The sequence below is a fragment of the Roseomonas gilardii subsp. gilardii genome (assembly GCF_023078375.1).
GTDB classification, from domain to species: domain Bacteria; phylum Pseudomonadota; class Alphaproteobacteria; order Acetobacterales; family Acetobacteraceae; genus Roseomonas; species Roseomonas gilardii.
In genome coordinates, this window is the sequence record NZ_CP095554.1 from 3879072 (window position 1) to 4100957 (window position 221886).

Below are 221886 nucleotides of genomic sequence, written 5' to 3' on the forward strand. Positions count from 1 at the left end.
CACCGTCCAGAAGTCGATGTCGTCCTCCATCTCCTCCCGCGTGCGTTCCGGGCTTCGCACCCCGTGCAGCATGATGCCGAAGACCCGTTCATCCGCCTTCAGGGCGGTCAGTTCGGGCAGGTTCTCCCAGCCGACAGGCAGCAGCAGGAGGCGCGGCGTCCGGACCAGCCGGGACAGCCGCAGGGAATCGGAGGAATGGAACATCGTCGTCGTGACACCAGGGCACCGGCCCCGCCGCCCTGCCCGCGGATCGGGCGAGGCGGCGGGTTCACCGGAAGGAGGACGGGAGGCCGTCCCTCACGCGCTCAGCGCGTGAGGGGCCGGTACTTGATCCGGTGCGGCTCGTCGGCCGCGGCGCCCATACGTCGCTTCTTGTCGGCCTCATAGGCCTGGTAGTTGCCCTCGAACCACTCCACGTGGCTGTCGCCCTCGAAGGCCAGGATATGGGTGGCCAGCCGGTCCAGGAACCAGCGGTCATGCGAGATGATGACCGCGCAGCCCGCGAAGTCCTGCAGCGCCTCCTCCAACGCGCGGAGCGTGTCCACGTCCAGGTCGTTGGTCGGCTCGTCCAGCAGCAGGACATTGTGCGGGTTCTTCAGCATCTTCGCCAGATGCACCCGGTTCCGCTCGCCGCCCGAGAGCACGCCCACCGGCTTCTGCTGGTCGCCGCCCTTGAAGTTGAAGGCGGCGCAATAGGCGCGCGAGGGCACGGACCGCTTGCCCATGGTGATCATGTCCTGCCCGTCGGAGATCTCCTGCCAGACGGTGCGCTTGTCATCCAGGCTGTCGCGGCTCTGGTCCACATAGCCGAGCTGCACGGACTCGCCGACGATCATCCGGCCGGAATCCGGCTGGTCCGCGCCGGTGATCATCTTGAACAGCGTGGTCTTGCCGGCGCCGTTCGGGCCGATCACGCCGACGATGCCGCCGGGCGGCAGCTTGAAGGACAGGTCGTCGATCAGCAGCCGGTTGCCGAAGCCCTTGCGGATGTTCTCCGCCACGATGACCGTGTTGCCCAGGCGCGGCGCGGGCGGGATCTGGATCTCGGTCGGGTCGGGGGCCTTCTCCAGGCTCTTGGCCAGCAGCTCCTCATAGGCCTGGATGCGCGCCTTGCTCTTGGCCTGGCGGGCGGAAGGGCTGCGCCCGATCCATTCCTGCTCCTCGGCCAGTTGCCGCTGGCGGGAGCTCTCCTCCTTCTCCTCCTGCTTCAGCCGCTTGCGCTTGGCTTCCAGATAGGCGGAGTAGTTGCCCTGATAGGGGATGCCGCGGCCGCGATCGACCTCCAGGATCCAGTTGGTCACGTTGTCCAGGAAGTAGCGGTCGTGGGTCACCACCAGCACCGCGCCCGGATACTCGCGCAGCGTCTTCTCCAGCCAGCTCACGCTCTCCGCGTCGAGGTGGTTGGTCGGCTCGTCGAGCAGCAGCAGCTCCGGCTTCTCCAGCAGCAGCTTGCACAGCGCCACGCGCCGGCGCTCGCCGCCCGAGAGGTTGGTCACCGGGCTGTCGAAGGGCGGGCAGCGCAGCGCGTCGAGCGCGATCTCGACGGTGCGGTCGATCTCCCAGCCATTGGCGGCGTCGATGCGCTCCTGCAGCTCGGCCTGTTCGGCCAGCAGGGCGTTCATCTCGTCGTCCGTCATCTCCTCGGCGAACTTCATCGAGATCTCGTTGAAGCGCGCGAGGTCGGCCTGCACCACGGCGAAGGCGCCCATCACGTTCTCGCCCACCGTCTTGTCGGGGTCGAGATGCGGCTCCTGGCTCAGATAGCCGACGCGGACGCCCTCGGCCGCCCAGGCCTCGCCACCATATTCCTTATCCTGCCCCGCCATGATGCGCATCAGCGTCGACTTGCCGGCGCCGTTCGGGCCCAGCACGCCGATCTTGGCATCGGGCAGGAAGCTCAGGGTGATGCCCTTGAAGACCTCGCGCCCGCCCGGATAGGACTTGGTGAGATCCTTCATCACATAGACATACTGGTAGGCGGCCATGGCGCGGTCTTTCAGGCAGAACGTGGAAGGATTTGCGGCCGGTTCTACCGGCTCGGCTCCGTAGCGTCGAGCATCGGCATCGAGATCGGCGGCCGCCGGGGTTCAGCGTCGCCGCCCGCCCCGGCCGGGAGTGCCACCCTGGGCTCCCCCTCGCGGGATGCGGGTGGGGGCGTGGAAATCCGGTGGCTTCCCTGCGATCCAGCGCAGGAAATCCGCCAGCCTCGGTTCGCCCCGCAAGGCTTCCGGGGAGGCGAAGTGCCGCGCCAGCTCCGCCTCGCCGAAACGGGCATGGATGGCACTGTGGCAGATCTGGTGCAGCCGCACCGTCCCCTTATGCGTGCCGCCCTTGAGGCGCGGGATCAGGTGATGCCGGCTGGAGCGCGCATGGGCCGGGATCGGCCGCAGGCACAGGGCACAGACAGGCCCCTCCCCTCTTCCGCCCAGGCCGGGGCGGGTGGCGGCAACCTGTCTTCCGGTGGGGCATGGCGTCGCGGGCGTCGTGACACCGGTGTCATATGGGGCCGCTTCCACGCGCCGGAAGATGGCGTGCCATGCCCAGGCCGCGTGGCACGGTCGCGGCGCCGGGCCGCTGCCATGACCCCTGCTTCACCGCCTCAGGCCCCGGGGCCGCCCTGGCCCCGGAGCCCGTCGGCCGTTCAGTCGTTGCTGGTGGCGGGCTTGGTCGTGTGATGCCGCGTGGAGTGGCTGCGCTGTGTGCGGTGGGTGGTGGACTTGTGCTTCGCCCCCGTCGTCGCCGGGCTGGCGGCGGGCGCCGCCGTCGTGGCGGGCGCGCTGCTGTCGGTGGACTGCGCGAAGGCCGGCACGGAGACCGTGACCAGGCCCGCGGCCGCGAGGGCCAGGAACATGTGACGCAGAGACATTGGGTGTCTTCCCTGAGATTCTCCGGCTCCCCCGGCCGGATGCCAGGACGAAACCACGGAAACCCCATGCCGTGCGTGAAGCCTTGGAAAGCCCGCCTCCATGCCGCAGATGCGAGGAAAGGGGGAGGGTTGACATCCTCCCCCCGGCCCTCTTCCAGCCGGCTCAGCCCAGCCCGGCCAGCACCTTCGCCGTGGCGCCGCTGATCTCGCCGAGCTTCTCGCCCGCCGCGACCCGGGCCTGGGTCTTCATCCCGCGCTCCTGCCGGGTGATCGCCTCGCGGGCCTCGGCCTCCGCCTCGGCGGGTGGCAGCACCAGCACGCCGGATTCGTCGCAGAGCACCGCATCGCCCGGCGACACCACCACGCCGCCAATGGAGACCGGCACGTTCAGCCGCCCGCCCAGGTCATAGATCCGCGTGGTGATCGGCGCCTGCCCCCGGCACCACAGGGGGAAGTCGCTGGCCTCCACCTCCTCCAGATCGGTGCAGGGCCCATCCACCACGCCGGCCCTGGCGCCCGCCGCCTTGGCCGCCACGGTCACGCCGCCGCCCCAGCAGGCGTGGCGCACATCGCCCAGCCGGTCCACCACCAGGATGTCGCCGGGGCGCAGCAGGCCCAGCGCATGGTGCAGCAGGGTGGAATCCGGCCCCGGGATCTGCAGCGTCACCGCCGTACCCGCCACCCGCTTGTGGCGCAGCAGCGGCTGCACGCCCCGGTCCACGAAGCCCCAGTGGCGCCAGTGGCCGACCGTGGCGGTCTCCGTCTGCTCCAGCAGCGCGATCACCTCGGCGCTGATCTGCGGCGCGCTCTTCTCCACGACGTATTTCGGCATCCTCACCTCACTCCTTCGCAAGCGCGCGCTGGAAACCCACCAGCCGCTCCACCAACAGAACCACCGCGAGCGCCACGACGATCAGCGCCATGGCCAGGGCCGCCACCAGCGGATCGGACCGGCTCTCGGTGTACTGGAACATCGCCACCGGCAGGGTCGTCAGGCGCGGCCCCACCAGGAACAGGCTGATCACCGTCTCGTCGAAGGAGACCAGGAAGGCCAGCGCCCCCGCCGCCACCGCCCCGGGCGCCGCGATCGGCAGCGTCACCCGCAGCGCCGCGCGCAGCGGCGTGGCGCCCAGCGTCCAGGCCGCCTCCTCCACCTCGCGCGGTACGGCGGCGAAGGCCTGCGCCATGATCCGCACGGCGAAGGGGATGGCCACGAGGCTGTGCCCCAGCGCCAGCCCCGGCCAGGTCGCGATCAGCCGCATCGGCTGAAGCGCCAGCATCAGCCCCAGCCCCAGCACCAGCGTCGGCAGCAGCAGCGGCGCCGCCAGCAGGCCGGCCACCACCCCCTTGCCGGGGAAATCCAGCCGCGTCAGCGCATAGGCCGCCGGCCCGCCGACCAGCAGCGCCAGCGCCGCGACGATCAGCCCCAGGATCAGGCTGGTGCCGAGCGCGCCCATCAGCGGCCCATTGGCCAGCAGGGCCTCGTACCAGCGCAGGGAGAAGCCCGGCGGCGGAAAGGTCAGGTAGTTGCCGGCGCTGAAGGACACCACCAGCACCACCACGGCCGGCCCCAGCAGCAGCAGATAGCCGCAGACCGCGAAGAGCCGCAGCAGCGGCCCCGCTTCCGTCACCGCCCTCATGCCACCCGGCCCTCCCCCGCCTGGGTCCGCTTCGCCATGCCGGCCAGCACCCCGCGCAGCAGCATCACGGCCAGCAGGGCCAGAAGCAGCAGCATCGCCAGCACCGCCGCCACCGGCCAGTCCACCGTGGTCAGTGCCTGGTCATAGATCTCGGTCGCCACGGTGAAGACCCGCCCGCCGCCCATCAGCCGCGGCGTGATGAAGGCGGAGATGCCCAGCACCAGCCCGAGCAGGAAGGCCCCGCCCAGCGCCGGCGCCGCCAGCGGCAGCGTCACCCGCAGGAAGGTGCGGCTCCGCCCCGCCCCCAGCGTCGCCGCGGCTTCCTCCAGCCGGGGATCGAGCCGCCCCAGCCCGGCGATCAGCACCAGCACCGCATAGGGCATCAGGCTTTCCACCAGCCCGATCCAGACGCCGGTCCAGTTGTTGATCAGCGGCACCGGGGCGCTGGTCAGGCCGAACCAGCCCAGGGCCACGTTGATCAGCCCGAGATCGCCCAGGATCGCCCGCCAGCCCACCACCCGCGCGGTGCCGGAAATCAGCAGCGGCGAGACCGCCATCAGCGCCAGCGGCGCCCGCCAGCGGGGCGAGGCCCGGCGGATCAGCAGCACCACCGGCAGCGCCAGCGCGGCGGCGATGGCCGAGGCCCCGGCGGAGAGCACCAGCGTGTCCCAGGCGAGCCCCCAGTAATACGGGTCCCCCGTCACCTTGGCATAGGTCTCGGCGGTCAGCGCCGCCTCCATCGCCCCGGTCTCGGCGGTGCGGTTCAGGCTGATGCGGAAGAGGCCCAGCATCGGCCAGAGGAAGGCCAGCGCCAGCACCAGCAGTGCGGGGGCGCTCAGCAGCCATCCGGTCACGCGGGGAACACCCGCAGGTCCTCCGGCCGCAGGGCGAGGCGCACCGCATCCCCCACCCGCAGCGCGGCGCCGGGATCGTAGGCGGGCAGTTCCGCCTGCACCGGCCCGGCCGGGGTCTCGGCCTCCAGCCAGACGATCTCGCCGCTATAGGTCCGCCGCAGCACCCGCCCGTCGAGCAGCACCGTGCCCTCCGGCGCCTGGCCCTCCGGCACCACCCGCACCCGGTGCGGCCGCAGGAAAGCCTCCGCCGCCCCGGCCGGATGCCCCGCCGCCACCGGCAGGGCGGCGCCCCCGGCGCGGAACACCCCGCCCGGCTCCACCGCGCCCGAAAGCCGCGAGGCCCGCCCGACGAAGCCCGCCACGAAGCGCGTCGCCGGCTTCTCGAAGACCTCCTCCGGCGGCGCCATCTGCTCGATCCGCCCATCCTTCATCACCGCGACGAGGTCGGCCATGGCCAGCGCCTCGCTCTGGTCATGGGTGACGAAGACCGCCGTGGTGCCGAGCCGCTGCTGCAGGGCGCGGATCTCGTCGCGCACCTCCTCCCGCCGCTTGGCGTCCAGCGCCGAGAGCGGCTCGTCCAGCAGCAGCAGGTCGGGGCGGATCGCCAGGGCCCGGGCCAGGGCCACGCGCTGCTGCTGCCCGCCCGACATGGCGCGGGGCTTGCGGTCGGCCAGGGCGCCCAGCCCCACCATCTCCAGCGCCTCGCGCGCCCGGGCCAGCCGCTCCGCGCGCCCGACGCCGCGCATCTCCAGCCCGAAGCCCGCATTGGCCAGCGCGCTCATATGCGGGAAGAGCGCATAGGACTGGAACACCACCCCCATGTTCCGCCGGTGCGGCGGCAGGGCGGTGACATCCTGTCCCGCCACCACGACACGGCCGGAATCCGGCTGCTCCAGCCCCGCGATCATGCGCAGCGTCGTGGTCTTGCCGCAGCCGGAGGGGCCAAGCAGGGCCAGCAGCGCCCCCTTCGGCAGTTCCAGCGACACATGGTCCACCGCCAGCGGGCCGCCCGCGCCGAAGCGGCGGGTCAACCGCTCCAGGACCAGATGAGCGGGCGCCGGATGAGCCCCCATCAGCGCGTGGCCGCCGTCATCACCTCGCGCCTCCAGCGCTGGTTCCAGTTGTCACGCAGCTTCACCGCCTCCAGCCAGTCGATCGGCACGATGCGGCTGCGGTATTCCGGGGCCAGGGCGGTGCGGCCGATCGCCCTGGCCTCCCTCTGCGCCTGCAGATTGGTCGGGCCGTAGAACATGCGGTCGGTGAAGGCCGCCTGCGGCCCGGCGGAGAGCGCGTGGTTCAGGAAGGCGATGGCCTGCTCCCGGTGCTTCGCCCCCTTCACGATGTTGATCGTGTTGATCTGGAAGGCCGTGCCCTCCGCGGGGATCACCACGCCCAGCTTGCCCTTGCTCTGGTCGTGATAGAGCTGCGAGCGCGCGTTCCAGCCGGTGCCGAAGGCGATCTGCCCGCTCAGCACCATGGAATAGGCATCCGGGCTCGGCTGGAAGGTCTGCACGTTCGGCACGATCTGCTTCAGCAGCGGGATCGCGGCGCCGATGTTCTTCCAGTCGCCCGAGGCGCTGTGCGCCAGGATCGCCGTCAGCGCCATGCCCTGGATGTCGGGCGGCGCGCTCAGCGAGGACTTGCCCTTGTATTCCGGCCTGGCGAGATCCATCCAGCGCGCCGGCGCCGCCTTGATCGCCTCGGCATCGTAGATCAGCGTCAGGTGGTCATAGGTCACCGCCGGGCCGCAGCCATTGCCCACCTTGTTGGCCTGTTCGTCGAGTTCCTTCAGCACCGGAAGGATCTCGGGCGTCAGCGGCTCCACCAGCCCTTCCGCGCAGGCGGCGGCAGCGGTGCTGGCGTCCATGATCACCACATCCACCTGCGGGTCTGCCTTCTGCGCCCGCAACGTGCCCAGCATCTGGGCGGACCCGCCGAGGCCGGGATCGGTATACTGAACCGTCACCCCACTGGCCTGGGAAAAGGGCTGCACCACCACCTGGGAATAATTGTCCTTGAACACCCCGACATAGGCGAGGAGCACCATCTCGCCACCCGGCCTCGCATTGCCCTGCGCCCGGGCAACGGGCATGGCCGCCAGGGCCGACAGGCAGAGCGCGAGGGTCAGGCGGCAGGTCGAACCAGGCAGGCGCATGGGCTTCTCCAGGGAATCCGCGTCGTGGTCTGCGGGGGTGCCTGCAAGCATCGGACCAATGACGGGATGCGCAACCCTATCATCTCGCAACTGCGTCGCGCCGGTATACACGCCCCCCATTCTGGGCGCCCTTGCCCCGGCCCTTCACCCCCAGAGTGGCAGGCCGATCACCGCCGCCAGGGCGATCAGCCCGAAGCAGGTCCGCCGGAACAGGACCTCGCTCGCCCGGCCGAACATGCCGCTGCCGCACCACAGGCCCAGCGCGTAGCCCGGCGCCATCAGCGCCGCCAGCACCAGCGCCTCCCCGGTCAGCAGTCCGGCGAACAGATAGACGATCATGCTGATCACCCCGCTGGTGGCGAAGAAGAGCACGATGTTCGCCCGCACCTTCGCGGCCGGGATCGCGCCACCCAGCCAATAGGCCACCGCGGGCGGTCCGCCCATCTGCGCCAGGCCCGCGAAGACCCCCGACCCGGCACCGACCGCGAGCGAGAGCGGCCAGGCCGGGCGCCCGTGATAGCGCCAGCCGGAGGCCAGCAGCACCAGCATCCCCACGGCCAGGGCGCACATGCCCCAGCGCAGCGCCACCGGGTCCAGCCGCAGCAGCAGCCAGGCCCCCAGGGGCGCCCCCACCAGCGCCCCGGCGGTCAGCCAGGCGACCTCCCGCCGCGCCGCACCGCGCCATGCGGCGGGGACCAGGGGAAAGGCCGTGGCATTGTCCACCAGCACCAGCAGCGGCGCGGCCAGCTTCGGCTCCAGCACCGCGCTCGCCAGCGGAACGAAGATCAGCGCCGAGCCGAAGCCGGAGAAGCCGCGCGCCAGCCCGGCCAGCGCGGCGGCGAGAAGCGTGGCCAGCAGGGGCATCGCAGGGGGCAAGTGAGGGGTGATCACAGAGGCCATTCCATTCCGGCCGGCGGCGTCGCGGCGCATCGGCGGCGTGGGCGGAAGCGGATGGGCCGGGCAGGAATCGAACCCGCAACCAAGCCGTTATGAGCGGCCAGCTCTAACCGTTGAGCTACCGGCCCTCCGCGGAGCGGGTTTAAGGGCCCCGCGGCGGCTCGGCAAGGAAGGCGCGGATCGCCTCCCCCGCCCCGGCAATGCCGGCCAGCCACTCGCCATGCCCCTGCGGACCATCGAGCGATGTCAGCTTCACCGGCCGGCCCAGCCCCTTCAGCACCCCTTCCAGCTCCCGCGCGTATTCGATCGGGAAGAGCCGGTCCCGCTCCGCCGGCACCAGCAGCCAGGACGCCTTCCCCTGCGACAGCGCGGCGCGCGTGTCCGGGTATTCGTTCAGGAAGAGCTGCATCGCCCGGGTCAGATAAAGGAAGGAATTCGCATCCGCGAGCTTCGCCCGGCCCGCGGCGATCTCGGTCAGATAGGGATCGACCGCCACGGTGTCGGTCATCCGGCGCGCCGGGTCCTGCCCCTCCGCCGCCCGTCCGTCGAAGCGCGACAGCGCCGCCCGGTCCTGGGTCTGCAGGGTGATGATCCGCAGCGCATCGGTCAGCCCGCGCAGCGGCGGCTCCCGCCCCTGGGCATAGTAGTCGCCGTTGCGCCAGTTGGGGTCGGCGCGGATCGGCGCCTCCCAGACCTCCATCCAGGCCTGTAGCCAGGCATCCATCCGGCCGACCGGCATCACCGGCATCACCCGGTCCACCAGGGCGGGATAGGCCGCCGCCCATTCGATGGCCTGCATCGCCCCCATCGAGGGCCCGGCCACCAGCGCCAGCCGCTTCACCCCCAGGCTGTCCAGCAGCCCCTTCTGCACCTCCACGAAATCGCGGATCGACAGCACCGGGAAGCTCATCCCATAGGGCCGCCCGGTGGAGGGATCGACGCTGGCCGGACCGGTGCTGGTGGTGCGGCTTTCCCGCACATAGAGATTGGCGGGCGTGTCGCTCGCCACCACGAAGAAGCGGCTGGTGTCGATCGGCTTTCCCGGCCCGATGATCGCGTCCCACCAGCCCAGCGGCCCGTTCGCATCGTTGCGGCCGAAGGCCTGGCCATTGGCGACGAAGGGATGGGTGATCAGCACGGCATTGCCACCCGCCGCGTCCAGCGTGCCCGCGGTCTGGTAGCCGATGCGCATCCGCGCCACCGTGGCACCGCCGCGCGTGACGAAGCCCGGGATCTCGAAGGTCTTCTTCTCCACCAGCATGGCCTCCCCCGCCGGGTCGGAGGAAGGCTGGGCCGGGTTCTGGGCCGGGTTCTGGGCCGGGGCTTGCGCCTGGGCCGGCAGGACGCCGCGCAGCGCGGCGGCGAGGCCGAGGAGGAGAGGGGGCAACATGCGGCGCGGCGTCATGACGATTCCTGGATCGCGCGTTCTGGACGGCGATGCTGCCGCCGCCCCCTCCCCCGCGCAAGCCGCCGCCCGGCGGCAATGGGGGCACCTCGCCAGCCTGTGCGGTGGCGAAGACGGCCCTTTGCTGCTACGGGGGCGGTGACGGCGGGCCGGGATCACCCCCGGCCGCCTCTTGGCTCCATTCCTCGGCAGGACCCGCATGAACGCCAGCAAGATCCCCCCCGGCAAGGCGCCGCCGCACGACATCAACGTGGTGGTGGAGATCCCGCCGGGCTCGCAGGTGAAGTACGAGCTGGACAAGGACAGCGGCGCCATCGTGGTGGACCGCTTCCTGTTCACCCCCATGGCCTATCCGGCCGCCTATGGCTTCATCCCCGGCACCGTGGCCGATGACGGCGACCCGACCGACGTGCTGGTGCTGACCCCCGCCCCGGTGGTGCCCGGCGCCATGATCCGCGTGCGCCCGATCGGCGTGCTGCTGATGGAGGACGAGGCCGGCCAGGACGAGAAGCTGGTGGCCGTGCCGCACGACAAGATCACCACCCTCTTCACCAATGTGCAGACGGTGGACGACCTGCCGGCCTTGCTGCGCCAGCAGATCGAGCACTTCTTCACCCGCTACAAGGACCTGGAGCCCGGCAAGTGGGTGAAGGTCACCGGCTGGGGCACCAAGGAACAGGCCCTGGCGCTGGTCGAGCGCGGCGTCGCCGCCGCCGGCGAGAGCAAGTAACGGCATCCCGGCCGGGAGTCCCTTGCTCCCCGGCCGGATCGCCACCCCCGCTACACCTCGCCCCGGGACATCCGCCCCGTGAGGTGCTCCGCCTGCCGGATCGCCAGTGCCACGATGGTGAGCGACGGATTGCAGGCCGCGCCGCTGGTGAACTGGCTGCCGTCCGAGACATAGAGATTCGGCAGGTCGTGCGCCTTGCCGTTGCGGTCCACCACGCCATCGCGCGGCTTCTCGCTCATCCGGTTGGTGCCCATGTTGTGGGTGGAGGGATAGGCGGTGGTGTGGAAGACCCGCGTCGCCCCCACCGCGTCATAGATCGCACTGCCCTGGCGGTAGCCGTGCTCGCGCATCGCGATGTCGTTGGCGTGGTCGTCGAAATTCACCCGCGCCACCGGCAGCCCGTGCTTGTCCCGCGCCTTGGGGTCGAGCGTGATGCGGTTGGTCTCCTGCGGCATGTCCTCCCCCACGATCCACATCCCCGCCAGCCGGTCATAGCCGTCCAGCGCCGAGGTGAAGCCGCGCCCCCAGCCGCCGGGGTCCAGGAAGGCCGCCATGAAGGGCACGCCGAGCGAGAGCGTCTCCATCTCGTAGCCGCCGACGAAGCCGCGCTCCGGCCTGTGGTGCGCCTCGTCGCGCACGATGCCGGCCATGGTGGTGCCGCGATACATGTGCACCGGCTTCTCGAACATGCCGTACACGCTGGCGGTCAGGTGCCACATGTAGTTGCGCCCGACCTGGCCGGAGGAGGAATTCGCCATCCCGTCCGGGAACAGGGAGGAGGCGCTGTTCAGCAGCAGCCGCGGGCTCTCGATGGAATTCCCCGCGACGCAAACCACGCGCGCCTTCTGCCGCTGGTGGTTGCCCTGGGCATCGGCATAGACCACGCCCGTCGCCTTGCCCTTCGCGTCGTGCTCGATCTTCAGCACCATGCAGTCCGGCCGCACCTCCAGATTGCCCGTGGCCTCGCCCGCCGGAATCTCGGTGTAGAGGGTGGACCACTTGGCGCCCGACTTGCAGCCCTGGAAGCAGAAGCCGATCTGCTGGCAGCTCCCCCGTCCGGCGCGCGGCTGGCTGTTGATCGCCATGTTGCCCGTATGCACTTCCTGATAGCCGAGCTTCTTCGCCCCGGCCGCCAGAACCTTGAAGTTGTTGTTGCCCGGCAGGCGCGGGATGCCGTTGGTGCCGGTGACGCCCATCTTGTCCTCGGCCCGGGCATAGTAGGGCGCCATCTCCTCCAGCGTGATCGGCCAGTCGAGCAGGTTGGCCCCATCGACCTTGCCATAGGTCGTGCGAGCCTTGAACTCGTAGTCCTGGAAGCGCAGCGAGGCACCGGCCCAGTGCGTGGTGGTGCCGCCCACCGCCTTCACGATCCAGGCCGGCAGGTTCGGGAAGTCCCGCGCCACCCGCCAGGAGCCGGTGGTGGTGCGCATGTCCGTCCAGGCGAGCTGGGCGAAGCTCTCCCACTCGTCGTTGACGAAGTCCTGGATCTCGTAGCGGCTGCCCGCCTCCAGGATCACCACCTTCACGCCCTTCTGCGCCAGCTCGTTGCCGAGCGTGCCGCCACCGGCGCCGGAGCCCACGATCACGACGAGGCTGTCGTCGTTCAGGTCGAAATTCGCCATCTCAAACCCTCCCCGCCGCTCAGGCCGACGGCAGCCAGTCGATGTCGTTGAAGCCCCGGTTGATGTAGCCGCCGTATTCCGCGCTGGACCCCTCGTAGCCGAGCTTGGTCCAGACCTCCTGCTGGTTGTAGAAGGCGACCACGAGATCGGAGCGGACCTTCCGGAAGAAGGGCGTCCGCTCGATTCCATAGAGCAGCGGCAGCCGGTCGCGCTCCCAGTTCAGGCTGAGATAGTCGTTGCCGCCGTAGCGGACGCCGGAATCCGCGTCGAGCCGGTCCACGCCCTCTTCCAGAAGGTTCCGCAGCGCCGTGTCCTTGCCCGCCTTGTCGTCGTAGGGAAGCACGGCGCTGGCATAGAGCCGGTCGGGGATGCGGTCGTGCGGGTAGATGTCCCGCGCCAGCTTCGCCAGCACCACCAGCGTCCGCGGCCGCAGGTTCCGCGCTTCCGCCGCCCAGCTCGCCCCGGCGGTGAAAAACGTGGCCGCCACGGCGGCCGCGGGAACCGCCGTGGCGGCGCCCCGCAGGAAGACCCTGCGCGTGGAGCGCAGCCGCTTGTCCACTTCCCTCATTCTCGTCTCCTCCCTGTGCCGGGGCTGTTTCCGCTGCCTTCGGCCCGTCAGACACTCACATCAGCGGAAGCGGCCCCCCCGCTGCAACACCTCGATCCGGTAGCCATCCGGGTCCTGGACGAAGAAGAACCGCGCCAGCGGCCTGCCCTCGTGCTTCAGCTCCTTCAGCGGCAGCGGCGAGAGGCCCTCGCGCTCGAAGCGCGCATGCTCGGCCTCCAGGTCCTCCACCGAGACGGCGAGATGGCCGTAGCCGTCGCCGAGCTGGTAGGGCTCCGTCCGGCCGTCGTTGACCGTCAGCTCCAGCTCGAACTCGCTGTCCGGGTTGCTCAGATAGATCAGCGTGAAGCCGTCGAAGGCCAGCCGCTCCGCCACCTCCAGCCCGAAGGCACGGCGATAGAAGTCGAGCGAGCGCGCCTCGTCGCGCACCCGGATCATGCTGTGGATGGGCTTGGCCATCAGTTCCCCTCTTTCAGCCAGTCGATGATCGCCCCGCGGATGGCGGGGTTGGCTTGCCGATACGGCATCACCGAGCCGGGCACGAGCTTGGCGCTGTCCGCCAGCCAGGCATCCAGGGTCGCGGCATCCCAGCGGATCTCCGAACCCGCCAGGGCGGGCGAGTAGCGGAAGCCCTCCTGCTTGCCGGCCACGCGGCCGACCACGCCGTGCAGGTTCGGCCCCTGCCGGTTCGGCTCGCCAGCCCCGGCGGTGTGGCAGACGCCGCATTGCCGCTTGAACAGCGTCGCCCCGTCAGGGGCCGCCGGCGCCTGCGCCCGCCCTGCCCCCGGGGCCATGAGCACGGCCAGGAGGGCCGCGAGGCAGGCCGCCACCGAAAGGGCGCCCGGCGCCCGGATTTCCATGCGTCTCATTCCGCCGGGAAGACTAGGGCCCGGCGGCGGGGCGCGGGTGGTATCAGGCTATAGCGTAGTCGCGCAGCCCGTTTTGCCGCAGCCGGGGCTTTGCCGTCCCATCCGCCACCCCATCGGCCAAGCTGGGATCATGCCCCTGCCGCCGCATCAGCCACAGGGTGCAGGTCACCCGCAGCAGCGAGGCGAAGTTCCCGACCTCCCCGCGGCGCTCCAGCACCTCGTCATGCAGGCTGGAGACGAAGCGCCCCACCGTGCTGCCTTCCGCGGCCGCGATCTGTCCGAGGATGTCCCAGAAGGCGGATTCCAGGCGGATGCTGGTACAGTGCCCGTTCAGACGCACGGCCCGCGTTTCGCAGGCATAGGTCTCGGGCTCCTGGGATGCGTAGAGATTGCACATGGACGCGGCGCTCCTGCTGGCCCGGGCCCGTTTCCGGCCCTTGGCCCGTCATCCTGACGTGAGGCGCGGCGGATGCAACGCAAGACCTGTCATGGGCGGAAGCACGGCGGATGAGAAATCCGTCATCCGGGTCTGGCGCGGGGTGGTGGTCCTGTCCTCGCATCCGCCGTCCGGAGAAAATATCCTCCCCCGATCCCCGATCCCCGATCCCCGATCCCCAGGCCAGCCGTGCCATCGTCGAGGAGCGCCGCCACCGTCGTCCGCTCCCAGGTCCGGGGCACGCAGCCTCCTCGCGGGCAAAGGGAGGGCCAGGGCGTGGCCCGCCGGGGGGGGAACAGGGAAGAGGAGGCCCCGCCCGCCCGTGGCGGCAACAGGATCTCGCGCCGGACAGCACCGCCGGAACGGGCTTGGCCGCTGGCGCCCTCAGCCCCGCCCGCGCAGCCAGGACGGCACGGAAAGCCCGGCGGAATCCGGCACGGGCCATTCCTCCCGCACCCGGCGCAGCGGCACGAAGCCCGCCGCGACATAGTTCGGCAGCGCGCGCGGATGGTCGGCGGTGCAGGTGTTCACCGTCAGCACGTCGCAGCCCTCGCCCCAGGCCGTGTCCACCGCATGGCGGAGGAAGGCCTTGCCCAGCCCCTGCCCCACCGCATGCGGCATCAGCCCGAAATAGGACAGGTTGATGCCACGGTTCGCCCGCCGCTCCAGCTCGTAGAAGCCCGCCGGCTCCCCGTCGCGATAGAGCACGTGGATGGAGATGGCGGGGCTGGCCAGGACCTCCCGCAGATGGCTGTCCGGCACGGTGCGCCGGAACCACCAGAGATATTCCCCACCCACCGTGTCGTAGAGATAGCGGTAGAAGGGCACCGTGCAGCGCGCCGCCCGCTCCACCCGCACCTCCCCGGGAAGGGGCCGCGCGGGGGTGGCGGGCGGGCGGTCCATGCGCAGGAAGGTGACTTCCACCGTCACCGGCGTGATGCCATGCGGCCCCAGCGCGCGGACCGACATCCTCAGCTGTCCAGGAAGGAGCGCAGCTTCCGGCTCCGGCTCGGGTGCTTGAGCTTGCGCAGCGCCTTCGCCTCGATCTGCCGGATGCGCTCGCGCGTCACGTTGAACTGCTGCCCGACCTCCTCCAGCGTGTGGTCGGTGTTCATGCCGATGCCGAAGCGCATGCGCAGCACGCGCTCCTCGCGCGGCGTCAGGCTCGACAGCACCCGCGTCGTGGCCTCGCGCAGGTTGGTCTGGATCGCGGCGTCCAGCGGGATGATGGCCGCCTTGTCCTCGATGAAGTCGCCGAGATGGCTGTCCTCCTCGTCGCCGATCGGCGTCTCCAGGGAGATCGGCTCCTTGGCGATCTTGAGGACCTTGCGCACCTTCTCCAGCGGCATGCCGAGCTTCTCGGCCAGCTCCTCCGGCTGCGGCTCCCGCCCGATCTCGTGCAGCATCTGGCGGCTGGTGCGGACCAGCTTGTTGATCGTCTCGATCATGTGCACGGGGATGCGGATGGTCCGCGCCTGGTCGGCGATGGAGCGGGTGATCGCCTGCCGGATCCACCAGGTCGCGTAGGTCGAGAACTTGTAGCCGCGGCGGTATTCGAACTTATCGACCGCCTTCATCAGGCCGATATTGCCCTCCTGGATCAGGTCCAGGAACTGCAGGCCGCGATTCGTGTACTTCTTGGCGATGGAGATCACGAGGCGCAGGTTGGCCTCGATCATCTCCTTCTTCGCCTGGGTCATGTCGCGCTCGCCACGGCTCACCGTGGCGTAGACGCGCTTGAACTCCGCCACCGGCAGGCCGGTCTGGTTGGCGGTCTTGGCGATCTCGGCGCGCACCGCCTCGACATCGTCGCGGCTCTTGGCGACGAAGGCCTTCCAGTACTTGCCCGGCAGGTTGTTCACCCGGTCCATCCAGCCCGGGTCCAGCTCGTTGCCGCTCCAGTGCTGCAGGAAGTCCTCGCGCTTGACCTTGGAGGCCAGGGCCATGCGCATCACCTGGCCCTCGAAGGTCGTCAGGCGCCGGTTCAGCCCCTTGAGCTGATCCACCAGCTCCTCGATGCGGTTGTTGTGCAGCCGCACCTTCTCGATCAGCGCCACCAGCTCGACGCGCTGCTTCTCATAGGTCTTCTCGGAACGGCCGTTCAGGTCGTCGCCGGCCGTGTAAGCCTCCATGCGCTTGCTCGACAGCTTGTCGAGCTTGCCCAGGGTCTCCTCGATGGCCTCGAAATTGGCCAGGACCTCGGGGCGCAGCTTCTCCTCCAGCGCGGAGAGGGACAGGCCGATGCCCTCGCCCTCCTCGCCTTCCTCGACCTCCTCGACCTCGGCCGGCGGCGGCGCGTCGCTGTCGCCCGCAGCGGTTGCCTCCAGGTCGATCACGTCGCGCAGCAGCATGCGCCCGGCCTTGATGTCCTCGTACCAGCCGAGGATGGCCTTGAAGGTCAGCGGGCTCTCGCAGAGCCCGCCGATCATCATGTCGCGCCCGGCCTCGATGCGCTTGGCGATGGCGATCTCGCCCTCGCGCGACAGCAGCTCGACGCTGCCCATCTCGCGCAGGTACATCCGCACCGGATCGTCGGTGCGGCCCATCGTCTCCTCGTTGACGTTGCCGCCGGCCTCCTCGTCCTCGGCCTCGGCGCCCTCCTCCTCCTCGGTGGCGGCCTTCTTCTCGGCCACCTCCTCCTCGGCGCCGTCCTCGGCCTCGACGACGTTGATGCCCGCCTCGTTCAGCATGGCCATCGTGTCCTCGATCAGCTCGGAGGACACCTGCTCGGAAGGCAGCGCCTGGTTGAACTCGTCGATGGTGATGTAGCCGCGCTCCTTGCCCCGGGCGATCAGCTTCTTCACCATCGAGGTCACCGCATCGAGGAGCACGCCCTCGACCTGCTCGTCGCGGTTCTCGGTCGTTTCCGTCCCGTTCGCGGTCTTCGTCGCCATTCCGAGCCTCCGAAAGGCGCGGAGCCCCGGCACCTGACCGCCGGGGACACCCACGCAAATTGCCTCTACCCTACAGGACCCGCCCGCTCCCCGGCCGCCGCGCGCGGCTCACGGGGGGATGGGTCCAATCCTCACAGCCCGTCCAGGCCGGTCTCCCCGCGCTGGACGGCGTCCAACGCCTCCTTCAGACGGTAGGCCCGCCGCTCGGCCGCCGGATCGTTCGTCGCGATCCAGTCCTCCAGAGCCAGGCGCCGGTCCTCGATCAAGGCGTCCTTTCCCCGCAGCAGGGCATAGAAGTGCCACCACGCGGCCAAAACCTCCGCCGGCTGGGCCTCCGGCCGCGCCGCCGCCGGCAATCCGGTCGCGCGCGTCGCCCAGGCATGGGCCTCCCCCAGCTCAGCCGCGTGCAGGTGGGCGAGCAGAGTCGCGCTGTCAAGCGTTCGTGAGCCCCCCGGGGAGGAGCCATGCCAGCCGAGCAATCCCTGCCGCAAGGCGTGGCAGGGGCCGGGCGGCAGTTCCAGCAGGGCGCAGGCCTCCTCCACCTCGTCCAGCACCCAGGGATGGGCGAGGATGATCGCCATCAGGCAACGCGCCTGTTCCAGCCGCGCGGCATCGGCATCCACCGGCCGGCGCTCGATCCGCACCGGCGGCGGGCGGCCGAAGCGGGCGCCATTCCGCCCGCCCTGCCAGCCCCCTTCCCCGCCCCGCCTCGCGGTGGGAGCGGCACCAGGGCCCCCGCCGGGGGCGAAGCCGGGCCGGTTGCGCGACCGGGTGGCGAAGAAGCGGTCGAACAGGGCCGAGCGGTATTCCGAGGCCAGGGCCTTGTCCGGGATCTTCGCCGCCGCGGCCGCGAGGTCGTTGCGCAGCGCCGCGCGCTGCTCCGGCGTGCCCGAGGAGCGGCCGGCATCCAGGATGTCGTAGAGCGATTCGTGCAGCGGCCGCGCCTTGTCCAGCACCGCCTGGAAGGCGGCCGGCCCCTGCTTCAGCACCAGCGTGTCGGGGTCCTCCCCCGCCGGCAGGGTGGCGAAGCGCAGGGAACGTTCGGGCGAGAGCAGCGGCAGCGCGATCTCGGCCGTGCGGGCCGCCGCGCGCGCCCCGGCCGCGTCGCCGTCGAAGCAGAGGACCGGTTCGGGAGACGCTCTCCACATCTCCCCCAGTTGGTCTTCCGTCAGCGCGGTTCCCAGGGGGGCCACGGCGCCGTCGAAGCCCGCCTGGTGCAGGGCGATCACATCCATGTAACCCTCCACCGCCACGAGCACCCGGCCCCGGAACGCCGCCTCCCGCGCCAGATCGAAGCCGTAGAGGTTGCGCCGCTTCGAGAAGAGTTCGGTTTCCGGCCCGTTCAGGTATTTCGGCTGCCCGTCGCCCAGGATGCGGCCGCCGAAGGAGACGATCCGCCCCCGCCGGTCGCGGATGGGGAACATGACGCGGTTGAAGAAGAAGCCGCTGTATCCGCCGTCACGTTCGTTGGCCCGCAGCAGCCCGGTCTCGGCCAGCCGCGCCGCCTCCACCCCCAGTTCCTTCATCGCCGCCGCCAGCGCCCCGCGCGAGGAGCCGGACCAGCCCAGGCCGAAGCGGTCGATCGTGTCCTCGCTCAGCCCCCGGCGGCGCAGGTAGTCCAGCGCCTCCCGCCCCTCGGCCTCGCGCAGCCAGCGGCGCATCACGCCGCAGGCCGCCTCCATGACCTCGTGCAGGTCGCGCGCCCGGGCCTCCCGCTCCACCTGGCGGGGGCTTTCCCTGGGTACTTCCAGCCCGGCCTCGCCCGCCAGCCGCTCCACCGCGTCACGGAAGCTCGCCCCCTCCGTGCCCATGACGAAGGACAGGGCATCGCCATGCGCGCCACAGCCGAAGCAGTGGTAGTGGTCGTCATAGACATAGAAGGAGGGCGTCTTCTCGTTGTGGAAGGGGCAGCACCCTTTCCACTGGCGCCCGTTGCGCGTGAGCTTGACCCGCCGCCCCACCAGGGAGGGCAGCGGCGTCCGGGCGCGGAGTTCTTCCAGAAAGGCGGGCGGGAGGGCGATCGCCTCCTCCTTTGCGGGTCGTCGTTGCGGATCGGCCTCTATAGTAGGTTTATCGTAGGTTTTGACCTACGAGGCGCAGCCGGGTTCAGACCCGCCTGGGCTGCACCGCCCCGTGCAGGTCGGATCAGCCTCTATAGTAGGCTTGTCGTAGGTTTTGACCTACGGGGCGCAGTCAGGTTCAGCCTCGTCCGGCTTGCACCACCGCCTCCGAAAACCGCCAGCCCGCCCCAGCTTTCGCCCCGCTGCCGCGTTGTGTGCGGGTGGCCGGGGCACCCCGCCCGGTCCGCGCGGCAAGATAACGGAGGCGCCACATGGCCCTGGAAATTCCCCACAACGCCCTGATCCTGGTAGCCGACGGCGCCAAGGCGCTGCTGCTCCGCAACACCGGGCGCAATGGCGAGATCACCCTGCGCGAGGAAAGCCGCCTTTCCCCCGATTTCGGCGCACAGGGCCCGTCCGGCGCCCGCCCCGAGGACCAGTCGCCCAAGGAGACCGGCGAGGCCACCTTCGCCAAGCAGATCGCCCAGACGCTCCAGGCCATGAAGCTCCAGAACGGCTTCGAAGCCCTGGTGGTGGTGGCCGACCCGCAGACCCTGGGGCAGCTTCGCGAGGCGATGCACAAGGCGGTCGAGTCGAGCGTCGTGAAGTCGCTGGACAAGGACCTGACCGGCCACACGCCGGAGGAGATCGCCGCGGCGCTGCGCTGAATCCTGCGGGGAAAAGGCGGCCCAGCCGCCTTTTCCGGGAAGGCCGGTCAGCCGCCCAGCTTCGCCTTCACGATCGGGCCGACCTTGGCCATGTCCAGCGTGGCCGCGTGTTTCGCCTTCAGCGCCGCCATCACCTTGCCCATCTCCTTGATGGAGCCGGCCCCGGTCTCGGCGATCGCCGCCTCCACCGCCGCCGTGGTCGCGGCCTCATCCATCTGCTGCGGCAGGAAGCCCTCGATCACCGCGATCTCGGCCTCCTCCTTCGCCGCCAGTTCGGGACGGTTGCCCTGGCGGTACATCTCCACGCTCTCGCGCCGGCTCTTCGCCATGCCGCGCAGCATGGCGACGATCTGCTCGTCCGGCACCTTGTCCACGCCCGAGGGGCGCGCGGCGATGTCGGTGTCCTTCAGCTTCGCCATGATCATGCGCAGCGTGGAGGTGCGGGCGGCATCGCCCGCGCGCATGGAGGCCTTGAGTTCCTCAGTGAATCGGCTGCGAAGGTCCATCAGGCCCTCTCCTTCCTGTTCTGGCGTCATCCGGCCGGCCCCCGTGCCGGACGGGCGGAAACTTCCCACCCGCTCGCCGGGAAAACGGTGTTGGGAAATTTCTTCCCAGGCTCACGCGGGATTTCTTTGACTTGGGAAACCACTTCCCAGATAACCCCGCCATGCGTTCCGTGGAAGAGATCATCCGCCTCGCGGGCGGGGCGGAGGCCGTGGCCCAGCGCTGCGGCGTGGGCGGCGAGGCCGTCCGCAAGTGGCGCCAGGCCCGCGCCATCCCGCCCAAGCACTGGCCCGCCCTGATCGCCGCCACCGGCCTGTCCTTCGGGGACATGCCGGGCGCCTCCGTGGCCACCCCGGCCGATCCCGCCACGCCGCCCCCCTCCCCCGTCCTCGCGGAGCCCTCCATGCCCGAAGCCGCCGACACCCCGCCCGCCGGCGCGACCGCCTGCATTGTCCTGATGGACGGCACGGTCTTCTGGGGCCGAGGCTTCGGCGCCGCCGGGACCCGGGCGGGCGAGATCTGCTTCAACACCGGGCTGACGGGCTATCAGGAAACCCTGACCGACCCCTCCTATGCCGGGCAGATCATCACCTTCACCTTCCCCCATATCGGGAATGTCGGCGCCAATGCCGAGGATGTGGAGACCATCACCCCCGCCGCCCTCGGCCTGATCACCAAGGCCGATGTCACCGAGCCCTCCAACTACCGCGCCCAGCGCCACCTGGACGACTGGCTGAAGAGCTTCGGCATCCCCGGCATCGCCGGGGTGGACACGCGCGCGCTGACCATCCGCATCCGTGACGGCGGCCCGCCCAACGGCGTCATCTGCCACGCGCCCGATGGCCGCTTCGACCTCGCCGCGCTGCGCGCCCAGGCCGCCGGCTGGCCGGGGCTGGAGGGCATGGACCTCGCGAAGGAGGTGTCCTGCCAGCAGTCCTACCGCTGGGAGGAAGGGCTCTGGCGCTGGAACCAGGGCTATGAGGCCAGCCCGGCGAAGCGCCACAAGGTCGTGGCCGTGGACTACGGCGCCAAGCGCAACATCCTGCGCTGCCTGGCCGATGCCGGCTGCGACGTCACCGTGGTCCCCGCCACCGCCACGGCGGAGGAGATCCTGCGCCACGGGCCGGACGGCGTCTTCCTCTCCAACGGCCCCGGCGACCCGGCGGCGACTGGCGAATACGCCGTGCCCGCCATCCGCGGCGTGCTGGAGAAGCAGGTCCCCGTCTTCGGCATCTGCCTCGGCCACCAGCTCCTCGCCCTGGCGCTCGGCGCCCGCACCTACAAGCTGGACCGCGGCCATCGCGGCGCCAACCAGCCGGTGAAGGACCTCGCCACCGGCAAGGTCGAGATCACCTCGCAGAACCACGGCTTCGCGGTGGACGAGAAGAGCCTGCCCGAGGGGGTGAAGGTCACCCATGTCTCGCTCTTCGACGGCTCCAACGAAGGCATCGCCTGCGAGGCGAAGCGCGCCTTCTCCGTCCAGTACCATCCCGAGGCCTCGCCCGGCCCCTCCGACAGCCACTATCTCTTCCACCGCTTCACCGCGCTGATCGAGAACGTGAAGGGGAAGGCGGCATGACCGCCCTCTTCGACCTCGCCGGCCGCACCGCCATCGTCACCGGCGGCAATGGCGGGATCGGCCTCGGCATGGCGCGCGGCCTCGCTGCCTGCGGCGCCCGCGTCGCCGTGGTGGGCCGCAACGCGGAAAAGAACGCCGCTGCCGCCGCGGCGCTCGGCGGCGGGGCCTTCGCCCTCCAGGCCGACCTCGCCGAGCCCGGCAGCGCCGACCGCGTGGTGGCCGAGGTGGTGGCCCGCGCCGGCGGCCTCGCCATCCTGGTCAATAATGCGGGCACCAATATCCGCCGCCTGCCGCAGGATGTGTCGGACGAGGACTGGTACGCCGTCATGGACGCCAACCTCACCAGCGCCATGCGGATGAGCCGCGCCGCCTATCCGCATCTCAGGGCCTCCGGCCATGGGCGGGTGATCTCGATCGGCTCGATGATGTCGATCTTCGGCCTGCCGCTCTCCCCCGCCTATGGCGCCAGCAAGGGCGGCATCGTGCAGTACATGCGCTCCCTCGCCGTGGCCTGGGGGCCGGACGGGATCACCGCCAACGCCATCCTGCCCGGCTGGATCGAGACCGAGCTGACCGCCGGCGCCAAGCGCGACATGCCCGACCTGAACGACCGCGTCCTGGCCCGCACGCCGCAGAAGCGCTGGGGCCTGCCGGGCGACTTCGCCGGCATCGCCGCCTTCCTGGCCAGCGACGCCGCCGCCTTCGTCACCGGCACGGCCATCCCGGTGGATGGCGGGCTGTCGGTGCACGGCTGAGGCACGGGGCAGGCCACCCGCCATGATGCTCCCCGCCCTCCTCCTGCTGGCCTGCCTCGCCTGCATGGGGCTGAGCTATGGGTTGTGGCGGGCCTTCCTGCGCGCCGGGCGGCCCGGCCACCCGATGGCCATGGCCCTCCTCGCCTCGCTGCTGGTCTCGGGGCTGCTGCTCTGGCTGTTCCGCGACCGCGCGCCGCCGAACCTGCCGGTGAACGGGCTGACCGAGGCGCTCTACATCGCCTGCCTGCTCAACATCCCCGCCGCCATCCTGCTGACCTGGCGCCGCTGACCGCGCGCGCCCCCGAAACGCCAGACCCTCCGGACGAAGCCCCCGACCATGCCGAAGCGCACAGACATCCAGTCCATCATGATCATCGGCGCCGGTCCCATCGTGATCGGCCAGGCCTGCGAGTTCGACTATTCCGGCGCCCAGGCCTGCAAGGCGCTGCGTGCCGAGGGCTACCGGGTGATCCTGGTGAACTCCAACCCGGCCACGATCATGACCGATCCCGGGCTGGCGGACGCCACCTATATCGAGCCGATCACGGTCGAGGTGGTGGAGAAGATCATCGCCAAGGAGCGGCCGGACGCGATCCTGCCGACCATGGGCGGGCAGACCGCGCTGAACACGGCGCTGAAGCTGGCCGAGGCCGGGGTGCTGGAGAAGTATGGCTGCGAACTGATCGGCGCCAAGGCCGAGGTGATCGACAAGGCCGAGGACCGGCTGAAGTTCCGCGACGCCATGACCAGGATCGGCATCGAGAGCCCGCGCTCCCACATCGCCCATACGATGGAGGAGGCGCGCGCCGGGCTGGAGATGGTCAAGCTGCCCTGCGTCATCCGCCCCTCCTTCACCCTGGGCGGCACGGGCGGCGGCATCGCCTACAACAAGGAGGAGTTCGAGCAGATCGTCTCCGCCGGCCTCGCCGCCTCCATGACCACCGAGGTGCTGATCGAGGAGAGCGTGCTGGGCTGGAAGGAGTACGAGATGGAGGTGGTCCGCGACAGCGCGGACAACTGCATCATCGTCTGCTCCATCGAGAACCTGGACCCGATGGGCGTCCACACGGGCGATTCCGTGACCGTCGCCCCCGCGCTGACGCTGACGGACAAGGAATACCAGCGCATGCGCGATGCCAGCATCGCCTGCCTGCGCGAGATCGGCGTCGATACCGGCGGCTCCAACGTGCAGTTCGGCGTGAACCCCGCCGACGGGCGCATGGTGGTGATCGAGATGAACCCGCGCGTCTCGCGCTCCTCGGCGCTGGCCTCCAAGGCCACCGGCTTCCCGATCGCCAAGATCGCCGCGAAGCTCGCCGTCGGCTACACGCTGGACGAGCTGAAGAATGACATCACCATGGTGACGCCGGCCGCCTTCGAGCCGACCATCGACTATGTGGTGGTGAAGATCCCGCGCTTCACCTTCGAGAAGTTCCCCGGCACCCCGCCGACGCTGACCACCTCGATGAAGTCGGTGGGTGAGGCCATGGCCATCGGCCGCTCCTTCGGCGAGGCGCTGCAGAAGGGCCTGCGCTCGCTGGAGACCGGCCTCTCCGGCCTGGACGAGATCGCCGCGCCGGGCGACGGCTCGGTGGAGGCCTATATCGCCGCCCTTTCCACCCCCACGCCCGACCGCTCGCTGACCGTGGCCCAGGCCTTCCGCGCCGGCCTCTCGGTCGAGGAGATCCACCGCGCCTGCCGCTTCGACCCCTGGTTCCTGCGCGAGATCGAGAAGATCGTGCGCGCCGAGGAGGAGATCCGCGCCAAGGGCCTGCCGCGCGAGGCGGGCGCGCTGCGCCGGGTGAAGGCCATGGGCTTCTCCGACCGGCGCCTCGCGGCGCTGACCGGCTCGACCGAGGCCGCGGTGACGCAGCAGCGCCTGGCCCTGGGCGTCACCCCGGTCTTCAAGCGGATCGACACCTGCGCGGCGGAATTCGCCTCCAACACCGCCTATATGTACTCGACCTATGAGGGCGGCTTCGGCACCCCTTCCTGCGAGGCCGATCCCTCCGGCCGGCGGAAGATCGTCATCCTCGGCGGCGGTCCCAACCGCATCGGCCAGGGCATCGAGTTCGACTACTGCTGCGTCCATGCCGCCTATGCGCTGAAGGAGGCCGGGTTCGAGACCATCATGGTCAACTGCAACCCGGAGACCGTCTCCACCGACTACGACACCTCCGACCGCCTCTATTTCGAGCCGCTGACCGCCGAGGACGTCATCTCCCTGATCCGCAAGGAGCAGGAGAAGGGCGAGGTGCTGGGCTGCATCGTGCAGTATGGCGGCCAGACCCCGCTCAAGCTCTCCCAGGCGCTGAGCAAGGCGGGCATCCCGATCCTGGGCACCTCCGCCGAGGCCATCGACATCGCCGAGGACCGCGAGCGCTTCCAGCACCTGCTCCAGGGCCTGGGGCTCAAGCAGCCCTCCAACGGCACCGCCCGCACGCTGGAGGAAGCCGCTGCCGAGGCCGAGCGCATCGGCTACCCGGTCGTGGTCCGCCCCTCCTACGTGCTCGGCGGCCGCGCCATGGAGATCGCCCATGACCGCACGCAGCTCATGCGCTTCGGCGCGGAGGCGGTGAAGGTCTCGGGCGAGAACCCGATCCTGATCGACCAGTACCTTTCCGACGCGATCGAGGTCGATGTGGACTGCATCGCCGACGCCGAGGGCAATGTCTATGTCGCCGGCGTCATGGAGCATATCGAGGAGGCGGGTATCCATTCCGGCGACAGCGCCTGCTCGCTGCCGCCCTACTCGCTCTCCCCGGCCATCATCACCGAGCTCAAGGCCGAGACCGAGGCCATGGCCCGGGCGCTCAGGGTCCGCGGCCTGATGAACGTGCAGTATGCCGTGAAGGGCAACGAGATCTACGTGCTGGAGGTCAACCCGCGCGCCTCCCGCACCGTGCCCTTCGTCGCCAAGGCCACCGGCGTGCCGGTGGCCAAGATCGGCGCCCGCGTCATGGCCGGGGCGAAGCTCTCCGAGTTCCGTCTCGACGACGACGCCATCTCCCGCCATGTCGCGGTCAAGGAAGCGGTCTTCCCCTTCTCCCGCTTCCCGAACGTGGACGTCATCCTGGGCCCGGAGATGAAGTCCACCGGCGAGGTGATGGGCCTCGACCACTCCTTCGAGCGCGCCTTCCTCAAGTCCCAGATGGGCGCCGGGGTGAAGCTGCCGGAAAGCGGCACCGCCTTCCTTTCGGTCCGCGACGGCGACAAGGCCGCCATGGTCTCCCTGGGCCGCCGCCTGGTGGAGATGGGCTTCAGCCTCGCCGCCACCCGGGGCACGGCCAACCGGCTGCGCGAGGCCGGGCTGCCCGTCACCGAGGTCAAGAAGGTGCTGGAAGGCCGCCCCAACTGCGTGGACGCCATGAAGTCGGGCGAGATCCAGCTCGTGATCAACACCTCCGGCTCCGGCCAGGCGGTCTCGGACAGCTTCGACATCCGCCGCTCGGCGCTCACCCACGGCATCCCCCACTACACCACCGTGGCGGGCGCCCGGGCCGCCGTGCACGCCATCGCGGCGCTGCGCGCGGGAGTGCTTGATGTGGCTCCGTTGCAGTCCTATTTTGCATCTTCGTTCTGAGACATCGGGGCGGGTCTGGCTTCCTGGCCAGGACCCGCCCCGCCTGTTTCGGCCCCGGCGCCGCTCCGGTTCCTCCGAATGTCCTGGTCCAACCGTCCAGGCAGGGACTGGCGCGGCCGCGTCGCGTTCTAGGGAAGGCTAAACGCCGTGCAGAAGTTCCCCATCACGGCCGAGGGTCTGTCTCGGCTTGAGGAAGAGTTGAAGGTTCTGAAGTCCGAGGAGCGCCCGGCCGTGATCCGCGCGATCGCGGAGGCGCGCGCCCATGGTGACCTCTCCGAGAATGCCGAGTACCACGCCGCGCGCGAGAAGCAGTCCTTCATCGAGGGCCGCATCGCGGAGCTGGAATCCGTCGTCCCCTCCTCCGAGGTGATCGACGTCTCCAAGATGACCGGCGACCAGGTGCGCTTCGGCGCCTATGTCACCATCGTCGATGAGGAATCCGAGGACGAGAAGACCTATCGCATCGTCGGCCAGTATGAGGCCGACATGAAGAAGGGCTCGATCTCCATCTCCTCCCCCTCGCCCGGGCGCTGCTCGGCAAGAGCGTCGGCGACAGCGTCGAGGTGCCCGCCCCCGGCGGCGCCCGATCCGTCGAGATCACCGCCGTCCGGTTCCGGTAGGCACCGCCCCCATGCCGGAAGGGACAGCCCTCCCCACGCGGCACGTGGCGCTGTCCGACGTGCGCGCGGCCGCCGCGCGCATCGCCGGCACGGTGCTGCGCACCCCGCTGGTCGAGCCGCATGCCGTCTCCCGCGCCGCCGGGGCGCGGGTCCTGCTGAAGCTGGACAACCTCCACCCGACCGGCGCCTTCAAGGAGCGGGGTGCCGCCAACCGCCTCGCCCAGCTTTCGGCGCGGGAGCGCGAGGCCGGGGTGATCGCGATGAGTGCGGGCAACCATGCCCAGGCCGTCGCCCGCCACGCCCATCTGCTGGGCCTCCGCGCCACCATCGTGATGCCCCGCTTCACCCCCTCCACCAAGGTGGTGCGGACGGAAAGCTGGGGCGCCCGGGTGGTGCTGCATGGCGACACGCTGGCCGAGGCCGCCTCCCACGCCCATGCCCTGGCGCTGAGCGAGGGGCTGGTCTTCGTCCATCCCTATGACGACCCGGAGATCGTCGCGGGCCAGGGCACCATGGCGCTGGAGATCCTGGAGGATGCCCCCTCCGGCCTGCAATCCATGGTGATCCCCGTGGGCGGCGGCGGCCTGCTCGCCGGCTGCGCCGCGGTGGTGAAGGAGATGCGCCCCGACCTCGCCCTCTATGGCGTCGAGGTCGAGGGCTATCCCGCCATGGCCCAGCGCCTGGCGGGCGAGACGGTGAAGGTGGGCGGTCCCACCATCGCCGAGGGCATCGCCGTGCGCGATGTGGGCGAACTGCCCGCCGCCATGCTGGCCCGCCTCGGCATCGAGGTTCTGGTGGTGCCCGAGCGCGCCGTGGAGCGGGCCATCGCCCTGCTCGCCGAGGGGGCCAAGGTGGTGGCCGAGGGCGCCGGCGCCGCCGGCCTCGCGGCCATCCTCGCCTTCCCCGAGCGCTTCGCCGGCCATACCGTCGCCACCACCGTCTGCGGCGGCAATATCGACCCGCGCATCCTGGCCAATGTCCTGCTGCGGGAGATGCTGCGCGACGGCCGCATCCTGCGCCTGCACCTCGACATCCCCGACCGGCCGGGCGTGCTGGCGGACATCTCCACCCGTGTGGCGGCCGCCGGCGGCAATGTCATCGAGGTCAGCCACCAGCGCCTCTTCGCCGCCCCCTCGGTCCAGACCGCCGAGCTGGAGCTGATGATTGAGGTCCGCGACGCCAACCAGGGCGCCGCCATCGTCGCCGCCCTGGAAGCGGCGGACTACACCGTCCGGGTGGGCTGAGGCTCCTTTACCCTGGCCGTGGGCGGCAGCACCGCCCACGGCCGGCACAGCGCCTCAGCGACGCTCCACCGGTACGCCCACCTCTTCCTTGGCGGTGCGGATGACCTGCAGGGTCTGCACCCGCATCACATGGTCGGCCCCGGTGAGGCGGGAGGTCAGGGCGTTCTCATGCGCCGTGTCGCGCGCCACCAGCCGCAGCAGGAAATCCCCGCCGCCACGGATCATGTGGCATTCCCGCACCTCGGGCCAGGCCGTCACCATCCGCTCGAAGGCTTCCAGCACCGAGAGCTTCTGCGTTTCCAGCCCGACCAGGGCGTAGAAGCCGACCTCCCAGCCGAGCGAGCCGGGCTCCAGGTCGGCATGGTAGCCCCGGACCACGCCGAGTTCCTCCAGCCGCCGCACCCGCCGCAGGCAGGGCGGGGCCGAGAGGCCGACGCGGCGGGCCAGTTCCACATTCGTGATCCGCCCGTCCTGCTGGATCTCATCAAGGATGGCCAGGTCGGTCGCGTCCAGTTCGGGCGCGTCATTCGGCATTCTGTTCATTGCCCGTCATGGCGATGCGGCGAAATATCCTTGCACGCCCCGCACGTCCAGACCATCCTTTCTGGAATGCCGGGTTGCGGTGGACGCAGGGCTGACCGATATGCTGCGCGTAACCCGCGACTCGCAGGAATCAGAAGTGCCCGAGACTCACCGAACCCGCCTCCTCGTTCTGGGTGCCGGACCGGCCGGATACACGGCGGCCATCTACGCGGCCCGCGCCGGTCTGCAGCCGATCGTCGTCGCGGGTCTCCAGCCGGGCGGACAGCTCACCATCACCACTGAGGTCGAGAACTACCCGGGCTTCGCCGAACCCATCCAGGGCCCCTGGCTCATGGAGCAGATGGCGAAGCAGGCCGAGCATGTCGGCGCCCGCCTCCAGATGGACACCATCACCGCCGTGGACCTGTCCCGCCGCCCCTTCCGCTGCGAGGGCGATTCCGGGGATGTCTACTTCGCCGACAGCCTCGTGATCGCCACCGGCGCCCAGGCCCGCTGGCTCGGCATCCCGGGGGAGAAGGAGCTTTCCGGCTTCGGCGTCTCCGCCTGCGCCACCTGCGACGGCTTCTTCTTCCGGGGCCGGGAGGTCGCGGTCATCGGCGGCGGCAACACCGCCATCGAGGAAGCCCTCTACCTCTCCGGCCTCGCCGCCAAGGTCACGCTGATCCACCGCCGCGACAGCTTCCGGGCCGAGCGCATCCTGCTCGACCGCCTCTTCGCTCGCCCGAACATCGTGGTGGTGCGCGACACCGTGGCCGAGGCCATCCTGGCCGACGAGAGCGGCCGCGCCCCGGTCGCCCGGGCGCTCGCGCTGCGCAACGTGAAGAACGGCGAGACGTCCGAACTGCCGGTCCACGGCGTCTTCGTCGCCATCGGCCATGCGCCGGCCACCGCCCTGTTCCGGGGCCAGCTCGACATGGACGAGGCGGGCTATATCCGTACCGAACCCGGCCGCACCCGGACCTCCGTGGAGGGGGTCTTCGCCGCCGGTGACGTGCAGGACCACATCTACCGCCAGGCGATCACCGCAGCCGGCACCGGCTGCATGGCCGCGCTCGATGCCGAGAAGTGGCTCGCCGGCCTTCCCGAATCCGCTCCGGCCCCAGCGGCCTATCTCTGAGGCGAGGAAACACCGAATCATGCCGCTCGATTGGGACAAGCTGCGGGTCTTCCACGCGGTCGCCGAGGCAGGGTCCTTCACCCATGCCGGCGAATCGCTGAACCTGAGCCAGTCCGCCGTCTCCCGCCAGATCCAGGCGCTGGAAGAAGCCCTGGCCGTGCCCCTCTTCCACCGCCATGCCCGCGGCCTGATCCTGACGGAACAGGGCGAGACGCTGAACAAGACGGTGCGCGAGGTCTTCGCCAAGCTGGCGATGACCGAAGCGCTGCTGACCGAGAGCCGGGAGCGCGCCGCCGGCCGCCTCAAGGTGACGACCACCACCGGCTTCGGCTCGCTCTGGCTGGCGCCGCGCCTCCAGCGCTTCATCGACAAGCACCCCGACGTCACCGTCACCCTGTTGCTGGACGACACGGAGCTGGACCTGGCGATGCGTGAGGCCGACGTGGCCATCCGCATGCACGCACCGCGGCAGCCGGACCTGATCCAGCGCCATGTCGCCACCTTCGGCTGGAAGGTCGTGGCCGCGCCCGAATACGTGAAGCAGCATGGCGCCCCGCAGCGGCCGGAGGACCTCGATAACCACCGGCTGATCACCTATGGCGACCACCGCCAGCCGGTCGAGGACATCAACTGGCTCGCCGAGGCCGGCCGCCGCGCCGGCAGCCCGCGCCGCGCCGTGATGGAGGTGAACAGCCTCCCCGCCATGCTGCGGGCCGTGCGCAGCGGCCTCGGCATCAGTGCCCTGCCGGACTACCTGGGCGACGACATCGCGGATCTCACCCCGATCCTGAGCGAGATGAAGACGCCCCGCTTCGAGTCCTACTTCGTCTATCCGGAGGAGATGCGGCACTCCAAGCGCGTGGCCGTGTTCCGGGACTTCCTGGTGTCGGAACTCTCCCGCAGCCAGGGCTGACCGAACCGCCTGGGGTGGGCCGCCGGCCCGCCCCGTCTCTCCGGCGCCGGGATCAACCCCCGCGCGCCATCCGGGCCGCCAGTTCCTGGCTCACGCTGGCCACCCCCTTCACCAGGGGTGCGGGCCAGGGCGAGCCGCGCGGCGGCACCTGACGGTCGAGTTCGCCATCCCGGATCAGCAGCATCCAGAGCAGACCGTTCTTCGGCTCATGCCCCAGGAACAGCCCGTTCCGCGCGCAGTCGCCGCCTTGACAGCCCCAGGCCCAGGCGAAGCCGTCCTCCGCATGGACATAGCTCCCCGGGGCCCTCAGATGCTCGAAAATCACCTGCTGCCGGCCGCGCGCGACATTGCGCAGCATCGGCGCCGTGTCCTGCAGGGCACCGAGCTGCTGGATGGTGCGCCCCTCCAGTTCCGAGGCATCGGACACCACGGCATCATCCGCCCGGGCCTGGACAGGCAGGCAGAACAGGGCCAGCGCAAACAGCAACGGGGCGAGTGGTTGCCCACCCGCCCCGCGCCGAAACGATCCGATCAAACGCATCGTCCGATTGATCAAGCCTGCGGCTGCTCGCCCTCGGCCTCGACGATCTCCGGCTTCGGGCCGCTGTCCAGGCCCTTGGCCGAGACATCGCGGTCCACCAGCTCGATCACCGCCATGTCGGCGGCATCGCCGTAGCGCACGCCGGCCTTCAGCACGCGGCAATAGCCGCCCTGGCGGGAGGCGTAGCGCTGCGCGATGGTCGTGAACAGCTTGTCCACCACCTTCTCGTCGCGGATCTGGGCCAGCGCCTGCCGGCGGGCCGAGAGGTCGCCGCGCTTGCCGAGCGTGATGATCCGCTCGACATAAGGCCGCAGCTCCTTGGCCTTGGGCAGGGTGGTCGTGATCTGCTCATGCTTGAGCAGCGAGGTCGCCATGTTCCGGAACATCGCGATCCGGTGGGAGGAAGTAACGTTCAGCTTCCGCCCGGACATCCCGTGACGCATTTCAGTCTCCTAGGCCCCGGGTTCAGAAGGGCTCTTCGACCCGGCGAGCCAGGTCCTCGATGTTCTCAGGCGGCCAACCCGGCACGTTCATCCCGAGGCTGAGACCCATGGAGGCGAGAACCTCCTTGATCTCGTTCAGGGATTTGCGCCCGAAATTCGGGGTGCGCAGCATCTCCTGCTCGGACTTCTGCACGAGGTCGCCGATATAGACGATGTTGTCGTTCTTCAGGCAGTTCGCGCTGCGGACCGACAGCTCCAGCTCGTCGACCTTGCGAAGCAGGTTGCGGTTGAAGGGCAGATCGTCCTGCACCTCCTGCACCTTGGCCTCGCGCGGCTCGTCGAAGTTGATGAAGAGCTGCAGCTGGTCCTGCAGGATGCGGGCGGCGAGCGCCACCGCGTCATCCGGCGCGACCGTGCCGTCGGTCTCCACCGTGAGCACGAGCTTGTCGTAGTCCGTGCGCTGGCCGACGCGGGTCGGCTGCACCTGGAAGGCGACACGGCGGACGGGCGAATAGATCGCGTCCACCGGGATCACGCCGATCTCCTGGTCCTCGGTGCGGTTCTCGGAGGCGGGGACATAGCCCTTGCCCGTCGAGACCGTGAGCTCCATGGAGAAGCGCGCCCCATCGTCGAGCGTGCAGATCACCAGTTCCGGGTTGGCGACCTCGATGTCGCCGGACACCTGGATCTGGCCCGCCGTCACCTCGCCGGGGCCGGTGGCCTCCAGCGTCAGGCGCTTCGTGCCCTCGGAGGGCATGCGGATGGCCAGCTGCTTGATGTTCAGGATGATGTCGGTGACATCCTCCTGCACACCCTGCAGGCTGCTGAACTCGTGCAGCGCGCCCTCGATCTTCACGGCCGTGACGGCCGCGCCCTGGAGCGAGGACAGCAGAACCCGCCGCAGCGCGTTGCCCAGAGTCTGACCGAAGCCGCGCTCCAGCGGCTCGGCGACCACGGTGGCCACGCGCGCGGGGTCGGCGCCCGGATCGACGTCCAGGCGCTCGGGCTTGATCAGGGAACGCCAATTGCGATCCAGCACTTGGGTATCTCCTGCGACGTTTCCCCGATCAGACGCGACGACGCTTGCGCGGACGGCAACCGTTGTGCGGGATCGGGGTCACGTCCTTGATGGCGGTGACATAGAAGCCGACGGCCTGGAGGGCACGCAGCGCGCTCTCGCGGCCCGAACCGGGACCGGAGACCATGATCTCCAGCGTCTCCATGCCGTGCTCGCGGGCCTTGCGGCCGGCATCCTCGGCCGCGACCTGCGCGGCATACGGGGTGGACTTCCGGCTGCCCTTGAAGCCCTGCGACCCGGAGGACGACCAGGCGATGGCATTGCCCTGGCTGTCGGTGATCGTCACGATCGTGTTGTTGAAGGTCGCGAGCACATGCGCCACGCCCGTGGCGATGTTCTTGCGCTCCTTCTTGCGGGGGCGGGAGCCCGCCTGCGGCTGACGCGCCATCTTACTTCGTCACCTTCTTCTTGCCGGCGATCGCCACGGCCTTGCCCTTGCGGGTGCGGGCGTTGGTGTGGGTGCGCTGGCCGCGCACCGGCAGGCCACGGCGGTGACGCAGGCCGCGGTAGCAGGCCATGTCCATCAGCCGCTTGATGTTCATCGCCACTTCGCGGCGGAGGTCACCCTCCACGCGGTAGTCGCGATCCAGCATCTCGCGGATCTTCAGGATCTCCTCGTCGGAGAGCTGGTTGACCCGGCGCTCCTCGGGGATGCCGAGCTTCTCGCAGATCTCAGCCGCGTTCTTCGGACCGATGCCATAGATGTAGCGCAGGGAAATCTGCACCCGCTTGTTGTCGGGGATGTTCACGCCGGCGATACGCGCCACGTTCGCTCTCCTGGAGCAACTGCTCCGATAGGGCCGGCGACGGCGGGCAGCCTGGGCCGGCGAGGTGATCATTGCCCGACTCCGGCGGCGGAACCGCCGAAGCACCGGCAAATGGCATGGGAAAACGCAGCGGGAGGGAGCCCGCCGCGAGGAAGGGGCGGGATAAACCTCCCCGCCCCTCAGGTCAAGCCCGACTCAACAGGGCTTCCAATTCACGGGTCACGTCGTCGATATCGGCCATGCCGTCCACCGACTTCAGCTTCCCCTGAGCCTGGTAGTAGGGCAGCAGCGGCTCGGTCTGCTTGCGATAGGCCTCCAGCCGCGCCGCCACCGTCTCGGCCTTGTCATCGGCCCGACGGACGAACTCCGTACCGCCGCAGACATCGCAGACCCCGGCCTGGATCGTCGGCTTGAAGGTATCGTGATAGCCCGTGCCGCAGGCGGCGCAGGTGAAGCGGCCGGCGATACGCTCGACCAGCGCCGCCGGGTCCACCTTCAGCTCGATCACATGGTCGAGCGCCAGCCCCTTCTCCTTCAGCATCACGTCCAGCGCCTCGGCCTGGGGCACCGTCCGCGGGAATCCGTCCAGGATGAAGCCCTTGGCGCAGTCCGGCCGGGCGACCCGCAGGGCGAGCATGGCGGTGATGATCGCGTCGGGCACCAGCCCGCCGCTCTCCATGATCGCCTTGGCCTCGCGCCCGATCTCGGAGCCCGACTTGACCTCCGCCCGGAGCATGTCGCCGGTCGAGATCTGGGCGATCCCGAACTTCTCCTCCAGGCGCTTGGCCTGGGTTCCCTTTCCGGCCCCGGGAGGCCCCAGCAGGATCAGGTTCAACGACGTCTCCCAACACTCGGACGGTTACCGTTCGGCAGGGACCGGCTTCCCCCCGCCCCCGGCGCCCCCAGCCGGGCCTTGCGGATCAGGCCCTGGTACTGGTGCGCGAAGAGATGAGACTGCACCTGCGCCACCGTGTCCATCGTTACGGACACGATGATCAGCAGGGAAGTGCCGCCGAAATAGAAGGGCACGCCGTACTGGCTGATCAGGAATTCCGGGATGAGGCAGACGATGCAGAGATAGATCGCCCCCACCAGCGTCAGCCGGGTCAGGACACGGTCGAAATAATCCGCCGTCGCCTGCCCCGGGCGGATGCCCGGCACGAAGCCGCCGTTCTTCTTCAGGTTCTCCGCCGTCTCCTGCGGGTTGAAGACCACCGCGGTGTAGAAGAAGGCGAAGAAGATGATCAGCGCGACATAGAGGCCCATATAGAGCGGCTGCCCATGCGCCAGCCACTGCGCCGCCCGGCTCAGCCAGGTCTCCTCCCCCTGCCCGGCCCCCGCGAATCCGGCGAAGGTCGCCGGCAGCAGCAGCAGGGAGGAGGCGAAGATCGGCGGGATCACGCCGGCCGTGTTCAGCTTCAGCGGCAGATGGGTCGAATCGCCGCCGAACATCCGGTTCCCCACCTGGCGCTTGGGGTACTGCACCGGGATGCGCCGCTGCGCCCGCTCCATGAACACCACGAAGGCAATCACGGCGAGCGCGATCAGCAGGAAGAAGATGATGAAGGGCGTGGACAGCGCTCCGGTCCGGCCCAGCTCCAGGGTCGAGACGAAGGCATGCGGCAGGTTCGCCACGATCCCCGCGAAGATGATCAGGCTGATGCCGTTGCCGATGCCCCGGGCGGTGATCTGCTCACCCAGCCACATCAGGAACATCGTGCCGCCCACCAGGGTGATCACCGCGGAGAGCCGGAAGAAGGCACCTCCGGCATAGACGGGCGAGGCCCCCATGGCCCCCTGCATCCCCTCCAGTCCCACGGCGATGCCATAGGCCTGGAAGATCGCGATCACCACCGTCAGGTAGCGCGTGTACTGGTTGAGCTTCTTGCGCCCGCTCTCGCCCTCCTTCTTGAGGGTCTCCCAGGCCGGGATCGCCGCCGTCATCAACTGCACGATGATGGAGGCGGAGATATAGGGCATGATGTTCAGCGCGAAGACCGTCATGCGCCCCAGCGCGCCGCCCGTGAACATGTCGAACATGCCCAGGACGCCACCGCCATGCTGGCGCAGGATATCCGCCATCACCGACGCATCCACGCCGGGAACGGGGATATAGGTGCCGAGGCGATAGACGATCAGTGCCCCTAGTGTGAACCAGAGCCGCTTCTTCAGCTCGGTGGCGCGCGACAGCACCCCGAGGTTGAGATTGGCCGCGAGCTGCTCGGCGGCGGACGCCATGCGTACCCTCCATACGACTGCGGCGCCCGGGGGGAGGTCCCCCGCGCGCCGCAGCGAAGACATCAGCTGTCAGGTAGCCCCCCAGGGAGGCGAAGATCAAGCGGCCGGAGCGTCTTCCGAAGCCTTCGGCGCGGTCACCGTCACCTTGCCGCCCGCCGCCTCGACCGCCGCGATCGCGGCCTGCGAGGCACCGGCGACGGTGATGTTCACCGCGCGCTTGATCTCACCCTTGGCGAGCAGGCGGATACCGGCGCGCTTGCCGCTGACCCGCACCACGCCGGCTGCCTTCAGCATCGTCTCGTCCAGCGCCTGGTCGGCCGGCAGGCGGCCTTCCTCGATCGCCTTGTCGAGCAGGCCGATGTTCAGCGGCGCGTACTCGACGCGGAAGAGGTTCACGAAGCCCCGCTTCGGCAGGCGCCGGTAGATCGGGAGCTGACCGCCCTCGAACCCGTTCAGCGACACGCCGGTGCGGGCCTTCTGGCCCTTCACGCCGCGGCCGCCGGTCTTGCCCTTGCCGGAGCCGATGCCGCGGCCGATGCGCTTGAACTTCGGGCGGGCGCCCTCGTTGTCGCGCAGCTCGTTGAGCTTCACCATGATCAGTCCTCCACCTTGATGAGGTGGGCGACCTTGCGGATCATCCCGCGCACGGCAGGGGTGTCCTCAAGCTCGCGGGTCCGGTGCATCTTGTTCAGCCCCAGCCCGATCAGCGTCTCGCGCTGGCCGGGCTTGCGGCCGATCGGCGACCCGGTCTGGGTCACCTTCACGGTCTTCTTGGCAGTCTCAGACACCGCCAGCCTCCTGAGCCGCCGGAGCGGCCTCGTCCTTGCGCGGGCCGATCAGGTCGGAGACCTTCTTGCCGCGCCGCGCCGCCACGGCACGCGGGGAGGTCACCTTCCCCAGCGCCGCGAAGGTCGCCTTGACCATGTTGTGCGGGTTCGTCGTGCCGGTGCACTTGGCGACCACGTCGCCCATGCCCAGCGTCTCGAACACGGCGCGCATCGGACCACCGGCGATGATGCCGGTGCCCGCCGGCGCCGCGCGCAGGATCACGCGACCCGCGCCGAACTCGCCGATCATGTCGTGGTGCAGGGTACGGCCCTCGCGCATCGGCACGCGGATCATCGTCCGCTTGGCGCGCTCGGTCGCCTTGCGGATCGCCTCCGGAACCTCGCGCGCCTTGCCGGCGCCCCAGCCCACGCGGCCCTTCTGGTCGCCCACCACCACGAGAGCGGCGAAGGAGAAGCGACGGCCACCCTTCACCACCTTCGCAACGCGGTTGATGGTCACCAGCTTGTCGCGGAGCTCATCACCCTCGCTGTGGGCCTGCTGCTGATTGCGGTCGTTGTCGCGACGGCGGCCGCGGCCACGGCGCTCGCCGTCACCACCCTCGCCACCGCCACCGGACCTCGGTGCATATGCCATGCGTCAGACGCTCCTCAGAACGACAGCCCGCCCTCGCGGGCGCCGTCCGCCAGGGCCTTGACCCTGCCATGGTAGAGATAGGGACCGCGGTCGAAGACCACCGCCGAGACACCGGCCGCGATGGCGCGCTCGGCCACCAGCTTGCCGATGGCGGTCGCCGCATCGACATCCGCCCCTGTACGGGCGCGCAGGTCCTTCTCGAGCGTCGAGGCGGCCGCCAGGGTACGGCCCTCCTTGTCGTCGATCACCTGCGCATAGATGTGCCGGCCGGAGCGGTAGATCGACAGGCGCGGACGCCCACCGGCCTTCTGCCGCAGCTGGAAGCGGAGCCGGGAGCGGCGCCGCGTCTGGAGTGCGAGCTTGCGCATCACTTCTTCTTACCCTCCTTCCGGAGGATGACCTCGTTGTCGTAGCGGACGCCCTTGCCCTTGTAGGGCTCGGGACCACGATAGGCGCGGATCTCGGCGGCCACCTGGCCGACCCGCTGCTTATCCGCACCCTCGACCTTGATCGCCGTGGGGCGCTCGGTCGTGATCTTGATCCCTTCCGGGATCGCGTAGCGGATCTCGTGGCTGTAGCCGAGGTTCAGCACCAGCTCCTTGCCCTGGACCGCCGCACGGTAACCCGTGCCGGTGATCTCCATGGACTTGGAGAAGCCGCTGGAGACGCCCGTCACCATGCCGTTGATCAGCGAACGTGTGGTGCCCCACAGCGTGCGCGACCGCCGGTCCTCGCCCTTGGGCGAGACGGTGACGGAACCACCCTCGATCTTCACTTCCACCGCATCCGTGACGACCGGCAGGCGCAGCTCGCCGAGCTTGCCCTTGGCCACCACGACGCCGTCCTGCAGGGCGACGGTGACGCCGCTGGGAACGGTGACGGGATACTTGCCGACGCGTGACATGGGGTCGGCCTCCTCAGAACACGCGGCAGAGGACTTCGCCGCCAACATTGGCAGCGCGGGCCTCATTGTCGCTCATCACGCCGCGAGGCGTGGACAGGATGGAAACGCCGAAGCCGTTATAGACCTTCGGCAGCTCCTTGATCTTCGCGTAGACGCGGCGGCCCGGCTTGGACACCCGGTTGATCTCCTTGATCACCGGCTCGCCCTCCGAATACTTCAGCTCGATGTTGAGGATCTTCACGCCAGGGCGCACGTCCTCGGAGCTGTAGCCACGGATATAGCCTTCGCGCTTCAGGACATCCAGCACGTCGGCGCGCAGGCGCGACGCGGGAGACACGATGCGGCTCTGCCGCGCGCGCTGACCATTGCGGATGCGGGTGAGCATATCACCCAACGGATCGGACAGGGACATCGATCCTCCGCCTTACCAGGAGGCCTTCACGAGCCCGGGGATCTGGCCAACGGAGGCCAGGTCACGGAGCGCGTTACGGCTCAGCTTGAACTTGCGGTAGTTCCCGCGGGGACGGCCGGTCAGCTCGCAGCGCAGGCGAACGCGCACCTTGGCGCCGTTGCGCGGCAACTGGGCGAGCTTGAGCGTGGCCTCGAAGCGCTCCTCGACGGGCGCCTCGCGGTCCATCACCAGAGCCTTCAGCGCCGCACGCTTCTCCGCGTGCAGCGCCGAGAGCTTGGCGCGCCGGTTGTTCTTCTCGACAGCCGAAGTCTTGGCCATGCGATCTTATCCTCCAGAACCTGGCCCCACCCGCTCCATGCCAACTGGGCAGGGAACGGGCCGGACCGGTTTTCCGAGATTAATTGGCGAAAGGCAGCTCGAAGGCCTTGAGAAGGGCCTTGGCCTCCTTGTCCGTCTTTGCCGTGGTCACGAACTGGATGTCCATGCCACGCACCGCCTCGACCTTGTCGTAGGCGATTTCCGGGAAGATGATCTGCTCCTTCAGACCCATGGCGAAGTTGCCACGGCCGTCGAAGCCACGGTTGCCGGGCAGGCCGCGGAAGTCGCGGACGCGCGGCAGCGCGATCGTCACCAGACGGTCCAGGAACTCGTACATCCGGGCGCGGCGCAGCGTGACCTTGCAGCCGATCGCCTGCCCCTCACGGATCTTGAAGCCCGCGATCGCCTTCTTGGCACGGGTCTTGACCGGCTTCTGGCCAGCGATGGCCATCAGGTCGGCCACGGCCGCGTCCAGCTTCTTGCTGTCGCCGGCCGCTTCGCCCACGCCCATGTTGATGACGATCTTGGAGAGCTTCGGCATCTCCATGACGTTCTGGTAGCCGAACTGCTCCTGCAGGGCCTTGCGCACCACCTCGTTGTAGTGCCGCTGCAGGCGCGGCAGCTCCTTCTGAGTGTCGCTCATGCGTCGAGCACCTCGCCGGAGGCCTTGGCCACCCGGACCTTCTTGCCGTCCACGTCCTTGAAGCCGACGCGGGTCGGCTTGTCGGACTTCGGATCGATCAGCGCCAGGTTGGAGAGGTGGATCGTCGCCTCCTTCTCCTGGATGCCACCCGGCTGGTTCATGCCCTGCGGCTTCAGGTGCCGCTTGACCATGTTCACGCCTTGGACGATCGCCCGGTTGTCCTCGGGAATCACGCGCAGCACCTCGCCGCGCTTGCCCTTGTCGGAACCGGTGATCACCTGGACGCGGTCACCCTTGCGGATCTTCGCGGCCATTACAGCACCTCCGGAGCCAGGGAGATGATCTTCATGTACCGGCGGGCGCGCAGCTCGCGCACCACCGGGCCGAAGATACGGGTGCCGATCGGTTCGCCCTGCTTGTTGATCAGGACGGCCGCGTTGTTGTCGAAGCGGATGGCCGAGCCGTCGCCGCGCCGCACGGGATAAGCCGTGCGGACGATGACGGCGCGATGCACCTCGCCCTTCTTCACCTTGGCACGGGGAATGGCGTCCTTCACGGACACCACGATGATATCACCGACAGAAGCCGTCTTGCGCTTGGAGCCGCCCAGCACCTTGATGCACTGGACCTTCCGCGCGCCGGAGTTGTCGGCGACGTCGAGGTTGGATTCAACCTGGATCATGCCGCAGCCGTCTCCGCCGTCGGGGCAGCCTCGAAGCCGGCGGGACGGGCGACGTCCTCACCGTTGCGCGCGATCACCAGCCAGCTCTTCCGCTTGCTGATGGGGCGGCACTCCTCGATCCGCACGGTATCGCCTTCCTTGCACAGGTTGGCGTCGTCGTGCGCCGCATAGCGGCCCGAGCGCTTGATGAACTTCTTGTAGAGCGGATGCATGACACGACGTTCGACGAGGACGGTAACCGTCTTGTCGCCCTTGTCGCTCACAACCCGCCCGGTGAGGACTCGCTTCGGCATCGCCGGGGTCTCCTCGTCAGGCCTTCTTTTCCGCCTGGGCCGACTGGCCCAGCACGGTCTTCACGCGGGCGATGTCTCGCCGCACCGCGCGAATACGCGAAACCGCCTCCAGTTGTCCAGTGGCACGTTGGAAGCGGAGGTTAAACTGCTCTTTCCGGAGATCGAGCAGCATCGCCTTCAGTTCGTCCGGGCTCTTGGCCCGGACATCTGCGATCTTGGTCATGTCTTTACGCCTCGGCGCCCAGACGCGCCACGAACTTCGTCTTGATCGGCAGCTTCGCCGCGCCAAGGGTCAGCGCCTCGCGGGCCGTCTCCTGGCTGACGCCGTCGATCTCGAACATGATGCGGCCCGGCTTGATGCGGGCCACCCAGTACTCGGGCGCGCCCTTGCCGGAGCCCATGCGGACCTCGGCAGGCTTGGTCGAGACCGGAACATCCGGGAAGATCCGGATCCAGACGCGACCCTGGCGCTTCATGGCGCGGGTGATGGCGCGACGGGCCGCCTCGATCTGGCGGGCCGTCACTCGCTCCGGCTCCAGGGCCTTCAGGCCGAAGCCGCCGAAGGACAGGGTGAACCCGCCCTTCGCCAGGCCATGGATGCGGCCCTTATGGGCCTTGCGGAACTTCGTGCGCTTCGGTTGCAGCATGATTCATCCCGCCTCAGCGCTGAGGCGCCTGCTCCGCGGCGCGCTTGTCCTGCGCCATCGGATCATGAGCCAGAATTTCACCCTTGAAGATCCAGACCTTGACACCGCAGGTGCCGTAGTTGGTCTTCGCCGTCGCCGTGCCGAAGTCGATATCGGCGCGGAGGGTATGCAGGGGCACGCGGCCCTCGCGGTACCACTCCATGCGCGCGATCTCGGCCCCGCCCAGGCGGCCACCGCAGTTGATGCGGATGCCGCCGGCGCCCAGGCGCATCGCGGACTGCACGGCGCGCTTCATGGCGCGCCGGAAGGCCACGCGGCGCTCCAGCTGCTGGGCGATGCTCTCGGCCACCAGGGTGGCGTCGATCTCGGGCTTGCGGATCTCCATGATGTTCAGGGAGACCTCGGCCCCGGCGAGCTTCGCCAGGTCCTTGCGCAGCACCTCGATGTCGGCGCCCTTCTTGCCGATCACCACGCCAGGGCGGGCGGCATGGATCGTGACGCGCGGCTTCTTGGCCGGGCGCTCGATCACGATGCGCGACACGCCAGCGCCCTTCAGGCGCTCCTTCAGCTTCGTGCGCAGCTTCAGGTCATCATGCAGCATCTTGGAATAGCCCGCGTCGGCGTACCAACGGCTATCCCAGGTGCGGTTGATGCCCAGCCGCAGCCCGATCGGGTTGACTTTGTGACCCATGTTACGCGGCCTCCTGCTGCGGCGCGGTCTCGGCCACCTGCTGCTCCGCCACCACGATGGTGATGTGGCTGAACCACTTCTCGACGCGCGAGGACCGCCCACGGCCACGCGCATGGAAGCGCTTCATGACAACAGCGCGGCCGACCTCGGCGCGGGACACCACCAGACGGTCCACGTCCAGCTGGTGGTTGTTCTCCGCGTTCGCGATCGCGCTCTCCAGCGTCTTCTTGACCGTGTCGGTGATCCGGAACTTGGAGAAGGTCAGGATCGCCACCGCGTCCTGCGCCTTCTTGCCACGGATCAGGCCGGCGGCCAGGTTCAGCTTGCGCGGCGAGACCCGGATGTTCCGGGTGGTCGCCATGGCCTCGGTCTCACCGAGGCGACGCTCATGCTTCGGCTTGCTCATCTCAGCCCCGCTTCGCCTTCTTGTCGGCCGAGTGGCCGGTGAAGGTCCGCGTCGGCGAGAATTCGCCGAACTTGTGGCCGACCATGTTCTCGTTGACCTGCACCGGGATGAACTTCTTCCCGTTGTAGACCCCGAAGGTCAGGCCGACGAACTGCGGAAGGATCGTGCTGCGGCGGCTCCAGATCTTGATGATCTCGTTCCGCCCCGACGCACGCGCCGCATCCGCCTTGTTGAGCAGGTAGCCGTCAACGAACGGCCCCTTCCAAACACTGCGAGCCATCTAATCAGCCCTTCGTCGCGTTGCGCCGGCGAACAATCAGATTGTCCGTCCGCTTGTTGGTGCGGGTCTTGTAACCCTTCGTCGGCTTGCCCCACGGGGTGACCGGGTGACGGCCGCCCGAGGTCCGGCCCTCACCACCGCCATGCGGGTGGTCGACCGGGTTCATGACCACGCCGCGGTTGTGCGGACGGCGGCCCAGCCAGCGGGAGCGACCGGCCTTGCCGATCTGCTGGTTGCTGTTGTCCGGGTTGGACACGGCGCCGATCGAGGCCATGCACTCCGCCCGCACCAGCCGCAGCTCGCCCGACATCAGCTTGATCTGGGCATAGCCCGAATCCTTGCCGACCAGCTGCGCGTAGGAACCCGCGGAACGGGCCATCTTCGCGCCGGCGCCCGGCTTCAGCTCGATGCAGTGGATGATCGTGCCGACCGGAATGGCCGACAGCGGCATCGCATTGCCCGGCTTGATGTCGGCGCGCTGGTCGGACACCACCGTGTCGCCGGCCTTCAGCCGCTGCGGCGCGATGATATAGGCCAGCTCGCCATCCTGGTACTTCAGCAGCGCGATCCAGGCGGTGCGGTTGGGGTCGTACTCCAGCCGCTCGACCGTCGCGGGAACGCCGAACTTGGCGTTCCGCTTGAAGTCCACGTAGCGATAGGTCTGCTTGTGTCCGCCGCCGCGAAACCGGACCGTGGTGCGGCCGTGGTTGTTGCGGCCGCCCGAGTGCTTCTTGCCCTCGGTCAGCTGCTTGACGGGCGCGCCCTTCCACAGCTCGGACCGGTCCACCAGCACCGTCCCGCGCAGGGACGGGGTGACCGGATTGAAGTTCTTCAATGCCATGGCTTACGCGAGCCCCGTCGTGAGGTCGATGGACTGGCCCTCGCCGAGCTTGACCATCGCCTTCTTCCAGTCCGAGCGCACCCCGGGACGACCCTTGAAGCGCTTCGTCTTGCCCTTGACCACCACGGTGTTCACGGCCTTCACCGTCACACCGAACAGGCCCTCCACGGCGGCCTTGATCTCGGGCTTCGTCGCCTCGAGCGCCACCTTGAAGGTCACCTGGCCCTGCTCGTTCAGGGCGGTCGCCTTCTCCGTCACCAGCGGCGCCAGCACGACCTGGTACATCCGCTCGCGCCCGATCACCGGGCGCTTGGCCTTCTCCTGCGTCTCGCTCACGCCAGCCGCTCCTTCAGCGCCTCGACCCCGGCCCGCGTCACCGCGAGGATGTCGTGGTTGAGGATGTCGTACACGTTGGCCCCGACCGTCGGCATGACCTGGACCTTGGGCAGGTTGCGCGCGGCGCGCACGAAGCCCTCGGCCGGGGTCGCATCGACCACCAGCGCGCTCGTCCAGCCCAGCGCCTTGACCTGCTTGGCCAGCTGCGCGGTCTTGGCCGCCTCGGCCGGCACGTCGATCACGACGAGCTTGCCGTCCTTGGCCTTCTGGCTCAGCGCCGAGATCAGGCCCAGGCGACGGACCTTCTTGTTCAGGCTGTAGCCGTGGTCACGGACCACCGGACCATGCACGACGCCACCGGTGCGGAACTGCGGCGCACGGAGCGAACCCTGACGGGCATTGCCGGTCCCCTTCTGGCGATAGGGCTTCTTGGTGGTCCCGGAGACCTCCCCCATGCCCTTCACCTTGTGGGTACCCGCACGTCGCTTCGCGAGCTGCCAGTGCACCACGCGCGCCATGATGTCGGACCGCGGAGTGGCTCCGAAGAGCTCCTCCGGCAGCTCGATCTCACCGGCTTGGCCGTTATCGAGAGTGATAACCTTCACTTGCATCGCTTTTGTCTACCTTTACGCCGGATAGGGCGCGTCGGCGTGGCGCGCGCGCTTCACCGCGTCGCGAACCATCACCCAGGCCCCCGCGGCGCCGGGCACGGAGCCCTTGACCAGCAGCAGCCCCTTCTCCGCATCGACACCCGCCACCACCAGGTTCTGGGTGGTGACGCGCTCGACACCGAGATGGCCGGCCATCTTCTTGTTCTTGAAGGTCTTGCCCGGATCCTGGCGGTTGCCCGTGGAGCCGTGCGAGCGGTGGCTGATCGACACGCCGTGCGACGCCTCGAGACCACGGAAGTTCCAGCGCTTCATCGCACCGGCGAAGCCCTTGCCCTTCGAGGTCGCGGTCACGTCGATGCGCTGACCTGCGACGAAGTGCGACGGCGTCAGCGAAGCACCAGCCTCCAGAACCGCATCGGCAGCGACGCGGAACTCCACCAGCTTGGCCGGCGCTTCCACGCCGGTCTTCGCGAAGTGGCCCTTGTTGGGCTTGGAGACGTTCTTCACCTTCGCCTTCCCGGCACCGACCTGAAGGGCGACATAGCCGTCCTTCTCCTCGGTGCGGGTCGACACCACGCGCACGTCATCGACATGCAACACGGTCACGGGGACGGTCGAACCGTCCTCGTTGAACAGCCGGGTCATGCCCAGCTTCTTGGCGATCAGGCCGGTGCGGCCGTTAGTGGCGGCCATGACAGCAGTCCTCCCGGCTTCAGATCTTGATCTCGACGTCCACGCCCGAGGCGAGGTCGAGCTTCATCAGCGCGTCCACGGTCTGCGGGGTGGGGTCGACGATGTCCAGAAGGCGGCGATGAGTCCGGATCTCGAACTGCTCGCGCGACTTCTTGTCCACGTGCGGGGAGCGATTCACGGTGAACCGCTCGATATGCGTGGGCAGGGGGATCGGGCCCCGCACCCGCGCGCCGGTCCGCTTCGCGGTGTTCACGATCTCCCGCGTGCTGCCATCCAGCACGCGGTGATCGAACGCCTTGAGGCGGATGCGGATGTTTTGCGCGTCAGCCACGGTGCATCACTTCTCGATGGAGGCGACGACGCCGGCGCCGACGGTGCGGCCACCCTCACGGATGGCGAAGCGCAGGCCCTGGTCCATGGCGATCGGGGCGATCAGCTCGACCTCCATCGCCACGTTGTCGCCCGGCATCACCATCTCCACCCCTTCCGGCAGCTTCACCACGCCCGTCACGTCGGTCGTGCGGAAGTAGAACTGCGGACGGTAGTTCGTGAAGAACGGCGTGTGCCGGCCACCCTCTTCCTTGGTCAGGATATAGGCCTCGGCCTTGAACTTCGTGTGCGGCGTGATCGAGCCGGGCTTGGCCAGCACCTGCCCGCGCTCCACGTCCTCACGCTTCGTGCCACGCAGCAGCGCGCCGATGTTGTCCCCCGCCTCGCCGCTGTCCAGCAGCTTGCGGAACATCTCCACACCCGTCACCGTCGTCTTGACCGTGTCCTTCAGGCCCACGATCTCGACTTCCTCGCCCACCTTCACGATGCCCCGCTCCACGCGTCCCGTCACCACCGTGCCGCGCCCCGAGATCGAGAACACGTCCTCGATCGGCATCAGGAACGGCAGGTCCTTCGGACGCTCCGGCTGCGGGATGTAGCGGTCCACCTCCTCCATCAGCTTCAGGATCGCCTGCTCGCCGATCTCCGGCGTCTTGTCTTCCAGCGCCGCGACCGCCGAACCCTTGATGATGGGGATGTCATCGCCCGGGAACTGGTAGGAGGACAGCAGCTCGCGCACCTCCATCTCCACCAGCTCCACCAGGTCAGGGTCCGCCAGGTCCATCTTGTTCAGGAACACCACCAGCGCCGGAACGCCCACCTGCCGCGCCAGCAGGATGTGCTCCCGCGTCTGCGGCATCGGACCGTCGGCCGCCGACACCACCAGGATCGCGCCGTCCATCTGCGCAGCACCCGTGATCATGTTCTTCACGTAGTCCGCGTGGCCAGGGCAGTCCACGTGCGCGTAATGCCGGTTCGCCGTCTCGTACTCCACATGCGCCGTCGAGATCGTGATCCCGCGCGCACGCTCCTCCGGCGCCTTGTCGATCTGGTCATACGCCGTGAACGACGCACCACCCTGCTTCGCCAGCACCTTCGTGATCGCCGCCGTCAGCGACGTCTTGCCGTGGTCAACGTGCCCGATCGTGCCGATGTTGCAGTGCGGCTTCGTCCGCTCGAACTTCGCCTTCGCCATGGTCGTGTCTCTCTAAAGATCGGGTGTCTGTTACCAGCGGTAGTGGCTGAAAGCCTTGTTGGCTTCGGCCATCCGGTGGGTGTCCTCACGCTTCTTCACGGCGGCGCCGCGGTTGTTGGCCGCGTCCATCAGCTCGCCGGAGAGGCGCTCCTCCATCGTGCTCTCGCCGCGCTTGCGCGCGGACTCGATCAGCCAGCGGATCGCCAGGGCCTGACGGCGCTCCGGACGAACCTCCACCGGCACCTGGTACGTGGCACCGCCGACGCGGCGCGAACGCACCTCGACAGCCGGCTTCACGTTATCCATCGCCTCATGGAACACGCGCAGGGGGTCCGCATTCGCGCCAGCGCGGCGCTTCAGCGTATCCATCGCCGCATAGACGATGCCCTCGGCGGTGCTCTTCTTGCCATCATACATCAGCACGTTCATGAAACGGCTGAGGACGATGTCGCCGAACTTCGGGTCCGGCAGGACTTCGCGCTTCTCTGCGCTGTGACGACGAGACATCTCTCAGCCCCTTACTTCGGACGCTTCGCGCCGTAGAGCGAACGACGCTGGCGACGCTTCGCGATGCCCTGCGTATCCAGCACGCCGCGCAGGATGTGGTAGCGCACGCCCGGAAGGTCCTTCACGCGGCCACCACGGATCAGGACCACCGAGTGCTCCTGCAGATTATGCCCCTCACCGGGGATGTAGCTCACCACCTCGTAGCCGTTGGTCAGACGGACCTTCGCCACCTTACGGAGCGCGGAGTTCGGCTTCTTCGGCGTGGTGGTGTAGACGCGAGTGCAAACACCCCGCTTCTGCGGGCAGCCCTGCAGCGCAGGAACCTTGTTGCGGCTCGGCTTCGGCTCGCGCCCCTGGGCGATGAGCTGGTTGATCGTCGGCATGACGCCCCTTCGTGAACCCGTCCCAGCGGCCGCCAGCCCCGCCATGCGAGAGGGCCCGACAGAGCGCGATCCTTCGCACCCCTCGGGCCACCATCCCACCCCCGAACTTCGCCCCCCAGCACAGGAGCAGCCTCGGCGGCGCAGAGCTGTCGTCCAAGAACAAAACCTTCGAGGCCCGGAGGCCCCGTCGAGGGGCGGAGACCTACCCCTCCCCCCATCAGAGTCAAGCAAGAACGCCCCGAAACGGACAGGGCCGGGACCCGAAGGCCCCGGCCCTGCCATGCATGGAACGCGGTTGCCTGCCCCTTTTACTCGGCCGCTTCCTGGCTCCCGCCCGCCAGGGCCGGAGTCGAGGCCGGCAGCCGGCCCTTGTCCCGCTGCGCGGCGAGCGCCCGCAGCCGGTTCATCACGGAGCCCGTGCCCGCCGGGATCAGGCGCCCGACGATCACGTTCTCCTTCAGGCCCGCCAGGGTATCGACCTTGCCGGCCACCGCCGCCTCGGTCAGCACCCGCGTGGTCTCCTGGAAGGAGGCCGCGGAGATGAAGGAGTTGGTCTGCAGGCTCGCCTTGGTGATGCCCTGCAGCACCGGCTCGGCCCGGGCGGGCCGCTCCTTCGCCCGCAGGCGGTGCTCGTTCTCGATGTCGAACTCGATCCGGTCCACCTGCTCCCCGATCAGGTAGGTGGTGTCACCCGGCTCCAGGATCTCGACCTTCTGCAGCATCTGGCGAACGATCACCTCGATATGCTTGTCGTTGATCTTCACGCCCTGGAGCCGGTAGACGTCCTGGATCTCGTTCACGAGATAGTTGGCCAGCGCCTCGACACCCAGCACCCGCAGGATGTCATGCGGCACGCGGGGGCCGTCCACCAGCGGGTCGCCCGCCTTGACGTAGTCGCCCTCCTGCACCGAGACGTGCTTGCCCTTCGGCACCAGGTACTCGCGCTCGATCGGGGCCTCCCCGTCGGGCACGTCCTGCTTCACGATGATCCGGCGCTTCGCCTTGTAATCCTTACCGAATTCCACCCGGCCGTCGATGTCGCTGATGATCGCGGCATCCTTCGGCCGGCGGGCCTCGAACAGCTCCGCGACACGCGGCAGACCGCCGGTGATGTCACGGGTCTTGGAGGATTCACGCGGCAGGCGGGCGATGACGTCGCCGGCATGCACCGTCGCGCCATTGTCCACCGACAGGATCGTGTCGGGCGAGAGGAAGTACCGCGCCTCGGCCCCGTTCGGCAGCTTCACCACCCCGCCCTTCTCATCCTTCAGGATGAGACGGGGGCGCAGATCAGCCTTGGAGGAGGCCTTGTAGTCCACCACCACCTTGGAGGAGAGGCCGGTCACCTCGTCCTGCCGCTCGACCAGGGTGATGCCCTCGATCAGGTCGGCATATTCGACGATACCGGCCCGCTCGGTGATGATCGGCAGGGTGAAGGGGTCCCACTCGGCCAGCTTCTGGCCGCGCTGGACCTGCGCCCCCTCCGCCACCAGGATGCGCGAGCCGTAGGGCACGCGGAACCGCGCGCGCTCCCGGTTCTGGCCGTCCACGAGCACGATCTCGCAGTTGCGGCTCATCACCACCGGCGCGCCCTGGCTGTTCTCCACCACCGCGAGGTTGGTGATCCGCACCGTGGCATCGGTCGTGGCCTCCACCGCCGACTGCTCCGCCCCGCGCTGGGCGGCACCGCCGATGTGGAAGGTGCGCATGGTGAGCTGCGTGCCCGGCTCGCCGATCGACTGGGCCGCGATCACGCCGACCGCCTCGCCGACATTCACCGGGGTGCCGCGCGCCAGGTCACGGCCATAGCAGTGGCCGCAGACGCCCGAACGGCTGTCGCAGGTCAGGACGGAGCGGATATAGACCTCCTCCACCCCGGCCTTCTCGATCCGGTCGGCGAGCGCCTCCTCGACCAGCGTGTTCCGCTCGGCCAGCACCTCGCCGGTGTCCGGATGCACGATCTCCCGCTGCACCGTCCGGCCCAGGATACGCTCGGAGAGCGAGGACACCACCTCGCCACCATCCATCACGGCCCGCACGGTAATGCCGCGCTCGGTGCCGCAATCGATGTCCACGATGATGCAGTCCTGCGCCACATCCACCAGACGGCGGGTCAGGTAGCCGGAGTTCGCTGTCTTCAGGGCGGTGTCGGCCAGGCCCTTGCGGGCGCCGTGGGTGGAGTTGAAGTACTCCAGCACCGACAGGCCTTCCTTGAAGTTCGCGATGATCGGCTGCTCGATGATCTCGCCCGAGGGCTTGGCCATCAGGCCGCGCATGCCGGCGAGCTGGCGCATCTGGGCCGGCGAACCACGGGCACCGGAATGCGACATCATCCAGACCGAGTTGGTCGGCTTGCCGACCTCCTGCTTGGAGATTTCCTTCATCATGGCGCCCGCCACTTCCTCGGTGGCACGCGACCAGGCATCGACCACCTTGTTGTAGCGCTCGCCCGCGGTGATCAGGCCGTCGAGGTACTGCTGCTCGAACTCCTTCACCTCGGCCTTGGTGCGGTCGATCATCTCCCCCTTGCTGTCGGGGATGACCATGTCGTCCTTGCCGAAGGAGATGCCGGCCTTGGCCGCGTTGCGGAAGCCCAGGCCCATCAGCCGGTCGGCGAAGATCACGCTCTCCTTCTGGCCGCAGTGACGGTACACCGCGTCGATCACGTCGGAGACGTTCTTCTTCGTCAGCTGCCGGTTCACCAGCGAATAGGGCAGGTTCGGATGCAGCGGCAGCAGCGCGCCGATCATCATCCGGCCCGGCGTGGTCACCACCCGCTCCTTCACCACCGAACCGTCCGGGCGCATCGTCTTGCGCCGCGCCAGGATCTTGGTGTGCAGGTTGATGCTGCCGGCCGCCAGGGCCTGCTCCAGCTCGCCCAGGTCGGCGAAGACCGGCGGGCCGGCCTTCACCAGCCGCCCCTGCGCATCATATTCGGCCTTGTCGGCCGCCACACGGAACTCCGGCGTCTCCAGGCTCAGATAGTAGATGCCGAGCACGATGTCCTGCGACGGCACGATGATCGGCTTGCCGTTCGCGGGGCTGAGGATGTTGTTGGTGGACATCATCAGCACGCGCGCCTCGAGCTGGGCCTCCAGGCTCAGCGGCACGTGGACGGCCATCTGGTCGCCGTCGAAGTCGGCGTTGAAGGCGGTGCAGACCAGCGGGTGGAGCTGGATCGCCTTGCCCTCGACCAGCGTCGGCTCGAAGGCCTGGATGCCCAGGCGGTGCAGCGTCGGCGCCCGGTTCAGCATCACCGGGTGCTCGCGGATCACCTCCTCCAGGATGTCCCACACCTCGGGACGCTCCTTCTCCACCATCCGCTTGGCGGCCTTGATGGTGGTGGCGTGGCCGTACTTCTCGAGCTTCGAGTAGATGAAGGGCTTGAACAGCTCCAGCGCCATCTTCTTCGGCAGGCCGCACTGGTGCAGCTTCAGCTCGGGACCCACCACGATCACCGAACGGCCGGAATAGTCGACGCGCTTGCCGAGCAGGTTCTGCCGGAACCGGCCCTGCTTGCCCTTGAGCATGTCGGAGAGCGACTTCAGCGGCCGCTTGTTGGCGCCCGTGATCGCCCGGCCGCGGCGGCCGTTGTCGAACAGCGCGTCCACCGCCTCCTGCAGCATGCGCTTCTCGTTGCGCACGATGATGTCGGGCGCGCGCAGCTCGATCAGCCGCTTCAGGCGGTTGTTGCGGTTGATGACGCGGCGGTACAGGTCATTCAGGTCGGAGGTCGCGAAGCGGCCGCCATCCAACGGCACCAGCGGCCGCAGCTCGGGCGGGATCACCGGCACGACGTCCAGGATCATCCACTCCGGGCGCGCGCCGCCCTCGGCGAAGCTCTCGATCAGCTTCAGACGCTTGACGTACTTCTTGCGCTTGGCCTCGGAGGTCGTCTCCTTCAGCTCGGCGCGCAGCGTCGCGCTCTCCTTGCCCAGGTCGATGCCGGTCAGCATCTGCTTGACCGCCTCGGCCCCGATGCCGACGGAGAAGGCGTCCTCGCCGAACTCGTCCATCTTGTTCTGGTACTGGTCCTCGGTGAGGAGCTGATGCAGCTTCAGGTCGGTCAGACCCGGCTCCAGAACCACATAGGATTCGAAGTAGAGGACCTTCTCCAGCTCCTTCAGCGACATGTCGACCATCAGGCCGACGCGCGAGGGCAGCGACTTCATGAACCAGATATGCGCGACCGGGCTCGCCAGCTCGATATGGCCCATGCGCTCGCGGCGCACCTTGGCCAGCGTCACCTCGACGCCGCACTTCTCGCAGATGATGCCGCGGAACTTCATCCGCTTGTACTTGCCGCACAGGCACTCGTAGTCCTTGATCGGACCGAAGATGCGGGCGCAGAACAGCCCGTCCCGCTCCGGCTTGAAGGTGCGGTAGTTGATCGTCTCGGGCTTCTTGATCTCGCCATAGGACCAGGAGCGGATCTGCTCCGGCGACGCGATGGTGATCTTGATCTGGTCGAAGCTCACGGCCTGGCCGGTCTGGCCAAGGATCTTCATCAGCTCGTTCTGGGCCTTCCTTCTCGTCCAGCCTGCGGCGGTGGGGGCGCGCCGCCGCGAAATCAGCGACCGGCCCCGCTGGCGGGGGCCGGCGCGATCCTCTCAATGGCTCAGTTGCCGCGGTTCTCGAGATCCACGTTCAGGCCCAGGCTCTTCAGCTCCTTGGTCAGAACGTTGAAGCTCTCGGGGATGCCGGCCTCGAAGCTGTCCTGGTCACGGACGATCGCCTCATAGACCTTGGTGCGGCCGGACACGTCGTCCGACTTCACCGTCAGCATCTCCTGCAGCGTATAGGCGGCGCCATAGGCTTCCAGCGCCCAGACCTCCATCTCGCCGAAGCGCTGGCCGCCGAACTGCGCCTTGCCGCCCAGCGGCTGCTGGGTGACGAGCGAGTAGGGGCCGATGGAACGGGCGTGGATCTTGTCGTCCACCAGGTGGTGCAGCTTCAGCATGTAGATGTAGCCGACCGTGGTCTTGCGCTCGAACGGCTCGCCCGAACGCCCGTCGATCAGCTGCATCTGCCCGGAGGTCGGCATCCCCGCCTTCACCAGCATCGATTCGATGTCGGAGATGCGGGCGCCGTCGAAGACCGGCGTCGCGATCGGAATGCCCTTCGACAGGTTGTCGCCGAGCTCGATGAGCTGGTCCTCGGTCATCTCCGCGACCTGCTCATCCACGATCTCGTCGCCATAGACCTCGCGCAGCTTGGCGATCAGCGCATCGCGCGCCGCGCCCGCCCGGCGGTAGTCCTCGACCAGTTCGCCGACCTGACGGCCCAGATTGGCGCAGGCCCAGCCCAGATGCGTCTCCAGGATCTGGCCGATGTTCATGCGCGACGGCACGCCCAGCGGGTTCAGCACCAGATCCACCGCACGCCCGTCCTCGAGGAACGGCATGTCCTCAATCGGCACGACGCGGGAGACCACGCCCTTGTTGCCGTGGCGGCCGGCCATCTTGTCACCCGGCTGCAGCTTCCGCTTCACCGCGACGAAGACCTTGACCATCTTCACACGCCGGGCGGCAGCTCGTCGCCGCGCTGCAGCTTCTCGACCTTGCTCTCGAAGCGCTTCTGCAGGCGCTCGACGGCGGCATCGAACTCGCGCTTCAGCGCCTCGATCTCCGCCATCACCGCGTCGTCGGCCACGCCGATCTGGCGCCAGGTCACCTTGGCGAACTCGTTCAGCACCTCGTCGGTGATGACCGTGCCCGCCTTGACGCCCCGGAAGCCGCCGGAGGCCTTGCGGTTCAGCAGCTTCTCGCGCAGCCGCGAGTGGAAGGACCGCTCCTGGATGGCCCGCTCGTCGTCGCGGTCCTTGGCCAGGCGCTCGATCTCGGCGCGCTCGATCGCCATGGCGCGCTCGTCCTTGTCCACGCCGCGGCGGGAGAAGACGCGCACATCCACGATCGTACCCGAGACACCCGGCGGCAGGCGCAGCGAGGTGTCGCGCACGTCGGAGGCCTTCTCGCCGAAGATGGCGCGGAGCAGCTTCTCCTCCGGCGTCATCGGGCTTTCGCCCTTCGGCGTCACCTTGCCGACCAGGATGTCGCCCGGGTTCACCTCGGCGCCGACATAGACGATGCCCGCCTCGTCGAGGTTCCGGAGGGCTTCCTCACCGACATTCGGGATGTCGCGGGTGATCTCCTCCTGGCCCAGCTTCGTGTCGCGGGCCATCACCTCGAACTCATCGATGTGGATCGACGTGAACACGTCGTCCCGCGCGATGCGCTCGGAGATGAGGATCGAGTCCTCGAAGTTGTAGCCGTTCCAGGGCATGAAGGCGCACATGACGTTGCGGCCCAGCGCCAGCTCGCCCAGCTCCGTGGACGGGCCGTCGGCGATGATGTCGCCCGCCTGCACCCGGTCGCCAACCTTCACCAGCGGACGCTGGTTGATGCAGGTGCTCTGGTTGGAGCGCTGGAACTTCCGCAGGCGATAGATGTCCACGCCCTTGGTCGTGCCGTCCTCGGCCGTCGCCCGCACCACGATGCGCGCGCCGTCGATGCTGTCGATGACGCCGTCGCGCCGGGCCACGATGGTCGCGCCGGAATCCCGCGCCACCGCGGCCTCCATGCCCGTGCCCACCAGCGGCGCGTCCGACTTCACCAGCGGCACCGCCTGCCGCATCATGTTCGAGCCCATCAGCGCGCGGTTGGCGTCGTCGTTCTCCAGGAACGGGATCAGCGCCGCGGCCACCGAGACGAGCTGCTTCGGCGACACGTCGATCGCCGTCACCTCCTCGGGCTTCACCAGCCGGAAGTCGCCGCCCTGGCGCACGCTCACCAGCTCGGACCGGAACTCGCCGCTTTCGCGGTCCACCTCGGCATCCGCCTGGGCGACCACGAGCTTCTCCTCCTCCATGGCGGAGAGGTAGCGCGGCTCGCCGACAATCTTGCCGTCCTGCACCATCTGGTACGGCGTCTCGATGAAGCCGTACTTGTTCACCTTGGCAAAGGTGGCAAGGCTGTTGATCAGGCCGATGTTCGGGCCTTCCGGCGTCTCGATCGGGCAGATGCGGCCGTAATGCGTCGGGTGCACGTCGCGCACCTCGAAGCCCGCGCGCTCACGCGTCAGGCCGCCCGGGCCAAGCGCCGAGAGACGCCGCTTGTGCGTCACCTCGGAGAGCGGGTTGGTCTGGTCCATGAACTGGCTGAGCTGCGAGGAGCCGAAGAACTCCCGCACCGCCGCCGCCGCCGGCTTCGCGTTGATCAGGTCGTGCGGCATCACGGTGTCGATATCGACCGACCCCATGCGCTCCTTGATCGCGCGCTCCATGCGCAGCAGGCCGACGCGGTACTGGTTCTCCATCAGCTCGCCGACCGAACGAACCCGGCGGTTGCCGAGGTTGTCGATGTCGTCGATCTGGCCCTTGCCGTCCTTCAGCTCCAGCAGGGTCTTCAGCGTCGCCAGGATGTCCTGCTTGCGCAGTGTGCGCTGCGTGTCGGGCACATCGTCCAGGCTGAAGCCCAGGCGCATGTTCATCTTCACCCGGCCCACGGCCGAGAGGTCATAGCGCTCGGCGTCGAAGAACAGCCCGCGGAACAGCGCCTCGGCCGTCTCCGGCGTCGGCGGCTCGCCCGGGCGCATGACGCGATAGATGTCCATCAGCGCCTCGTCGCGGTTGGTGGCCTTGTCCACCGCGAGCGTGTTGCGCATCCAGGGGCCGACCTGCTGGTCGATGGCGAGGGTGGGCAGGCTGTCATAGCCCGCATCCTCGATGGCGGTCAGCTTCGCCTCGGTCAGCTCCTCGCCGGCCTCGCCATGGATCTCACCGGTGTTGAGGTCCACCAGATCCTCGGCCAGGAAGCGGCCGATCAGGTCCACCCGGCCGACCAGGACCTCCTTGGTCCCCTCCTCGGCGATCTTGCGGGCCAGGCGCGGCGTCATCTTGGTGTCGCGCGTCGCGACCGTCTTGCCGCTGTCGGCGTCGACCAGATCCTCCAGCAGCTTCACGCCGCGGAAGCTCTCCGGCACGAAGGGGCGCGACCAGCCCTTGGGACCACGCGTGAACACCACCTTGCCGTAGAAGGTGCCGAGGATCTCCTCGGCATCCATGCCGCGCACCTCGGAGGGCTCGATCTCCCCGCCGCGCTCGGCGCGCAGGGCCTCGGTGACCGCGGAATCCAGGGCATAGAGCAGCGTCGAGGCCGGCAGCTTGCGCTTCCGGTCGATGCGGACATAGCAGATGTCCTTGGCGTCGAACTCGAAGTCCAGCCAGGAGCCGCGATAGGGGATCACGCGGGCGGCGAAGAGGTACTTGCCGCTGGAATGCGTCTTGCCCTTGTCATGGTCGAAGAAGACGCCCGGCGAACGGTGCATCTGCGAGACGATGACGCGCTCGGTGCCATTGATGATGAAGGTGCCGTTGTCCGTCATGAGCGGCATGTCGCCCATGTAGACATCCTGCTCCTTGATATCGCGGACGGAGCGGGAGCCGGTGTCCTCGTCGATGTCCCAGACGATCAGGCGCAGGCGGACCTTCAGCGGCGCGGCGAAGGTCAGGCCACGCTGCATGCACTCCTCGACGTCGTACTTCGGCTCCTCGAGCTCGTACTGCACGAACTCCAGCCGGCCGCGCCCCGCGAAATCGTCGATCGGGAACACGGACTTGAACACTTCCTGCAGCCCGGCCTGGCTCCGCACATCCGGGTCCACGCCCATCTGGAGGAAGGCCTCATAGGAGGCCCGCTGCACGTCGATCAGGTTCGGCATCGGCGCCACCTCGGGCAGCCGCCCAAAGGATTTGCGGATGCGCTTCCGGCCAGTCAGCCCCTTGCCCCCGAACGACTTTGCGATAGCGTTCATGCGCGCCCTGCTTCCTTCTGTCTCCGGCCGGGGCCAAGGCGGCGTCCTCGGACGCCCCCTCCCCCCGGCCGGGGTGCACCTGTGTCGTGCCCCGCGTTTGCCAGGACCAGCCCGCCACAGGGACTGGTCCAGGGAAACGCAGGCAAGGGCGGGACTCCGAGTGTCTTCGGAATTCCGCCCCTACCGCTCAAATACTCAGTCCGCTGCCGGCAGCGTAGCCCCGGCAGCGTGCCGGTTGAAAGGTCTTACTTGACCTCAACCTTGGCACCGTTCTCCTCGAGCACCTTCTTGATCTTCTCGGCCTCGTCCTTGGACGCGGCCTCCTTGATCACCTTCGGCGCGCCCTCGACCAGGTCCTTGGCCTCCTTCAGGCCCAGACCGGTGATCGTGCGGATCTCCTTGATGACGTTGATCTTCTTGTCGCCGGCGGAGGCCAGGGTCACGGTGAACTCGGTCTGCTCCTCGGCGGGGGCGGCAGCGGCGCCACCAGCGGCCGGGGCGGCGGCCACGGCAACCGGAGCGGCGGCGGAAACGCCCCACTTCTCCTCGAGCAGCTTGGAAAGCTCAGCGGCTTCAAGAACCGTGAGGGTCGACAGCTCGTCAACCAGCTTGGCGAGATCAGCCATATTCGTATGTCCTTCGATCTAGTGGCTTGGCTTGGTCTTTGCAAGACCCGCCCGGCGCCCTTGCGGCGCCCGGACAGGCCGGTACGCGTCAGGCGGCTTCCGCCTCGTCCTTCTTGGCATACGCCCCGAACACCCGCGCCAGCTGCCCGGCCGGAGCCTGCAGCACGCCCGCGATGCGCGTCGCCGGGGTCTGGATGAGACCCACGAGCTGCGCACGCAGCGTTTCCAGGGAGGGCAGCTCGGCCAGCGCCTTGACCCCGTCCAGGGCCAGGGTCTGCGTGCCGAGGGCACCACCCAGGATCACGAACTTATCGTTCGTCTTGGCGAATTCCACGGCGGTCTTCGCCACGGCCACCGGGTCCTTCGACCACGCGAGCGCGGTCGGACCCTTCAGCAGCGGCTGGATGCCCTGGAAGCGGGTTCCGTCGAGGGCGAGGCCGGCCAGGCGGTTCTTCGCGACCCTGTAGGTCGCGCCCGCACCGCGCATGCGACGCCGCAGCTCGCTCACCTCGGCCACGGTCATGCCCTTGTTCTGGGCGACCAGGACGAAGGAGGTCTCGGCGAACACGCCGGCGAGGGTCGCGACGAACTCGCGCTTCTCCGTACGGTCCAACTCCGTCTCCAAACGAAAGCCGGAAAGCCTTTTGGAAGGGCCCCGGCGGTTCACGCGAGGGTACGGCACCCGCCGCACCCTCTTCGCCTGCCAGTAAGCCGGAAAGCCAAGCCGAGCCTCGCCCAATGCCCTCAGGCAGCGGGAAACAGATCGATTTGACGCCCCGTCTACCGTTGGCGCGGCCTCGCCGCATCAAGGCCCGGAATGGGCCACCCACGGTTTCCGACAGGTTTCGGACGGGTCCCGAGGGCCCCGCCCTGTCCACCCTCCCGGCGAAGGGAGGGCGTATTCTTCAGGCGGAGGCCAGCGAGGCCACATCCACCTTCAGGCCCGGGCCCATGGAGGAGCTCAGGGCGACCTTCTTCACATAGGTCCCCTTGGCACCCGCCGGACGGGCCTTCTGGATCGCGTCGATGAAGGCTCGCGCGTTCTCCAGCAGCTTGCCCTCCTCGAAGGAGGCCTTGCCGATGCCGGCATGCACGATGCCGGCCTTCTCGGCACGGAACTCCACCTGACCCGCCTTGGCCGCCGTCACGGCGCCCTTGACGTCCATGGTCACGGTGCCGAGCTTCGGGTTCGGCATCAGGCCACGCGGGCCGAGGATCTTACCCAGCCGCCCCACCAGGGCCATCATGTCCGGGGTCGCGATGCAGCGGTCGAAATTGATGTTGCCCGCCTGAACCTGCTCGGCCAGGTCCTCGGCACCCACCACGTCCGCACCGGCCGCCTGGGCCTCCTCGGCCTTGGGGCCGCGGGCGAAGACGCCCACGCGCACCGTCTTGCCGGTGCCGTTCGGCAGGCCGACCACGCCGCGGACCATCTGGTCGGCATGGCGCGGGTCGATGCCCAGGTTCATCGAGATCTCGACGGTCTCGTCGAACTTGGCGGTCGCATTCGCCTTGGCGAGGCGGATCGCCTCCTCCAGCGCGTAGGACTTCTCGAGGTCCAGGCCCTCGACGATCTTCTTCAGACGCTTGCCGGCCATCGGATCAGCCCTCCGCCACGATCATGCCCATGGACCGGGCGGAACCGGCGAGCATGCTCACCGCGGCCTCCACGTCCTCGCAGTTCATGTCCTTCATCTTCACCGCCGCGATCTCGCGCAGCTGCGACTTGGTCACGCGGCCCACCGCGCCACCCTTGCCGGGGGTCTGCGAGCCCTTGTCCAGCTTCGCCGCCTTCAGCAGGAAGTAGGTGTTGGGCGGGGTCTTCGTGATGAAGGAGAAGGTGCGGTCGGAATACGCGGTGATGACGACCGGCGTCGGGGTGCCGGGCTCCATCTGCTGCGTCGCCGCGTTGAACTCCTTGACGAACTGCATGATGTTCAGGCCGCGCTGACCCAGCGCGGGGCCGACCGGCGGCGACGGGTTCGCCTTGCCGGCCGGGATCTGCAGCTTGATGTAGCCGACGATCTTCTTAGCCATGATACTCCATCCCCAGGAACCGGGGGCGCGCGGTTCGGCGGCCCATGGCTGGGCCTCCCGCGTCCATCGGTGCGAGTGAGGGGCGGCCTCTACACCCCCCCGCGCGCCCTGTCCATCGCCGAATCGCTCGCCGGACGCGCATCAGCCCCGCGCCGCGACAGGTGGGCTCCCTCCCCTGCCGGGACGCTCAGGCGACATCCCCCCGGGCACCGCCCGTGGCCCGCCCGGCCGCCGCCCGGCGCAGCAGGACCTGCCTCGACAGGAGCCAGGCGGCGCCCCCTACGGGAATGCCGATCACCACCCCGCCCAGCAGCAGCTCCTCCAGGGCCGGCAGCCCCAGGCTCAGCCAGTGGCTGAAACTCGCCCCGGGCGACGCATGGTGATGCATCTCGTGCCGGAGGACCGTGCGGCCGATCTCGTATTCCGCCGGGATCAGGAGCGCATGGGTCAGGGGATTGCCCAGCAGCAGGCAGGTCGCCCCCGCCGCCGTCATGCTGCCCCGCAACAGGAAAGCCAGCCCCGCCGCCAGAGCGATGTGAAGCCCGAAAGCCGGCATCATGGCGGCGAAGGCCCCGGCGCCAATCCCACGGGCCACCCGTTCCGGCCCTCCGGGAGAGCGCAGGATCTTCTCCCACCCCTCCCGGAACCGCCGCTTCAGTTCCTCCAGGCGCCCTTCCGGCACCTCAGGCCGCTTCGCTGACCGGCACGCCGGCCGCGAGCATCCCCTGGGTGCTCAACAATTCGCGGTAGATGCCCGGCTGCCGCGCCAGGGCATCCGGCGCCCCCTGCTCGACCACCTTGCCCGCATCCACCACCACGATGCGGTCGAAGCCCTGCAGCGTGGCCAGCCGGTGCGCCACCGCGATCACCGTCCGCCCCTGCATCAGCCGTTCCAGCGCCGCCTGCACCGCCACCTCGGATTCGCTGTCCAGGGCCGAGGTCGCTTCGTCCAGCAACAGGATCGGCGCATCCTTCAACAGCGCCCGGGCGATCGCCAGCCGCTGCCGCTGCCCGCCGGACAACCGCACGCCCCGCTGGCCCACCTCGGTGTCGAACCCTTCCGGCAGCGCCTCGATGAAGTCCCGGCAATTGGCCGCCTCGGCCGCCGCCAGCACCTCCTCGTCCGTCGCCTCCGGCCGGCCATAGCGGATGTTCTCCAGGATCGAGCGCTGGAACAGCGACACGTCCTGCGGCACCACCGCGATGGCATCGGCCAGGCTCTTCTGCGTCACCGCGCCGATCTCCTGCCCGTCGATCAACACCTGCCCGCCCTGCGCCTTGGTGAAGCGCTGCAACAGCGTCAGCACGGTGGACTTGCCGGCCCCCGAGCGCCCGACCAGCCCGATCCGCTCGCCCGGCTCGATGGAGAGGTCGAAGCCCCGCAGCACCGGCCCGCGCCCAGGATAGGAGAAGCGCACGTCGTGGAAGTCGATCCGCCCGCCCCGCACCCGCAGCGGCCGCGCATCCTTGGCATCCGGCAGGGCATGCGGCACCAGCAGGGCGCCCACCGCCTCGGCCAGCCGCGCCACATGCTGCGTCATCTCCACCAGCGCCACGGCGAGGTCACGGGTCCCGTGCAGGATGGTGAAACCCAGCGAGCAGATCATCACCACATCGCCCGTGCTGGCCCGCCCGGTCTGCCAGAGGGTGATCGCCCAGAGCAGGAGACCGATGGTCAGCGCCGCGGTCATCACCGCATGCGCCAGCCGCAGCTTCTCGATATAGCGCAGGCTGCGCTTGCGGGCGTTCACCTCGCTCTGCACCTGCCGGGCGAAGCGCGCCCGCTCCCGCAGGACCGAGCCGAAGGCGCGCACGATGTTCATGTTCTGGACGACATCGACCAGCTCGCCATCCACCGCGGCCGCCTTCTCGGCATAGTCCATGTGCAGCGGCTTGCCCTTCGCCGCCAGCCGCGTCAGCAGATAGGCCATGCCGCCGGCGATGCTCACGATCACCAGAGCCATGAACACGTCCACGCTGGCCAGCAGGGCGATCGAGAAGATCACCGCGATGGTCGGCGGCAGCGTGTTCCAGGTGAAGGTGGAGATCACCGTCCAGGCGGCGTTCGAGGTCGCGCTGATCCGGCTGGCCAGCACGCCCGGCGAACGGTCCACGAAATAATCCGGCGCATGGCCGGACAGGTGACGGAACAGGTCGCTCCGCAGGTCGCCCGTGACGCCGGTGAAGGCGGTGGTGGAGATCCAGCCACCCACCCGCCAGAGCAGGTTGTCGGCGGCGATCACCGCGCCCAGCACCGCCAGCGCCACCCAGACCGCGGCCATGGCGGAAGGCCCGCCGGACATCGCGTCCACCAGCCCCTTCATGGCGTATTGCGTGCCCACGGAACAGGCGACGGCCAGCACCACCGAGAGCAGCACCACGGCATGCGCCAGCCCCCGCCGCCGGATGTAGCGAAGCAGGAAACCCATGGGCCGGGACTGGTAGCGCAGCAGCGCCTCCGTCCCCTCCGCCTCGGCCGGGGAACCTGCGAAGGACCCTGTGAAAGTCCCCTGGGGCGCCTGCATGTTCTCGATGACTCGGAGATCGGCCATGGAGCCTCCCTTCCCGAAAACGGGTCACGACACCGTGCTTCGGACCCCGTCCTCCGTGCCCACGGATCGGGCCACCCGGAACAACGGGAACCCCGCCAGCGGATCGTGATGTGAACCTATCAACGCGCAGTTCAGCCCCGGTTTCTGGCGGAGTTTTGGTGCGGCTGCCCCATTCCGGTCACAGTTAAATCGTTGGTGGGGTCAGGTTCCGCCCGAGCAGCCGCGAGGGCACGGCCAGCCGGCATGGCCACCCCGGAGGGGCGTCGCGGGACATTCCCCGAAAGCCCCTCGGAAAACCCCCGAAATTGACACAAACGGGGGCGAGAAGCGGGGACCAGGCCGGGATCTGGAAGGGAGGATCTCCCTGAAGCCACGAGAAGGAGAGCCGCCGGAATGCGTATCGCGCAGATCGCCCCGTTGTACGAAGCCGTTCCGCCGAAGCGTTATGGCGGCACGGAGCGTGTCGTCTCGTTCCTGACCGAGGAACTGGTGGCTCTGGGCCACGACGTGACGCTCTTCGCCAGCGGGGATTCGCAGACCAGTGCCACGCTCGTCCCCGTGCGGCCCCAGGCCCTGCGCCTCGACCCCTCGGTCCGCGACCCCATGGCCCCCCATGCCCTGATGCTGGAACAGGTCCTGCGCCGCGCCCACGAGTTCGACCTGCTGCATTTCCACCTGGACTACCTGCCCTTCTCCCTGTTCAGCCGGCAGGAGGTGCCCTGGGTGACGACCCTGCACGGCCGCCTCGACCTGCCGGAACTGGGCCCGATCTTCGACACCTTCCCGAACGCGCCGGTGGTCTCGATCTCCGATTCCCAGCGCGCGCCCCTGCCGCAGGCCGGCTGGGCCGGCACCATCCACCACGGCCTGCCGAAGGACCTGCTCACCCCGCGCGACGTGGAGCCGGGCTATCTGGCCTTCCTTGGCCGCATCGCGCCGGAGAAGCGCCCGGACCGCGCCATCCGGATCGCCGCCGAGGCCGGCCTGCCGCTGAAGATCGCCGCCAAGGTCGACAAGGCTGACGCGGAATACTACGCCCAGCATATCGAGCCCCTGGTCGCCCAGGCGCATGTCGAGTTCATCGGCGAGATCTGCGACCTGCAGAAGCCGGACTTCCTGTCCGGCGCCCGGGCGCTGCTCGTCCCCATCGACTGGCCCGAGCCCTTCGGCCTGGTGATGATCGAGGCCATGGCCTGCGGCACCCCCGTCATCGCCTACAACCACGGCTCCGTGCCGGAGGTGATCGAGGACGGGCTGACCGGCTTCATCGTCCACAATGAGGAAGAGGCCGTCGCTGCGGTCCGGCGCCTGCCGGAACTCTCCCGCGCGCGAATCCGCCGCCGCTTCGAGGAGCGCTTCACCGCCCGCCGCATGGCGGAGGATTATGTCAGCCTCTATCAGAGCCTGGCCCGCACCGCGCGCCCTCTCCTGCGCGTGGTCTGACACCGCTCCCGGCGCCCTTCCCCAACGGGACGGGCGTCACCTTCCGCCATCACTCCTCCGTGACGAACTCCGCCCAGGCCATTTCTCCGCCACTTTCCATCGTGGCGTGTATTTCAAAGACACATCCCTTCATGGTTGTAATTCCAACATCACAACCAACCAGTGGCTTTGCCGCTGAAGGGAGCCTTCATGGCCTTCTGGCGACGTCTTCTATGCTCGGCGCTCTTCCTGGCCCCCACCGCCGCTCTGGCACAGCCCGTCACCGGCCTCTATCTGGGCGGCGCCGCCGGCCTGAACTTCCGCGATCCCAACACCGGCAAGATCGGTGGCGTCGTGGGGCGCACCCTGGCGGAAAGCGGCCTGTCTCGCGAGATCCGCACGGATTTCAACCTGGGCTGGGCCGGCCTGGGCAGCGTCGGCTGGGGCTTCGGCAATGGCCTGCGGCTTGAGATCGAAGGCAATTACCGCTCCAACAACCTCGACCGCTACACCGTGGCCGGCTACCGCCTGCCCCGCGCCAAGGGCAGCGCCGATACCTACGGCGTCATGGCGAATGCCTATTACGACTTCGACCTGAGCAGCTACGGCATCTCCTCCAGCGCCCTGATGCCCTATATCGGCGTCGGCGTCGGCTATGCCTGGAGCAGCCATCGCGGCCTCGCCGGCTCGATCAACGCCACCGCGCCTGCCGGCCTGGCCGACCGCGTCGTCGACCGCATCAACAACGAGCTGGAAAGCCGCTTCCTCGCCAATCTGACGGACGATCAGCGCGCCCAGCTCCAGCCCGGCCAGATCCCGCAGGTCAACCTCAACACCAGCAACCTGAATGCCCAGGCCCAGGTCCGCAGCGATGACACGGAGGGCGACTTCGCCTACCAGGCCATGGCCGGCCTGGCCTTCCCGATCCGCGCCGTTCCCGGCCTCGCCGTGACGGCCGAGTACCGCTTCTTCGGCACGCTCTCGAACAAGCTCTCCACCACCGTCACCGCCAGCGCGGCCGGCCGCTCGATCGAGCGCACCTACGACATCAAGTACGACAACTTCAACCACTCCGCCATGCTGGGCCTGCGCTACGCGCTCTGGACCCCGCCGGCGCCCGTGGCCGCCGTGGCCCCCGCGCCGGCCCCGGCCCAGACGGCCGCCCGCACCTACCTCGTGTTCTTCGATTGGGACCGTTACAACCTGACGGACCGCGCCCGGCAGATCATCGCCGAGGCGGCGCAGAACGCGCGCAGCACGGGTTCGACCCGCATCGAGGTGGCCGGCCACGCCGACCGCTCCGGCACGCCGCAGTACAACATGGGCCTGTCGCGTCGCCGCGCCGACGCCGTGGCCGCCGAGCTGGTGCGCAACGGCGTGCAGCGTTCGGAGATCACGGTCGAGGCTTTCGGCGAGAGCCGTCCGCTGGTGCCGACCGCCGATGGCGTGCGCGAGCCGCAGAACCGCCGCGTGGAGATCGTCCTGCGCTGATCGCTCGGACACTCCATACGCCGCTTCAGGAAAGGGGCCGGTCCGCGAGGACCGGCCCTTCTTCTTTCCGGAAAGCAGGCACGAAAAAGGGCGCCCGGAGGCGCCCTTGCGAAAGCCGCGGCGGGGAAAGCCCTCAGACCTTCTCCACCTGCCCGTATTCCAGCTCCACCGGGGTGGCACGGCCGAAGATCGAGACCGAGACCTTTACCCGGCCTCGCTCCTCGTCGACCTCCTCCACCACGCCGTTGAAGCTGGTGAAGGGGCCATCCGCCACGCGCACCTGCTCGCCCACCTCGTAGACCACGGAGGGGCGGCGCGGCTTCTCCACATTCTCCTGCACCTGCTGCAGCATCCGCTGCGCCTCGGATTCGGGGATGGGGGCGGGCTTGTTGCGGGCGCCGAGGAAGCCGGTGACCTTGGGCGTGTCCTTCACCAGGTGCCACGCCTCGTCCGTCATCTCCATCTTCACCAGCACATAGCCGGGGAAGAACTTGCGCTCGGCATTCACCTTCTGGCCGCGGCGCACCTCGACCACTTCCTCGGACGGGACGAGCACCTCGCCGAAGAGGTGCTCCAGCCCCTTCTGCACGGCCTGTTCCTTGATCGCCTGGGCGATCTTCTTCTCGAAGCCCGAATAGACGTGAACGACGTACCACTTCATGCCGGCCATGACCGAATCTCCCAATCCGCCTCAGCCGAACCCGAACAGCAGACGCATCCCGAGCTGGATGACCTGATCCACCACCAGGAAGAACACGGCCGCCAGGGCCGACAGGGCCAGCACCAGCCCCGTGGTGATCAGGGTCTCCTTGCGGGTGGGCCAGGTGACGCGCGCCACTTCCTGCCGCACGTCGCGCAGATACTGCACAGGGTTCACCTTGGCCAAGGGCCGGCCTCTCCAACACTTCGAGGGCGGTGCCGACGCCGGCATCGCCCGCCTCATTATGCATGGCGACGGTGGCAGGGGCGGAGGGTCTCGAACCCCCAACCTCCGGTTTTGGAGACCGGCGCTCTAGCCAATTGAGCTACGCCCCTGCACGCGGCATCGCCGTGAGGCCGGGTCTATAGGATAGGAGCGCCCCCCTGTCGAGATGGCCCCGGGCAGGAAAAGCGACCGGATGCGCCTTTCCGCACGGCTGCCCCGGCGCCCCTGGAAACAGCCAAGAAAAAAGCGGCCCGCATCGCTGCGGGCCGCCCTTCCGTTCCGGTCCCCGGCGCGGAGCCAGGGTGCCGGCCTTACTTCTCGATGGAGGCGACGACGCCGGCGCCGACGGTGCGGCCACCCTCACGGATGGCGAAGCGCAGGCCCTGGTCCATGGCGATCGGGGCGATCAGCTCGACCTCCATCGCCACGTTGTCGCCCGGCATCACCATCTCCACCCCTTCCGGCAGCTTCACCACGCCCGTCACGTCGGTCGTGCGGAAGTAGAACTGCGGACGGTAGTTCGTGAAGAACGGCGTGTGCCGGCCACCCTCTTCCTTGGTCAGGATATAGGCCTCGGCCTTGAACTTCGTGTGCGGCGTGATCGAGCCGGGCTTGGCCAGCACCTGCCCGCGCTCCACGTCCTCACGCTTCGTGCCACGCAGCAGCGCGCCGATGTTGTCCCCCGCCTCGCCGCTGTCCAGCAGCTTGCGGAACATCTCCACACCCGTCACCGTCGTCTTGACCGTGTCCTTCAGGCCCACGATCTCGACTTCCTCGCCCACCTTCACGATGCCCCGCTCCACGCGTCCCGTCACCACCGTGCCGCGCCCCGAGATCGAGAACACGTCCTCGATCGGCATCAGGAACGGCAGGTCCTTCGGACGCTCCGGCTGCGGGATGTAGCGGTCCACCTCCTCCATCAGCTTCAGGATCGCCTGCTCGCCGATCTCCGGCGTCTTGTCTTCCAGCGCCGCGACCGCCGAACCCTTGATGATGGGGATGTCATCGCCCGGGAACTGGTAGGAGGACAGCAGCTCGCGCACCTCCATCTCCACCAGCTCCACCAGGTCAGGGTCCGCCAGGTCCATCTTGTTCAGGAACACCACCAGCGCCGGAACGCCCACCTGCCGCGCCAGCAGGATGTGCTCCCGCGTCTGCGGCATCGGACCGTCGGCCGCCGACACCACCAGGATCGCGCCGTCCATCTGCGCAGCACCCGTGATCATGTTCTTCACGTAGTCCGCGTGGCCAGGGCAGTCCACGTGCGCGTAATGCCGGTTCGCCGTCTCGTACTCCACATGCGCCGTCGAGATCGTGATCCCGCGCGCACGCTCCTCCGGCGCCTTGTCGATCTGGTCATACGCCGTGAACGACGCACCACCCTGCTTCGCCAGCACCTTCGTGATCGCCGCCGTCAGCGACGTCTTGCCGTGGTCAACGTGCCCGATCGTGCCGATGTTGCAGTGCGGCTTCGTCCGCTCGAACTTCGCCTTCGCCATGTCTGTCCTCGTGCCTGTCGTCCCGGGGCCCCGTGTCGCGTGAAACGTGTCGCGTGAGAACCGGTCCCCGAAAAGCCGACAGCAGTTGCATGTTTGAAAGGTGACGGGAAGATGGAGCGGGTGACGGAATCGAACCCGCACAACCAGCTTGGAAGGCTGGGGCTCTACCATTGAGCTACACCCGCGCCCCGCATGTACCGGGGTGAATATGGAGGGGGTTGGATTCGAACCAACGTAGGCGCTAGCCAACGGATTTACAGTCCGTCCCCTTTAGCCACTCGGGCACCCCTCCGCATGGCCGACCCAGCGGGAGCGGCGCCGAGGTATCGCGTTCCCGGGCAGGCTGTCAATTGCCCCCTCGGGAAGAATCCGCCGCCCCGCCACCGGTCGCCCCCATCGGCAGCCCCGCGCGCAAACCCCTTGTGGAGCGGGGCACGATTTGCTGGATGCCGGAACATGCCCAAGCCCCGCCGTCCCGGCTCGCCCGCCAGCCCGTCCCGCCCCCGCACTCCCGGGCAGCCTTCGGGAGCCTCCTTCGGGGCCTCCCCCAGGAAGCCCGCCGCGAAATCCGCCGGCGCGCCCGGAAAAGCCCCCGGGAAAGCCTCCGGAAAAACACCCGGGAAGTTCCCAGGGAAACCCGCGGGACGTGGGCCGGCGCATCCGGACGCCCGCGGCCAGCGCGGCTTTGCACCCGAGGCGGGCAGCGAGGCGCGCCCCGGAAAGGAATTCCGCAAGGACCCCCGCCGGAACCCGCGCCCGGCGGCCCGCCCGGACCAGGCCCCGGAATCCCGCACCGAGCCCCGCTTCCCCGAAGGAGGCTTCCGCTCCCCGCGCGGCCGCGCCCCCGCCGAGGCTGCGGCAGGCGCCACCCGCCCCGCCGGGCGTGACGAAGCCGCCCGTGGGGGCACCCATGGCGGACGCGGCGGCCCGCCCGAGCGCGTGTCCCACCACCACATCGAGGCCCCGCGCCCGGCCCAGCCCACCGAGCGCCCGGAGAACGGTACGCTCTGGATCTACGGATTGCATGCCGTCTCGGCGGCCCTGGCGAATCCGCGCCGCCAGATCCGCCGCCTGCTGCTGACCCAGGAGGCCGAGGGCGCGCTGGCCGAGCGCCTGCCCAAGCCCTGGCGCCTGCCCGTGGAGCGGGTCGAGGACCGCTCCCGCTTCAACACCTTCCTGCCCGAGGATGCGGTGCACCAGGGCGCCGCCCTGCTTGTCCACAACCTCCCCACCGCCCGGCTGGACGCCGCCCTCGCCGCCTCGGAGGGCCCGGTCCTCCTGCTCGACCAGGTGACGGACCCGCGCAACGTGGGCGCCATCCTGCGCTCCGCCGCTGCCTTCGGCGCCGCCGCCGTGGTGATGCAGGACCGCCACGCCCCGCCGGAAACCGCCGCCCTGGCCCGCGCCGCCTCCGGCGCGCTGGAGATCGTGCCCGTGGTGCGCGAGGTGAACCTGTCGCGCGTCATCCAGGCGCTCCAGGCCAAGGGATTCTGGGTCCTGGGCCTTGCGGGCGATGCCACCCGCACCCTGGCCGAGGCCGCGCCGCGCGACCGCCGCGTGGCCCTCGTCCTCGGCGCCGAGGACAGCGGCCTGCGGCGCCTGCAGCGCGAGAATTGCGACGAGCTGGTGCGGCTGCCGATCTCTCCGGCCATGGAGAGCCTGAACGTCTCCGCCGCCGCCACCGTCGCCCTCTACGAGCTCGCGCGGGAGAGGCCGCCGGTCACGGAGCCTTAACCGGCCCGGCGGCAAAATGCCGGCGCGGCCGTATCAAGAGGACACGCCGGCACTTCGAACGAAAGGGGGCAGACCCCGTGGAACACCGCATTCCGGGTAGGCCGGGCCTGGACGACGAACTGCACCTCGCCCTGTCGCGCGAGGCCCTGCGGCAGGCTTCCGAAACCCTGGCCCGGCAGGCCGAACTGCTGGCCGCGGAAATGGAACTGGGCAATCTCCTCGACCGCGGTGGGCCGGCGGCGCTACGGCTCTTCGCCGCCGTGATCCGCTCCACCCGTCTGCCCGCCTCGCCTCTGGTCGGCCATGCCTGACAGCCCCCCGGCTTGAGACGGATCACGCCACGGTCTAGTGTCCCGCCCGCCCGCTCAGCCTGGGCGACGGGCGGAAAAGGGCCATCGGCGCGGCCCCGGGGGCCTTCAACCCCGGCCGCCGGGTTAGCACAGTGGTAGTGCAGCTGATTTGTAATCAGAAGGTCGGGGGTTCAAATCCCTCACCCGGCACCATGATTTCAATGAGTTAGAGGCCACCAGGAGAGTGAGGCTGATGCTGACCTGTCTTCCCGGACTCTTCCCGGACTCATTTGCGCCAACTTCGGCCGGCTCCGTCGAGTTGCCGGCCCCCTGCCCGACCAAGAAAAGATTCGGCGTTTATCGCGGCGTCATGCGCGTGACCCCGGTGCGGTCGCGGCCCCCGAGCCCTGAGAGATTTAACCCCCCCTCCCGTCCAGGCCGGTTCACTGAACCCCGGTTAACCCATCCGCTGAACCACCCCACTAGCGAACCTCGGCGCTCTCGCCGCCCGTATTTCCTGGGACCGCCGGGAGGACCCAATGGGGGTGGGGCAGGCGCCGGCCGGTGCTGATGGCACAACCCACAGGGGAACCCAGCACGCTCTCCGACCTCCCGCGCTATCTACCCCCTTACCAAAATGCGGTGTTCCAGGTGTTCCAGGTGTTCCATGTCATCTAATGAACTGATTTGTATGAATAAACCATGGAACACCTCACCCTCGATCTTGGAACACCTCGGATTTAAGGTGTTCCAAGAACATGGTTAAATTGGTCAACTTTGACCTTAATGGTCGAAATTAGGGCTATGGATCGGTGTTCTGGGTGGCTAATTTGCGGACCGCAATCTGCCACCTATGGTTGATTAACCCTCAGGATGTCCAGCCGCACCAGGGTACGGGATGAACGCGGATAGGAGCCTGCCGGCCACCCCGGCCATCCCGCGCGCGTGGCTATGCCGCGCCTTCGTCGGCGTCGAACAGGCTGGGCAGGATCGGATAAAGCCGCATCTTCGGATTGCCGGGCGGTGTCATGGATCGCGAGTGCTTGCCACCCTTGTCGGGTGGCATGAGGTAGCCACGCGCCGCCAGCACGCTCGTGGCGTCGCGCACCGTCAGCCCCCGCAGTGCCTCCTTCATGCCATCCGGCGTGAGGTAGTAGTGCCAGGCGAAGGGCGCGCCCTCGGCCGTCTGCTGCCACCGCCGCCAGCCCGCACGGTTGACGGTGCGGTATCGCTCCGCTGGCGGCAGATCGGGCCGTGTCTGCTCGTCCTGCGCCTCGCTGGCGGCATCGCGCCACAGCTCGAAGCGGGCGGCACCATGCGCGTTCAGGAAGCCTTGCAGCGCCACCACGGCCTGCGCGTCCTCCTTCGCACCCACCGTACCGCGCTCGCTCAGCCATGCGCGGAAGCACGTCGAGGCCGCCGCCTCGGCGTCCGTCTCGGGCCATGGCGCGATCCCGGCCCGCGCCGCCATCTCGCCCGCCACGGCCACCAGCGCGAAGGAGGCCGCCACGCTGCGGACCTGCCCACCGGCCGCCTCGGGCAGCATCGCCCGCATCATGCCGTCGCGCTCATCCCGCAGGGCCGAGCAGAAGCCTGCCTCGTCCCGTTCCAGCTCGGTCAGCAGCCAACCCAGGAAGGCCCGGCCCGGCGCGCCGTAGCAGGCGGCGGTGGCGGCCTTGATGCGCTCCGCGAGGTTGCCCGGCCCGACCTCGCCGTGCAGCGCTTCGAACAGTCCCAGACCGGCGCCAGCGTCGGCCGGCACGTCCACCAGCCGGACCTCCTGCCCAGCCCGCGTGCGCTTGCCCGCCTCCGCGTTCTTGTCCGCGATCCCTTCCTCGCCGGTGGACAGGATCAGCACGCGCCACCGCAGCTCGGGCCGCGTCGCACCGCTGCGCGAGGCGCGCGTCTTGCCTCTGCCGTTCGCCAACATGTACGCCGCTTCGCCAGCGTCGCGGGCGTCCATCTGTCCCAGCTCGTCCATCGGTAGCAGCGCGTCGGAATGGGCTGCAGCCAGCCCCTCGATACCGTTGCTGGTGGCACGCCACTGGCGCACGAACCCCTGCGCCCCGCTTCCCGGCTCCCCTCCCCACACCGACGCCGCAACCCGTAGCGCCGTGCTCTTCCCCAGGCGCGACGCGCCTTTGATGTTGAAGCCGCCGCCGTCCGCACCGGCCAGCATCATCAGCGGGCCGGCGAAGGCGCAGGAGGCCGAGAACACCAGCCGTGAGTTGCCGAGGCACAGCGCCCCGACCTCGTCCCGCCACTGCGCCACCGTGCCTGCCTGCCGGAAGGCGTGCGTGGCCCGCTCTTCGGCCGCCAGGATCACGCGCTCAGACGTGGTGCCGAACACCTCGTCGGGCAGCACGAACACGAGATTGCCCCCGATGCGGTGCCAGCCCAGGCGAGGCACCGACCGCGCACGCCGTTCCGAGATGACGGCGGACAGGTATTCCATCATGGCGGCGCGGGCCTGCGGCTGCGGCGCCAGCGACAGCCCGGCGTCGCTCAGCATCTCGCGCACCGCCACGCCATCGCCCGCGAGGTTCCGGCGCGGCAAGGCCACCTCGTGCCGCTCGCCGTCGCGATCACGGAAGCCCAGCAGCAGGCCCCAGGCGCCGCCCTCTTCGTCGCGTGTTTCCGCCAGCAGCTCGAACGGCCCACACAGCCACATGTCGGTTTCCCGGCTCGCATCACGGGCCACGCGCCACAGCCCATCGCGCTCCATGCGGAAGCGCCCTCCCAGCCGATCCGGTGGCGACGGTGGAGGCTTGCCGCCATCGTTCGCGGGTGGTGGTGGCGACGCGCTGGGCTTGGCGGCTGCGGCCCCCTCGATGGCACCGCGCACCGCCTTCCGGCCACCTTTGCTGGCGCCGCTCATGCACTCTTCTCCGCGTTCAGCGCGTCGTTGAAATCGGCGTGCCCGTCAGGAGGAAATGCAACACGCACCTCCCGCCCCTCGCCCGCGAACCGGTCCACGGCGCGTTGCAGGCCGCGCGCAGCGGCGGGGTTGTCGCCATCGTTGTCGGCGCACAGAATCACCGTGCGGATCGCGGGCGGCAGCGCCACGGAGCCCATGTTGCCCAGGCTCACCGCGGCGAGGACGCGCAGCTCGGGGCACGCCAGCGCCACGGACAGCCCCGTCTCGATCCCCTCGGCCAGCGCCACGGCCTCGCCGTCCCGCGCCTCCCGTAGCGGCCGACCGGTGGCGCCGCGCCACAGCCGCACCGTGCCGCCAGCGAAGCCGCCGAGAACCTTCTTGGCCTTGGAGAGAGGCGCCTTGCGCCACACCCCCTCGGCTTCGGCCAGCCACGTCCGGTGTGTGGCGACATGCTCGCCGTCTGGGCCGTGGATCGCCGCCAGCATGGCAGGCAGGGGGCATCCGGCTTCCTGGCACCACACGCCGGGATGGAAGCGCAGGGCACGCGGGATGCGGCCCAGCTCGGCCAGCTCGATCCCACGCCCCGCGAGGTAGAAGGCGGCCGGCGTGCCCGCGATGTTGTGCAAGGTGTCAGGGTGCCCGAACAACCCGCGCGCCGCCCGGCGGCGGCCCTCTGCCTCCGCCTCGGACGCCGCGTCATCGGCCGGCGCTGGCGCACGGCGCATCGTGGCGGGCAGCGGTGCGGCGCGCGGATCGTCTGGCAGGCCCAGCCAGCGCCGTGCCCAGCCCATCGCGGCCTTCACGTCGCCACCGAAGAGAACCGCCGCCACCAGATCGAGGGCGTCGCCGCGCTCGCCGCTGGCGAAGTCGGACCACACGCCCGCACGCTCGCCGTGGAGCCGCACCGCGAGCGATTGCCCCCTCTCACCGGCGAGGCTGCCGCAGCGCCATTCTGGGCCGTCCCGGCGCCCTCCTGGCAGCAGCTCGGGCGCGAGGGCCGGCATCCGCTGCGCCAGGGCGGTGGCGAGGTCCCGCGCGTCGTGTCTCCGGGGCGGGTTCACGGCAGGGAGTCCGCCCTTCCGTGCGTGACGTGCTTCTCGATGACCCAGCCATCGGGCGCGACATAAGCGCGTCCCTCGATCAGATGGCCCGCCGCTTCATCCTTCCGCCCCGCTTCGCGCTCAGCCGCCATGCCCCACAGAGCCAGCATATCAGCTTGGTGACGGGCAGCCTGGACGAGCAAGCGCATCGCCACGCCGATCCGGGGCCGCCGCCACTGGCTCACGTTGTCACCCTGGTAGCTCGCCCCGAACAGGCGGTCGCAGTACCGCAGCTCAGCGTCGAGCCGCTCGCCCGCCTTCAGCAGCTCCACCAGGGCTGCCCACGCATCTTCCGGCGCCCCCGTCTCGGCCACCACCAGGGAGTTGTCCAGAAGGCTTCCGTCTTCCGCATCCCCGCCCTGATATGCGTCGTGGAGGGCGCGCGCCTCATTGAGTATCATCACCAGACGGCCCAGCGGCCATCCCTCCGGTTCGCGCCAGAGGATTCGAGGGAAGGCGGTCAATTCGCCGGTCATTGCGCACCAGCCCTTTCCGCCCGCACGGTGGCGGCGGAGGTTGAGGTGGCGAGGCGCAGGCGCAGCCACATGTTCAGATCGGCGAGCGGATAGAGCGCGCGGCGCCCCACCAGCGAGAAGGGCGGCCCTGCACCGTCGAGGGCGAGGCGTTCCAACGTCCGCACGGACAAGCTGGCGTGGTCCGCTGCCTGCCGGCGGCTCAGCCATCGGTCCTCAGGGCGAGACGCGGCCCCGGATGTGTCTTTCATGGTGTCGGCTCCAAACCGCCTAGAGCCACCCCTGCGGCCCTGGCACCGCCACCACTGACGCATGACGAAGCATGGTGTCCGTGGGGCCTGTGGCGTTCGGGGTCAGGGCTCCACAGGCTCCACGGAAGCCTTCGTGACATGTTGCGGGTACAGCTTGCTGAACCCTTTGCGCAGGCGGTCAACCTTGCTTGCGTCACTCCCGTGACCCACAGCCTTGCGGAACACTTGGCGCGCGGCGTCCTGGGCATCCTTCGCCCTACCGGCACGGCATAGCTCCGCCATCTCGGCCAGCAGCGGCGCATCCTCGTTCCTGTAGTCGGCACCACCTCTACGCCTGGGCTTCATCGGCGCCAGCAGCGGCTCGGGAATGACCGCTGGCGGCGTCGCCTCCGCCAACGCGACGGCCGTAGGCGCCGCGACAGGCACACCGGGCTTCACCCGGAGCGTGGTCAGGACTCGAATCTCACGCACCTCCAGCGACCTGATGAAACGCCCGTTCGGCGACAGCCACAGGCATTGATCGGTGGCGAAGTCAGGGTTGATGAGGTGCGTGACCTCTTCCAAACGGGAAGGGGGGATACTGCTGGCGCCAATGAAGGCAAGGCCACTACGGATCAGCTCGCCCAGGCTCGGCGGCGCCTGCCACTCCGCATAATCCTTCTCGGGATCGTTGGCGGTGACGCGCAGCCGCCCGGCCCGGATATCACCGAACAACCGCTGCTCGGCCGCCTTCCACAGCGCCAGGGCTTCGTCCTCCTTGCCCTGGCTATAGCCAGAGTTCAGGAAGCCGGCGCCGCGACGCGGATAGCCGTCCGCCATCAGCCCGGCCATGTGGTTCACCTTGCCATGCTCGCAGCAGGCCAGCACGGCGTTGCGCCAGGACAGGCCGGCTTCCGGCCAGCCCACCCGCACGCCGTAGAAGGCGGTGGCGTCGCCCTTGACCTTCGAGACCACCGCCCCTGCCTTCCAATCCTGCGTCTTCAGATGCGGCCACATGTCGGGCTCGATCCGCGTCCAGGCGCCACCGATGCCGCCAGCACGGCCATGCGCGATCAGCTCGCCCGCTCGTAGCCGCCCCAGGAACGCGCCGCGAAATGCACGTTCCGCCGCCTCCTGCGAAGCCTTCGCGAGACGGCGGTGCGCTTCGTCATGGGGTGACGGCCGCGAGGTCGCTCTGCCGAACCAATCGCGCCGCTCGAAGGTGACCCGCCGGTCGCAATCACGCAGCGCCCGCTCTTCCTCGGCGCGCCGCCTCTCGGCCAGCTGCCCTTGCACCTCTGCCTCGGTGGGCGCGGGCGGGCGGTAGAAAGCGGCTCGCACATCCTCAGGGGAGAAGGCGTCAAGCGCGTCGCGCAGGGGCAGGCCATAGCGGGCCGCCCCCTGTTCCTGGGCTGGATGATCCACCGCCGCCTCATGCCGGCTGTCCTCATGGTGGGAAGGTGGCGCGGCGGGCCGGGCATGAGGTTCCGGCGTTCGGTGGCCAGACCTAGCCGCGCCCGGCAGGAGATTGGGGGGCGAGGCGGTGGCGGGCAAGGCGGTGTGGCTGGCAGGGATCATGACGCGGCGCCCGTCCTCAGCAGGCTTTTCGCCTGCTCACCGATGGCGAGGATCAGGTCCACCTCAACGTCCATAAGGCACCGCCGGGGCTCTTCTTCCAGGCGGTCGCCGATGACTTCCACCAACCGCAAGAGGGTCCGCAGATCGCCGGCCGGCGCATCGGCAAGGGCCTGCACGGCATCGGCCTCTTGGTCGCACCACGCCGAACAGGCTTCATCCGAGATAGCCGCGTCACCGCGCCGGGCCATGACCTCGGCATAGTGGCGGAGGGCGGCTTCACCCTGCTTCTGGTTGGGCGAAACGCCCACCCCATCGGGGGCGCAGGGCGGCGCCAGGAGTGCGGCAGGGGCACCGGCCAGCAAGGCGCGACGGTGGATGCTGGCCATCATGCGGCCCTCCGGACGCGGCGGAGCAGCGCCCGATCCGGGCACAGGGTGGCCGGCTGTGCCGACGCCTCGGCCTCGCCGTCATCGTCCAACGGTTCCGGTTCCAGTTCCGCCGCAGGAGCATCCATGGCGTCCGCGAGGGCCAGCAGGGCGGCAGCCAGGTCGAGGATGCGTCCGCGCTGTTCCAGCAAGGCGATGCGGTCAGGCAGGTCCACCGGGAGCATCCGGCCGGCAGCGTAGAAGGCTTGGCGGAGCTGATGCAGGACTTCGGTTTGGTCGCTCAGCTCGGGGGAACCAAAGCCGCTCCCCGAAACGGGGGAACGGGATGCCAGGGGTTTTCCCCCAAACGGGGGAAAAGGGCCCACTGGCAATGCGGGCGCGTGGGGACGCACGCCGCCGAGCGTGCTATGGGCGCAGGTAGCCATGATCCGGTTGCCTCATGCTTCCGGGTTGCGGTCAGGCCGGGCGCAGAGTTCCTACCTCTCGCTCGGCCGTTTTGCTTGTGGCTTTGCCTCAAGCTGGTAACATCGCTACCAAGCGGGCTCACCGCAGTCAACAAGTTGGTAACGGTGTTACTCATGAGCATGGACGCGGCCCAATGCCGCATGGCGCGAGCTGCACTTCAGCTTGGAGTGCGTGAGGCCGCAGCCCTGGCCTCGGTGTCCCCAAACACCATCGCCCGTCTCGAACGCGGCGAAAGCCTCTACGCCCGCACGGTGGACGCTATCAGGACTGCCCTCGAAGGGGCCGGCGTCGAGTTCATCCCCGAGAACGGTGGCGGGGCTGGGGTGAGGCTGCGCAAGACGGACGCGCCATCGTGAGTGGGGCGGGACGTTCCCTGCCCCGGCGCCGATCTCCTGTCCGCAGGATGCATGATCCCCTTCTTAGCCGCCTGGCATTTCTTCGGATCACTTCCCGCCGGTATCCCCTCATGGCGGGCTTCCATGACGAGAAGACCGGCAACGGCACGGCCTTCGGGCAGGTGGGAAGACAAGGCCCCTGGATGTGGGAACGCACCATCCGGGCCGGACAGTGGTCTGGCCCGTGGCGTCGCATCCGCTGGCGAGACGAGGCCAGGGGTTAATGCTGTTGGCAGCTCCGAATGCTGCCGACAGCATGACATTCTCACCGCGACGATCGAACCGCGATCGGTACCTCAACCAGCGGCCGGAGAACTTCGAGGCGGTTGGGATAGGCAGCTGGCTAAGGAGGCTTAGGCAGCGAATCTGTTCATGTCGCTAGCACCACCGCCAAACCACTGAGACGATTCTGGCTACTTCTGCTCGGGCACGTTACCTGTAGGCGGTAACGTGCTGCTGCCGAGGATGCGATACACAGAGGCCCTGCCCATCCCCAGGCGACGCGCAATGTCCACCGGCCGCACCCCTTCAGTCTTGAGCCGCATCACTTCGGCCGCCTGCCGCTGCGCAGTCGGGGCGCGGCCCTGGTACTTCCCTTCCGCCTTGGCTTTGGCGATACCCTCGCGCTGGCGTTCCAGCATCAATCCGCGCTCGAACTCCGCCACCGCCCCCAGCATGGTCAGCATCAGGCGCCCAGTGGGGGTGCGCGTGTCCACCTCCTGTCCCCCCATGGACAGGACCCGCAGCGCCGCCCCCGCCGCTTCGATGCGGGCCACCAGGGCCAGAAGATCGGCCACCGAGCGGGCGAGGCGGTCAGGCTTCGTGACCACCAGCGTGTCCCCGGCCCGGAGCTGCGCCAGCGCCGCGTCGAGTTGGGGCCGGGCCGCCACCGACGACACGCGCTCGGACAGGATGCGTTCGCAGCCGGCGGCGCGCAGATCGCGATCCTGTCCTTCCAGCCCGGCGAGTTGTTCCACGGTGGAGGTGCGGGCGTAACCGATCTGCATGGCGGCAAACTGTCTCATAGGGTCTATAACGTCCTAAGGGGCAATTGTCCCAAAATGCAAGAGCAATTCGTACGAGACACTTTGGGGCGCTTCTCGGGGACGGCGTGAGACGCCTCAATAGACCAGGCTCTATTTAGACACTCGTGCTGGATCGGGCTGGCACAGGGAGCCTTGATCCGCTGGCGGTGCCCTACCGGGGCCGGACGGGCAGCAGGAGGACGTTGCTAGCCTGCGCCTGCCGGTCGGGCACGGTGGCGACGCGCAGCACGTAGCGTGCCCAGGTCCGCAGCGCCGCCTCTCGCTCGGGCAGGAACTCGTGCCGCTGGTAGATCGCCGCGACGCCATGGATCGTGCCCTGGACATGGTTGAGCAGCCGATCCGCGACGTGCGGCGCCACGCCTTCCTGCGCCAGCGCCGTCACACCCGTGCGGCGAAAGTCATGGAAGCGCCACGCTGGCGGCTCCGGTGGCGCTTCGCCCTCATCGGTGGCGGTGTCGGCGGCCTCGGCCGCCTCCTTCGCCATCATTCGCAATAGGCGCTCCTTGGCGTTGGAGAAGCCGGAGATCGGTGTCTTGCCCGTGGTGCTGAACACCAGCTCGGCCCCCTTCGGCCGAGGGATGCGCCGCAGCTCTGCGCGCACCGGTTCTGCCAGATGGACGAGATGCGCCTTGCCGTTCTTCGCCCGCTCGGCTGGCACAGTCCAAGTGGACAGGTCCGCCGCCAGCTCGGCCCAGCGCATTCCGGCCACTTCGCCCTCTCGTTGCAGCGTCAGCAGCAGGACCCGCACCCAGGGACCGTATGGGAAGCCCAGCCCAGCAGAGGCCCGCCACACCGCCCCCAGTTCAGCGTCCGACAAGCAACGGTCGCGGGGCACGTCCCTGCCCTCTGTCACTCGGCCCGAGAACGGGTTCATCGGCACCAGGCCGCGCCGTGTCGCCCAACCGAACATGGCACGGGCATAGGCGAGGCTGCGCCGGGCCATGACAGGGCCTCGGTCCTCGGAAATGCCGTCGAGGGCGCGCTGCGCGCCAGCGGCGTCGATGGAGTGCGCCGGCTTCTCCTTCAGCTTGGCGAGGTTCACGAGAAGCGCGCGGCGCGCCTCGGTACGGTAGCTCGGCCGCCTGTCCCGCAGGCCGATAGAGGCCCAACGCTCCACCAAGACCCCGAAGGTCAGTGCATCGGCCTCGCTTTGCTTCCTCGCCGCCGCCTCAGCGGCCAGGGTAGAGCGGTTCTTCTCCCGCCGATCCGCCACCGGGTCGCCACCGCCACGGGCCTGCGCGCGGGCCTGCTCGGCCGCCGCCCGCGCCTGCGCTGGCGTCATCGCGCCATAGTCACCCAGCGTGAGGCGACGCACCGCACCCGAGCCGAGGCGGTACTGGAAAAGGAAGACCTTGCGGCCGGTGTCCGTGACGCGAACCCCGAAGCCCGGCAGCTCGGCGTCGAACACCATCACATCGCGTCGCCCAGGCGGGCACGAGAGGGCGTCAATCTCCCGTTTTCCCAGCTTCATCCGCCTGCGCGCGGGACCATCGGGGGCGCCCAATTCGCTAACCTCTTGTTATTGCTTGGAACACCAAGAACACCTCACGAAATGTAAGGTGTTCCAGCCACACCCACCCTAGAACACTGAAACTGCTTATATTTCTATGTGTGGAACACCAAGAACACCTAGAACACCGCATTTTTGGTGTTCCCCGCCGCAGCAGAACATGGACCGAACGCCCGACCCTGCACAGGGCTCTGACGCCGGTTTCCCGGACTCATCCCGGACTCATTTGAACGGGTAGTGAGGGCGGTTCCTGTCGCACGCTGGCGGCGACCCCATCCTTCAATATGCTGTTTTAACTCACTTCTGTCGGCGCCTGTCGCGTCGCGGCGGGCCGTGGCGGGCTGTCCGGGCGTTTTTGTAATCAGAAGGTCGGGGGTTCAAATCCCTCACCCGGCACCAGCCTCACCCCGCAAGTCACCCCCTCAGGGATCATCCCCGAACAGGAAGGACAGCGCCGCCAGCACGAAGATCAGCACCACCAGGCTCCAAACCAGTAGTTCCACGGGCGGGCTATCCAACGGATTCCCGCCACGCGCGGCGGTGGTTCAGGAAGGGGCGTGCCGGAGCACTATCAGGCCCCGCCACCGGCGGGGCCGGCACGTCCGCGCAGGCACATATCGCGAAGCCGGAATGAAATCCAGGCGGATGGGGGCAGTCCAGCCCCCATTCCAGCCCCCATCCCGTGCCGTTCAGCCGGTCCTGCGCTGGACCGGGCCCGGCACCGGGGCTGATATCCCGTCCTGCTGGCGATCCCCCGTGGCGGTCCCTGTCCCTTCGCCTCCCTCCAGGCTGGAGCCGGGCAGCCATCGCTCGCGATAGCTGTCCCATTCGGCCTTGCTGTCGCAGATCAGGCGCAACAGGTCCTGCGGCACCGACTTTGCGACGCCATCGCCGAAAACCCCGTCGCCGAACTGTGTCCGAAGGCTTTGCCGCAGCCACAGATCGAAGGGGTCCGTGGGCCTCGGAGTCACTGGCGGGCGGGAGGAATCTGCCTTCATGCCGGACCTCGCCAAGAAAGGATAAGCCATTAGAACGCCCGACGGCGCTCCCGGCTTCCCGCGGCGCGGCAGGAACAGCCTCCCCACGCCCCATACCCCTGTGCGGCCTGGAGTCACATCCCCTCTCACATCCTCGGGATGGGGAGGCAGGCCGGGCGCTACTCCGGCAACCCTGGGCCCTTGGACGGCTGGGGTCGGTCCCATGGTCCGGGATGCCGCTGTCATCAGGGGGAACGGCATCCCGCGGGGGCTGCTCCCCCGATCTGCGCGGGCAGGATGCGGAGTTCCCCTTTCCCGCCACAAGCGATGCACCGTCGCGGCAGTCCCCCCGGCACCTCATGCCCTGTAACACGCCCGCCCGCCGCCTCATGGCCATGCGCCGCCCTCGGGCAGCGGCTTCCAGCCGATGGGCTCGATGCGCATCCCTCCCGGCACGAACCAGGCGAATTCCCCTCGCCGCGCCTCCGTCGTCCCGGTGTTGCGTGGCATCCAGCGGAACACCGCCGGCACCTCGCCCAGAACCACGTCCAGCACCAGCACCGGCACGTTCTGGAGGCCGGGGAAGCGGCTCATGCACCGCCAGCCGCCCTGGCGGATCGGCTCCCGCACCGTCCAGGGCAGGCTGTCCGCCCCTGGCCCGGCGCCGGCATCATTTGCCGGAATCCCCGCGCCCACCTGGCTCACCGGCCGATTCCCCATCGCCACGCCCCGCGCCGGCCCGTTCCCTGGCGGCACGTTCCACCCGCCGCTCCCGCCCTGCATCCAGCCGGTCATGCGCACACCGCCTCGGCCGCCCGGTCGGCGGCCATGTCCAGCGCGTCCTGCAGCACCGCCGCATGGAAGGCAGCCGCCTCCCCGCCGATCCCACCCTCGATCCCACCACCGGGCATGATCGGGCGCCCGGCCACCGCCACGCCGCGCGCGAAGGGCAGGGGAATCAGCATCCGGTCCCAGGTGCCGAGCCGGTGCATCGGCAGGGCATGCGCGGCGCAGGGGATCACCGGCACACCGGCCATGGCGGCCAGCCGCACCGCGCCCATCGAAACCTGCCGCCGCGGCCCGCGCGGCCCGTCCGGCACCACCACGGCGATCGAGCCCTGGCGCAACCCCTCCAGCAACTGGCGGGCCGCCGCCATGCCGCCGCGCGAGGAACTGCCCGCCACGGCGCAGAGCCCGAAGCGCTGCAGCATCCGCCCGATCAGGCCGCCGTCGCGGCTGCGCGACACCAGGACCAGTCCAGGCTTGCGCGCCACCCCGGCCTGCGAGGATTGCCAGAAGGCGCTCCAGGCCAGAGGCATCAGGGGCAGGCATTCATGCCAGAAGGCCAGGACGAAGCCCTGTTCGCGCGCCGCCAGGTCGCGCAGATGCTCCGTGCCGCGCAGTTCCCAGCGGATCGTCCGCTGGCAGAGCGACAGATAGCAGGACGGAAGCCAGGTCACCGCCCGGCTGCGCATCAGCGCCTTGCCCAGCCTTCTCCACCGCCGATCCCATCGGCTCCTCGCCCGGGCAGGCCGCTGCGGGCCTTCGGATGGGCGGCTGCGGATGGCCTGCCGCTGCTTCGGCATCCCGTCATGGTCAGACATGCCGGATACACTCAGTGGGAAAATTTCCCACAAACCTTAGACGCCGTTCCCTGTAACAGCCTCCCCGGACTCGACAAACCAGCCATGCGCCCCTTCCACCGTCCCGAAAAAGAACACGCCGCCCGGCTTCCCAGCCGATCGCGCACCCGCCTCTTCCTTCCCCGGGCCATTCGCCCCTAACCTCGCCCCGTGCCGGTCCCGCGCGAGCGGGCGAAGAGGGAACGCCGTGCGCCCACGCCATGGGCAAGTCGGCGGCTGCCCCCGCAACTGTCAGCGGCGAGCCGGCGGCCTTTCCACCCCCATCGGAGGTGGGCCACTGGAGCTTCCAGGCTCCGGGAAGGCAGGCCGCCCGCCATCGCGCCGCGAGCCAGGAGACCTGCCGGCACAGGACACACCTTCATGGCCCCCGCGGGGTGCGGTGGCCGGAGACAGCACGATGCACAACAGCCTTTCCCCCACCGCCGGCCTCGCCGCCCGGCCCGCCTCGCGCCGCCCTGGCCGCCCTGCTCAGCGCCGCGCTGGGGGCCGTCCTGCTGTGGGGCGTCGGCTTCGCCCATGCCGACGCCCTGCACAACGCCGCGCACGACACGCGCCATTCGAACGGCTTCCCCTGCCACTGAGCCGCCGCCATGCACCTCTTCCCGAGGCTTCTCCTCACCGCCCTGCTGGCCGGCCTGCTGTCCGGCGGCTTGGCCACGGTGCTGCACAATCTCGGCACCGTGCCGATCATCCTGCAGGCCGAAACCTACGAGCAGGCCGCCGAGGCGCCCGCGCATCACGCCACGCCCAGCCCGGCCCAGCCCCCCACAGCGTCCACCACGGCGCCCCCCGCGGAGGCTCATGCGCATGACGACGGGGGCTGGTCGCCCGCGGATGGCGCGGAGCGGATCGCCTACACGCTGCTGGCCGACCTGCTGACGGGGATCGGCTTCGCCCTTCTCCTGGTGTCGGGCTTCGCCCTGCGCGCGCCACCCGGCGACGACCGCTCCTTCGGCTGGCGCCAGGGGCTGTTCTGGGGCCTGGCCGGCTTCGCGGTCTTCACCCTGGCCCCGGGCCTCGGCCTGCCGCCGGAGCTCCCCGGCACCGAGGCCGCTCCCCTGGCCGAGCGGCAGGTCTGGTGGCTGGCCACCGCCGCCCTGACCGCCTCGGCCCTGGCGCTGATCGCCTTCACCCGGAATCCGGGCTGGGCCGCGCTGGCGATCGTGCTTCTGCTCCTGCCGCACCTGGCCGGCGCGCCGCAGCCGGCCGGGCACGCCGCCCTTGCCCCGCCGGAACTGGCGCGGCGCTTCCTGGTGACCGCCACGGCGACGAGCCTGCTCTTCTGGGTCGTCCTGGGTACCATCGCCGGCTGGCTCTATGGCCGGCCCACCCGGCGAACGGCCTGACACACCCGCAGGGGCCACACGAAGGCGGCCCAGGAAGGAATCCAGAATGGGGAAGGCCGCCCCGCGCGGCCTTCCCAGCGCGGCGACCCACCGGCCCGCACGGCATGGAACCCTCCCCCGGCTGCGGTGTTGTCCCGGAGACAGCGCCCGGCATGGCGCACGCACCACCTCCGGACAAGGGAATCCCAGACCATGGACCAGCAGGCCACTCAGCCCATGCCCTATGGCAACCAGCCCTATGACAGCCAGCTTCCCGCCCGCACCGGCGGGGATGATGACGCCACGCTCAGCCTGGGCCAGCGCGCCCTCTATGTCGTGGGCGGCCTCGCACTGGCCGCCGCCGGCGCCAGGCCCCGGCCCAACCCGCTGCTGAACATCCTGGCCCTGGGTGCCGGCTCTTATCTCGCCTGGCGGGGGGCCGAAGGCAGTTGCCCCATCAAGGCCGCCTATGTCCGGCGTTTCGGCTGAGACGCCACGGGGGGCTCAGGATCGCCCCCCTTTCTCTCGGGGAGGGGCTGGCGCATCCTGGCCCCTGGGGCGCCAATCCGGCCCCCATCCAGGCGGGTCCGCGCCACAGACCCGCCGCCAAGGAACCGGGAGCCGGCGCGATCGCGGGACGCAGCCGCCCGTGTCGGCCCCGACCGCGACAGGATAGGCTGGAGCCATGACCGAAGACCCCGTCGCCAAGACCGAGACCCTGGTCCGCCACCTGCGGGAACAGGAGCACCATGCCGAGGCCGACCGCCTCCAGGCCGCGGTGACGCAGAAGCAGGGCGGCAACGCCTTCCTGGAGGGTTTGCGCGACCTCTGCCAGACTCTCCTCACCACGCTGGAGGCCATCGACCCCAAGACCGAACTGCTGGCCGAGGAATTGCGGCTGGAGATCGACAAGCGCCTCGGCCACAGCCCTTCCCCACCCCCGGCCGAAAAAGCCTGAACGATCCGGGCGGGTGGATGAACGTTCGTCCATGAATTCCGCCGGAAGTCAACCGTCCCAAGCGTGTTGCGGCACGCGGCCACGCGCCGCCAGCCACTGGGCAGCCCGCTGGAAAACCCCGCTTTTCCGGTAAGGATCCCCCCTTCCGAAGCCCGGGTTGCGCTTCGTTACTCTTCTTGACGACCGGTCCGGCGGCTGCTGCGGGCAGCATCCGGTGCATGGACATGCTTCCGCTCGCAGCGGCGATCCGCTTCGGCCTCGGGCCGCGACCGGACCAGCCCCTTCCCACCGATGCCCTCGCCTGGCTCGACAGCCAGCTCGACGGTCCCGACACCCCGCCCCCGCCGCCGCCCGGACAGGACCGCTACCGCACCGTGGCGGACGGCTTCCAGATCTGGCGCGACCTCGACGCCATGGGGCAGCCCGCCCCCGGCCAGAAGAACCCGATCGAGGAGAACTTCGTCGCCGAGGCCACCGCCCAGCTCGCCTGGCGCATCGACACGCCTCAGCCCTATCGCGAGCGCCTCGTCGATTTCTGGGCCAACCACTTCACCGTCAGCAAACGCGCCGGCTATCCCGTTTCCACCACCATCGGCCCCTATCTGCGGGAGGCCATCCGGCCGCATGTCACCGGCCGCTTCACCGACATGCTCCTGGCCGTCTTCCGGCATCCGGCCATGCTCTACTACCTGGACCAGACCGCCTCGGTCGGCCCCAACAGCCCCTATGGCAAGCGCAGCGGACGCGGGCTGAACGAGAACCTCGCGCGCGAGATCATGGAGCTCCACACCCTCTCCCCCGCCAGCGGCTACACCCAGGCCGATGTGACGGAATTCGCCCGCCTCCTCACCGGCTGGGGCGTGGAGCGCAACAAGGACCCCTTCGGCACCCTCTTCCGCCCCTCGAACCACGAGCCCGGCCCCAAGACGGTGATGGGCGAACGCTTCGAGGAAGGCCCGGATTCCGCCGAACAGGCCCTGCGCTTCCTCGCCTCCCACCCCGCCACCCGCCGCCATGTCGCGCTCAAGCTCGCCCGCCATTTCGTGGCCGACGACCCGCCGCCCGACGTGGTGGCCCGCATCGCCGGCCGCTGGCGCGACACGGATGGCGATCTCGGCGCCGTCGCCCGCCTCCTTCCCCGCCTGCCGGAAGCCTGGTCGCAGCCCTTTGGCAAGCTGCGCGCGCCGCAGGACTTCATCGCCGCCGCCTTCCGCGCCTGCGGCGCCAAGGGGCAGGATGTCGCCCGCATCGCCTATGGCGCCGGCTACACGCTCAACCAGCCGATCTGGACCGCCTTGCAGCCCAATGGCTGGCCCGACCGCGCGCCCGACTGGCTCGGGCCGGAGCCGGTGATGCAGCGCCTCGACTGGTCCTTCGAGACCGCCGGCCGCTTCGGCCGGCTCGACCCGATGGCCGTGCTCGACACCGCCCTCGGCCCCCTGGCCAGCGACGAGACCCGCCTGGCCGTCGCCCGCGCGGGTTCCCCGCGCGAGGCCATCGCCCTCCTCCTCGCCAGCGCGGAGTTCCAGCGCCGATGAGCCGCCTCCCCCTCCCCGACAGCCTCCCCAGCGGAGAGCACCTCCCCCGCCTCGGCCGCCGCGGCCTGCTGCTGGGCCTCACCGCCCTGGCGGTCACCGCCAATGCCCGCCTCGCCTTCGCCGACACTCCGGCCCCGGTGCATGCGGGTGCCGGCGCGCCCCGCCCGCCGCAGCGCCTCGTCGTGGTGATCCTGCGCGGCGCCATGGACGGCATGGCTGCCCTCGCCCCCTATGGCGACGCGAACTACCGCGACCTGCGCGGCTCCATCGCCCTGCCCGAGCCCGGCCAGGATGACGGGCTGCTCGATTGCGGCGGCTTCTTCGGCCTGAACCCGCGCCTCGCCAGCCTGCACGGCTTCTTCACCCAGGGCGAACTCCTGCCCATCCACGCCGTCGCCGGCCCCTACCGCAACCGCAGCCATTTCGAGGCGCAGGACATGATGGAGAGCGGCGCCCCCGAGCGCCTGACCTCCGGCTGGCTGAACCGCGCCTTGTCCGGCATGCCCGAGCCCGGCCCCAGCGCGCCGGAACAGGGCATCGCCATCGGCCTCGACCTGCCGCTGCTGATGCGCGGGCCACAGCATGTCGGCATGTGGGCCCCACCCCGTCCGGTGCGTCCGCCGCCGGATCTCTATGCCCGCATGGCGGAACTCCTGCACGCCGACCCGGAACTCGGCCCCGCCGTGGCGGACGGGCTGCGCGGGCGCGGCTATGCCGCCGGCGTGCTCGGCAATGACGGCATGGGCGGCAACAATGGCGGCTTCACCCGCCTCGCCGCCACCGCCGGCCGCCTCCTGGCGCGCGAGGACGGCCCCCGCGTCGCCGCCATGGAGATCGGCGGCTGGGACACGCATGCCGACCAGACCCGCCGCCTGAACCCCGTGCTGGGCCAGCTCGACGACGGCATGGCGGCACTGCGCGGCCAGCTCGGCGAGGCCTGGAAGCACACCGCCGTGCTGGTGATGACGGAATTCGGCCGCACCGCCCGCGCCAATGGCAACAACGGCACCGACCACGGCACCGGCGGCGTGGCCTTCCTGATGGGCGGCGCCGTGTCCGGCGGCCGGGTCCTGGCCGACTGGCCCGGCCTCACCGAAGGGCAGCTCTTCGAGAAGCGCGACCTCGCCCCCACCCGCGACCTGCGCGCCATCGCCAAGGGCCTGCTGCGCGACCATCTCCACCTCGCGCCGGAGGCCATCGCCCGCGCCTTCCCGGGCAGCGAGGCGGTGGCCGCCGAGAACGGACTGCTCACAGCCTGACGGAACGGGGCCTGACGGAACGGGCCCACCTCCGCCTCAGGCCGCCCGCACCTGCGCGACGAAGCCGCCCACCTCGCCGCGCAGGCGCTCCGACTGTTGCGACAGCTCGCCCGCCGCCGCCAGCACCTGCTGCGCCGACTGTCCGGTCTCCTGCGCGCTCTGGCTGACCGCGTCGATGCTCGCCGTCACCACCCCGGTCGAATGCGCCGTCTGCTGCACCGTGCGGGCAATCTCCGCCGTGGCCGCGGTCTGCTCCTCCACTGCCGCCGCGATCGTCACCGTCGCCTCGCTGACCTCGCCGATGGTGCGGGTGATCTCCTCGATCGCCCCCACCGCGCCCTGGGTCGCCGCCTGCACCTGCGCGATCTGCTGGCCGATCTCCTCGGTCGCCCGCGCCGTCTGCGCCGCCAGGTTCTTCACCTCGGAGGCCACCACCGCGAAGCCCTTGCCGGCATCCCCCGCCCGCGCCGCCTCGATCGTGGCGTTCAGCGCCAGCAGGTTGGTCTGCCCGGCGATGTCGGCGATCAGCCGCACCACATCGCCGATCCGCCCGCTGCTCTCGGCCAGGGCGCGCATCGTCCCATCGGTCCGCCGCGCCCCCTCCACGGCGCGGGAGGTCACCGCGCTCGCCTGCATCACCTGCCGGCTGATCTCCTGGATCGAGGCGCTCAGCTCCTCGGCCGCCGCCGCCACGGTCTGCACGCCCTGGCTGGCCTCCCCGGCCGCGAGCGAGACGCGCGCTGCCTGCTCATCCGTGCCCCGTGCCGCGGCCGACATGCCCTGGGCCGTCGCCTCCAGCTCGGTCGAGGCCGCGGAGAGCATCCCCACCATCTCGCCCACCTGGCCCTCGAAGCCGCGCACGAGCTGCCCCAGCGTCTCGGCCCGCCGCAGCTCGGCCAGCCGCCCGGCCTCCTGCTCGGCCTCCAGCCGCCGCGCCGACAGCATGCTTTCGCGGAACACTTCCGCCGCCGCGGCCATGCGGCCGATCTCATCCCGCCGCCCGAGCCCCGGCACCTGCAGATCCAGCCTGCCGGATGCGAGGCCCTGCAGGGCATCGGTCATCGCCGCCAGCGGCCGCGTCACGCGCCGCGACACCACCAGCAGGCCCGCCAGCGTCAGCAGGATGGTGACCCCCATCAGGACCGCGATGCCGAGCATCTGCGCCGCCGCCCGGCCGGAGATCTCCTCGGCCATGCCGTCGATCGCCCTCAACGCCGCCAGCGCCACATCGGTCGCCCTGACCAGTTCGGCGCTCCCACGATCCTGGAACTCCTCCACGTCCGCCCCGGCCTGCCCCGCCATCAGCTCATCCGCCTTGCGCTGGTAGCGTGCCAGGTAATCCTCCGGAAAGCTCGTGCCGATCCCCGCCAGCGCCTCACGCACCTCCCTGGCGGTATCGCCACGGGCCACGATTTCGCGCACGAGAATCCAGTTCGCCATGACCTCCCCCCGCTTCTCGGTCATTTGCTGCATTTCCGCCGGGGTCGGTGCCCGCCGCTGAGCCATCGCGGCGTGCAATATGCTGGCTGCCTCGCCGGCGCTCTGCCGTGCCATCCAGACCGCCTGCTTCAGCGTCAGCATCTGATTCGTCGTCGGGGCCAGGGTGCGCAGCCGGACCGTCAGTTGCTGTTCCGCCCGGCTCAGCATCCCCACCACGCGCGTCATCTCCTGCTCCACCCAGCGCGCCTCCGGCACACCGCTGTGTGGGTCCCGCAGCATCGTGTCGGCGCGCCGGCGCAACGGCGGCAGTTCCTGGGCGGCCTGACCGAGCAATGCGCTGACCGGCTCCACGTCTCCGAGCATCGAGAGACGCTCCCGCACCCCACCAAACCTGGTGTCGATGCCATCGCGGATCTTCTGGAGCTGGCGCAACCGGTCATCCGTGGCGGCACCGGTAGACAGCAGCGAGGTCAGCACCATGCTGCGCTCGACGCGGATATCGCTGAGAAGGTTGAACAGCTGGGAATCCGCATGCGCCAGCGCCGTCACCTGCTGCGCCCTCTCGCGCTGCCACCAGTCCTGCCATCCATCCAGGACCTGGCTTCCCATCATGAGCACGCCCAGGAGGCCGATCACCCCCCACAGAATCGCCCGGATCGTCAGTCGCCTCAACACGGTGCTTCTCCAGAGAACCATGTCGCGCATCTGAAACGAGTCAGGTGGAGATTCCGTGAACCGTCAGCTCTCCAGGGCCTCCGGGCCGCTCCCCCAGGCGGGCGGCGCTACGCCGCGCCGAGCCCGGCCCGGATCGCCTCCGTGAAGCTGCGGTCCAGCAGGTCCTTCGCCTCCACCGGCTTCCGCACCAGCCCGGCGCGGCGATAGAGGTCGATGTTCTTCTGCTCGTCCCGCTCCACGGCATCGTCCACCGGCACGACCCGCGTCTTCGCCCGTGCGAACCAGTGCTCCGCCACCGGCGCCGGCACGTTCATCAGCCCCGACCAGGTCTGCGCATAGCCGGCGGTGTTCGCATTGGCCCATTCCCGCGCCTGGGCCAGCCGGCGCACCAGTTCCGACAGATCCTCCCGCCGCCGCGCGATGGCATCGTCGCGCGCCGCCTGGAAGCCGAGCCCCGGCGTGATGCCGCGCCCATCCGCCACGATCCGCGCGCCGCCCAGGATCTCCTCCTGCGACACATAGGGCTCCCAGGTCGCCCAGGCTTCCACCGCGCCGCGCGACCAGGCGGCCTTGGCATCCGCCGGCAGCAGGAAAACGAACTGCACCGCATCCAGCGGCAGCTTCGCGTTCTCCAGCGCCGCCAGCACCACCTGGTGCCCGATCGAGCCCCGCCCGGTGGCGATCCGCTTGCCCACCAGGTCCTGGATGCCCTTCACCGGGCTGTCCTTCGGCACGATGATCGCCAGCCCGCCCCGGTCCTCGCGCGTCGCGGCGATGGCCTTGGCCGGCACCCCCGCCGCCGCACCGAAGGTGAAGGGCGCGTCCCCCACCAGCCCGGTGTCGATGGCATCGGCGTTCAGCGCCTCCACCAGCGGCGCCGCGGCCGGGAACTCGCTCCACACGATCCGGTCCTCGAAGCCCTTCAGCGCGCCCGACGCCTCCAGCACCGCCCGCGCATTGCCGCGCTGGTCCCCGACCCGCAGCGGCGAGGCCTGGGCCCGCAGCACGCGCGGCATGGCCAGCATGGCGGCGGCACCGGCCCCCGCCAGCAGCACCCCCCGGCGATGCAGCCTCATTCCGCCGCCACCCGCACGCTGTCCGCGCGGCGTTGCGCCAACCGCTCCGCCACCAGGGCCTTGGTGATCGGCAGCAGCGTCCGCCCATACTCCGCCGCATCCTCCAGCGGGTCGAAGCCGCGGATCAGGAAGGTCGTGACGCCCAGGTCGTAGTATTCCAGGAAGGCCTCCGCCACCTGCTGCGGCGTGCCCACCAGCGCGGTCGTGTTGCCCCGCGCCCCGGTCTCGCGCGCAATGGCGGTGTAGAGCCGCCCTTCCGGCCGGTCGCCCTTCTCCGCCGCCGCCAGCAGCCGCTGCGAACCGGCATTGGCCGGCGCCTTGTTCGCCGGGCCCAGCGCCGCCTGCCCGCGCACCTCGCGCACCCGGCCCAGGATGCGCTCCGCCTTGGCCCAGGCCGCCTCCTCCGTTTCCGCCAGGATCGGGCGGAAGCTCAGCGAGAAGCGCACATCCTGCTCGCGCCCATGCTTCGCCGCCTCCTCGCGCACCCGGCCCACGATCTCGCGCACCTGCGCCTGCGTCTCGCCCCAGAGCGCATAGACATCCGCATGCCTGCCCGCCACGCGCAGCGCCGCCTCGGAGGCACCGCCGAAATAGACCGGGATGCGCGGCTTCTGCACCGTCCGCACCTCGGGCGAGGCGCCCTTGATGCGGTAATAGGCGCCCTCGTGGTCCACAGGCTTCGTGCCGGTCCAGATCGCCTTCAGGATCCCGACATACTCGTCCGTCCGCGCATAGCGGTCGTCCTTGCCGAGCCAGTCCCCATCCCGTGCCTGATCCACGTCATCGCCGCCGGAGATCACATGGATCGCCGCCCGCCCGCCCGAGAGCTGGTCCAGCGTCGCATAGCTCCGCGCCGCCAGGCTCGGCGCCAGGAAGCCCGGCCGGTGTGCCACCAGGAAGCCCACGCGCTTCGTATGCGCCGCCGCATCCGTGGCCAGCAGGAACCCGTCCGGCCCGTTGCTGTACCAGCCGATCAGCACCCGGTCGAAGCCGCCCTCGTCATGCACCCGCATGGATTCGCGGAAATAGCCGAGGTCGATCGCCTCGCCGCGCGGCGGATGGATCTCCGACTGCTCACGCGGCTGCACCATGCCGATGAACTCGACATCGTTCAGATGGGACCCATTCACCGTCATCGGCTTTCTCCCTTCACTCGTCTCAATTCGCACCCAGCGCCCGGCGCCCGGCGGCGCCAAAGGCACTGTCGGGCTGCGGCGTGTGGATGCGCGCGCAGAGCACGTCGCGCAGATGCCGCTCCAGCGGGTTGGAACGCGCCAGCGCGTGGTTGCCGCAGAGCGCCACCGCCTCCTGCACCACCGCGATCGCGTTCTCTGCCGCCACCGTCTTGATCAGCCCGGCCTCGGCCGGCTCCAGCGCCGCGTCGCGCGCGCCCGAGGCGATGAGGCGCGCATTGGTGGACAGCAGTGCCTCGATCCGTCCCACCGCTTCCTGCATGCGCGGCAGCGTGGCCAGCGGCCGGCCGAGATTGGCCGGCACCCGCTCCCGCAGGAAACCGATCAGCCAGTCCCGCGCCGCCCGCGCCACACCCGTGTAGAGCGCCGCGACCAGCAGCGTGTTCCAGGCACCATGCTGCGCGCCCGGCCCGCCCCGTTCCTCCGGCAACCGCAGATCCACCGCGTGTTCCAGCGGCACCAGCGCATCCTCGAAGACCACGTCATGGCTGCAGGAGGCCCGCAGCCCCGCCTGGTCCCAGCTCTCCTCGATCCGCACGCCCGGCGTGTCGGAGCGGACCAGCACCGCCCCCACGCGCGGCCGCTCCTCGTCCGTCCGCAGCCAGACCAGCATCCAGCGCAGCCCCGGCGCGCCGGTGGAATAGATCTTGCGCCCGCTGATGCGCCACCCCTCCGGGGTGCGCCGCGCCAGCGTGGCCGGCAGCCCTCCGCGCGCCGGCGAGCCCAGTTCCGGCTCCACCCGCAGCGCGTTGATCAGCGCCCCGCGCTCCACCGCCTCGCGCCCGACCAGCGCCTTGATATGTTCGGGCACATGCGGATCGGCGACCAGCCCGCGGATCTGGATCAGCTGCATCGCCAGAACCAGCGCCGTGGCCGGGCAGCCCTCGGCCACCCGCCCCACCAGCGCGCAGGCCCGCTCCAGCCCGATCTCCTCGCCGCCATCCTCGCGCCGCGCCGTCAGGCCCAGCATCCCGGCCTCGTGCAGCGCCGCGAAGTTCGCGTGCGGGAAGCTCCCGTCCCGGTCATGCGCCACCGCGCGGGAGGCGAAGCCCCGCACCAGATCGCCCAGCGGATCGGGGCGCAACAGCAAACCGTCCATCATGCCGCCAGCTCCAGCCCATGCCCAAAGTCACGATCCCAGAGCGGTGCCACCCGCACGCCCTTTGGCAGCAGCCCCAGGGCGGCGAAATCGTCCGCCACCGCCTGGTGTGAGGCTATGGCCGCCTCGTCCGGCGCCACCAGCCGCCGCTTCTGGCTGACATTCTCCAGCAGCGCGCGGATCGTCGCCTCCGGCACGTTCAGCAGCCTCGACTGCGCCGCGGCGAGTTCCGCCGTGTGGTTGTCCATCCACAGGAAGGCGCGCGAGATGCGCGCGAGATGGTCGGTGATCGCCGCGCGCCGCCCCGGCTCGGCCAGCGTGTCCGGGCTGGCGAAGACCAGGTAGTTCCCCGACAGGATGCCCCGCGCGTTGCGCAGTTCCCGCGCCCCGGCCTCGCGCGCCATCGGCACGGAATAGCCATAGATCGCCCAGGCATCGAGCGCGCCGTTCTGGAAAGCCGCGCGCCCATCGCTGGGGGAAAGGTTCACCGCCTGGATGTCGGCGAAGCTCAGCCCCGCCTCGGCCAGCATCCGGTTCAGGTAGTAATGCGTCGTCGTCGCCCGCACATAGCCGACGCGCTTGCCCTTGAGGTCGGCGATGCTCCGCACCGGGGAGCCCTTCGGCACCAGCACCACCTGCTCGTTCACATCGCCCCGGATCACGGCGATCACCCTGATCCGCGCGCCCGAGGCGGCGGCGAAGGCCGGCGGGATCTCGCTGCCATAGGCGAGGTCGATCGCCCCGGCATTCACCGCCTCGACCATCAGGTTGCCACTGCCGAACTCCGACCATGCCACCTGATAGGAACGGCCGCGATCCTGGCCCGACAGGTTCAGCAGGAGCTGGTCGCCCGCCTTGTACTGCGCGGCGCGCAGCGTCACGCCCGCCGGCACGGCGCCCTGCGCCCCCGCGCGCCCCGCCAGCAGCAGCGCCGGTGCCGCCAGCACCGCACCCCGCAACGCCCCGCGCCGCGTCAGCACGCTGCTCATGCCGCGCGCCTCACGCTCTCCTCGACACCCAGCTCCGCCAGCAGCCGCTGCCGCAACTCGACGAAGCGCGCATCGCCATGCGCGCGCGGCCGCTCCATCGCCACGGGGATGTCCGCCGCGATCCGCCCGGCATCCAGCACCAGCACACGGTCCGACAGCAGGATCGCCTCATCCACGTCATGCGTGACGATCAGCGTGGTCGGCCCATGCGCGCGCCAGAGATCCAGCACCAGCGCATGCATGCGGATGCGCGTCAGCGCGTCCAGCGCGGCGAAGGGCTCGTCCAGCAGCAGCAGCCGCGGCTCCCGCACCAGCGCCCGTGCCAGGGCGGAGCGCTGCGCCTCGCCGCCCGACAGCGTCAGCGGCCAGGCGTTCAGCCGGTGCGACAGGCCCACCTCGCCCAGCGCCCGCTCCGCCCGCTCCCGCGCGCTTCCCTGCCCGCTGGAACCCGGCAGGCCGATGGTCACATTCTGCCAGACCTTCTTCCAGGGCAGCAGCCGTGGCTCCTGGAACACCGCCGCCACGCTTTCCGGCAGCCGCACCTCGGCATCCTCCGGCACCGGGTCCAGCCCGGCCAGCGTCCGCAGCAGCGTCGTCTTGCCGGAGCCAGAGCGGCCCAGCAGCGCGGTGAAGGAGCCCGGCTCCAGGTCGATATCCAGCCCGTGCAGCACGGTGTTCTGGCCGAAGCGCCGGGTCAGGCCGCGCACCGAGACGGCGCGCGCGTTGTCGTGTCCGCTCATGGTCCCCGCTCCCCCGCTCACGCCTTGATCAGGCTCGGCCGCCAGGCCAGCGCCCGCCGCTCGACGAAGCGCATCATCGCGTCCGCCCACAGTCCCAGCAGCGCATAGACGACGAGGCCCACCACGATGACGTCGGTGCGCAGGAAGTCGCGCGCGTCGTTGATCAGGTAGCCGATGCCCGAGGTCGCGTTGATCTGCTCGGCGATCACCAGGCTCAGCCAGGCCGTGCCGATGGCATAGCGCAGGCCCACGATGCCCGAGGGCAGCGCTCCCGGCAGGATGACGTGCCGTACCATGCCCCGGCGGTCGAGCCCGAAGACCTTGCCCGCTTCCATCAGCTTCGGGTCCACGCCCCGGATGCCGGCGAAGAGCGTCAGATAGACGGGAAAGCTCGTCCCCAGCGCCACCAGGGCGATCTTCGGCGTTTCCCCGATGCCGAACCACAGGATGAACAGCGGCACCAGCGCCAGGAAGGGCAACGTGCGGAGCATCTGCAAGGGCGCGTCCACGATCTCCTCGCCCAGCTTCGACAGGCCGGCGACCAGCGCGAAGCCCACGCCCGCCGTCACCCCGATGGCGAGGCCGAAGGCCACCCGGCCCAGCGAGACCAGCAGGTGGTGCGGCAACTCGCCCGAGAGCGTCAGCTCCCAGGCCGAGGCGATCACCGTGCTCGGCGCCGCCAGGGTGCGGGGGGAGATCAGCCCGGCCATCGAGGCTGCCTGCCAGAGCAGCACGATCACCAGTGGCGAGACGAAGCGCCGCGCCTTGCCCAGGTTCAGCCGCCCGGGCAGCAGCGCCCGCGCGCCGCCCGGGCCAGGCTGCGGTCGGAAAGAGAGGAGGAGCGCCGGGTGGCGCCGATCACCTGGGTGTCGGACATGCTGGCTCCATTTCGGCCGCTGGCCCCCGAGGGAGAGGAAGCGCCGCGCGGTCCGCGAAAGGGGAGAGGTGGTGGAACCCGGCCAGGGGAGGGATCGCCGTTGGGGCGGGTGGCCGGGGCGGGAATGGCGCGGGCCTCAGCCCGGCAGGCCGGGGCCGGCCCGACAGGACCGGACCCGGCCGCGACAACAGGCCGGCCCCATCGGAACAGGACCCCGGGGGCCCCCGATAGGCCCGCCGGGCACGGCCTCTTGCCTCGGTTTCCACGACATCTCGATCATGGAGCGAAGGATAGGCAGGCGGTTATTCGCGATAAATAGTCGGGTTTATCGAAGTTCAACGCCACGGGAGGATGGCTTTCCCCCACCCGCCCGGCCCGGGGGAGTTATTCCTCCGCCCCCTCCGGGGAAGTCACTCCTCCGCCCCCTCCGGGGGCTGGCCGCGGTCGCGGAACGCCGCGCGGTTGAGGGGAAAGGCGGTGGTGTGCTTGATCCGCTCCATGGCGAAGCGGGAGGTCACGTTGCGCATCGGCACCGTCCCGATCAGCCGTTTGTAGAACTGGTCGAACTCCGCCATGTCCGCCACCGCGACGTGGAGCATGTAGTCCACCTCCCCCGCCATGCGGTAGGCCCCCATGACCTCCGGCATGGCATCCACCGCCCGGGCGAAGCGGTCCAGCCATTCGGGCGTATGGTCCCCCGCCTCCACCGCCACGAAGACGCTGAGTCCCACCCCCACCTTCTCGGGCGCCACCAGCGCCACCCGGCGGGTGATCACGCCGGCTGCCTCCAGCTTCTGCACCCGCTTCCAACAGGGCGTGGCGGAAAGCCCAACCTTGTCCGCCATCTGGGCGATGGAAAGCGTGGCATCCTGCTGCAGGATCGCGAGGAGCTTGCGGTCGATCTCGTCCATGAACACTCCGTCCGGCCGCCATTCCGGCCCCGGGGGTGGCCTTGAGGGGGAGGGTTGCCCCGGGGCGGCTGGTCCGGCCATGCCGGCGCCTCCCGGGCCCCTAAGGGATCACGCGGCAGCCGCCGGGGGTCAAGGTCCGCTCAGCCGGCGGGAGGCACGGCCCGATCCGCCCCCCTTCCCGCAGGCCCATGTCCTGGCCGCGCTCCAGCTTCAACCCTGCCCCCGAGGTCCGGAAACTGAACCTTTACCGCCTTGCGGCGCTTAATCCGTGACCAGGACGCAACGATAGGGGCAAGGAGGCCGGTATGTGCGACATACTCGTGGTGGATGACGACGAGCTGGTGCGGGCCACTCTCTCCTCGATCCTGGAGATGGAAGGCTGGTGCATCCGCGAGGCGGCGTCCCCCGACGAGGCCACGGTCGTGACGGAATCCGAGAACTGCCGCGTGCTCATCACCGACATCAATCTCGGCACCCCGCAGGACGGTTTCGACGTCGCCGCGCAGCTCCGCCGCCGCAGGCCCGGCCTGCCCGTGGTCTATGTCAGCGGCCGCCCCTGGGTCTTCGACGGACGCCAGCTCCACCAGGATGAGCGCGCCCTGGCCAAGCCCTTTCGCGCGGAGGACCTCACCCGCACCGTGCGCGAGCTGCTGCGCCTCGTGAACGTGAACCCTCCGCACGGCCAGGACGCCACCCTGTCGGCGTCGTGACGGCGCCCCACTTCCGCCCATCCGGGACTATCCGCGCCACGGCGGCGACACGCCGGCTTTCCCGATGCCCACAGGCCCCTTGCATGCGGAAAAGCCGTCGCGGATGATGTCCCATGAAGCACCACAGCCACGCGAACCTCTCGCGAGATCATCATCTGAACAGGGATTTGCGGCATTGGACGGCTCGTCCGGTGCGGGGATGGAGCCAGCACCAATGAACGGCGCGAACTCCTCCGTCGGCGAAACCCGGCTCGGCAGCCTCCCCGAAGTCCATCGCAGCGTCGGCATCCCCCGCGGCGGCAGCACCTTCCGCCGCTTCCTCGCCTTCGCCGGCCCGGGCTACCTCGTCGCCACCGGCTACATGGACCCGGGCAACTGGGCCACGGCGATCGCCGGCGGCTCTGCCTTCGGCTACACGCTGCTCTCCATCGCGCTGCTCTCTTCGCTGATGGCGATGCTGCTGCAGGCGATCTGCGCGCGGGTCGGCATCGCCACCGGCCGCGACCTCGCCCAGCTCTGCCGCGAACGCCTGCCCCGCCCCCTCGCCGTGCCGCTCTGGCTCCTGGCCGAACTGGCCATCTGCGCCACCGACCTGGCGGAGCTGATCGGCACCGCCATCGCCCTGCAGCTTCTCTTCGGCATTCCGCTGCTGCTCGGTACCGTGCTCACCGCGCTCGACGCACTGCTGATCCTCTGGCTGCAGCACAAGGGCATGCGCTGGCTGGAGGCGATGGTCGCCGGCTTCCTCGCGCTGATCTGCGCCTGCTTCGCCATCCAGGTCGCGCTGTCCGATCCGAACTGGGGCGAGCTGCTGCGCGGCTACCTGCCCTCCGCCTCGATCCTCACCAACCAGACGCAGCTCTACATCGCCATCGGCATCATCGGCGCCACGGTGATGCCGCATAACCTCTATCTGCACACCGCCGCCGTGCAGTCGCGCGCCGTCGCGCCGGACGATGCCAGCCGCAAGGAGGCCGTGCGCTTCGCCACCTGGGACAGTTGCACGGCGCTGACCATCGCGCTGCTGGTCAATTCCGCCATCCTGATCGTCGCCGCCGCGGCCTTCCACTCCAGCGGCCATCACGAGGTCGCGGAGCTCCAGGACGCGCACAACCTCCTCGCCCCGCTGCTCGGCGCCGCCGCGCCCATCCTCTTCGCCGTGGCGCTCCTGCTCTCGGGCCTCAACTCCACCGTCACCGCCACGCTGGCCGGGCAGGTGGTGATGGAGGGCTTCATCCATTTCCGCCTGTCCCCGGTGGTCCGCCGCCTCATCACCCGCGGCCTCGCCATCCTCCCCGCGCTGATCGTCACCTGGATCTATGGCGAAAGCGGCACGGCGCAGCTCCTGATCCTCAGCCAGGTGGTCCTGTCGCTGCAGCTTCCCTTCGCGGTGATCCCGCTGATGCTCTTCGCCTCCGACCGCAGGCTGATGGGCAACCTCGTCACGCCCCGCTGGCAGCAGTTGCTCGGCTGGGCCATCACCGCCCTGGTCGTGGTGCTGAACGTGAAGCTGATCGCGGACACGCTCACCGGCTGAACACAGGGGATTGAAAAGAGAGGGCGGGGACCTGCGCCCCGCTCTCCCCCGGCGTCAGTGGTCCAGCGTCCCCGCATTGATCACCGGCACCGGGTCCTTGTCCCCCACCAGCACCAGCAGCAGGTTCGGCACCATCGCCGCCCGCCGCTCGTTGTCGAGCGCGAGCCCCTTCCGCTCCAGCGCGGAGAGCGCGTCCTCCACCATGTCCACCGCCCCCGCGACGATCTTGCGCCGTGCTGCCAGCACCGCCTCCGCCTGCTGCCGCCGCAGCATCGCCCCGGCGATCTCGGGCGCATAGGCGAGATGCGTGATCCGCGCCTCCCCGATGCGGATTCCCGCGCGCCCGACCCGCTCCTGCAACTCCCGCACCAGCCCCTGCACCACCTCGTCGCCGCCATCCAGCAACGTGACCGGCGCCCGCGCCGCCACCGCCGCCTCGGCCTCCGTGCCACCCACGCCGCTGACGATGGCCACCTCCGTCGCGTCATAGGCATGTGCCCCGGCGATCCGCCGCAGCGCCGTGTCGCTCTGCACCCGCACGAAACCTTCGTAGTCGTCGATCTCCAGCAGCGCCGCCGCCGAATCCGACACCCACCACACCACCGCCGCGCCGATCTCGATCGGGTTGCCCACGGCATCGTTCACCTTCAGCGCCGCGATCTCATGCGTCCGCAGCCGCCGCGATACCTTGCTGCGCGTGTAGAGCGGATTGGTGAAGCGCAGCCCCGCCATGCCATCCGTGGCGCGATAGGCGCCGAAGAGCAGCAGCACCGCACTTTCGTTCGGCGCCAGCACATAGAGGCCGCGCAGCAGGAACAGCCCCAGCACCACCAGCAGCCCGGCCGGGACCACGCGCCCCGGATGTCCCGTCGCGGCGGAGCCGAGGAACAGCAGCACTCCCGCCGCCACCAGCAGGAGGATCGCCCCCAGGGCCAGGTAGCCGCTCACCGCGAAGCCGCGCCGGTCCCTCACCGTCCCGCCACCATCCGCTTCCGCCATCGTCAATCCTCCCAACCCAAGGGGCCAACCCAAGGGGCCAACCCAAGGGGCCAACCCAAGGGACAACGCCCCGCCCGCGATCCGTTTCCCCGCCCACGGCTTGACTCCCGCCCTGCCCCCCGGACCAATGCCGCCGCGCCGCCCCCGGTGGACGGCCCCCGAAACCCTTCCGGAGCGCCGCCGCATGACCGCGCGGAAAGTCATCTTCGACACCGATCCCGGCATCGACGATGCCTGCGCCCTGGCGCTGATCGCCGCCAGCCCGGCGCTGGATCTGGTCGGCATCACCAGCGTCTTCGGCAATGCCACGGTCGAGACCACCACCCGCAACGCGCTCTATCTCCGCCGCCGCTTCCGCCTCGCCGCCCCGGTCGCCCGCGGCGCCGCCCGGCCGCTCGCCTGCCCGCCGCGCGACTTCCCCACCTTCATCCATGGCGAGAACGGCCTCGGCGACACCCCCTTCCCGGCCTGGAGGAAACCGGCCAGGACCCCGCCGACCGGCCGCACACGCTCGATGCCGCGCATTTCATCGTGGAACAGCTCCGCGCCGCCCCCGGCCAGATCACGCTGATCGCCGTCGGCCCGCTCACCAACCTCGCCATGGCGCTGGACCTCGACCCCGGTATCGCCTCCCTCGCCGCCGAGGTGGTGGTGATGGGCGGCGCCTTCGGCACGGCCGGCCGCCCGGGCAACGTGTCCCCGGTCGCCGAGGCCAATGTCTACAACGACCCGCATGCCGCCGACCGCGTCCTCACCGCGCCCTGGCCGGTGCGCATGGTCGGCCTCGACGTCACCACCCTCTGCGTGATGAGCGGCGCCTACATGGCCGCGCTGCGCGATCGCGCGCCCGGCATCGGCGGCTTCCTCTACGACATCACCCGCTTCTACGAGGGGCTCTACCGCAGCCGCGACGGCATCGACGGCATCAACGCGCACGACGCCCTGGCCGTCGCCCGCGCCATCGATCCCACCCTCTTCACCGAGCGCCGCGGTCCCATCCGCGCCGTCACCGAGGGCATCGCCATCGGCCAGACCATCCAGCAGGTGGAGGGTATCCGCTACCCCCCCGGCCCCTGGGACAACCTGCCCTCCCAGTCCATCTGCCTCACCGCCGACAATGCGCGCTTCCTGCGCCTCTACGCCGACACGCTGGCGGCCTGGGAGGCCGGGCCGGGCTGAGACCGGCAGCGGGGCCTTCCGGGCGTCCCCGCTTCCGCTCCCCCCGGGAGAAAGGCTCCCGCCGAAGGGCTGATCTCACGCGAAGGCCCAGCGCAGCGTCCGCGCCACCCCGCGCACCCCGCCCCGCACCAGCGGCGCGGCCAGCAGCGGCACCTCCAGCCTATGCATCCGCCGCGCCCAGAGCGGCAGCAGGTCCACCGCCGCCCGCCCCGCCAGGGTCCGGAGCGGCTCCGCCCCGCCCTGCCCGGAGGAGAGCACCAGCCCCGCCACCTCCCGCGTCCGGCTGTCGCAGCGCAGCCCGGGCCGCATCGCCTCGATCAGCCGCCGCGCCTCGCTCCGGCTGCGCGGCACCGGCGCGGCCCCCAGCGCCTCGCCGACCCGCGCCATCTCGGCCACGTAGCGGTCCTGCTCCGCCCCGCTCAGCTCCGCCGCGCCATAGCGCAGCCCGGCCTCCAGGAAGCTCACCACCTCCGTCACATGCACCCAGGCCAGCAGCGCCGGGTCATCGGCGGCATAGGGCGTGCCATCCGGCAGCACGCCCCGCACCCGCGCATGGATTCCCCGGACCCGCGCCACCGCCGCCGCGGCCTCCTCCGGCCCGCCATAGGTGGTGAGCGCGATGAAGCGCGCCGTCCGCCGCAGCCGCCCGCCCATGTCGGCCCGGAAGTCCGAATGATCCCAGACCCCGGCCAGCACCGCCGGATGCAGCATCTGCAGCAGCAGCCCGGCGATGCCGCCCACCATCATCGCCGCCACGTCGCCATGCAGCCGCCACGCCACCGAATCCGGCCCGAACCAGCCATCCCCCCGCCGCGCCACCGGCCGCTCGCCACGGGAGGCATCGTTGAACACCCCGCGCACCTCACGGATGATCCTGCGCTTGAGCGGCGTGGCCAGGGAGGCCGGCAGCAGCGAGGCCAGGGCGGACTGGGAAGCGTCGGACATGATGCGGAATCTCGGTACGCCCCGCCGGCCCGGAAAGGGGCGGCCGCGCCTGTCCCCTATCCTTCCAGCGCCGGCATCGCCTCCCCCGCCGCCCCGTGGCGCGGGTCGCCGCAATGCCCATGGTCGAAATCCGCCAGCGTCTCCAGCACCCGGCAATCCTCCGTCACCCCGCCATCCCCTGGCGCCGCCATCCGCGCCAGTTCGCCCCGCAGCGCCAGCAGCCGCGCCACCCGCCGGTCGATCTCCGCCATCTGGGCCTGGGCGATGCCATGCGCCGCGGCGCAGTCCATCCCCGGATGTTCGGCCAGGTGCAGCAGTTCCCGGATCGCCGGCATGGTGAAGCCCAGTTCCCGCGCATGGCGGATGAAGCCCAGCCGCCGCAGATGTGCCGCGCCGAAAACCCGGTGCCCGCCCTCCGTCCGCAAGGCCGGCGGCAGGAGTCCCTCGGCCTCATAGAAGCGGATCGTCGTCGCCTTCACCCCCGTCCGCCGCGCCAGTTCGCCGATCCCCAGCAACATCCCACCCTGCGTCCTCTCCTGCCCGGTCATGCCTGCCTCCGCCTCGCGAGGATTTCCGGTGGATCGCCCCTTGAACCTCCAGCCGCTGGAGGTCCCACCTGTCACCCCGGACATGGAAGAGATGGGGATATGGCCGGACAGGTGACAAGCGGGGACCAGCTTTCCTGGCGGGTCGAGGGCATGGACTGCCCCTCCTGCGCCGCGAAGGTGGAAAAGGCCGTCTCCCGCCTGCCGGGGGTCGAATCCCCCGCCTGAACTTCACCGCGGAGCGGCTGAGCCTGACGCCGGCCGCCGGCGCCCGGCCGGACGTCCTGGCGGGCGAGGTCGAGGCCAGCCTCGCCCGGCTCGGCTACCAGGCCCACCGCCTGCCCGGCCACGCGGCCCCCCACGCGGCCCCCCACGCGGCCCCCCACGCGGCCCCGGAACATGCTCACGGCGGAGCCGCCTGCGGCTGCCATGGCCACCATCACGCCCCGCCGGGCCAGGACATGGCGCCGGACCATGACCACCACGGGCACGGCCACCATGGGCACGGCCATGCTCCCGGTGGCGACGCCACCCCCGCGCCGGCCACCCACAGCCATGGCGGCCCCGCCCATGCCCACGACCATGACGACCCCGCCGAGGCCGGCCTCCCCCTCTGGCGCACCGCCAAGGCGCGCCTGCTGGCCGGCATCGCCCTCATCGCCCTGCTCGGCTGGCTGCTTGCCCGCCTCTTTCCCGGCGCCGCGGAAGGGATCTACGCCACCGCGACCCTGCTCGCCGTCTTCCCCTTCGCCCGGCGGGCCTTCGCCCTGGCCCGCGCCGGCAGCCCCTTCTCCATCGAGACGCTGATGGTCGTCGCCGCCCTCGGCGCCGCCGCCATCGGCGCGGCGGGGGAGGCCATGACGGTGGTCTTCCTCTTCGCCCTGGGTGAGCTGCTGGAAGGCGTCGCCGCCGGCCGCGCCCGCGCCGGCATCCGGTCCCTGGTCGCGCTGATGCCGCGCACCGCCCTGCGCCTCGACGCCGCCGGCAACACCGCCGAGATCCCGGCCGCCGACCTCGCGACGGGCGACCGCGTCCTGGTCCGCCCCGGCGAGCGCGTGCCCGCCGACGGCATCATCGAGGAAGGCCGCTCCGCCCTCGACGAAAGCCCCGTCACCGGCGAGAGCATCCCCGTCCCGCGCGGCCCCGGCGAGCCGGTGGTGGCCGGCAGCATCGCCACCGACGGCGCGCTGCGCCTGCGCGTCACCCGCGCCGGGGAGGACAGCACCCTCGCCCGCATCGCCGCCCTGGTGGCGGAGGCCGCCGCCTCGCGCGGCCGCGCCCAGCGCTTCGTGGAGCGCTTCGCCGCCTGGTGGACACCCGGTGCCATGGCGATGGCGGCGCTGACCATCCTCGTCCCGCCCCTCCTCCTGGGCGGCGAATGGTCGGTCTGGCTCTATCGCGGCCTCGCCCTGCTGCTGGTCGCCTGCCCCTGCGCCCTGGTGATCTCGGTGCCCGCCGCCATGGCCTCCGGACTGTCCGCCGGCGCCCGGCACGGGCTGCTGGTCAAGGGCGGCGCCGCGCTGGAGGCCATCGGCGGCGCCCGCACCATCGCCTTCGACAAGACCGGCACCCTCACCGAGGGCCGCCCGCGCCTGACCGACCTCGTCCCCGCCGGCCCGCAGCCCGGCCCATGGACGGAGGACGACCTCCTGGCCCTGGCCGCCGCCGTGGAATCCGGCTCCGCCCACCCCCTGGCCCGCGCCGTCACCGAGGCCGCCGCCGCCCGCGCCCTCCCTGTCCCCGAGGCCCGCGCCGCCGCCGCCATCCCCGGCAAGGCCGTCACCGCCCGCATCGGCACCCGCCAGACGGGCGTCGGCAGCCTCGCCTGGGCCGAGTCCGAGGCCGGCCCCCTCTCCGCCACCCTGGCCACACGCCGCGACGCCCTCCAGGCCGAGGGCAAGACCGTCTCCGCCCTGGTCGCCGATGGCCGCCTCCTGGCCCTGCTCGCCCTGCGCGACGAGCCCCGCCCCGATGCCGCCCAGGCCATCGCCGCCCTGAAGTCCCAGGGCATCGCCACGGTGATGCTGACCGGCGACAACCCCCGCACCGCCGCCGCCATCGCCACACGGCTCGGCCTGGAAGCCCGCGCCGGGCTGCTGCCGGAGGACAAGCTGCGCGAGATCGCCACGCTGAGATCCGCCGGCCCCGTCGCCATGGTCGGCGACGGCATCAACGATGCCCCGGCTCTGGCCGCCGCCAGCACCGGCATCGCCATGGGCGGCGGCACGGAAACCGCGCTGGAGGCCGCCGACGCCGCCCTGCTGCACGGCCGCGTCGCGGGCGTCGCCGAACTCGTCGCCCTGTCGCGCGGCACGCTGCGCAACATCCGCCAGAATGTCGGGATCGCGGTGGGGCTGAAGGGGCTCTTCCTGGTCACCACCCTGGCCGGCATCACCGGCCTCTGGCCCGCCATCCTGGCCGATACCGGCGCCACCGTGCTGGTCACGCTGAACGCCCTGCGCCTGCTGGCCTGGAAACCCGCCCGGGCCTGACACGCCCCGCGCCATCCGGAGCGCCGCGCCGGGGTCTGCTCCGATCTCCGGTGGAAGGAGGGTTCCGGGGCGGGAGGCGGAGCTTCCCAACCCAGCACCCCCGGGGCCGCCCCCAGAGGCCGCCCTGGGGGCCGCCCTGGGGGCCGACCGAGGACGCGGCTGCCGCGTCCTCAGCGCATCGGCAGCGCGTAGAGCAGCCCGCCCCGCGTCCAGAGCTCGTTTGGCCCGCGCGCCAGCCCGACCGGCGTCTTCGGCCCCATGTGGCGATCATACATCTCGCCGTAATTGCCGACCGCCTTCACCACCCGAACCACCCAGTCCGGGTCCAGCTTCAACGACTGCCCCAGCTCCGGTGTCACCCCCAGCAGGCGGCGCGTGTCCGGGTTGGTCGTGCTCCGCTTCACCTCCTCCGCATTGGCGGCGGTGACGCCGCTCTCCTCCGCCTGGATCACCGCGTTCACGTACCAGCGCACCACGTCGTACCACTCGTCGTCGCCGCGCCGGACATAGGGGCCATAGGGCTCTTTGGAGAAACGTTCCCCCAGGATCGCCCATTCCGCGGGATTGGGCATGGAGGAACGCACCGCCGCGAGCTGCGAGGCATCCGTGCCGAAGGCATCGCAGCGATTGGCCTGCAGCGCGTCCGAGGCCTGGTCGTTCCGCTGGAACAGCACCGGGCTGAAGGTCAGGCCCTGGCTGCGGAAATAATCCGCCGTCACCTGCTCGTTGGTCGTGCCCTGGATCAGGCAGATCGTGGCGCCGTTCAGTTCGGCTGCCTTCGAAATACCGGCATTGGCGCGGACCATGAAGCCGTGCCCGTCATAGAAATACGGCGTGATCGCCCGCAACCCGAGCGTCACGTCGCGCAGCATCGTTTCCGTGCTGGTGCGGAACAGCACGTCGATCTCGCCCGAGGCCAGCGCCGTGAAGCGGCTGGAGGATGGCAGCGGCGTGAAGCGCACCTTGCCGGCATCGTTGAACAGCGCCACGGCGAGGCCCCGGCACAGATCCACATCCAGCCCCTGCCACACGCCGCGCAGATCCGGCAGCGCGAAGCCCGCCACGCCGGTATGGATGCCGCAGACGAGCTGCCCTCGCGCGCGGATCGCGTCCAGCGTGGCCCCAGCCCGGGCAGGGCCTGGACCTGCAAGCAACGCGGCCGTGCAGGCGGCCAGGGCAAGAAGAAGGCGCTTCATCGTCACGACATCCCGGTTATGATTCCGGAAAGAGTGCGAAGCCTGCTCCCGCCTCGTCAACACGCCCACCCCGCCTCCACGGCACCGGAATGCGCCGGCCCGTCCGGCTGCTGCCCGCGCCCCGGGCAATGCGGCGTGGTCGAGCCCATCTCCGCGCCGCTTCCATCCGACGGGCCCGGACGCCACCAGCCGGTGGCACCCTGCGGATCAGGCACCCCTCGCCCCGTCAACACCCCTCGCTACCGCCCCCGGACGTAATGCACGATGTCCACGAAGCCCTGGGCCGAGATCGGCAGGACCAGCAGCAGCACGGCGGTGATCAGCACCACCGTCACCCAGAAGCGTTCCTGCCCCGTGGAGCGCTCCGGCGGCGTATCCCGCATCCGGAAACCCGAACCATCGAAAGGCATGCGCAACGCTCCAGCCTGGATGTTTCCCGTGCCGCGAAAAACTCTATCGGCGCGCCGGCGGCGATCTCAAGCACGATCCGCCCCTCGCCCTCCCGAATCCGCCACACCGCACACCCCCGCCGCCTGGCGGGGCGCCCCTCACCCCACCCCGGTCGGCCCTTCCAGCACCTGCCGCACCCGGCGCAGCAGTTCCGCCCGGCGATAGGGCTTGTTGATCAGCTCGAAGCCGCTGCTCCCGACATCCTGGCGCTCCATTCCTGCCTCCGCATAGCCGGTGGTCAGCAGCACCTTCAGATGCGGCCGCCGCCGCCGCGCCTCCCGCGCCAGGGCGACGCCGTTCATGCCGCCCGGCATGATCAGGTCGGTGAAGAGCAGGTCCACCCGCCCCGCCTGCTCCAGCCGCTGCAACCCTTCCCGGCCATTGCCCGCCACCAGCACGCCATAGCCCGCATCCTCCAGCAGCAGCCGCGCCAGTTCCGCGACCTCGGCGCGGTCCTCGACCACGAGGATCGTCTCGCCATGCGCCAGATCCTCCCGCCGTGCCGGCCGCGGGGCGGCGCCCGGCGCCGCCTCCTGCTCCGTCACGGGAAAAACCAGGCTCACCACCGTACCCTGGCCCACCGTGCTGCGGATGCGGACCGCGCCGCCGGACTGCTTCATGAAGCCATAGACCATCGACAGGCCCAGCCCGCTGCCCTTGCCCTCCTCCTTGGTGGTGAAGAAGGGCTCCATCACCCGGCTCAGCACCTCCTGCGGCATGCCCTCGCCGTTGTCCGACACGCTCAGCACCGCATAGCGCCCTGGCGGGAGGTCACCGAACTCGCCACCCTCCCCCGGCCGGCCGGCCTCCAGATTGGCGGTGCGGATGGTCACCGTGCCGCCATCCCGCATCGCGTCCCGCGCGTTGATCAGCACGTTCAGCAGCGCCAGCTCCGCCTGCACCGGGTCCAGCCGGCCGGTCCACAGCCCCGGCGACAAGTCGTGCCGGATCTCCACTGCCTCCCCCAGCACCCGCTCCGCCATGCCGCTCAGCGTCTGCACGAGCTGGTTCAGGTTCACCGGCCGCCCGTCGAGCTGCTGCTTGCGGGCGAAGGCCAGGAGTTGCTGCGTCAGCACCGCCCCGCGGCGGCTGGCTTCCTCGATCCGCGACACCGCCCGCAGGGAGCGGGCATCGCCCCTCTCCCCGGCCATCCCGCGCAGCACATCCACATAGCCCAGCACCACCTGCAGCAGGTTGTTGAAATCATGGGCGATGCCGCCGGTGAGCTGGCCCAGCGCCTCCATCTTCTGAGCCTGCCGCAGCCCCTCCTCCGCATCCCGGCGGCGCGAGACGTCGAGTTGGCTGGCGAAGAAATAGACCAGCGTCCCGTCGGAATCGAAGACCGGGCTGACGAAAAGCGCGTTCCAGAAGGATGAGCCGTCCTTGCGGTAGTTCAGGATCTCCACCGCCACCTCCTGCCGCGCCTCGATGGCCTCCCGCACCGCCGCCACGGTGTCGCGGTCAGTCTCCGGCCCCTGCAGGAAGCGGCAGTTCCGTCCGATCACTTCCCTCCGCTCATAGCCGGCCATCTGCACGAAGGCGTTGTTGGCGAAGACGATCGGATTGTCCTGCTGCCGCGGATCGGTCACGATCATGGGCATCCGGGTGGTCTGGATGGCGGCGAAGAAGATGTCGCGCCCATCCGGCATCTGCCCTGCGTCCCCGGCCGTCACCGCCCCGCGATCCGCCTCGCTCTCCGGCGCGATGGACTGCCGCCGGCCGCCGGCCGCCGCAGGGTCGGGCCTGGGGTCGTGACGGGAATTCCTGGGGGATTCCCCATGGGGGATGCTCTCGGGGAAGTCCGTCCGATCGTTCATCAATACCTGGGCTTGCGGTTCGCGACGCCTTCCTTAACGTCCGGCAGGCCGGGAGGAACGCCGCCGCCGCGCCGCGCCCGATGAAAACCCCGTGTCCCCGCACCAGATCAGGCCCGCATGAACCTGATGACCGCCTCCGCCCCCATCCTGTTCCAGCCACCGAGGCGCCCGGCCACCGAGCCGCAGAAGCCGCTGCGGGTGGAATCCCCCTATCAGCCCGCCGGTGACCAGCCCACCGCCATCGCCGACCTCGTCGCCGGCCTGCGGCAGGGGGAGCGCGACCAGGTCCTGCTCGGCGTCACCGGCTCGGGCAAGACCTTCACCATGGCCAAGGTCATCGAGGCCGTGCAGCGCCCAACCCTGATCCTGGCGCCCAACAAGACCCTCGCGGCCCAGCTCTATGGAGAGATGAAGTCCTTCTTCCCCGACAACGCGGTGGAATACTTCGTCTCCTACTACGACTACTACCAGCCGGAAGCCTATGTCCCGCGCACGGACACCTATATCGAGAAGGATTCCGCGATCAACGAACAGATCGACCGCATGCGCCACAGCGCCACCCAGGCGCTGCTGGAACGCGGCGACGTCGTGATCGTCTCCTCCGTCTCCTGCATCTATGGCATCGGCTCGGTCGAGACCTACGGCAACATGACCGTGCGCCTCGAACAGGGCGGCCGCATCGCCCGCGACACGCTGCTCAAGGCCCTGGTGGAACTCCAGTACCGCCGCAACGACGCCGCCTTCGCCCGCGGCACCTTCCGCGTGCGCGGAGAGACGGTGGATGTCTGGCCCTCCCACATGGAGGACCGCGCCTGGCGCATCTCCCTCTTCGGCGACGAGGTGGACGGGCTGCGCGAGTTCGACCCGCTGACCGGCGAGGTCTCCGGCGAGATGGAGCGCATCGCCATCTACGCCAACTCGCACTACGTCACCCCGCGCCCGACGCTCATCCAGGCGATCCGGCAGATCAAGCTGGAGCTCAGGCAGCGCCTCGACGAGCTCAACGCCGCCGGCCGCCTGCTGGAGGCCCAGCGCCTGGAACAGCGCACCACCTTCGACATCGAGATGCTGGAAACCACCGGCGTCTGCAAGGGCATCGAGAACTACAGCCGCTACCTCTCCGGCCGCGGCCCCGGCGAGCCGCCGCCGACCCTCTTCGAATACCTCCCCGCCAACGCCCTCCTCGTCGTCGATGAGAGCCATGTCACGGTCCCGCAGATCGGCGGCATGTACCGGGGCGACTTCGCGCGCAAATCCATCCTGGCCGAGCACGGCTTCCGCCTGCCCTCCTGCATGGACAACCGCCCCCTGAAGTTCGAGGAGTGGGAGAGCTTCCGGCCCAATACGATCTTCGTCTCCGCCACCCCCGGCCCCTGGGAGATGGAGCGCACCGCCGGCACCTTCGCCGAGCAGGTGATCCGCCCCACCGGCCTGATCGACCCGGTCTGCGAGATCCGCCCGGTGGAAGGCCAGGTGGACGACCTCCTCGCCGAATGCCGCGCCATCCGCGACAAGGGCGGCCGCGTCCTCGTCACCACGCTCACCAAGCGCATGGCCGAGGATCTCACCGAGTACATGACGGAAACGGGCATCAAGGTCCGCTACCTGCACTCGGACGTGGACACGCTGGAGCGCATCGAGATCATCCGCGATCTCCGCAAGGGCGTCTTCGACGTGCTCGTCGGCATCAACCTGCTGCGCGAGGGTTTGGACATCCCCGAATGCGCCCTCGTCGCCATCCTCGATGCCGACAAGGAAGGCTTCCTCCGCTCCACCACCTCGCTGATCCAGACCATCGGCCGCGCCGCCCGCAACGCGGAAGGCCGCGTCATCCTCTACGCCGACCGGATGACCAACAGCCTGACCAACGCGCTGGGCGAGACCGAGCGCCGCCGCGCCAAGCAGATGGCCTATAACGAGGAACACGGCATCACGCCGCAGACCATCCGCCGCGACATCTCCGACGTTCTGCAATCCGTCTATGAGCAGGACTACGTCACGGTGGAAGCGGTCGAGGGTTCCGAAACGGCGGAGTTCGTCGGCAAGGACCTGCGCGCCTCGATCGCCGAGCTCGAACGCCGCATGCGCGCCGCCGCCGCCGACCTGGAGTTCGAGACCGCCGCCCGCCTGCGCGACGAGATCAAGCGCCTGGAGGCCATGGAACTTGGCCTCGACACAGGCCCCGTCACCCACGCGAAGGACATCCGCGCCAAGGGCGACTGGCGCCCCAAGCCCCTTGGCCCCGGCGGCGGCGGCTACGATCCCAAGAAGACCACCCGCGGCGGCCGCTCCCGTGGCCAGCGCGCGGCGGCCCGCAAGGGCTGACTTCCACACCCGGCGCCGCTCTGTCCCCGGGGGAGAAGGCACCGCCTCTCCCCCGCCGGCCAGCCACACGACGCAACGCCGGAACCGGCATCCGGAGGGCCATGCTAACATCGCCCCGCCGCCCGGCACGGATTCGCCAGCGCAACGGCCACTGCCGCTCCCGTTGCTGGCAACCCCGCGGCGGCCTCGCGTTGCCCCTCCGCACTGTCCCACAAGAACGAGAGCCCACAGGACGCCATCCATGGACCAGAAGATTTCCATCCAGCGCCCCGCCGAGGAGGTCTTCGCCTATGTCGCGGACACCGCGCATATCCCGCACTGGGTGCCGCAACTGCGCCGCGACGATGGCAACCTGCCGGACTCCGGCCTGACCGCCGACGAGGACGCCCGCACCATCCGCTGGGACTTCGACCCGCCGGGCGAATGGCGGGTCACGGGCCAGGGCGAGAGCGCCGTGCTGCACCTGCATGTCGATGCCGCCGCCGCCCTGCCTTCCGACCCCACGGAGGAGGAAACCCCGCAGGAAGCGCTGGCCCATGGCATGGAGGCGGCGCTGCAAAGCCTGAAGTCGCATCTGGAAGGCGCCGATGGCGGCGACCCGGAGGAGCCCAGCAACGACGCCCCCAGCCGCCTCTACGGCCACAGCGCCACGCAGGACCCGAATCTCTGAACCTTCCCGCCTGGCACGGCGCTTGAAGCACCCCCGGCGCCTCCCCAGCATGCGGGGTTCCGGAGATGATACCCGGTGCCTGCGGCGGGGGCCTCAGCCTCCCGGAACGCGCCCTCGCCGGCCCTTCCGGCGGTAGGGCAGCGTCTGCCGCCCCGGCGACGCATCCGGCAAAACGCCGATGCGCCCGCGCTCCCTTCCGTCCTTTCCGCGCCTCTTCCCCGATACCGCGCGGGCCGATCATGTTCTAAACCCCCCGCATGCCCGACATCCCCTCCGCCATCCCCGCCGCCATTCCCCGGGCGGCCCTGGTGACCGGCGGCGCGAAGCGGCTGGGCCGCGCCATGGCCCTCGCCCTGGCCGGCGCCGGCTTCGACATCGCCCTGCACCACGGCCACAGCCGGGCCGAGGCGGAAGCGACCGCGGCGGAGATCCACGCCCTGGGGCGCCGTGCCACCATCCTGTCCGCCGACCTGTCGCGGGAGGCCGAGACCACCCGCCTCCTCCCCGCCGCCACCGGGGCGCTGGGCCCCATCGGCGTGCTGGTGAACAACGCCTCCACCTTCGAACGCGACGAATGGCACGACGCGACGCGGGAAAGCTGGGACCACCATTTGGAGCCCAATCTCCGCGCCCCCTTCGTGCTGGCCCAGGCCTTCGCGAAGGCACTGCCGGAAATGGCCGAAGGCGTGGTGGTGAACATGCTGGACGAGCGCGTCTGGTCCCTCACCCCGCATTTCACCAGCTACACCCTCTCCAAGGCCGGCCTCTGGGCCCTGACCCAGAGCCTCGCCCTCGCCCTGGCGCCGCGCATCCGCGTCGCCGGCATCGGCCCCGGCCCCGCCCTGCCCAGCCCCCGTCAGAGCGAGGAACAGTTCCGCGCCCAGTGCGAATCCACCCCCTCCACCGCGGCACCTCGCCGCAGGAAGTGGCCCGCGCCCTGCTCGCCATCCTTTCCCTCCCCTCCTTCACCGGCCAGATGCTCGCCCTGGATGGCGGCCAGCACCTGCAATGGTCGCCCGCCCGCGGCGCGGCTCAGCCGGAGTGAGCTGCCCATGACCCAGAACCGCCCCGGCCCGATGGGGAGCATCCCGGGCAGCGCCTATCGCCCCGATGCCGCGCAACGCCTGCGCCGTGTCTTCGTCCGGGGCCTGGAGGTCCGCGCCAGCCTCGGCGTCCTCCCCTACGAGCTGCACACCCGCCAGCGCGTGATCATCGGCATCGAACTGCTGGTGGAGGACGAATCCGCCCCCGCCTCGGTGGGGGAGGAAAAGCTGACCCGCGTGGTGGATTACGGCGCCGTCGCCGCCCGGGCGCGGGAGATCGCGACCACCGGCCATATCCGCCTCGCCGAAACCCTGGCGGAGCGCATCGCCGTGGCCGCCCTGGAGGACCACCGCATCGTGTCCGCCATGGTGACGGTGGAAAAGCCCGATGTCCTGCCCGACGCCGCCGCCGTGGGCGTCACCGTGGAACGCCGGCGCTCCGTGGAAGCCTCCGGGAAGACGCCCCGGAAGAAGAAGCCTAGCCCCGGCGGGAGGGGCCGTCGTTTCGCCTGCCTCGCCGCCCTGGAACGAAGCCCGGTATCCTGCGCCTCACACAGCCTGGCTAGTGTAATGATTTGGTTACATAAGCAGCCGGGGCTTCGCGCCTGCCGCAACGAAGGGGCGATTTTCCCCAACCTGCAAAGCGCGCCCGCCGTCAACCACCTTCTTCGGGGTTTTCCGCACCGCAACCTGAACGATTTCCTATTTTCCGTGCAAAAACAAAGACCTGGATTCATGCCCAGAGATGAGGCAAAGGGCTGCAACCCAGGAATGACGTGGCTTTTCGGGCGATAGCCACCATTTCATCCACGGGCTTATCCACAGCTTCCGGGGATAACCCGCAACCACCGGACCCGTCGCGCGCCATGGCCTTTGCCCACGAAGAATCCGCCCCCCTCGCCCCCATGGAAGGCCGCGAGGTCATCGAGAAGGCCCTGGCCACCCTGCCGCTCTCGCCGGGCGTGTACCGCATGCTCGATGCCAAGGGCGATGCCCTCTATGTCGGCAAGGCCCGCCAGCTCCGCAAACGCGTCCACAACTACACCCAGGTCGCCCGCCTGCCGGACCGGCTGAAGCGCATGGTTTTCGAGACCCGCTCCCTGGAGGTGATCACCACCGCCTCCGAGGCCGAGGCGCTGCTGCTCGAAGCCAACCTGATCAAGAAGCTCCGCCCGCGCTTCAACATCGTCCTGCGCGACGACAAGTCCTATCCCTGGCTGGTCATCACCGAGGACCACCCCTACCCGCAGATCGGCAAGCACCGGGGGGAACGCCGCAAGGGCGCCTCCTACTGGGGCCCCTTCGCCTCCGCCTGGGCGGTGAACCAGACGCTCACCGCGCTGCAGCGCGTCTTCCTGCTCCGCTCCTGCCGCGACAGCGTCTTCGAGAACCGCGACCGCCCCTGCCTGCTCCACCAGATCCGCCGCTGCTCCGCCCCCTGCGTCGGGCGGATCAGCGAGGCCGACTACGCCGACCTCACCCGCCAGGCGAAGCAGTTCCTCTCCGGCGAGACCCCCTCGATCCAGAAGAAGCTGGCCCGCGAGATGGAGGAAGCCGCCGAGGCCCTGGAATTCGAGCGCGCCGCCGCCATCCGCGACCGCATCCGCGGCCTGACCCATGTCCAGGGCCGCGACCGCATCAACATGGAGGGCGTGGGCGATGCCGACATCGTCGCCGTCCACCAGGCCGCCGGCCAGTGCTGCGTGCAGGTCTTCTTCTTCCGGGGCGGCCGCAACAACGGCAACCGCGCCTTCTTCCCCTCCCATGCCCGGCAGGACATCCCGCCCGGCGAGGTGCTGGAGGCCTTCCTGGCCCAGCTCTACGACGACCTGCCGCCCCCGCCCCTGGTGCTGCTGAGCCACGACATCCCGGAGCCCGCCCTGCTGGCGGAGGCCCTCGCCCTCAAGGCCGGCCGCAAGGTCGAGATCCACCGCCCCCAGCGCGGCGACAAGCGCGCCGCCGTGGACCACGCCGCCACCAATGCGCGGGAGGCTCTGGAGCGCAAGCTGGCCGAGGGCACCGCCCAGACCGCCCTGCTGGAAGGCGTGGCGAAGATCTTCGACCTGCCCTCCATCCCGGAACGCATCGAGATCTACGACAACAGCCACATCCAGGGCGCCAATGCCTATGGCGTGATGGTGGTCGCCGGCCCCGGCGGCTTCATCAAGCCCGCCTACCGCAAATTCTCCATCAAGGGCCCCGTCACGCCCGGTGACGACTTCGCCATGATGCGGGAGGTCTTCGAGCGCCGCTTCGCCCGCGCGCTGAAGGAGGACCCGGAGCGCGAGCAGGGTTCGTGGCCCGACCTTGTGCTGATCGATGGCGGACTCGGCCAGCTCAACGCCGCCCGCGACATCCTGGCGGAAATGGGCGTGGACGACGTCCCCCTGGTCGCCGTCGCCAAGGGGCCGGACCGCGACGCGGGCCGCGAATGGTTCCACCGCACCGGCCACGCCCCCTTCCAGCTCCCGCCCCGCGATCCCGTGCTCTACTACCTCCAGCGCCTGCGGGACGAGGCGCACCGCTTCGCCATCACCACACACCGCGCCGGCCGCTCCAAGGCGCTGGTGAAATCGGAGCTGGACGAGGTGCCCGGCGTCGGCACCGCGCTCAAGCGCCGCCTGCTGAACCATTTCGGCTCCGTCCGCGGCGTCCGCAACGCGGGACTCGAGGATCTGGAGAACGCCCCCGGCATCGGCCCCTCCATGGCGCGCCGCATCTACGAGCACTTCCATCCCGGCGCAGTGGCGCCGCGCGAAACAGCCGGGTAGAAGATCCCCCGACGCCATGCCGACGGACCTGCCCAACCTCCTGACGCTGTCGCGGATCGCGGCGGTTCCCCTGCTCGTCCTGCTCGCCTATGGCGGCGGTGGATGGGGCGACGTGGCCGCCTGCGCGGTCTTCTCCATCGCCGCCATCACCGACTATTTCGACGGCAAGATCGCCCGCGACCGGCAGATGACCTCCGCCTTCGGCCGGATGCTGGACCCGATCGCCGACAAGCTCCTGGTCGGCGCCGCCCTGATGCTCCTGGCCGGACTCGGGCGGCTCAGCCCCCTCGGCCTGCTGCCCGCCATCGTCATCCTGCTGCGGGAGATCCTGGTCTCCGGCCTGCGCGAATATCTCGCCAGCCTGCGCGTCGGCATGCCCGTCACCCGCCTCGCCAAGTGGAAGACCGGCTTCCAGATGGGCGCCCTCGGCGTCCTCCTGGCGGGCGACAGCGGCGCCCGCGCCCTGGGCCTCGGTATCCTGCCGCTTTCCCTGCTGGGGGAGCTCGGCCTCTGGGTCGCGGCGGCCCTGACCATGATCACCGGCTGGGACTACATGATCTCCGGCCTTCGCCATGCCGGGGCACAGGATGCCCAGGCCGCCGCCACCTTGCGGGGCCGCTCCTGATCACCCGCCCTTGAGCGCTTACCGACACCGGTGCATGTTGCGCCCGCTTCGTCCTGGGGGAGTCTTATGCGGCATTCCATGATCGCGCGGCCGGCTTCGTGCATCCTGCTGGCCCTGGCGCTGGCCGGCTGCTCGGATGGGCTCGTCGCGCCTTTCGGCCGCCGCCCGGCCCTGGTGGCCCCGGACAGCGCCACCGCCGAGCAATCCGGGGACAGGAGCCCGCGCTGGCGCCCCTGACGCCGGAAGCCGGCAATGTCTGGCCGGATGCCGAGCCCGAGCGCGCCACGCTGATGGACCCGAACCGCGACACCTTCCGTGAGGATGTCACCTCCCCGGCCCTGGAACGCGCCGCCCGGGAACGTGGCCGCGCCCCGCAGCCCCGCCTGCCGGACCTGAGCGAGCCCGGCCCGGGCCTGCCGCCCTCCGCCGCGCCGAATCCGCGCAACCCGCCGCCGGGCACCACCCTGCCCTCGCGCCGCCCGAGCACCACTCCACCGGACAACCTGAGTGCCCCGCCCCTGCCCTACCAGCCCGGGCAGCTCAGCATCCCTGCCCAGCCCGGCGCCCCCGCCACCCCGCCGGCACCGCGCGAGGACGGCCGCACCATCTTCACCCCGGACGGCGTGCCCAATACCACCACGGGCGGCACGGGTAGCGTGCAGGGCATCACCCGGCCCGGCGGCGCCAGCGGCACCGCCACGCGGCAGGGCAATTCCACCGTGATCACCGTGCCCGGACAGAGCCCGCAGATCGTGCCCGACCAGCAATGACCCTCAACCCGTGACCCCTTGGCCGTGATCCGCGTCCTCTACTTCGCCTGGGTACGCCAGCGCACCGGCCTGGCCACCGAGGAGGTCGAGCCCCCGCCGGAGGCCGCCACCGTCGGCGCCCTGATGCGCTGGCTCGCCACGCGCTCGCCCGGTCATGCCGCCGCCTTCGCCCAGCCGAAGCAGATCCGCGCCGCGGTGAACCAGGAATTCCGCGGCCCGGAGGACCCTGTCGCCCCCGGCGACGAGGTCGCCTTCTTCCCCCCCGTGACCGGCGGCTGACCGCGCCATGGCCGCCCCCCGCTCCCGGGCCGCGTCGCGGTCGGCGAGGCCCTTTTCGACATCGCCGCCGAGACCGCCCTGCTGACGGAAGGCCGCGCCGATATCGGCGGCCTCGCCTCCTTCACCGGCCTCTGCCGCGCCGATTCCGGCCTCGCCGCCATGACGCTGGAGCACTATCCGGGCATGACCGAGGCCGCCATCGCCGCCATCCGCGAGGAAGCCGCCCGCCGCTGGCCGCTGCTCGGCGCCACGGTGATCCACCGCGTGGGCCGCCTCCTGCCCGGCGAGCCCATCGTCCTGGTCCTCACCGCCAGCGCCCATCGCCTGGCCGCACTGGAATCCTGCGCCTTCCTGATCGACTGGCTGAAGACCCGCGCGCCCTTCTGGAAGAGCGAGGAATTCCCCGACGGCACCACCCGCTGGGTCGAGGCCAAGGCGGAGGACGACGCCTTGGCCGAACGCTGGAGCCCGCCGGACCCGCGCCGCTGAGCCTGCCCGCCGCCCCGGGACGCACCCCCGCCCTCGCCGCCATCCTGGCCGGCGCCCTCCTCCTGGTCTGGCCGGCCTTCCTCAACGGCTACCCGATCCTTTTCAGCGACACCGGCGCCTTCCTGCACCAGACGCTTGGCCCGCTGATGATCTGGGACAAGCCCTGGATCTACGGCCCCCTCTTCCACCTCTTCCATCAGCGCCAGACCCTCTGGCTCCCCCTGCTCGCCCAGGGGCTGATGCTGTCCCACCTGCTCTGGCTCGCCGCCCGCGCCCTCGGCACCGCCACCCCCGCCCGGCATCTCCTCCTTGCCGCGGCCCTGGCGCTGCTCACCAGCGCTCCCTGGGTCGCCGCCCTGCTGATGCCGGACATCCTCACCCCGTCCGCCCTGCTCGCCCTTTTCCTGCTCGGCTTCGCCCGCCCCGCTTTATCCCGGGGCGAGGCTCTCTATCTCCTGCTCCTCGCCACCCTGGCCATCGCCGCGCATCTGTCGAACCTGCCCCTGGCCGCCGCCCTGGCCGCCCTCACCCTCCTGCTGCGCCGCCGCTTCCGCCCCACCCTTCGCGTCGCCGCCCCCCTGCTTGCCGCCTGCGCCCTGCTGCTGCTCACCAACGCCATCGGTCACGGCCGGCTCTCGCTGTCCCCCTATGGCAGCACCTTCCTGCTCGCCCGGCTCGTGGCCAACGGCCCCGCCGCCCGCACCATCGCGGCGGAATGCCCCGAACGAGGCTGGTATCTCTGCGCCTGGGCAGGCCGCCTCCCCACCGACAGCGACGTCTTCCTCTGGGAACCCGACAGCCCCGTGAACCGCGACGCGGAAGGCCATCCGCGTTTCCTGGGCGGCACCCTCCTGGCCCCCGAGGCACGGGAGATCATCGCCGCGGCCCTGCGCCGGGAACCCCTGGCCGTGCTGCGCGACGCCCTGCGCGACACGGCGCGGCAGCTCGTCACCAACGGCATCGGCGACACCCTGCCGCGCGGCGCCGCCGGGGATGGCCTCGCCCTGCGCATCGCCAGCGGCTTTCCCCCCGCCGAGTTCCGCCGCTTCGGGGATTCCGCCCAGATGCGCGGCCTCCTGCCCCAGCGCGCCGCGCCCTTCCTGCCCCTCCAGGCGCCCGTGCTTCTCCTTGCCGCCCTGGCGATGCCCCTCCTGCTCTGGCGCTGGCGCCACGATCCGCGGCGCCGCGCCCTGGCCCTCTGCGTGCTCCTCGGCCTCGCCGCCAATGCCTTCGCCACCGGCGCCCTCAGCAAGCCGCACCAGCGCTACGGCGCCCGCATCGCCTGGCTTCTCCCCGCCGCCGCCTTGCTCCTGGCCCAGCCCCGGCGGGAGCTGGAGCGGGAGGCAGCGCCACCCCGCTGACACGCCAGCCCATCGTTGCGGAATTCGGTTGCTGCCCCTGCTCAACTGCTATACGCAGTTAGGCATGCCGGAAGCGCCACTCGCCACCATTGTCGCCAGCAACGACCCGCCCCTGGCGGAACGCGCCTATCTGCGCCTGCGGGAAGCGATCGTGGACGGCACCCTGGCCGCCGGCAGCAAGATCTCGGAGCGCAGCCTCGCCGCCGCGCTCGGCATCTCGCCACAGCCCGTGCGCGAGGCCCTGCGCCGCCTGGAGGGCGAGGGCATGGTGGAAAGCCGCCCGCGCAGCGGCACCTTCGTCGCGGAACTCACCCCCGCCCGCCTCGCCGAGATCGGCCATATCCGCGCCGCGCTGGAAGGCGCCGCCACCGGTATCGCCGCGCGCCGCGCCAGCCCGGCCGACATCGCCGCCCTGCGCGCCCGGCTCGCCGCCATCCGCAGCGCCACGGCGCTGGGCGACGCCGCCGCCCTGGCGGAGGCCAATGACAGCTTCCACCGCACCCTGCACGCCATCACCGGCAACGCCTTCCTGATCCGCAGCCTGCAGGCCCTGCGCGCCTATTTCCATGTTGGCAGCCGCCGCGTCCTGGGCGGCGAAGAACAGTTCCACCAGGCCGAGGCCGAGCACGCCGCCATCGTCGAGGCTATCGCCGCGGGCGAGGCCGACCGTGCCGAGGAGCTGATGCAGGCCCATGCCCTCCGCTCGCTCCGTGTCGCCTTTCCGGAGGAAACGGCCTGAGCCTCCGCCCCCTCTCCTGAGCTTCTGCCCGGCGCCCAACCCCACGGCGCCGCCGGGATGGCCCTCCAGGGCCAGGCAGATGCCCGCATCGCGGCCCCGCCGTCCATCCACCAGATCCGCACTCCAGCGGGCATCCACCCCAACAGGCCGGGCCAGCACCGGCCCCATGACCCCTGGGAGGTCGAACCGCGTGTCCGAGACGATCGCAACAGCCCCCGCCGTGATGGCCGCGCGCAAGAGCCGCGTGCGCCACTGGCTGCTCGCCCTGATCCTCTTCCTGTCCACCGTCGCCTATGCCGACCGCTCGATCCTTTCCATGGCGGGCTCCGGCATCAAGCAGGAATTCGGCCTCTCCGCCGTCCAGCTCGGCTACATCCTCTCCGCCTTCAGCTGGGCCTATGTGGTCGGCCAGATCCCCGGCGGGCTGCTGCTCGACCGCTTCGGCACCAAGACCGTCTACGGCGTCGCTTTGCTGCTCTGGTCGCTCTCCACCTTCGTGATCGGCTTCATCGGCGAACTCGGCGTCAGCACCGCCACCGCCGTGGTGCTCTTCTTCACCCTGCGCTTCGCCCTGGGATTCATCGAATCCCCCGCCTTCCCGGCCAATGGCCGCATCGCGGTGATGTGGTTCCCCAAGGACGAGCGCGGCCTCGCCACCTCGATCTTCGCCTCCTCCTCCTACTTCGCCGTCGCCATCTTCTCGCCCCTCGCAGGCTGGCTGGTCTCGCGCTACGGCTGGCCCTGGCCCTTCTTCGTGCTGGGCGCCATCGGCTTCGTCGCCTTCTTCGTGTGGCAGCACTTCATGCATGAGCCACGCAGGCACCCCAAGGTGACGCAGGCCGAGCTCGACCACATCATCGCGGGCGGCGCCCTGGTCGATATCGACAGCCCGCAGCAGCGCCACGCCACCATCGGCACGCCCGTCGCCGCCCGCCCCAGCGGCACCTTCCGCGCCCTGCTCACCAACCGCATGCTCTGGTGCGCCTATATCGGCCAGTACTGCACCATCGCGCTCAGCTACTTCTTCATCACCTGGTTCCCGATCTACCTGGTCCAGGCGCGCGGCATGGACATCCTGAACGCCGGCTTCGCCACCGTCGCGCCTTCCATCTTCGGCTTCCTCGGCGGCGTCTGCGGCGGCCTCATCTCCGACGCGCTGATCCGCATGGGCTGGTCCGTCACCTGGGCCCGCAAGACGCCCTACATCCTCGGCATGCTCACCGCCGCCACCCTGGCGCTGGCCGCCACCTCCGACAGCAACACCATGGTCATCGCCCTGATGTCCTTCGCCTTCTTCGGCAAGGGCGTGGCCGCCGGCGCCGGCACCTGGGCCGTGGTCAGCGACACCGCGCCGAAGGAGGCCGTCGGCCTCGCCGGCGCCGTCTTCAATTGCGTCGGCAACATCGCCGGCATCGTGACGCCGATCGTCTTCGGCTACATCGTCGCGAGCACCGGCAGCTACGGCATCGGCCTCTACTTCGTCGCCGCCCACTGCATCCTCGCCGCCCTCGTCTTCCTCCTCTTCATGGGCCGCATCGAGCGTATCGGCGGTGAGGGCAAGGCCACCGCCTGATACTCCGCCCCCGGGAGAGGCGCCGCCTCTCCCGGACCCTCTCCGCCCATGACCAGGATGGGGGACCGAAGCCGGTCCCCGGTCCCCGGGCTTTCGTTGGCACCGGTGGCTACCGTCAGTCTGCTGGCTGATCCCCGGGCGTAGGTGGATCTGCGGGGCTCCCGAAAAGAAGAAAAACCCCCTCTCCGCACTGGTGGCACCGGCAGTCGCCGGAGAGCCATGCTCTCCGGCGTGATCTGGCCGCAGCAGGCGCCAACGAATGGGGGCCATGGCGCCCCATGGGACCCTTGGGCGTCCTGGCGGATAGGGGGTCTGGGGGAAAGGCGGCGCCTTTCCGGCCACGGCGCAGCGCCACCGGATTGACGCCCCACCGCGAAACCCTTCCCCTTCGGAAGACACACCGGAGGAGTCCGCCCGCATGACCTCGCCCCGCGAAGCCCTGGCCGCCTTGCAGCCCGAGATGACCGAATGGCGCCGCGACTTCCACGCGCATCCGGAGATCGGCTTCGAGGAGCACCGCACCAGCGAGATCGTGGCGCGGAAGCTGGAGGAATGGGGCATCGAGGTGCATCGCGGCATCGGCAAAACGGGCGTCGTCGGCGTGCTGCGCGGCCGCAACTCCGGCGCGGGCGGCAACCGCGCCATCGGCCTGCGCGCCGACATGGACGCCCTGCCGATGGAGGAGGCCAACGGCTTCTCCCACCGTTCGCGGAATCCTGGCCGCATGCATGCCTGCGGCCATGACGGCCACACCACCATGCTGCTCGGCGCCGCGAAGTACCTGGCCGAAACCGGCAACTTCTCCGGCACCGTCCACCTGATCTTCCAGCCCGCCGAAGAGGGCCTCGCCGGCGCCAAGGCCATGCTCGACGACGGGTTGCTGGAACGCTTCCCCTGCGATGCCGTCTACGGAATCCACAACAGCCCCGACATGCCGCTCGGCACGGCACAGGCGCTCACCGGCACGGCGCTGGCCGCGATCGACTATTTCAGCATCGTGCTGCGCGGCCGCTCCGCCCATGGCGGGCACCCGCAGCAGGGCATCGACACCGTCGCCATGGCGGCGCAGGTCGTCAACGCGCTCAACGCCATCCCCTCACGGCAGGTGGATGCTCTGGAATCCGCCATCATCAGCATCGGCCAGATCCATGGCGGCACCTCGGATATCGTGATCCCCGAGACCGTCGAGCTGCGCGGCTCCGTCCGCACGCTGAAGCCGGAGATCCGCGACCGCGTCGAGACCCTTTTCCACCGCGCCGTCACCCTCACCGCCGAGGCCCAGGGCGGCAAGGCGGAGATCAGCTACCGCCGCGCCTATCCGCCCACCATCAACACCCCCGCCGAGACCGACCGCGCCGCCCAGGCCGCCGCCGCCCTGCTCGGCGAGGGCAGGGTCCGCCGCGACGGCCACCCGCTCCTGGCCGGCGAGGACTTCGCCTTCCTGCTGGAACGCGTCCCCGGCGCCTATCTGATGTTCGGGCAGAAGGATGGCGAGCGCGGCGCCACGCCCGTCCACAACCCGCTCTACGACTTCAACGACGACCTTCTGCCGCTCGGCGCGGGCTACCTCGCCGCGCTGGTGGAACAGGAACTCGGCTGAACGCGGCGAGGCGGGGCGGGGTGGCGGCTTTCGTCACGGCGCCCCGCCCGCCGGCTCAGCTCCCCGGCCGCAGCACATAGCCCCGGTGCCGCACCGTCTGCAGGAAGCGCGGCTCCCTCGGGTCCGGCTCGATCTTCCGGCGCAGCCGCGTCACCTGCACATCCACCGCCCGCTCCCCGGCATCCGGCGTGCCCAGCGCCTCGGCGATCTCCTCGCGCGACAGCACCTCCCCGGCCCGGCCCGCCAGGGCGGTCAGCAGCGCCGCCTCCCCGCCGGTGAGCCGCAGCACGCCATCGGCCCCGCGCAACTCGCCCCGCTCCGGGTCGAACCAGCGCGACCCGAGCTGCACCGGCACCAGCGAATGCGCCGCCGGCGCCGGGACGGCGACGCGCCGCAGGATGGCCTTCGCCCGCTGCACCAGCTCGCGCGGGTCGAAGGGCTTGGCGAGATAGTCGTCCGCCCCGTGCTCGAATCCCGCCACGCGGTCGTCCGGCGACCCGGCGGCGGTGAGCATCAGCACCGGCACCTCCTGCCCGTCGCGGCGCAGCGATTCCACCAGCTCCAGCCCGGTCTCGCCCGGCATCATCACGTCCAGCACCAGCAGGTCGAAGGCCATGGCGCCCAGCGCCTGCCGCGCCGCCGCCGCATCCCCCGCCACCGAGACGCGGAAGCCCTGCTCGGCCAGGAAACGCTGCAACAGGGAACGCAGGCGCGGATCGTCGTCCACCACCAGCAGGTGCGGCTGCTCGCTCATCGGCGCACCCCCGGCTGTCCCCCTGGATTTCCCCCGGGCGGCGCCCCCGGCGCAGTACCGGACGGCACCCCGGATGGCCCCCCGGGTGGCCCGGCAGGCGGCCGGGCCATGGCGCCCGCGGGGTGCCCCATGGCATTCCCACGCGGCCCCGCCGCCTCGGTCGCGCCCATGGCGACCCGCTCGACCAGGCCACGCGTGGCCGGGGCCATCAGCCCCTGCATCACGCGGCGGAACCCGTCCACGGCGGCGGGCCCGGCCTCGCGATAGGCTCGGATCACCGTCTCCCGCTGCCGCTCGAAGAGCCGCCGCTCCAGCGCCCGCCCCGCTTCCGTCAGGCTGAGCAGCCGCTGCCGCCGGTCGGCCCGGCCCGTCGCCTGCTCGATATAGCCACCCTCCACCAGCGGGGTGAGGACGCGGCCCAGCGACTGCTTGGTGATGTCCAGGATGGTGAGCAGCTCGCCCACCGTCAGCCCGGGCCGGCGGCCGACGAAATGCAGCACGCGATGATGCGCGCGGCCCAGCCCGATCTCGGCCAGCATGGCATCGGCCCCCGCGGTGAAGTCGCGGTAGCCGAAGAAGAGCAGGTCCTGCGCCGCGCGAAGCTCCTCCTCGCGCAGGAAGAGATGCTCGCGGCCGGCGGAGACGGATGTCTTCTCCTTCACGGCGGAATGTCCTCCCGGGAGCCCGTCAGGCATGGCGGGCATGACTCCATGTTTGGTCAGGTTTGTTGACACAAAACGAATCAAAGGTCTAGTTTCCGCCTTGTTGCGCAATATTATTTCAAAAACACGATCCAGGGATTTCAAACATGTCTCTGATGCCTTTCGATGACCGCGACGGCTGGATCTGGATGAATGGCGAGTTCCTCCCCTGGCGCGACGCGAAGCTGCATGTCCTGACCCACGGCCTGCATTATGCCTCCAGCATCTTCGAGGGCGAGCGCTGCTACGCCGGAAACATCTTCAAGCTGCGCGAGCACACCGACCGCCTGATCCGGTCCGGCCGCCTCCTCGGCTTCGAGATCCCTTTCACGGCCGAGGAAATCGACGCCGCCACGATCGGGACCGTGCGCCGCAACGGCCATACCGAGGCCTATATCCGCCCCGTCGCCTGGCGCGGCTCGGAGATGCTGGCCGTCTCCGCCCAGCAGACGAAGATCCACCTCGCCATCGCCTGCTGGGGCTGGCCGAACCTGTTCGGCGCGAACCGCATGAAGGGCGTCCGACTCGGCATGGCCAAGTGGCGCCGCCCGGCCCCGGACACCGCCCCCACCGCCTCCAAGGCCGCCGGCCTCTACATGATCGGCACCCTGTCCAAGCACGCGGCGGAGGCCGAGGGCTTCGACGACGCCATGATGCTCGACTTCAAGGGCGACGTGGCCGAGGCGACCGGCGCCAACGCCTTCTTCGTCTTCGATGGGGAACTGCACACCCCCACCCCCGTCTGCTTCCTGGACGGCATCACCCGCCGCACGGTGATGCGCCTCGCCCGGAACCGTCAGATGAAGGTGGTGGAGCGCACCATCCGGGCCGAGGAACTACCCAGGGCCACCGAGGTCTTCCTGGCCGGCACCGCCGCCGAGGTGACGCCGGTCCGCGCCATCGGCGAACACAGCTACACCCCCGGCCAGATCACCGAGACCCTGCTCTCCGACTACGAGAAGCTGGTCCGCATGCCCCCGGAGGAGGTCCGCCGCCTCGCGGGTTGACAGCCCCGGGGAAGGCCAGCGGCGGGAACCGGCCCTCCCCGCTCCATCCGGGCGCGGCGGACCGGCACGAGGCCGCACAGTCCCGCCTACGCAGCCCGGCCCGGGCTGTGCTATGCGCCAGATCAGGATGCCGGGGGGCAGGATCGCCGATGGCCCGCCAGCCGGACGATCCGGGGCGGGGCCGCCAGGACCATCTCGTGGAGGGACAGCAGACATGGCCGACGCCCCTCACCCGGCTCCCCCGGGTTCCGCCCTGCCCCCTCACAGCGTCGGCCTTGCCGAGCTCCGCCGTGGCGAGGCCGACCCCGCCAGTCTCCCCGCCACGCCGCCCGCCCCGCGCCGTGGCCGGCCCGTGCCGATGGGCCGGCTCCGGCGCTGGATGCACGCCCTGGTGCCGCGCGGCCTGCTCGGGCGCGCCCTGCTGATCGTGCTGGTGCCGATGCTGGTGCTCCAGGGCATCGCCCTCCAACTCTTCTACGGCAACCATCTCGACGTCATCTCCCGCCGCCTCGCCGCTGGCCTGGCGGGCGAGATCGGCATGGTGGTCGAGATGATCCAGCACGCTCCGCCCGGCTCGGACACGAGCTGGATCTTCCGCGAGGCCGCCTGGCGCCTCGACCTCTCCATGGCCTTCGAACCCGGCGCCATCCTGTCCAGCCGCGACCAGCCGCGCACCGCCTCCCTCCCCCTCCTGCCGCTGGAGGAGGACCTGCAGCAGGCCCTGCGCGAACGCCTTCTCCTGCGCTTCGACGCCGACTGGCAGAGCGACCCGCGCAGCGTCATCGTGCGCGTCCAGCTCCCCGATGGCGTGCTGCACGTGGAAGCGCCCCGCAAGCGCCTCTTCACCGGCACGCTCTACCTCTTCGTCATCTGGCTGGTCGGCGCCTCGGCCCTGCTCTTCCTGATCGCCGCCCTGTTCATGAAGAACCAGGTCCGCGCCCTGCGTCGCCTCGCCGCCGCGGCGGAGGCCTTCGGCATGGGCCGCGACCAGGGCCCGGTGAAGCCCGAGGGCGCCACCGAGGTCCGCCAGGCCGCCACCGCCTTCAACCGCATGCATGCCCGCATCCGCCGCTTCGTCGCCCAGCGCACGGACATGCTGGCCGGCATCAGCCACGACCTGCGCACGCCCCTCACCCGCATGCGCCTCGCGCTCGCCATGCTGCCCGTCCCGCCGGACGATCCCGGCTTCGAGCAGGACATCGCCGACCTCACCCATGACGTGGAGGAGATGGAGCGCATGGTCGCCGGCTACCTCGCCTTCGCCCGTGGCGAGGTCGAGGGCAAGCCAGGGCCGGTGGACCTCGTCGATCTGGCGCAGAACGTCGCCGCCAAGGTCCGCCGCGACGGCGCCGCCGTGGCCCTGCACGCGCCGGAAAGCCTGGTCCTGCCCGCGCGCGGCGACGCGCTGCGGCGCTGCATCGCCAACCTCGCCGACAATGCCCGAAAGCATGCCGGCCGCATCACCCTGACAGTGGAACGGGTGGACGAGCACTGGGCGCAGGTGATCGTGGACGATGACGGCCCCGGCATCCCGCCCGAACAGCGAGAGGAAGCCTTCAAGCCCTTCGCCACCCTGTCGGGCAACAGCACGGGCCTGGGCCTCGCCATCGCCCGCGACATCGCCCGCGCCCATGGCGGCGACGTGATCCTGCAGGACAGCCCCCTCGGCGGCCTCCGCGCCCGCATCCGCCTGCCGGCCTGATACCGGCAGCGCCTTTCCCTGACCTGCCGCGGCTACAGCGCCTCTGATTCCCCCGGGGAAAAGCGCCTCGCCGGTCCAGCTTTTCCCGGGGCTGGACACCGGTGCAATGCCGGCCGGCGCCCCGCCGCTTCAGACGTTGAAGCGGAAAAGCAGCACGTCGCCATCCTTCACGACGTACTCCTTGCCCTCGACGCGCATCTTGCCCGCCTCCTTCGCCCCCTGCTCGCCCCCCAGCGCCACATAATCCTCATAGGCGATGGTCTCGCAGGCGATGAAGCCGCGCTCGAAGTCGTTGTGGATCACCGCCGCCGCCTGCGGCGCCCTGGTGCCGCGCGTGATGGTCCAGGCGCGCGCCTCCTTGGGCCCGCAGGTGAAATAGGTGATCAGCCCCAGCAGCTCGTAGCCGGCGCGGATGATGCGGTCCAACCCGCTATCCTCCAGCCCCAGGCTCTCCAGGAACTCCGCCCGGTCGGCGGCCGCCATCTGGCTGATCTCCGCCTCGATCGCGGCCGAGACCACCACTGCCTTGGCCCCCTCGGCGGCGGCCCGCTCGAAGACCCGCGCCGAATGCGCGTTGCCGGTGGCCGCCGAACCCTCCTCGACATTGCAGACATAGAGCACCGGCTTGGTGGTCATCAGCTGCAGCCGCGCCGCCGCCTCTTCCTGCCCCTTGGGCACCGCCGTGCGCGCCGGCCGGCCTTCCGTCAGCGCCGCCACGATCGGCTCGGCCAGCGCCACGAAGGCCACGCTTTCCTTGTCGCCGTTCTTCGCCTTCTTCTGCGCCGTCCCCAGCCGCTTCTCCAGGCTGTCGAGATCGGCCAGCATCAGCTCCGTCTCCACCGTTTCCGCATCGCGGATCGGATCGACGCTGCCCTCGACATGGGTGATGTCCCCATCCTCGAAGCAGCGCAGCACATGCACGATGGCATCCACCTCGCGGATATTCGCCAGGAACTGGTTGCCCAGCCCCTCCCCGCGCGAGGCGCCGCGCACCAGCCCGGCGATGTCCACGAATTCCAGGCTGGTCGGCACCGTCTTCTGCGACTTGCCGACCCGCGTCAGCTCGTCCAGCCGCCGGTCCGGCACCGCCACCCGCCCCACATTCGGCTCGATGGTGCAGAAGGGATAATTCGCCGCCTGCGCCGCCGCCGTCTGCGTCAGCGCGTTGAAGAGCGTGGACTTGCCCACATTCGGCAGCCCGACGATGCCGCAGTTGAAACCCATGATCCGTCTTTCTCAATCATCGCCCAGAAGGGCATCGCCCAGAAGGGCATCGCCCAGAAGGGCATCGCCCAGAGGACGCCGCCCATGCGGGCGGGCGCGACCTGCCGCGCCACGCATCCCGTCGCGTATCCCCTCCGGGGCCAATCCCGTTCGGCCACAGCCATTACGCCGCCCGCGCCCGCAGGGCCAGCGGTAAGGCCCGCCGCCTCCGATCCGCGCCCGGCGCAGGCCCTCAGCCCTTCACCACCGCCCCCGGCACGATCTCCGCCACCAGTTCCGCCGGCCGGCAAAGCCGCGCCCCGCCCGGCGCCAGCACCACCGGCCGCTCGATCAGCGCCGGCGCCTTCACCATCGCCTCGATCGCCGCCCTGGAGGACAGCCCCGGCTGGTCCAGCTCCATCACCGCGAATTCCGGCGCCTTCCGCCGCAGTAGGTTGCGCGGGGCGATGTCCATCCGCGCGCAGGCGTCCCGGATCTCCTCGGCCGAGGGCGGCGTCTTCAGGTACTCGACCACGCGCGGCTCGATCCCGGCCGCGCGGATCGCCGCCAGCACCTTGCGCGAGGTGCCGCAGGCGGGGTTGTGCCAGATGGTGACGCCCTCGTCGGCATCGGGGGCAGCGGCGGCGGACAAGGCAGGTCCCTCCCGGAAACAGCGCCGGCCAGGCCGGCATCCCGCCCACCGATAAAACGGATCGCGCCCCGACGGAACGCCCCATCCGCGCCACGGTCCCTGGCCCCCCCGAGGAAAGGCGCCGCCTCTCCCCCGGGGCCACAGGCGCAGCAGCCGGGACAAAGCCCAGCCCCGATGCGTCAGTCCCCACCTTCCACGGACCCGGCCACCGGCTCCGGCGCCACCCGCCCGCGCGGCCCGAACATCCGCCACAGCCCCAGGAAGGGCGCCGCCAGCAGCTTCGGCACGCTGTCGTAGCGCCCCTGTTCCTCCGGCCCCAGCCCCATGCGGAAGCGGTACTGCATATCGGTGGGCCGGAAGGTGCCGAACAACCGGTCCCAGACAGCCAGGAAGGTGCCGAAATTGACGTCCCAGTCCCGCACCTCGCAGCTGTGGTGCAGGTGATGCTGCGCCGGGCTCATCACATACCGCTCGAACCGCCCGAAGGAGAGCGCGATATGCGAGTGGCGGAGCTGGTAGAAGGACAGAACGTCACACAGGAAATACGCGTCCATCCCCATCAGTACCGTCTCGGTCGGCGGCAGGCGCAGCAGGTAGCAGGCCACGCCGACAAAGGCGCCCACCACCACGGCCCCGCTCATCAGTTCCATGAAGCGCTCGCCCGGATGCTGCCGGCGGTTGGACAGCGGCACCAGGAATTCGGCGCTGTGATGCACCTTGTGGAATTCCCACAGGGCCGGAACCTTGTGCTCCAGGTAGTGGCGGAAGAAGTTCACGAAATCCTGGAACACGATGGAGCCGGCCAGCAGCGCTGCCCAGCTCCACCAGCCCTGCTCCCCGCCTTCCCGCGCGCCGAAGACGCCCTGCATGGCGGACCAGACGGCGAAGGTCACCACGCCATTCGACAGCAGCGCCGGCACGATCAGCAGCTTGTCGATCACCCAGGCGACGGCGACGAACACCACATCGACCCGCACCGAGCGATGCCGGAACATCTCCGCCGGAAAGCAGAAGCGCAGGAAGCCGCGCAGCGATTTCCGCAACTCCCCAGGCGTCTGGAAGACATAGGCCACCACCGCGCCCAGCACCATGCTGCTCCAGCTGACCAGGACGAGCAGGCCGCCCCCCGTCAGCGCATGGCGCAGCACATAGTCCAGCGCCGGCCAGCTTCCCTCGAACGCCATGCCAGCAGCCTTTGTGCAGTTGCGAGATGGTTAAGATCGCGCAGTCGCGATTGCGTCCATCTCAACGGAAGATGACGAAATTTTAGGACTTTCCGCCGAATTGTAGCCAACCCGGCCCCCGCAACCGCCGGGACGCACCGTCGCCCGACCCACCAGGAAGCAGCTCCAGGGCAGCCCCTTGCGCCGCTATGCCGCCCCCTTGTCCATCCCCTGGGTCAGCAGCGCCACCTTCGTCATGAACTCCTCAGGCCGGCCCTGCGCCAGGAGGGGCGCCGCATCGGCCACCGCGTCCAGCAACGGCTCCACCCAGGTATCGACCTTGGCGAAATCGCCGAGCACATGCCCGTGCACGCGCTCCTTCATCCCCGGATGCCCGATGCCCAGCCGCACCCGCCAGAAATCCGGGCTGCCGAAGGCCCGCTGCATGTCGCGCAGCCCGTTATGCCCGGCCGCACCCCCGCCCTTCTTCACCCGCACCTTGCCCGGCGCGAGATCCAGCTCGTCATGGAAGGCCCAGACATCGGCGGGGGGGATCTTGTGGAAGGCCGCCGCCGGCTGCACCGACTGGCCACTCGCATTCATATAGGTCTGTGGCTTCAGCAGCGTGATCCGCTGCCCGGCGATGGTGCCATCGGCGACCTCGCCCTTGAAGCGGCTCCGCCACGGCCCGAAGCCGTGGCGGCGCGCGATGGCGTCCAGCGCCATGAAACCGATGTTGTGGCGCTGCCGCGCATGTTCCCGGCCAGGATTGCCCAGGCCCACCCACAGCAGCACCGCAGCGGTTCCTTACTTCTTGCCCTTCTTGGCCGGGGCGGCGGGGGCCGCCGGCGCGGGCGCCGCGATCACCACCTCTTCCTCGACCGTCGGCGGGGCGAGCGTCGCCACCACGAAGTCACGGCCCAGCACCGCCTCGGTGCCGAAGCTGTCCTTCACGCTGGACCAGCGGAAGGTGTCGCCGATCGTGCCCTCGGCCACGTCGATCTCGAAGGCTTCCGGCACGGAGTCCGGATCGGACAGCACCTCGATCTCGCGGCGCACGACGTTCAGCGTGCCGCCTTCCTTGATGCCCGGCGCGCTTTCCTCGTTCAGGAAGGCCACCGGCACCATGACGCGGATCTTCTGCCCCGGGGCGAGGCGCTGGAAGTCCACATGCAGCGGCTGGTCCGTCACCGGATGGAACTGCACGTCGCGCATCAGCGTGCGGACGGTCTGGCCGCCCACCGCCACCTCATAGAGGTGCGACTTCCAGCCGCCCTTCTGCAGCTCCTTCACCACGACGCGCGGGTCGAGGCTGATCAGCGCCGCCTCCTGCTTCGCGCCGTAGATCACCGCGGGAACCTGTCCCGCCCGCCGGGTCGCGCGTGCCGCCCCCTTACCTGCCTGCTCGCGCGCCTCGGCTTCGATCCGGATGGTCTGGACCATGGCCGTAATCCTTAGAAATGTCGTGAAACGGATCGCGCGCCGGCCTCCAGGGGTGCCAGCGTGCGCGCCCCTCCTAGCCCAGCCGTCCCGCCCGCGCAACGCCGCACTCCGCATGGGTGCCGCCCCCGCGCCGGGAGGCCCCCTCCCGGCAGCGTCGCGCGTCCTGAGGAAACCTCCCCCGTCCCGGCCCGCTTGCAAGGCAGCGGCGGGCCAGCCGCCCCACCCATCCTCCGAAGGAGAGCGACGCATGAAGAAGCATGGATCGGCCGTCTGGCAGGGCGGCCTGAAGGACGGCAAGGGCACCATCTCAACCGAGAGCGGCGCGCTGAAGAACCAGCCCTACGGCTTCAACACCCGCTTCGGCGACACGCCCGGCACCAACCCGGAGGAGCTGATCGGCGCTGCCCATGCCGGCTGCTTCTCCATGGCTCTCAGCAACATCCTGGGGGAGGCCGGCTTCAAGGCGGACGAACTCGCCACCAAGGCCGAGGTCACGCTGGACAAGCAGCCGGACGGCTTCGCCATCACCGCCGTCCGCCTGACCCTCAAGGCGAAGATCCCCGGCATCGACGAGGCGAAGTTCCAGGAACTCGCCGCCAGGGCCAAGGCCGGCTGCCCCGTCTCCAGGCTGATGACGGCCGAGATCAGCCTCGACGCCAGCCTGGCCTGACCCATCTGGCTTGATCAATCTCGCCGCCCGGGCGGGCGCCAGCGGTTGACGTCCGGCCCGGGTGGCTCTCTTTCTCTGCGCCACAGGAGACAGCCAGAGGGAGCCGCCCACCCTTGTTCCGCCCCAGCCCGTCCACCCGGACCCGCCAGCGCAATCCCGGCCGGCCCACCGCCGTCGCGGCCGCCCTGGCCGCCACGGCCCTGCTTCCCCTCGCCGCGCCGCGCCCCGCCGGGGCGGCCCCCGCCTGCCAGGTCGTCCGCTTCGAGCGTGGCCAGAACGGCACGGAGATCGCCGGCATGGCCCCGCCCCGCGACATGCTCTGCTACACCCTGACCACCGCCCCGAACCGGACGGCCAGCTTCCGCCTCGCCGCCTCCCCGAACGTCGTCCTGGACGTTCCGGGCATCGCGGAGGACCGGCGCGAGGTCACCTTCCGCACCGAGCGCCGCACCTACCAGATCCGCGTCGGCCAGCTCGCCCGCGGTGCCTATGCCGAGCCCTTCCGGCTGTCCATCAGCCTGGACTGACCCCGCGCGGAACGGGGCCGCTTTGCGGGGAGGGGACCAGAAGATGCCCCCTCCGGAACCCCCGTCCCTACCCCGCCAGATCGGCCGGGGTGAACCGCCAGGCACCGCCCCCGCCCGCCGGCGGCTCCACCCAGAGCGGCAGCGCGTTGGGCGTCCGTACATTCGCCGGCAACCCGGCCGCCTGGCGGAAGGCCCGCCACAGCGCCCCATGCGCCACCACCAGCACCGGCCCCGGCAGGGCCAGCGCCCGGTCGATCGCCCGCACCGTGCGCGTCCGCAGCGCCGCGAAGCTCTCCCCCCTTCCGGGGTGAAGCGCCCCTCGACCCAGTCGTCGAACCACTCCGCCATCGGCTGGCCTTCCTGCACGCCGAAGCCGACCTCGCGCAGTTCCTCGTCGGTGGAGAAGTCCAGCCCCAGCGCCTCGGCCACGACCCGCGCCGTGTGCTGCGCCCGCCCCAGCGGCGAGGCCACGATGGAGACGATCCGCCGCCCCTCGCCCGGCTCCGTCAGGGCCAGCGCCGCGCGCCGCGCCTGCTCCACGCCCACGCTGTTCAGCGGGATGTCCACATTGCCCTGGCTCAGCCCGCGCGCGTTCCAGTCCGTCTCGCCATGGCGCAGGAACCAGAAGGGCACGCGGCGCCCCGGCACCGCGCCCGAAACCTCCGTCATGCCTCCAGCCCTTCCGCTTCCATCACCCGCGCCACCGCCGGCCGTGCCGCCATCCGGGCATAATGCGCGCGGCACTCCTCCGGCAGGTCCAGCCTGAAGGCCCGCACCGCCCAGCGCTCCTGCATGAACAGGTAGTAGTCCGCCAGCCCCGGCCGCTCGCCACCCAGATAGCCGCCACTCCGCGACAGCGCCTCCCCGGCCTGCCGCATCGCCTCCGCCACACGCCCGACCGAGGCCGCCCGCAGCTTCGCCGCCTCGGTCTCGCCCTCGATGAACCGCTGCGGCATGAAGGCCGGAAAGAAGCCCTGCGCCTGCCGGAAGGAGCACCATTGCAGCCAGGACAGCGCCAGCGCCTTCTCCAGCGGATCGGACGGCAGCAGCCCCGCCGCCGGATGCGTCTCCGCGATGAAGACGCAGATGGCCGGGATCTCTGTCACCACCTTGTCCCCCACCACCAGGGCCGGCACCTCGCCCTTGGGGTTCACCGCCAGATAGTCCGGCCGCCGTTGTTCCCCGTCCTTCAGGCTCAGGAAACGCGTCTCGAACGCCGCCCCCGCCTCCGCCAGCAGCAGATGCGGGATGGTGGAGGTGGTCCCCCGCGCACCCCAGAGAACAAGGCGCGGGGGCGCCGCACCCCCCGCCCCGCTGCCCGCCGCCAGCGTCACGCCGCCAGCCCCTCGGCCTCCAGCGCCCGCTTCACCGCCGGCCGCGCCAGCATCCGCTCCAGATGCGCGGCGAGCTTCGGCGGAAGCTGGTGGCCCAGCCGCTTCACCCACCAGTACTCGACGAAGAACAGCGCCGCATCCGCCACGGAATACCCGGAGGGCAGCGCCCAGTCGCCGCCCTTCCAGCCCTTCTCCAGCGTGGCGAAATACTTCTCGGCATTCGCCTTGCCCGTCTCCAGCACCTTGGGATGGTCCGCCTCGCTGGGTGCGAAGCGCGCCGGGCCGAAGATGCGCGAGAAGGCCTGCGGATGCACCGTGCCGCAGACATAGTCCACCAGCTCCAGCACCCGCACCTGCGCCTCCAGCTCCGCCGGCCACAGCGCCGTCTCCGGGTTGGACCCGGCCAGCCACAGCGCGATCGCCGGCCACTCCGTCACCACGGAACCGTCCTCCCGCTGCAGCGTCGGCACCTTGTGCTTCGGGTTCACCGCCAGGAACTCGGGCTTCATCTGCGCCTGTTCCTTCAGCGACACCACCACGCCCTCATAGGGCTTGCCGATCTCTTCCAGGATCACGTGGATGCCGAGGCTGCAGGCGCCGGGCGAGTAGTAGAACTTCATGTCGGGCTCCATTTCCCGGGCGGCCCCGCGCCAGCGGCGCGGCATGGCCACCTCCCCCATCGGCCTGGGAGGACCTGCGGAACCACAGGCCCCGCCAGCCACCCCCAAGGCCCGTGGCGCGGAGCATCGGCGGCGGCGCCAGCCCGCGCAAGGCCCCGCCCGGCACGAAACCACGCCTTCACGCTCCTGCAACACCCAGGCGCGGCACCCCGCCCCGCCACGTCCGGGGCCGCGCCCGGCCAGCGGGGCAGGCCGGAACGCCGCGGTCATCCCGTCCTCCTGGAAGCGCCCGGACATCCGCCGCATGTCATGGGTCATCCAGCCAGGCATCCGCCCCGGCAACTCCGTCCAGGCCGCCGCGATCACGCCCCCGGTCAGCGCCTCCGGCCCGGGGATCTCCAGCACCTCGCGCGGCAGCGGCTCCTCCGCCGCGTCCCGCCGGCGCAACTCGGCGACGACGACGCCCGCGATGTCCTCCGCATCCACCATCGCCACGCCGCGCGAACCCACGGGCTTGGGATAGACCCCCTGCTCCGCGATCGGCTGCCGCAGATGCGCGTCGTTCTGCATGGAATCCGCATGAAACAAGCCGGGCGCAGGATCGTGGCCGCCATGCCGCGCTCGGCCAGCATCCGTTCCATCGCGAACTTGCCCGCGAAACGCGGCACGTCGCTGCTGCTCTCGGCCTCCAGCACCGAGAGACGGCAGGCGCCTGGCGCCCATCTCCACAGATGCGGGGAAAATCTCCTTCCGCACGCCGGTCGCGGCGGAAGCCTATAAGCCGCAGGTTGCGGAACCGTCATCTCCGGTCCCGCAACCCCGTCGAACCCCATCCAGGCCAGCCCCCGGCCTGCCGGCCCGCACCCGAAGCGGCGCGGGCCATGGTCCCGGTCCCGGCTTAGTTGAACAGCGTGGAAACCGAGCTTTCCTCGCTGATCCGCCGCATCGCCTCGGCCAGCAGCGGCGCCACGGTGAGCTGCCGGATGTTGCTCGACACCCGCACCGCCTCGGTGGCCTGGATGCTGTCGGTGATCACCATCTTCTCGATCGGCGCCGCGCCGATGCGCGCCACGGCCCCGCCGGACAGCACGCCATGCGTCACATAGACGCTGGCCGAATTCGCGCCGTTCTTCAGCAGCGCCTCGGCCGCGTTGCACAGAGTCCCGCCCGAATCCACGATGTCGTCCACCAGGATGCAGTCGCGGCCCTGCACGTCGCCGATCACGTTCATCACCTCGGACACGCCCGCCTGCGGCCGGCGCTTGTCGATGATGGCCAGGTCGGTGTGCAGCCGCGTCGCGATCGCCCGCGCGCGCACCACGCCGCCCACATCGGGGGAAACGACCATCAGGTCACGGCCCTTGTAGCGCTCCAGGATGTCCCGGGCGAAGAGCGGCGCGGCGAAGAGGTTGTCCACGGGGATGTCGAAGAAGCCCTGGATCTGCCCGGCATGCAGGTCCAGCGTCAGCACGCGGTCGGCACCGGCCTCGGTGATCAGGTTCGCCACCAGCTTGGCCGAGATCGGCGTGCGGGGACCGGACTTCCGGTCCTGCCGGGCATAGCCGAAATAGGGAATGACCGCGGTGATGCGACGCGCCGAGCCGCGACGCAGCGCGTCGAGCGTGATCAGCAACTCCATCAGGTTGTCGTTCGTGGGAAAGCAGGTGGACTGCACCACGAAGACGTCCTCGCCGCGCACATTCTCATGGATCTCGACGAAGATCTCCATGTCGGCGAAACGGCGGACCGAAGCCTGGGTCAGGGGCAGGTTGAGGGATGCAGCAACGGCCTCGGCGAGGGGGCGGTTGCTGTTGCATGCAATGATTTTCATGGAAGGGCAGCCTTGGAGGGGGAGGCGCGCTGCGGGATAGCAACCTCACCGAAGCGTGTCCATGCATGAGATGCAATGCAGCAAAATAAGACTCCCCTTGATGCCGCAAAGCCGCAACGGAATCGCCGCCCGCCCGGCCGCTCCCCTCTTCCGCACCCCCGCCGCCAGGGCGGCATGCGGCTTCAACATGGCACCCATCCGTCCCACCGCCTTTTGCGCCGCAGCGGTTGGCCCAACTCCCCCAGGCCCGCGGCAATCCCGCCACGGGCATGAACGGGAACCGGCCGATGCCGAACCTCTTCGACCCGATCCGCCTGGGTGACCTCACCCTGCCCAACCGCGTCATCATGGCGCCCCTCACCCGCGCCCGCTCCCCCGGCCATGTGCCCGGCCCCCTGGTGGCCGAATACTACCGCCAGCGCGCCTCCGCCGGCCTGATCATCAGCGAGGGCATCCCCGTCTCCCCCATGGCGGTCGGCTATGCGGATGTCCCCGGCCTCTGGAGCGAGGAGCAGGTCGAGGGCTGGAAGCCCGTCACCCGCGCCGTGCATCAGGCCGGCGGCCGGATCTTCGCCCAGATCTGGCATGTCGGCCGCATCTCCGACCCGTCCTTCCTCGGCGGCCAGCCTCCTGTCGCCCCCAGCGCCATCGCCGCGAAGGGCCATGTCAGCCTGCTCCGCCCGCAGCGCCCCTACGTCACCCCCCGTGCCCTGGAGACGGAGGAGGTCGCGGCCATCGTCGAGCAGTTCCGCCAGGCCGCCGCCAATGCCCAGCGCGCGGGCTTCGACGGCGTGGAGTTGCACGCCGCCAATGGCTACCTGCTCGACCAGTTCCTGCAGGACAGCACCAACCGCCGCACCGACCGCTACGGCGGCTCCATCGGGAACCGCGCCCGCCTGCTGATGGAGGCGACCGACGCCGCCATCTCCGTCTTCGGCCCGGGCCGCGTCGGCGTCCACCTCGCCCCGCGCTGCGACGCGCATGACATGGGCGACAGCGACCCGGCAGCCCTCTTCACCCATGTGGCCCATTCCCTCGGCGAACGCCGGATCGCCTTCCTCTGCGCCCGCGAGGCCCAGGGCCCCGACAGCCTCGGCCCGCAGCTCAAGCGCGCCTTCGGCGGCGCCTACATCGCCAACGAAGGTTTCACGAAGGACAGCGCCGAGGCCATCCTCGCCAGCGGCGACGCCGATGCCGTGGCCTTCGGCAAGCTCTTCATCGCGAACCCGGACCTGCCGGAGCGCCTCGCCCGCAACCTGCCGCTGAACACGCCGGACCCGGCCACCTTCTACGCCCCCGGCCCGCATGGCTACACCGACTACCCCGCCCTGGCCGAGGCTGCCTGAACCCAGGCCGCTCGCTTCCCGGGGGAAAAGGCTCCGCCGTCGACGCCCCGCCTTTCCACCCGCGCCAAGGGATCAAGCCATAGGGCAACGGCCGCCACGGGAGCCCACGAAAGCCCGGGGTCCGGGGACCGGCTTCGGTCCCCGGCGGAGTGGGGGTCCGGGGGCAAGGCGGCGCCTTGCCCCCGGAGGCCGAACACGCAGCGGAACGCCTCACCTGCAACAGCGCTCCGCACGCGGCGAATGCCTGCCCACAGCATTGCGACTCAATCTCAGCGTCATAGGGTTGTAACCTACGCCGGCCTATGCCGCTGTCCGGGATTCGCCCCGGCCACTCCGCTGCCCTGGCACTTGGCTGACCCGCCGCGCAGGAGGACAAGACACGCCATGAACCACACCACGACGACGCCCCCCGCCGCGGCCACCTCTCCACAACAGACTTTCGGCACCGACGGCATGGCCGCGATGGAGCGGCCGAGCCGTGTCACCCGGATCTTCATGGGCATCGTCGCCTGGGCGGAACGGCTGAACCTCCGCCACTCCAAGGTCGGCAACCCGCCGGTCTACGACAACGCCACCTTCCCCTGGGCGGCGGAGATCGAGCGCGAATGGCCCGCCATCCGCAAGGAGCTCGACCGCGTCCTGCTCCGCCAGGAAGACCTGCCCGGCTTCCACGAGCTGTCCGCCGATGTCCGCACCATCAGCACGGACAAGGCGTGGAAGACCTTCTTCCTCACCGGCTACGGCCTCTCCTCGCAGAAGAACATCGACCTCTGCCCCGAGACCTGGCGGATCGTGCAGAAGATCCCCGGCCTCAAGACCGCGATGTTCTCGATCTTCGAGCCCGGCAAGCACCTGCCGCCCCATCGCGGCCCCTACAATGGCGTGCTGCGCCTGCATCTCGGCCTGATCGTGCCGGAATCGAAGGACGACCAGCTCGCCATCCGCGTCGACAAGCAGGTCTGCCACTGGCAGGAAGGCAAGGCCCTCATCTTCGACGACGCCTATGAGCACGAGGCCTGGAACCACACGGACAAGACCCGCGTCGTCCTGTTCGTGGACTTCGTGAAGCCGCTGCGCTTCCCCGCCCGCCTGGTGAACTGGCTCCTGCTGAACCTCGCCCCTTTCACCCCCTTCATCCGTGAGGGTCTGGAGAACCAGAACGCCTGGGAGAAGCGTTTCTACGCCGAGGCCGAGAAGCTGCGGAACCAGCAGGGCTAGGCACCACCACGCCCTTGACCCGGCACGCGGCGCGCCCGCCGCGTGCGCCAAGTCACATCGCCCCCGGGCCGGACGGGCGAGAAGCCTTGCCCATGACGGAACACGGAATCTGGCCGAACAGCTTCCTGGCGGCCCTGGCCCGCGACACCCGGCGCGGCATCCCCACGCCGCCCGCGCGGCACCCCGCCGGAACGGCGCAGCCTGGATTGCCCCCGGCCGGGACCGGCAACGGCCATCCTCCGGCGGAATCCGCCTCCTCCAACCCACCGGCCAACCAGATGGCAGCCCAACGCAACCCGCCCGGCTGATCCCAGCCCATCGCAACGCGGCGCTTTCCCATCCACCGCCCAACCACCCACCAATCTTCTGAAGAAGCTCTGATTTCCCACCCTTTCCAGATCAGAAACGAAGCGTTCCGCCCCACCAACAAAACTCACGAAAACGTGATAACAACGTTGACCCGGCCGGATTCCGCTCCCTAAATCGCCCACGACACTTGGCGAGCAAGCCTTTCCACTCCGCCCAGGCTTGAGGGACTGACCTTTTGAACAACGTGACGGCCGGCTTCGATACCACCCCCTTTCGCCTGCTGCGGTCCGAAGGCTTCCTGTCCCCCTCCACCACGGCCGACTGGTGGCGCGGCGCCGTCATCTACCAGGTCTATCCCCGCAGCTTCGCCGACGGGAACGGCGACGGCATCGGCGACCTGCCCGGCCTGCTCGGCCGCCTCGGCCACATCGCCGATCTCGGCGCCGATGCGATCTGGATCTCCCCCTTCCAGTGCTCCCCGCAGGAGGACTACGGCTACGACGTCTCCGACTACTGCGACGTCGATCCGCTCTTCGGCACGCTGGCCGATTTCGACCGCGTCCTGGCCCGCGCCTACCAGCTCGGGCTGAAGGTGCTGATGGACCAGGTCTGGTCCCATTCCAGCAGCCAGCATCCCTGGTTCCAGGAAAGCCGCGCCTCCCGCCACAACCCGCGATCCGACTGGTATGTCTGGGCCGACCCGTCCCCCGACGGCACCGCGCCCACCAACTGGCTTTCCGTCTTCGGCGGACCGGCCTGGAGCTGGGAACCCCGCCGCCGGCAGTACTACCTGCACCACTTCCTCGGCAGCCAGCCCGCCTTCAACCTCCACAACGGGGAGGTGGTGGAGGCGCTCCTGGACATCGGCCGCTTCTGGCTGGACCGCGGCGTGGACGGCTTCCGCCTCGATGCCGTGGACTGGATGTGCCACGACCCGGACCTGCGCGACAATCCGGCCGCCCACCGCCCCGGCCAGCCCGTCCCGGCCAAGCCCTTCGGCATGCAACTGCACCAGCACGACCTGCTGCACCCCCGCACGCTGGAGGTCATCGCCCGCATCCGGGGCCTGCAGGACGAATATCCCGGCACCGCCACCCTGGCCGAGATCTCCAGCCAGGACGGCGCCTTCGACCGCCTGCGCCGCTACACCGCCCCCGGCATGTTCGACATGGCCTACACCCTGCGCTTCATGAAGGGGAACCTCACCCACGAGACCGTCGCCTCCACCCTGCACTGGATGACGGAGCACCAGGAGGGCTGGCCCTGCTGGTCCTTCAGCAACCATGACGTGGAGCGTGTCGCCTCGCGCTGGAGCCCGATCGGCGGGCAGCCCGGCCAGCCCAGCCCGGAATTCCTCCGCCTGCTGATGGCCATGCTGCTCACCATGCGCGGCAGCGTCTGCCTCTACCTGGGCGAGGAACTCGGCCTCACCGAGGCGGAACTCCGCCCGGAGGACCTGCGCGACCCCTTCGGCATCGCCTTCTGGCCCGACTACAAGGGCCGCGACGGCAGCCGCACCCCCATGCCCTGGCAGCAGGACGCGCCGCATCTCGGCTTCTCGACCGGTGGCTCCGGCACCCGGCCCTGGCTGCCCATGCCGGAAGCCCACCACCCCCTCGCCGCTGAGGCCCAGCGCCGGGACCCTGGCTCGACCCTGAACGCCTGGCGGCACTTCCTGCGCTTCCGCCGGAACCACCCGGCACTGGTCCACGGTACCCTCGCCCAGGTCGCGGCGCCCGAGCCCCTGATCTGCTTCCGCCGCCACAGCGCGGAGGAATCCCTGCTCTGCGTCTTCAACCTGGGCAACGCGCCGCGCGAGTTCGACCTTCCGGCGGAAGGGCTGGTGGAGCCGCTCTGGAGCAGCGCGGCCCGCCTCGCCAGCGGCCCCCGCGCCGCCCTCGGCCCCTGCGGCGTCCTTATCCTCCGGGACGGCCCCGCAGTGGCGGAATAAGGGCCGCCGCTACCCCCCGCGCCGCCGGTATCCCGACACCACATCTCCCGCATCCCGCGGCAGGCGCACACAGAGCGGCAGCGAGGCCAGCACCACCGCCGCCACCGCGACGAAGGCCATGGAGAAATCCCCCAGCGCCGGCTCGCCATGCCCGTGTAGCGCCGTGGAGGCCGCCAGCACCGAGGACCCCATCACCACGCCCAGTGCCATGGAAAGCTGCTGCGCCGTGGAATAGAGGCTGGTCGCCGCCGAGAGCGCCTTCTGCGGCACCTCCGCATAGGCCAGCGAGTTCAGCGAGGTGAAGTGCAGCGAACGGAAGATCCCGTTCACCGCCAGCAGGATGAACACCCCCAGAGCGGCCATCCGGGCGAGAGCGTCGCCAGCAGCAGGATGATCGCCCCCTGCAGCAGCGTGTTCCAGACCAGCGTGCCGCGATAGCCGAACCACCGCAGCACCCGGTGGATCAGCGGCTTCATGCCGAAGGCCCCCAGCGCCGAGGCCAGCGTGATCAGCCCCGAGGTCGTAGCCGAGGCGCCGAAGCCGAGCTGGATCGCCAGCGGCACCAGGAAGGGGATCGCCCCCGCCCCGATGCGGAACATCGTCCCCGCCGTCACCGTCACCTGGAAGGCCGGGATGCGCAGCAGGCTCAGATCCAGCGCCGGATGCTCCGCCCGCAGGCAGTGCCGCACCGCCCACCAGCCCAGCACCACCCCCGCCGCCAGCGCCGCCCAGCTCCAGACAGGCTCCAGCAGGCCGCGCCCCACCGTCTCGAAGCCGAACATCAGGCAGGCCAGCGACAGGCCCACCAGCGTGACCCCGGGCACGTCCAGCTTCGGCGGCCGCTCCTGCTCCGGCGCGGTGATGAAGCGCCAGGCCAGGAACAGCCCCAGCAGCCCGATCGGCAGGTTGATCCAGAACACCCAGCGCCAGGAAAGCTGGTCGGTCAGGAATCCTCCCAGCGGCGGCCCCAGGATCGGCCCCAGCAGCCCCGGCATGGTCAGCCAGGTCGTCGCCCGCACGATCTCCTCCTTGGTCACCCGGCGCAGCAGCAGCAGCCGCGCCACCGGCACCATCATCGCCCCGCCGATGCCCTGCACGACCCGCGCCGCGATCAGCTCGCTCAGCCCCTGTGCCATGCCGCAGGCCGCGGAGGAGGCCACGAAGACCGCGATGGCCCAGAGGAAGACCCGCTTGGCGCCATAGCGGTCGGCCACCCAGCCGCTCACCGGCACGAAGACCGTCAGCGCCACGAGATAGGAGGTGATCGCCGCCGAAAGGTGCAGCGGCTCGCTGCCCAGGTCCCGCGCCATGGCCGGCAGCGCCGTCGCGATCACGCTGCTGTCCAGGTTCTGCATGATCAGCGCGCTGGCCACGATCGCCGCGGTGAAGCGCGGATCGTCCACCCAGCCGCGCCGGGCGACGGGCTTCCCGGTGGCCTGTCCGGCATCCTTCCCGGTGCCGCCACCCCCGATGGCGGGTCGCTCCGCCACCTCGCCGCCCCCGGCCTCCGTCCCCGCGCGCCCGCCTGCCGCCATGCACACCCCTCCCCTTGCCGCAAAGCCCGGAAGCCATGCCACCCCGGAGAGCCCGGGCGCATGGACGTCCCGCCCGCTTTCCCCCCGGTATCCGGCACCGCGGAATCCCGACACCAGTGCAATCCTCCCTTGCGCCGCATGCCCAAGCCTTGCAAGCCACGCGCCGCCGCCGCATTTTCGCCTTCATGGAACAGTCAGCGGGCGAGGCGCGGCGGATACCGCTGCATGGGCCGGAGGATTTCGAGGGCATGCGCAAGGCGGGGCAACTCGCGGCCGCCTGCCTGGACATGATCACCCCCCATGTGGTGCCCGGCATCACCACCGAGGCCCTGGACAAGCTGCTGCACGACTTCATGCTCGACCACGGCGCCGTCCCGGCGACGCTGGGCTACCGCGGCTATCCGAAGAGCTCCTGCATCTCCATCAACCACGTCGTCTGCCACGGCATCCCGGGCGAGCGCCGGCTGGTGGAGGGCGACATCCTCAACATCGACGTCACCCCCATCCTCGACGGCTGGTACGGCGACACCTCCCGCATGTACGTGGCGGGGGAGCCGGGCCGGAAGGCCGCGCTGCTGATGGATGTGACCCATGAGAGCCTGCTGCGCGGCATCGCCGCGGTGAAGCCCGGCGCCACCCTCGGCGACATCGGCCACGCCATCCAGAGCTATGTGGAAAAGCAGCGCTTCTCCGTGGTGCGCGACTTCTGCGGCCACGGCGTCGGCCGCACCTTCCACGCCCCGCCCAACATCCTGCATTTCGGCCGCCCCGGCGAAGGCCCGAAGCTCAAGGAAGGCATGTTCTTCACCATCGAGCCGATGGTGAATGCCGGCCGCCCGGAGGTGAAGGTGCTCGACGACGGCTGGACCGCCGTGACCCGCGACCGCTCCCTCTCCGCCCAGTTCGAGCACATGGTGGGCGTCACCGCCACGGGCTGCGAGGTCTTCACCTATTCCCCCGCCGGGCTGCACAAGCCGCCCTACAAGCTGCCCGCCTGAACCACGCCCCCCGTATGACCGACCAGACGAATCCGCCCGCCACCCTGCCCTCCCGCCTGGTGGAGGGCTATCGCGGCTTCCGCTACACGCGCTTCCGGCGCGAACGGCACCACTACGCCCAGCTGGCCGAGGCCGGCCAGCACCCCCGCATCCTGATGATCGCCTGCGTGGACAGCCGCGTCGCGCCGGAAGTCGTCTTCGACGCCGATGCCGGAGAGATGGTGGTGGTCCGCAACGTCGCGAACCTCGTGCCCCCCTACCAGCCCGACGCCAACTACCATGGCACCTCGGCCGCCATCGAATTCGCCGTCCGGTCGCTGAAGGTCGAGCATGTCGTCGTTCTCGGCCATGCCTCCTGCAGCGGCATCAACGCCTTCCGCCGCAACCAGCGTGACCATGTGGACGCGGCGCATGGCGACTTCGTCGCCCGCTGGATGGACCTGATCGCCCCGGCCCGCGACCACGTCCTGCGCTGCGAAGGCGTGGACCCGCTGCACGATCAGTGCGCCATGGAACACGCCGCCATCCGCCAGTCCCTGCGCAACCTGCGCACCTTCCCCTGGCTGGCGGAGCGCGAGGCCGCCGGCCAGCTGAGCCTGCACGGCGTCTGGTTCGACGTGGCCGACGGCACGCTCAGCGCGCTGAATGAGGCCGAGGGCCGCTTCCACCCCGTCCCTGCCGGCCCTCTCACCCAGGACTGATCCCTTCCGCTCCGCCGGGGCGGAGGATGAAGCGGAGAACAGAATACTCCCCTGCCGCCCTATGCGGGCTTTGCATGGCGCATAATGCTGGCATAATTTCCTCTGTCAGCATACATGCGCGGTTGTAAGCACGGGCAGTGGATGGGCGGGGGAGTGGCAAGGCACACAAAGGCTCAGGCGGAGCAGACGCGCGAAGCGATCCTCGATGCCGCAGAGAAGGTCTTCTACGAGCGCGGCGTGGCCCGTTCCACGCTGGAGGAAGTCGCCCGCGTCGCCGGCGTCACCCGTGGCGCCATCTACTGGCACTTCCGTGACAAGCTGGACCTCTTCCTCACCCTGAACGAACGCGCCGAGCTGCCGCATGAGGATCTCGTCGCCCGCCTCGCCGAGAATCCCGAGCTCGACCCGCTGGAAGAGCTCGACACCATCATGGCCACCACCAAGCGGCAGTTCGAGCAGGACGAGCGCCGCCGCCGCCTCCTCACCATCTTCTACCAGCGCTGCGAATACGTGGACGAGATGGCCCCCGCCCTGCACCGCCTGCAAAGGGCGGACGAGGAACTGCGCGCCAAGTTCCGCGAGCTCCTGCACCTCGCCGCCACGCGCTACCCCCTCGCCCCCCTGGACCCCGGACACCGCCGCCGACGCCCTCTTCGTACAGATCCGGGGCATGATGCAGCTCTGGCTGCGCGAGCCCCAGGTCTACCGCCTGAGCGAGGAAGGGCTGCATCTGGCGCGGGCCTTGCTGGCCTCCTTCCGAGCCAAATCCCTGAAAACAGGCAAAAATCCTGAAGATTCCGAGGGTCCCTCCACGCCGCCCGGCTGAGAAGGACGGCATCGGTTAACGGCCCGGCCATGAAACTCAACGAAGAGTGTCTAGCATACATTCTCGTCAGTACGTAATTCCGCAGCGCACCACCGCCCCCTCCGTGGCCGGAATCGGGCGCGCATGGATCTGAGCAACGAGGTACTTCGTGGTTGACCGGCACCAGGATGACACGCATCCCCTCACGCATCCGGCCGACCCCCAGCATGTCCGGGCCAGCCACGCGGAAGAGCCCACCCGCGGCCGCGCCCGCATCCGGCGGGACCGCGCGGATGACGCCGGCAACGGCAGGCCGGAAGGCGATGGGGAACACGGGAATCCGCCGCCGGACAAGGACAGCGGAAACGGCAAGGGCAAGGACGACCGGGAGCGGAAGACCAACCGCCTGCCGCTGATCATCGGCGCCATCCTGCTCGTCATCGCCATCGTGGGCGGCGGCTGGTACTGGTGGACGACGCGCAACCTCGCCTCCACCGACGATGCCTATACCGAGGGCCGCGCCATCTCCATCGCCCCCCAGGTCTCGGGCTATGTCACCGAGCTGCGCGTCCGGGACAACCAGTTCGTCCATGCCGGCGACGTGATCCTGCGCATCGACCCGCGCGACTATATCGCCCGCCGCGACCAGGCCGCCGCCAACCTGGAACTCGCCGAGGCCCAGCTCCACAGCGCCGAGATCGACCTGGAGATCGCCCGCACCCGCTTCCCGGCGGAACAAAAGAGCGCCGAGGCCCAGCTCGCCGCCGCCCGCGCCAGCCAGACCCAGGCGCAGTCGGACTACCGCCGCCAGCGCGCGGTGGACCCGCGCGCCACCACCCAGACCAGCATCGACACCGCCACCGCCACGCTGCAATCCGCCACCGCCCAGGTGAACCAGGCGCAGGCGCAGTTGCAGATCGCCAGCCTGGCGCAGCAGAACATCGACCAGGCCGAGGCCGCCGTCCGGCAGCGCCAGGCCCAGCTCGCGGAAGCCAGGGCCAATCTCGCCCAGGCCGAGGTGAACCTCTCCTACACCGAGATCCGCGCCCCGCAGGACGGCCACGTCACCCGCCGCAACGTGGAACAGGGCGGCTTCCTGCAACAGGGACAGACCATCATGTCCCTGGTCACGCCCGAGCTCTGGGTCGTCGCCAACTTCAAGGAGAACCAGCTCGACCGCATGCGCCCCGGCCAGCGCGTGACGATCGAGGTGGACGCTTTCCCGAACCTGGAGCTGCACGGCCACATCGACAGCGTCCAGATGGGCAGCGGTGCCCGCTTCAGCACCTTCCCGGCCGAGAACGCCACCGGCAACTTCGTGAAGATCGTCCGCCGCGTGCCGGTGAAGATCGTCATCGACAGCGGCCTGCCCGCCGACATGCCCATGCCCCTCGGCCTTTCCGTCGTCCCCACGGTGACGCTGGAATGACCCGCGCCGGGACAGGCGCGCCGGAAAGGAACGGCCGGCCATGAGCGGCGGCGCGGCGCAATCCGGCGACGACTGGAAGCCCAGCTACAATCCCTGGCTGGTGACGCTGGTCGTCACCATGGGCGCCTTCATGGAGGTGCTCGACACCACCATCGTCAACGTCTCCCTGCCGCATATCGCCGGCAGCATGTCCGTCTCCAACGACGAGAGCACCTGGGCGCTCACCACCTATCTCGTCGCCAACGGCATCGTGCTCACCATCTCCGGCTATCTCAGCCGCTGGCTGGGGCGGAAGCGCTACTTCACCATCTGCCTCGCCGCCTTCACCGTCGCCTCGCTCGCCTGCGGCATCTCGCAGGAATTCTGGCAGCTCCTCGTCTTCCGCGCGCTGCAGGGCTTCTTCGGCGGCGGCCTGCAGCCGACGCAGCAGGCCATCATCCTCGACACCTTCCCGCCGGAAAAGCGCGGCACCGCCTTCGCCGTCACCGCGCTGGCCATCATCGTCGCGCCCATCCTGGGCCCCGTCGTCGGCGGCTACCTCACCGACACCTATTCCTGGCACTGGATCTTCCTGATCAACGTGCCCATCGGCCTCGCCGCCGTCTTCGGCGTGCTCACGGTGGTGGAGGACCCGCCGCATGTGCAGGAGGAGCGAAAGACCACCCCGCGCTTCGACTTCATCGGCCTCGGCTTCATCGTGCTCGCCCTGGGCGGCCTGGAACTCGCCATGGACCGCGGCGAGAACTACGACTGGCTCGATTCCAGCTTCATCCGGATCTCGGCGCTGGCCGCCATCACCGGCTGGGTCGGCGGCACCTACTGGTTCGCCTATGCCAAGCGCCCGATGGTGAACCTGCGCGTCTTCCGCGACCGCAACTTCACCCTGGGCTGCATCCTGATCTCGGTGATGGGCTTCGCCCTCTACGGCAGCGCGGTGATGATCCCACAGCTCGCGCAGCAGCAACTCGGCTACACCGCCACCTGGTCCGGCCTCGTCCTCGCGCCCGGCGCCGTGCTGCTGGTGATGCTGATCCCCGTCTCCGGCCGGCTGATGGGCTTCATCCCGGCCAAGTGGCTCATCGCCTTCGGCGGCCTCTGCCTCGCCACCTCCTTCTGGTACTCCAGCCACCTCACCCCGGACCTCAGCTTCCGCGCCCTGGTCATCATCCGCGCCTCGCAGACCGTCGGCCTCGCCTTCCTCTTCGTGCCGATCAGCACCATCGCCTATGCCACTCTGCCGCGCGAGCTGAACGGCGACGCCACCGCCCTCTTCTCCATGTTCCGCAACGTGCTGGGCTCCACCGGCATCTCGGTCTCCACCGCGCTGATCACCGATCACCAGCAGATCCGCCAGGCGCATCTGGTCCAGTACCTGACGCCACTCCACGAGCCCTACAACACCACCCTGCAGCAGGTGCAGGGCGCGATGATCAGCCACGGCGTCTCCGCCGCCGGCGCCGCGCAACAGGCGGAGCTCTGGATGTACCAGCAGCTCCAGACCCAGACCGCAATCCTCGCCTATTCCGACGTCTTCATCATCACCGCCGCCATCGCCGCCTGCATCATCCCCTTCGCCCTGATGCTGTCGGGCGTGAAGGTGCAGGGCGGCGGCGGAGCCCACTGAGCCCCATGCATCCCACACGCCATTCCCATCCCGCCCCGCGGCCGCCGGCCCGCCGCATCGCGGCCCCGCTCGCCCTCCCGATCGTCCTCCCGCTGGCGCTCTCGCTCCTCGCCGGCTGCACCGTGGGCCCGGACTTCACCCCGCCCAAACCCGAGACGCCGCAGAGCTGGAACGACACCGCCCGCGCCCCCAGCCAGGCCGTCACCCTCCGCGCCGACCCCGACCCGCACTGGTGGACCGGCTTCAACGACCCCATCCTCACCTCGCTCGTGGAACGCGCCGTCAGCGGCAACCTCGACCTGCAGCAGGCCGTGCTGCGCGTCGTCCAGGCCCGCCAGAACGAGGCCGCCGCCCGCGCCGCCGGCCTGCCCAGCCTGAACGGCACCGGCAGCTACACGCGCCAGCAGCTCGGCCTGCAGGGCACCGTGCGCCGCAGCGGCCTGGCCGGGCGCCTCGACAGCCTGGGTGGCGAGGCCGCCTCCGCCGGCGATGCCCTGATCGACAAGCTGACCAGCCCGATCGACCTCTTCCAGTCGGGCTTCGACGCCTCCTGGGAGCTCGACCTCTTCGGCCGCGTCCGCCGCTCCGTGGAACAGAGCCAGGCCCAGACCCAGGCACAGGCCGAGGCGGTCAACGACGCCCTCGTCACCCTCCAGGCCGAGGTGGTCCAGGCCTATGCCGGCCTGCGCGGCGCCCAGGCCCTCGCCCAGTCGCAGCGCGAGAACGTCCAGACCGCCCAGGACATCCTGGACCTGACCCAGCGCCAGCGCCGCCAGGGCCTCGTCACCGAGCTGGACGTGGAGAACCAGCGCACCCAGCTCCTCACCCTCCGCGCCCAGCTCCCGACCTACGAGAAGCAGGTCCGCCAGGCGATGAACCGCCTTGCCATCCTGACCGGCCAGCCCCCCGGCACCCTGGATGCGGAGCTGGAGGTGGCCCGTCCCATCCCGCCCACGCCACCCGCCGTGCCGCTCGGCCTGCCCGCCTCCCTGGCCCGCCGCCGCCCCGACATCCGGCAGGCCGAGGCCCGGCTGCACGCGGCCACCGCCGGCGTCGGCGTCGCGGTGGCGAATTTCTATCCGGACATCTCACTGACCGGCAGCCTGGGCACGCGGGGGCTGGAGGCCAGCTCCCTGACCAACTGGTCGAACCACTTCTATTCCTTCGGCCCCAGCATCTCCCTGCCGATCTTCCAGGGCGGCCGCCTCACCGCCAATCTCCGCACCGCCCGCGCGCAGCAGGCCGAGGCCGCGCTCGCCTATCGCGGCACCGTGCTGAACGCCCTGGGAGAGGTCGAGGACAGCCTCGTCGCCTACCGCACCGACCGCGCCCAGCTCGAAAGCCTCGACCAGTCGGTCCGCTCCGCCGAAACGGCCCTCTCCCTCGCCCGCAGCCGCTACAACAGCGGCCTTTCCAACTTCATCGACGTGCTCGACGCCCAGCGCAGCCTCGTCCAGGCCCGGCAGCAGCGCCTCCAGGCCACGCTCTCCCTGACCTCGGACCTCGTCTCGCTCTACAAGGCCCTGGGCGGCGGCTGGCAGGATGTCACCCCACCGCAGGTGGCCTCCATCCCCCCGCCGCCCTCCGCCGGCGGGGCCCCCTCCACCCCCATCGAATCCCTCTCGCCCGACAGCCTCGCCGGCATCGACAAGCCGGGCACCATCGTCCCCCTCGCCCCCGCCACCGGCCGCTAGCCCCCCCGGGGGGCATGGGCACAGGATGTGTCCCCGGCGGAGCGGGCGCCCGGGCGAAAGACAGCGCCTTTCGCCCGCGGCAAAGTGGCGGCGGCGGAACCTCCGCCACCCGGATCAGACCCGCGCCCCGGCCAGCCTTTCCGCCTTGCCCTTCGGCAGCATCAGATGGACCACCCCCACGGCCACCACATAGACCCCGGCGGCCACGAAGAAGACCAGCGTGTAGTTGTTGTTCGTGGCGTCCAGCACATGCCCCACGACCACGGCCGAGAAGCCGCCGAGGATCGAGCTGATGCAGCCGCCCAGACCCACCGCCCCGGCCACCGCCTCCTTCGGCATGGTGTCCGAGACGAGCGTGAAGAGATTGGCCGAGAAGCCCTGATGCGCCGCCATCGCCAGGCCGATCAGCAGCACCGCCACCCAGATCTGCTCCGTCATCGGCGCCAGGAAGACCGGCACGGTGCAGAGCGCGCAGGCCAGCAGCGCCAGCTTGCGCGCCGTGAAGACGCCGAAGCCCGAGCGCATCAGCCGCCCCGACAGCCAGCCGCCGCCGATCGAGCCCACATCCGTCATCAGGTAGATCACGACCAGCGGCAGGCCGAGCGCCATCAGGTTCACGTGGAACTTCGAGAACAGGAAGCTCGGCACCCAGTTGTTGTAGAACCACCAGACCGGGTTGGTCAGGATCGCCCCCAGCAGATAGACCCAGGTGCCGGAATAGCGCAGCAGGTGCGACCAGGGCACGTTCCGCGACGGCGGCGCCACCTCGTTGTCGCTCTGGATATAGCGCAGCTCCGCCGGGTTCACCCGCGGATGCTCCTCCGGCGCCCGGTAGGTCGCCAGCCACACCACGACCCAGACGATGCCGACCAGGCCGGTAAGGTAGAAGGCCGTCTGCCAGCCCCAATGCGTGGTGACGAAGGCCGCGATCAGCGGCGCCAGCAGCCCGCCGATATTGCTGCCCGAATTGAAGATGCCTGTGGCCAGAGCGCGGTCGCGCACCGGGAACCAGGTCGCCACCGACTTGATGCAGGTCGGGAAGTTGCCACCCTCGCCCAGACCCAGCACGACGCGGGCCAGGATGAACCCGCTCACCGAGGTCACCAGCCCGTGCGAGGCCGAGGCCGCGGACCAGATCATGGCGGCGATCGCCAGCCCCCAGCGCACGCCCACCTTGTCGGTGAAGGCACCCATCCCCGCATAGCCGGCCGCATAGGCCATGCTGAAGGCGAAGACGATGTTGCCGTATTCGCTCTCGTTGAACTGCAGCTCACCCTGGATGGTCGGCTTCAGCACCGCCAGCAGGTTCCGGTCCATGTAGTTGATCGTCGTGATGACGAAAAGTAAACCGATAATGAACCATCTGTAATTTCCGGCGGGCGCCATGCCCTGCCCAGGCTGTTTGCTGCCTAACATTTGTTCCTCCGGTGCGGCAATTTCCCCAGGCAGGAAAGCCTTCTTGCCGAGCACTTGCCGTCTGCTTTCGTTCAGCGCCCGGACAGCGTCAAGCCTCTTTTGCTCTGTGATATGTCAGAGGAGCCGCAAACGCCCCGCCCTGGCGAATGCCCTTTGCCATCCTGAGCCGCGTCCCGGCAAAACCCCACAACATCCACGATGAGGACAGGGGAGAGGGAAAAGCCGCCTGGAGTAACGTTCCGGTTCGTGCTCAACTCAAACGAGAGAAAAAGCCGGAATTTCTCCCATCGCGCGCAAAACCACCACCAGCTCCAGTGGCCCCACCGACCACCCCCCGGTCCAGGCCTCGCTGCTCGATGCCCCGCTCACGGCGGAGCGGCCGCCAGCCGTCGTACCGGAGGGTCCGGAAGGTCACCGCCGCCGCCTGCGCCAGCGCTTCCTGCGCGGCGGCGCCGAGGCCATGCCCGATTACGAGTTGCTGGAACTCCTGCTCTTCGCCGCCCTGCCGCGTGGCGACACCAAGCCCCTGGCCAAGGCCCTGCTCGCCCGCTTCGGCAGCTTCGCCCGCGCCATCACCGCCAGCGAGGCCGATCTGCGCGCCATCCCCGGCGTCGGCGATGCCGTGCTGGCTTCCCTGCGCCTCGCCCGCGCCGCCGCCCTGCGCCTGCTGGCCCAGGAAGCCCGCCAGGGACCCGTGCTGGACAACTGGCCCCGCCTCACCGCCTATCTCTCGGCCGCCCTGTCATGGGAGGATGTGGAACAGTTCCGCATCCTCTTCCTCGACAGCCGCAACCGCCTCCTGGCCGACGAGGCCCAGGCGCGCGGCACGCTGGACCAGGCCCCGGCCTATCCGCGCGAGATCGTGCGCCGCGCCCTGGAACTCGGCGCCGCCTCGGTGATCCTGGTCCACAACCATCCGAGCGGCGACCCGACGCCATCCCGCGCCGACCTCGCCACCACCGGGGCGATCCGCGCCGCCGCCGCGGCCCTGGGCATCCTGGTCCACGACCACCTGATCGTCGGCCGTGGCCGCACCCTTTCCTTCCGTCAGGAGGGCCTGCTCTGAAAGCCCCCCTCGCCAGCCGGCGAGGGAAGCAGGCTGCCCTCAGCTTCGCGAGGACCCTCCGGCCCGCAGCGCCGTCCCGATCTCACGCGCGAAGCGCGGCGCATCCACCATGGCCGCACCCCCATCCGCCGCCATCGTCAGTTGCGTGCGCAGGAAACGCCCGGCCACCGTCCCGACGCAGAGATGCCGCTCGATCCGGGTACGCCCCAGCCGCCCTTCCAGCAGCGCGCAGCGCAGCGGCCCGCCATGGGCCAGCGGCACCTGGCTGCGCGACACCTCGCGGAAGCTGCGCCCGGTCACCCCGGCATCGATGGAGGTGGATTCCCGCACCAGCGACGCCAGTTCCGCCTCCACCGCCGCGCCGTTGATCGCCACCTGGCCCCGGTCATAGAGCGTGACCTGCGCCGCCACGGTGCGCGAGGGCGTGGCATAATCCACCGTCCGCGCATCGGCGCCGAGCGCGGGGGAAGCCACCGCCCCGCCCCGCATCATCCCCGCCGCCTCCGCCGGCAACCGCGCCAGCACCTCCGCCATGGCCGGGCGGGGGGAACCCGCCGCGACCGAATCCGGATCGCCTCCTCCGGGCTGGGCACAGGCCCCGGCCAGCAGCGCCAGCGCGAAGCCCCCCGCCCGCAGCACCCCCGGCAAGGCCCGGCTCACGAATGCCCCTCCGCCGGCAGGGGCAGCGGCAGTCCGAGGTTCAGAACGAGATTGGCCGTCACCAGGCCCTCCCACATCAATTGCAGACCGACATAGAGGATGAGGAACACACCCAGATAGGCGACCCAGCGCCAGCGATCGAGCAGCTTCGCCAGCAGCCCGCCCAGCACGCCCATCATGATAATGGAGATCAGCAACCCAACGACCAGCAGCGGCAGGTCGTTGCGCGCCACCGCCGCCACGGCCAGCACGTTGTCGAGGCTCATCGACACATCGGCCAGGATGATCTGCCACAGCGCCTGCCAGATGGTCTTCTCGGCGGCCTTGCCGTGGCCCTCCTCCTCCTCGTCCTTGCTGCGCAGTTCCCGCCAGAAGTTCCAGGCGATGTAGAGCAGCGCCGCGCCACCCAGCAGGTCGATCCACCACAGCGACAGCAGCAGCGTGGCGAAGACCGAGAAGACGATCCGCAGCACCGCCGCCGCGATGACACCGAACAGCACCGCCCTGGCGCGCTGATGCGCGGGCAACCCCGCCGCCGCGAGGCCGATCACCACCGCGTTGTCGCCGGAAAGGATGATGTTGAGCCAGATGATCTCCAGCAGCCCGGGCAGCATCCCGGTCAGCGATTCCATGTCCGCATTTCCTCACCGGACGCGTGCGGGATCCCTCCCGGCGAGGTGCAGCGCCCTTCCCAGATGACGGCGAAGCTAGACCGGTTCCATGCATCCTGGAATGCGCCCGGCGACGAAAAGCCGTACCGAATCAACGGGCAGGATCGCCTTTTCGGCGGCCTCCACGCCCGTTCCGCGCCGGGCGCTTCATCTTCGCCCCCATTCCGGCCCGTTTCCGCATGAACGGCCGGCAAGGATTTCGCCCGCCCCGGAACGGGAAAGGGCGGGATGCACCGGCATCCCGCCCCTCCGGAAACCACCCCCGGCGACAGGCCAGGGCCACGGACCAGGGCCACGGACCAGGGCCACGGACCGGGGCCACGGACCGGGGCGCCACCCTCGCGGCGCGCCCCGCCTCCCTCAGCGCGTGGCGGCACCCCCGCCGAACCAGGCGGAGACATGCGGCCCGACCTCGTGCCAGCCCTCGAAGATCATGTTCAGCGCCACGTAGAGGATCACCAGCAACCCGATCCAGGCGATCCAGCGGAAGCGCTCCAGCACGCGCGCGATGAAGCTCGCGGCCACGCCCATCAGCACCACCGAGATGGCGAGGCCGATCACCAGCACGTCCAGATGCTCCTTCGCCGCGCCGGCCACCGCCAGCACGTTGTCGAGGCTCATGGACACGTCCGCGACCAGGATCTGCACGATCGCCTGGCCCAGCGTCTTGCGCGGCGCCCCGGACGCGGCGCCCGTCCCGCCGGACACCGCCTCATGCGCGGCCTCGGCGCCCTCGTGCTGCGCATGGTCCGCCCGCAGCTCCCGGTACATCTTCCAGCAGACCCAGAGCAGCAGCAGGCCGCCCATCAGCGTCAGGCCGACGATCGCCAGAAGCTGCGTGGTGATCGCCGCAAAGCCGATCCGCATGATCGTCGCGGCGCCAATGCCCCAGAGGATCGCCTTGCGCCGCTGGTCCGGCGGCAGCCCGGCCGCCGCCATGCCCACCACGATCGCGTTGTCGCCGGCCAGAACCAGGTCGATCAACAACACCTGCCCGAGGGCCAACAACCAATCCAGACTCATCGGCGCTTCATCGCTCCCCCTCGCGGCCGGATCGGACCGGCCGGAAACCCGCCGGGCGCCGCCGCCCGCGGCGCTGCCACTTAAACACTCGGCAATCTTGCGGCAACATCGCGCAACGCTCCTGCCCTGCCGCAGCCGCCACGCCGCTCGCTCACCGCTCCTGCCGCCGCTTCCGGGGCCGGCCCCGGGGGCGGAGTGAGGATCAAAGGGCGCTCCGGGAGCAAGGCCAACGCCCCCAAAGGACAGCGGAACCCGGAACGAACAGCGCGCCGCCACGCCCCCGCTCAGGCCCGCAGCCACCCCTCCATCACCAGGGCGCAGCCTCCGGCCACCCCGGCACGGACAGCCCCACCCTCTCGCCAGGCCCGTGCCTGCAACAGGCTCACCCGCCCCATCTCCACCCCCTGCCGTACCGGCAGCGACAGCCGCTCCTCTCCGGACAGGTCGAGCAACAGGGCCGCCACCGTCGCCGTGGCGCTCCCCGTCGCCGGGTCCTCATAGAGCTCGCGCGTGAACATGCGCGAACGCAGCCCACCCTCCGCCATCCGCACATAGGCGTAGACCGAGCTCGCTCCATCGCGCGGCAGCGTCCCGGCCCAGGCCAGCGGGTTCGGGCGGATACGCCCCAGCGCCTCCAGCCCCGCCAGTTCCACCACCAGGAAGGGCGTCCCCACCGACACGACCTGCGGCGCATGGCCCGCCACCACCACATCCTCCGCCCGCAGCGAAAGACAGGACGCCATCTCCGCCGCGCCGCAGACAGCGAGGCGCGACAGGGCCTGCGGCGCCTCCAGCGACGCCCCGGCCACCGCCCCGCCTTCCAGCAGAGGCCGCACCGGCACCAGCCCGGCGATCTCCTCGAACAGCAGCACCTCCGGCACGGCCTCGCCCCGCGCCGCCATCTCCGAAGCCAGCACGAAGCCCGTGCCGATATTCGGATGCCCGGCGAAGGGCATCTCCCGCACCGGCGTGAAGATCCGCACCCTTGCCTTATGCTCCGGCAGCTCCGGCGGCAGCACGAAAGCCGTCTCGGACAGGTTGAACTCCCGGGCGATGCGTTGCATCGCCGTCCCGTCCAGCCCCGCCGCCTCCGGCAGCACCGCCAGCGGATTGCCCGCGTAGCGCTCCGAGGCGAAGACATCCACCGTCACGAAGCGATAGCGCCCACCGCTCATGACCGGCGCGCCCGTTCCGCGACGACACCTGGCGTGCCATCCCAGAAGGGCCGGGCCGCCTCCATCGCCGCATCCATCGGCGTGAGGCCGATATCGGCCAGCTCCCGCTCCGGAAGCTCCCGCAGCATCCGCCGCGTCACGGCATTGCGGTGCCAGACCGCCAACCCTGCCGCCATGCGCCTGAACAGGCTCCGCCCCGCCGTCGCAGCCAGGCCGTTGAACGCGGGATTGATCCGATCAACCCCAGGAATTGCTCCGAACATCTGAGAATCGCACCAAATTGCACCGATTCACCTTCTGGCACAGCACCAATTTCCGCTTCAACATCGCAATTGTCCTCGGTACAATATTCCCGTGACCGACTTCCGTGACCTCGCTGACCGCCTCGCCCACGACCTCGCGGAGGATCTCGCCGCCGGCCGCCGCCAGCCGGGCGAACGCCTCCCCCCCAGCCGCGACTACGCCCACCGCCAGGGCATCGCCCCCTCCACCGCCTCCCGCGTCTATGCCGAGCTCGTCCGGCGCGGCATCGTGGTGGGCGAGGTCGGGCGCGGCACCTTCCTCCGCGCCACACAGGCCCCGCCCGGCCTCCCGGCACGCGAACGCCACACCGACCGAATCACCGATCTGGAGGTGAACTTCTCCGTCCTGCCGGAACAGGGCGCGCTCCTCGCCCCCGCCCTCGCCCGCCTGTCACGGCCGGAGGCACTGCAGCCCCTGCTTTCCCATGCCGCCGCCGCCGGCGACGCCACCATCCGCGCCGCCACCACCAGCCTTCTCACCCGCGCCGGCTGGGCGCCCGATCCCGAATCCCTGCTCTTCGCCGGCCGCGGCCAGCAGGCCCTCTCCGCCTGCTTCACCGCCCTCATCGCCCCCGGCGAGCGCCTGGGCCTGGAGGCCATGACCTACCCGCTCGCCAAAGGCATCGCCCAGCGCCTCGGCCTCGCCCTCGTGCCGCTGGCCATGGACGGCCACGGCCTGCGCCCCGATGCCCTGGCAGCGGCCCATGCCGCCCATCCGCTGCGCCTGCTCTACCTGCAGCCGGACCTGCACAACCCGCTCGGCCCCAGCATGCCCGAAGCCCGCCGCCGGGAGATCGCCGCCCTCTGCCGCAGCCTGGACATCCTGGTGGTGGAGGACTCCGTCTACGGCTTCCTCGCCGAGGACATCCTCCCGCCGCTCGCCGCCCATGCGCCGGAACGCGTGGTGCTGGTGGACAGCCTCTCCAAGCGCGTCGCCCCCGGCATGACGCTGGGCATCCTCGCCACCCCGCCCGCCCTGCGCCCCCGCATCGCCGCCGCCCTGCGCGTCGGCGGCTGGGCCGCCCAGGGCTTCACCCTCGCCGCCGCCGCCGCCTGGATGGAGGATGGCAGCGTCGCGGAACTCGTCCGCCGCAAGCGCCAGGACGCCCGCCGCCGCAACGCCCTGGCGCGCGACCTCCTCGGCGCCGCCGGCCTCTCCCTGCGCGGCGATCCGCGCGCCTATCACCTCTGGCTCGAACTGCCCGATCCCTGGCGGGCGGAAACCTTCGTGGCCGCCGCCGCCCGCCGCCGCATCGCCGTCTCCCCCGCCGCCGAATTCGCCACCGGCCCCGGCCACGCCCCCGATGCCGTCCGCCTGGCCCTCGCCGCTCCCGCGGAAGCCACCCTGCGCCCGGCCCTCGAAACCCTGCTGGAACTCGCCCTCGCCGGCCCCGACGCCACCCTCGTCGGCTGAGCCAGCCCGGCCTCCATGACGGTCATCACCCCGGGTGATGACCACCCCGCCCGCAACCGCCCCATATCCCGCGGCAACAGCCCCGGGCGCCCCCCGCCCCACACCTCTCCCAACCGGGACCACACACCCCATGAAGAAGATCGGCTTCCTCTCCTTCGGGCACTGGACGCCCTCCCCCATTCCGGCACCCGCAGCGCCGCCGACGCCCTGCTGCAATCCATCGACCTCGCCGTGGCGGCCGAGGAGCTGGGCGCGGACGGCGCCTATGTCCGCGTCCACCACTTCGCCCGCCAGCTCGCCTCGCCCTTCCCGCTCCTCGCCGCCATGGGCGCGCGGACGAAGACGATCGAGCTCGGCACCGCCGTCATCGACATGCGCTACGAGAACCCGCTCTACATGGCGGAGGATGCCGGCGCCGCCGACCTCATTTCTGGCGGCCGCCTCCAGCTCGGCCTCAGCCGCGGCTCGCCCGAGCAGGTGATCGATGGCTGGCGCCACTTCGGCTACGCCCCCGCCGAGGGCGAGACGGATGCCGATCTGGGCCGCCGCCACGCGGAAGTCTTCCTCGAAGTGCTCAAGGGCCAGGGCTTCGCCCGCCCCAACCCGCGCCCGATGTTCCCCAACCCGCCCGGCCTGCTGCGGCTGGAGCCCTATTCCGAGGGGCTGCGCGAGCGCATCTGGTGGGGCTCCGGCTCCAACGCCACGGCCGTCTGGGCGGCGAAGCTCGGCATGAACCTGCAAAGCTCCACCCTCAAGGACGACGAAACCGGCGAGCCCTTCCACATCCAGCAGGCCAGGCAGATCCGCCTCTACCGCGAGGCCTGGAAGGAAGCGGCCCACGGCCGCACCCCGCGCGTTTCCGTCAGCCGCAGCATCTTCCCCCTGCTCGACGACCGGGACCGCGAGTATTTCGGCCGTGGCGGCAAGGAGCAGGACCAGGTCGGCCTGCTCGGCGACAACACCCGCGCCATCTTCGGCCGCGGCTACACCGCCGAGCCCGAGGCCCTGATCGCCCAGCTCCGCGAGGACGAGGCCATCGCCGAGGCCGACACCCTGCTGCTGACCATCCCCAACCAGCTCGGCGTCGAATACTGCGCCCATGTCATCGAGGGCATCCTGAAGCACATCGCCCCCGCCCTCGGCTGGCGCTGAACAGCCAGCGGCCTCCTGGGGAGGCGCCGCCTCCCCAGGAGGCCGCTGGGGACATGGTATGTCCCCAGACCCCGCCTTTCGCTGGCACCGGGTGGCAAGGTCAGCCAGCAGCCCGATCCCGAAAAGCAGGTGGATCGGCGGGACTCCAAAAGAAGAAAAACACCATCTCCACACTCGTGGCGCCGACAGCCCGCCGGAGAGCCTGGCTCTCCGGCGCGATCCGGCCACAGCGAGTGCCAACAAACCGGGTCCAGGGCCCGCAGGGTCCTGGCGGATGGGGGGTCCGGGGGTGAAGGCGGCGCCTTCCCCCGGGACGGCGCAACGCCCGGAAAGAGCCGCCTTACGCCGCCGCCGGCACCTTCACTTCGCTCGTCCAGCCATGGGCATCCGGCGCGGTGCCGTACTGGATCGCCACGATCGCCTCGTACAGCTTCTGCGTCAGCGGCCCGGTCTCGCCACCGTTGATGACGATCTTCTCGCCCTTGTAGCCGAGCAGCCCGACCGGCGAGACGACGGCGGCGGTGCCCGTGCCCCACATCTCCTTCAGCGTCCCGTCGCGCCCGGCCTGCATCACCTCGTCGATGGTGATCGGCCGCTCGCTGGCCTTCACGCCCCAGTCGCGCAGCAGGGTCAGGATGGAGTTGCGCGTCACGCCGTCCAGGATGGTGCCGGCCAGCGGCGGGGTGATCACCTCGTCGCCGATCTTCACCATGATGTTCATGGTGCCCACCTCGTCGAGGTAGCGCCGCTCCACGCCATCCAGCCACAGCACCTGGGTATAGCCCTGCGCCTCGGCATCCTGCGCGGCGGCGAGGGAGGCCGCGTAGTTGGCCGCCGTCTTGGCCTCGCCCAGCCCGCCGCGCACCGCGCGCACATACTTGTCCGTGGCCAGGATCTTCACCGGCTTCACGCCTTCCTTGTAGTAGGCGCCGACCGGCGAGCAGATGACGAAATAGGTCAGCCGGTGCGCCGGATGCACGCCGAGCTGCACCTCCGTCGCGACCACCGTGGGGCGGATGTACAGCGACGTCCCCGCGCGGTGCGGCACCCAGTCATGGTCCACCGCCACCAGTTCCTCGAAGGAACGGCGGATCAGCTCCGGGTCCATCGGCGGGATGCAGAGCGCGGCGCAGGACTTGTTCAGCCGCTCGGCATGCCGCCGGGCGCGGAACAGGCGGATCTTGCCGTCCGGCCCGCGGAAGGCCTTCAGCCCGTCGAACACCGTCTGCCCGTAATGCAGGACCGAGGTCGCCGGGTCCATGCTCAGCGGCCCATAGGGAACGATGCGCGGGTCGTGCCAGCCCTTCCCCTCCTCGTAGTCCATCAGGAACATGTGGTCGGTCATGACCTTGCCGAAGGTCAGGTCGGCCTCGTCGGGGCGCGGCTTCGGAGACTGGGTGCGGGTCACGCGGATGGTCGGAATGGTCATGGCACCAGCTCTTTTGGTTTCGTTGCTCGTCATGCCTTTGTAGCGCAAGAAACTGCCCCGGAAGGCCCTCCGCCTGCACGATCTGGTCCTGCCTGCCTTGTGCGGAGTGCGGGGCGGGCCGGGCAAGCCCCTCGGCTCGCCCAGTTTCAGCGTCCCGGCATGGACCCTGGCCGGAGATAGGCGAACATATGAGGCACGTAGTCGGCCTTCCCAATCCCGACCCCTTGGCTCCGGAGGATCGCATAGGCGGTCACGGCGTGGAAATAGAACTGCGGCAGCGCCCAGTCGCGGGCATATTCCTCGCCCGTCAGGTCGAAGGTGATGCCTCCCGGAAGCTCGATGACGACCGGCAGGCCGGCTCCGCCATCCAGCGCGTCCGGAGCCAGGCCATCGAGGAGCGAAAGGGCCTCGTCGATCCGCGCCCGGGCGTCCGAGATCAGCCCGGGCGCTTCGCCGGCATGACGCCCTTCGGCCGCCAGTTCATCCAGGGACCCTGGCATCGGCTCTCCCCGCAGCCTGAACACCGCTTCCTGCGCCTGGAGCGCGGCGAATCTCAACTGTGTCGCCAGGGGGTACATGTCGGCGGCCAGCCGGGCCGAGAGGATGGCCTCCGCCCGCCCCGGCACCTGCTGCTGCGCCTTGTCCAGCAGGCCAGCCAGCATGCGCAGCATCTGCCGGTAGGTGGGAACGAGAAGACCGGTCAATGTGAGTGACATGAATGTTCCCTCTTGAGGGCCGGCCCGGATGGCGCCCTGATCCGTTTCGAGAGAGCTGATGAGACAACCTGCCCGCCGCGCACACCAGGGTCCCGGCCTCCAGACCCCCCGCACCCCAGCCCCGCACCGCTTTCCCTTGACGAACCCTCCCCCCACGCGCGAGGGGGACCGCGCCGTTCAGAGAGGTCCCCCATGGTCCCGCGCTACGCCCGCCCCGAGATGACCGCGATCTGGTCGCCCGAGACCCGCTACAAGATCTGGTTCGAGATCGAGGCCCTGGCGGCCGAGGCCATGGGCCAGCTCGGCACCATCCCGGCCGAGGCCGCGCGCGTGATCCGCGAGAAGGGCGACCTCCGCACCGCCGGCATCACCGCCGCCGATGTGGAGCGCATCGACGAGATCGAGCGCACCACCCGCCACGACGTCATCGCCTTCCTCACCTGGCTGGGCGAGGGCATCGGCCCCGAGGCCCGCTTCATGCACCAGGGCATGACCTCCTCGGACGTGCTCGACACCTGCCTGAACGTGCAGCTCACCCGCGCCGCCGACCTGCTCCTGGCCGATCTGGACGCGCTCCTCGCCGCCCTCCGCCGCCGGGCCGAGGAACACGCGCTCACCCCCACCATCGGCCGCAGCCACGGCATCCATGCCGAACCCACGACCTTCGGCATCAAGCTCGCCGGCCATTGGGCGGAATTCGCCCGCTGCCGCAGGCGCCTCGCCGCCGCGCGGGAGGAGGTCGCGACCTGCGCCATCTCCGGCCCCGTCGGCACCTTCGCCTCGGTCGATCCCCGTGTGGAGGCCTTCGTCGCCGAACGCCTGGGCCTGCGCGCCGAGCCCGTCTCCACCCAGGTGATCCCCCGCGACCGCCACGCCGCCTTCTTCTGCGCCCTGGCCATCACCGCCAGCGCCATCGAGCGCCTGGCCACCGAGGTCCGCCACCTCCAGCGCTCCGAGGTGCGGGAGGCCGAGGAATACTTCCACCCGGGCCAGAAGGGCTCCTCCGCGATGCCGCACAAGCGCAACCCGGTGCTGAGCGAGAACCTCACCGGCCTCGCCCGCGTCATCCGCGGCTACGCCGCCCCGGCCCTGGAGAACGTCGCCCTCTGGCACGAGCGCGACATCAGCCACAGCAGCGTCGAGCGCTTCATCGGCCCCGACGCCACCATCACCATGGACTTCGCCCTGGCCCGCGCCACCTCGATGATGGACAAGCTGACCGTCTATCCCGAGCAGATGAAGCGCAACCTCGAGGCCCTGGGCGGCGTCGTCCACAGCCAGAAGGTCCTGCTTGCCCTCACCCAGGCCGGCATGAGCCGCGAGGCCTCCTATGCCGCCGTCCAGCGCGCCGCCATGGCCACCTGGACCGCCCTGGGCACGCCCAACGGCCGCTCCTTCCGCGACGAGCTCCTCTCCGACCCCGAGGTCTCCGCCAAGCTCGACGCCGCGACGCTCGACGCCGCCATGGACCCGGCCAAGGACTTCCGCCACACCCAGGCCACCCTGGCCCGCGTCTTCGCCAGCGAAGGCGCCTGAGGATACGGAAAGGCCCGCGGTGCCAGTGTGGCGCCACGGGCCTTTCCCTCCGCGTCAGCCTGCCCCGGGAAGAGCCGGGCCGAACCGCCCAGCCTCCAGGATCACCCGAAGAAGCTCAGCGCCCCGTCCCGGTCGGGTTGGTGCCGCTGGTATTCGTGCCCGCAACCCGGTCGAAGCCCCGGCTCGCCACCGTGCCCTTCGGATTCGCCGGCGTACCGTCCGACTGCTCCGGATAGGCCCCGCTCAGATTGGTGCCCGCCGCGCGATCCGCCGCCCGCGTCGCCGCCGTGCCGGGCGGGTTCCCCGGCGTGCCGTCCGGCGCCGAGGCCGTGCCGCGCCCCGCCTCCAGCGTGTTCAGATCGTCATCGTCCCGATACCCGGTCCAACCGCCCGCGCGGTAATCCGCCTCCCGCACCGTGGCATCCACCGGCCCATGGCTGGCCAGAATCCGCTCCGCCTCGTCGATGCGCGCATCCTCGCTCCGCACCGTCACCAGCGTCCCGCCCCGCCGCACACCCTCGGCATAGGTCCCGGCTTCGCTCTCGCTCACCCCGGCCCCGGTCAGCGCCCCCAGCAACCCGCCGGCCGCCGCACCCGCCCCGGCCCCGGTGAGCGTCGCCACCAGCCAGCCCGCCGCGACCACGGGCCCCACACCAGGGATCGCCAAGGCCCCGAGCCCGGCCGCGAGGCCCGCGCCACCGCCCAGCACCGTCCCCAGCGTGGCCCCGATCCCGGCCCCGGACTCGCTGTTCTCGGCGGTGTCCGCATGCCCCTCGGCCCGTTCCCCGGGCAGCACGGCGGCGTCGCCATAGCGCCCGTCCGCATTGTTGGCGAGGATGCTCACATCCTCATGCCGGAAGCCCGCCGCCTCCAGGTCCCGCACCGCCGCCAGAGCATGGTCGTGGGTGTCGAAAAGCCGGGTAATGGTCCGCATAGCCATGGTTCGCCTTCCTCTCGTCTCGTTCTTTCGTGATCCGCCGCTCCACCGCCTCACCCCGGCAGCCTCAGCGCGTGGCGGAAGCGGCGCCCGTCACCACGTTGCCGCGGAAATCCAACCCGACATCGACGGTCTGGCCATTCCGCGTGGCCTTCCCGCGCCACACACCCGCGTCGTCCTTCTTCAGCTCCGAGACCTGCGAGTATCCCGCCGATTCGATGCGGCTCCGCGCCTGCCCCTCGGTGAAGCTGTTCGCCCCGGCCTCCGGCGTCGCCGTCACCGGCGTGCCCGAGGCCTGCGACCCGCTGCCCGCCTCCCCCGCCGGCCGTGGCGTGGTCATCGGCGCGGCCGTCCCCATGCCGGGCGCAGTTCCGGGCGCAGTTCCGGGCGTGCCCTGCGCCATCGTCGATCCGCCGCCACCCGGCGCCGTTGGCGTCCCGATCGTGCCCTGCTGGCTGGCACCCGTCTGGGCCTGGGCCATCGCCGCGGGCATGAATCCCGCCACCCCCAGCGCCAGCCCCGCCACCACCGCAAAACCGCCCTTGAGACTGCTCCGCATGCCCGCTCTCCTCATCAACCTGCGGCGTTGTCCGACCGGGCGCCCGGCCCGTCCGCCTGTGCCCCTGTAAACGGCTCAAAACCCTTTCCGTTGACAGACCACGTCCCGAAAGTTGATACTGGCCGTTCACACGACAGCCAGCCTGCCCGGACGGACGGGCCCTTCAAGGCCCCGCGCCCTCACGGCCACGCGGGGCTGACGGCACACCCTCGGCGGTGGAAGAACCCCCCACCCCCTGCTATACCCACCCGCCACAGGCTGCCCGACCCCCGGTCCCCCACGACCCAGGGTCCGGCGGCCACGACGGATTTCTGGACGACGATTGACGATGGCCCGACGGCGGCAACTCTACGAAGGCAAGGCGAAGATCCTCTTCGAAGGTCCGGAACCGGGCACCCTCGTCCAGTACTTCAAGGATGACGCCTCCGCCTCCAACGGCGCCAAGAAAGGCGTCATCACCGGCAAGGGCGTCCTCAACAACCGCATCAGCGAATACCTGATGACGCGCCTCTCCGACATCGGCATCCCCACCCACTTCATCCGCCGCCTGAACATGCGCGAGCAGTTGATCCGGGAGGTCGAGATCATCCCCCTCGAACTGGTGGTCCGCAACGTCGCCGCCGGCTCCCTCTCCACCCGCCTCGGCATCCAGGAAGGCCAGCGCCTCCCCCGCTCGATCATCGAGTACTACTACAAGAACGACGCCCTCCAGGACCCCATGGTCAGCGAGGAGCACATCACCTGCTTCGGCTGGGCCTCCACCCAGGACCTGGACGACATGGTCCAACTCGCCCTGCGCGTGAACGACTTCCTCACCGGCCTCTTCCTCGGCATCGGCATCGTCCTCGTGGACCTCAAGCTCGAATTCGGCCGCTTCTACGAGAATGAGGAGGTCCGCATCGTCCTCGCCGACGAGATCTCCCCCGACAACTGCCGCCTCTGGGACAGCAAGACCGGCGAGAAGATGGACAAGGATCGCTTCCGCCGCGACCTCGGCAAGGTCGAGGAAGGCTACCAGGAAGTCGCCCGCCGCCTCGGCATCCTCCCCGAGGCCGGCGTCCGCGACCTCAAGGGCCCGGAGTTGATGCAGTAACCGATGCAGTGACGGCCCCCGCCAGGCCCTCACCCGCCCCACCGCTTACCCCCCCACACCCCCTTGGGAGACCACACCCCGTGAAAGCCCGCGTGACCGTCATGCCCAAGCAAGGCGTCCTCGATCCCCAGGGCAAGGCCATCGCCCACGCCCTCGCCAACCTGGGCTACGACGCCGTCCACGACGTCCGCGCCGGCAAGGTCATCGAGCTCGACCTGACCGAGACCGACCCGGACAAGGCGAAGGCCCAGGCCGAGGACATGGCCCGCAAGCTCCTCGCCAACACCGTCATCGAGAGCTTCCGCGTCGAGGTCTCCCCGCGTGACCCCGGCGGAGGGAGCCTCGCCCATGCCGCGCCCCCACCTCATCGGCGGGGCCCCGCGCGCATGATCAAGGCCTCCCTCCTCCTCATGCTGGGCCTCACCGTCCTCGTCGCCATGACCCTGCGCTGGCGGGAACGCCACTACCCCCCCGCCCCGCCGCCCCAGCCCACGGCACGGACCCGCCGCGCCCGCCGCCCCTCCCTCCTCCGGGAAGGCAAGCGCACCCTCGACCGCTGGGTCACCGCCGCCGCCATCGCCGCCCTGCTCACCATCGTCCTGATGGGCGGCCTGCACTACCTGAAGCTCTGGCAGAACTGACCTCCACGGAAAGGCACCCCCCATGAAGGCCGCCATCGTCGTCTTCCCCGGCACCAACCGCGAGCGCGACATGGCCCTCGCCCTGAAGCGCGCCTCGGGCCACGAGCCCCTGATGCTCTGGCATGGCGAGCACGCCCTCCCCCCGGGCCTCGACCTCGTCGTCCTCCCCGGCGGCTTCTCCCATGGGGACTACCTCCGCTGCGGCGCCATGGCCGCCCAGTCCCCCATCATGCAGTCCATCAAGGACTTCGCGGCCAAGGGCGGCCACGTCCTCGGCGTCTGCAACGGCTTCCAGATCCTCACCGAGGCCGGCCTCCTCCCCGGCGCCCTCCTCCGCAACGCCGGGCTCCGCTTCCTCTCCATGGACTGCGTCCTGCGCGTCGAACGCGCCGGCACCCCCTACACCGCGCGCTGGCAGCAGGGCGAAACCTTCCGCGCCCCCATGGCCCATGGCGACGGCAACTATTTTGCCGATGAGGACACGCTGGACCGGCTGGAGGGCGAAGGCCTCGTCGCCTTCCGCTACGCCGACCGCAACCGCAACGGCGCCGTCCGCGACATCGCCGGCATCCTCTCCCCCAACCTCCGTATCCTCGGCATGATGCCCCACCCCGAGAACTACGCGGACCCCCTCACCGGCGGCGAGGACGGCCTGCCGCTCTTCCAGAGCATCGCGGAAACCCTGGTCGGGGCCTGAGGACCGGGCGTCGCAGCGCAGGGGCTCTGCCCCCGCGCCTCCCGCTTTAGTTACTCGGATAGCGTCTGATGACGCTCTCCAGATAAACATCAATGTGCGGGACGTATCTCTGTTGCTGAAGCGCATGGTAGTCAATACCTAGAAATTCAGCCATTTTATCAGGGTGAAGCACATAGAATTTTCCCATATCTACTTTGCTCAATATTCCGTCATCAATCAACGCTCTAACTAAATTCTTTCCCCTAGCATCTTTTGTCATTCTCAGGGCATCGATTTTCGGCGCAAATCGAACCAGAGCGCCTTTGCTATGCGATCTGAAAGAAGTTAATATTTTCCTAAGCCTCCTCCTCATGAAACTTAGATCTGGGCTAGCAGGCGGCTCTAGGTCAGCTATATAACTCGTCCAAGGATGATGACGATCGTTTGGCCAAGAAACTGCCAGAGTGGCACCACTTACGCTAACGCTTTGCACAAGCATACAATCAGCTTCTCCTGCTGACATAAAAACAATCAGAGCGTCCTTACTGTTATCTATTTTGCTGCCGTGAACGAAAATTTGTTTAGCCGCAATGGTCAATTCGGAAACAGATATTTCCACCGGAGCTCCAATTTGTTGTATAGCGCCGTCGCCAAGAGATAAAAAAATTGGGGCATCTATGTATACGTTACTAAATGGTGATTTTAGATCGAGAGGAGCATCTACTACCCCCTTGTAGGGACCAAAGATTTTTTCGCCCAACGCGTTATCTGCTTCTATAACCTCAAATACCACTGTAATATCATCCATGTCATCAGACGCAGAAGACACATCCAACAAAACCCGCTGACGAGCAGTCATTTGCGATTGCAGTGCTTGATAAAGCAGCCCCACTTCACTCATAGGTAAATATTGCTGTTGTTCCGCGCTCATCTCTTGAAAATAAAGGTCGAAAAGAATTCCTGATGCAAACTGAACATTTCCGGAAAGAAATTTTCTTGTTTCCTCCGTTAACTCCCCGTTTCTAAGGGCCCAAACAAAAAGATACGCCGCGAACACCAAATTAGCGGGCCGGGTACCATTAGCATCTAGGAAAGGGTGCTGCGGAATAAAGCGAGCAACCATTTCTGAATAAGCTTCACGAATGTGTACATCCAAAATCGGCTCAACTTCGACACTTTGCAGACCAAGGATGCGTGCAAGCACTCTCTCTTTTTGTTCTTCTATACTATAAAGTTTACTAGCAGTTTCATGGTAGTTCTCACCAAGTTTTTCGCGCAACTGACCTAAAAGCTTTCTTTGTTCGCGGATCAGGATTGCGTCCGCCAGAGAGTTTACTAACTCTATCTGCGTTCCACCTTTGACTTCAGCAACCCTACCGGCTGGATTTCTTTTTTCTGGATCAAGAACAAATTCGCATATAGCATCCAAAACTGGTGCATAGCCGGAAAACCTTATATCATCACCACCGTTCACGGTCTTGAGACGCTCTCTAGTTTCACGCGCAAGATCATGAAAGGCGGAAAAATGATTTTCATACGCCGTCATCAGTTCAGTCGAACGTGCGGCCAATATTTTTGATTTTGCCTTCATGTATGCCAGAGCTTTTTCTTCATCGAAGAAATTAATGGCCATCTGACATACATCAAAATTGGCACTCATCAACCAAGCTGCAGCATCGTCCGCAGCAACAGCTCTGCCTAATAAAATGACAGGCTTTGCATTGGGGCTAACAGCAATTTCCGCTAAATCGGCGAGAGCGGCCTCAAAAGCATTTGGGGCAGCACGAAGCTGAGCCTCATCAAGACCATCAACAATCATCCCAATTTTGCCGTCTGCTGCTTTTTGCAAAGCATCAAATCCGAAGGCATTTGCCAACCCGCCCTTGAAGAAATTCCCACCAAGCGGAGTTGTAATGGAGAGATCTATTAATGCGAAGTTTAGTTTGTTAGAGAGAATAGAGGCCAAAGTACTCTTGCCAACTGCCCCTGGAGCAGAAATGATAAAAATTTTTGATGTTTCTGGATCACCATCTATCAAACTAAGTCTGGGCTCCACAAATTCATCTTTCGCCTGAGCTTTGCCATACCAACCTTTTATCTTCGAGTCCGAAAGCGCTTTCTCGACACCCATATTTGGCAGCCAAAATTGATCAATCGGCCACGACTTTCCAGTTTCCATTGTAGACCTCAGTCCTGCGGGAAGCTTCCAAACAACAATATCATTGCACAGCCAATGCTGTAGACACAGCCACATTTCGCGATGCAAAGGAGAACTAAACATAGGAAAACTTGCCTATTTCCCACCCCCATGCTACACTGCCACCCATGCGCCACCCCTCCCGCCTCTCCCCACCCCAACCCTTCCGCCCCCTGACCGACGACGAGTGGCTCGCTCTCCTCCCCCACATCCTCCCGCGCTCCCCCGCCGGCCGCCCCATCGCCGACCTGCGCCTCCGCATGGACGCCATCTTCCACCTCGCCCTCACCCCGGACCCCTGGCGTGCCCTCCCACCCCACTACGGCAACCCCGCCACCATCGCCCGCTACTTCCGCCGCCTCACCCATAACGGCCTTTGGACCCGCCTCCTCACCCTCCTGGCCGAAACCCACCCCAGCCACCCCCTCCGCGCCATCGAGCACCGCATCTGCCGCGCCGCCCGCCGCGCCTACCGCATCCTCGGCCTGCGCCTCATCCTCCTCGCCCGCCGCCTCGGCCTCCGCTCCGCCCTCCCGGGCCCGCCCTGGCTCCTCCCCGATCCGGATTTGTCCGAAACCTTGCGTCGGGTGAAAATCCCGCCCTTTCCAACGCGCTACGGCACCCTCACCGCCTACCGGAACTGGCTGAAAACCCTCGCCGCCCTTCACCGCACCGCCGGCGGCCGCGCTCGCCTCCCCAACCGCCTGCGCCACGCCTGGCCGTGAGCACCCGTCCAGGCAACCCTCCCCCGATGCGCGAACCCCTGGACATCGCGCCCGCGCCTTCCCACAAGGCGAACATGTCCAGCCCCGCCCCCCTCGCGCCCGCCCAACTGGAGGCGGATCGCGCCAAGCAGCTCGCCGCGGAATTCGGCCTGAAGCCGGATGAGTTCGAGCGTGTCCTCGCCATCCTCGGCCGTCAGCCCTCCCTGACCGAGCTCGGGATCTTCTCGGTGATGTGGTCGGAACACTGCTCCTACAAATCCAGCCGCGTCTGGCTGAAGGAGCTTCCGACCAAGGCCCCCTGGGTCATCCACGGCCCGGGGGAAAACGCCGGCGTCATCGACATCGGCGAAGGGCTGGCCGCCATCTTCAAGATGGAATCCCACAACCACCCCAGCTTCATCGAGCCCTACCAGGGCGCCGCGACCGGCGTCGGCGGCATCCTGCGCGACGTCTTCACCATGGGCGCCCGCCCCATCGCCAACCTCAACGCCCTGCGCTTCGGCTCGCCGAGCAACCCGGTCACGAAGCGCGTCCTCGACGGCGTCGTCCGCGGCATCGGCGGCTACGGCAACTGCGTCGGCGTGCCCACGGTGGGCGGCGAGGTGAACTTCCACCCCCGCTACGACGGCAACCCTCTGGTCAACGCCATGACCGTGGGCATCGCGCCAAAGGACCGCATCTTCCTCTCCGCCGCCGCCGGCATCGGCAACCCCGTGGTCTATGTCGGCTCCAAGACCGGCCGCGACGGCATCCACGGCGCCACCATGTCCAGCGCCGAATTCAACGCGGACAGCGAGGAGAAGCGCCCCACCGTCCAGATCGGCGACCCCTTCGCGGAGAAGCTGCTGATCGAGGCCTGCCTCGAACTCATGGCCACCGACGCCATCGTCGCGATCCAGGACATGGGCGCCGCCGGCCTCACCTCCTCCGGCGTGGAAATGGCTGGCAAGGGCGGCGTGGGCATCGAGATGAACCTCGACAACGTCCCGCAGCGCGAGGACGGCATGACCGCCTACGAGATGATGCTCTCCGAATCGCAGGAGCGCATGCTGATCGTCCTCCGCCCCGGCGCCGAGCACATCGCGGAAGACATCTTCCGCAAGTGGGAACTCGACTTCGCCGTCGTCGGCCACATCACCGACACCGGCCGCATCGTGGTGAAGCACAAGGGCCAGGTCGAGGCCGACATCCCCCTCACCCCCCTGGAATCCGAGGCCCCCCTCTACCGCCGCCCCACCGCGGAAACGCCGAAGCAGCCCACGCTGAACCCGGCGGAAATCCCCAGCCCCACCAGCATCGGCGAGGCCCTGCAAACCCTGATCGCCAGCCCGGACCTCTGCTCCCGCCGCTGGATCTGGGACCAGTACGACGCCACCGTCGGCGGCAACACCACCCGTCGCCCCGGCGGCGCCGATGCGGCGGTCGTCCGCGTCGGCGAGGGCACCCGCGCGCTGGCCATGACCACCGACTGCACCCCACGCTATGTCCTGGCCGATCCGGAAATGGGCGGCACCCAGGCCGTGGCCGAGGCATGGCGCAACCTCACCGCGACCGGCGCCCTGCCCCTCGCGATCACCGACAACATGAACTTCGGCAATCCGGAGAAGCCCGAGATCATGGGCCAGTTCGCCAGCGCCGTCCGCGGCATGGCCGCCGCCTGCAAGGCGCTGGACTTCCCGGTCGTGAGCGGCAACGTCTCCCTCTACAACGAGACCGAGGGCCGCCCCATCCTCCCCACCCCCGCCATCGGCGCGGTGGGCGTGCTGGAGGACGTGTCGAAGGCCACCCGCCTCGCCGCCCCCGCCAACGCCACCCTCATCCTCCTGGGCGCCACCCAGGGCCATCTGGGCCAGTCCCTCTGGCTGCGCGAGATCGCGGGCCGGGAGGACGGCGCCCCCCCGCCCGTGGACCTCGCCACCGAGCGCCACACTGGCGACTTCCTCCGCGCCCAGATCACGGAAGGCCGCATCCAGGCCGCCCATGACTGCGCCGATGGCGGCCTCCTGGTCACGATCGCGGAAATGCTGATGGAGGGCGACACCGGCCTCCGCCTCCGCGACGTGGCCGGCGCCATCCCCGCCCATGCCTTCTGGTTCGGGGAGGATCAGTCCCGCTACGTCGTCGCCACGGCGGACGCACAGGCCCTCCTCGCCGCCGCCCAGGCCACCGGCATCCCCGCCACGATCCTGGGGGAGACCGGCGGCAAGGACTTGGTTCTCCCGGACGGCACCGCCATATCCGTGGCTTCGCTGCGGGCCGCCAATGAGGCTACCCTGCCCGCACTGATGGAGGGGAACTGACCTATGGCCATGGAGCAAGCCGAGATCGAGGCGCTGATCCGCGCCGCTATCCCGGACGCCCGCGTGACCATCGAGGATCTGGCGGGCGACGGCGACCACTACGCCGCCACCGTCGTGTCCGAGGCCTTCCGCGGCAAGTCCCGCGTCCAGCAGCACCAGCTCGTCTACGCCGCGCTGCGGGGCCGCATGGGGGGCGAACTCCACGCCCTCGCCCTGCAGACCTCCGCCCCCGACTGAAAGGAACCCTGATGAGCGACGTCAGCGCCCGCATCCAGCAGGAGATCACCGAGAACCCGGTGGTCCTCTACATGAAGGGCACCCCGGCCTTCCCGCAATGCGGCTTCTCCGCCCGGGTGGTCCAGATCCTCAGCCATGTCGGCGTGCCCTTCAAGGGCGTGAACGTCCTGGCCGACCCCGAGCTGCGCGAAGGCATCAAGACCTTCACCAACTGGCCGACCATCCCCCAGCTCTATGTCCAGGGCGAGTTCGTCGGCGGCTGCGACATCGTCATGGAGATGTTCCAGTCCGGTGAGCTCCAGACCCTGCTCCAGGACAAGAACATCCCCACGGGCCAGGCCGCCTGAGGCTAACCCGGCCAGCCAGGGCCCTCATCCGCCCCGGCGCCAGAAGAAACCCCGGCAGGGCCCGCCCCCGCCGGGGTTTCTTTTGTCCGAATGCCGCGATTCCCACCCACCTCACAGGCAATCCGCAACGAACTCCCGCCCGGCCCTTGCCCTGGCACCGCATGGCCCCGGGATCATCACGTCCCACTCCGGAAACCCATCCGCCCTCAGGCGCCGAGGCGCTTGCCCTGCCGCCGCGTCCAGGCCACCGCCGCCACCAGCGCCAGCATCACCGCGGCCGTCAGCGCCGCCAGCAGATCGAGCTGGTTCGCCCCCAGATTGGCCACCACCACGGCCACCAGCGCCCAGCCGACGCCACCCAGATACCAGGCGCTGCCCTTGGCCGCCCAGACCACCGCCGCGGCGAACCCCCCGGCGGCCAACAGCAGCAGTACCGCCGCCACCGTGGCCACCATCCCCTCCACCGGGATGATCCCCGCCACCCGCGCGGCACCGGAGATGTTCGCGAAGCAGGCCGCCGTCAGCCAGCCCGCCATCAGCCCGGTCAGCGGCAGCACCAGCCAGCGCCCGCTGCGCGACGGCACCACCCCGCGCCGCGCCAGGAAGAAGGCCGTCAGCGCGCAGACCACGTTCAGCAGCATGATCGCCACCAGCAGGAAGCCGTTCCGCCCCGAGAACTGCGCCACCGCCTCCCACAACGTGTTCAGCGCGAAGACTCCGACCAGCGGCCAGCCCACGCGCTTCAGCAGGGGGTCCGCATGATTCATCGGCAGGATCTGCCAGACGCCATAGGCCAGCGAGAGGGCGAAGAGCACCGTCCACATGATCGGGAAGGCATAGCTTGCCGGCACCACCGGGGTCTGGCTGCTCCCCGACACCACCGCCATGGAGGTCCCCACCCCCACCAGCGGCAACAACCCCACTACGATCTGCACCAGCGGCAGGATCAGGGCCAGGACGCGTCGGGTCTGCTCACTCGGCACAGGCGATTCTCCCAGGAAAGCGCAAAGCTTACTCCAGAAACGCGAAACGCCGCCCCCGGGGGTTCGTCCCCAAGGGCGGCGTCCGACAGGGTCCCGGAGAGGGCCGAAGGATCAGCGCGAATAGAACTCGATGACCAGATTCGGTTCCATCTGCACCGGGTACGGCACGTCGCTCAGCTTCGGCGCGCGGATGAAGGTGCCCTTCATCTGGCGATGGTCGATCTGCACATACTCCGGCACGTCACGCTCGCCGGACTGCGCGGCGTCGAGCACGGCGGTCAGCTGCTTGGACTTCTCCTTCACCTCGATGACGTCGCCGTCCTTCACGAGGTAGGAGGGGATGTTCACGCGCTTGCCGTTCACCAGCAGGTGGCCGTGGTTGACGAACTGGCGGGCCGCGAAGGGCGTCACCGCCAGCTTCATGCGGTACACCACGGCGTCCAGGCGGCGTTCCAGCAGCTCGATCAGGTTCTCGGAGGTGTCGCCCTTACGGCGCACGGCCTCCTCGTAATACTTGCGGAACTGCTTCTCGCCGATATTGCCGTAGTAGCCCTTGAGCTTCTGCTTCGCCATCAGCTGGATGCCGAAATCGGTCGGCTTCTGCTTGCGGCGCTGGCCGTGCTGGCCGGGGCCATACTCGCGCTTGGCGATCGGGGACTTCGCACGGCCCCAGAGGTTCACGCCCAGGCGGCGATTGATCTTGTACTTGCTTTCCGCGCGCTTCGTCATGCGGCGGGTCCTTTCGTCTTCGGCGGCCCGATGGGCCGGTTTTGTCCCGGTAGTCCCCCGGCCCCGAAAGGCCGAGAGCGGGCGCACGGCAGGGCGCCGCGTCCACATTCCCAGGAAGGAGGGCGCCCCTTAACGGCGTGCCGCCCCCTTGTCAAACCCCCGCTTGTCAAAGCGGCAGGCTTCCTGCACCTGCTGGGATACGATGGTGAGACGCGAAGAGATCCTGATCCTCGGCCTGACCGCCGGGGTCCTCGGCTGCCTGACCGGCGGGACGATGTTCGGCATCGGCCTGGGGCTGGTGGTCCAGGGCGTTCATATCGGCTGGCTGCTGGCCCTTCCAGCCGCGCCGGTCGGCGGCATGCTGGGCTATGTCCTGGCCCGTCGCCTCGCCGCCCGGCTGGAGCCCATGCGCTAGACATTCCGGAACGCGATCGCTGGTTGGGGCGCCAGGATTCGAACCTGGGAATGGCGGTACCAAAAACCGCTGCCTTACCGCTTGGCTACGCCCCAGTAGCGGCCCACCGCATGGAGAAGGAGATAATCGGAGCCCAGGGGGTCCGTAAAGACCTCCCGGACCGGGTTTCTTCCCATCGCGCTGGAGAACCCGCCCGGGAACTAGGCGGGCGCCCCTCCCCAGCGCCACCAGGCCGGCGGCAGGGTCCCGGCCGCTGCCTGGGCCGCGGTGGGATCGGGAAAGAGGCCGAAGCAGGTCGCACCGGAACCGCTCATCCGCGCCAGCAGGCAATCCTGCCGGCTTGCGATCGCCGACAGCACCTCCGCCACGGCGGGGCAGAGCTGCCGCGCCGGAGCCTCCAGATCATTCGTGCAGCGGCGGAGATCCTCGGCCATGGCCCGGGCATTCGGCCAGGAGGCCGGCAGTTCCGCCGGCGGCGTGAAGCCCGGCGCCCTCGCACGGAACACGGCTGGGGTGGACAGGGGAATGCGCGGATTGGCCAGCAGCAGCCCATAGGCCGGGAAGCGCGGCGCGGGCGCCAGTTCCTCGCCGATGCCGCCCATGCGGGCTGCCCGGGACGCGACGCAAACGGGCACATCCGCGCCCAGCCGCGTCACCTTCTCCTCGGCCGGCAGGGGCAGTTGCCAGTGGCGCGCCAGCAGGCGCAGCGCCGCGGCCGCATCGGCCGAGCCGCCGCCAATCCCGGAAGCCACCGGCAGTCGCTTGGTCAGCCGCAGCGCCGCACCGCCAGGGATGCCATGGCTCTCCGCCAGCAGGCGTGCCGCGCGCAGCACCAGATTGTCCGGCTCGGCGGCCAGGGCGTCGCCTTCCGGCCCGTCGATCTCCAGCGTCAGCGCCTCCGCCGGCGAGACCGCGAGATCATCGCCCACCCCGGCGAAGACCGCCAGGCTGTCGAGCAGATGGTAGCCATCCTCGCGCCGCCCGGTGACATGCAGGAAGAGGTTGACCTTGGCCGGGGCGAACTCCGCCGCCCCGGCCCCGCCGGGGCGGGGCCAGTTCATCATGGTGTCGGACATGGTTCAGCGCATAGCGGAAGCGGTGGGCGGGGTCTGCAATCCATCGCGCAGCTTGGCGGAAAGCCGCGGCCCATCCTCGGAAGCCGGGGCGAGGTCCAGCGCCCGGCGCCACTGGTAGCGCGCCTCCGTCCGCCGGCCGATCGCCCAATAGGCATCCCCCAGATGCTCGCTGATCGTGGAGTTGCGCGATTCCAGCTCCACCGCCCGTTCCAGGGTCTGCACGGCCTTCGGCAGATCCCCCTGGCGCAGCAGGACCCAGCCGAGGCTGTCGGCGATGTTGCCGTCCTGCGGCCGCAGAGTGGTCGCCCGCTCCAGCATGCGCCGCGCCTCCGGCAGCTTCTCGCCCCGCTCGGCCCAGGAATAGGCGAGATAGTTCAGGACGCTGGGCTGGTCCGGTGCCAGGGCCAGGGCACGGCGAAAGGAGGCTTCGGCCTCGGCCCAGTTCCCACCCCGTTCCATCGCGATTCCCCGGGCATAGTAGAGGGGCCAGCCGGCGGACCCGTCTGCGCGGGCCCGGGCCAGCGCCTCGTCATAGGCCGCTCCGGCCTCCCCGAAACGTCCCCGCGCGCGCAGCATGTCGCCCAGTTGCGCCACGGGCTGCACGGCACGGGGATAGCTCTGCCCCAACTGGCGCAGCAGCGCCTCGGCCTCCGCGGTCCGGCCCATGGCATCCAGCAGGGAGGCCCGGCGCAGAGCCACCAGCGGCGCCAGCGGATCGTGCTCCGGCACCGCCTCCAGCATCGCCAGGGCGCGGTCGCCATGCTTCTGGTCCGCCAGGGAATCGGCGGCGAGAAGGAAGGCCGGGGCGAAATCCGGGCGCAGGCGGAGCGCCAGGCGCGACAGCATCAGGGCCAGGTCGGGCGCCCCCTGGGCGCGGAGCGCGGCGCCGAAGGCCACCTGAGCCTCCGCCATCCCCTCGGTCGCGCTCGCCACCGCACGGCCCTGCAACGCCTGCTGGCGGAGCGCCGGCGTCACGGCCATGGCGATGTCGTCATTGCCCCGGGCCATCACGTCGAAGAGCCGCGCACCCTGCGCCTCCTGCCCGACCCGGGCGAGAATTCCGGCGCCGATCTGCGCCAGGCGGAGGTTCGGCTCCTGGGTGTCCGCGATCGCCAGGCGCAGATAGCGCGCCGCGTCCTGCGGCTGCCGGCCGAGATCGGCGATCATCGCCGCGTGCAGGGCGATCACGCCGCGCAGCCGCCCGTCCTCGATGAAGGGCCGCAGCAGGGTCAGAGCCTGCGCGGTGTCGCCCCGCCCTGCCTGCGCCCAGGCGATCAGCAGGGGCTGGAGCAGCTGCGCCGAGCCCCGGCGCGGCAGGACGCGCAACCGCTGCTCGGCACGGTCCCAGCGCCCCGCCTGGGCATCCGCCCCGGCGAGGAGCAGGTTCGCCAGCTGGTCCTCGGGCAGGCGCCGGGCGAGGCGCGCCGCGTCGGACTGGCCATTCATCACCGCGGCGCCGAAAGCCTGTTGCAGCACCTCGATCTGGTCGGGGTCCTGCCGCAGCGCCTCCCCGAGCTGGGAGGCCGCCGTGGCGCTATCCGCCTCGGAGGAAGCGAAGCGGCCCGCCAGATAGGGTCCGAAAGCACCGCGAGGCGCATCGCCAGCGGTTCGCGGGCCATCGCCCGCCGCGCATCCTGCGAGGAGCGCGGCAGTCAGCAGGACCGCACGCAGCCCCGGCTCCAGGGAGAATGGCATCATGCGATGCAGCGTAGGCGGCATGGTGAGTCTCTGCCAGAGCAATCGCGATCCGGTGAGCGAATCTTCCGCCGCCGGATCGCCACCGCCACGCTCATGCGAGGCAGCCCGGCTGCTTCTGGACGCGGCGCCCGCCTTCCTGCGTCAGCCCCGGGGAGGCGGCAGGGCTTCGTCCTCCGGCAGGAGGAGCGGCGAAGCCATGGAGTCTCCGCCTCCTGCCGGATCGGGTGTCACCACACCAGCCTGCGGCCTGCCGGCGGATGCCTTGTCGGCGGGCGGCTTCGCCTCCGATCCGCTGGCCGGGGCAGGTGGCGGCCCGAAGCCGCCGGCGTTGGAGATGATATCGCGCACCCCCTGAGCTGCCTCCTGGCTGACCACATAGGCGACGTCGCCCCAGAGCCCGTTCAGCGTCCCCTGCGGGATCTGGTTCATCTGGATGGCCCGCCCGATCTCCTGGCCGTCCTTGCGGGTCACGATCCACTGGATCTCCACCCGTTGCTGCCGGTCGGGGATAGGCACCATGTTCACCCGCCCCTCCAGGCTGAAGAGGGAGCCTTCCGCCTGCGGCTGCACCAGGAAGCCCTTGCCGGCCAGGAAATCGGTCATGCGCGTCGTCAGCGCGCTATCGCCGTCGCCGGGCGCCCCCGTCACGCCGATGAAGCGCAGGCGCGGCGGGCCATTCGCCACCAGCGTCGCGGGGTCCGCCGCACGCCGGGCGGCATCGGCGCGCGCCAGCAGCGTGGCCACGGTGCCGGCGTCGCTGGTGGCCACACGCTGCAGCATCTTCGGGTCCTCGCCCGCCCAGTCCTCGATCCGCACGGGATTGCCGCGGGCCTCCACCACGGACTGCGCATCGGCATTCTGCAGCGAGTAAAGCGGCACGATGGTCTGGCCCTCACGGCTCGCCACCACCTTCAGCCGCCAGTCGAGCGGCCAGGGCTGCCCGGCCACGGCCGGCACCTCCGCCGCCACCAGGGCGTCCGCGAGGTCCGAGGCGAAGCGCTTGCTGCCCGCATCGGTCAGCATCGCCCCGTCCGGGGGTGGCACGGCGATCCGGTAGGCGGGCGGCTGTACCAGCCTGGCCGCCATCCCGCCGGGCTGTCCGCGATAGGGCTGGGGCAGGTCCCCGCACCCGGCCAGGGGCAGGAGAAGGAGGAGAAGCGCCGCCAGGACGCGCCGTTCAGCCGACAACACAGGAGGCCAACGCGGTCAGGAAGATCAGGAACACGAAGAAGACCATATAAGGCATCGCAGGCCGCTTATCGCGTGACGGGCTTCCCGTCGAGCATCGGTTTTCGGCGCCCCTGCCCGTCAGCCCTCTTTCGGAAAACCATCCTCGCCCACCCAGCGAGGGGAGAGAATTTTGCTGGGGAAGCACGGGAGTTTGGAAAACCCGCCCATTTCATGATGCTGGTGACGCCCTAAAATATGCGCCGAGAGACGGATTTTCCCTGCAAGGAGATGCCCGCGATGCCTGATGGCACGATCGCGAAGACCCCCGCTTCGGCAACCCCGGCGGGCGAGACCACGGACTGGCGCAACAATGGCATCCGCGTGGTGAAGGCCGGTGCCCGGAGCTGCGACACGCCGGAAACGCTCGGCATGAACCGTGAGGTCGCGATCAGCGGCAGCCGGAGCGGCTCCCAGCACCTCTGGGCCGGGACCAACCTCATCAAGCCGGGCCATCCGACCGGCCCGCACCACCATGGCGCGCTGGAAAGCATCATCTATGTGGTGCGGGGCCATGCGCTGATGCGCTGGGGCAACCGGCTGGAATTCATCACCGAGGCCAAGGCCGGGGATTTCATGCTGGTGCCGCCCTACCTGCCGCATCAGGAGCTGAACGCCTCCGACACCGAGGACCTGCACTGCGTCCTGGTCCGTTCCGGGACCGAGGAAGTGATCGTGAACCTCGACAACCTTGACATTGTCGACGAGCCCGAGTGGATCCGCCCGGAGTAGAACCGGCTCCAGGCATGACGGAGGCGGCGGTCGGGCCTTCAGGGGCCTTCCCGCCGCTTATCGTTTCTTAGCCTCATCCTCCCGCTGCAGCGCCTCGCGCGGCCGTTCTGCCACCTTTCGGCTCCACCATCCCTCGCGCACCACCACCATCGGCGGCTCGGCCGGCTTCTCCTCCCAGGGGTGCTGCTGCGCCACTTCCTCCTGCGGGGCCTGGCCGGAAGGCTCTGCTTCCGGCGAGGGTGCTTTCGGCGGGCTTCTGGCTGTCATCGATCGGTCCGGCTCCGGTGGCATGGGACATGTTGGTGCCCAATGTCAGCGCCACCAGGGCCGTGACCAGCAGGACCGAGCAGAGGATCGCCAGGGCCGCCCTGGTCCGCCTCGTCGTCCTGCGGCGGTTGATGGCCCGGTTATGATCCACCGCCATGGCGTACTGCGCCACCAGAGTCGCCCGGAAGCTGGCCAGGGCGGCGGCGGAAGCCTCCGGGTCCGCGCGCCCGGCCGCCCGCTCCTGTTCGCGCAGCGCGCCGGCATGACGCAGCAGTTCGCTCTCCCGGGACAGGTAGCGGAACTCGGCGGGGGCGATGGACTGGGCCAGGAAGAGCAGGCCCAGCGCCGTCGAGCCGCCGGCCAGCACCAGCAGGCCGATGGCGACGAGGGCAGCGGTGCCCTGCATCGCCAGCAGCCAGTCGCGCGCCTGGGCCAGCCCGGTGAATTGCAGGGCGAGGGTCGCGGCGAAGAAAGGCAGGCTGCGCCAGACATTCTCCTCCGCCTCGATCTCCCGCCTGTAGGAGTCGGCCAGGGTCCTTTCGAGCTGTTCGAGCAAAGGGTCGGGGGGCATTCCCCGATCCTAAACCGATTCTAGGAACAAAAGGAGAACTGAATCCCCTTGAGAGGATTTCAGTCCTCACATTTGCCCGATCTCGCGAAAGGCCCCAGAGAACTTCAACCCCGGAGGGCGATGGCCGAAAGCTGGTGTCCGATCGGGCCGCCGCCGGTCAGGGTGCGCCGGCGGTGGGAGAAGAAGCGTTCGGCGTCCGCCTGGGTGTCGGCGTCGATCACCTGCACCAGCCCGCTGCCGGCCCTTTGCAGCCGGGCCGCGATATAGCTCGCCATGTCGAACTGCCAGTGCCCTTCCCGCACACCCGGCTGGAAGAATCCCGGCTCGCCTACCGCTTCGAAGAGATCGCGGCCAACCTCGTAGGAGGCCTGCCGGATGCAGGGGCCCAGAGCAGCAACAACCCGCTCACGCCGCGCCCCGATCCCTTCCATGGCATCCAGCACCGCTTCGCAGATCCCGGCCACGGCTCCGCGCCAGCCCGCATGACAGGCGCCGATCACCCCCGCCTCGGCATCGGCGAAGAGCACCGGGCCGCAATCCGCCGTGACGATTCCCAGCGCCAGGCCCGGCCGGTCGGTGACGACTCCGTCCGCATGCGGCCGCGCCGTGTCGGGCCAGGGCTCGCGCGCCACCACCACCCCGGCGCCATGGACCTGATGCAGCCCCACCAGCGCGGCCGGCGGCAGGCCCAGCGCCTCCATGGCCAGGGCGCGGTTCTCCGCCACGCGGGCCGGGTCGTCGGCGCCGGAGAGCGAGCAGTTCAGCGAGGCGAAGGCCCCTTCGGAGACACCGCCCCGGCGGGTGAAGAAGCCATGCGGCAAGCCCGCCAGACCGGCGGCGACGAGGAACTCGGCGGTGCTCATGCGTTCTCGAATCCGGGTGGGGTGGGAAAGCCAGGCGGCGTGATGGCCAGGGCCTGGAAGAGCAGCCCCATCGCCTCCTGCGCCGTCAGGCGGTTCGCCGCGGCCAGGTGCGCCTGGGCCTGCCGGGGATTGGCGGCGGCCAGCATGGCGGCGCGCTGGCCCAGGCCGAGGCGGCGCAGGAACATGCCCTGTGGCACCGGCCCGTGCACGGCGCCGCCGGCGGCGCGGACGGCGCCGGCCAGGGCCTGGAAATCCACATGCGCTGTCAGGTCGGCGGTGCCAGGGGCCAGCAGGGGATCGGCCGGCTCATGCCGGCGGACGGCCTGGAGGCTGTCGCCGCTCCCGCCCCCGGTATGACCATAGTCGATGAAGAGCGCGGCGCCGCCCTGCCGGGCCAGGCGCCCCGCGAGCCATCCGGCCAGGGACAGGGCCGGGGCGCAGGTCTCCCGGATCGTGCCCTCCGGCACGCCGTCGGGAAGGGCCAGCGGGGGGGCTCCTCGATCTCGCGGAGGAGGAAGGTACCGTCCCGCACCCAGCGCTCGCGCCAAGTGCCGTCCTGCCGCACGAACTGCCGGATCGGCAGTGCGTCGAGGAACTCGTTCGCCAGAAGCAGGAGCGGCCCGTCCGGCAGATCTTCCGTCCGGTCGTGCCATTGGGCGTCCGGGATCTTCTCCCGCTGCGCCGCCCGCAGCACGGGCGAAGCCTCCACCAGATGTGGCTCGGCCGCCTGGGCGAAGGCGGGGATGACCTCCCGCACCGCGCGCAGGGCATCCGCCATCAGCGTGCCGCGTCCGGGGCCGAGCTCCGCCAGGATGACGCGCCGCGGCGCCCCCATCATCTGCCAGCAGACCGCCGCCCAGAGGCCCAGACACTCGCCAAAGGTCTGGCTGATCTCCGGCGCTGTGATGAAGTCGCCGTCGCGGCCCAGCGGGTCGCGCCCGGCGTAATAGGCGGCCACGGCACGGGCCATGAAGCGGTCCAGCCGTTCGGCCACCGCCATGTCAGGCGCCCTCGTGCCGCACGGCGCCCGGTGTGGGGGCGGCCGCGGGCCGGGACCGCCACATCAGCCAGGCCCCGAAGAGCACCATCGGCAGGGACAGGAGCTGCCCCATGGTGATCCCGGCGAAGAGGAAGCCGAGCTGCGCGTCCGGCTGGCGGAACATCTCGCCGATGATGCGGGCGATGCCGTAGCCGGCCAGGAAGGCGCCGGAGACGAAGCCACGGCGGGCCCGCAGCGCCGGGCGGTGGATCAGGATCTGCAGCAGGATGAAGAGGATCACCCCCTCCATGCCGGCCTGATAGAGCTGCGAGGGGTGGCGCGGCTCCGGCCCGCCGGTGGGGAAGATCATGCCCCAGGGGACGTCGGTGACGCGGCCCCAGAGCTCGCCGTTGATGAAGTTGGCGATGCGCCCGAAGAACAGGCCGACCGGCACCACCGAGGTCACGCGGTCGGAGAAGCTGAGGAAGTCCAGCCCCTGCGACCGGGTGAAGAGGTACAGGGCCAGGATCACGCCCGCCGCGCCGCCATGGAAGGACATGCCGCCCTGCCAGAGATAGAGCGCCTCCAGCGGGTGCTCGATATAGTGGCCGGGGCGGTAGAAGAGGACGTAGCCGATGCGCCCGCCGAGCACGACGCCCAGCGTGGCCCAGGTCACGAAGTCGTCCACCTGCTCCCGCGTCGCGGCCTGGGGGGCGAGCTGTACCAGCCGGCGCACCATCCACCAGCCGAGCAGGATGCCGGTGATATAGGCCAGGGCATACCAGCGGATCGCGAAGGGGCCGAGCTGGATGGCCACCGGGTCGAAGGCGGGAAAGAGGATGGCAGGGATCATGCCCGGTTCTGCGGCTCCAACGGGGACTCGGCCATGAGCTGGCGGACATAGCGGCCGACGCCATCCTCCAGCTCCGTGGCCGGGCGGTTGAAGCCGAGTTGCCGCAGCCGGTCCATCCGCGCTTCCGTGAAATACTGGTACTTTCCCTTCAGGTCCCCAGGCATCGGCACGTAGCGGATATCGGGCTCCCGTCCCATCGCGGCATAGACGGCCAGGACCAAGTCCCGGAAGCTGCGGGCCTTTCCGGAGCCGCAGTTGAACAGGCCGGAGACGTGCGGATGCTCCATCAGCCAGAGCATCGCCGCCACGCAATCGTCCACATGCACGAAGTCGCGCATCTGCCCGCCATCGGGGATGCCTTCCCGGTCCGAGGCGAAGAGGGTCGCGGCCTCGCCCCCGGCGATCTGTCGGAACTTGTGCAGCACCACCGAGGCCATGCGGCCCTTGTGCGCCTCCTGGGGGCCATAGACATTGAAGAACTTCAGCCCGGCCCAGTGCGGCGGGGCGAGGCGGTGGCGCGCCAGCAGGTCCACCACCCGCCGGTCGGTGGCATGCTTGGACCAGCCGTAGAGATTGAGCGGCCGCAGCTTCGCCAGGGCCTCCGGCGCCATGTCGTCGTCGAAGCCGGCGGAGCCGTCGCCATAGGTGGCGGCGGAGGAGGCGTAGACCAGCGGCACCCTGTACTCGGCGCACCAGTCCCAGAGCTTCAGGGTCAGCGACAGGTTGTTGGCGGCCACGAGGTCCCCATCCCGCACCGTGGTGGCGCTGATCGCGCCCAGGTGGAAGATCCCTTCCAGCCCCGAGGCGCTGTCCAGCCAGCGGTCCAGTTCCTCCGGCGGCACGATCCCGGCGATGGGATGCGGGGCGATGTTGCGCCACTTCTCGCCATCCCGCAGCCGGTCGCAGACCATGACCTCCTCCCCCCGCGCGCAGAGCGCGGCCAGGAGGTTGGAGCCGATGAAGCCGGCGCCGCCGGTGACGAGGAACATGGCGCTGCCTTTCCGCTCTGGCCGCCCTTGGGACGCTCCCCTGGGGAGGCCCGGCCGGATGGCCCGTTGAAGGAAATTGGACGAAGGGGACGTCCTTCCCCATATGGAGCCCATATGTGGACTGCGTGATGGCAGCGCGGGCCGGGCCCGGCAAGGGAGACAAGTGATGGATCAGGACGGCGGCTTCGGCGGAACCAGTGGCTCCAAGGGCGGTCCCGGGGGCGGTGGCGCCGGCTTCGGGCGCGGTGGCAAGATCTTCGACGACCTCGCGGGCGTGGCGGGCGGAGCCTTCTCGGCCCTCACCGGCCTGCGGAACGAGGCCGAGGCGGTGTTCCGGGCCCAGGCGGAGAGCATGCTGCAGCGCCTGGACCTGGTGCGGCGGGAGGATCTGGACGCCGCCATGGAGCTGGCGCGCCGGGCGCGCGAGGAAGCCGAGGGCCTTGCCGCGCGGGTGACCGTGCTGGAGAAGCTGGTGGCCGGCATGGCCTCGGGTGCATCCGCCGTTCCGGCGGGAGCCTCGGTGGCCGATGCCGGGACGCTGAAGGGCAGCGGCGGTTCGGGCACGGGCCCCGCCTGGCCAGGACAGGGCGGGACGGCCGGCGCCAGCGAGGCCGAGGCCCAGCCGTCGGCGCCGAAGATCCGGCCCGGCGAGCCCGGTTCGCTCGACTGAGCCCCGTATTCCCGGACTCCGGGAATGGCGGCGGTGCCACACATCCTTCGCAGGAGGTGTTGATGCCGAAGAAATTCCTTGCTGTTCCCGGGTTATGGCAACGCAATATCAAGTTCTAGGGGCTGGGTCCGCGAGTCTGATCTAGACTCAGTGGTCAGGGCCCAGCCAGGACGGGAAGGAGGTGCCACATGACCGCTCCGCTCGCCCTCGGACGCCGGGAGAAGGCGTCCAATCCCCTCGACGTGATGGAGCAGATCGTCGTCGCCAACGACTGGGCGTTCGACCGTCGCTCCTCCGGCGAAATGGCCGCCGAGGCCCCGGGGAAGTGGTGCGACTACGGGCTGCATTTCGCGTGGTCTTCCGAAATCAGCGCCATGCACTTCACCTGCGCCTTCGACATGAAGGTGCCGCCCGAAGCCCGCAGCAAGCTCTATGAATTGTTGGCCTTGGCCAATGAAAAGCTCTGGATCGGACATTTCGGGATCGAGGGCGACGACGGCACCCCGGTCTTCCGGCATTCGGTGCTGCTGCGCGGCGCTCCCGGCGCCTCGGCGGAAAGCCTGGAGGACATGGTGGACATCGCCCTGACGGAGTGCGAGCGTTTCTTTCCGGCCTTCCAGCTCGTGCTGTGGGGCGGCCGTGGCGCGGAGGATGCGCTGCAGGCCGCCATGCTCGACTGCCTCGGGGAGGCCTGACATTTGATGTAAGGGGGTTCCATGAGTGAGGCGCTGCCGCCCGTCCTGCTGGTTGGCTATGGCAAGATGGGAGGGGCGATGCTGACGGGTTGGCTGGCCCGCGGCATCTCCGAGGCCATTGCCGTGGACCCCCATGCCACCGAGGTTCCGGCTGGGCTGCGCCTGGTGCCGGAGGTCGGTGACCTGCCGCCGGAATTCCGCCCCGCTGCCGTGGTGCTGGCGGTGAAGCCGCAGCTGGCGGCCGAGACCCTGCCCGCCTATGCCCGCTTCGCGAAGGCGGGCGCACTTTTCGTTTCCATCATGGCCGGCCAGACCGAGGCGGGAATTGAAAGCCTGCTTGGCGGCGAAGCCGCGGTGGTGCGCGCCATGCCCAACACCCCGGCCGCGATCGGCCAGGGCTTCACCGCCGCCTTCGCCGGGGCGCGGGTGACGGAGGCGCAGAAATCCCTGGCGGATGCCCTGCTCCGCGCCGTGGGCGAGGTCGCCTGGGTGGAAAAGGAAGCACAGCTTGATGCCGTCACCGCCGTCTCGGGCGGCGGGCCGGCCTATGTCTTCCTGCTGGCGGAACTGCTGGAGAAGGCGGCGCTGGAACAGGGCCTGCCCGCCGACCTGGCGCGGCGCATGGCCCGGGCCACGGTCTCCGGCTCGGGCTACCTGCTGGCACGGAGCGAGGAGGATGCCGCCGTGCTCCGCCGCAACGTGACCAGCCCGAAAGGCACCACGGAACGGGCCCTGGCCGTGCTGATGGCTGAGGATGCCTGGCCCGCGCTGATCTCCCGCGCCATCGCCGCCGCGACGGCACGTTCGCGTGAGCTTTCCGCGTGAGCAGCCGCGAGGATCACGGGCCTTCACGACTCCATGGGCCGACACGGTCCGGGCTTGGCGCACCTGCCACGCAGGACAAATTGTGGTCCCATGCAGAATCCCGTTGACCCCCACCTCCCGCCCACCGCCCCGGCCTTTGACGAGACGCGGGTCCTTGATGCGCTCTGGCAGGTCGTGGCCACGCGCGGCTGGCACGGCGTGACCTTCGGCCGCATCGCCGCCGAAAGCGGGGTGGGCCTCGATTCGCTGCGGGAGCACTACGGCACGCCCATGGCGCTGATGGCCGCCCATGCCCGGGCCGTGGACCGGCAGGTGTTGTCCACCACCATTCCCGGCCAGGGCGGCTCGGCCCGGGACCGGATCTTCGACCTGCTGATGCGCCGCTTCGACGCGCTGCAGCCGCACCGGGCGGGGATCCTGCGGCTCCAGGCCGATCTGCGCCGCCACCCGCTGCTCGCCCTTTCGCTCTCGCCCCTGCTGATGGCCTCCATGGCCTGGATGCTGGAAGGGGCGGAGGTCGATACCTCCGGCGCGCGCGGGCTGATGCGCGTGCAGGGCCTGGTCGGCGTCTGGCTGGCGGCCTCCCGCAGCTGGGCCGACGACAACAGCCTGGATCTGGGGCCGACAATGGCGGCGCTGGACAAGGCCCTGGACCGCGCGGAGCAGATCGCGCGCACGCTGCGCCTGGATGATGGCGATCTTTCCGGAGCTGGCCGCGACAGAATCGTTCCGGGCCGGGACGCAGCACCATCGCCACCGGCCAACACGGACCCTATGCTGGGTTAGCGCGACCCCTGGACGGACCTGGCTGTCGCGCTCCCTTGCCGAAGGAGGAACCATAACATGGCGAAGTCCCCCACCCCGCCGTCGGATCTGGATCCGTTCCGCGAATCCATGAAGATCTTCTCCGAGATGCGCTTCGGCGCCCTGCCCGACCTGGAAGGGCTGGCGGCGGCGCAGCGGCGCAACCTGGAAGCCCTGTCCGCCGCCAACCGCGTGGCGCTCGAAGGGGCCCAGGCCGTGGCCAAGCGGCACATGGAGATCATGCAGCAGTCCATGGCGGAGATGACTGACGCCATGCGTTCCGTCACCGAGCAGGGCGACCCGAAGGAAAAGGCTGCCAAGCAGGCGGAGATCCTGAAGGCCACCTATGAGCGGGCCGTGTCCAACATCCGTGAACTGGCCGACCTGATCCAGAAGTCGAATGGCGAGGCGCTGAACCTGCTCAACCGCCGCTTCACCGAGGCGATGGACGAGGTCAAGACCATCATGTCCCGCAAGGGCTGACAGCGGGCGAAACCACCCTCCGACAGGGAAAGCGGCCGGTCCTGGCATGGGACAGGATCGGCCGCGACACGGTCACGGCAGGCAGGCCCCTCACGGCGTCAGTCCCGGCGCTCCGGCTCCTCCCGCCGGGCACCGTCCAGCAGCGCCTCGCGCTGTTCCCGGGCCAACCGGTCCGCCGCCTTCCGGGCGCCGCTGCGGCCATGCCGGATGCGGTTCTCCACCGCCTTCGCCTCCTTTTCCGCCTTGTCCCTGGCTTTCCGGACCTGACGGAGATTCACGATATCGCCCATGGCGGCAGGATAGGCGATCGCGCAGCGCCATGAAATCGCCCAGGCCCGTGACAGGGACCTGAAAGCACGCGAGACTGGCAGCGAACGACGCCGCGCAGCGCGGCACGGGTATCCGGCCAAGCGACAGGACCGTACAGCATGCAGATCGAACTGACCGCCAAGGACGGGCACCGCTTTTCCGCCTACCGCTCCGGCCCGAAGGACGCCACGCGCGGGCTGGTGGTCGTGCAGGAGATCTTCGGGGTCAACGGCCATATGCGCCATGTCAGCGACCATTTCGGCGCGCTGGGCTATGCGGTGGTCTGCCCGGCGCTGTTCGACCGCGCCGAGCGTGGCGTGGAACTCGGCTACGCCAAGGAGGATGCCCAGCGCGGCCTGGCCCTGCGCGCGCAGATCCCGGAGGAAGCCGTCCTGGCCGATATCCAGGCCGCCGCCGATGCCCTGCCGGCGGGGGCCAGGCGCGGGATCGTCGGCTACTGCTGGGGAGGCGCCATCGCCTGGTGGGGCGCGACGCGCATGACCGGCTTCTCGGCGGCGGTGGGCTATTATGGCGGCGGAATCGCGGCGAGCCGCGATGCGGTGCCGAACTGCCCGGTGCAACTGCATTTCGGGGCCGAGGACCACAGCATTCCGCTCACCGACGTGGAGGCCATCCGGGCCGCGCAACCCGGGATCGAGGTCTATGTCTACCCCGGTGCGGGCCATGGCTTCTCCTGCGAGGAACGCCCCTCCTTCAGCGCGCCCAACGCCTCGGTGGCGGCGGAGCGCACCCGGATCTTCCTCGACAAGGCCCTGCACGCGTGATCTCGCGCTTCATCCTCTGCTTCGCCCTGCTGGGATTGCTGGTCTGGATTCCCATGGCCACCCCGCAGGGCTTCGGCGATGCGCCGCTTCTCGTGGTCGGCGTGCTCTTCCTGGCGACGCTGCTGCTCGTCTGGCGGCGGCATCCCACGGACGAGTGAGACGGGGGGCATCCGCCTCCCTTCCGGAAGGTCCGGCGCGATGCGCCGGAAGCCTCAGCCCAGCACGCGGTGGAAGCGGATCGAGGAGTTCTCGAACCCCAGCGCGCGGTAGAAGGCATGGGCGTCGTCGCGCCCCATCCGCGTGGTAAGTTCCAGCCGCGCACAGCCCCAGCCCTTCGCGGTTTCCAGGGCCGCATCCACCAGCCTGCGGCCGACCCCGTGCCCGCGCGCGCCCTCGTCCACCACCAGGCTGGTGATCCGCGCATCGGGGACCGGCCGGTGCAGCATGGGGGACTGGTTCATGGCGAGCGCGCCGAGCACCCGCCCCGTCTCCTCCGCCACCAGCACGGCTTGGCCACTGCCCGGCGCGATCAACCCGGCGATCATCGCGGGGGCGATCTCGTTCCCGCTGAGCTGGCGCATCAGCGCGACCAGCGCCGGGACATCCCCCGGCGCCGCGGGCCGCACCGCGATCACGCGACCTTGCCCAGCACGCGGCCTGCCACGGCGTCGAGCTTCGCCATCAGGGCCGGGTCGCGCTTCTCCGGCGGGGTGACGAGCGCCATCTCCAGCGCCCGGTCGCAGCCATAGGGGCAGGCGCCGCGCGGCGCGCCCAGCGAGGGGATTACCCGCTTCACCAGGGCCCGCGCCTTGTCGGCATTGCTGTGCATGATCTTGATCACCGCATCGACGGTGACATGGTCATGGTCCGGGTGCCAGCAGTCGAAATCCGTCACCATGGCGACGGTGGCGTAGCAGAGCTCCGCCTCGCGGGCGAGCTTGGCCTCCGGCATGTTGGTCATGCCGATCACGTCGCAGCCCCAGGCGCGGTAGAGCTCGCTCTCCGCCTTGGTGGAGAATTGCGGCCCCTCCATCACGAGATAGGTGCCGCCGCGCTTGTGCGGGATGCCGATCTCGCGCGCCGCCGTCTCCATCGCGTCGCCGAGCCGGGTGCAGACGGGATGCGCCATCGACACATGCGCGACGCAGCCGGTCTCGAAGAAGGTCTTCTTGCGGGCGAAGGAGCGGTCGATGAACTGGTCCACGATCACGAAATGCCCGGGCGGCAGGTCGCCGTTCAGGCTGCCCACGGCGGAAACGGACAGGATCTCCGTCACGCCCGCGCGCTTCAGCACGTCGATATTGGCGCGATAGTTCAGCTCGCTCGGCGGCACGCGGTGGCCACGGCCATGGCGCGGCAGGAAGACGCAGCGCACGCCGTCGAGCCGGCCGAAGAGCAGCTCATCGGAGGGCTCGCCCCAGGGGCTTTCCACCCGGCGCCACTCGCGCTCCACAAGCCCATCGATATCGTAGAGGCCGGAACCTCCGATCACGCCGATCACGGGTTCGATCAGGTCGGACATGCTGCGTCCTCTCGAAAACGGGCAACGGCCGCGCAAGGCGGCCGCGTGGGATCCCCGGAACAGGATTCCCGGAACGGGGGGCCCCACCATGCCCGTTTCCTGGCATGGCGGGTATCTCCCTCAGTGCAGGTCGGCCCAGACCTTGCGCTTCACCGCATAAGTGAGGCCGCCCAGGACGACCAGGAAGATCAGGATCTTGATGCCCATGGCGCGGCGGGTTTCCAGGTTGGGCTCGGCGGCCCAGGCCAGGAAGGTGGCGACATCGCGGGACATCTGGTCCTCGGTCGCCTTGGTGCCGTCCGCGAACTCGACCTGCCCTTCGTTCAGTGGCTTGGGCATGGCGATCATGTGGCCAGGGAAGTACTTGTTGTAGTGCATCCCGTTCGGCAGGTTCACGCCCTCGGGCGGGTCGGCATAGCCGACCAGCAGGGCATGGATGTAGTCCGCCCCGCCTTCCCGCGCCTTGACGATCACCGAGAGATCCGGCGGCAGGGCACCGTTGTTGGCGGCGCGCGCGGCGTTCTCGTTCGGGAAGGGCGCGCGGAAGCGGTCGCTCGGCCGGCCGGGCCGGGGATTCACCTGGCCGTTGTCGTCCGGCGCGCCGGGCACCTCCACCGAGGCCGCCGCCCCCTGCACCATGGCTTCCGGCAGCCCGATCTGCCCGAGGTTCCGGTAGTAGAGCTGGTGCAGCGAGTGGCAGTTGGCGCAGACCTGCATGTAGATCTGCGCTCCCCGCTGCAGGGAGGCCCGGTCGAAGGTCCCGATCGGGCTGCTGAAGGAGAAGCCGGCCTTCGGGATCTCGATCGCGCCCTCGGCCGCCCCGGCCGGCGAGGCCAATGCCGGAGCCAGGGCGAGGAGGGAGGCCAAGGTGATGCGCCGGGCGGCGCGCGCGGCCATGGGCTTGAAGCGACGGATCATCACACCTTCTCCATCGGCTGGCCCGCGGCCCCGGCCGGCAACGGACCGCCGCCATGCCGCAGCACCGGCTGGCTGATGCTTTCGGGCAGCGGCAGGGGTTTCTCCAGCCGCGACAGCAGCGGCAGGATCACCAGGAAGTAGAGGAAGTAATAGGCCGCCGCGACGCGGCCGATGGTCACGTAGGGCTCCTCCGGCGGCTTGCCACCGACCCAGAGCAGCACGAAGAAGCTCACCACCCAGACGAAGAAGAAGGGCCGTGCCAGGGGCCGGAAGCGCATGGAGCGGACCGGCGAGGCATCCAGCCAGGGCAGGATGAAGAGCACCGCGATGGCGCTGAACATCATCAGCACGCCGCCGAGCTTGCTCGGGACCGCGCGCAGGATGGCGTAGAAGGGCAGGAAGTACCATTCCGGGACGATATGCGCCGGCGTCACCAGCGGGTTGGCCGGGATGTAGTTGTCCGGATGGCCCAGGTAGTTCGGCGCGAAGAAGACCAGGACGGCGAAGACGATGAAGTAGACGACCAGCCCGACGCTGTCCTTGGCAGTGTAGTAGGGGTGGAAGGGGATCGTGTCCTGCGGCCCCTTGGGCTGGATGCCCAGCGGGTTGTTGGAGCCCGAGATGTGCAGGGCGGCGATGTGCAGGAAGACCACGCCCACGATCACGAAGGGCAGCAGGTAGTGCAGGGCGAAGAAGCGGTTCAGCGTGGGGTTGTCCACGGAGAAGCCGCCCCAGAGCCAGGTCACGATATGCTCGCCCACCAGCGGGAAGGCGGAGAAGAGGTTGGTGATGACGGTGGCGCCCCAGAAGGACATCTGCCCCCAGGGCAGCACGTAGCCCATGAAGGCCGTGGCCATCATCAGCAGGAACAGCACCACGCCCAGGATCCAGAGCAGTTCGCGCGGCGTCTTGTAGGAACCGTAGTAGAGGCCACGGTAGATGTGGACATAGACCACGATGAAGAACATCGAGGCGCCGTTGGCATGGGCATAGCGCAGCAGCCAGCCGTAGTTCACGTCGCGCATGATGCGCTCGACGCTGTCGAAGGCCATGTTGGCGTTGGGCGTGTAGTTCATGGCCAGGAAGATGCCGGTGGCGATCATGATCACCAGCGTCACCATGGCCATGGCGCCGAAGTTCCAGAGGTAGTTGAAATTCCGTGGCGTGGGGAAGGAGCCGTACTCCTTCTCCATCATCGTGAAGATGGGCATGCGCTGGTCGATCCAGCGCAGCACCGGATTCTTGACGTCGCTCTCGATCAGGCCAGGGGCGGCCATGGGATCCTCCTCAATCCTGGACAGGCGGTGTCGCCGGGTTCGTCCCGGCGTACAGCCCCTCAGCCAATGCGAATCCGGGTGTCGCTGGTGAAGGCATAGGGCGGCACCACCAGATTCGCCGGCGCCGGGCCCTGGCGGATCCGGCCGGCGGTGTCATAGACGCTGCCATGGCAGGGGCAGAACCAGCCGCCATAAGCCCCCCGCTCATCCGTCGGCTTCTGCCCCAGCGGCACGCAGCCGAGATGCGTGCAGATGCCGATCACCACCAGCCAGGGCTCCTTGCCCGGCTTGGTGCGGCTCTGGTCCGTCGCCGGGTCCTTCAGCGCCGACATCGGCGTGTCCACCGCGGCCTTCACCTCCTCCGGGGTACGGTGGCGGATGAAGATCGGCTTGCCGCGCCAGACGACCGTGATGGCCTGGCCCACCGCCACCGGCCCCAGATCCACATCCGTGGTGGACAGGGCCAGCGTATCCGCCGCCGGGTTCATGGAGTTGATGAAGGGCCAGGCGATCGCGCCCGCGCCGACCAGGGCGAAGGAGCCCGTCACCAGCTTGAGGAAGTCGCGCCGCCCCCCGGAATGGCCGCCTTGCGGTGGCAGGCCCGGACGTTCGCTCTGGGTCTTGCCCGATCCCGTCAGCCCGGGAATCGACCCCGATACACCCGCGGTCGCCATCTGATCGGCCATGCGTCTTGTCGTCCCACGTCGCCAAATCTTGTGCCCCGGCCATCATGTCCCGTGACACCCGATTCAGCGGCATGCCCATTCTGGGACACGCCTACCCCGGAAGGCATGGAAACCAGACAGCCGTTCGTCCTCCTGCCATGCCGGTCCAGGGGACCGGGTCCGGCGTCAGACCTTGGGGGGACGCGAAAGGTCGCCATTCCGGCCACCGTTTCCACCCCCTTGTTGCGACCATATAAGTCTGTGGCGCGACGGGTGGCAACGCCGCCTGGTGCGCCCGACACAATCGGGGTGCCGAAATGACACAGATCCCGCCTGACAGCCCCCATGCCGGCATGGCTGGTGATGGCGCCGCAGCGCAAACCCCGGCCGGTGCCCCGGATGCCGCGCTGGACACCGCCCTGGCGCGCCACCCCCTCGCCGCCCCGGCCCGCGCCTGGTTCGAATCGCTGCGCGACCGGCTCTGCGCCAGCTTCGAGGCGATCGAGGACGAGTTGTCCTCCGGCCCCCATGCCGGAATGCCACCCGGCCGCTTCGAGCGCCGGGCCTGGCAGCGCCCGGGCGGGGGCGGGGGCGTGATGTCGGTGATGCGGGGACGGGTCTTCGAGAAGGTGGGGGTGAACGTTTCCACCGTCTGGGGCGAGTTCTCGCCGGAATTCCGCCGCTCGATTCCCGGCGCCGAGGAGGACCCGCGCTTCCTGGCCACCGGCGTGTCGCTGGTGGCCCATATGCGCTCCCCCCGGGTGCCGGCGGCGCATATGAACACGCGCTTCATCACCACGACGCGGAACTGGTTCGGCGGCGGCGGCGACCTGACCCCCATGGTGCCCGAGGCGCCCGAGGCACAGGAGGATGCGGCGGGCTTCCATGCCGCCTTCAGGGCCGCCTGCGACCGGCACGACCCGGCCTACTACCCACGCTTCAAGGCCTGGTGCGACGAGTATTTCTTCCTGCCCCACCGCAACGAGCCGCGCGGGCTGGGCGGCATCTTCTACGACTGGCTGGGGCGGGACGACGCGGAGGACAGGCTGGAGGAGCACTTCGCCTTCACCCGCGACGTGGGTGAGGCTTTCCTCGCCGCCTATCCGGCCATCCTGCGCCGGCGGATGCACGAGCCCTGGACCCCGGAGGAACGGGAGAACCAGCTCATCCGGCGCGGCCGTTATGTGGAGTTCAACCTGATCCACGACCGCGGCACACTGTTCGGCCTGAAGACGGGCGGCAACACCGAGGCGATCCTGATGTCCATGCCGCCCGAGGTCCGCTGGCCCTGAGGGAGCCGGGGCGGGGACCGCCTTACTTCAGGCGGCGCGCCAGATCGGCCAGTTTCGCCAGGTGCTCGCTCAGGAACTTCCGGGTGCCCTCGTCGGTCAGCCGCCCTTCCGCGTCGAACTTGCTGCCGGCGCCGCCGACCAGCACCTCGCCACCGGGCACCACGTGGCAGCCCATGATCGAGAGCACCTGCCGGAGCTGGTAGTTGGCCAGGGCGGTGCCGAGCACGCCGGGCCCGGCCCCGATCACCGAGGCCGCCTTGCCGGTGGCCGGCGGCGCGGGCGGCCGCGACACCCAGTCCAGGGCGTTCTTGATCACCCCGGAGAAGGAGCGGTTGTACTCCGGCGTGGAGATGAGCAGCGCATCCGCCTCCGCGACGGCCTGCCGCAGGGCCTCGGCCGGGGCGGGATAGCCCTGGGTCCGGACATCGTCGTTGTAGAGCGGGATCTCGGAAAGGTCGAAAACCTTCACGGTGCTGCCGGCGGGGGCCAGTTCCGCGGCCGCATGCAGCAGCGCCGTGTTGTAGGAGCCTTTCCGGAGGCTACCGGACAGGGCCAGGATCGTGAGGGAATCGCTCATCGGGCCTCTTGGTCGAAAGGATATGGGCCGGGGCATGGCGCCCCGGTCCGATCCTCCTGACTTAGGCCCGCCCGGCGATCGCGGGAATGGTGCGGCGCAACCTCGCCATCACCAGCCCCTATCGCCGCTATTTGCGCCGTGGATCGGAACTGTGATGGCGGTCCGCTTCGCCACCGCCACCGGAGACCTGGCTCCGCGACGTGCTGGTGGCTTCGCCCGGTTGGGGCTCCTGGGCCTGGCGCGTGGCATGACCGTGGTTGCCGCCCTGGTGGCTGCTGCCGGGGCCTCCGCCGAAACGGTCGGCCTCCTCGGTCTTCTTGCTGGTGGACATGCTCACCGGTCCTGCTGATAGCCCTGGTGGGTCGTGTTCTGATGCGTGTTGCCCTGGCGGCCCTGCTGCGCCGGGTCGCGCTGCGTGGCGTTGGCCTTGGCCTCCTTGGGGGAAAGGCCGCCCTTTCCGGCATTGCTGCCGCCATGGGGGTTCTGGTTCACCGGCGGTACCGGCGGGAGATGGGCGTTGCTCATGGCGTTCTCTCTTTTCCCTTGTCTGGTCCCACCCGCACCAACGCATCCGGACCCGGGCGCGTTGCCCCTCTCTCCCCCTCCCCGTCTTCCCTCCTGGGCGGCTGCCGCTTGTCCTGGCCCGGGCGCGACGCCATACCCCTGCCGTGCCGAAAGATCCCTCCACCCCCTCCGGGCGCCGCGCCGCCTGGGCGGACAGCCTCCTGCACGACCATTCCATCCTGCGCATCGGCTGGCGGAACTGGGGCGTGGTCGAGCCGGGCCGCCTGTACCGCTCCAACCATCCCCAGCCCTGGCAGCTCGCCCGGGCGGCGCGGCGCTTCGGCCTGCGCTCCGTGGTCAACCTCCGGGGCCAGCGGGTGGAATGCGGCTCCGACGCCCTGTCGCGGGAGGCCGCGCGGCGCCTGGGCCTGGCGCATTACGACGCCCCCTTCGAGAGCCGGGGCGCCCCGCACAAGGACCGCATCCTGCGGCTGGCGGAGCTTTTCGGGCGGATCGAGGAGCCGGTGCTGATCCACTGCAAGTCCGGCGCCGATCGCACCGGGCTGGCGGCGGGGCTCTGGCTGCTGCTGCAGGGCCGGCCGGTGGAGGAGGCGATGGCACAGCTTTCCCTGCGCTGGGGGCATATCTCCGCCAGCAGGACAGGGATTCTCGACGCCTTCTTCCGGCTCTATGCGAAAGCCGCGCCCAAGCCTTTCCTCGACTGGTTGCGCGAGGATTACGACGAGGCCGCGCTTCGCCAGTCCTTCACCTCCCGCCCCTGGGCCGACCGTATCGTGGACGGGCTGTTGCGGCGGGAGTAGGCCACTCCCTTATACCCCTCCCGCCTGTCGCGGAGACGCCATGCACGCCTTTCACGATCATTGCCGCCGCGAACTTGCCCAGATGAAAGCCGAAGGGCGGTACCGGACCTTCGCCGACCTCAGCAAGTCGCGCCACGGCTTCCCGCGCTACACCCTGCCGGATGGGCGGGAGGTCCTGGTCTGGTCCTCCAACGACTATCTCGGCCTCGGCGGCTCGGACATCCTGGCGGAGGCCGCCAGGCGGGCGGTGGAGGAGCACGGCGTGGGCTCCGGCGGCACCCGCAACATCTCCGGCAACACGCCCTATCACGTGGCGCTGGAGCGGGAGCTGGCGACGCTGCACCAGAAGGACGCGGCGCTGGTCTTCACCTCCGGCTATGTCGCCAACCAGGCGGCACTGGGCACCATCCTGGCCAGCATGGACGGCAACTGGCAGGTCTTCTCCGACGAGAAGAACCACGCCTCCATGATCGCGGGCATGAAACACGCCCGGAAGGCGATCTGGCGCCACAACGACGTGGCGCATCTGGACGAGTTGCTGTCCCGCGCCGAGCCCGGCGTGAACAAGCTGGTCGCCTTCGAATCCGTCTATTCGATGGACGCGGATATCGGCCCCCTGGCCGATATCGTCGCCGTCGCCCGCCGGCATGGCGCGCTGACCTATCTCGACGAGGTGCATGCCGTCGGCATGTATGGCGCGCATGGCGCGGGCGTGGCGGAGCGGGACGGGGTGCTGGACGGCATCGACATCGTCCAGGGCACGCTGGGCAAGGCCTTCGGTTGCCATGGCGGCTATGTCGCGGGCGATGCGGCGGTGATCGACTGGCTGCGCTCCTCCGCCTCGGGCTTCATCTTCACCACCTCCATGCCGCCCTGCATCGCCGCCGCCGCCCTGGCCTCGGTGCGCCATGTGAAGGGCGCGACGGCGCTGCGGGAGCGGCATCAGGAGCGGGCGGCCCGGCTGAAGTCGGCCTTCCGCGAGGCGGGGGTCGAGCCCATGCCCTCGATGAGCCATATCGTGCCCGTGCGGGTCGGCGATGCCGCCCTGTGCCGCGAGGTCAGCCGCCTGTTGCTGGAGGAACACGGGCTCTACGTGACGCCGATCAACTACCCGACCGTCCCACGTGGAACGGAACGCCTGCGCTTCACGCCCACCCCCTGCATGGCGATGCCGAGATCGAGCAGGCCGCGCAGGCGGTGGCCAAGGTGCTGCGGCAGCTCCGGGCCGCCTCGGCCGCCTGAGGAGGCGGCTCTTTCCGCGTCCGGCGTCGCGCCGTCCCGGGGGACAAGGCTCCGCCTTTTCCCCCGGACCCCCTGATCCGCCAGGAACCTGAGGTTCCTGGACCTCCCATTCGCTGGTTCCTGCTGACGCCGGATCGCGCCGGAGAGCATCGCTCTCCGGCGACTGCCGGTGCCACCAGCGCGGAGAAGATGTTTTCCTTCTTTTCGGGCGCCCCGCCGGCCCACCTGCGCTCAGGGATCGAACCACAGAGTAACGGCAGCCATGGGAGCCCACGAAAGCCCGGGGTCCGGGGACCGGCTTGGTCCCCGGCGGAGAGGGGGTCCGGCGGGAGAGGCGGCGCCTCTCCCCCGGGGCAGCCACGAAGCGGAACGCACGTCCGGAAGGAGCATCCCGCCGCGCATCGGGCGCATGGCGCGGGCGATGTTTCTCCCGCTTGGTGCGCGCCGCGTGGCGACCTATCTCTCGCCGGATGACCCGCATCCTTCCGCCGACATGCTGCGCCTGACCGAGCTCCGCCTGCCCCTGGACCATCCCGAGCCAGCCCTGCGCGCCGCGCTGCTGCGCCGCCTCGGCGTGCCGGAGAAGGATCTGCTGGGCTTCACCGTGGCCCGGCGCGGCTATGACGCGCGCAAGAAGTCGCAGATCCTGCTGGTCTATACGCTGGATGTGGAGCTGCGGAACGCGGCCGCCGTGCTGCGGCGCTTTGCCGGGGACCACCATGTCGCCCCGGCGCCGGACACGCGCTACCGCTTCGTGGCGCGGGCGCCGGAGGGCTTCGCCAACCGCCCGGTGGTGATCGGCGCCGGCCCCTGCGGGCTGCTGGCCGGGCTGATCCTGGCCCAGATGGGCTTCCGCCCCATCATCCTGGAGCGCGGCAAGGTGGTGCGGGAACGCACCAAGGACACCTGGGCGCTCTGGCGCAAGTCGGTGCTGACGCCGGAAAGCAACGTGCAGTTCGGCGAGGGCGGGGCGGGCACCTTCTCCGACGGCAAGCTCTATTCCGGCATCAAGGACCCGCAGAATCTCGGCAGGAAGGTGCTGGAGGAATTCGTGAAGGCGGGGGCGCCGGAGGAGATCCTCTTCGTCTCCAAGCCGCATATCGGCACCTTCCGCCTCGTCACCATGGTGGAGAGCATCCGCGAGACCGTGGAATCCCTGGGCGGCGAATACCGCTTCGGCGCGCGGGTGGAGGATCTGGAGATCGAGACCGCCGCCGACGGCACGCGCCAGGTCCGCGGCGTGGTGCTTCAGGACGGCACGCGCCTGCGTGCCGACCATGTGGTGCTGGCCCTGGGCCACAGCGCCCGCGACACCTTCGCCATGCTGCACGATCGCGGCGTCTACATGGAGCCCAAGCCCTTCTCCCTCGGCGTGCGGATCGAGCATCCGCAGTCGCTGATCGACCGGGCCCGCTTCGGCCCCTTCGCCGGGCACAAGACGCTGGGGGCGGCGGATTACAAGCTGGTCCACCATGCCTCCAACGGCCGGGCGGTCTATTCCTTCTGCATGTGCCCCGGCGGGACGGTGGTGGCCGCGACCTCGGAGCCCGGCCGCGTCGTGACCAATGGCATGAGCCAGTATTCGCGGGCCGAGCGGAACGCCAATTCCGGCATCGTGGTCAGCATCAACCCCGAGGACTATCCCGGCGGGCCGCTGGCCGGCATCGCCTTCCAGCGCCACTGGGAGGAACTGGCCTTCCGGGCCGGCGGCGGCACCTATGCCGCCCCGGCGCAGCGCGTGGGCGATTTCCTGGCCGGGCGCCCCTCGACGGAGCTCGGCAGCGTCATCCCCTCCTACAGGCCCGGCGTGACGCCCACCGATCTCGCGCTCTGCCTGCCGGATTTCGCCGTGGCGGCGATCCGGGAGGCCCTGCCCGCCTTCGCGCGGCAGATCCCGGGCTTCGCCATGGAGGATGCGGTGATGACCGGGGTGGAAACGCGCACCTCCTCGCCGCTGCGCATCCGGCGCGGCGAGGATCTGCAGAGCCTGAACACCCGCGGCCTGTTCCCGGCCGGCGAGGGCGCGGGCTATGCCGGCGGCATCCTCTCCGCCGGGGTGGACGGAATCCGCATCGCCGAGGCGGTGGGGCGCAGCCTGGTGGGCGAGGCGGAAAGGCGGGCCGCCGCCTGAAACCCTGGCCCTCCCCTGGCCCTCCCCTGGCCCTCCCCTGGCACGGAATCCCGGAACCGGCGGCCAGGGCCGGGAAAATCGGACCTTTCTCGATCCTCCATCGGGATCCGGCCATAATCCTGCCGCCTGGCCCACCTAACCGGCCGGACCCGGAGAAAATCCCGGAAAGCCAGGAGGACCGCATGCCCACCCCGCCCCCCTCGTTGCCCTTGCCCATGCCCCGGCGGCGACGATCGATGCGCTGGAGAGCATGAGCCTGCGGCTGGCGGATGAGGTGGTCCAGCTCCGCATGCAGGCCAGCAGCCGGAGGGAGGAGCTGGCCGCCGAGAAGGCCCGCACGGCGGCCCAGGCGCGCGAGATCGCCGCCCTGCGGGAGGAGCTGGCGGCGCTGCGGGAAAAGCTGAGCGAGACGGAAACACGGCTGAACGTGGAGACCCTGCATGCCGAGGGGCTGCGGGCCCAGGGCCTCTACCTGGTCTCCCTCGGCACCGAGGCGCCGCGCGCCAGCGAGCCGAGCGGCCAGCACTATGCCGATGGCGAGGTGAAGACCCGGCTGGCGGTGGTCTATGAGGAAGCCTTCGATCGCAAAGGCCATGAGATGGGCATCGCCGACCCCTCCCAGTACCGGGCGGATTGATCCCCGGCCACCCCAACCATAACTGGCACAGGCCAGGGACAATACGCGCGGCCCCGCGGCGCGGAGCGGCCGCGATGCAAAACGGACAGGCCCCGCCCACGTTAGGGCCTGCGATTCGGATATGGCAGGTGGCTTGCGGGTGGGTAACATCAGGGCGATCAGACGATGGCGGCCGGCGATGCTGTCGGAGCGGACAGCGCTCCTGCAGCCCGGCCACAATCTCTGGACGCTGGCGCGCGCGCGGACCGGGCCACCCTGCTGACGGATGCCGCCCCCTACTACGGCGCGCTGCGGGAGGCGCTGCGCAAGGCCCGGCACAGCATCCACATCGTGGGCTGGGACATCGACAGCCGCACGCCTCTGGTCGGCCCTTCCGGCCGGGCGGAGGACGGTCTGCCGGAAACGCTCGGCCCCTTCCTGAGCGCCCTGGCCACGCGCAACCCCGGCCTCTCGGTCCGCCTCCTGCTGTGGGACTATTCCGTCCTCTACGCCATGGAGCGCGAGTTGCTGCCGGTGCTGGCGCTGCGCTGGAACACGCCGCCCAATGTCGAGCTCTGCCTGGACGACACCGTCCCCTTCGGCGCCTCGCACCACCAGAAGATCGTGGTGGTGGACGGCGCCATCGCCTTCGCCGGCGGGCTGGACCTGACCATCCGGCGCTGGGACACGGCGGAGCACGACCCGGACGACCCGCGGCGCGTCGATCCCGGCGGCACGCCCTACCCGCCCTTCCACGACGCGCAGATGCTGGTGGACGGCCCCGCCGCCGCCGCCCTGGCGGAGCTGGTGCGCCGCCGCTGGGAGCGTGGCGCCTGCGAGGCGCTGCCGCCCACCCCGCCGGCGTGGCACGATCTCTGGCCGGACGGGGTGGCGCCGGATTTCCGCGACATCGCCGTGGGCATCGCCCGCACCGAGCCCGCCACGGAGGATCGCGCCGGGCGCCGCCAGCCCGCCATCTGCGAGATCCGGCAGCTCTACCTCGACACCATCGCCACCGCGGAGCGCTGGATCTACGCCGAGAACCAGTTCCTCACCTGCGGCACCATCGCCCGCGCCTTCATCCGGCGCCTGAAGGAGCGACCGGAGCTCCAGATCCTGCTGGTCTGCCCGAAGACGCATCACACCTGGCTGGAACACCGCACCATGCTGGCCGGGCGCATCCGCTTCATGCGCGCCATCCGCCGCGCCGGCATGGGCGGGCGCGTCCGGCTGGTTTTCCCGCATGTGCGCGGAGCGGACCGAGCATGAGGTCATGGTGCATGCGAAGGTCATGATCATCGACGACCGGCTGCTGCGCGCCGGCTCCTCCAACCTCTGCAACCGCTCCATGGGCACGGACACGGAATGCGACCTGATCCTGGAGACCGGGGACGAGGCCGGTCGCATGGCGATGCGGCGCGTCCTGGGCCGCCTGCTTGGCGAGCATCTGGGCGTGCCGGCGGAAAGGGTCACGGCGGCCCTCGACGGGCATGGGTCGCTGTTCGCGGCGGTGGATGCCCTGAATGGCGGGGACCATTCCCTGCGCCCCATCGAGGATGGCGAGTTGAAGCGGCATGAGCGCGTGCCCACGCTGGAAGCGGCCGCCGACCCGCACCGCCCGATCGGGGCGGAGGAATTCTTCGCGGATTTCGCCGCCGGCAATCCCGGCGGCAGGCCCTGGCCGCTGTTGCTGAAGGCGCTGCTCGTCCTGGTGCCGGTCGCGGCCATCGGCCTGCTCTGGCGCTACACGCCGCTGGCGGATCTCGTCTCGCCCTCCGCCATCCGCGCCATGCTGGACGAGGGCGGCGGCTGGGGCCCCTTCGCCGCCATCGGCCTCTTCCTGCTGCTGGGCCTGCTGGCCTTTCCGGTCAACGTGCTGATCATCGCCACCGCCGCCGCCTTCGGCACCTGGCCGGGGCTGGGCTATGCCACCGGCGGCGCCATGCTCAGCGCCGCGGCCATGTACGCCATGGGCCGGCGCATGGGGCCGGACCTGCTGCGGCGTTTCCTGGGGCCGCGCATCAACCGCGTCCGCCAGGGCGTGGCGCGCAACGGCATCATGGCGGTCACCGCCATCCGCCTGCTGCCGGTGGCGCCCTTCACGCTGGTGAACCTGGTCGCCGGAGCGATGAAGATCCGCTTCTTCGACTACATGGCCGGCACCTTCCTGGGCCTGCTGCCGGGCGTGGTGCTGATGTCGGCGCTGGGCGACCGGATGACCCGCATCCTGGAGCATCCGACGGTGGAGAACTTGGCGCTGCTGCTGGGGCTGATGGTCGTCTGGGCCGGCGTTACCTGGGCCCTCCAGCGCCTCGTCCGGCACCTGCGGCACGAGGGCTGAGCTTGCCGCACCGCAAGGCCCCAGCGCCATCGCCCGCCCGCCCGGGTGGCCTGCGTGTCATGAGCTGGAACATCCATGCCGGCATCTGCCCCGCCGGGCGCTACGACCTCCACCGCGTCATCGCCCTGGTGCGGCGCCACGCGCCCGACCTGATCGCCTTGCAGGAGGTGGAAGGCCGCAACCGGCACGATGGCGAGGAACCCTTCCACCTGCTGCGGGAGGCGCTCGGCGGGCAGGCGGTCGAAGCCGCCACGATGCGCGAGGCCGGGGGCTGCTACGGCCACATGCTGATCAGCCGCCTGCCCCTGCGCGACGCGGCGGTGCATGACGCCTCCCTGCCGGGGCGCGAGCCGCGCGCTGTGATCTCGGCGGTGCTGGACCTGGCCGGCGGGCCGCTTCACGTCTTCTCGGCGCATTTCGGCCTCCAGGGGCGCGAAAGGCGGCATCAGGCGCGCATCCTGGCCGGGCTGGCGCGGCAGGTGGAAGGCCCCGCCCTGGCCATGGGCGATTTCAACGAATGGAGCTGGCGCGGTGCCGTGGACCGCGCCTTTCTCGGCATCCTTCCGGTCCGCACGCGGGAACGGACCTTCCCGGTGCGGCGGCCGCTGCTTTCGCTGGACCGGATCTACGGCCGCCCGCGCCATCTCCTGCGCCGGAGCTGGACCGACCCCGCCGCCCGGGAAGCCTCCGACCACCTGCCCGTCCTGGCGGAGATCGAGTGGCCGGGCGGATAGCCCCTTCCCGCCAGGGTGGTGGGATGGGGCGTCAGCGTTCCTCGGACACCCGGTCCCGCGTCTCGTCGGCGATGCGGAAGGGCGGCTCGGGCGTCGCGGTCACGTAGCGCATCTCCGGCGCCCCGGCGTCCTGCTCGTCCTCCTGTTCCGCCGCGACGTCGCGCGACGGCAGGCGGTCACTGGCCAGCCGCTCGAAGCGGCCCACCAGTTGCGGCGCGTCCAGGATCATGCGCTGGAAATCCGCGGCGCTCAGCTCCAGCAGGTGGCAGAAGCTGGTGGCGCGGGCGCGCGCCTTGCGGCGGCCGCCATGGATCAGTTCGTGCTCGCCGAAGAACTCGTTCGGGCCCAGCCGGACCTCCTGGCCGTCCTGCACGAACTCGACCTCGCCGGAGCTGATGAAATAGACGGAATGCGCCTTCTGCCCCGGGCGGTAGATGCGCTCGCCCGGCACGGTGAAGCGCACCGTCATGCTGATGGCGATGTCGTGCAGCACCGCCTCCTGCAACCCGATGAAGACGGGGAAATCCTTGATCCGCGTGTCGAGCCCGGATTGCAGGTTGAACTTCAGCGGCCGGCCGATATGGCGCCGCGCCTCCTCCAGCGAACGGCTCAGCTCCTCGTAGAGCTCCTCGCCGATCAGGGATTCGTTGCGCAGGCTGGCATATTCGTCCGCCTCCTGCCGCAGCCCGATCTGGCGCAGCATCCGGCTCTCCAGCGCCTCGGCATAGCCGGGGTATTGCAGGCGCAGCGTGTCCATCGCGTCGGCCAGCAGATCCTCCCGCCGCCCGACGATGTCGCCCACCACCTCGGTCACGCGGGTGCCCAGCACCGGCTCCATGCGGCGCCGCATGAAGCGCGACATGGCGGCGGAGACGAGATGCGTGAGCAGCAGAGTCTCGAAACGCTCGGCCATGCAGTGCATCAGTGGCGTGTCGATGCGGAAGTTCCGGTGCAGCCACTGCGCCGCCTGGAAGCGCAGCGTCGGCCGCAGCCGCCGCCGCGCCGCCTGGATATAGCCGAGCCGCCCCTCGGCACGGGCGCCGTCGATCATGCTTTCCGCGGTCCAGAGCAGGTTCTCCATGACCCGGCGGGACAGGCCCTGGTCCTTGAAGATCTCCAGCAGGATGGCGCGTTCCTGCGAGGCATAGGTGATCAGGCCCAGCGTCACCCGGTCGCGGTCGCCGATGGCGGTGTCGAAGGTGTTGGCGGCGGTCTCGACCTTCACCCGCCGCTCGTACATGTCGAGCACATGGGCGCAGGCCTGGGGCGAGAAGCCGAAGTCGCGCGCCGTGTCGCGCAGCCGGTCGCGCACCTCGCCCAGGCCGATGGCGACCACCTGGTTGCGCAGCGCCTGATCGGTGGGCGAGAGCTGGTCGAGCTTCAGCGCCCGCACCAGGAAGCGCAGCGTGGTGCCGTTCACCAGCAGGGTGAAGAGCACGTAGCCGGTGGCCAGGATGGTGATGAAGCGCTGCGTCGCCGCCGGCACGCCGTAATGCTCGGTCACCGACAGCGCCAGCGCCAGGGTGATGGCACCACGCAGCCCGCCCCAGAGGATGGTGACCTTGAAGCGGATCGGGATGCGCTGCGAGATGCCGAGCCAGCGCAGGATCGGCAGCAGGCCGAACAGCACCAGGGCCCGGGCCACGGTCGCGGCCAGCACCACCACGCCGATCAGCACCAGATCCCACTGCGTCAGGCCGAGCAGCAGCCGCGGCACCAGCATCGAGGCCAGCACGAAGACCAGCGAGCTGGCCCAGAAGGCGAGCTGCCCCCAGACATCGGTGAGGTAGGACCAGCTCTGCGGCCGGAAGGTGGAGGGGCCGATGGCGCTGACCGTCAGGCCCGCCGCCGCCGCCGCCACCACGCCGGAGGCGCCCAGCACCTCGTCGCAGAGGATATAGGCGAAATAGGGCAGCGCGAGCGTCATCGTCACCTCCGCCGCGCGGTTGCCGCCCAGCACCGGCACGGCGAAGAGCATGACCCGCGCGAAGAGGAAGCCGACCGCCAGCCCCTCGACGAAGGAGACCACCAGCGTCACGCCCCCGGCCAGCCAGTCCGGATCGTGATGCCCGACGATCTGGGCCAGCAGGATGGTGAAGATCGAGATCGCCGCCGCGTCGTTCAGCAGGCTCTCGCCCTCCACCAGCCGGGTCAGCCGGCTGTCGGCACCGATATCGCGGAAGACGCCGACCACCGCCGAGGGATCGGTGGTGGCGACGATGGCGCCCAGCAGCAGGCAGGAGGCCAGCGGCACGCCCGCGATGGGGGCCAGCGCGAAGCCGATCGCCGCCGTGGTCACCAGCACCGCCACCACCGCCAGCACCAGCACCGGCGCCGCGTCCCGCGCCAGGCGCCGCACGTCGATGGACAGCGCGCCGTGGAAGACCAGCATCGGCAGAAAGATGAAGAGGAAGACCTCCGCATTCACCGGGAAGTTGATCAGCGTGCCGGCGACATCGTCGATCGCCTTGTTCACCCGCTGTTCCATCAGATAGGCGGCACCGCCGCCCAGCACGGTTCCGACCACCGCCAGAAGCACCGTGTCGGAGACCATCAGGCGCTTCGCCAGGGGCTGTACGGCGCTCACCACCACCAGGAGCGCGGCGATGGCCAGGAGGATATGGGGCAGGTCGATCAGCATCAGCGGCAGCTTCTACCCGATGCGGTGAGGAAATGTGACGGAATGCGGCATCGTCATGGCGCGGGCCGTCCGGCCGCCTCCCCGGTGGAAAGCGGGTCATGGCATCGCCGGGTCTCAGGAATATGTCGGAACCTTTGCCGCCCGGCGTTTTTTTTGCAACGCGACATCACCGGGCGGTGGGCGGCCCGGCCCAGGTCATCCAGCCCTCCCCGCACCGTCCCTGGCACAGCCCCTTGGCACAGCCCCTTGGCACAGCATTGTCACGCACGCGTCCCAGCATGGCGGCGCCTTCCGGCTTGCGGGCCGGGGCCGGGTGGCACATGTAAAAGACATGCTCCCAGCCTCGTGGCACCGGCCGGCCCTGGCCCCCGCCCTGCGCCCGCAGGGCCGTGCTTCCTTCCATCCCCCGGCCTCGCCCCTTTCCTGTCTCCGCGTCCATGAAGCTCCCCTCGGACAGCCACTCGGCCCGCCATATCCTGCGCCGCATCCGCGATGCCCGGCGCGGTCACAGGACGGCGCACCACGCCCATCCGGGGGAGGCGCCGGATGGGCTGACCCTCCGCGTCGCCTCCTACAACGTGCACAAATGCGTGGGCCGGGACGGCCGCTTCGACCCGCAGCGCATCGCGGCGGTGATCGGGGAGATGGATGCCGATCTCGTGGCGATCCAGGAGGCCGACCGCCGCTTCGGCCGCCGCTACGGGTTGCTCGATGCCGCCACGCTGCGGCGGGAAAGCGGGCTGCACCTGCTGCAGGTCTCCGACCTGCCGGACGGGCATGGCTGGCACGGCAACGCCATCCTGCTGCGGGAGGGCACGCCGCTACGCCTGCACCGGCTCGCCCTGCCCGGGGCGGAGCCGCGCGGCGCGGTGATCGCGGAGCTGGACCTGCCGGTGGGGCGGCTCCGCGTGGTGGCCGCCCATTTCGGCCTCCTCCGCAACTGCCGCATGCGCCAGGGCGCTGCCATCCTGCGCAACATCACGGAGGGCGAGACCATGCCCACCCTCATGATGGGAGACCTGAACGAATGGCGGCCCGGACGGCGTTCGGCACTGCGTTCGCTGGAACCCTTCTTCGGCCCGATGGAGGAGGGCCCGGCCAGCTTCCCGACCCGGATGCCGGTGCTCTCGCTGGACCGCATCCTGGGCTGGCCGAACGGCCTGGTGCATTCGGTGCAGGCCCATGACACCCCCCTCTCCCGCGTCGCCTCCGACCATCTGCCGCTGAAGGCCCTGCTGCGCTTCGACGGGCTGGACGGCGCCGCTGATGCGGACGCCGCCCGGCTCGCGGGCGTGGCCTGACCACCATGGAAACCGCCCGGACCCTTTCGCGGCCACGAAGGAGCCTCCTGACGCGCTGGCGCGCGGCGCCGCCGACGCTGGACGAGGCGGTGGACGAGGCGCTGCGCCGGATCGGCGCCGACACCGGCACGACGCTGGTGGCCAATGGGCTGGAGGCTTTCGGCCTGCGCGCCGCCAGCGCCCGCGCCGCCACGCGCAGCCTGGACCTGCAGTACTACGCCTGGCACGACGGCATCACCGGCCGCCTGCTGGCGCGGGAGATCCTGCACGCGGCCGACCGGGGCGTGCATGTGCGCCTGCTGCTGGACGACAGTTGCGTGCTGGACGAGGATTCCGCCGCCCCGCTGCTCTGCCGGCTGGGGGCGGAGCATCCCTCCATCGAGGTGCGCGTCTTCAACGCGCATCGCTGGCGCTTCCTGGGCCGGCTCGGCTTCGGGCTGGAACTGCTGTTCAGCCGGGGGCAGCTCAACCACCGCATGCACAACAAGTCCTGGATCGCCGATGGGCGCCTCTCGATCCTGGGCGGCCGCAACATCGGCGACGAGTATTTCGACGCCTCCGGCAATTTCAACTTCCGCGACCTCGACATCGCCGTGGCCGGCGGGGCCTCCCGCCAGGCGGTGACCCAGTTCGAACGGTACTGGAACCACCGGCTGGCCCGGCGCGGCCGCTGCTGCGACACGCCGGAAAGCCTGGAGGCGCTGCGCCACCGCCTCGACGCGGATGCCCGCTCCGCCGAGGCGCAGCCCTATCTCGAACGCGTCCGCGCCTCTCTGGAACGTGACATCCTGCACGGCTATGCCAGCCTGCTGCCGACCCAGGATGTCGAAGTCGCGGCCGACCCGCCGGACAAGGCGACCGGCGAGGAAGTGCCGGGCCGGCTGGTCACCGCCATCGACGCGGCGCTGCAGGGCACGGAGCGCGAGGCGCTGCTGATCTCCCCCTATTTCGTGCCGGGCGAGGCGGGGGCCCAGGCGCTGATCGGCATGCTCCGCCGTGGCGTGCGGGTCCGGGTGATCACCAATTCCCTGGCCGCCACCGATGTCGTGGCGGTGCATGGCGGCTACTCCCGCTACCGCCGCAGGCTGCTCAAGGAGGGGCTGGAGATCTACGAGCTGAAGCGCAGCGGGCGGGAGGATGCCGGCGTGCTGGGCTCCAAGGGCGCCAGCCTGCACACCAAGGCCTTCGTGCTCGACCGCGAGCAGCTCTTCGTCGGCTCCTTCAACCTCGACCCGCGCTCGGCCAACCTGAACACCGAGATGGGCGCCTTCGTCCGCCACCCCCAGCTAGCGGAGCGGTTGCGGCGGGAGTTCCGCCGCCTCTCCTCGCCCCGGCGCAGCTACCACCTCGGCCTGCGGCACGGCCTCATGATTTGGATCGACGAAAGACCGGATGGCCGCCGCCGCGTCCAGCACACGGAACCGGATGCAAGCTGGCAGCGCCGCCTCCTGGCCCAGCTCGTGCGCTGGCTGCCGGTGGAAAGCCAGCTCTGATCCGGTGACGGGGCGACGTCCGACGTTGCGCTGTCCCGGGGGCCGGCGAAGCGCCAGGACTGAACAGACCTATCGCAGCCGGACCACCCGGCGGCTGGGCGTTTCCCGCAGGGTCCGGTCGGCATAGGTGCCACGCACCGCCTCGCGGCCGCCATGGCGCAGCAGGTCCAGCACCATGGCGCTGTGCAGGAAGCCAAGATGGCTGAAGGCCTGCGGGAAGTTGCCGAGGAAGGTGCCGTCCTCGGCGATCTCCTCGGGAAAGAGGCCGACATCGTTGGCCAGGGCGCGCAGTGCGTCGAAGCGCTGCCGCGCCTCCTCCTCCCGCCCCAGCCAGGCCAGGGCATCGACCAGCCAGAAGGCGCAGAGCAGGAAGGTGCCCTCATGCCCCGGCAACCCATCCTCGGTCTTGTAGCGATAGACCAGGGCACCGTGGCCGAGCTGCCGGATGATCTCGTCCACGGTGCGGCCGAACACCGCTTCCTCCACGGGAAAGCCCAGCATCGGCGCCAGCAGGACCGAGGCATCCACGGCATCGCTGCCGAAGCTCTGGGTCAGGTAGCCGCCCTGCGGATGCACGCCGGGCCCGTTCACCTCCGCCACGATGGCATCCCGCGCCGTGCTCCATTCCGCCCTGTCGCCGAGCAGGTGGATGGCGCGGTCCAGCGCCACCCAGTTCATCAGCGCCGCGTGCAGATAGCGCGTCGGCGGCAGGCGTGGCTCCCAGAGGCCGTTATCGGGCTCCCGCCAGACCCCGGCCACGTAATCCGCCACGCGGGCGATCTGCGCGCGCGCCTCCTCGCCAAGCTCCCCGCCCAGCCGGGTACGGAGATGAACGAGGTCCAGGAGCTGCCCATAGACATCGGCCTGGTGCTGGTCCGCCGCGCCATTGCCCTCGCGCACCGGGGCACTGCCGCACCAGCCCTCGAAATGCGCGATCTCGCGCTCCTCCAGCCCGTCGCCGCGCCCATCGATGGCATAGAGGGGCCGCAGCCCGCCATCGTCGCGCATGGAAAGCCGCCGGACGAAGCCGAAGAAACGCTCCGATTCCTCCACATGCCCGAACTTCTTCAGCGCATAGAAGGCGAGACAGGAATCGCGCAGCCAGCAGAACCGGTAGTCCCAGTTCCGCACGCCGCCGATTTCCTCCGGGAGAGAGGTGGTGGGGGCGGCCACCAGGGCGCCGCTGGGCTCGTAGGTCAGCGCCTTCAGCACCAGCGCGCTGCGCACGAGGTCGTCCTTCAGCGGGCCGTCATAGGTGCGGATGCCGGACCAGGAGACCCAGCCCTGCCGCGCCCGCTCCAGCCGGTCATAGACATCCTCCCGGTCCTCCTCCAGGGCGGCGCCGGCGCGGAACAGACGGAAGGCGGCATGCCCGCCGCCGGCCAGGGTGAAGCTGGCCACCGCGCTGCCGTCTTCCAGCCCGAGCGGCTCGTCGGATAGCAGGCTGGGGCAGCCCTCGGCCATGGCCCGGTGCCCCTCCACCCGCAGGAGCGGAAATTCCGTGGCGAAGCCGGGCAGCGGCCGGAAGCAAAGGCGGAAGCGCAGCCGGCCGGAGACGCCGCTCAGGACCCGCACCAGTTCCGGCCCCGGCGCGCCCTCCCCTTGGGGCTGCAGCATCAGGTCGATCAGCCGGGCCATGCCGGAGGCCGTGGCGAAGGTGGTTTCCAGGATGTTGGTCTGCGGCAGGTAGGAGCGGCTGACCTCGAACTCCTCCTCCGGCCGGAGCTCGAAGAAGCCGCCACGCCGCCGGTCCATCAGGCGGGAGAAGACCGGCGGTGCGTCGAAGCGTTCCAGGCAGCACCAGTCGATCGCGCCATCCCGCGCCACCAGCGCGGCGCCGTGGCAGTTGCCGATCAGCGCATAGTCCTCGATCGGCTGGTAGGGACGGGTGCCATCATCGGGCTGGGGCGGAAGCGACGGGCTCAAGGGGTGGGTCGGTCCTCGGCGGCAGGCGTGGGATGGGCCCGGACCGGATCGCCCCTTCAGGGCTTCCAGCGGGAGGTGGCCGGATCGTTCCACGACAACTCGGTCCTGGCCAGACCGCTGCCCCGTCTCGCGGGCTGTTGATCCCGCCCGCGGCTTTCCCGTGCCTCAGGCCCCTTCCCGCCTCCAGGCCAGGACGGCCACGCCCAGCACCATCGCCAGAGCCAGCCAGGGCGGCAGCAGGGCCGTCGCGGAGAGCCCCGTCACCGTATGGTCCTCGTTGCGGCGCAGGCCGATCCAGCCCGGCCCGGCGGCGTCGCGCCCGGCGGCGACGCGGCGGATATCCGGCAGTTGCGGCTCCGCCCCCGTGCCCAGCCAGCGCACCGCCCCGCCCGTGGCGCGGGCCAGCGGCTCCACCGGCCCGGGGTCGGCGCGCAGGTCGGCGATCTCCAGGGGGTTGGGCGCGGCGGCGGCGGCATAGGCGGTGCGCTGCCCGTCGCTCGCCTGCCAGACACCCGGCTGCTCCGCCGGCATCTCCACCACCGAGCGGCCGCCGCCCGCCGCGCGGGCCGGGTGGCGCGTCACCGTGCCGTCCGGGGCGGTGACGGCGATCTCGGGCGGCGGCGCATCCGCCACGCTGCGGCGGGTCACGGTCAGCCGCCCTTCGGAGACGCTGGCGGTGAGGTCCTCCTCCTCCAGCTCCGGCTCGCGCATCGACCAGTGGGCGACGCGGCGCAGCAGCTCCGCCTGTGGCCCGCCGCCATCATGCCCGCGCGCCCAGAGCCAGATATGGTCGGAAAGCAGCAGCGCGACCCGCCCCTCCCCGACCCGGTCCAGGATCATCAGCGGGCTGCCATCCGGCGTGTCCATCACCGTGGTGCCGGAGCGCGGCTCCGCCCGCATGTAGCGGTACCAGCGGCCCCAGCTCTGCGCCTGCGTGCCGGCATTGGCGCCGGGCAGTCCCTCGGTCACCGGATGGCGCTGCCCGGCATCGGTGACATGGGCACGGAAGGGGCCGTCCACCTCGGCCTCGTTGCCGCCGCGCGGCGCCGTGGCGAAGCCGAAGTTCAGCCCGTTGCCGAAACCCGCCCCGCCCCCCAGCGGCGGCCGCACCGGCAGCACCTGCCCCAGCGGCGTCAGCGCGAGGCTGGTCGGCCCGCTGAATTCCGGCCCCACCGAGAGCAGCAGGGCGCCGCCGCCGCGCACGTAGTCGGCGATGTTGCGCAGGTATTGCGGCGGCAGGAAGCCGCGGTTGCTGAAGCGGTCGAAGACGATCAGGTCGAAGTCGCGCAGCCGCTGCTGGAACAGCTCCCGCACCGGGAAGGCGATCAGCGCCAGCTCGTTCAGCGGCGTGTTGTCGTCCTTCTCCGGCGGGCGGAGGATGGTGAAGTGGACGAGGTCCACATTCGGGTCGGCCTTCAGCAGCCGCCGCCAGGTGCGTTCCCCGGCATGCGGCTCGCCCGAGACGAGGAGGACGCGCAGCCGCTCCCGCACCCCGTTGATCGTCACCACCGCGCGGTTGTTCAGGGTGGAGACCTCGCCCGGCCGCTCCTCGGCCGAGACCTCGACCACGGTCGGGCCGCCGCGCTCGATCGGCACGGTGATGCGGTGCTCGCGGCCCAGCGGCACGCTTTCCACGCGCGGCGCGGCGCCGTCGCGGCGGATGGTCAGGCGCACCGCGCCATTCGCCTCGGCGGCCCCCCGGGCCAGGCCGAGATCCTCCGCCACCACGCGCAGGTCCACCGACCGGCCGACGATGCCGAAGCCCGGGGCCTCGATCACCCGCAGGCGCCGGTCCACCTCGCCGAGCCGCCCGGCCAGCAGGGCGTGGAAGGGCGCGTCGAGGGCGGCACCGCCATTGGGGCTGGGCGGGGGGATGTCATGGACCTGCCCGTCGGTCAGGGCGATGATGCCGGCGAGGCGCGCGCGCGGGATCTCGGCCAGGGCGGTCTCGATGGCGCTGTAGAGCCGCGTGCCCCGGTTGCCGCCCTCCTCCACGGTGATGCTGCGGACCTCCAGGTCCGGGATGCGGCCGAGGCGCGCCTCCAGCACCTCCCGCGCCCGGGCGAGCTGCGCCTCCCGCCCGCCGATCCGCGTGCTGGCGCTATGGTCCAGCACCACCAAAGCGATGTCGGGCCGGGTCTCCCGCGTCTCGGTGACGAGGCGGGGATTGGCCAGGGCGCCCAGGATCAGGGCGAAGGCGGCGGCGCGCCACCAGGCGCCGCGCGCCCGCCGCCAGAGCGCCAGCGCCGTGGCGAGGACGGCCAGCACCGCCAGCGCGGCCAGCAGCCAGGGCGGCAGGATCGGGGCGAGGTCGATGCCGGAAAGGGTTTGCTGCGAAAGGGTCTGCTGCATGCGCTACTGCCCCAGCCGTTCGAGGATGGCCGGAACATGCACCTGATCACCCTTGTAGTTGCCGGTGAGGGCGTAGATCACGAGGTTCACCCCGAAGCGGTAGGCCAGCACCCGCTGCCGCGCCCCGCCGGGCACCACGGCATAGGGGTTGTTGCCGCGTGCATCGACCGCCCAGGCCGAGGCCCAGTCGGCGCCGCCGATGATGGCGGGGCTGACGCTGTCATTGGCGCGGTCCACGTCGCGCGCCACCCAGACCGTGCCGCCGGCCCAGCGCCCCGGCACCTCGGACAGCAGGTAGAAGGCGCGGCGCAGCACATGGTCCTCCGGCAGCGGCGCGAGGGGCGGGATGTCCAGGTTCCGCGTCACCCGGCGCAGCGCTTCCTTGGCGCCGGGTGCCATGCCCTCGCCCGAGCCCTCGTCGCGCGTGTCGAAGAGCACGATGCCGCCATTGCGCATGAAGCCGTTCACCGCCTCCGCCGCACGGTCGTCGAGATCGCCCGCATCGGGCGAGACCGGCCAGTAGAGCAGCGGGTAGAAGGAGAGGTCGTCCACCCCCGGGCGCACCGCCGCGGGCTCGGCCAGGCTCGCCGCCGTCCGGCGGTTCACATAGTCCGACAGCCCCGCGAGGCCGGCGCGCGAGACCTCGTCCAGCGCCGCGTCGCCGGTGACGACATAGGCGAGGCGGGTGGCCAGGGCCGGGGCCTCCTCCGCATCCCCAGCAACGGCGCGTCCTTGCCCTCCCCCTTGCGCCCCCCTTGCGCCCCCCTTGCGCCCAGGCAGGCGCCGCCCAGGCCAGCGGCAGCAGGAGAGCCAGCATCGCGGCCCGGCGGCTCACGCGCCCCGCCCCGCCCTCGCGCCCCAGCAGCCCGCGCTGCACCAGCGACAGCACCAGATCCACCGCCAGCAGCAGCAGCGCCGCCGCCAGCAGCCAGGGGCCGAGATCGCGCTCCACCGGTACGCCGCCCAGCAGCAGGCTGCGTGCCCCGGCCGGCGGCGGCGGGGCCGGGACGAGGGCCGGGACATGGGTGGACAGGTTCAGCGCCCGGCGCTCGCCCCCCTCGCCCGGCGTGCCGTACCAGCCCGGCGGATGGGCCGGGCCGGGCAGCGTGGCCGCGAGGTCCCGCGCCACGATGGCGGTGGCGGTGGCCGGGGCGGGGCCCAGATGGCCGAAGCCATCCATCGTCTCGATCGGGGCGAGGCGCGCCGTGCCCTCGGCCTCCACCACGCCGGAGGACAGTGCGACCAGCCGCCGCAGCATGTCCACGAACAGGCCGGACAGCGGCAGGTCGGACCAGTCGGCATTGGCCGTCACATGCACCAGCACGATCCGCCCCGCGCCGCGCCCCAGCCCCGTGACCAGCGGCGTGCCGTCGGCCAGCGCCGCCCAGGTCCGCTCGCTCAGGCGCGGGGCCGGCTCGGCCAGCACCTGGGTGCGGATGGTGACCTCGGGCGGCACGGCGAGGCCGGTGAAGGGCGAGTTGTCGGGGAAGGCGGCCAGGGGCTGCGGCTTCTCCCAGGACAGCGAGCCGCCGAGCTGCCTTTCCCCCGCCCGCAGCGTGACCGGCAGCAGGGGATCGGGATGTTCCGCCATGCGCGGCCCGGCGAAGCGCAGCAGCAGCCCGCCCTGTTCCACGAAGCGGGTGACAGCCTGCACCTCCCGCGCCTCGGTCAGCGGATAGTCGGCCAGGACCAGCACGGCCAGCTTGCGGGACAGCAGCGTCTCCAGCGAGCCGCGCCGCACCTCCACGAAAGGCTGCAGGGCGCGGTCCAGATAGAAGAGCGCGCCGGTCAGCGGCGTGTCGGCGGCGCCGTCCCCGGCCAGCAGGCCGACGGGGCGGCGGCGGAAGCGCTCGTCCAGCAGCACGGAGCCGGCGGCACCGGTCTCGCCCTCCAGCTCCAGACGCACCACCTGCTCGCGGATCTCCAGCGGCAGTTCCAGCGCGCCCTCGGCCCTGTCGGCCCCGGCGGGGATGGCGACGGTCGCACGGGCCAGGGTGCGGCCATCGGCGGTGCGTGCCAGCACCGCCGCCTCCCCGGGCGAGGCGGAAGGGGTCTGGCGGATGGTCAGATGCAGCCGGTCGGCCTCCGCCACCGGCGGCGGCAGGATGCGCGTGGGCAAGGCAGGGTCGCGCCCCGCCACGGTGAGCGGCCCCATCGCCGCCAGCGCCTCGGCCAGCACCGAATCGCCGCTGGCATGGGTCAGCCCATCGGTGATGAAGAGCGAGGCAGCCTGCCCGCCATTCGCCTGCCGCCAGGAGGCCAGGGCCGCGGCCGCTGCCGCGCGGTCCGGCGCCCAGGGCTGCGGCCGCAGCGCGGCGAGGCGGGTCGCGGCCTCCCGCGCCGGCATCGGTGCGGTGGGCGCCGGGGGCTGCCCGTCCGGGGAGGGCGTGGTGGCGAGCAGGGCGGCCGGGCGGTCGTCGCGCCCCGCCGCCTCCAGCGCCGCGCGGGCCGTGGCCATGCGCTGCGGCCAGTCGGCGGCCGAGGGCCAGCCATTGTCGATGGCGATCAGCAGCGGCCCCTGCCCGCCCGCCCCCGCCGCCGCGTCCCAGATCGGCCGCGCAAGCCCCAGCACGATCAGCGCCGCCGCGGCGAGGCGCAGGAGCAGCAGCCACCAGGGAGTACGGGCGGGCGTCTCCTCCGCCACCGGCAGGTCGCGCAGCAGGCGCGTGGGCGGGAAGGATTGCCGCCTCGGGGAAGGCGGCGTGACGCGCAGCAGCCACCAGAGCAGCGGCAGGGCCGGCAGGGCGAGCAGCAGCCAGGGGGCGGCGAAGAGCAGGGGACCGAAATTCATGCGCCGCCCCGCCCTCCGCCCCGGATCGGAGCCAGGGCCTGCCAGAGGGCGAGGAGTGCTGCCTCCGGCGGCTGGTCGGTGCGGTGGACGAGCAGGTTCCAGCCGGCGGCGCGGGCGATGGTGGCCAGGCCGTCGCGATGCGCCGCCAGGCGCTCGGCATAGAGATCGCGGATACCTTCGACGCGCGGGACCAGCGTGGCGTCACCTCCGGACAGGGCCTCGAACCGCACCCGTCCGGCAAAGGGCAGGCTTTCCTCCGCCGGATCGAGCACCTGCACCAGATGGCCATGCACGCCCTGTGCCGCCAGGGCCGAGACGGCGCTCCGCGTTTCCTCCAGCGGTGCCAGGAAATCGCCGAACAGCACGGCGCGGGCGTGGCGCGGCAGGCGCTGGTCGCGCGGCGGGCCGGTGTGGCGCGACAGTGCCTCGGCCAGGACCGGCAGGGCACCGCGCCCCGCCAGGGTACGGACGGGGCCGCGCCCGTCGCCGAAAAGGCGCAGCCGCTCGCCGCCGCGCAGCAGCAGGGCCCCCAGGGCCAGCAGCAGAAGCTCCGCCCGCTCCCGCTTCGTGATGCGGCCGGGGCTGCCGGACCAGTCCATGCCCGGCCCCGCGTCGCGCCAGAGGCCAACGGTCTGGGCGGCCTCCCATTCCGTCTCCCGCACGAAGAGCCGGTCGGCCTTGGCGCTCTGCCGCCAGTCCATGCGCGTCACGCTGTCGCCGGTGACGAAGGGGCGGAACTGCCAGAAGGCGTCGCCCTGCCCCGGGCGGCGGCGGCCGTGCACGCCCTGCATCACCGTGGCGGCGACGCGCTCGGCGGCGACCAGCAGCGGCGGCAGCGCCCCGGCGGCGACCTCGGCGCGGGCGGCACGGTCCGTGGCGGCGGCATGGCGCCCACCGGGGTCCCGTCCGGGGCTGGGGCCGTTGCCCCCTGAGGCGGGGCTTCCGGAGCGGAACAGGCCGAACGCCACCCGGTCAGCCGATCCCGGCGCGCAGGGCGGCGATCACCTCCGGCAGCCGGACCCCATCCGCCCGCGCGGCGAAGCTGAGCGCGAGGCGGTGCCGCAGCACCGGCTCGCAGAGCGCCGCCACATCGTCCAGCGAGGGGGAAAGCCGCCCGTCCAGCAGCGCCCGGGCGCGGGTGGCCAGCATCAGCGCCTGGGCGGCGCGCGGGCCGGGGCCATAGGCGAGGTGACGGCTGATCTCGCCGCCCTCCGGGCCGGGCCGGGCGCCCCGCACCAGGTCCAGGATCGCGTCCAGCACCTTCTCGCCCACGGGGATGCGGCGCACCAGCGCCTGCGCGGCCAGCAGCTCGCCCGGCGAGAGCACGGCGACCGCCTTCTCCTCCGCCGCGCCGGTGGTGGCGAGCAGCATGGCCCGCTCGGCGGCGGCATCCGGGTAGCCGACCTCGACCTCCATCAGGAAGCGGTCGAGCTGCGCCTCCGGCAGGGGATAGGTGCCCTCCTGCTCGATCGGGTTCTGCGTGGCCAGCACATGGAAGGGCGAGGGCAGGTCCATCACCTGGCCGGCCACGGCCACCTTCCGCTCCTGCATCGCCTGGAGCAGGGCGGACTGGGTGCGGGGCGAGGCGCGGTTGATCTCGTCCGCCATCAGCAACTGGCAGAAGACCGGCCCCTTGATGAAGCGGAAGGCGCGGCGGCCGCGGTTCTCTCCCTCATGGGCCTCCTCCAGCACCTCGGAGCCCAGGATGTCGGCCGGCATCAGGTCCGGGGTGAACTGCACCCGCCGGGCATCCATGCCCAGCACGATGGCCAGGGTCTCCACCAGCTTGGTCTTGCCGAGGCCCGGCACGCCCACCAGCAGCACATGGCCGCCGGAGATCAGGCTGGTGAGCACCTGCTCCACCACCTCCTCCTGGCCCAGGATCACCCGCCCCACGGCCTCGCGCGCCCGGCCCAGCCGGTCGGCCAATATCTCCGCCTGCGCCATCAGCGCGGCACCGTCCTCGCCATTTTGCGAGCGGGGATCGCCGTGCACCACTTCCACCATGCCTTCCCCTCTCCCTATATGCACCCCCGCCGGGCAAGGTTGGACGGACCTTTCCGGCTGTGGATGTTCAGTCGTCACGGCATGGATCAGCCTATGACCCTAGCGGCGCGCGAGGAAACAACGAAACCGCTACCCCCGGTGACATTCCGTAAGCGGGACTGCGGCGATTTCGACATGAGGATCGCCCGCGACGGCACCTGGCATTATCGCGGATCGCCGATCGGACGGAAGGAGCTGGTCTGCCTTTTCGCCAGTGTTCTCAAGCGCCTGCCCGATGGCGGCTATGTCCTGGAGACGCCCGCCGAACGGGGGCGGATCGCGGTGGACGACGCCCCCTTCGTGGCGGTCGAGATGTGCTGGCGGGACTGCGACTGCGAGGGCCATGGCGTGAAGCTGCAATGCGTGAGCTTCCGCACCAACCTGGACGAGGTGGTGACCGCCGGGCCGGAGCACCCGATCCGCGTGGAGACAGACCCCGAGACCGGCGAGCCCAGCCCCTATGTGCTGATCCGCCCCGGGCTGGAGGCCCGCATCAGCCGCCCCGTCTTCTACGAGATGGTCGCCCTGGCCGAGACCGAGGTGATCGACGGCCGCCGCGTGCTTGGCGTCTGGAGCAAGGGTATGTTCTTCCCGGTGGGCGACCATCCGGAGGAAGAGGCGGGCGAATTGAGAGGATGGCTGGGACGAGGACAGCCCCGCCGGGTGATGGATGATGGCTTGCCGGCCCCCTCCCGCCCTCCCCTTCCGCCCGGGAGATCGCCCGCCGCCTGACGGCGGCCCTGGCGCCGGGGCGGATGCCGCCCCTCTATCCCAGCACCACGCCCGACAGCACTGGCCTGCCCGAGGAGCTGGACGCGCCGCCCCCGCCCGAGGAGACCGAACCCGGGACCGGCCTGCGCCGCGCCGCCGTCCTGGTGCCCGTGTTGCTCGGCGAGGCCCCCTCGGTGATGCTGACCCTGCGCGCGGCCACGCTCTCCGCCCATGCCGGGCAGGTGGCGCTGCCCGGTGGGCGGATCGAGGCAGGCGAGACGCCCGAGGCCGCCGCCCTGCGCGAGGCCGCCGAGGAGGTCGGGCTCGACCCGCGCCTGCCGCACCTCCTGGGCCGGCTGCCGCCGCATGTGACCGGCACGGGCTATCACGTCGTGCCGGTGGTGGCCCTGCTGCACCCGCCCTTCACCGTGACGCCGGACCCTTCGGAAGTGGCGGAGATCTTCGAATACCCGGTGGCCCGCCTGCTCGACCCGGCGCAGCCGGAACGGCGGAACCGCCTCGTCGAGGGGCGGGAGCGCGCCTTCTGGGTCTGGCCGCATGAGCGGCACCTCGTCTGGGGCGCCACGGCGGCGATCCTGCGCAACCTCGCTTTGGTCCTGCGCGGCTGATGCTGCTTCGCCTCGTCCCCCTTCTGCTCTTCCTGGCGCCCTTCGCCGGCTTCCTGCTCTGGCGCCAGCTCCGGCCGCGCGGGGTGCCGGGACAGCCGGACCTGCCCTGGCCCTTCCTCGCCCTGGCCGGGGCCGGGCTGGCCCTGGCGGTGGCGGGGCTGGTGGCCTATGGCCTGTCCCGCCGGATGGAACAGGGCAGCACCTATGTGCCGGCGAGGCTCGCGCCGGATGGCCGGATCGAACGTGGCCATGCCGGGCCGCCGCGCTAGCGCCCCCTCACCCACCATCCGGACGGACCGGAGCCTCCCATGCGCCCGCCTGATTCGATCCTCCCCGAAGCGCCTCCCGGAGCACCCGGCGATGCCCCGCATGCGCGGGTGCCGCCCCCGGAACGGCTGACCCGGGGCGCCCCCTGGCAGTGCTGCGGGCGCTGCCGGGCTCGCGCGCCGTGGGCGGCTGTGTGCGCGACGCGCTGGCGGGGCGGCCGATCGCCGATGTGGATGTCGGCGTGCCCCTGCCGCCCGGGGAGGCCGTGCCTCTGCTGCGCTCCGCCGGGCTGAAGGTGGTGGAGACCGGCCTCGCCCATGGCACCGTGACCGCCATCGGCGGCGGGGAGCCGGTGGAGGTGACCAGCCTGCGCCGCGACGTCACCACCGACGGCCGCCATGCCGAGGTGGAATGGACCGCCGACTGGCGCGAGGACGCGGCCCGCCGCGACTTCACCATCAACGCCATGTCGATGGATGCGGAGGGGAACCTCTGGGACTGGTTCGGCGGGCGGACGGACCTCGCCGCCGGGGTGGTGCGCTTCGTGGGCGACCCGGCGACGCGGCTGCGGGAGGACTACCTGCGCGCCCTGCGCTTCTTCCGCTTCCAGGCCCGCTACGGCACCGGCGCGCCGGATGCGGCGGCGCTGGCGGCGATCCGCGAGGCGGTGCCGGGGCTGGCGCGCCTGTCCGCCGAGCGGGTCTGGAGCGAGCTGAAGCGTCTCCTGGCCGCGCCCGACCCCACCGGCGCGCTGCTGCCGATGCTGGATTCCGGCGTGCTGGCCGCGATCCTGCCCGAGGCGGTGCCCTCCCCCTCTGAACTGGCCACGATGGCGGACCGCATCGCCGCCCTGCGGCACGGCATCGGAGCCGGCCTGCCGCCCGACCCGGTGCTGCGCCTCGCCGCCCTGCTCTCCCCCGCGGCGCGCGGTGCCGGCGTGCGGATTGCGCGGCGCCTGCGCTTCTCCAACGAGGAGCGGGACGTGCTGGCCGGGCTGGTGGACCAGACCTTCCCGGTGGAGCCGGCGCCGGACGACGACGCCCTGCGCCGCTGGCTGTCCCGGCCCGGGGACGCCGGGGCGCCACTCCGCGAGGCCTGGCTGGCCGAGTTGCGCGACGGGCGGGACCGCTCGGCCCTGCGGGCGCGGATGGCGGCGATGCCGGTTCCCCGATTCCCGCTCCAGGGCCGCGACGCCCTGGCCATGGGTGTGCCGCCGGGGCCACAGCTCGGGCGGATGCTGCGGGCGGTGGAGGACTGGTGGCGAGAGGGAGGCTGCCGGGCGGATGCCGGGGCCTGCCGCGCGCGATTGACGGAACTGATGAAGGATATCACGGAAGGCCACTGGCCGTCCGGCCAAGGGCGCGCATAAGCGCCCCTCCACCGTCAGAGAGCCTTCCATGCCCCAGGACGACGTCTTCGCCCCGAGCTGGGCCCCTCGCATGCTTTCGGTGCTGCGGATCATGGCCGCGCTGCTGTTCCTGGCCCATGGCACGCAGAAGCTCTTCGGCTTCCCGGCGCCGCAGTACATGCCCGCAGCCTTCACCATGGGCTGGTTCGCGGCGGTGATCGAGCTGGTCGGCGGTGTGCTGCTGACGATGGGCCTCTTCACCCGCATCGTGGCCTTCATCTGCGCCGGCGAGATGGCCTTCGCCTATTTCATCGCGCATTTCCCGAAGAGCTTCTTCCCCGCCGTGAACGGGGGCGATGCCGCCGTGCTGTTCTGCTTCATCTTCCTCTACCTCTTCGTGGCCGGTGGCGGTGCCTGGTCGGTGGACGCCGCCCGCAACCGGGTCTAGCCGCGCTCCCTCCCCCGGCGGGCCATGCGCTTCGTGGCTGCCCCGGGGGAGAGGCGCCGCCTCTCCCGCCGGCCCCCCTCTCCGCCGGGGACCGAAGCCGGTCCCCGGACCCCGGGCTTTCGTGGGCTCCCATGGCTGCCGTTACTCTGTGGTTCGACCCCTGGGCGCAGGTGGATCGGCGGGGCTCCCGAAAAGAAGGAAAACATCTTCCCCGCGCTGGTGGCACCCGCAGCCGCCGGAGAGCGATGCTCTCCGGCGTGATCGGGCCGCGGTCAGCAACAGCGAATGGGAGGTCCAGGACCCTCAGGGTCCTGGCGGATAGGGGGTCCGGGGGAAAGGCAGCGCCTTGCCCCCGGGACAGCGCCAGGCCGGACAGTGTTGCCGGACAGTGTTCCGGCGCGCCCCCGGCATTTCGCCTCCGCGCAGAAGGGCGATACCACCCGGCGGCGATCCGCTCTAATCCCCCTGGCGACATGGCCCGCCCCAAGCATCCCCCGATTTCCGCCGAGACCACCCGCGCCCTGACCCGGCGGCTGTGGCGCGACTATGTGCGCCACCATCCACGCGGCATCCTGGTGGCGATCCTCTGCACCGGCGCGGTGGCGGGGCTGACGGCGCTCTATCCCGTCGTGATCCAGCAGGCCTTCGACCTGTTCACCAGCGGCGACCCGCGGATCACCTGGCTGGCGCCGCCGGCCATCATCCTGCTGACCTGCTTCAAGGCACTGGCGCAGTACGGGCAGGCGGTCTCCGTGCAGGCCGTGGTGCTGCGGGTGATCGAGTCGGTACAGAATGACCTGTTCCGCGCCCTCACCCGCGCCGACCTGGCTGTCGTGGCGCGGGAGGCGCCGGCCCGCCACGCCGCCCGCTTCACCGCCGATGCCCAGGCGATCCGCGAGGCGCTGACCAAGGCGATCAACGGCGTGGCGGACCTGCTGACCGTGGTCGGGCTGGTTGGCTCGATGGTCTGGCTGGACTGGCAGATGACGCTGGTGGCGGCGCTGCTCTACCCGGTCGCGGTGGTGCCGGTGCTGCGGCTCGGCAAGCGCATCCGCCGCGCCTCCGGCGGCATGCAGGACCGGGTGGGGGAACTGGCGGCGACGCTGACGGAATCCTTCTCCGCTGCCCGCGTGGTCCGCACCTACCGTCTGGAGGAGAGCGAGGAGGCCCGGGCGCGTGGCGCCTTCGCCCAGCTCCGCGCCGCATTGATGGGCATCAACCGCATCCGCTCCAGCCTCGATCCGATGCTGGAGGCCATCGGCGGCGTGGCCGTGGCCGCCATCCTGGCCGTGGTCGGCTGGCGCGTCTCCCAGGGCATCGGCACGGTCGGGCAGTTCACCGGCTTCGTCGCCGCTCTGCTCATCGCCTCCCGCCCTGTGCGCGCGCTGGGCTCGCTGAACGCGGCGCTGCAGGAGGGGCTGGCCGGGCTGTCGCGGGTCTTCGCCGTGATGGACACGAAGCCGCGCATCACCTCCCCGGCCGGGGCGCCCGCCCTGCCCCCGGGCATGGCCGGGTGGAATTCGCCGATGTCGCCTTCGCCTATGAGGGCGGTGCCGACGCGGCGCTGCGCGGGGTGAGCTTCGTGGCCGAGCCCGGGCGGACGCTGGCGCTGGTCGGACCCTCCGGCGCCGGCAAGTCCACCGCCCTGGCCCTGCTGCCGCGCCTCTATGACGTGACCGCCGGCCGGGTGACGCTGGACGGGGCGGATGTGCGGGAGGTCTCGCTCGCCAGCCTGCGCGACGCCATTGCCTATGTCGGGCAGGATGCGGTGATCTTCGACGACACCGCCTTCAGCAACATCGCCAGCGGCCGCCCGGGCGCGACCCGCGCGGAGGTGGAGGAGGCCGCCCGCGCCGCCGCCGCGCATGGCTTCCTGACGGCGCTGCCGCAGGGCTATGACACGGTGCTGGGCCCGGGGGGCTCACGCCTTTCGGGCGGGCAGAAGCAGCGCATCTCCCTGGCCCGCGCCCTGCTGCGCAACCCGCGCGTGCTGCTGCTGGACGAGGCGACCAGCGCCCTGGACGCGGAAAACGAGGCGGCGGTGCAGGAGGCCATCGCCCGGCTGCGGGCCGGGCGCACCACGCTGGTGGTGGCGCATCGCCTGTCCACCGTGCGGGATGCCGACCTGATCGTGGCGATGGAGGGAGGCCGCGTTGCGGAACAGGGCACGCATGCCGAGTTGATGCGGCGGGACGGGCTCTATGCCCGGCTGGTGCGGACGCAGAGCTTCGTGGCGGCCTGATCCGCCGGAACCCGTTTGGGAAAATCCCCCCGGGCGGGGGCGGGATGCCTCTTTTCCCGCCCCAGGGCCACGCTATCTTGAAAGTGCCATGAAACGCCTCCTCCTCGCGCTGCCCCTGCTCGCCACAGCCTGTGCCGCGCCAGGACCGACCCTGGCGCAGCGGCTG

225 protein-coding genes, 6 tRNA genes, 9 pseudogenes and 1 riboswitch (2 of these 241 running past the window's edge) are annotated in these 221886 nt (G+C 70.2%); of the genes and pseudogenes, 94 read left to right on the top strand and 146 right to left on the bottom strand.

Annotation, left to right across the window (positions count from 1 at the left end; translation table 11 throughout):
- The 12 genes from MVG78_RS17860 to MVG78_RS17915 all read right to left on the bottom strand — a co-directional run.
- A protein-coding gene (locus tag MVG78_RS17860) for a GNAT family N-acetyltransferase (protein ID WP_247554141.1) crosses the window boundary here: on the bottom strand, nt 1-204 show its 5' end (the start). 342 nt of this gene lie to the left of the window's left edge; the window shows 204 of its 546 coding nt (coding positions 1-204); its start codon is at nt 202-204; its stop codon lies off the left edge, out of view.
- A gap of 101 nt (nt 205-305) precedes the next feature.
- Nucleotides 306-1985, bottom strand: coding sequence for an energy-dependent translational throttle protein EttA (gene ettA / locus MVG78_RS17865; protein WP_247554152.1), 1680 nt, complete (start codon nt 1983-1985; stop codon nt 306-308).
- Between the two features lie 102 nt (nt 1986-2087).
- Nucleotides 2088-2309 (bottom strand): hypothetical protein, encoded by a 222-nt coding sequence (locus MVG78_RS17870; RefSeq protein WP_247554154.1) that lies wholly within the window; start codon nt 2307-2309, stop codon nt 2088-2090.
- A 332-nt stretch (nt 2310-2641) separates the two neighbouring features.
- On the bottom strand, nt 2642-2866 hold the full coding sequence (locus MVG78_RS17875) for a hypothetical protein (protein ID WP_247554155.1): 225 nt from the start codon (nt 2864-2866) through the stop codon (nt 2642-2644).
- Between the two features lie 163 nt (nt 2867-3029).
- Nucleotides 3030-3698, bottom strand: a complete 669-nt coding sequence (locus MVG78_RS17880) for an RraA family protein (RefSeq protein WP_247554157.1) — start codon at nt 3696-3698, stop codon at nt 3030-3032.
- A 7-nt stretch (nt 3699-3705) separates the two neighbouring features.
- Nucleotides 3706-4506 carry an ABC transporter permease gene (locus MVG78_RS17885; protein WP_247554159.1) on the bottom strand — a complete coding sequence of 267 codons (801 nt, stop codon included), beginning with the start codon at nt 4504-4506 and terminating at the stop codon, nt 3706-3708.
- Complete coding sequence (locus tag MVG78_RS17890; protein ID WP_247554161.1) at nt 4503-5360, bottom strand: ABC transporter permease; 858 nt, start codon at nt 5358-5360, stop codon at nt 4503-4505. The genes MVG78_RS17885 and MVG78_RS17890 overlap by 4 nt, the downstream gene beginning before the upstream one ends.
- Nucleotides 5357-6433, bottom strand: a complete 1077-nt coding sequence (locus MVG78_RS17895; protein ID WP_247554163.1) for an ABC transporter ATP-binding protein — start codon at nt 6431-6433, stop codon at nt 5357-5359. The genes MVG78_RS17890 and MVG78_RS17895 overlap by 4 nt, the downstream gene beginning before the upstream one ends.
- Nucleotides 6433-7515, bottom strand: a complete 1083-nt coding sequence (locus MVG78_RS17900) for an ABC transporter substrate-binding protein (RefSeq protein ID WP_247554165.1) — start codon at nt 7513-7515, stop codon at nt 6433-6435. The genes MVG78_RS17895 and MVG78_RS17900 overlap by 1 nt, the downstream gene beginning before the upstream one ends.
- A 144-nt stretch (nt 7516-7659) precedes the next feature.
- Nucleotides 7660-8391, bottom strand: coding sequence for a sulfite exporter TauE/SafE family protein (locus MVG78_RS17905; protein ID WP_247554167.1), 732 nt, complete (start codon nt 8389-8391; stop codon nt 7660-7662).
- Nucleotides 8392-8467: 76 nt separating this feature from the next.
- A tRNA-Ile gene (locus tag MVG78_RS17910) sits at nt 8468-8540 on the bottom strand.
- Nucleotides 8541-8554: 14 nt separating this feature from the next.
- Nucleotides 8555-9817 carry an E22 family MetX-like putative esterase gene (locus MVG78_RS17915; RefSeq protein ID WP_247554169.1) on the bottom strand — a complete coding sequence of 421 codons (1263 nt, stop codon included), beginning with the start codon at nt 9815-9817 and terminating at the stop codon, nt 8555-8557.
- 199 nt (nt 9818-10016) lie between these two features.
- Here MVG78_RS17915 and ppa point away from each other — a divergent pair, with 199 nt between their 5' ends.
- Nucleotides 10017-10547: an inorganic diphosphatase gene (gene ppa / locus MVG78_RS17920; protein WP_247554180.1), complete on the top strand. Its 531-nt coding sequence runs from the start codon at nt 10017-10019 to the stop codon at nt 10545-10547.
- Between the two features lie 50 nt (nt 10548-10597).
- Here the strand turns inward: ppa and MVG78_RS17925 are convergent, their stop codons facing one another.
- The 8 genes from MVG78_RS17925 to dnaG form a co-directional block, all read right to left on the bottom strand.
- Entirely contained in the window at nt 10598-12169 is a 1572-nt protein-coding gene (locus MVG78_RS17925) for a GMC family oxidoreductase (RefSeq protein ID WP_247554182.1), read from the bottom strand.
- Nucleotides 12170-12188: 19 nt separating this feature from the next.
- Entirely contained in the window at nt 12189-12737 is a 549-nt protein-coding gene (locus tag MVG78_RS17930) for a gluconate 2-dehydrogenase subunit 3 family protein (protein ID WP_247554184.1), read from the bottom strand.
- A gap of 60 nt (nt 12738-12797) precedes the next feature.
- Entirely contained in the window at nt 12798-13193 is a 396-nt protein-coding gene (locus tag MVG78_RS17935; RefSeq protein WP_247554195.1) for a VOC family protein, read from the bottom strand.
- Entirely contained in the window at nt 13193-13594 is a 402-nt protein-coding gene (locus MVG78_RS17940; protein ID WP_247554197.1) for a c-type cytochrome, read from the bottom strand. The genes MVG78_RS17935 and MVG78_RS17940 overlap by 1 nt, the downstream gene beginning before the upstream one ends.
- 52 nt (nt 13595-13646) lie before the next feature.
- Nucleotides 13647-14000, bottom strand: coding sequence for a ribbon-helix-helix domain-containing protein (locus MVG78_RS17945; protein WP_247554198.1), 354 nt, complete (start codon nt 13998-14000; stop codon nt 13647-13649).
- A 423-nt stretch (nt 14001-14423) separates the two neighbouring features.
- Nucleotides 14424-15008, bottom strand: a complete 585-nt coding sequence (locus MVG78_RS17950; protein WP_247554200.1) for a GNAT family N-acetyltransferase — start codon at nt 15006-15008, stop codon at nt 14424-14426.
- 2 nt (nt 15009-15010) lie between these two features.
- Nucleotides 15011-16933, bottom strand: a complete 1923-nt coding sequence (gene rpoD, locus MVG78_RS17955; protein WP_247554217.1) for an RNA polymerase sigma factor RpoD — start codon at nt 16931-16933, stop codon at nt 15011-15013.
- A gap of 131 nt (nt 16934-17064) precedes the next feature.
- Complete coding sequence (gene dnaG, locus MVG78_RS17960; RefSeq protein ID WP_428480825.1) at nt 17065-18954, bottom strand: DNA primase; 1890 nt, start codon at nt 18952-18954, stop codon at nt 17065-17067.
- A gap of 311 nt (nt 18955-19265) precedes the next feature.
- Here dnaG and MVG78_RS17965 point away from each other — a divergent pair, with 311 nt between their 5' ends.
- On the top strand, nt 19266-19661 hold the full coding sequence (locus MVG78_RS17965) for a baeRF12 domain-containing protein (protein WP_247554221.1): 396 nt from the start codon (nt 19266-19268) through the stop codon (nt 19659-19661).
- Nucleotides 19662-19708: 47 nt separating this feature from the next.
- On the opposite strand, the gene MVG78_RS17970 is transcribed toward MVG78_RS17965, so the two are convergent.
- Complete coding sequence (locus MVG78_RS17970; RefSeq protein ID WP_247554237.1) at nt 19709-20167, bottom strand: GatB/YqeY domain-containing protein; 459 nt, start codon at nt 20165-20167, stop codon at nt 19709-19711.
- A gap of 161 nt (nt 20168-20328) precedes the next feature.
- On the opposite strand from MVG78_RS17970, the gene carA reads away from it, so the two are divergent.
- The 6 genes and pseudogenes from carA (at nt 20329) to MVG78_RS18000 (ending at nt 27946) form a co-directional block, all read left to right on the top strand.
- Nucleotides 20329-21744 (top strand): glutamine-hydrolyzing carbamoyl-phosphate synthase small subunit, encoded by a 1416-nt coding sequence (gene carA / locus MVG78_RS17975; protein ID WP_247554257.1) that lies wholly within the window; start codon nt 20329-20331, stop codon nt 21742-21744.
- Nucleotides 21741-22499 carry an SDR family NAD(P)-dependent oxidoreductase gene (locus MVG78_RS17980; protein ID WP_247554260.1) on the top strand — a complete coding sequence of 253 codons (759 nt, stop codon included), beginning with the start codon at nt 21741-21743 and terminating at the stop codon, nt 22497-22499. Before carA ends, MVG78_RS17980 begins: the two co-directional genes overlap by 4 nt.
- A 22-nt stretch (nt 22500-22521) precedes the next feature.
- Nucleotides 22522-22788: a hypothetical protein gene (locus MVG78_RS17985; protein WP_247554263.1), complete on the top strand. Its 267-nt coding sequence runs from the start codon at nt 22522-22524 to the stop codon at nt 22786-22788.
- A gap of 48 nt (nt 22789-22836) precedes the next feature.
- On the top strand, nt 22837-26082 hold the full coding sequence (gene carB, locus MVG78_RS17990) for a carbamoyl-phosphate synthase large subunit (protein ID WP_247554281.1): 3246 nt from the start codon (nt 22837-22839) through the stop codon (nt 26080-26082).
- A 147-nt stretch (nt 26083-26229) separates the two neighbouring features.
- Nucleotides 26230-26702: pseudogene (gene greA / locus MVG78_RS17995) on the top strand (transcription elongation factor GreA).
- Nucleotides 26703-26713: 11 nt separating this feature from the next.
- Nucleotides 26714-27946: a threonine ammonia-lyase gene (locus MVG78_RS18000; protein WP_247554283.1), complete on the top strand. Its 1233-nt coding sequence runs from the start codon at nt 26714-26716 to the stop codon at nt 27944-27946.
- Nucleotides 27947-28000: 54 nt separating this feature from the next.
- Here the strand turns inward: MVG78_RS18000 and MVG78_RS18005 are convergent, their stop codons facing one another.
- Complete coding sequence (locus MVG78_RS18005; RefSeq protein ID WP_237183073.1) at nt 28001-28480, bottom strand: Lrp/AsnC family transcriptional regulator; 480 nt, start codon at nt 28478-28480, stop codon at nt 28001-28003.
- Between the two features lie 145 nt (nt 28481-28625).
- On the opposite strand from MVG78_RS18005, the gene trxB reads away from it, so the two are divergent.
- Together trxB and MVG78_RS18015 are read left to right on the top strand one after the other, a co-directional pair.
- On the top strand, nt 28626-29606 hold the full coding sequence (gene trxB, locus MVG78_RS18010) for a thioredoxin-disulfide reductase (RefSeq protein ID WP_247554286.1): 981 nt from the start codon (nt 28626-28628) through the stop codon (nt 29604-29606).
- A gap of 19 nt (nt 29607-29625) precedes the next feature.
- A complete protein-coding gene (locus tag MVG78_RS18015) occupies nt 29626-30519 on the top strand; it encodes a LysR family transcriptional regulator (RefSeq protein WP_247554288.1) in 894 nt (297 codons plus the stop codon).
- A 52-nt stretch (nt 30520-30571) separates the two neighbouring features.
- Here the strand turns inward: MVG78_RS18015 and MVG78_RS18020 are convergent, their stop codons facing one another.
- From MVG78_RS18020 to MVG78_RS18210, 39 genes and pseudogenes are all read right to left on the bottom strand, one after another.
- Nucleotides 30572-31006: an Ivy family c-type lysozyme inhibitor gene (locus MVG78_RS18020; protein ID WP_247554291.1), complete on the bottom strand. Its 435-nt coding sequence runs from the start codon at nt 31004-31006 to the stop codon at nt 30572-30574.
- Nucleotides 31007-31071: 65 nt separating this feature from the next.
- Nucleotides 31072-31503: a 50S ribosomal protein L17 gene (rplQ, locus tag MVG78_RS18025; protein WP_247554294.1), complete on the bottom strand. Its 432-nt coding sequence runs from the start codon at nt 31501-31503 to the stop codon at nt 31072-31074.
- Between the two features lie 22 nt (nt 31504-31525).
- Complete coding sequence (locus tag MVG78_RS18030) at nt 31526-32542, bottom strand: DNA-directed RNA polymerase subunit alpha (protein ID WP_247554297.1); 1017 nt, start codon at nt 32540-32542, stop codon at nt 31526-31528.
- A 28-nt stretch (nt 32543-32570) separates the two neighbouring features.
- Nucleotides 32571-32969 (bottom strand): 30S ribosomal protein S11, encoded by a 399-nt coding sequence (gene rpsK / locus MVG78_RS18035; RefSeq protein ID WP_019459479.1) that lies wholly within the window; start codon nt 32967-32969, stop codon nt 32571-32573.
- Nucleotide 32970: 1 nt separating this feature from the next.
- Entirely contained in the window at nt 32971-33348 is a 378-nt protein-coding gene (gene rpsM / locus MVG78_RS18040; RefSeq protein WP_019459480.1) for a 30S ribosomal protein S13, read from the bottom strand.
- Nucleotides 33349-33532: 184 nt separating this feature from the next.
- Nucleotides 33533-34183 carry an adenylate kinase gene (locus MVG78_RS18045; RefSeq protein ID WP_247554300.1) on the bottom strand — a complete coding sequence of 217 codons (651 nt, stop codon included), beginning with the start codon at nt 34181-34183 and terminating at the stop codon, nt 33533-33535.
- Entirely contained in the window at nt 34180-35586 is a 1407-nt protein-coding gene (secY, locus tag MVG78_RS18050; RefSeq protein WP_247554303.1) for a preprotein translocase subunit SecY, read from the bottom strand. Before secY ends, MVG78_RS18045 begins: the two co-directional genes overlap by 4 nt.
- Nucleotides 35587-35682: 96 nt before the next feature.
- Nucleotides 35683-36177: a 50S ribosomal protein L15 gene (rplO, locus tag MVG78_RS18055; RefSeq protein ID WP_247560504.1), complete on the bottom strand. Its 495-nt coding sequence runs from the start codon at nt 36175-36177 to the stop codon at nt 35683-35685.
- Between the two features lie 5 nt (nt 36178-36182).
- Nucleotides 36183-36374, bottom strand: a complete 192-nt coding sequence (rpmD, locus tag MVG78_RS18060; protein ID WP_019459484.1) for a 50S ribosomal protein L30 — start codon at nt 36372-36374, stop codon at nt 36183-36185.
- Complete coding sequence (rpsE, locus tag MVG78_RS18065) at nt 36367-37008, bottom strand: 30S ribosomal protein S5 (RefSeq protein ID WP_019459485.1); 642 nt, start codon at nt 37006-37008, stop codon at nt 36367-36369. Before rpsE ends, rpmD begins: the two co-directional genes overlap by 8 nt.
- Before the next feature lie 14 nt (nt 37009-37022).
- The gene (gene rplR, locus MVG78_RS18070; protein ID WP_247554306.1) at nt 37023-37376 is read right to left on the bottom strand and encodes a 50S ribosomal protein L18; all 354 of its coding nucleotides are present in this window, start codon (nt 37374-37376) and stop codon (nt 37023-37025) included.
- On the bottom strand, nt 37376-37912 hold the full coding sequence (rplF, locus tag MVG78_RS18075) for a 50S ribosomal protein L6 (protein WP_247554328.1): 537 nt from the start codon (nt 37910-37912) through the stop codon (nt 37376-37378). The genes rplR and rplF overlap by 1 nt, the downstream gene beginning before the upstream one ends.
- 13 nt (nt 37913-37925) lie before the next feature.
- Complete coding sequence (rpsH, locus tag MVG78_RS18080) at nt 37926-38324, bottom strand: 30S ribosomal protein S8 (RefSeq protein WP_027281260.1); 399 nt, start codon at nt 38322-38324, stop codon at nt 37926-37928.
- Between the two features lie 12 nt (nt 38325-38336).
- On the bottom strand, nt 38337-38642 hold the full coding sequence (rpsN, locus tag MVG78_RS18085; protein ID WP_027281259.1) for a 30S ribosomal protein S14: 306 nt from the start codon (nt 38640-38642) through the stop codon (nt 38337-38339).
- A gap of 79 nt (nt 38643-38721) precedes the next feature.
- Entirely contained in the window at nt 38722-39285 is a 564-nt protein-coding gene (rplE, locus tag MVG78_RS18090; protein ID WP_247554347.1) for a 50S ribosomal protein L5, read from the bottom strand.
- Nucleotides 39282-39599 (bottom strand): 50S ribosomal protein L24, encoded by a 318-nt coding sequence (rplX, locus tag MVG78_RS18095; protein ID WP_027281257.1) that lies wholly within the window; start codon nt 39597-39599, stop codon nt 39282-39284. Before rplX ends, rplE begins: the two co-directional genes overlap by 4 nt.
- Nucleotides 39599-39967, bottom strand: a complete 369-nt coding sequence (rplN, locus tag MVG78_RS18100; protein WP_019459492.1) for a 50S ribosomal protein L14 — start codon at nt 39965-39967, stop codon at nt 39599-39601. The genes rplX and rplN overlap by 1 nt, the downstream gene beginning before the upstream one ends.
- Nucleotides 39964-40260 carry a 30S ribosomal protein S17 gene (gene rpsQ / locus MVG78_RS18105; protein ID WP_247554380.1) on the bottom strand — a complete coding sequence of 99 codons (297 nt, stop codon included), beginning with the start codon at nt 40258-40260 and terminating at the stop codon, nt 39964-39966. Before rpsQ ends, rplN begins: the two co-directional genes overlap by 4 nt.
- Before the next feature lie 16 nt (nt 40261-40276).
- Nucleotides 40277-40483 carry a 50S ribosomal protein L29 gene (gene rpmC, locus MVG78_RS18110; protein WP_247554405.1) on the bottom strand — a complete coding sequence of 69 codons (207 nt, stop codon included), beginning with the start codon at nt 40481-40483 and terminating at the stop codon, nt 40277-40279.
- A 4-nt stretch (nt 40484-40487) separates the two neighbouring features.
- Nucleotides 40488-40907: a 50S ribosomal protein L16 gene (rplP, locus tag MVG78_RS18115; protein ID WP_019459495.1), complete on the bottom strand. Its 420-nt coding sequence runs from the start codon at nt 40905-40907 to the stop codon at nt 40488-40490.
- A 13-nt stretch (nt 40908-40920) separates the two neighbouring features.
- Entirely contained in the window at nt 40921-41598 is a 678-nt protein-coding gene (gene rpsC, locus MVG78_RS18120) for a 30S ribosomal protein S3 (RefSeq protein ID WP_019459496.1), read from the bottom strand.
- A gap of 1 nt (nt 41599) precedes the next feature.
- Nucleotides 41600-42004 carry a 50S ribosomal protein L22 gene (gene rplV, locus MVG78_RS18125; protein ID WP_027281255.1) on the bottom strand — a complete coding sequence of 135 codons (405 nt, stop codon included), beginning with the start codon at nt 42002-42004 and terminating at the stop codon, nt 41600-41602.
- 1 nt (nt 42005) lies between these two features.
- Nucleotides 42006-42284 carry a 30S ribosomal protein S19 gene (gene rpsS, locus MVG78_RS18130; RefSeq protein ID WP_019459498.1) on the bottom strand — a complete coding sequence of 93 codons (279 nt, stop codon included), beginning with the start codon at nt 42282-42284 and terminating at the stop codon, nt 42006-42008.
- Between the two features lie 4 nt (nt 42285-42288).
- On the bottom strand, nt 42289-43125 hold the full coding sequence (rplB, locus tag MVG78_RS18135) for a 50S ribosomal protein L2 (protein ID WP_247554429.1): 837 nt from the start codon (nt 43123-43125) through the stop codon (nt 42289-42291).
- 3 nt (nt 43126-43128) lie between these two features.
- Complete coding sequence (locus tag MVG78_RS18140; RefSeq protein ID WP_410528000.1) at nt 43129-43425, bottom strand: 50S ribosomal protein L23; 297 nt, start codon at nt 43423-43425, stop codon at nt 43129-43131.
- 32 nt (nt 43426-43457) lie between these two features.
- Nucleotides 43458-44072 carry a 50S ribosomal protein L4 gene (gene rplD, locus MVG78_RS18145; RefSeq protein ID WP_247554456.1) on the bottom strand — a complete coding sequence of 205 codons (615 nt, stop codon included), beginning with the start codon at nt 44070-44072 and terminating at the stop codon, nt 43458-43460.
- 15 nt (nt 44073-44087) lie between these two features.
- Entirely contained in the window at nt 44088-44765 is a 678-nt protein-coding gene (rplC, locus tag MVG78_RS18150; RefSeq protein WP_247554496.1) for a 50S ribosomal protein L3, read from the bottom strand.
- A 19-nt stretch (nt 44766-44784) separates the two neighbouring features.
- Nucleotides 44785-45096 carry a 30S ribosomal protein S10 gene (rpsJ, locus tag MVG78_RS18155; RefSeq protein WP_019459503.1) on the bottom strand — a complete coding sequence of 104 codons (312 nt, stop codon included), beginning with the start codon at nt 45094-45096 and terminating at the stop codon, nt 44785-44787.
- A 6-nt stretch (nt 45097-45102) separates the two neighbouring features.
- Nucleotides 45103-46290, bottom strand: a complete 1188-nt coding sequence (tuf, locus tag MVG78_RS18160) for an elongation factor Tu (protein ID WP_247554516.1) — start codon at nt 46288-46290, stop codon at nt 45103-45105.
- Nucleotides 46291-46320: 30 nt separating this feature from the next.
- Nucleotides 46321-46797: a 30S ribosomal protein S7 gene (gene rpsG / locus MVG78_RS18165; protein ID WP_019462399.1), complete on the bottom strand. Its 477-nt coding sequence runs from the start codon at nt 46795-46797 to the stop codon at nt 46321-46323.
- An 11-nt stretch (nt 46798-46808) separates the two neighbouring features.
- Nucleotides 46809-47180 (bottom strand): 30S ribosomal protein S12, encoded by a 372-nt coding sequence (gene rpsL / locus MVG78_RS18170; protein WP_019462398.1) that lies wholly within the window; start codon nt 47178-47180, stop codon nt 46809-46811.
- Between the two features lie 308 nt (nt 47181-47488).
- Entirely contained in the window at nt 47489-51688 is a 4200-nt protein-coding gene (rpoC, locus tag MVG78_RS18175; RefSeq protein WP_247554535.1) for a DNA-directed RNA polymerase subunit beta', read from the bottom strand.
- Between the two features lie 110 nt (nt 51689-51798).
- Nucleotides 51799-55991 (bottom strand): annotated as a pseudogene (gene rpoB, locus MVG78_RS18180) (DNA-directed RNA polymerase subunit beta).
- 245 nt (nt 55992-56236) lie between these two features.
- Complete coding sequence (gene rplL / locus MVG78_RS18185) at nt 56237-56617, bottom strand: 50S ribosomal protein L7/L12 (protein WP_075798819.1); 381 nt, start codon at nt 56615-56617, stop codon at nt 56237-56239.
- An 88-nt stretch (nt 56618-56705) separates the two neighbouring features.
- Complete coding sequence (gene rplJ / locus MVG78_RS18190; protein ID WP_247554573.1) at nt 56706-57230, bottom strand: 50S ribosomal protein L10; 525 nt, start codon at nt 57228-57230, stop codon at nt 56706-56708.
- Between the two features lie 292 nt (nt 57231-57522).
- Nucleotides 57523-58215 carry a 50S ribosomal protein L1 gene (gene rplA, locus MVG78_RS18195; protein ID WP_247554593.1) on the bottom strand — a complete coding sequence of 231 codons (693 nt, stop codon included), beginning with the start codon at nt 58213-58215 and terminating at the stop codon, nt 57523-57525.
- A gap of 4 nt (nt 58216-58219) precedes the next feature.
- Nucleotides 58220-58654, bottom strand: a complete 435-nt coding sequence (rplK, locus tag MVG78_RS18200) for a 50S ribosomal protein L11 (RefSeq protein ID WP_247554611.1) — start codon at nt 58652-58654, stop codon at nt 58220-58222.
- A 187-nt stretch (nt 58655-58841) separates the two neighbouring features.
- A complete protein-coding gene (locus MVG78_RS18205; protein ID WP_247554614.1) occupies nt 58842-59249 on the bottom strand; it encodes a DUF2062 domain-containing protein in 408 nt (135 codons plus the stop codon).
- Nucleotides 59250-59337: 88 nt separating this feature from the next.
- Nucleotides 59338-61206, bottom strand: coding sequence for an ABC transporter ATP-binding protein (locus MVG78_RS18210; RefSeq protein WP_247554616.1), 1869 nt, complete (start codon nt 61204-61206; stop codon nt 59338-59340).
- Nucleotides 61207-61599: 393 nt separating this feature from the next.
- Here MVG78_RS18210 and MVG78_RS18215 point away from each other — a divergent pair, with 393 nt between their 5' ends.
- Nucleotides 61600-62649: a glycosyltransferase family 4 protein gene (locus MVG78_RS18215; protein ID WP_247554619.1), complete on the top strand. Its 1050-nt coding sequence runs from the start codon at nt 61600-61602 to the stop codon at nt 62647-62649.
- A 189-nt stretch (nt 62650-62838) separates the two neighbouring features.
- A complete protein-coding gene (locus MVG78_RS18220; RefSeq protein ID WP_247554622.1) occupies nt 62839-64119 on the top strand; it encodes an OmpA family protein in 1281 nt (426 codons plus the stop codon).
- A 133-nt stretch (nt 64120-64252) separates the two neighbouring features.
- On the opposite strand, the gene nusG is transcribed toward MVG78_RS18220, so the two are convergent.
- The 6 genes from nusG to MVG78_RS18250 all read right to left on the bottom strand — a co-directional run bounded on the left by nusG (nt 64253) and on the right by MVG78_RS18250 (nt 66835).
- Nucleotides 64253-64789: a transcription termination/antitermination protein NusG gene (gene nusG / locus MVG78_RS18225; protein WP_247554640.1), complete on the bottom strand. Its 537-nt coding sequence runs from the start codon at nt 64787-64789 to the stop codon at nt 64253-64255.
- A gap of 21 nt (nt 64790-64810) precedes the next feature.
- Nucleotides 64811-65005 carry a preprotein translocase subunit SecE gene (secE, locus tag MVG78_RS18230; RefSeq protein WP_247554664.1) on the bottom strand — a complete coding sequence of 65 codons (195 nt, stop codon included), beginning with the start codon at nt 65003-65005 and terminating at the stop codon, nt 64811-64813.
- A 72-nt stretch (nt 65006-65077) separates the two neighbouring features.
- Nucleotides 65078-65154, bottom strand: a tRNA-Trp gene (locus MVG78_RS18235).
- A gap of 201 nt (nt 65155-65355) precedes the next feature.
- Entirely contained in the window at nt 65356-66543 is a 1188-nt protein-coding gene (gene tuf / locus MVG78_RS18240; protein ID WP_247554516.1) for an elongation factor Tu, read from the bottom strand.
- 112 nt (nt 66544-66655) lie between these two features.
- Nucleotides 66656-66728 (bottom strand) — tRNA-Gly (locus tag MVG78_RS18245).
- A gap of 24 nt (nt 66729-66752) precedes the next feature.
- A tRNA-Tyr gene (locus MVG78_RS18250) sits at nt 66753-66835 on the bottom strand.
- 647 nt (nt 66836-67482) lie between these two features.
- Here MVG78_RS18250 and rlmB point away from each other — a divergent pair.
- The 3 genes from rlmB to MVG78_RS18265 all read left to right on the top strand — a co-directional run bounded on the left by rlmB (nt 67483) and on the right by MVG78_RS18265 (nt 68780).
- Nucleotides 67483-68277, top strand: coding sequence for a 23S rRNA (guanosine(2251)-2'-O)-methyltransferase RlmB (gene rlmB / locus MVG78_RS18255; RefSeq protein WP_247554682.1), 795 nt, complete (start codon nt 67483-67485; stop codon nt 68275-68277).
- A gap of 77 nt (nt 68278-68354) precedes the next feature.
- Nucleotides 68355-68588: a hypothetical protein gene (locus MVG78_RS18260; RefSeq protein ID WP_247554684.1), complete on the top strand. Its 234-nt coding sequence runs from the start codon at nt 68355-68357 to the stop codon at nt 68586-68588.
- A gap of 117 nt (nt 68589-68705) precedes the next feature.
- Nucleotides 68706-68780, top strand: a tRNA-Thr gene (locus MVG78_RS18265).
- A 736-nt stretch (nt 68781-69516) separates the two neighbouring features.
- On the opposite strand, the gene MVG78_RS18270 is transcribed toward MVG78_RS18265, so the two are convergent.
- The 7 genes from MVG78_RS18270 to MVG78_RS18300 form a co-directional block, all read right to left on the bottom strand.
- Nucleotides 69517-71445, bottom strand: coding sequence for a DUF927 domain-containing protein (locus MVG78_RS18270; protein WP_247554687.1), 1929 nt, complete (start codon nt 71443-71445; stop codon nt 69517-69519).
- On the bottom strand, nt 71442-72506 hold the full coding sequence (locus MVG78_RS18275; RefSeq protein ID WP_345892840.1) for a DUF7146 domain-containing protein: 1065 nt from the start codon (nt 72504-72506) through the stop codon (nt 71442-71444). The genes MVG78_RS18270 and MVG78_RS18275 overlap by 4 nt, the downstream gene beginning before the upstream one ends.
- Nucleotides 72503-73021, bottom strand: a complete 519-nt coding sequence (locus MVG78_RS18280; RefSeq protein WP_247554689.1) for a hypothetical protein — start codon at nt 73019-73021, stop codon at nt 72503-72505. Before MVG78_RS18280 ends, MVG78_RS18275 begins: the two co-directional genes overlap by 4 nt.
- Complete coding sequence (locus MVG78_RS18285; RefSeq protein WP_247554708.1) at nt 73018-73191, bottom strand: hypothetical protein; 174 nt, start codon at nt 73189-73191, stop codon at nt 73018-73020. Before MVG78_RS18285 ends, MVG78_RS18280 begins: the two co-directional genes overlap by 4 nt.
- A gap of 180 nt (nt 73192-73371) precedes the next feature.
- Entirely contained in the window at nt 73372-74673 is a 1302-nt protein-coding gene (locus tag MVG78_RS18290; protein ID WP_247554711.1) for a hypothetical protein, read from the bottom strand.
- 149 nt (nt 74674-74822) lie between these two features.
- Nucleotides 74823-75215, bottom strand: coding sequence for a hypothetical protein (locus MVG78_RS18295; protein WP_247554713.1), 393 nt, complete (start codon nt 75213-75215; stop codon nt 74823-74825).
- Nucleotides 75212-75427, bottom strand: coding sequence for a hypothetical protein (locus MVG78_RS18300; RefSeq protein ID WP_247554716.1), 216 nt, complete (start codon nt 75425-75427; stop codon nt 75212-75214). The genes MVG78_RS18295 and MVG78_RS18300 overlap by 4 nt, the downstream gene beginning before the upstream one ends.
- 390 nt (nt 75428-75817) lie before the next feature.
- Here MVG78_RS18300 and MVG78_RS18305 point away from each other — a divergent pair, with 390 nt between their 5' ends.
- Nucleotides 75818-76033 (top strand): helix-turn-helix domain-containing protein, encoded by a 216-nt coding sequence (locus MVG78_RS18305; protein ID WP_247560508.1) that lies wholly within the window; start codon nt 75818-75820, stop codon nt 76031-76033.
- Nucleotides 76034-76485: 452 nt separating this feature from the next.
- Here the strand turns inward: MVG78_RS18305 and MVG78_RS18310 are convergent, their stop codons facing one another.
- The 5 genes from MVG78_RS18310 to MVG78_RS18330 all read right to left on the bottom strand — a co-directional run bounded on the left by MVG78_RS18310 (nt 76486) and on the right by MVG78_RS18330 (nt 81065).
- Nucleotides 76486-77079: a recombinase family protein gene (locus MVG78_RS18310; protein ID WP_247554719.1), complete on the bottom strand. Its 594-nt coding sequence runs from the start codon at nt 77077-77079 to the stop codon at nt 76486-76488.
- Nucleotides 77080-77269: 190 nt separating this feature from the next.
- Nucleotides 77270-78529, bottom strand: a complete 1260-nt coding sequence (locus tag MVG78_RS18315) for a tyrosine-type recombinase/integrase (protein ID WP_345892841.1) — start codon at nt 78527-78529, stop codon at nt 77270-77272.
- Between the two features lie 788 nt (nt 78530-79317).
- On the bottom strand, nt 79318-79626 hold the full coding sequence (locus tag MVG78_RS18320) for a hypothetical protein (protein WP_247554721.1): 309 nt from the start codon (nt 79624-79626) through the stop codon (nt 79318-79320).
- Nucleotides 79627-79992: 366 nt separating this feature from the next.
- Nucleotides 79993-80310 carry a hypothetical protein gene (locus tag MVG78_RS18325; RefSeq protein WP_247554723.1) on the bottom strand — a complete coding sequence of 106 codons (318 nt, stop codon included), beginning with the start codon at nt 80308-80310 and terminating at the stop codon, nt 79993-79995.
- Nucleotides 80311-80396: 86 nt separating this feature from the next.
- A complete protein-coding gene (locus MVG78_RS18330) occupies nt 80397-81065 on the bottom strand; it encodes a lysophospholipid acyltransferase family protein (RefSeq protein WP_247554726.1) in 669 nt (222 codons plus the stop codon).
- Between the two features lie 320 nt (nt 81066-81385).
- A riboswitch (cobalamin riboswitch) is annotated at nt 81386-81607 on the top strand.
- A 15-nt stretch (nt 81608-81622) separates the two neighbouring features.
- Between MVG78_RS18330 and MVG78_RS18335 the strand changes: the two genes are divergently transcribed.
- From MVG78_RS18335 to MVG78_RS18360, 6 genes are all read left to right on the top strand, one after another.
- Nucleotides 81623-81829: a CbtB domain-containing protein gene (locus MVG78_RS18335; RefSeq protein ID WP_247554729.1), complete on the top strand. Its 207-nt coding sequence runs from the start codon at nt 81623-81625 to the stop codon at nt 81827-81829.
- A 9-nt stretch (nt 81830-81838) separates the two neighbouring features.
- Entirely contained in the window at nt 81839-82594 is a 756-nt protein-coding gene (locus MVG78_RS18340; RefSeq protein ID WP_247554732.1) for a CbtA family protein, read from the top strand.
- 192 nt (nt 82595-82786) lie between these two features.
- Nucleotides 82787-83062, top strand: a complete 276-nt coding sequence (locus tag MVG78_RS18345) for a hypothetical protein (protein ID WP_247554735.1) — start codon at nt 82787-82789, stop codon at nt 83060-83062.
- Nucleotides 83063-83258: 196 nt separating this feature from the next.
- Complete coding sequence (locus tag MVG78_RS18350) at nt 83259-83531, top strand: hypothetical protein (RefSeq protein WP_247554737.1); 273 nt, start codon at nt 83259-83261, stop codon at nt 83529-83531.
- A 218-nt stretch (nt 83532-83749) separates the two neighbouring features.
- Complete coding sequence (locus MVG78_RS18355; protein ID WP_345892842.1) at nt 83750-85069, top strand: DUF1800 domain-containing protein; 1320 nt, start codon at nt 83750-83752, stop codon at nt 85067-85069.
- Entirely contained in the window at nt 85066-86328 is a 1263-nt protein-coding gene (locus MVG78_RS18360; RefSeq protein WP_247554739.1) for a DUF1501 domain-containing protein, read from the top strand. The genes MVG78_RS18355 and MVG78_RS18360 overlap by 4 nt, the downstream gene beginning before the upstream one ends.
- Nucleotides 86329-86364: 36 nt before the next feature.
- Here the strand turns inward: MVG78_RS18360 and MVG78_RS21625 are convergent, their stop codons facing one another.
- From MVG78_RS21625 to MVG78_RS18400, 8 genes are all read right to left on the bottom strand, one after another.
- Nucleotides 86365-88440 (bottom strand): methyl-accepting chemotaxis protein, encoded by a 2076-nt coding sequence (locus MVG78_RS21625; RefSeq protein WP_282615022.1) that lies wholly within the window; start codon nt 88438-88440, stop codon nt 86365-86367.
- Nucleotides 88441-88550: 110 nt separating this feature from the next.
- Nucleotides 88551-89519 (bottom strand): ABC transporter substrate-binding protein, encoded by a 969-nt coding sequence (locus tag MVG78_RS18370; protein ID WP_247554741.1) that lies wholly within the window; start codon nt 89517-89519, stop codon nt 88551-88553.
- On the bottom strand, nt 89516-90655 hold the full coding sequence (locus MVG78_RS18375) for an LLM class flavin-dependent oxidoreductase (RefSeq protein WP_247554744.1): 1140 nt from the start codon (nt 90653-90655) through the stop codon (nt 89516-89518). Before MVG78_RS18375 ends, MVG78_RS18370 begins: the two co-directional genes overlap by 4 nt.
- A 22-nt stretch (nt 90656-90677) precedes the next feature.
- Nucleotides 90678-91814 carry an acyl-CoA dehydrogenase family protein gene (locus MVG78_RS18380; protein ID WP_247554747.1) on the bottom strand — a complete coding sequence of 379 codons (1137 nt, stop codon included), beginning with the start codon at nt 91812-91814 and terminating at the stop codon, nt 90678-90680.
- Entirely contained in the window at nt 91811-92800 is a 990-nt protein-coding gene (locus MVG78_RS18385) for an ABC transporter substrate-binding protein (protein WP_247554750.1), read from the bottom strand. The genes MVG78_RS18380 and MVG78_RS18385 overlap by 4 nt, the downstream gene beginning before the upstream one ends.
- The gene (locus tag MVG78_RS18390; RefSeq protein ID WP_247554752.1) at nt 92797-93540 is read right to left on the bottom strand and encodes an ABC transporter ATP-binding protein; all 744 of its coding nucleotides are present in this window, start codon (nt 93538-93540) and stop codon (nt 92797-92799) included. The genes MVG78_RS18385 and MVG78_RS18390 overlap by 4 nt, the downstream gene beginning before the upstream one ends.
- A gap of 17 nt (nt 93541-93557) precedes the next feature.
- Nucleotides 93558-94250 (bottom strand): ABC transporter permease subunit, encoded by a 693-nt coding sequence (locus MVG78_RS18395; protein ID WP_247554771.1) that lies wholly within the window; start codon nt 94248-94250, stop codon nt 93558-93560.
- Nucleotides 94251-94827: 577 nt separating this feature from the next.
- Nucleotides 94828-95328, bottom strand: a complete 501-nt coding sequence (locus MVG78_RS18400; protein ID WP_247554774.1) for an Lrp/AsnC family transcriptional regulator — start codon at nt 95326-95328, stop codon at nt 94828-94830.
- A 305-nt stretch (nt 95329-95633) separates the two neighbouring features.
- Here MVG78_RS18400 and MVG78_RS18405 point away from each other — a divergent pair, with 305 nt between their 5' ends.
- Both MVG78_RS18405 and MVG78_RS18410 read left to right on the top strand, forming a co-directional pair.
- Nucleotides 95634-96038 (top strand): response regulator, encoded by a 405-nt coding sequence (locus MVG78_RS18405; protein WP_247554792.1) that lies wholly within the window; start codon nt 95634-95636, stop codon nt 96036-96038.
- A gap of 214 nt (nt 96039-96252) precedes the next feature.
- Nucleotides 96253-97575, top strand: a complete 1323-nt coding sequence (locus tag MVG78_RS18410) for an Nramp family divalent metal transporter (protein ID WP_247554814.1) — start codon at nt 96253-96255, stop codon at nt 97573-97575.
- A 54-nt stretch (nt 97576-97629) separates the two neighbouring features.
- Here MVG78_RS18410 and MVG78_RS18415 read toward each other — a convergent pair whose 3' ends face one another.
- Entirely contained in the window at nt 97630-98574 is a 945-nt protein-coding gene (locus MVG78_RS18415; RefSeq protein WP_247554817.1) for an SPFH domain-containing protein, read from the bottom strand.
- Between the two features lie 184 nt (nt 98575-98758).
- Here MVG78_RS18415 and MVG78_RS21630 point away from each other — a divergent pair, with 184 nt between their 5' ends.
- Together MVG78_RS21630 and MVG78_RS18420 are read left to right on the top strand one after the other, a co-directional pair.
- Complete coding sequence (locus tag MVG78_RS21630) at nt 98759-99145, top strand: nucleoside hydrolase (protein WP_282615074.1); 387 nt, start codon at nt 98759-98761, stop codon at nt 99143-99145.
- A complete protein-coding gene (locus MVG78_RS18420; protein ID WP_282615075.1) occupies nt 99043-99753 on the top strand; it encodes a nucleoside hydrolase in 711 nt (236 codons plus the stop codon). The genes MVG78_RS21630 and MVG78_RS18420 overlap by 103 nt, the downstream gene beginning before the upstream one ends.
- Before the next feature lie 75 nt (nt 99754-99828).
- Here the strand turns inward: MVG78_RS18420 and MVG78_RS18425 are convergent, their stop codons facing one another.
- Both MVG78_RS18425 and MVG78_RS18430 read right to left on the bottom strand, forming a co-directional pair.
- A complete protein-coding gene (locus MVG78_RS18425; protein ID WP_247554837.1) occupies nt 99829-100698 on the bottom strand; it encodes an oxygenase MpaB family protein in 870 nt (289 codons plus the stop codon).
- A 56-nt stretch (nt 100699-100754) separates the two neighbouring features.
- On the bottom strand, nt 100755-101246 hold the full coding sequence (locus MVG78_RS18430; RefSeq protein ID WP_247554840.1) for a MerR family transcriptional regulator: 492 nt from the start codon (nt 101244-101246) through the stop codon (nt 100755-100757).
- Nucleotides 101247-101357: 111 nt separating this feature from the next.
- Between MVG78_RS18430 and MVG78_RS18435 the strand changes: the two genes are divergently transcribed.
- A complete protein-coding gene (locus MVG78_RS18435; protein ID WP_247554860.1) occupies nt 101358-101471 on the top strand; it encodes a cation transporter in 114 nt (37 codons plus the stop codon).
- Between the two features lie 233 nt (nt 101472-101704).
- A complete protein-coding gene (locus tag MVG78_RS18440) occupies nt 101705-103735 on the top strand; it encodes a heavy metal translocating P-type ATPase (RefSeq protein ID WP_247554863.1) in 2031 nt (676 codons plus the stop codon).
- Between the two features lie 170 nt (nt 103736-103905).
- Here MVG78_RS18440 and MVG78_RS18445 read toward each other — a convergent pair whose 3' ends face one another.
- From MVG78_RS18445 to MVG78_RS18455, 3 genes are all read right to left on the bottom strand, one after another.
- Nucleotides 103906-104931: an amino acid ABC transporter substrate-binding protein gene (locus tag MVG78_RS18445; RefSeq protein WP_247554866.1), complete on the bottom strand. Its 1026-nt coding sequence runs from the start codon at nt 104929-104931 to the stop codon at nt 103906-103908.
- A gap of 239 nt (nt 104932-105170) precedes the next feature.
- A complete protein-coding gene (locus MVG78_RS18450; RefSeq protein ID WP_247554868.1) occupies nt 105171-105341 on the bottom strand; it encodes a hypothetical protein in 171 nt (56 codons plus the stop codon).
- Between the two features lie 138 nt (nt 105342-105479).
- Nucleotides 105480-107198, bottom strand: coding sequence for a histidine kinase famiy protein (locus MVG78_RS18455; protein ID WP_282615023.1), 1719 nt, complete (start codon nt 107196-107198; stop codon nt 105480-105482).
- Between the two features lie 117 nt (nt 107199-107315).
- Between MVG78_RS18455 and uvrB the strand changes: the two genes are divergently transcribed.
- From uvrB to MVG78_RS18520, 14 genes and pseudogenes are all read left to right on the top strand, one after another.
- On the top strand, nt 107316-109523 hold the full coding sequence (gene uvrB / locus MVG78_RS18460; RefSeq protein WP_428480694.1) for an excinuclease ABC subunit UvrB: 2208 nt from the start codon (nt 107316-107318) through the stop codon (nt 109521-109523).
- 241 nt (nt 109524-109764) lie between these two features.
- The gene (locus MVG78_RS18465) at nt 109765-110193 is read left to right on the top strand and encodes an SRPBCC family protein (RefSeq protein ID WP_247554886.1); all 429 of its coding nucleotides are present in this window, start codon (nt 109765-109767) and stop codon (nt 110191-110193) included.
- A 257-nt stretch (nt 110194-110450) separates the two neighbouring features.
- Nucleotides 110451-111238, top strand: a pseudogene (locus MVG78_RS18470) (SDR family oxidoreductase).
- A 31-nt stretch (nt 111239-111269) separates the two neighbouring features.
- Complete coding sequence (locus tag MVG78_RS18475; RefSeq protein ID WP_247560519.1) at nt 111270-112031, top strand: dihydroneopterin aldolase; 762 nt, start codon at nt 111270-111272, stop codon at nt 112029-112031.
- Between the two features lie 71 nt (nt 112032-112102).
- On the top strand, nt 112103-114007 hold the full coding sequence (uvrC, locus tag MVG78_RS18480; protein WP_247554904.1) for an excinuclease ABC subunit UvrC: 1905 nt from the start codon (nt 112103-112105) through the stop codon (nt 114005-114007).
- A gap of 16 nt (nt 114008-114023) precedes the next feature.
- Nucleotides 114024-114632 (top strand): CDP-diacylglycerol--glycerol-3-phosphate 3-phosphatidyltransferase, encoded by a 609-nt coding sequence (gene pgsA, locus MVG78_RS18485; RefSeq protein ID WP_247554923.1) that lies wholly within the window; start codon nt 114024-114026, stop codon nt 114630-114632.
- A 78-nt stretch (nt 114633-114710) separates the two neighbouring features.
- Nucleotides 114711-114869 (top strand): hypothetical protein, encoded by a 159-nt coding sequence (locus MVG78_RS21635; RefSeq protein ID WP_282615024.1) that lies wholly within the window; start codon nt 114711-114713, stop codon nt 114867-114869.
- Nucleotides 114870-114922: 53 nt separating this feature from the next.
- Nucleotides 114923-115402, top strand: a complete 480-nt coding sequence (locus tag MVG78_RS21640; protein WP_282615025.1) for a hypothetical protein — start codon at nt 114923-114925, stop codon at nt 115400-115402.
- Nucleotides 115403-115426: 24 nt separating this feature from the next.
- Nucleotides 115427-115681: a molybdopterin converting factor subunit 1 gene (gene moaD, locus MVG78_RS18495; RefSeq protein WP_428480695.1), complete on the top strand. Its 255-nt coding sequence runs from the start codon at nt 115427-115429 to the stop codon at nt 115679-115681.
- A gap of 60 nt (nt 115682-115741) precedes the next feature.
- Nucleotides 115742-116170 carry a molybdenum cofactor biosynthesis protein MoaE gene (locus MVG78_RS18500; RefSeq protein ID WP_247560523.1) on the top strand — a complete coding sequence of 143 codons (429 nt, stop codon included), beginning with the start codon at nt 115742-115744 and terminating at the stop codon, nt 116168-116170.
- A 146-nt stretch (nt 116171-116316) separates the two neighbouring features.
- On the top strand, nt 116317-117531 hold the full coding sequence (locus MVG78_RS18505; RefSeq protein ID WP_247554926.1) for a hypothetical protein: 1215 nt from the start codon (nt 116317-116319) through the stop codon (nt 117529-117531).
- Between the two features lie 64 nt (nt 117532-117595).
- Nucleotides 117596-118270 (top strand): GntR family transcriptional regulator, encoded by a 675-nt coding sequence (locus MVG78_RS18510; RefSeq protein WP_247554929.1) that lies wholly within the window; start codon nt 117596-117598, stop codon nt 118268-118270.
- Nucleotides 118271-118460: 190 nt separating this feature from the next.
- Entirely contained in the window at nt 118461-119843 is a 1383-nt protein-coding gene (locus MVG78_RS18515) for an MFS transporter (RefSeq protein WP_247554948.1), read from the top strand.
- 418 nt (nt 119844-120261) lie between these two features.
- Nucleotides 120262-121443, top strand: coding sequence for a M20 aminoacylase family protein (locus tag MVG78_RS18520; RefSeq protein WP_247554951.1), 1182 nt, complete (start codon nt 120262-120264; stop codon nt 121441-121443).
- A 55-nt stretch (nt 121444-121498) separates the two neighbouring features.
- On the opposite strand, the gene MVG78_RS18525 is transcribed toward MVG78_RS18520, so the two are convergent.
- Both MVG78_RS18525 and MVG78_RS18530 read right to left on the bottom strand, forming a co-directional pair.
- Complete coding sequence (locus MVG78_RS18525) at nt 121499-122197, bottom strand: response regulator (RefSeq protein ID WP_247554974.1); 699 nt, start codon at nt 122195-122197, stop codon at nt 121499-121501.
- Complete coding sequence (locus MVG78_RS18530) at nt 122194-122859, bottom strand: MarR family winged helix-turn-helix transcriptional regulator (protein WP_428480696.1); 666 nt, start codon at nt 122857-122859, stop codon at nt 122194-122196. Before MVG78_RS18530 ends, MVG78_RS18525 begins: the two co-directional genes overlap by 4 nt.
- 146 nt (nt 122860-123005) lie before the next feature.
- On the opposite strand from MVG78_RS18530, the gene MVG78_RS18535 reads away from it, so the two are divergent.
- Entirely contained in the window at nt 123006-123905 is a 900-nt protein-coding gene (locus MVG78_RS18535; RefSeq protein WP_247554993.1) for a branched-chain amino acid aminotransferase, read from the top strand.
- A gap of 214 nt (nt 123906-124119) precedes the next feature.
- Nucleotides 124120-125607, top strand: a complete 1488-nt coding sequence (locus MVG78_RS18540) for an ATP-binding protein (RefSeq protein ID WP_247555009.1) — start codon at nt 124120-124122, stop codon at nt 125605-125607.
- A gap of 129 nt (nt 125608-125736) precedes the next feature.
- On the opposite strand, the gene ychF is transcribed toward MVG78_RS18540, so the two are convergent.
- The 5 genes from ychF to MVG78_RS18565 all read right to left on the bottom strand — a co-directional run bounded on the left by ychF (nt 125737) and on the right by MVG78_RS18565 (nt 130068).
- Nucleotides 125737-126831, bottom strand: coding sequence for a redox-regulated ATPase YchF (gene ychF, locus MVG78_RS18545; protein ID WP_247555024.1), 1095 nt, complete (start codon nt 126829-126831; stop codon nt 125737-125739).
- 232 nt (nt 126832-127063) lie between these two features.
- Nucleotides 127064-127462, bottom strand: a complete 399-nt coding sequence (gene arsC, locus MVG78_RS18550) for an arsenate reductase (glutaredoxin) (protein ID WP_247555044.1) — start codon at nt 127460-127462, stop codon at nt 127064-127066.
- A gap of 179 nt (nt 127463-127641) precedes the next feature.
- Nucleotides 127642-128646 carry a sterol desaturase family protein gene (locus tag MVG78_RS18555; RefSeq protein WP_247555054.1) on the bottom strand — a complete coding sequence of 335 codons (1005 nt, stop codon included), beginning with the start codon at nt 128644-128646 and terminating at the stop codon, nt 127642-127644.
- Between the two features lie 186 nt (nt 128647-128832).
- A complete protein-coding gene (gene pth / locus MVG78_RS18560; RefSeq protein ID WP_247555061.1) occupies nt 128833-129420 on the bottom strand; it encodes an aminoacyl-tRNA hydrolase in 588 nt (195 codons plus the stop codon).
- Nucleotides 129421-129432: 12 nt separating this feature from the next.
- Nucleotides 129433-130068 (bottom strand): 50S ribosomal protein L25/general stress protein Ctc, encoded by a 636-nt coding sequence (locus MVG78_RS18565; RefSeq protein WP_247555063.1) that lies wholly within the window; start codon nt 130066-130068, stop codon nt 129433-129435.
- A gap of 247 nt (nt 130069-130315) precedes the next feature.
- Between MVG78_RS18565 and MVG78_RS18570 the strand changes: the two genes are divergently transcribed.
- Nucleotides 130316-130738 carry an OsmC family protein gene (locus MVG78_RS18570; RefSeq protein ID WP_247555065.1) on the top strand — a complete coding sequence of 141 codons (423 nt, stop codon included), beginning with the start codon at nt 130316-130318 and terminating at the stop codon, nt 130736-130738.
- 113 nt (nt 130739-130851) lie between these two features.
- Nucleotides 130852-131265, top strand: coding sequence for a hypothetical protein (locus MVG78_RS18575; protein WP_247555067.1), 414 nt, complete (start codon nt 130852-130854; stop codon nt 131263-131265).
- Nucleotides 131266-131332: 67 nt separating this feature from the next.
- Here MVG78_RS18575 and MVG78_RS18580 read toward each other — a convergent pair.
- From MVG78_RS18580 to MVG78_RS18595, 4 genes and pseudogenes are all read right to left on the bottom strand, one after another.
- Nucleotides 131333-131934, bottom strand: a pseudogene (locus MVG78_RS18580) (histidine phosphatase family protein).
- The gene (locus tag MVG78_RS18585) at nt 131931-132599 is read right to left on the bottom strand and encodes a glutathione S-transferase family protein (RefSeq protein ID WP_247555069.1); all 669 of its coding nucleotides are present in this window, start codon (nt 132597-132599) and stop codon (nt 131931-131933) included. The pseudogene MVG78_RS18580 and the gene MVG78_RS18585 overlap by 4 nt, the downstream one beginning before the upstream one ends.
- Nucleotides 132596-133789, bottom strand: coding sequence for a glutathione S-transferase C-terminal domain-containing protein (locus MVG78_RS18590; protein ID WP_247555070.1), 1194 nt, complete (start codon nt 133787-133789; stop codon nt 132596-132598). The genes MVG78_RS18585 and MVG78_RS18590 overlap by 4 nt, the downstream gene beginning before the upstream one ends.
- Nucleotides 133790-134117: 328 nt before the next feature.
- Nucleotides 134118-135050 (bottom strand): ribose-phosphate pyrophosphokinase, encoded by a 933-nt coding sequence (locus tag MVG78_RS18595; protein WP_027281105.1) that lies wholly within the window; start codon nt 135048-135050, stop codon nt 134118-134120.
- Nucleotides 135051-135337: 287 nt separating this feature from the next.
- Between MVG78_RS18595 and MVG78_RS18600 the strand changes: the two genes are divergently transcribed.
- From MVG78_RS18600 to MVG78_RS18615, 4 genes are all read left to right on the top strand, one after another.
- Nucleotides 135338-136396, top strand: coding sequence for an alkene reductase (locus MVG78_RS18600; protein WP_247555072.1), 1059 nt, complete (start codon nt 135338-135340; stop codon nt 136394-136396).
- Between the two features lie 384 nt (nt 136397-136780).
- Nucleotides 136781-137614: an ornithine lipid ester-linked acyl 2-hydroxylase OlsC gene (olsC, locus tag MVG78_RS18605; protein WP_247555074.1), complete on the top strand. Its 834-nt coding sequence runs from the start codon at nt 136781-136783 to the stop codon at nt 137612-137614.
- A gap of 92 nt (nt 137615-137706) precedes the next feature.
- Entirely contained in the window at nt 137707-137922 is a 216-nt protein-coding gene (locus MVG78_RS18610; RefSeq protein WP_247555075.1) for a hypothetical protein, read from the top strand.
- Between the two features lie 245 nt (nt 137923-138167).
- Nucleotides 138168-139874, top strand: a complete 1707-nt coding sequence (locus MVG78_RS18615; protein WP_247560525.1) for an alpha-amylase family glycosyl hydrolase — start codon at nt 138168-138170, stop codon at nt 139872-139874.
- Between the two features lie 9 nt (nt 139875-139883).
- Here MVG78_RS18615 and MVG78_RS18620 read toward each other — a convergent pair whose 3' ends face one another.
- Both MVG78_RS18620 and MVG78_RS18625 read right to left on the bottom strand, forming a co-directional pair.
- The gene (locus tag MVG78_RS18620) at nt 139884-140222 is read right to left on the bottom strand and encodes a hypothetical protein (protein WP_247555077.1); all 339 of its coding nucleotides are present in this window, start codon (nt 140220-140222) and stop codon (nt 139884-139886) included.
- A complete protein-coding gene (locus tag MVG78_RS18625; RefSeq protein WP_247555097.1) occupies nt 140201-141409 on the bottom strand; it encodes an MFS transporter in 1209 nt (402 codons plus the stop codon). The genes MVG78_RS18620 and MVG78_RS18625 overlap by 22 nt, the downstream gene beginning before the upstream one ends.
- Nucleotides 141410-141594: 185 nt before the next feature.
- Between MVG78_RS18625 and map the strand changes: the two genes are divergently transcribed.
- From map to MVG78_RS18655, 6 genes are all read left to right on the top strand, one after another.
- On the top strand, nt 141595-142407 hold the full coding sequence (gene map / locus MVG78_RS18630) for a type I methionyl aminopeptidase (RefSeq protein WP_247555115.1): 813 nt from the start codon (nt 141595-141597) through the stop codon (nt 142405-142407).
- Nucleotides 142408-142421: 14 nt separating this feature from the next.
- Nucleotides 142422-143108, top strand: coding sequence for a carbonic anhydrase (locus tag MVG78_RS18635; RefSeq protein WP_247555118.1), 687 nt, complete (start codon nt 142422-142424; stop codon nt 143106-143108).
- 153 nt (nt 143109-143261) lie between these two features.
- A complete protein-coding gene (locus MVG78_RS18640; RefSeq protein WP_247555121.1) occupies nt 143262-143900 on the top strand; it encodes a TetR family transcriptional regulator in 639 nt (212 codons plus the stop codon).
- A 182-nt stretch (nt 143901-144082) separates the two neighbouring features.
- Complete coding sequence (locus MVG78_RS18645) at nt 144083-145342, top strand: HlyD family secretion protein (protein ID WP_247555122.1); 1260 nt, start codon at nt 144083-144085, stop codon at nt 145340-145342.
- 40 nt (nt 145343-145382) lie between these two features.
- The gene (locus tag MVG78_RS18650) at nt 145383-146966 is read left to right on the top strand and encodes a DHA2 family efflux MFS transporter permease subunit (protein ID WP_247555142.1); all 1584 of its coding nucleotides are present in this window, start codon (nt 145383-145385) and stop codon (nt 146964-146966) included.
- Between the two features lie 5 nt (nt 146967-146971).
- Nucleotides 146972-148660: an efflux transporter outer membrane subunit gene (locus tag MVG78_RS18655; protein WP_247555162.1), complete on the top strand. Its 1689-nt coding sequence runs from the start codon at nt 146972-146974 to the stop codon at nt 148658-148660.
- Between the two features lie 114 nt (nt 148661-148774).
- Here MVG78_RS18655 and MVG78_RS18660 read toward each other — a convergent pair whose 3' ends face one another.
- Nucleotides 148775-150076, bottom strand: a complete 1302-nt coding sequence (locus tag MVG78_RS18660) for an MFS transporter (RefSeq protein ID WP_247555164.1) — start codon at nt 150074-150076, stop codon at nt 148775-148777.
- A gap of 460 nt (nt 150077-150536) precedes the next feature.
- On the opposite strand from MVG78_RS18660, the gene radC reads away from it, so the two are divergent.
- Entirely contained in the window at nt 150537-151142 is a 606-nt protein-coding gene (radC, locus tag MVG78_RS18665; protein WP_247555183.1) for a RadC family protein, read from the top strand.
- Between the two features lie 39 nt (nt 151143-151181).
- On the opposite strand, the gene MVG78_RS18670 is transcribed toward radC, so the two are convergent.
- From MVG78_RS18670 to MVG78_RS18690, 5 genes are all read right to left on the bottom strand, one after another.
- A complete protein-coding gene (locus tag MVG78_RS18670) occupies nt 151182-151802 on the bottom strand; it encodes a hypothetical protein (RefSeq protein ID WP_247555185.1) in 621 nt (206 codons plus the stop codon).
- Nucleotides 151799-152434, bottom strand: a complete 636-nt coding sequence (locus tag MVG78_RS18675; protein ID WP_247555188.1) for a TerC family protein — start codon at nt 152432-152434, stop codon at nt 151799-151801. The genes MVG78_RS18670 and MVG78_RS18675 overlap by 4 nt, the downstream gene beginning before the upstream one ends.
- 399 nt (nt 152435-152833) lie before the next feature.
- Nucleotides 152834-153496, bottom strand: a complete 663-nt coding sequence (locus MVG78_RS18680) for a TerC family protein (protein WP_247555191.1) — start codon at nt 153494-153496, stop codon at nt 152834-152836.
- 284 nt (nt 153497-153780) lie between these two features.
- Nucleotides 153781-154671 (bottom strand): PhzF family phenazine biosynthesis protein, encoded by an 891-nt coding sequence (locus tag MVG78_RS18685; protein WP_247555194.1) that lies wholly within the window; start codon nt 154669-154671, stop codon nt 153781-153783.
- Nucleotides 154668-154847: a DUF1127 domain-containing protein gene (locus MVG78_RS18690; protein WP_247555197.1), complete on the bottom strand. Its 180-nt coding sequence runs from the start codon at nt 154845-154847 to the stop codon at nt 154668-154670. The genes MVG78_RS18685 and MVG78_RS18690 overlap by 4 nt, the downstream gene beginning before the upstream one ends.
- Nucleotides 154848-155025: 178 nt before the next feature.
- On the opposite strand from MVG78_RS18690, the gene MVG78_RS18705 reads away from it, so the two are divergent.
- Together MVG78_RS18705 and MVG78_RS18710 are read left to right on the top strand one after the other, a co-directional pair.
- On the top strand, nt 155026-156387 hold the full coding sequence (locus MVG78_RS18705; protein WP_282615026.1) for an aminotransferase-like domain-containing protein: 1362 nt from the start codon (nt 155026-155028) through the stop codon (nt 156385-156387).
- 15 nt (nt 156388-156402) lie between these two features.
- Nucleotides 156403-157539, top strand: a complete 1137-nt coding sequence (locus MVG78_RS18710) for an LLM class flavin-dependent oxidoreductase (RefSeq protein ID WP_247555199.1) — start codon at nt 156403-156405, stop codon at nt 157537-157539.
- A 340-nt stretch (nt 157540-157879) separates the two neighbouring features.
- Here the strand turns inward: MVG78_RS18710 and MVG78_RS18715 are convergent, their stop codons facing one another.
- Nucleotides 157880-158968, bottom strand: coding sequence for a branched-chain amino acid aminotransferase (locus MVG78_RS18715; protein WP_247555217.1), 1089 nt, complete (start codon nt 158966-158968; stop codon nt 157880-157882).
- 146 nt (nt 158969-159114) lie between these two features.
- A complete protein-coding gene (locus MVG78_RS18720; RefSeq protein ID WP_247555220.1) occupies nt 159115-159684 on the bottom strand; it encodes a DUF1993 domain-containing protein in 570 nt (189 codons plus the stop codon).
- Nucleotides 159685-159876: 192 nt separating this feature from the next.
- Here MVG78_RS18720 and purB point away from each other — a divergent pair, with 192 nt between their 5' ends.
- Complete coding sequence (gene purB / locus MVG78_RS18725) at nt 159877-161220, top strand: adenylosuccinate lyase (RefSeq protein ID WP_247555239.1); 1344 nt, start codon at nt 159877-159879, stop codon at nt 161218-161220.
- Nucleotides 161221-161335: 115 nt separating this feature from the next.
- On the opposite strand, the gene MVG78_RS18730 is transcribed toward purB, so the two are convergent.
- Both MVG78_RS18730 and MVG78_RS18735 read right to left on the bottom strand, forming a co-directional pair.
- Complete coding sequence (locus MVG78_RS18730; RefSeq protein WP_247555242.1) at nt 161336-162160, bottom strand: hypothetical protein; 825 nt, start codon at nt 162158-162160, stop codon at nt 161336-161338.
- 64 nt (nt 162161-162224) lie between these two features.
- The gene (locus tag MVG78_RS18735) at nt 162225-162716 is read right to left on the bottom strand and encodes a hypothetical protein (protein ID WP_247555245.1); all 492 of its coding nucleotides are present in this window, start codon (nt 162714-162716) and stop codon (nt 162225-162227) included.
- Between the two features lie 328 nt (nt 162717-163044).
- On the opposite strand from MVG78_RS18735, the gene purC reads away from it, so the two are divergent.
- The 3 genes and pseudogenes from purC (at nt 163045) to purQ (ending at nt 165147) form a co-directional block, all read left to right on the top strand.
- Nucleotides 163045-163809, top strand: coding sequence for a phosphoribosylaminoimidazolesuccinocarboxamide synthase (gene purC / locus MVG78_RS18740; RefSeq protein WP_247555261.1), 765 nt, complete (start codon nt 163045-163047; stop codon nt 163807-163809).
- A gap of 80 nt (nt 163810-163889) precedes the next feature.
- Nucleotides 163890-164123: pseudogene (gene purS, locus MVG78_RS18745) on the top strand (phosphoribosylformylglycinamidine synthase subunit PurS); the annotation flags it as partial.
- 349 nt (nt 164124-164472) lie between these two features.
- Nucleotides 164473-165147, top strand: coding sequence for a phosphoribosylformylglycinamidine synthase subunit PurQ (gene purQ / locus MVG78_RS18750; RefSeq protein WP_247555279.1), 675 nt, complete (start codon nt 164473-164475; stop codon nt 165145-165147).
- Nucleotides 165148-165193: 46 nt separating this feature from the next.
- Here the strand turns inward: purQ and MVG78_RS18755 are convergent, their stop codons facing one another.
- Nucleotides 165194-167305, bottom strand: a complete 2112-nt coding sequence (locus MVG78_RS18755) for a hypothetical protein (protein ID WP_247555282.1) — start codon at nt 167303-167305, stop codon at nt 165194-165196.
- A 146-nt stretch (nt 167306-167451) separates the two neighbouring features.
- Here MVG78_RS18755 and MVG78_RS18760 point away from each other — a divergent pair, with 146 nt between their 5' ends.
- The 4 genes from MVG78_RS18760 to grxD all read left to right on the top strand — a co-directional run bounded on the left by MVG78_RS18760 (nt 167452) and on the right by grxD (nt 170932).
- Nucleotides 167452-168048 carry a transposase gene (locus MVG78_RS18760; RefSeq protein WP_247555284.1) on the top strand — a complete coding sequence of 199 codons (597 nt, stop codon included), beginning with the start codon at nt 167452-167454 and terminating at the stop codon, nt 168046-168048.
- Nucleotides 168049-168122: 74 nt separating this feature from the next.
- Entirely contained in the window at nt 168123-170348 is a 2226-nt protein-coding gene (gene purL, locus MVG78_RS18765; RefSeq protein WP_247560527.1) for a phosphoribosylformylglycinamidine synthase subunit PurL, read from the top strand.
- A 3-nt stretch (nt 170349-170351) separates the two neighbouring features.
- The gene (locus tag MVG78_RS18770) at nt 170352-170585 is read left to right on the top strand and encodes a BolA family protein (RefSeq protein ID WP_019459690.1); all 234 of its coding nucleotides are present in this window, start codon (nt 170352-170354) and stop codon (nt 170583-170585) included.
- A gap of 11 nt (nt 170586-170596) precedes the next feature.
- On the top strand, nt 170597-170932 hold the full coding sequence (gene grxD, locus MVG78_RS18775; protein WP_247555303.1) for a Grx4 family monothiol glutaredoxin: 336 nt from the start codon (nt 170597-170599) through the stop codon (nt 170930-170932).
- 206 nt (nt 170933-171138) lie between these two features.
- On the opposite strand, the gene MVG78_RS18780 is transcribed toward grxD, so the two are convergent.
- Together MVG78_RS18780 and rpsD are read right to left on the bottom strand one after the other, a co-directional pair.
- On the bottom strand, nt 171139-171915 hold the full coding sequence (locus MVG78_RS18780; RefSeq protein ID WP_247555306.1) for a TspO/MBR family protein: 777 nt from the start codon (nt 171913-171915) through the stop codon (nt 171139-171141).
- Nucleotides 171916-172026: 111 nt separating this feature from the next.
- Nucleotides 172027-172644, bottom strand: coding sequence for a 30S ribosomal protein S4 (gene rpsD / locus MVG78_RS18785; protein WP_247555333.1), 618 nt, complete (start codon nt 172642-172644; stop codon nt 172027-172029).
- Nucleotides 172645-172846: 202 nt separating this feature from the next.
- Between rpsD and MVG78_RS18790 the strand changes: the two genes are divergently transcribed.
- A complete protein-coding gene (locus MVG78_RS18790; RefSeq protein ID WP_247555336.1) occupies nt 172847-173059 on the top strand; it encodes a hypothetical protein in 213 nt (70 codons plus the stop codon).
- 20 nt (nt 173060-173079) lie between these two features.
- On the opposite strand, the gene MVG78_RS18795 is transcribed toward MVG78_RS18790, so the two are convergent.
- From MVG78_RS18795 to MVG78_RS18810, 4 genes are all read right to left on the bottom strand, one after another.
- Nucleotides 173080-173154: transfer RNA gene (locus MVG78_RS18795), tRNA-Gln, on the bottom strand.
- 105 nt (nt 173155-173259) lie between these two features.
- Complete coding sequence (locus tag MVG78_RS18800) at nt 173260-174135, bottom strand: 4-(cytidine 5'-diphospho)-2-C-methyl-D-erythritol kinase (protein WP_247555339.1); 876 nt, start codon at nt 174133-174135, stop codon at nt 173260-173262.
- 3 nt (nt 174136-174138) lie between these two features.
- Entirely contained in the window at nt 174139-175833 is a 1695-nt protein-coding gene (locus MVG78_RS18805; RefSeq protein ID WP_247555342.1) for a tetratricopeptide repeat protein, read from the bottom strand.
- A 141-nt stretch (nt 175834-175974) separates the two neighbouring features.
- Nucleotides 175975-177021, bottom strand: a complete 1047-nt coding sequence (locus MVG78_RS18810; protein ID WP_247555345.1) for a hypothetical protein — start codon at nt 177019-177021, stop codon at nt 175975-175977.
- 279 nt (nt 177022-177300) lie between these two features.
- Here MVG78_RS18810 and MVG78_RS18815 point away from each other — a divergent pair, with 279 nt between their 5' ends.
- Entirely contained in the window at nt 177301-177792 is a 492-nt protein-coding gene (locus tag MVG78_RS18815) for a cupin domain-containing protein (protein ID WP_247555361.1), read from the top strand.
- A gap of 73 nt (nt 177793-177865) precedes the next feature.
- Here the strand turns inward: MVG78_RS18815 and MVG78_RS18820 are convergent, their stop codons facing one another.
- The 7 genes and pseudogenes from MVG78_RS18820 to rfaD all read right to left on the bottom strand — a co-directional run bounded on the left by MVG78_RS18820 (nt 177866) and on the right by rfaD (nt 182314).
- Entirely contained in the window at nt 177866-178630 is a 765-nt protein-coding gene (locus MVG78_RS18820; protein WP_247555364.1) for a hypothetical protein, read from the bottom strand.
- A 104-nt stretch (nt 178631-178734) separates the two neighbouring features.
- Nucleotides 178735-179493, bottom strand: a complete 759-nt coding sequence (gene pgeF, locus MVG78_RS18825) for a peptidoglycan editing factor PgeF (protein WP_247555381.1) — start codon at nt 179491-179493, stop codon at nt 178735-178737.
- Complete coding sequence (locus MVG78_RS22115) at nt 179490-179750, bottom strand: hypothetical protein (protein ID WP_428480828.1); 261 nt, start codon at nt 179748-179750, stop codon at nt 179490-179492. Before MVG78_RS22115 ends, pgeF begins: the two co-directional genes overlap by 4 nt.
- Nucleotides 179751-180146: pseudogene (locus tag MVG78_RS22120) on the bottom strand (SAM-dependent methyltransferase); the annotation flags it as partial.
- A pseudogene (locus MVG78_RS22125) lies at nt 180080-180493 on the bottom strand (SAM-dependent methyltransferase); the annotation flags it as partial. The pseudogenes MVG78_RS22125 and MVG78_RS22120, both read right to left, overlap by 67 nt.
- 1 nt (nt 180494) lies before the next feature.
- Nucleotides 180495-181325, bottom strand: a complete 831-nt coding sequence (lgt, locus tag MVG78_RS18835; protein ID WP_247555398.1) for a prolipoprotein diacylglyceryl transferase — start codon at nt 181323-181325, stop codon at nt 180495-180497.
- Nucleotides 181322-182314: an ADP-glyceromanno-heptose 6-epimerase gene (gene rfaD, locus MVG78_RS18840; RefSeq protein ID WP_247555401.1), complete on the bottom strand. Its 993-nt coding sequence runs from the start codon at nt 182312-182314 to the stop codon at nt 181322-181324. Before rfaD ends, lgt begins: the two co-directional genes overlap by 4 nt.
- A 166-nt stretch (nt 182315-182480) precedes the next feature.
- Here rfaD and MVG78_RS18845 point away from each other — a divergent pair, with 166 nt between their 5' ends.
- The 5 genes from MVG78_RS18845 (at nt 182481) to MVG78_RS18865 (ending at nt 185791) form a co-directional block, all read left to right on the top strand.
- Nucleotides 182481-182984, top strand: coding sequence for an accessory factor UbiK family protein (locus MVG78_RS18845; RefSeq protein ID WP_247555403.1), 504 nt, complete (start codon nt 182481-182483; stop codon nt 182982-182984).
- A gap of 188 nt (nt 182985-183172) precedes the next feature.
- Entirely contained in the window at nt 183173-183679 is a 507-nt protein-coding gene (locus MVG78_RS18850; protein WP_247555405.1) for a type III secretion system chaperone family protein, read from the top strand.
- A 21-nt stretch (nt 183680-183700) separates the two neighbouring features.
- Nucleotides 183701-184504, top strand: a complete 804-nt coding sequence (gene proC / locus MVG78_RS18855; protein WP_247555422.1) for a pyrroline-5-carboxylate reductase — start codon at nt 183701-183703, stop codon at nt 184502-184504.
- A 90-nt stretch (nt 184505-184594) separates the two neighbouring features.
- On the top strand, nt 184595-185290 hold the full coding sequence (locus MVG78_RS18860; protein ID WP_247555425.1) for a TetR family transcriptional regulator: 696 nt from the start codon (nt 184595-184597) through the stop codon (nt 185288-185290).
- A gap of 57 nt (nt 185291-185347) precedes the next feature.
- Nucleotides 185348-185791 carry a phasin family protein gene (locus MVG78_RS18865; RefSeq protein ID WP_247555428.1) on the top strand — a complete coding sequence of 148 codons (444 nt, stop codon included), beginning with the start codon at nt 185348-185350 and terminating at the stop codon, nt 185789-185791.
- A 98-nt stretch (nt 185792-185889) separates the two neighbouring features.
- Here MVG78_RS18865 and MVG78_RS18870 read toward each other — a convergent pair whose 3' ends face one another.
- Entirely contained in the window at nt 185890-186069 is a 180-nt protein-coding gene (locus MVG78_RS18870; protein WP_247555446.1) for a DUF4169 family protein, read from the bottom strand.
- 150 nt (nt 186070-186219) lie between these two features.
- On the opposite strand from MVG78_RS18870, the gene MVG78_RS18875 reads away from it, so the two are divergent.
- A complete protein-coding gene (locus MVG78_RS18875; protein WP_247555449.1) occupies nt 186220-186885 on the top strand; it encodes a dienelactone hydrolase family protein in 666 nt (221 codons plus the stop codon).
- Nucleotides 186882-187043 (top strand): hypothetical protein, encoded by a 162-nt coding sequence (locus MVG78_RS18880; RefSeq protein ID WP_247555452.1) that lies wholly within the window; start codon nt 186882-186884, stop codon nt 187041-187043. The genes MVG78_RS18875 and MVG78_RS18880 overlap by 4 nt, the downstream gene beginning before the upstream one ends.
- Before the next feature lie 54 nt (nt 187044-187097).
- Here MVG78_RS18880 and MVG78_RS18885 read toward each other — a convergent pair whose 3' ends face one another.
- The 5 genes from MVG78_RS18885 to petA all read right to left on the bottom strand — a co-directional run bounded on the left by MVG78_RS18885 (nt 187098) and on the right by petA (nt 191288).
- Nucleotides 187098-187520, bottom strand: a complete 423-nt coding sequence (locus MVG78_RS18885; RefSeq protein WP_247555455.1) for a GNAT family N-acetyltransferase — start codon at nt 187518-187520, stop codon at nt 187098-187100.
- Nucleotides 187517-188407 (bottom strand): S-methyl-5'-thioadenosine phosphorylase, encoded by an 891-nt coding sequence (locus tag MVG78_RS18890; RefSeq protein ID WP_247555458.1) that lies wholly within the window; start codon nt 188405-188407, stop codon nt 187517-187519. Before MVG78_RS18890 ends, MVG78_RS18885 begins: the two co-directional genes overlap by 4 nt.
- A gap of 120 nt (nt 188408-188527) precedes the next feature.
- On the bottom strand, nt 188528-189325 hold the full coding sequence (locus MVG78_RS18895) for a cytochrome c1 (RefSeq protein ID WP_247555460.1): 798 nt from the start codon (nt 189323-189325) through the stop codon (nt 188528-188530).
- Entirely contained in the window at nt 189325-190602 is a 1278-nt protein-coding gene (locus MVG78_RS18900; RefSeq protein ID WP_282615027.1) for a cytochrome b, read from the bottom strand. Before MVG78_RS18900 ends, MVG78_RS18895 begins: the two co-directional genes overlap by 1 nt.
- A gap of 59 nt (nt 190603-190661) precedes the next feature.
- Nucleotides 190662-191288 carry a ubiquinol-cytochrome c reductase iron-sulfur subunit gene (petA, locus tag MVG78_RS18905; RefSeq protein WP_247555463.1) on the bottom strand — a complete coding sequence of 209 codons (627 nt, stop codon included), beginning with the start codon at nt 191286-191288 and terminating at the stop codon, nt 190662-190664.
- A 332-nt stretch (nt 191289-191620) separates the two neighbouring features.
- On the opposite strand from petA, the gene hemF reads away from it, so the two are divergent.
- Nucleotides 191621-192559 carry an oxygen-dependent coproporphyrinogen oxidase gene (gene hemF, locus MVG78_RS18910; RefSeq protein WP_428480826.1) on the top strand — a complete coding sequence of 313 codons (939 nt, stop codon included), beginning with the start codon at nt 191621-191623 and terminating at the stop codon, nt 192557-192559.
- A gap of 22 nt (nt 192560-192581) precedes the next feature.
- On the opposite strand, the gene MVG78_RS18915 is transcribed toward hemF, so the two are convergent.
- The 3 genes from MVG78_RS18915 to MVG78_RS18925 form a co-directional block, all read right to left on the bottom strand.
- Nucleotides 192582-193136: an NADPH-dependent FMN reductase gene (locus MVG78_RS18915; protein ID WP_247555469.1), complete on the bottom strand. Its 555-nt coding sequence runs from the start codon at nt 193134-193136 to the stop codon at nt 192582-192584.
- A gap of 127 nt (nt 193137-193263) precedes the next feature.
- A complete protein-coding gene (locus MVG78_RS18920; RefSeq protein ID WP_247555472.1) occupies nt 193264-193467 on the bottom strand; it encodes a hypothetical protein in 204 nt (67 codons plus the stop codon).
- 2 nt (nt 193468-193469) lie between these two features.
- Nucleotides 193470-193661, bottom strand: a complete 192-nt coding sequence (locus MVG78_RS18925; protein WP_247555474.1) for a hypothetical protein — start codon at nt 193659-193661, stop codon at nt 193470-193472.
- 143 nt (nt 193662-193804) lie between these two features.
- On the opposite strand from MVG78_RS18925, the gene MVG78_RS18930 reads away from it, so the two are divergent.
- From MVG78_RS18930 to MVG78_RS18960, 7 genes and pseudogenes are all read left to right on the top strand, one after another.
- Nucleotides 193805-194461: a tyrosine-protein phosphatase gene (locus MVG78_RS18930; protein WP_247555477.1), complete on the top strand. Its 657-nt coding sequence runs from the start codon at nt 193805-193807 to the stop codon at nt 194459-194461.
- 40 nt (nt 194462-194501) lie between these two features.
- Nucleotides 194502-195703 (top strand): annotated as a pseudogene (hemA, locus tag MVG78_RS18935) (5-aminolevulinate synthase).
- 493 nt (nt 195704-196196) lie between these two features.
- The gene (locus MVG78_RS18940; protein WP_247560531.1) at nt 196197-197834 is read left to right on the top strand and encodes an NAD(P)/FAD-dependent oxidoreductase; all 1638 of its coding nucleotides are present in this window, start codon (nt 196197-196199) and stop codon (nt 197832-197834) included.
- Nucleotides 197835-198084: 250 nt separating this feature from the next.
- Nucleotides 198085-198471, top strand: coding sequence for a hypothetical protein (locus MVG78_RS18945; protein WP_247555480.1), 387 nt, complete (start codon nt 198085-198087; stop codon nt 198469-198471).
- Nucleotides 198472-198636: 165 nt separating this feature from the next.
- Nucleotides 198637-199719, top strand: a complete 1083-nt coding sequence (locus tag MVG78_RS18950) for a phospholipase D-like domain-containing protein (RefSeq protein WP_247555483.1) — start codon at nt 198637-198639, stop codon at nt 199717-199719.
- 4 nt (nt 199720-199723) lie between these two features.
- Nucleotides 199724-200791, top strand: coding sequence for a VTT domain-containing protein (locus tag MVG78_RS18955; RefSeq protein WP_247555486.1), 1068 nt, complete (start codon nt 199724-199726; stop codon nt 200789-200791).
- Nucleotides 200792-200850: 59 nt separating this feature from the next.
- Nucleotides 200851-201525, top strand: a complete 675-nt coding sequence (locus MVG78_RS18960; RefSeq protein ID WP_247555506.1) for an endonuclease/exonuclease/phosphatase family protein — start codon at nt 200851-200853, stop codon at nt 201523-201525.
- A gap of 31 nt (nt 201526-201556) precedes the next feature.
- Here the strand turns inward: MVG78_RS18960 and MVG78_RS18965 are convergent, their stop codons facing one another.
- Nucleotides 201557-204166, bottom strand: a complete 2610-nt coding sequence (locus MVG78_RS18965) for a cation:proton antiporter (protein WP_247555509.1) — start codon at nt 204164-204166, stop codon at nt 201557-201559.
- A 437-nt stretch (nt 204167-204603) separates the two neighbouring features.
- Here MVG78_RS18965 and MVG78_RS18970 point away from each other — a divergent pair, with 437 nt between their 5' ends.
- Entirely contained in the window at nt 204604-205467 is an 864-nt protein-coding gene (locus MVG78_RS18970; RefSeq protein ID WP_247555531.1) for an endonuclease/exonuclease/phosphatase family protein, read from the top strand.
- A gap of 5 nt (nt 205468-205472) precedes the next feature.
- Entirely contained in the window at nt 205473-206960 is a 1488-nt protein-coding gene (locus tag MVG78_RS18975) for a phospholipase D family protein (protein ID WP_247555535.1), read from the top strand.
- 69 nt (nt 206961-207029) lie between these two features.
- Here the strand turns inward: MVG78_RS18975 and MVG78_RS18980 are convergent, their stop codons facing one another.
- The 6 genes and pseudogenes from MVG78_RS18980 to MVG78_RS19005 all read right to left on the bottom strand — a co-directional run bounded on the left by MVG78_RS18980 (nt 207030) and on the right by MVG78_RS19005 (nt 216036).
- Nucleotides 207030-208886: a glycoside hydrolase family 15 protein gene (locus tag MVG78_RS18980; RefSeq protein ID WP_247555537.1), complete on the bottom strand. Its 1857-nt coding sequence runs from the start codon at nt 208884-208886 to the stop codon at nt 207030-207032.
- Between the two features lie 165 nt (nt 208887-209051).
- The gene (locus MVG78_RS18985; protein ID WP_247555540.1) at nt 209052-211238 is read right to left on the bottom strand and encodes a hypothetical protein; all 2187 of its coding nucleotides are present in this window, start codon (nt 211236-211238) and stop codon (nt 209052-209054) included.
- 3 nt (nt 211239-211241) lie between these two features.
- On the bottom strand, nt 211242-212018 hold the full coding sequence (locus MVG78_RS18990; RefSeq protein WP_345892891.1) for a DUF4159 domain-containing protein: 777 nt from the start codon (nt 212016-212018) through the stop codon (nt 211242-211244).
- A gap of 1819 nt (nt 212019-213837) precedes the next feature.
- Nucleotides 213838-214029 (bottom strand): annotated as a pseudogene (locus MVG78_RS18995) (BatA domain-containing protein); the annotation flags it as partial.
- Nucleotides 214026-214997, bottom strand: a complete 972-nt coding sequence (locus MVG78_RS19000) for a DUF58 domain-containing protein (protein ID WP_247555543.1) — start codon at nt 214995-214997, stop codon at nt 214026-214028. The pseudogene MVG78_RS18995 and the gene MVG78_RS19000, both read right to left, overlap by 4 nt.
- A 4-nt stretch (nt 214998-215001) precedes the next feature.
- A complete protein-coding gene (locus tag MVG78_RS19005; RefSeq protein WP_247555546.1) occupies nt 215002-216036 on the bottom strand; it encodes an AAA family ATPase in 1035 nt (344 codons plus the stop codon).
- A gap of 138 nt (nt 216037-216174) precedes the next feature.
- Here MVG78_RS19005 and MVG78_RS19010 point away from each other — a divergent pair, with 138 nt between their 5' ends.
- The 8 genes from MVG78_RS19010 to MVG78_RS19040 all read left to right on the top strand — a co-directional run.
- Nucleotides 216175-216807, top strand: a complete 633-nt coding sequence (locus MVG78_RS19010; protein WP_345892843.1) for a DUF1285 domain-containing protein — start codon at nt 216175-216177, stop codon at nt 216805-216807.
- Nucleotides 216808-216830: 23 nt separating this feature from the next.
- Nucleotides 216831-217415, top strand: a complete 585-nt coding sequence (locus MVG78_RS19015) for a CoA pyrophosphatase (RefSeq protein ID WP_247555548.1) — start codon at nt 216831-216833, stop codon at nt 217413-217415.
- A complete protein-coding gene (locus MVG78_RS19020) occupies nt 217415-217684 on the top strand; it encodes a hypothetical protein (RefSeq protein WP_247555551.1) in 270 nt (89 codons plus the stop codon). The genes MVG78_RS19015 and MVG78_RS19020 overlap by 1 nt, the downstream gene beginning before the upstream one ends.
- Before the next feature lie 149 nt (nt 217685-217833).
- The gene (locus MVG78_RS19025; protein ID WP_247555553.1) at nt 217834-219051 is read left to right on the top strand and encodes a CCA tRNA nucleotidyltransferase; all 1218 of its coding nucleotides are present in this window, start codon (nt 217834-217836) and stop codon (nt 219049-219051) included.
- Nucleotides 219052-219079: 28 nt separating this feature from the next.
- Nucleotides 219080-219478, top strand: a complete 399-nt coding sequence (locus tag MVG78_RS19030) for a DoxX family protein (RefSeq protein ID WP_247555556.1) — start codon at nt 219080-219082, stop codon at nt 219476-219478.
- Between the two features lie 473 nt (nt 219479-219951).
- Nucleotides 219952-221055 carry an ABC transporter permease gene (locus MVG78_RS21825; protein WP_345892844.1) on the top strand — a complete coding sequence of 368 codons (1104 nt, stop codon included), beginning with the start codon at nt 219952-219954 and terminating at the stop codon, nt 221053-221055.
- A complete protein-coding gene (locus tag MVG78_RS21830) occupies nt 220992-221720 on the top strand; it encodes an ABC transporter ATP-binding protein (protein WP_345892845.1) in 729 nt (242 codons plus the stop codon). Before MVG78_RS21825 ends, MVG78_RS21830 begins: the two co-directional genes overlap by 64 nt.
- Nucleotides 221721-221808: 88 nt before the next feature.
- Nucleotides 221809-221886: the beginning of a hypothetical protein gene (locus MVG78_RS19040; RefSeq protein WP_247555558.1), read on the top strand. 294 nt of this gene lie beyond the right edge of the window; 78 of the gene's 372 nt are visible here — the first part of the coding sequence; the start codon lies at nt 221809-221811; its stop codon lies off the right edge, out of view.

What these genes read in the sequence shown, in the direction of transcription:
- ettA (WP_247554152.1), bottom strand. Translation starts at nt 1,985, where the DNA reads ATGGCCGCCTACCAGTATGTCTATGTGATGAAGGATCTCACCAAGTCC.
- MVG78_RS17875 (WP_247554155.1), bottom strand. Translation starts at nt 2,866, where the DNA reads ATGTCTCTGCGTCACATGTTCCTGGCCCTCGCGGCCGCGGGCCTGGTC.
- MVG78_RS17880 (WP_247554157.1), bottom strand. Translation starts at nt 3,698, where the DNA reads ATGCCGAAATACGTCGTGGAGAAGAGCGCGCCGCAGATCAGCGCCGAG.
- MVG78_RS17885 (WP_247554159.1), bottom strand. Translation starts at nt 4,506, where the DNA reads ATGAGGGCGGTGACGGAAGCGGGGCCGCTGCTGCGGCTCTTCGCGGTC.
- MVG78_RS17895 (WP_247554163.1), bottom strand. Translation starts at nt 6,433, where the DNA reads ATGGGGGCTCATCCGGCGCCCGCTCATCTGGTCCTGGAGCGGTTGACC.
- MVG78_RS17900 (WP_247554165.1), bottom strand. Translation starts at nt 7,515, where the DNA reads ATGCGCCTGCCTGGTTCGACCTGCCGCCTGACCCTCGCGCTCTGCCTG.
- MVG78_RS17915 (WP_247554169.1), bottom strand. Translation starts at nt 9,817, where the DNA reads ATGACGCCGCGCCGCATGTTGCCCCCTCTCCTCCTCGGCCTCGCCGCC.
- ppa (WP_247554180.1), top strand. Translation starts at nt 10,017, where the DNA reads ATGAACGCCAGCAAGATCCCCCCCGGCAAGGCGCCGCCGCACGACATC.
- MVG78_RS17925 (WP_247554182.1), bottom strand. Translation starts at nt 12,169, where the DNA reads ATGGCGAATTTCGACCTGAACGACGACAGCCTCGTCGTGATCGTGGGC.
- MVG78_RS17930 (WP_247554184.1), bottom strand. Translation starts at nt 12,737, where the DNA reads ATGAGGGAAGTGGACAAGCGGCTGCGCTCCACGCGCAGGGTCTTCCTG.
- MVG78_RS17935 (WP_247554195.1), bottom strand. Translation starts at nt 13,193, where the DNA reads ATGGCCAAGCCCATCCACAGCATGATCCGGGTGCGCGACGAGGCGCGC.
- MVG78_RS17940 (WP_247554197.1), bottom strand. Translation starts at nt 13,594, where the DNA reads ATGGAAATCCGGGCGCCGGGCGCCCTTTCGGTGGCGGCCTGCCTCGCG.
- MVG78_RS17945 (WP_247554198.1), bottom strand. Translation starts at nt 14,000, where the DNA reads ATGTGCAATCTCTACGCATCCCAGGAGCCCGAGACCTATGCCTGCGAA.
- MVG78_RS17950 (WP_247554200.1), bottom strand. Translation starts at nt 15,008, where the DNA reads ATGTCGGTCCGCGCGCTGGGGCCGCATGGCATCACGCCGGTGACGGTG.
- rpoD (WP_247554217.1), bottom strand. Translation starts at nt 16,933, where the DNA reads ATGGCGACGAAGACCGCGAACGGGACGGAAACGACCGAGAACCGCGAC.
- MVG78_RS17965 (WP_247554221.1), top strand. Translation starts at nt 19,266, where the DNA reads ATGGCCCTGGAAATTCCCCACAACGCCCTGATCCTGGTAGCCGACGGC.
- MVG78_RS17970 (WP_247554237.1), bottom strand. Translation starts at nt 20,167, where the DNA reads ATGGACCTTCGCAGCCGATTCACTGAGGAACTCAAGGCCTCCATGCGC.
- carA (WP_247554257.1), top strand. Translation starts at nt 20,329, where the DNA reads ATGCGTTCCGTGGAAGAGATCATCCGCCTCGCGGGCGGGGCGGAGGCC.
- MVG78_RS17980 (WP_247554260.1), top strand. Translation starts at nt 21,741, where the DNA reads ATGACCGCCCTCTTCGACCTCGCCGGCCGCACCGCCATCGTCACCGGC.
- MVG78_RS17985 (WP_247554263.1), top strand. Translation starts at nt 22,522, where the DNA reads ATGATGCTCCCCGCCCTCCTCCTGCTGGCCTGCCTCGCCTGCATGGGG.
- carB (WP_247554281.1), top strand. Translation starts at nt 22,837, where the DNA reads ATGCCGAAGCGCACAGACATCCAGTCCATCATGATCATCGGCGCCGGT.
- MVG78_RS18000 (WP_247554283.1), top strand. Translation starts at nt 26,714, where the DNA reads ATGCCGGAAGGGACAGCCCTCCCCACGCGGCACGTGGCGCTGTCCGAC.
- MVG78_RS18005 (WP_237183073.1), bottom strand. Translation starts at nt 28,480, where the DNA reads ATGCCGAATGACGCGCCCGAACTGGACGCGACCGACCTGGCCATCCTT.
- MVG78_RS18015 (WP_247554288.1), top strand. Translation starts at nt 29,626, where the DNA reads ATGCCGCTCGATTGGGACAAGCTGCGGGTCTTCCACGCGGTCGCCGAG.
- rplQ (WP_247554294.1), bottom strand. Translation starts at nt 31,503, where the DNA reads ATGCGTCACGGGATGTCCGGGCGGAAGCTGAACGTTACTTCCTCCCAC.
- rpsK (WP_019459479.1), bottom strand. Translation starts at nt 32,969, where the DNA reads ATGGCGCGTCAGCCGCAGGCGGGCTCCCGCCCCCGCAAGAAGGAGCGC.
- secY (WP_247554303.1), bottom strand. Translation starts at nt 35,586, where the DNA reads ATGGCGTCCGCCGCCGAGCAGCTCGCGGCCAATCTCAACCTCGGGGTG.
- rpsE (WP_019459485.1), bottom strand. Translation starts at nt 37,008, where the DNA reads ATGGCATATGCACCGAGGTCCGGTGGCGGTGGCGAGGGTGGTGACGGC.
- rplR (WP_247554306.1), bottom strand. Translation starts at nt 37,376, where the DNA reads ATGCGCAAGCTCGCACTCCAGACGCGGCGCCGCTCCCGGCTCCGCTTC.
- rplF (WP_247554328.1), bottom strand. Translation starts at nt 37,912, where the DNA reads ATGTCACGCGTCGGCAAGTATCCCGTCACCGTTCCCAGCGGCGTCACC.
- rpsH (WP_027281260.1), bottom strand. Translation starts at nt 38,324, where the DNA reads ATGTCCCTGTCCGATCCGTTGGGTGATATGCTCACCCGCATCCGCAAT.
- rpsN (WP_027281259.1), bottom strand. Translation starts at nt 38,642, where the DNA reads ATGGCCAAGACTTCGGCTGTCGAGAAGAACAACCGGCGCGCCAAGCTC.
- rplE (WP_247554347.1), bottom strand. Translation starts at nt 39,285, where the DNA reads ATGAGCGACACTCAGAAGGAGCTGCCGCGCCTGCAGCGGCACTACAAC.
- rplX (WP_027281257.1), bottom strand. Translation starts at nt 39,599, where the DNA reads ATGGCCGCGAAGATCCGCAAGGGTGACCGCGTCCAGGTGATCACCGGT.
- rplN (WP_019459492.1), bottom strand. Translation starts at nt 39,967, where the DNA reads ATGATCCAGGTTGAATCCAACCTCGACGTCGCCGACAACTCCGGCGCG.
- rpsQ (WP_247554380.1), bottom strand. Translation starts at nt 40,260, where the DNA reads ATGCCGAAGCGAGTCCTCACCGGGCGGGTTGTGAGCGACAAGGGCGAC.
- rpmC (WP_247554405.1), bottom strand. Translation starts at nt 40,483, where the DNA reads ATGACCAAGATCGCAGATGTCCGGGCCAAGAGCCCGGACGAACTGAAG.
- rplP (WP_019459495.1), bottom strand. Translation starts at nt 40,907, where the DNA reads ATGCTGCAACCGAAGCGCACGAAGTTCCGCAAGGCCCATAAGGGCCGC.
- rpsC (WP_019459496.1), bottom strand. Translation starts at nt 41,598, where the DNA reads ATGGGTCACAAAGTCAACCCGATCGGGCTGCGGCTGGGCATCAACCGC.
- rplV (WP_027281255.1), bottom strand. Translation starts at nt 42,004, where the DNA reads ATGAGCAAGCCGAAGCATGAGCGTCGCCTCGGTGAGACCGAGGCCATG.
- rpsS (WP_019459498.1), bottom strand. Translation starts at nt 42,284, where the DNA reads ATGGCTCGCAGTGTTTGGAAGGGGCCGTTCGTTGACGGCTACCTGCTC.
- rplB (WP_247554429.1), bottom strand. Translation starts at nt 43,125, where the DNA reads ATGGCATTGAAGAACTTCAATCCGGTCACCCCGTCCCTGCGCGGGACG.
- rplD (WP_247554456.1), bottom strand. Translation starts at nt 44,072, where the DNA reads ATGCAAGTGAAGGTTATCACTCTCGATAACGGCCAAGCCGGTGAGATC.
- rplC (WP_247554496.1), bottom strand. Translation starts at nt 44,765, where the DNA reads ATGGCCGCCACTAACGGCCGCACCGGCCTGATCGCCAAGAAGCTGGGC.
- tuf (WP_247554516.1), bottom strand. Translation starts at nt 46,290, where the DNA reads ATGGCGAAGGCGAAGTTCGAGCGGACGAAGCCGCACTGCAACATCGGC.
- rpsG (WP_019462399.1), bottom strand. Translation starts at nt 46,797, where the DNA reads ATGTCTCGTCGTCACAGCGCAGAGAAGCGCGAAGTCCTGCCGGACCCG.
- rpsL (WP_019462398.1), bottom strand. Translation starts at nt 47,180, where the DNA reads ATGCCGACGATCAACCAGCTCATCGCCCAGGGGCGCGAGCCGAAGCCG.
- rpoC (WP_247554535.1), bottom strand. Translation starts at nt 51,688, where the DNA reads ATGAAGATCCTTGGCCAGACCGGCCAGGCCGTGAGCTTCGACCAGATC.
- rplL (WP_075798819.1), bottom strand. Translation starts at nt 56,617, where the DNA reads ATGGCTGATCTCGCCAAGCTGGTTGACGAGCTGTCGACCCTCACGGTT.
- rplA (WP_247554593.1), bottom strand. Translation starts at nt 58,215, where the DNA reads ATGGCCGGCAAGCGTCTGAAGAAGATCGTCGAGGGCCTGGACCTCGAG.
- rplK (WP_247554611.1), bottom strand. Translation starts at nt 58,654, where the DNA reads ATGGCTAAGAAGATCGTCGGCTACATCAAGCTGCAGATCCCGGCCGGC.
- MVG78_RS18210 (WP_247554616.1), bottom strand. Translation starts at nt 61,206, where the DNA reads ATGGCCGATCTCCGAGTCATCGAGAACATGCAGGCGCCCCAGGGGACT.
- MVG78_RS18215 (WP_247554619.1), top strand. Translation starts at nt 61,600, where the DNA reads ATGCGTATCGCGCAGATCGCCCCGTTGTACGAAGCCGTTCCGCCGAAG.
- MVG78_RS18220 (WP_247554622.1), top strand. Translation starts at nt 62,839, where the DNA reads ATGGCCTTCTGGCGACGTCTTCTATGCTCGGCGCTCTTCCTGGCCCCC.
- nusG (WP_247554640.1), bottom strand. Translation starts at nt 64,789, where the DNA reads ATGGCCGGCATGAAGTGGTACGTCGTTCACGTCTATTCGGGCTTCGAG.
- tuf (WP_247554516.1), bottom strand. Translation starts at nt 66,543, where the DNA reads ATGGCGAAGGCGAAGTTCGAGCGGACGAAGCCGCACTGCAACATCGGC.
- MVG78_RS18270 (WP_247554687.1), bottom strand. Translation starts at nt 71,445, where the DNA reads ATGAGCGGCGCCAGCAAAGGTGGCCGGAAGGCGGTGCGCGGTGCCATC.
- MVG78_RS18280 (WP_247554689.1), bottom strand. Translation starts at nt 73,021, where the DNA reads ATGACCGGCGAATTGACCGCCTTCCCTCGAATCCTCTGGCGCGAACCG.
- MVG78_RS18295 (WP_247554713.1), bottom strand. Translation starts at nt 75,215, where the DNA reads ATGATGGCCAGCATCCACCGTCGCGCCTTGCTGGCCGGTGCCCCTGCC.
- MVG78_RS18305 (WP_247560508.1), top strand. Translation starts at nt 75,818, where the DNA reads ATGGCGCGAGCTGCACTTCAGCTTGGAGTGCGTGAGGCCGCAGCCCTG.
- MVG78_RS18310 (WP_247554719.1), bottom strand. Translation starts at nt 77,079, where the DNA reads ATGCAGATCGGTTACGCCCGCACCTCCACCGTGGAACAACTCGCCGGG.
- MVG78_RS18315 (WP_345892841.1), bottom strand. Translation starts at nt 78,529, where the DNA reads ATGGTGTTCGACGCCGAGCTGCCGGGCTTCGGGGTTCGCGTCACGGAC.
- MVG78_RS18320 (WP_247554721.1), bottom strand. Translation starts at nt 79,626, where the DNA reads ATGAAGGCAGATTCCTCCCGCCCGCCAGTGACTCCGAGGCCCACGGAC.
- MVG78_RS18340 (WP_247554732.1), top strand. Translation starts at nt 81,839, where the DNA reads ATGCACCTCTTCCCGAGGCTTCTCCTCACCGCCCTGCTGGCCGGCCTG.
- MVG78_RS18345 (WP_247554735.1), top strand. Translation starts at nt 82,787, where the DNA reads ATGGACCAGCAGGCCACTCAGCCCATGCCCTATGGCAACCAGCCCTAT.
- MVG78_RS18350 (WP_247554737.1), top strand. Translation starts at nt 83,259, where the DNA reads ATGACCGAAGACCCCGTCGCCAAGACCGAGACCCTGGTCCGCCACCTG.
- MVG78_RS18355 (WP_345892842.1), top strand. Translation starts at nt 83,750, where the DNA reads ATGGACATGCTTCCGCTCGCAGCGGCGATCCGCTTCGGCCTCGGGCCG.
- MVG78_RS18360 (WP_247554739.1), top strand. Translation starts at nt 85,066, where the DNA reads ATGAGCCGCCTCCCCCTCCCCGACAGCCTCCCCAGCGGAGAGCACCTC.
- MVG78_RS18370 (WP_247554741.1), bottom strand. Translation starts at nt 89,519, where the DNA reads ATGAGGCTGCATCGCCGGGGGGTGCTGCTGGCGGGGGCCGGTGCCGCC.
- MVG78_RS18375 (WP_247554744.1), bottom strand. Translation starts at nt 90,655, where the DNA reads ATGACGGTGAATGGGTCCCATCTGAACGATGTCGAGTTCATCGGCATG.
- MVG78_RS18380 (WP_247554747.1), bottom strand. Translation starts at nt 91,814, where the DNA reads ATGATGGACGGTTTGCTGTTGCGCCCCGATCCGCTGGGCGATCTGGTG.
- MVG78_RS18385 (WP_247554750.1), bottom strand. Translation starts at nt 92,800, where the DNA reads ATGAGCAGCGTGCTGACGCGGCGCGGGGCGTTGCGGGGTGCGGTGCTG.
- MVG78_RS18390 (WP_247554752.1), bottom strand. Translation starts at nt 93,540, where the DNA reads ATGAGCGGACACGACAACGCGCGCGCCGTCTCGGTGCGCGGCCTGACC.
- MVG78_RS18395 (WP_247554771.1), bottom strand. Translation starts at nt 94,250, where the DNA reads ATGGCCGGGCTGATCTCCCCCCGCACCCTGGCGGCGCCGAGCACGGTG.
- MVG78_RS18400 (WP_247554774.1), bottom strand. Translation starts at nt 95,328, where the DNA reads ATGGACGAGATCGACCGCAAGCTCCTCGCGATCCTGCAGCAGGATGCC.
- MVG78_RS18405 (WP_247554792.1), top strand. Translation starts at nt 95,634, where the DNA reads ATGTGCGACATACTCGTGGTGGATGACGACGAGCTGGTGCGGGCCACT.
- MVG78_RS18410 (WP_247554814.1), top strand. Translation starts at nt 96,253, where the DNA reads ATGAACGGCGCGAACTCCTCCGTCGGCGAAACCCGGCTCGGCAGCCTC.
- MVG78_RS18415 (WP_247554817.1), bottom strand. Translation starts at nt 98,574, where the DNA reads ATGGCGGAAGCGGATGGTGGCGGGACGGTGAGGGACCGGCGCGGCTTC.
- MVG78_RS21630 (WP_282615074.1), top strand. Translation starts at nt 98,759, where the DNA reads ATGACCGCGCGGAAAGTCATCTTCGACACCGATCCCGGCATCGACGAT.
- MVG78_RS18425 (WP_247554837.1), bottom strand. Translation starts at nt 100,698, where the DNA reads ATGTCCGACGCTTCCCAGTCCGCCCTGGCCTCGCTGCTGCCGGCCTCC.
- MVG78_RS18430 (WP_247554840.1), bottom strand. Translation starts at nt 101,246, where the DNA reads ATGACCGGGCAGGAGAGGACGCAGGGTGGGATGTTGCTGGGGATCGGC.
- MVG78_RS18440 (WP_247554863.1), top strand. Translation starts at nt 101,705, where the DNA reads ATGGCGCCGGACCATGACCACCACGGGCACGGCCACCATGGGCACGGC.
- MVG78_RS18445 (WP_247554866.1), bottom strand. Translation starts at nt 104,931, where the DNA reads ATGAAGCGCCTTCTTCTTGCCCTGGCCGCCTGCACGGCCGCGTTGCTT.
- MVG78_RS18450 (WP_247554868.1), bottom strand. Translation starts at nt 105,341, where the DNA reads ATGCCTTTCGATGGTTCGGGTTTCCGGATGCGGGATACGCCGCCGGAG.
- MVG78_RS18455 (WP_282615023.1), bottom strand. Translation starts at nt 107,198, where the DNA reads ATGAACGATCGGACGGACTTCCCCGAGAGCATCCCCCATGGGGAATCC.
- uvrB (WP_428480694.1), top strand. Translation starts at nt 107,316, where the DNA reads ATGAACCTGATGACCGCCTCCGCCCCCATCCTGTTCCAGCCACCGAGG.
- MVG78_RS18465 (WP_247554886.1), top strand. Translation starts at nt 109,765, where the DNA reads ATGGACCAGAAGATTTCCATCCAGCGCCCCGCCGAGGAGGTCTTCGCC.
- MVG78_RS18475 (WP_247560519.1), top strand. Translation starts at nt 111,270, where the DNA reads ATGGGGAGCATCCCGGGCAGCGCCTATCGCCCCGATGCCGCGCAACGC.
- uvrC (WP_247554904.1), top strand. Translation starts at nt 112,103, where the DNA reads ATGGCCTTTGCCCACGAAGAATCCGCCCCCCTCGCCCCCATGGAAGGC.
- pgsA (WP_247554923.1), top strand. Translation starts at nt 114,024, where the DNA reads ATGCCGACGGACCTGCCCAACCTCCTGACGCTGTCGCGGATCGCGGCG.
- MVG78_RS21635 (WP_282615024.1), top strand. Translation starts at nt 114,711, where the DNA reads ATGATCGCGCGGCCGGCTTCGTGCATCCTGCTGGCCCTGGCGCTGGCC.
- MVG78_RS21640 (WP_282615025.1), top strand. Translation starts at nt 114,923, where the DNA reads ATGGACCCGAACCGCGACACCTTCCGTGAGGATGTCACCTCCCCGGCC.
- MVG78_RS18505 (WP_247554926.1), top strand. Translation starts at nt 116,317, where the DNA reads ATGATCTGGGACAAGCCCTGGATCTACGGCCCCCTCTTCCACCTCTTC.
- MVG78_RS18510 (WP_247554929.1), top strand. Translation starts at nt 117,596, where the DNA reads ATGCCGGAAGCGCCACTCGCCACCATTGTCGCCAGCAACGACCCGCCC.
- MVG78_RS18520 (WP_247554951.1), top strand. Translation starts at nt 120,262, where the DNA reads ATGACCTCGCCCCGCGAAGCCCTGGCCGCCTTGCAGCCCGAGATGACC.
- MVG78_RS18525 (WP_247554974.1), bottom strand. Translation starts at nt 122,197, where the DNA reads ATGAGCGAGCAGCCGCACCTGCTGGTGGTGGACGACGATCCGCGCCTG.
- MVG78_RS18535 (WP_247554993.1), top strand. Translation starts at nt 123,006, where the DNA reads ATGTCTCTGATGCCTTTCGATGACCGCGACGGCTGGATCTGGATGAAT.
- MVG78_RS18540 (WP_247555009.1), top strand. Translation starts at nt 124,120, where the DNA reads ATGGCCGACGCCCCTCACCCGGCTCCCCCGGGTTCCGCCCTGCCCCCT.
- ychF (WP_247555024.1), bottom strand. Translation starts at nt 126,831, where the DNA reads ATGGGTTTCAACTGCGGCATCGTCGGGCTGCCGAATGTGGGCAAGTCC.
- MVG78_RS18555 (WP_247555054.1), bottom strand. Translation starts at nt 128,646, where the DNA reads ATGGCGTTCGAGGGAAGCTGGCCGGCGCTGGACTATGTGCTGCGCCAT.
- MVG78_RS18565 (WP_247555063.1), bottom strand. Translation starts at nt 130,068, where the DNA reads ATGGTCCAGACCATCCGGATCGAAGCCGAGGCGCGCGAGCAGGCAGGT.
- MVG78_RS18570 (WP_247555065.1), top strand. Translation starts at nt 130,316, where the DNA reads ATGAAGAAGCATGGATCGGCCGTCTGGCAGGGCGGCCTGAAGGACGGC.
- MVG78_RS18590 (WP_247555070.1), bottom strand. Translation starts at nt 133,789, where the DNA reads ATGCAGAACGACGCGCATCTGCGGCAGCCGATCGCGGAGCAGGGGGTC.
- MVG78_RS18595 (WP_027281105.1), bottom strand. Translation starts at nt 135,050, where the DNA reads ATGAAAATCATTGCATGCAACAGCAACCGCCCCCTCGCCGAGGCCGTT.
- MVG78_RS18600 (WP_247555072.1), top strand. Translation starts at nt 135,338, where the DNA reads ATGCCGAACCTCTTCGACCCGATCCGCCTGGGTGACCTCACCCTGCCC.
- olsC (WP_247555074.1), top strand. Translation starts at nt 136,781, where the DNA reads ATGAACCACACCACGACGACGCCCCCCGCCGCGGCCACCTCTCCACAA.
- MVG78_RS18610 (WP_247555075.1), top strand. Translation starts at nt 137,707, where the DNA reads ATGACGGAACACGGAATCTGGCCGAACAGCTTCCTGGCGGCCCTGGCC.
- MVG78_RS18625 (WP_247555097.1), bottom strand. Translation starts at nt 141,409, where the DNA reads ATGGCGGCAGGCGGGCGCGCGGGGACGGAGGCCGGGGGCGGCGAGGTG.
- map (WP_247555115.1), top strand. Translation starts at nt 141,595, where the DNA reads ATGGAACAGTCAGCGGGCGAGGCGCGGCGGATACCGCTGCATGGGCCG.
- MVG78_RS18635 (WP_247555118.1), top strand. Translation starts at nt 142,422, where the DNA reads ATGACCGACCAGACGAATCCGCCCGCCACCCTGCCCTCCCGCCTGGTG.
- MVG78_RS18650 (WP_247555142.1), top strand. Translation starts at nt 145,383, where the DNA reads ATGAGCGGCGGCGCGGCGCAATCCGGCGACGACTGGAAGCCCAGCTAC.
- MVG78_RS18655 (WP_247555162.1), top strand. Translation starts at nt 146,972, where the DNA reads ATGCATCCCACACGCCATTCCCATCCCGCCCCGCGGCCGCCGGCCCGC.
- MVG78_RS18660 (WP_247555164.1), bottom strand. Translation starts at nt 150,076, where the DNA reads ATGTTAGGCAGCAAACAGCCTGGGCAGGGCATGGCGCCCGCCGGAAAT.
- radC (WP_247555183.1), top strand. Translation starts at nt 150,537, where the DNA reads ATGCCCGATTACGAGTTGCTGGAACTCCTGCTCTTCGCCGCCCTGCCG.
- MVG78_RS18675 (WP_247555188.1), bottom strand. Translation starts at nt 152,434, where the DNA reads ATGGAATCGCTGACCGGGATGCTGCCCGGGCTGCTGGAGATCATCTGG.
- MVG78_RS18680 (WP_247555191.1), bottom strand. Translation starts at nt 153,496, where the DNA reads ATGAGTCTGGATTGGTTGTTGGCCCTCGGGCAGGTGTTGTTGATCGAC.
- MVG78_RS18685 (WP_247555194.1), bottom strand. Translation starts at nt 154,671, where the DNA reads ATGAGCGGTGGGCGCTATCGCTTCGTGACGGTGGATGTCTTCGCCTCG.
- MVG78_RS18690 (WP_247555197.1), bottom strand. Translation starts at nt 154,847, where the DNA reads ATGGCGGCAGGGTTGGCGGTCTGGCACCGCAATGCCGTGACGCGGCGG.
- MVG78_RS18710 (WP_247555199.1), top strand. Translation starts at nt 156,403, where the DNA reads ATGACGGTCATCACCCCGGGTGATGACCACCCCGCCCGCAACCGCCCC.
- MVG78_RS18715 (WP_247555217.1), bottom strand. Translation starts at nt 158,968, where the DNA reads ATGACCATTCCGACCATCCGCGTGACCCGCACCCAGTCTCCGAAGCCG.
- MVG78_RS18720 (WP_247555220.1), bottom strand. Translation starts at nt 159,684, where the DNA reads ATGTCACTCACATTGACCGGTCTTCTCGTTCCCACCTACCGGCAGATG.
- purB (WP_247555239.1), top strand. Translation starts at nt 159,877, where the DNA reads ATGGTCCCGCGCTACGCCCGCCCCGAGATGACCGCGATCTGGTCGCCC.
- MVG78_RS18730 (WP_247555242.1), bottom strand. Translation starts at nt 162,160, where the DNA reads ATGGCTATGCGGACCATTACCCGGCTTTTCGACACCCACGACCATGCT.
- MVG78_RS18735 (WP_247555245.1), bottom strand. Translation starts at nt 162,716, where the DNA reads ATGCGGAGCAGTCTCAAGGGCGGTTTTGCGGTGGTGGCGGGGCTGGCG.
- purC (WP_247555261.1), top strand. Translation starts at nt 163,045, where the DNA reads ATGGCCCGACGGCGGCAACTCTACGAAGGCAAGGCGAAGATCCTCTTC.
- purQ (WP_247555279.1), top strand. Translation starts at nt 164,473, where the DNA reads ATGAAGGCCGCCATCGTCGTCTTCCCCGGCACCAACCGCGAGCGCGAC.
- MVG78_RS18755 (WP_247555282.1), bottom strand. Translation starts at nt 167,305, where the DNA reads ATGGAAACTGGAAAGTCGTGGCCGATTGATCAATTTTGGCTGCCAAAT.
- MVG78_RS18760 (WP_247555284.1), top strand. Translation starts at nt 167,452, where the DNA reads ATGCGCCACCCCTCCCGCCTCTCCCCACCCCAACCCTTCCGCCCCCTG.
- purL (WP_247560527.1), top strand. Translation starts at nt 168,123, where the DNA reads ATGTCCAGCCCCGCCCCCCTCGCGCCCGCCCAACTGGAGGCGGATCGC.
- MVG78_RS18770 (WP_019459690.1), top strand. Translation starts at nt 170,352, where the DNA reads ATGGCCATGGAGCAAGCCGAGATCGAGGCGCTGATCCGCGCCGCTATC.
- grxD (WP_247555303.1), top strand. Translation starts at nt 170,597, where the DNA reads ATGAGCGACGTCAGCGCCCGCATCCAGCAGGAGATCACCGAGAACCCG.
- rpsD (WP_247555333.1), bottom strand. Translation starts at nt 172,644, where the DNA reads ATGACGAAGCGCGCGGAAAGCAAGTACAAGATCAATCGCCGCCTGGGC.
- MVG78_RS18790 (WP_247555336.1), top strand. Translation starts at nt 172,847, where the DNA reads ATGGTGAGACGCGAAGAGATCCTGATCCTCGGCCTGACCGCCGGGGTC.
- MVG78_RS18800 (WP_247555339.1), bottom strand. Translation starts at nt 174,135, where the DNA reads ATGTCCGACACCATGATGAACTGGCCCCGCCCCGGCGGGGCCGGGGCG.
- MVG78_RS18805 (WP_247555342.1), bottom strand. Translation starts at nt 175,833, where the DNA reads ATGATGCCATTCTCCCTGGAGCCGGGGCTGCGTGCGGTCCTGCTGACT.
- MVG78_RS18815 (WP_247555361.1), top strand. Translation starts at nt 177,301, where the DNA reads ATGCCTGATGGCACGATCGCGAAGACCCCCGCTTCGGCAACCCCGGCG.
- MVG78_RS18820 (WP_247555364.1), bottom strand. Translation starts at nt 178,630, where the DNA reads ATGCCCCCCGACCCTTTGCTCGAACAGCTCGAAAGGACCCTGGCCGAC.
- pgeF (WP_247555381.1), bottom strand. Translation starts at nt 179,493, where the DNA reads ATGAGCACCGCCGAGTTCCTCGTCGCCGCCGGTCTGGCGGGCTTGCCG.
- lgt (WP_247555398.1), bottom strand. Translation starts at nt 181,325, where the DNA reads ATGATCCCTGCCATCCTCTTTCCCGCCTTCGACCCGGTGGCCATCCAG.
- rfaD (WP_247555401.1), bottom strand. Translation starts at nt 182,314, where the DNA reads ATGTTCCTCGTCACCGGCGGCGCCGGCTTCATCGGCTCCAACCTCCTG.
- MVG78_RS18845 (WP_247555403.1), top strand. Translation starts at nt 182,481, where the DNA reads ATGGATCAGGACGGCGGCTTCGGCGGAACCAGTGGCTCCAAGGGCGGT.
- MVG78_RS18850 (WP_247555405.1), top strand. Translation starts at nt 183,173, where the DNA reads ATGACCGCTCCGCTCGCCCTCGGACGCCGGGAGAAGGCGTCCAATCCC.
- proC (WP_247555422.1), top strand. Translation starts at nt 183,701, where the DNA reads ATGAGTGAGGCGCTGCCGCCCGTCCTGCTGGTTGGCTATGGCAAGATG.
- MVG78_RS18860 (WP_247555425.1), top strand. Translation starts at nt 184,595, where the DNA reads ATGCAGAATCCCGTTGACCCCCACCTCCCGCCCACCGCCCCGGCCTTT.
- MVG78_RS18865 (WP_247555428.1), top strand. Translation starts at nt 185,348, where the DNA reads ATGGCGAAGTCCCCCACCCCGCCGTCGGATCTGGATCCGTTCCGCGAA.
- MVG78_RS18875 (WP_247555449.1), top strand. Translation starts at nt 186,220, where the DNA reads ATGCAGATCGAACTGACCGCCAAGGACGGGCACCGCTTTTCCGCCTAC.
- MVG78_RS18890 (WP_247555458.1), bottom strand. Translation starts at nt 188,407, where the DNA reads ATGTCCGACCTGATCGAACCCGTGATCGGCGTGATCGGAGGTTCCGGC.
- MVG78_RS18895 (WP_247555460.1), bottom strand. Translation starts at nt 189,325, where the DNA reads ATGATCCGTCGCTTCAAGCCCATGGCCGCGCGCGCCGCCCGGCGCATC.
- MVG78_RS18900 (WP_282615027.1), bottom strand. Translation starts at nt 190,602, where the DNA reads ATGGCCGCCCCTGGCCTGATCGAGAGCGACGTCAAGAATCCGGTGCTG.
- petA (WP_247555463.1), bottom strand. Translation starts at nt 191,288, where the DNA reads ATGGCCGATCAGATGGCGACCGCGGGTGTATCGGGGTCGATTCCCGGG.
- hemF (WP_428480826.1), top strand. Translation starts at nt 191,621, where the DNA reads ATGGCTGGTGATGGCGCCGCAGCGCAAACCCCGGCCGGTGCCCCGGAT.
- MVG78_RS18915 (WP_247555469.1), bottom strand. Translation starts at nt 193,136, where the DNA reads ATGAGCGATTCCCTCACGATCCTGGCCCTGTCCGGTAGCCTCCGGAAA.
- MVG78_RS18920 (WP_247555472.1), bottom strand. Translation starts at nt 193,467, where the DNA reads ATGTCCACCAGCAAGAAGACCGAGGAGGCCGACCGTTTCGGCGGAGGC.
- MVG78_RS18925 (WP_247555474.1), bottom strand. Translation starts at nt 193,661, where the DNA reads ATGAGCAACGCCCATCTCCCGCCGGTACCGCCGGTGAACCAGAACCCC.
- MVG78_RS18940 (WP_247560531.1), top strand. Translation starts at nt 196,197, where the DNA reads ATGCTGCGCCTGACCGAGCTCCGCCTGCCCCTGGACCATCCCGAGCCA.
- MVG78_RS18945 (WP_247555480.1), top strand. Translation starts at nt 198,085, where the DNA reads ATGAGCCTGCGGCTGGCGGATGAGGTGGTCCAGCTCCGCATGCAGGCC.
- MVG78_RS18950 (WP_247555483.1), top strand. Translation starts at nt 198,637, where the DNA reads ATGGCGGCCGGCGATGCTGTCGGAGCGGACAGCGCTCCTGCAGCCCGG.
- MVG78_RS18955 (WP_247555486.1), top strand. Translation starts at nt 199,724, where the DNA reads ATGGTGCATGCGAAGGTCATGATCATCGACGACCGGCTGCTGCGCGCC.
- MVG78_RS18960 (WP_247555506.1), top strand. Translation starts at nt 200,851, where the DNA reads ATGAGCTGGAACATCCATGCCGGCATCTGCCCCGCCGGGCGCTACGAC.
- MVG78_RS18965 (WP_247555509.1), bottom strand. Translation starts at nt 204,166, where the DNA reads ATGCTGATCGACCTGCCCCATATCCTCCTGGCCATCGCCGCGCTCCTG.
- MVG78_RS18970 (WP_247555531.1), top strand. Translation starts at nt 204,604, where the DNA reads ATGAAGCTCCCCTCGGACAGCCACTCGGCCCGCCATATCCTGCGCCGC.
- MVG78_RS18975 (WP_247555535.1), top strand. Translation starts at nt 205,473, where the DNA reads ATGGAAACCGCCCGGACCCTTTCGCGGCCACGAAGGAGCCTCCTGACG.
- MVG78_RS18985 (WP_247555540.1), bottom strand. Translation starts at nt 211,238, where the DNA reads ATGCAGCAGACCCTTTCGCAGCAAACCCTTTCCGGCATCGACCTCGCC.
- MVG78_RS19005 (WP_247555546.1), bottom strand. Translation starts at nt 216,036, where the DNA reads ATGGTGGAAGTGGTGCACGGCGATCCCCGCTCGCAAAATGGCGAGGAC.
- MVG78_RS19015 (WP_247555548.1), top strand. Translation starts at nt 216,831, where the DNA reads ATGCCGCCCCTCTATCCCAGCACCACGCCCGACAGCACTGGCCTGCCC.
- MVG78_RS19020 (WP_247555551.1), top strand. Translation starts at nt 217,415, where the DNA reads ATGCTGCTTCGCCTCGTCCCCCTTCTGCTCTTCCTGGCGCCCTTCGCC.
- MVG78_RS19030 (WP_247555556.1), top strand. Translation starts at nt 219,080, where the DNA reads ATGCCCCAGGACGACGTCTTCGCCCCGAGCTGGGCCCCTCGCATGCTT.
- MVG78_RS21825 (WP_345892844.1), top strand. Translation starts at nt 219,952, where the DNA reads ATGGCCCGCCCCAAGCATCCCCCGATTTCCGCCGAGACCACCCGCGCC.